Genomic DNA, 227721 nt, shown 5'->3' on the forward strand with positions numbered 1-227721 from the left:
AAAGTCCCCAAGCAGCGTGAGCTGGATCGTTTCTACGGCAAGTTTGGCTACGCCGAAGTCGAGCCTGGGGTTTTCGTGCCCTTGACGGACACGTTTGAAGGTGTTGCCGATGGGGCATGAAACCCTCGGCATCATTGGCGGAACCGGCTGGCTGGGCGGCGCGATCGCCAAGGCCGTGCTGGCCAAGGCATTGCTGCCAGCGGGCAGCCTGGTCATCTCCAACCGCTCGGGCAGTCATCCGCTGGCGCAACAAGGTGCCTGCCTGGTGACGGATAACCAGGCGTTGGTGGATCGCAGCGACATCGTGATCCTTGCGGTGCGACCCGAGCATTTCGCCAGCCTGGACATCAAGACGACTGGCAAAACGATTATCTCCCTGATGGCCGGGATCAAGGCGCAGACGATCATGACGCAGACCTCGGCCGTGGCGGTCGTGCGGGCGATGCCCAACGCGGCGGTGGAAATCGAGCAGTCCTTCACGCCTTGGTATTGTGTTGGAGAGGTAGAGGCGACAACGAGAAGCTTCGTGCAGCGCCTGTTCGAATGCGTGGGCACGGCAGCCGAAGTTCTAGAAGAGGACTTCATTGACTACCTCTCGGCGCTCTCAGGCACCGGTCCGGCTTTTCCTGCCTTGCTGATGACAGCGCTGGCCAATCAGGCGATGGCTGCCGGCATTCCTTCTGACATCGCACAGCTTGCGGCGAAGAACGTCGTGGTAAACAGCAGCCAATTGTTGGCCAACCATGACGCTCAGCAGATGCTCGATGCCTTGGTGGCCTATCGGGGCGTGACGGCCGCCGCTTTGCAGGCGATGACCCAGAGTCATTTCGAAGAGCAGATCGGCAGGGCGTTGCAAGCAGGGGCGGCGGTGGCCCGCAAGGGGCTCCAAGCCTGATCAATCGAAGCCCTTCTACAGAGGGGCTTCGATAGCATCGTATTTATTCAGCCTTGAAGCAGTAAACGGCCAGCTTGTTCCCATCCTTCAGATGTCTTTGAGCAACCGCAGCGCATCGTAGATGGCCGCGTGGGTATTGCGCGCCGACACGGCGTCGCCGATCCGGAACAGTTGGAAGCGGCCTTCAGGGTTGGTCACAATATTCTGGGTTTTCCCCGCGATCAGATTGTGCTGTTCGACCGCGCCGTTGTTGCTCGAGTGCGGGCGCAGGTCGAAGTACAAGTCGTCCAGGGGGAGGGTGCCGTGGTTGACCACGACCTGATCGACCACTCGCTGCTTGTGCACCTGGCCATAATCGCTACCGAAGTTGGCCACCAACTGGCCGTTGCGCTGTTCTACGGAGTCGACCCGATAGGTGACCGTGAAGGTGACGTTAAGGTCTTGCAGGCTGCGCATGTAAGGCACCAGGTTCATCGCCATCACCTCGGGTGCGAACGACCGGTCCGGCGTGACGATCTCCAGTTTTGCACCGCTGTTGGCGATGACCTCGGCCGCCTGTAGCGCCGCGTGGTCGCCCGCGTCGTCGAAGATCAGCACGTTCTTGCCGGGTTTGACGTCGCCGGAAATGATGTCCCAGGTGGAGACCACCAGTTCGTTGCCTTGCTTGAGTACCTCTGTATGGGGCAAGCCACCCGTGGCGACGATCACCACGTCCGGTTCCTGCGCCAATACCGTCTCGGCCTCGGCCCAGGTGTTGAAGTGGAACTTCACACCCAGCCGTTCGCATTGCGCCATGCGCCAATCGATGATGCTGATCATCTCGCGGCGCCGCTCGCTCTGGGCCGTCAAGCGGATCTGCCCACCTGGCTGATCCGCCACTTCGAACACCGTGACGTCGTGGCCGCGTTCACCGGCGACTCGTGCTGCCTCCAGGCCCGCCGGGCCGGTGCCGATCACCACCACCTTGCGCTTGACCAGTGCCTTGGGAACTTCGTGGGGCATGGTGGTTTCGCGCCCGGTCGCGGCGTTGTGAATGCAATACGCGGCGCCGCCCTGGTAGATGCGGTCCAGGCAATAGTTGGCGCCGACGCAGGGACGGATGTCTTCTTCGCGCTTTTCGATGATCTTGCGCACGATGTGCGGATCGGTCATGTGCGCCCGGGTCATGCCGATCATGTCCACCTTGCCGGAGGCGATGGCGTGGCGTGCCGTGGCCACGTCGGGAATCTTCGCCGCATGGAAGGTCGGGAAGCCGGTAGCCGAGCGGATTTCGCCGGCAAAATCCAGGTGTGGCGAGTTGCGCATGCCCTGGATCGGAATCACGTCGGTGAGGCCAGCGTCGGTGTCGATGTGGCCGCGGACCACGTTGAGAAAGTCGACTAGGCCGCTGTCCTTGAGCATGTGGGAAACCTGGAGGCCGTCTTTGGCACCGAAGCCACCCGGTAACTCTTCGTCGCCGGTGTAGCGGACCCCGAGCAGGAAATCTTCGCCACAGCGCTGGCGGATACCGCGCAACACATCAAAAGTGAAGCGCAGGCGGTTTTCCAACGAGCCGCCGTAGGGGCCGTCGAGGTCATTGGTCAAAGGCGACCAGAACTGGTCCATGAGGTGCCCGTAAGCCTGCAGCTCCAGGCCATCAAGACCGGCCGCCTTCATGCGTTCGGCGGCATCGACGTAGTCCTTGATGATGCGATCGATGTCCCAGTCTTCCATCTTTTTCGGAAACGACCGGTGGGACGCTTCGCGGCGATGGGAAGGCGATACCACCGGCAGCCAGTCGGCCTTGTCCCAGCGCGTGCGCCGGCCCAGGTGGGTCAGTTGAATCATCACCGCCGCGCCGTGTTCGTGGCACTCGTCGGTGATGTCCTTCATCCATTTGACCACTTCATCCTTGTACGCCAGCACGTTGTTGAACACAGGTGGGCTGTCCCGGGAAACAGCGGCGGAGCCCGCGGTCATGGTCAGCGCCACCCCGGCCTTCGCGCGTTCAACGTGATAAGCGCGGTACAGATCCTTCGGCATGCCGTCGACAGGATACGCGGGCTCATGGGAGGTCGTCATGATCCGATTTTTGAGGGTCAGGTGCTTGATCTTATAGGGCTGCAGCAGAGGATCGCTGGACATGGTGTTGCGCTCCGGGAACAGAACATCAGGCTTGGTTTTGACATAACGGTATGTCGAATGTTCATGTGTGTCAACGAGTGTGACACAGGTGTACATTTTCCTTGCGTAGCAGAAAAACCAGGATTAACATCCAGTCGCACAGGAGGGGGCCGACGCGTCCGGTCGGGCGCTCCATGCATCGATCCATGGGTGTGAGGCGGCTGTGCAAAGCACTATTCGTTGCGGTAAACCACGGCATCGACCCGAATGTGAACGTCCGGGTGAAGGCTGACGGTTCAGACGTTGAGCTCAATGGTTGAATCATGCGCCGTCGAAGGGCGGGGGGAGGGCCTAACTCACTGAATAAATTGAATAATTACGTATAACTAGAACTTATCCATGCATAACATAAAATCCCCCTGAGTCGGTGATATCGCGTTGTTTTCATGAGGTGGATTTAATTCTTCTGCTGCCCTGCCAATAACTATTAATACAGTACGCGGAGATGCACCATGATGACGTTATCCAGTAAAACTTGTATCGGCTGGCTTGCAGGCTTGGCGATGGCCACCAGCAGCCTGATGGCTCATGCCGAGGAACCTGCGCCCATCCGTATTGGTTGGGTGAATTGGTCGGATACGGAAATCGCTGTAAAGCTGGCAGACACAGCGTTGCGAGAGCACCTCAAGCAACCGGTAAAACTGGTACTCGCCGACATTGGCATTCAGTTCCAGGCCCTGGCTAACGGCAATATCGATTTGATTCCGATGGTCTGGCTGCCGAACACGCACAAGTCGTTCTATGACAAATACCAAGACAAGCTCGAAGACCTCGGCGTTTTATATGAGGGGCGAATTGGTATGGCGGTGCCCACTTCCATTCCTACCAGTGAACTCGCCACCATCGAAGATCTCAATAAACCAGACGTGCGGGAGAAGTTGGGTGGCAAGATCCTGACTTCCGAAGTGGGTAACGGCCAATATAAGCTCACGGAAAAGGCCATCAAGGAATATAAACTCGATGGCTACAAGATGGTCGCCTCTTCAGAATCCGGAATGCTGAGCGAGCTGGATCGCAACCTCAAGCGTGACAAATGGGCTCTGATCAACGCCTGGAGCCCGCACTGGATGTTCGCCAAATGGCCCCTGCGCTACCTGGATGATCCGAAGCAGGTGTTTGGGGGGGCCGAGCAAATCCATGCGATTGCTCGCAAGGGTTTCAGTGCAGAGCATCCTGACGTTGCCCGGTTCTTCGCTAACTTCAAGATTCCCCCAGCTGACCTCGAGAAATTGATGGCCGCTGCCCGTGACAGCTCGGCCGACAAGGTCGTTGCAGAGTACTACGCCGCCAACAAGCCTCGCTTCGAGGCCATGTTTGGCAGTCAAACCGCCTCGGCGACAACCGCTCAGCAATGACCGTCGTTTTCCTATAGTTTTGCAGTTGAGTGCCCTTGACGAACAGTGAAGGGCGCCCGCTGTATCGATGAATCTTCAAGCGCTCCGGTGGCGCTGCGGGGATGTGTCGGGCAGTCTGTCATATCCTTCATCTGGCTCAGGAATGGCGTCGAAGACGATGATAAACAGTAGCGATCATTTATCGTTGGAGCGGGGGCTCAGCAGTAGCGGACAACGGCTTCAACGATCACTTCATGACGTGCTGTCAAACAGCATTTGCCATGGCATGCCGGATTCAATACAGGCGCATGCGGGCGCTCTGGACGAGGCCCAATGGGTTATCAAGAAACCGTTGGAAACGCCGCGTGGATTACCTGCGTTCCTGGAGCCCTATTTACCCCAGGCACTCGGCGCCGCGCTCAGGACCGATGAACATCTGGAGGCGCTGCTGGAGGCGTTAAGCGCGCTGCTGCCTCATGTCGCCTGGACCCATCGCCAGGCTCAGGCAGGCCAGGACGACAGGTTCGTGCAAAGGCATCGGCATGGAATGATCGCGGGCCCGGGAGGACTGTTTGAATGTTCCTCCCTGACCTTGGGATTGGCCCTCATGGCGCCTGATACCGACTATCCCTTCCACCAACATCCTCCGGCTGAGTTCTATCTCGTTCTTTCGCCAGGCGACTGGTATCGAGAGGACGTGGGTTGGTGGAGTCCCGGAGCAGGGGGCGTTGTCGTCAACCCTCCCTCCTGCATCCATGCAATGAGATCAACGCACGTTCCACTGTTGGCGCTGTGGGGGTTGATTCATTGACGTCGTGCCATCATTCAGAGGCTGAGTATGTCGGTAACCACCCGATGGCGGAGGCCAATAACGATGCGCACCGTGCATGAGGCCCCGCGGCCCCAACTCGGCATTCTCTTGTGCCTGCTTTCAATGCTGCTGTTTGCAAGCCAGGACGGCATCACCAAGGTGCTGGTCAAGGACCTCCCCGTCGCGCAGCTCGTCATGGTGCGCTATTGGGTATTCCTTGCGTTTGCTATTGGCTATAGCGTCTATCAAGGACGCCTGCGGGTTGCCTGTCGAAGCCAGCATCCTGTTCTCCAGATCCTCCGGGCGCTGATTGGAGTCGGTGAAAGCGCTTTGTTCGGGTTGGGGCTGCGTTACCTGGGAATGGCTGAGATGCATGCCTTGTATGCGGTCTTTCCTCTGATGACCCTGGCGTTGGCGGGAGCATTCCTGGGTGAGTCCATCGGCATTCGTCGATGGGTGGCTGCTGCCATCGGTTTCATGGGAACCTTGGTGATCCTGCGCCCAGGGACCGGTGTTTTCGAACTTGCCGCGCTGATTCCCCTGTTATCGGCCCTGGGTTTTGCAGTCTTCAGCGTGCTGACCCGGCGAATCAGCCGGGATGATTCCTTCGCGACAAACATGCTCTACATGGGATTTTTCGGGGCGATAGCCATCACGCTGTCAGGCCTGCCTGGATGGGTTTCTCCGAGCCCGGAGCAGTGGGGCCTGATTGTTGTGCTTTCCACGATAGGCATGGTGGCGCAGTTGCTCCTTCTCCAGGCGCTCAGATACGCGACGGCGGCGACCCTGCAACCCTTCAACTACACGCTATTGGTGTTTGCCACGTTCATCGGCCTGTTTGTATTCGGCGAATTGCCTGATACATGGACAGTCGTGGGAGCAGGGTTGGTGGTGACCGGTGGTCTGTTTGCGCTTAAGGCGAAAGGGTAGGGGACAGCACCCCGTCCGAGGCGTGTCAGCCGCTATGTGCTCAACGACTTGAAGGGATTTGAAAAAACGCCGTGACGAGTGTCATGGCGTTCTTGATGTTACGTGCAGAGGAGCCGTCCCTGGCCCTTTCAGGTGCAACAATCTAGAACTTGAACCGCCCCACCAACCCCTTGAGTTGCCCGGAAATATCGGTCAAACGCCCCGAACCGGTCTGTGCCGAGTGGGCAAACTCTTCCACCAACTGCGCATCGGCATGGATCTGCGCGATGTGCCTGTTGATGTCTTCGGCCACCTGGTGCTGCTCCTCGGCGGCCGTAGCGATCTGGGTGTTCTGGTCGCGGATCGAGTCCACCGAGTTGCGGATCTTGTCGAAACTGTCGCGGGCCTGTTGGATGCGCTCAACGCTGGTTTGCGACGTTTGCAGGCTGCCTTGCATCTGCAGGGTGACTTCCTGGGTACGCCGCGCGAGGTTGCCCAGCAGGCTGTCGATCTCACCCGTGGAGTCGGCGGTACGCCGGGCCAGGGCGCGGACTTCGTCGGCCACCACGGCAAACCCACGCCCCTGGTCACCGGCACGCGCCGCTTCGATGGCGGCGTTGAGGGCCAGCAGGTTGGTCTGTTCGGCAATCGAGCGAATGGTGTCGAGGATGGTGTTGATGTTCTTGCTGTCCTGCTCCAGCGCCTGCATGGTCTGGGTCGACTTTTGCAGATCCTCGCTCAGTCTCAGCACGCTGCCGGTGGCTTCGCCGATGTGCTGTTGCCCATCGTGCACATCGCGGTAGCCCTCGTCCGCACTGGTGGCGGCCTGGCTGCACGAGCGGGCCACTTCGTTGGCGGTGGCGACCATCTCGTTGAAGGCGGTGCTCACCAACTCTACCGCTTGACGCTGGCGCCCGGCGGCTTCGTTCATGTTTTGGGCCACTTCGCTGGTGTCGGCCGCCGCATTTTGCAGGTCCGAAGAGGCGCTGCCGATGCGCTGCACCAATTGCGCGATCATGCCCAGGAACTGGTTGAACCAGCTGGCCAGGGTGGCGGTTTCATCCTTGCCCTGCACCGTGAGTTTGCGGGTGAGATCACCTTCACCTTCGGCGATTTCCTGCAGGCCGTTGGCAACCCCGCGGATCGGCCGCACGATGACGCTGGCGAAACTGGCGCCGACGATGGCGAAGACCACGGCCAGCGCGGCCGCGATGGCGGCGATCAACCAGGTCAGGCTCGAGGCTTCGGCCATCACTTCGTCACGCTTGATCAGGCCGATGAAGCGCCAGCCCAGCCCTTTGGAGCTGACCACGTTGGCCATGTAGGGCACGCCGTCGATCTCGATCTGGGTCACGCCATCGCTGCTTTTGGCCAGCTCGGCATAGTTGGGGCCCAGGTCGGCCAGCGGCTTGAAGTTGTGCTTGGCATCGGCGGCGTCCACCAGGACGTTGCCGTTGGCTTCCACCAGCATCAGGTAGCCGCTTTCGCCCAGCTTGATGTTCTTGACCAGTTCGGTGAGTTGCTTGAGCGACACGTCCAGGCCTACAACGCCCACCAGCTTGCCGCTGGCGTCGGCAATCGTGTGTACGATCCCGATCAGCGATACGTCATCCGGTGCCCAGTAGTAGGCGTCAGTACGCACGTTGTTGCCGGGTGAGGCGATGGCCGCCTTGTACCATGGACGCACGCGTGGGTCGTAGTTGGAGATCTTGGGATCGTCAGGCCAACTGGCGTAGCCGCCATCGGCCAGCCCTACGGAGAGATAGGCTGTGGTTGGATGGCTCTTGGCGAATCTGTCAAAGATCTCCAAAAGCTGTTTGTTGTTTTCCGGCAGGGGAATCTGTGCGGCGTCGGCGCCGGAATAGTTTTTCAGGTCTTTGGCGGCGACGATACGCGGGTCCTTGGCAAAGAACTCGACGTTCTGGCTGATGCCATCGAAAAACTGCTTCATGCCATTGTCGATCTGGCGGATCTCACGACCGCTGCTGTCCAGGAAGTTGGCTTTGGCGGCGTCGCGCAGGTTCAATACGACGAGCACCGCCACCAGGATAACCGGGAGGCAGGCGATGGTCGCGAACGCCCATGTCAGCTTCTGTTTGATATTCATGACTTCTCCCGCAGGTATTTATAAGTGTTGGAACGGCGGAAACATTAGCGGTGAGCGTTGCGAATTCTGGAGGTGAAGCGCCCATGCCTACCTATAGCGTATCGACCAAGGCCCTATGTACTTTAGGTCGATCGGCTATTAGGGGATGCTGATCGACGGCGATGAGGCGATTGCAGACCACGTCGCTAATCTGGAAGATAGCGTCGACGGCTCTGCATCCGGTTGCCTTTTTCTCAACGCGTCGGCGTCAGGCAAGTCCTGATCGTTTTCCTGTATCAACGAGGCCCTATGCCAAGCGCATTCGAGAGCGTACTTAAAAACAAGAACATGGCTTATCGGCCACTCGGATCACCCGCTGCCGACCAGGCGCCAATCCGCGTTGCGTTTGTATTGATGGACAACTTTTCGATGATGTCCTTTACCGGCGCGGTGGACGCACTGGTCACCGCCAACCTGATGAGCGACATGCCCCTCTACGAGGTGTTGACGGTCGGGGCGTCGGGGTGTCAGGTGACGAGTGATCTGGGGATCGTCATTTCCGCTGATGTCGAACTGGCGCAGTTGCCGGAAAACCAGGACGTCCTGATCGTCGCCGGGGGCTTTCGCGTGAAGTTGCAAGGCCTGCCTTTGCTGCGGCGCAAGCTACGCGCCAATGCTGCGTCCGGGGCGATATTGGGGGGGCTGTGGAACGGTGTCTTTTTTGTCGCCGATGCCAACCTGCTCGATGGTTTCGAATGCGCCGTTCATCCAGAAAGCCGCGCCATGATGACGGAGATGTTTCCCCACGTGAAGGTTTCCAACCGGGCCTATGTCGTTGACCGGGAGCGGGTCAGTTGCGCCGGTGCGAACAGTTCGCTGCGCATGATGCTCCAGTTGATCAGCAAGACGGGAGGGCAGGCACTGGTGGGCGCCATCGAGGAGATTCTTCGGTGTGATGAGTCAGGCGATAATGCGACGGACTTGCCGCCGGTGTTCGTCGAGACGGACCCGACGCTGCCGGAAAGTCTCAAGCTGGCTCTGGAGCTGATGTGGCAAAACGTCGAGGAGCCCTTGACCATTGACGAGCTGGCAGCCTGCGTCAAGATTTCCAAGCGGCAGTTGGAACGGCGGTTCTGTAGTTTTCTCGGGGCGACCCCAACGCGTTATTACCTGGAACTGCGCCTGACGCGGGCGCGCCAGCTTATCCAGCAAACCAATCGTTCCGTGACGGAAATCGCCGTGGCGACGGGCTTCGTCAGCTCCCCGCACTTTCAGCGTCGTTTCCGGGATTTCTTCGGCGTTCCGCCAGGCAGTTATCGTTCCAAGCTTGAGCGCAAGCAAGCGTTGCAGTGAGAGCGGGTTTCCTGCGTTGCTGGGTCGCCAACGCAGCCAAGGGCCTGATCTCTCGATCAGGCCGCACGAACCCTTTGGATCATGTACAGAACGATACAACCGGTGGCACACAACCAGATAATCGAACCGGAAGCGGCGACGATCAATGTGAGGTCGGAGTCTTGTTCGACCATGCCCGGAACCGCATACCCGAACCAAAGCAGTGAGACTAGAACGTAAACCAGCAGCGACATCAGGAACTCGAATATCTTTTTTGCGTGCATGAATCTTCCCCACCCGCCAATGTTAGACGGGTATTTCAGGTGAACGGGTCAGGTTGCCTTTTTCTGTCTGCGCAGAAATAAAGGGTCTTGCAGTATTGGATGGCGAGTCGTCGCAGGGCGCGCCATCAAACACGAAGACATCCATGTCAGAGCACTTTGCTCTGTAGTGACCTTCGCTCCAAGCGCGAAAGGTAACGCCGCAGACTAGCGGCGTCGGGATCAGCTTTTGTCGTCTGGTTGTGCTTCAGGCGCCAGCTCATCGGGCTGCGAGGCGGTCAAGGTGGAGCCATTGCAGAGGACTTTCCCCACTTCGTCGGCTACCGTACCGTCGACGATTCGTCCCTGCATTTCGTCAAACTTGACGTTTTCCAGGTCCTCGATGCTGCTGTACATGCCCATGTGACGGACATTGCGTTTGGCGCAATCAAGTTCCAGTTTTGTGTAGCTGGTGAAATAGGATCCTGCTCTTCGTATGGTGGCCTGAATGGCGGAGCCACTCTCAGCAAACGAGACGATGGCGTATTCGGCATCCGAGTCGTCGTAGCTGTATTTGATTTTCTGAACGTCCGCTATGGCGCAGCCCGCTACGAAAAGTACCGCAACCGAAATAACCGTTTTCATGCATTCTTCCATGAATAAGCTGAAGCCAAGAGACGGGTGGCAAAGTGAGATCATTTTGCTCGGCTTGTAACATCGAGTCAACAATCAGCAGGACGCCATGAGCACTGTCAGTCAGAAAACCACCTGCTGAACGGAACTTTATAGACGACTTTGGCTCGCGTGCAACAAATGCACCTATGACAAACCGATCAGCGGCGGGTGGATCGCACGTGTGTGGGACCGGGATAAAAAAACCGATGCCCCTACAGGCATCGGTTTTCTAAGGTAGCTGGACCCCGCCTCATGGCATTTGCGGCAGTTCCTGCGGCCGCAAATCAAACACCAGTACCTCGGCATCCTGGCCGTTACTCAACGTCAGTGCTTGCTCCTCGCGTACTCGCACACCGTCACCTTCTTGTAGCGGTACACCATTGAGCTCGACACTGCCCCGGGCTACATGCACGTAGGCATAACGATCAGCTGCCAGGGTCAAGGTGGCGCTTTCTTGACCGTCGAACAGCCCGGCATAGACCCGTGCGTCCTGGCGTACCTGGAGCGAGCCCTCGGCGCCGTCCGGGGAAATGATCAACTGCAGGCGCCCGCGTTTTTGTTCGGCGCTGAAGTGCTCCTGTTGATAGCGCGGCGTGGCACCACTGACGTTGGGCACGATCCAGATTTGCAGGAAGTGCACCAATTCGTCGGCACTGTGATTGAACTCACTGTGGGCCACGCCACTGCCGGCACTCATCAATTGCACATCGCCTGGGCGAATCACCGAGCCCGTGCCCAGGGTGTCCTTATGCTCCAACGCGCCTTCGAGCACATAGGAGAAAATCTCCATGTCCCGATGAGGGTGTTGGCCGAAGCCCTTGGCGGCCGCGACTCGGTCGTCGTTGATGACCAACAGGTCGGAAAAGCCTTGTTCATTGACGTTGCGGTAGCTGGCGAAAGAAAACGTATGGAACGAGGTCAGCCAGCCGTGGCGGGCGATGCCGCGGTCCGAAGCTTTGCGAAGGGTCAGCATGGTCATTCTCCTGGTTCAGTGGGTGACGGCTGTGGCCGTTCACCGGGTTCAGAAGAAGGTTAATGGTTATCGAAGTATTCAATAAGGAGGTGGAAAACGAAAGACTGTCCGCTTTGAGTGGACAATGCTCAAATGTGACCAGCCGGCGCTTCGTTTCGCCATAATGCATGGGATGACTGATGCCCTCAATTAAACGACGACTCCTGTGGGAGCGAGCTTGCTCGCGATAGCGTCCGTTCAGCTTGCCTCAATGTCGTTTGACACTCCGCTATCGCGAGCAATCTCCCACGGGGTTTCATTCCAGGGTTTGGGTTGGCGAGCATCAGGCTTCGCTGCGCTTACCTGGATTTTTTGGTGTATGTCCCAATGAAAACCGTTGCAATGGTGTTGTTCCCGGATTTCTTGCTGCTCGACATGGCCGGGCCGCTTGAAGTGTTTTCCATCGCCAATCGCTATCTTGAGCCAGACCATCGTTATCAACTGCTGACCCTGGGCACCGAGCGCGGCGCGTTGCGGGCGTCCAATGGCGTGACGGTACAGGCCGATATTCATATCGACCAAGCCTGGGCGGCCTATGACGTGTTGCTGGTACCGGGCGGGCCGGGGGCCTACAACGATCAGCACCCGGGCCTGCATACCTGGCTGCGCGCGGCGGCGCAACGAGCCACGCGCTACGGCTCCATTTGCACTGGGGCCTTCGTGCTTGGCGAGGCTGGGTTGCTCGACGGTTACCGCGTCACCACTCACTGGCATTACACCGAACGCCTGATCCGCCGTTTCCCCAAGGCGCTGGTGGAAACCGACAAGATCTTTCTCCAGGACCGGCGCCTGATCACCTCCGGTGGTGTGACCGCCGGGATTGACCTGGCGCTGTCCATCGTCGCGCAAGACCACGGCCGCAAAGTGGCGCTGGACGTGGCCAAGGTGTTGTTGGTGGTGATGAAGCGCCAGGGCGGGCAGGCGCAGTTCAGCCCGCTGGTGGCGGCCGTGGCACCGCAGGAATCGGCCATTACCCGGGTGCAGAATCATGTGATGGAACATCTGGAAGAACCCTTCACCATTGAGCGTATGGCCGCGTTGGCCGCCATGAGCCCGCGGCATTTCGCCCGGGTCTTTGCCCGTGAGGTGAAGATGACGCCCATGGAGTTCCTGCAAGGCGCACGCATCGACCGGGCCCGCCAGTTGCTGGAAAGCACTGATCTGCCCCTCAAGACCGTGGCATTTCGCAGTGGCTTCGGCAGTGTGCGCCACATGCGTTTCCTGTTCAGTGAAAAGCTCGGCCTGACCCCGGTGCAGTATCGCCAGCAATTCAGTTGAACGTTGTGTGTCCGTCCAGGGCATCGCGATGTCCGTGACGCTCCCTGTGCCAGCATTGTCCTCTTGGCAGCGCCTGCCAAGATAACGGCGAACCCTCTGGAAAGGATGCGCAGGAGCCAGGGCAGACGCGTTCAGTGATAGGTAACGTGTCTGCCCGGATTGGTTATCCGGCGCTGGATCGCCCATGAACAGTTTCGTCAAACCCGATTCCGAGCCGGCGGTGGGCTTCGGTCCGTTTGCCTTTTACCGACAGCAGCGACTGGTTACGTGTGAGGGCAAGCCCCTGGCGCTGGGCGGGCGTGCCCTGGACATTCTCCAGGTACTGGTTGAGCACGCCGGCACTTTCGTCAGCAAGCAAGCGCTGATCGCGCGCGTCTGGCCCGACAGCGTCGTGGAAGACATCAACCTGCGGGTGCACATCGCGGCGTTGCGGCGGGCTTTCGGTGATGGGCGGGACGGCTGTCACTACATCCTCAATGATCCCCGCCAAGGCTATTGCTTTGCGGCCACCGTGGCCTTGGAGGTGGGTGTCGAACGGCGGGCCCCCCGATTATCCGAGCGGCATAACCTGCCCACCCGATTGAGTCCGGTGATCGGTCGCGACAAGGTGCTGGGGCGGTTATTGGCTGACGTACCCCGGCAGCCCCTGACTACCGTGACCGGTCCGGGCGGTGTCGGCAAGAGCACCGTGGTGCTGCGAGTGGCCGAGCTGTTGTTGGAGCATTTTGACGACGGGGCCTGGTTCGTTGACCTGTCCGCCGTCAGCGACGCCTCGCAGGTGTTGGCGCAGGTCGCCCGCACACTCGGCCTGCAAGGCGAGCACTTGGACCGGCAACTGGCCCCCCGTCGAATGTTGCTGGTGCTCGATGGCTGCGAACATGCGCTCGGCGCCTGCCGAGTGCTGGCTCAGGCACTGCGCTCGGCACCTGGGGTGTCGCTGTTGGTGAGCAGCCGCGAACCCTTGGGCATCACGGATGAAAGCGTTGTGCAGTTGCAGGGCTTGGCGGTGGCGTCGGCCCTTGCGCCTGGGCATCAGATAGCGGCGTGCCCGGCCGTGCAATTGTTGATCGACCTGGTTGGCGCCCGGCAGCAAGGCTTCAAGCCGGGGGAGCGCGACTGGGTCGTCCTTGCGCAGATCTGCCAGCGTTTGGACGGGTTGCCGCTGGCATTGGAACTGGCGGCAGCCCAGGTCGACGCCCTGGGCGTGGCTGGGGTGCTGGAGCAGTTGGATTATGGTTTGTCACTCTTGAGCCATGGACGACGCACGGCGGTGGCCCGCCACCGAAGCCTGGAGGCCTTGCTGGATTGGAGTTACGAGCGCTTGAGTGCTGACGAACAGAAGGTGTTCCAGCGCCTGTCGGTGTTTGATGAGCCCTTTACCCTAAAGGCGGCCATGGCGGTGATCAGTTGTGCCGAATTGGCAGTGGGGCAATTGCCTTGGTTGCTGTCACGGCTGGTGAGCCAATCACTGGTGATGGTCGAGCAGGGCGCCGACGGGGTTCACTTTCACTTGCTCCACACCACCCGCGCCTATGCCCGGGAAAAACTACGGCGCATTGGTCAGTGGCAGGTGTTCCAGCGGCATTACGTGTTGCAGGAGGCTTGGGTGCCACGCCGCTCAAGGCTCGAGACGTTGACTCAGGGTCAGGAGCAGTGCGCTGGCTTGCTGTAGGTCGGGCGTGTCGAACCCTTCGGTGAAACGTCGATAGATCGGCCCGAGCAGGTCCCGCGCGGCATGCTCCCGACCCTGGCGTTGCCATAGCCGGGCCAGGGACATGGCGCTGCGCAGTTCCCAGGCCAGGGCATTGTGGTGCCGGGCCACGGCCACGGCGTCCAGCAGTTGATCTTCGGCGCGGCCCTCAAGGGATGGGGCGTTCTGTGCCAGCAAGGTTTCGGCGCTGGCCCGAAGGACTTCCGCTGTGCACCAGCCTGCGGCACCGCTGCCGGCGCGCTCGATTTGCACCGGGCTCACGGCGTCGGCCCGCAGCGTGACAACGATGTCGTGGATCAGCCCGTTTGTGGGGCTCGCGTCCAGCGGCTGACCATCGAGTGCGCACTCGTAGTGGCAGGCCCAATCATGGAACAGCATCACCGAATGTTTCCTGGCCTGTTGCTTCAACAGTTCGAGCCTTTCCCGAGCGGTTGAATGATCGCCGTTGTAGAGGGCGATCACGCAACCGGTGACCGCCAGGGTGTAGCAGATCGAGATGCCGTGGTTGATCTGCAAGGCAATCTGCAGCGCCAGGTTGGCGGTGCGCCGGGCTTTCTCGGCAAACCCTTGCAGCCAGAGGATGCGCGCCAGAATTGTCAGCGCGGCCACGCTCTGATCGTATTGCACGCCGAAGCCATGGGTGAAGCGGCTGAGATGTCCGCTCTGGGCCAGGCGCTGGATGACCTGTTCGGCATCGCGCCGCGCCGCGCGCTGGTCGCCGCTGAAATGCAGCGCCAGCACTCGCAGGCGTTGGGTACTCAAGGAAAGGTCCGGCTCGCCATGCAGGCCCAAGCGATCGAAATCCTGGCTTTGATCCAGAGCCTCCTGGTAATTGCCGCGACTGAGATTGACGGTCATGTGCCCCGACACAGCCCGCAACTCGCCCGCCAGGTCCTGGCATTGCTGCGCCAAATGCCGGGCCTTGACGAAGGCGCGGACGGTGACGGGTGTACCGCCCTCGGTGTGGTAATTGAAACTGGCATGGGCCAGTTCCAGGGAGAGGGTCAACCTTGGGCAGGGCGAGGGGCTGGCTTGTAATAATTCCAGCGCTTTGCTGACGTAAAGCCCGTGCTCCTTGAGCAACGACAGTTCCTGCCAGAGGGGCAGGGTGCGGGCGGTCAAACGGATCGCTACCGGGTGGGACCCCTGCGGACCCAACCCCCGGTCGAGCGCTGCACGGATGTCATCGCGATAGGCCGCGTAGCGGGCGATCCATAGCCGTGTGGGTGTGTTTCCCCAGTCTTTTTCGGCCTGCTCCATCAGCGTCAGGCAACGCTCGGCGTGGCGCGTCTGGCTGGCCGCTAATTCGCCGGCCTCGGCCAGTTTTTCCAAGGCATGGCTGCGGGTGGTATCCAGCAGGCGATAGCGCACCTCTTCATCGCCGATCTCGACGTTGAGCAACGATTTGGCGACCAATTGGCTGACCGCCGCCAGCACCTGGTCGGGCTCGACATGCTGGCCGACGATCACCGCCGCAGCCGATGCCAGGTTGAAACTGCCCATGAACACCGCCAATCGCCGCAGGCAGGTCTGTTCGCAAGGGGTGAGCAGCGCGAAGCTCCAGTCCAGCGTGGCGCGCAGGGTTTGCTGGCGCGGTGCGGCGTCGCTGTCGTTATGGAGCAGGGCAACGCTGCCTTGCAGTTGACGGTGAAGTTCCTCTAGCCCGAAGCGGCCGACCTGGGCGGCGGCCAGTTCGATGGCGAGGGGGATGCCATCCAGTCGCTGGCAGATGTCGATCACCAATGGCACCAGCGGGTCGGTCAGCTCGAAGTCGTCATGGCTGGCCATCGCCCGTTCGGCAAACAGCTGCAAGGCCGGGTACTCCACGGCGGGATAACCCTCGATGGGCATCTCTCGCGGCGGGAACGCCAGGGCGTCCAGGCGCTGCACATGCTCGCCTTCGGCACGCAGGCTTTCGCGGCTGGTGGCCAGGACATGCAGGTGTGGGGCGCCGCGCAGCAAGGTTTCGCAGAGCATGGCGACGGTATCGATCAGGTGTTCGCAGTTGTCGATCACCAACAACAGATGCCGCGCCTTGAGCTGTCGGGCGATGCCGTCCAGTGAGTTGCCGTCATGCAACGGCAGGTCCAGCAGCGCACCCAGGTTGGGGGCAATCATGGCTGGATCGTTGAGTGGCGCCAGGTCCAGCAGATAAGTGCCGTCGCGGTAATGGCCGATCAACTGTTCGGCGACCCGCAGGGCGACGGTCGTCTTGCCGATGCCACCGGTGCCCACCAGCGTGATAAAGCGTTTACGCGGCAGCTGGGCCACCATCGCTTCCACCAGGGCCTGGCGGCCGATCATTCGCGTGCGTCGCAGCGGCAGGTTGTGGGCCAGTGATGGATGAGGGATGCGCGCCAGTTCTTCGAGGGGTTCGAGCGACACCGGTGCGACAAAACTGTAGCCGCGTTGCGCCACGGTGACGATATAGCGCTGGCCAGCCTGGCCATCTCCCAGGGCCTTGCGCAATGCCGCGACGTGCACCCGCAGATTGGTATCTTCCACGACGCTCTTGGGCCAGACCCGGGCGATCAGTTGCTGTTTGCTCACCACCTGCCCGGCGTGCTCGAGCAGTACCAGCAGAATCTCCACCGCCCGTCGCCCCAGGCGCAACGGTTGCCCGGCCTCCAGCACCAGGCGCTGGCGAGGATGAACCCGGTAAGGGCCGAAATGCACGGTCTGTTCGCCGGGCAGGTTGAGGTAATGGCTCATGTTGCTCTCAATGTTCTGGTCCCGGTGCAGGGCGGTACCCGAGCATATTCGTCAGGTTTTGCGTCAAGCGCAACGGTGGATGCTTTTCCCTGCCTACCTGCCCGGCACAGAACCCTGTGGTGAGGGGACTTATCCCCGTTGGGCTGCGAAGCGGCCCCCAAAACCAAAACTCCAATCAGCCTGACACCCCGAGGTGCCGGTCTTGGGGCTGCTGCGCAGCCCAGCGGGGATAAATCCCCTCGCCACAAAAGCAGTCTTCATCCGGGGTTTTAACACACCAGTCCCGAAAAAATTAACAACGTTTAACTCACGCCAATACCCCTCGTGGCCGGACCATAAAGCGATCCACCCACCTCAAGGAGTCATGTCATGAGCACCTTCATCACCCGCGATGGCACTGAGATTTACTACAAGGATTGGGGCACTGGTCAACCGGTGGTCTTCAGCCACGGCTGGCCGTTGAACTCGGACAGTTGGGAGGCGCAGATGATGTTCCTGGCGTCCAACGGTTACCGGGTGATCGCCCATGACCGACGTGGACACGGGCGTTCCAGCCAGCCCTGGGACGGCAATGACATGGACACCTACGCCGATGACTTGGCCGAGCTGATCGAGCGGCTGGATTTGAAGGACGCGGTGTTGCTCGGCTTCTCCACCGGCGGTGGCGAAGTGGCCCGCTACATCGGCCGCCATGGCGCCGCGCGGGTCGCCAAGCTCGGCCTGATCTCGGCGGTCACGCCGCTGATGGTCAGGACTGCGGCCAACCCGGGCGGCTTGCCCATCGAGGTGTTCGACGGTTTCCGCCAGGCCTCCCTGGCCGACCGTTCTCAGCTATACAAAGATGTGGCCAGCGCGTTTTTCGGCGCCAACCGTCCGGGGGCCAAGGTCTCCCAGGGCATGATCGACTGGTTCTGGATGCAGGGCATGCTCGCCGGCCACAAGAACACCTACGACTGCATCAAGGCGTTCTCCGAGACCGATCTTTCCGAAGACCTGCGCAACATCGACGTGCCGACCCTCGTGGTCCATGGCGACGACGACCAGGTGGTCCCCATCGAAACTGCTGGCATCGCCGCCGCCAAATTACTGAAGAACTCGCAGTTGCTGGTGTACCCGGGCGCGCCCCACGGCCTGACCGACACACACAAGGACCGCCTGAACGCCGACCTGCTGGCGTTCATCCGGGGCTGAAGGGGGAGGTGCGGGGCTTGCCCTGATGCTATGAGGCAAGCACAGACTTCATGTGGGAGCGGGCTTGCTCGCGAAAGCGGTGTGTCAGTCGACGAAGATGTTGAATGTCGGTGCGCCTTCGCGAGCAAGCCCGCTCCCACAGGGATTCCACCAACCCTTGGTATTCGACAGGACCAACACCCATGAACCGCAACGATTTACGCCGCCTCGACATGAACCTGCTGGTGATCTTCGAGGCACTGATGTTCGAAAAGAACCTGACCCGTGTCGCCGAAAAGCTGTTCATGGGCCAGCCGGCGGTGAGCGCGGCACTCGGGCGGCTACGGGATCTGTTCGATGATCCGCTGCTGATACGCAACGGTCGGAGCATGGAACCGACGCCCCGGGCCCTGGCGATCCTGCAAGAACTGCAACCGGCCATGGACACGATTTCCGGCGCGGTCAGCCGGGCCAAGGCCTTTGATCCGTCCACCAGTTGCGACGTGTTTCGCATCGGCCTGTCCGACGATGCCGAATTCGGCCTGTTTCCACCTTTGCTGAGCCAACTGCGCGAAGAAGCGCCGGGCATCATCGTGGTGGTACGCCGGGCCAATTTCCTGCTGATGTCATCGCTGCTGGCCAGCGGTGAAATCAGCGTCGGGGTCAGCTACACCACCGATTTGCCGGCCAATGCCAAGCGCAAGAAACTGCGAGATATCCCCTGCAAGGTCTTGCGCGGCGACAAGCGCCCGGGCCCCTTGACCCTGGACGAATACTGCGCGCGGCCCCACGCCATGGTCTCGTTCTCGGGCGATTTGAGCGGCAACATCGACCTGGACCTGGCTCGAATCGGCCGGGCCCGCAAAGTGGTGCTGGCAGTGCCGCAATTCAGCGGGCTGCGGGCCTTGCTGGCCGGTACCGAATTGATCGCCACCGTGCCCGACTACGCCGCCTGCGCGCTGGTGGAAGGTTGCGCCCTGCGTGCCGAGGATCCGCCGTTCGAAATCAATGCCGCCGAGTTGTCGATGGTCTGGAGCGGCGTGCATGACAACGACCCGGCCGAGCGCTGGCTGCGCTCGCGCATCTCTACCCACATGTCCCAACCGTTGCCGGCGGCCGCCTCGACGGACTCCGACGGAGCGCACCGATGAACCTGACAGATGAACGTCCGTTGCAGGACCTGGGCTTGTTGTTCCTGCGCTTGAGTGGCGCGCTGTTTCTGCTCTGGGTCCATGGGCTGCCGAAGCTGTTGCACTACAGCATCGAGCTGACGCGCATCGAAGACCCCTTTCACCTGGGGGCGGCGCCGACCCTGGTCCTGGCGATCTTCGCCGAGGTGCTGTGCCCGCTGCTGATCATGGCCGGTGTCCTGGTGCGCCTGGCGTGTCTGCCCATCCTGTTTCTGCTGGCGGTTGCGCTGCTGGTGGTGCACCCGCAGTGGAGCCTGGAAGAAGGGCAGTTCGGTTGGTTGCTGCTGATCATATTTACCAGCGTATTCATTGCCGGCCCCGGGCGCCTGGCGATGAACACGCGTTTTGTTGGAGTGCTTCGCCATGTCTGAATCTCAAACCATCGGCTCCCCTGCGAGCCCGGCCAAACCCGGCTTCGACGAAATCGTCACCCTGGTGGTCAAGCACCGGATCAAGGCCGGCCAGGACGCGGCCTACGAGGCCTGGTTGCGGCGCATCGTAAGTGTGGCCGGTCAGTGGCCAGGGCATCTGGGAGTGGACGTGGTCCGGGGCAAGCGGGGCGGACTATCGCTGTTCACCTGCGTGCTGCGCTTCTGTTCCACCGAGGCCATGCAACGCTGGCTGGACTCGCCCGAACGCCGTGAACTGGTGGAGGAGGCGACGCCCTTGCTGGCCGACGGCGACCAGACCGAAGTCGCGCCGCACAAGGAATTCTGGTTCGCCCCGCTGGCCGATGCTGCCACACCGCCGCCGCGTTGGAAGCAGGCCGTGGTGACGCTGCTGGTGATCCTGCCCCACACCCTGCTGGTGCCGCTGATTTGGGGGCCGTTGCTGCAGCTCAATGCGTTTCTTTCCAACTACGTGGTGGCGACGTTCCTGATCACCCTGACCATCGTGCTTTCGGTGGTGTACGTGTTCATGCCGCTGGCGACTCGATTGTTCGCCCCCTGGATGGAAGCTTCTAAGGCCCACGAACACCTGGAGCCCGAGCATCGCTGAGCGGTTATGACAAGCACTGTTGTGGCGAGGGAGCTTGCTCCCGCTCGGGTGCGTAGCAGCCGCAAAAAGCCAGGGGCCGCTTCGCAGCCCAGCGGGAGCAAGCTCCCTCGCCACACATGGACTGTATTTACTCTTGATGTGTCCGCACATCCATCGTCAAAGGTAACCCTATGAACGCCGATCTGATTCTATTCAATGGTCAATTCCATACCGTCGACCGTGAGAAGCCCCGCGCCAGCGCGGTCGCCATCAGCCAGGGACGCTTCGTCGCCGTGGGCACCGATGCCGAAGCCATGGCCCTGCGTGGCAGTGGCACCCAGGTCATCGACCTCAAGGGCCGCACCGTCATCCCCGGGCTCAACGACTCGCACTTGCACCTGATCCGTGGGGGCCTGAACTACAACCTGGAGCTGCGCTGGGAAGGCGTGCCATCCCTGGCCGATGCCTTGCGCATGCTCAAGGACCAGGCCGACCGCACGCCAACGCCACAATGGGTGCGCGTGGTAGGCGGCTGGAACGAATTCCAGTTCGCTGAAAAACGCATGCCGACCCTGGAAGAGCTGAACCAGGCCGCCCCCGATACGCCGGTGTTCGTATTGCACCTGTATGACCGCGCCTTGCTCAATCGCGCCGCGCTGCGGGTGGCCGGTTACACCCGTGACACACCGAACCCGCCGGGCGGCGAGATCGTCCGTGACAGCAAGGGCGAACCCACCGGCATGCTGGTGGCACGGCCTAACGCGATGATCCTTTATTCGACGCTGGCCAAGGGGCCGAAGCTGCCGCTCGAATACCAGGTCAACTCCACGCGCCAGTTCATGCGTGAACTCAATCGCCTGGGGCTGACCAGCGCCATCGATGCCGGCGGTGGCTTCCAGAATTATCCAGACGATTACGCAGTGATCGAGCAGTTGGCCCGGGAACAACAGTTGACGGTGCGCATCGCCTACAACCTGTTCACCCAGAAGCCCAAGGAAGAACTCAGCGACTTCAAGAACTGGACCGGCAGCGTCAAGTTGCACCAGGGCGACGACTTCCTGCGGCACAACGGCGCCGGTGAAATGCTGGTGTTCTCGGCGGCGGATTTCGAAGACTTTCTTGAGCCGCGCCCGGACCTGCCGCCTGGCATGGAGCAGGACCTGGAACCGGTGGTCCGCCACTTGGTGGAGCAGCGTTGGCCGTTCCGCCTGCATGCCACCTATGACGAGTCCATCAGCCGCATGCTCGATGTATTCGAGAAGGTCAACCGTGACATTCCGTTCAACGGCCTGCCGTGGTTCTTCGACCATGCCGAGACCATCACGCCGAAGAACATCGAGCGGGTCAGGGCGCTGGGTGGCGGCATTGCGATCCAGGATCGCATGGCGTTCCAGGGTGAATATTTCGTCGATCGCTACGGCGCCAAGGCTGCCGAAGCCACGCCGCCGATCAAGCGCATGCTGGCCGAAGGCGTGCCGGTCGGCGCCGGTACCGACGCCACGCGGGTGTCCAGCTACAACCCCTGGACCTCGTTGTACTGGATGGTCAGCGGCCGCACGGTCGGCGGCCTCTCATTGCACGAAGAAGGCCTGCCGCGCCTGACCGCGCTGGAACTGTTCACCCATGGCAGCGCCTGGTTCTCCTCGGAGCAGGGCAAGAAAGGCCAGATCAAGGTCGGCCAACTGGCGGACCTGGCAGCCCTGAGTGCGGATTTCTTCAGCGTCGAGGAAGAAGCCATCAAGTGGATCGAGTCGGTGCTGACGGTGGTCGACGGCAAGGTGGTATACGCCGCCGGTGACTTCGAAAAGCTCGGGCCAGCCAGCGTCCCGGTGCTGCCGGACTGGTCGCCGGTGGTCAAGGTCCCGGGCCACTGGCGCCCGACCTCACCGTTGCAGGCGCAGGTCCACCAGTGCAGCGGTCCTTGCACGGTGCATTCCCATAGCCATGAACGGGCGCGCCTGTCGAACGTCCCGGTCAGCGATTTCCAAGGCTTCTGGGGCGCGTTTGGCTGCTCCTGCTTTGCCTTCTGACTGATACACACAGATCTCCCCTGTGGGAGCGGGCTTGCTCGCGAATGCGGACTGACATTCAGCATTTTCGTCGACTGACACACCGCTTTCGCGAGCAAGCCCGCTCCCACCAGGGTTTTGTAACATCCATCCCAAAGGAGTCATCCCATGAGCAACGTGCCTGCGTACAACCGTCTGAACAAGGACGACGCGGTAGTCCTGCTGGTCGATCACCAGACCGGCCTGATTTCCCTGGTCCAGGACTTCTCGCCCAACGAGTTCAAGAACAACGTGTTGGCCTTGGCCGACCTGGCGAAGTTTTTCGAACTGCCTACCATCCTGACCACCAGCTTCGAAAAAGGCCCTAACGGCCCGATCGTGCCGGAGCTCAAGGAAATGTTTCCGGACGCGCCGTACATCCCACGTCCAGGCCAGATCAATGCCTGGGACAACGAAGACTTCGTCAAGGCGATCAAGGCCACCGGCCGCAAGCAACTGATCATTGCCGGCGTAGTGACCGATGTCTGCGTGGCGTTCCCGACCCTGTCGGCACTGGCTGAAGGTTTTGACGTATTCGTCGTGACCGATGCCTCGGGTACGTTCAACGAAACCGTGCAACAGGCAGCCTGGGTACGCATGACCGCTGCCGGCGCGCAAATGATGAACTGGTTCTCGGTGGCGTGTGAGCTGCACCGCGATTGGCGCAACGACATCGAAGGCCTGGGCAACCTGCTGTCCCAGCGCATTCCGAACTACCGCAACCTGATGAACAGCTACTCGGCGCTGACGGCCAAGTAAGCGATTCATGCTCAATGACGCCCGCCTCGTGCGGGCGTTTTCGTGCCTGGCATCAATTTCTCGGCAAGCTGATCCGCCGTCATCGCGAGCAAGTTCGCTCCCACACAGGTTTTGCGGTGGACAGAGGTCCCGAGAACACTCGATAACTCTGTGGGAGCGAGCTTGCTCGCGATGACGGCAGCACAGGCGACACCTTCCCAATCTGTCTTACCCAGACCACAATGCGTCATAGAACATCCTGACTGTCCACCCCCGGAATGACAATGAACCCCTTCGAAGAAATGCGCATTTTTGCCCAAGTCATGGAGTCGGGCAGTTTCACCGCTGCGGCGGACAAGCTGGGGCTTTCCAAGCAGTTCGTCAGCCGCAAGCTCATGGAACTGGAACAGCGCCTGGGGGTGCGCCTGCTCAATCGCTCGACGCGGCGGCTGGACGTTACGCCCTTGGGCCAGCGTTATTACGAGGCGGCGCTGCGTCTGCTCAGCGAAGTCGAGCAGGTGGAACAAGGCATCAGCGGCCAGACCGACGAGCCGCGCGGGACCATTCGGCTCAGCGCCCCGTTGTCCTTCGCGGTGGCGCATCTGGGTAGTCTCTTGCCGGTTTTTTTGCAGCGCTATCCGGGCGTCAGCGTGGAGGTGGACCTGAGCGACCGCTCGGTGGATCTGCTGGGGGAGGGCTATGACCTGGCGCTGCGGATCGGCGTGCTGGAGGACTCGACCCTGGTCGCCCGGCGCATTGCAACCATCGAACGGGCGTACTGCGCCAGCCCCGCGTACCTGGCGCAAAGAGGCACACCCACGCGGCCTGAAGACCTGCGCAATCATGACTGCCTGCCCTATGGTCACAGCCGTCAGGTCCAATGGCGATTCGGTGGGGCTGGCAAACCCTTGACCTTGGAGGTGGCGGGTCGCATGCGCGCCAATAACGGTGATTTGCTCAGGGACGCGGCCATCGCCGGCATGGGCATCACCTATCTGCCGACATTTATCCTGGGCGATGCCTTGAAGGATGGGCGGTTGATCAAGGTATTGGAGGGATTCGAGACTGAGCCGCTGACGCTGTCGGCGGTGTACCCGCAACATCGACAAAGCTCACGCCCGGTGCAGGCGTTGGTGGAGTTCTTGCGCGAACAGATGCAGTAAAACGCCGCAATGCATTCAGCCGTCACAGGCGGGCTGAAGCATTACGGCGTTGGGATCAGGCGGCGAGATTGGCGCTGCTCAGTTCTTTTTTGTACTGCGCTTTCATGGTTTCCATTTCTTCACCCAGGGCATCCAGTTTCGCTTTGCCCAGCAGCTTCTTCGCGTGAGGGAACATTTCCTTTTCTTCTTCTTCGATGTGGTGCTCCAGCAGTTCCTTGACCACTTTCACGCGACCGGCAAATTCTGGCTGGGAGGGGTCGGTGGTTTTCAGGTCCGGCAGCACCAGCGAGTCGACGGTGCGGTGCTCTTCCTTGGCTTCGTAATACATCTCGGCCTCATCCTTGCCACCTGCCTGCTTGAACGCTGGGTACAAAATCTCTTCCTCCAGGCGGGTGTGGATAGAAATTTCCATCTCCAATTTTGCCAACAGCTCGGTGCGTTTCTTGAGGGCGCGGTCGGTGGACTCGCTCAACTGGGTGAGAATGGCTTTGACGCGTTCATGGTCGGCTTTCAACAGATCAATGGCGTTCATAAGTAGCTCCTGGCAATTCACGGTTTACGGGTTGGCTTCAAGCGCCGACGCCGCGTATGAGGTGAATTGCATCAGCCGTGCCAGCCGAGTGGACTTAAAAAACCGTTTAAAAACAATGTGTTGTGTCAGTGTCGTTTTTCGGGTTCGTGCAAGCTGCAAGAGGGGCGAGAAAAACATCTTGCACTTTGCGTTGATGGCTAAACGCTTTCGATCAGTTGCCGGACCCGTGTGGCAGTCGCCAGGCATGACGTCAGCCCAGGCGACTCAATTCCGAACAGATTGACCAATCCCGGCACCTGATGCTCGGCTTTGCTGCTGATGAGGAAGTCGCGGGCGGGTTCGTCGGGCGCGGAAATCTTTGGCCGGATGCCGCTGTAGGCCGGTTGCAGGCTTCGCTCCGGCAGGCTGGGCCAGTAGTTGCGAATTGCCGAGTAGAAGGCTTCGGCCCGGGCCGGATCGACTTGATAGTCTTCGCCTTCGACCCATTCGATGTCAGGACCGAAACGCGCCTGGCCCGCCAGGTCCAACGTCATGTGGATGCCCAGGCCGGCGGCTTGCGGAGCGGGGTAGACCAAATGCCGAAAGGGCGCGCGCCCGCTCAGGCTGAAATAGCTGCCCTTGCACAAGTAGTCAGCGGGCACCGATTGCGGCGCCAGGCCTTCGATGCGGCGGGCGAGGGCGGGTGCCTGGAGGCCGGCGGCGTTGATCAGTTGGCGGCAGGACAAGCTCATCTGCGCCGTACCGCCCAGTTCCAACAGAAAGCCATCGACGCCGATACGCGCACTCAACAGCGGCGTGTGGAACGCTATGTTTGCGCCGGCGGCTTCGGCATCGCCCTGCAGTGCCAGCATCAAGGCGTGGGAATCGACGATACCGGTGGAAGGCGAATACAACGCGGCGACACACGCCAGGCCCGGCTCCAGGTCCAGCGCCTGTCGTTGATCGAGTAGGCGCAGGTCGTCCACGCCATTGGCCAAGCCGCGTTCCAATAAGGCTTTGAGCCCGGTCACCTGGGCCTGGTCCTTGGCGACGATCAACTTGCCGAGCCGGCGGGTCGCGACGCCGTGGCTTTCACAATAGTCGTACAGCCTGTGCCGGCCTTCGACGCACAACTGCGCCTTGAGGCTGCCCGGTGGGTAATAGATGCCGGCGTGGATGACTTCCGAGTTGCGCGAGCTGATGCCCATGCCGATGGCTTCACCGGCTTCGATCAGCAGCACTTCATGGCCGGCGCGGGCCATTTCCCGGGCTACGGCGAGCCCGACGACGCCAGCGCCCACCACCACGCATTCAATGTCGACGTTCAACCTTGTTTCTCCTCCAGGGTCTGCAAGTTGGCCGATCCCAAGGATAACCCTGCTGGGGCATTTGGACGTCATGCCGTCTGGGTAGAATCCACTTTGCCCACTGCTCAAGGCTGCTTCGAAATTGACTTGTCCGGCCATCCACAGCACTATCCGCCCATGATTTACATACGCCGAATGAACATGATGTGTTCCTCTATGACCGCCTCTGGCGGGCCATAAGGTCATGCGTGCTTAGAATTTGACGTGTTACCCCAAGCCCCGCCAGAGATGGACGGGGCTTTTTAGTTCCCCCGTCCGAACATGGCTGACGGAGAGTGAAATGTTCGAGATTAGACGAGCCGGCCACAGCGATTCCCAAACAGCATTCGACATTCGCCTTCTAGCGATACGGCATCAATGCATCGGCGCCTATACTGAAAAGCAGCTATTGGCGTGGACGGCTGGTGCGGCTGCGGATGGCTATTACACACTGATGGAGAAGCACTTCTATCTGGGCTGTATTGACGGAGAGCCGGTGGCAACAGGAATGCTTGATCTGGAGAACAGCGAAATCGGCGCGATCTTTGTGCATCCTGGCTTTATGCAGCGGGGTATCGGCAGGAGAGTCCTGGACCACCTTGAGTCCCTGGCGCGAGAATTGGGCCTGGAGGAAGTCAAGCTTGATGCAACTTTGAATGCGGCTAACTTTTACCGACGCTACGGTTTCGTGGGTGAGAAGCCTGCGATTTACCATTCCCCTTCGGGGCTTCAACTGGCATGTGTCCCTATGGTGAAGGGGCTTTTATAGCGCAGGTTTGACTTGATCTCTCAGGAACTGGAGCAAGAAAGGTTACGGGTTTCTGAAAATCCATTACCTCTCAAACGCAAAAACGGCACCGAAGGTGCCGTTTGTGTTTTCTGCGATCTACCGCTACACGATCAACCTGTCAGGCCAGCCTGCTGAACCAAAGTCAGCAACGGCTGCGGATACACACCAAGGAAGAACGCCAACACGGCGATGGCCAGCAGCATCACGCCGCCTGCCTTCTGTTCCCAGTGCAGCTCGGCATCGTGGCGACGCAGGTTTGGTTCCATCAGGTACAGGGTGACCATCACGCGCAGGTAGTAGAACACGCCGATGGCACTGCCCAGCACCAGGGAGCCGACCAGCCACCATTGGTGGGCTTCGACGCCGGTGGCGATGATGTAGAACTTGCCGATGAAGCCGGCGGTCAGCGGGATGCCGGCCAGGGACAGCATCATCACGGTCAGCACGGCGGTCAGGTACGGACGGCGCCAGAACAGGCCGCGGTATTCGTACAGGGCGTCGGCGTCGCGGCCGTTGTATGGCGAGGACATCAGGGTGATCACGCCGAAGGCGCCGAGGCTGGTGATCACGTAGGTGACCAGGTACACGCCGATGGCTTCCACGGCCAGGCCCTTGCTGGCGATCAGGGCGATCAGCAGGTAACCGAAGTGGGCGATGGACGAGTAACCCAGCAGACGCTTGAGGTTGCTCTGGGTCAGCGCCAGCAGGTTACCGAACAGGATCGACGCAATGGCGATGATGGTCAGGACGTTGCTCAGCACACCGCTGCTGGCCACTGGCGAGATCTGGAACAGACGCACCATCACCGCGAACACCGCCACTTTCGACGCGGTGGCCAGGAACGCCGCCACTGGCGCCGGGGCGCCTTCGTAGACGTCCGGGGTCCAGAGGTGGAAGGGCACCAGCGACAGCTTGAACGCCAGGCCGATCAGCATCATGCCCAGGCCCAGTTGCGCGATCGGGCTAGGCAGGCCGGTGGCCGCCAGGGCCTGGCCGATGCCGACGAAGCTCAGGGTGCCGGCTTCGGCGTAGAGCAGGGCCATGCCGAACAACAGGAACGCGGAACCGGCCGCCGACAGCACCATGTACTTGATGCCGGCTTCCAGGGAGCGCTTGTTGAAGAAGGCGTAGGCCACCAGGCCGTAGACCGGCACCGACAGCAGTTCCAGGCCGATGAACAGGCTGGCCAGGTGCTGCGCGCTGACCAGGACCAGGCCACCGGCGGCGGCCATCAGGATCAGCAGGTACAGTTCTTCGCGGTTGCCCGGGTAACCCGAACCGCCATCGCCAAGGTAGGCGTGGGCGAGGGTGACGCAGGCCAGGGTGGCGACCAGGATCAACGCCATGTACAGGCAGGCGAAGCTGTCGATCTGCAGCAATGGCGTGACCGCCAGTGGTGCGACTTTCAGGGCCGGCAGGATCGACAGCAGGGCCAGGTTCAGCCCCGCTACCGACAGCAGGAAAGTCTGTGAGTGATTGCGCCGCCAGGCGATTGCCAGCATCACCACGATGATCGTGGCGCTGGTGATCAACAGCGGCGCAAGCGCGATAAAGTGTTGAATCGTGAATTCCATAGCGCTCTTACCGGGCCGAAGCGAGTTGAGAGAAGGCGGTGCCGAGCCACTGCTGCACGCCATGCATCGTGGCGGCAGAGGTGTCGAGGAACGGTTGCGGGGACACGCCGAGGTAAACCAGCAGCACCGCAAGGCCGAGCACCATGATCAGTTCGCGACCGTCCATGCCGCGCAGCGCTTCGTCCGACTTGGACGGGCCGAAGTAGGCGCGGTGGATCATGATCAGCGAGTAGACCGAACCGAACACCAGGCCGGAAGTCGCAATGGCGGTGATCCATGGCGAACTGACGAACGAGCCGATCAGGATCAGGAACTCGCCGACGAAGTTACCCGTGCCCGGCAAGCCCAGGGAGGCGGCTGCGAAGAACAGGCTGATGGCCGGCAGGTAGGCGATGCGCGACCAGATGCCGCCCATCTCACGCATGTCCCGGGTGTGCAGGCGTTCGTACAACTGGCCGCTGAGGATAAACAGCGCCGCCGCCGACAGACCGTGAGCCAGCATCTGGATCACCGCGCCTTGCAAGGCCAGCTGGCTGCCGGAGTAGATCCCGATCAGCACGAAGCCCATGTGCGAAACGCTGGAGAACGCGATCAGGCGCTTGATGTCGGTCTGGGCGAACGCCAGGAACGCACCGTAGAAAATCCCGATCAGGCCCAGGGTCATGGCAATCGGCGCGAACTCCGCCGAGGCATTGGGGAACAACGGCAGGGCGAAGCGCAGCAGGCCATAGGCCGCAGTCTTGAGCAAGATACCCGCCAGGTCCACGGAACCTGCGGTCGGCGCCTGGGCGTGGGCATCCGGCAGCCAGGAGTGGAACGGCACCACCGGCAGCTTCACCGCGAAGGCGATGAAGAAGCCCAGCATCAGCACGTACTCGGTGGTCTTGGACATCTGCACTTTCAACAGGTCGGCGTAGTTGAAGGTAATCACGCCGGTGTTGTTGAAGTTGACCAGTACCAGCCCAAGGATCGCCACCAACATGATCAGGCCGGACGCCTGGGTGAAGATGAAGAACTTGGTCGCCGCGTAGATCCGGGTTTTCTTGCCGTCCGAAGAGCTGTGACCCCAGAGCGCGATGAGGAAGTACATCGGCACCAGCATCATTTCCCAGAAGAAGAAGAACATGAACAGGTCCAGCGCCAGGAACACGCCGATCACACCGCCCAGGATCCACATCAGGTTCAGGTGGAAGAAGCCGACGTGACGCTGGATCTCTTTCCAGGAGCAGAGTACCGAGAGGATACCCAGCAGGCCGGTCAGCAGGATCATCAACAGCGACAGGCCGTCGAGGGCCAGGTGCACGCTGATGCCGAAGCGCGCGATCCATGCGTGCTTGAATTCAAGCGCCCAGGTCGGATCGGCGCCAGGGGCCGGAGCAAATGAATAGTCGCCGGTCGCCCACAGCCAGAGGCCGAGCGCGAGTTCCAGGGACATGGTCAGCAGCGCAATCCAGCGCGGGAGCGTGGAGCTGGAGCGCTCCGCGATCCAGCACAGCAGGCCGCCGATGAAGGGGATCAGGATTAGCCAGGGCAGAATCATGACGGGCTCGTTTCCTTTCGCAAGTTCGCAAGGTTCATATCAGACCGCTACCAGCACGATGGCGCCGATAACCAGCACGGCGCCAGCCGCCATGGAAGCCGCATACCAACGCAGTTGACCGGTCTCGGTACGGCTCAGGGCGGTGTGGCCGCCCTTGGCCATGCGCGGGATCAGGCCAATGGTCTGGTCGAGCGGGTCTTTGCGCAGAATGTGGCTGATCGCAAGGTATGGCTTGACGAACAGTTTGTCGTAGATCCAGTCGAAGCCCCAGGCGGCGAACCACCAGGCCGAGAGGAACCGCCCGATGCCGCTGTTGGCGATGGCCGTGACGAAACGACGCTTGCCCAGGAACAGCAGGGCGGCCAGCAGGATGCCCGCCAGGGCGATGGCGCCCGAGGCGATTTCCAGGCTGTGCTTGGCTTCGCCGCCGGCATGGCCGACGCTTTGCGGCAGCACATCGGCCAGCGGTGGGGTGATCATCGCGCCGACGAAGGTCGACAGCACGATCAGCACCGACAGCGGCAGCCAGTGGGCAATGCCGTGGCCAGCGTGGGCTTCGGTCTTGGCTTCACCGTGGAACGCGATGAAGATCAGGCGGAAGGTGTACAGCGAGGTCATGAACGCACCCACCAGGCCGGCATAGAGCAGGCCCTGGTTGCCGCTGGCGAACGCTTCCCAGAGGATCTCGTCCTTGGAGTAGAAACCGGCAGTGACCAGTGGCAAGGCCGCCAGGGCCGCGCCGCCGACGATGAAGCTGGTGTAGGCCAGCGGCAGCTTCTTCCACAGGCCGCCCATCTTGAAGATGTTCTGCTCGTGGTGGCAGGCCACGATCACCGCACCGGAGGCAAGGAACAGCAGGGCCTTGAAGAAGGCGTGGGTCATCAGGTGGAAGATCGCGCCTTCCCAGGCACCGACGCCCAGGGCCAGGAACATGTAGCCGATCTGGCTCATGGTCGAGTAGGCGAGGATGCGCTTGATGTCGGTCTGTACCAGTGCGGCAAAACCAGCCAGCACCAGGGTCACGCCGCCGACGATGCCCACCAGGTGCAGGATGTCCGGCGCCAGGGCGAACAGGCCGTGGGTACGAGCGATCAGGTAGACGCCCGCGGTCACCATGGTCGCGGCGTGGATCAGTGCCGAGACCGGGGTAGGACCGGCCATCGCGTCCGCCAGCCAGGTTTGCAATGGCAGTTGCGCGGATTTACCGACAGCACCACCGAGCAGCATCAGGGTGGCGAGGACAATCCAGAAGTCGCCGACCTTGAAGTGTTCCGGTGCCTTGACCAGCAGTTCCTGGATATTCAGCGTGCCCAGTTGCTGGAACAGGATGAACAGGCCGATGGCCATGAACACGTCGCCGATCCGGGTGACGATGAACGCCTTGAGCGCCGCGTTACCGTTGTTGCGGTTGCTGTAGTAGAAACCGATCAACAGATACGAGCACAGGCCCACGCCTTCCCAACCGAAGTACAGGAACAACAGGTTATCGCCGAGTACCAGGAACAGCATGCTGGCGATGAACAGGTTGGTGTAGGCGAAGAAGCGCGAGTAACCGGCTTCACCGCGCATGTACCAGGAGGCGAACAGGTGGATCAGGAAACCCACGCCGACCACCACGCCCAGCATGGTGATGGACAGGCCGTCCAGGTAGAGGGCGAAGTTCGGCGTGAAGCCTTCTACCGCCATCCAGCGCCACAGCACCTGCACATACACACCGCCTTCGGGCGGGGCGACGTTGAACTGCCAGATCACGTAGGCCGTGACGAGGGCGGACAGGCCAATGGAACCCACGCCGACCAGCGCCGAAAGGTTTTCCGACCAGCGTCCACGGGAGAACGACAGCAGCAGGAAACCGATGAGGGGGAATACGAAAGTCAAAAAGATTAGGTTCATCCGCGCATCTCGCTGGCAGCGTCGATATCGAGAGTGTGGAAGCGGCGGTACAGCTGCAACAGGATCGCCAGGCCGATACTGGCCTCGGCGGCTGCCAGGCTGATCACCAGGATGAACATGATCTGTCCATCCGGCTGGGCCCAGCGAGCGCCCGCGACGATGAAGGCCAGGGCGGAGGCATTCATCATGACCTCCAGGCTCATCAGCACGAACAGAATGTTACGGCGGACCATCAGGCCGACCAGACCGAGGCAGAACAGGATGCCGGCAACCGCCAGACCATGCTCGAGAGGGATAGCAGGCATGTGATTACTCCTTCGCCTCGTTACGGCCCAAATGGAACGCCGTGACGGCTGCGGCAAGCAGCAGCATCGAGGCGAGTTCGACAGCCAGCAGGTACGGACCGAACAGGCTGATGCCCACGGCCTTGGCGCCTACGGTGGTGTGGCCGATGGCCTGGCCGCTCTGGTGAGCGAACAGCACATACAGCAGTTCACCCAGCAGCAGGGCGGCGAGAATCACCGGCCCCGCCCAGATGCCGGGCTTGAGCCAGGAGCGCTCCTGCTGGACCGAGGCCGGGCCCAGGTTCAGCATCATCACCACGAACACGAACAGCACCATGATGGCGCCGGCGTAGGCGATCACTTCCAGGGCACCGGCGAACGGTGCGCCAAGGGCGAAAAAGGTCATGGCCACGGCGATCAGCGAAATGATCAGGTAGAGCAGGGCATGTATGGGATTGGTGTTGGTGACCACACGAAGCGTGGACACCACCGCGATACCCGATGCGAAATAGAAAGCGAATTCCATCTTTCTTCCTTAAGGCAGCAAGCTCTTCACGTTGATCGGTTCGGCTTCATTCTGCGCGGCGCCTTTCGGCTTACCGGCAATGGCCATGCCTGCAACACGATAGAAGTTGTAATCAGGGTTTTTACCGGGACCGGAAATCAGCAGATCTTCTTTCTCGTACACCAGGTCCTGACGTTTGAACTCGGCCATTTCGAAATCCGGCGTGAGCTGGATCGCGGTGGTCGGGCACGCTTCCTCGCAGAGGCCGCAGAAAATGCAGCGCGAGAAGTTGATGCGGAAGAAGTCCGGGTACCAGCGACCATCTTCGGTTTCAGCTTTCTGCAGCGAGATGCAACCCACCGGGCACGCCACGGCGCACAGGTTGCAGGCCACGCAGCGTTCTTCGCCGTCGGGGTCGCGGGTCAGGACGATACGGCCGCGATAGCGCGGCGCCAGGTAGACCGGCTCTTCCGGGTATTGCAGGGTGTCGCGCTTGCGAAAGCCATGGCCGAAGATCATGACCAGGCTTCGCAGTTGGGTACCGGTACCCTTAACGATGTCGCCAATATATTTGAACATGGGTCAAATCCTCACTGAACCGCGGCCGCAGGCGCGTTCATCAAAACGATCGCAGCGGTCACCAGCATGTTGATCAGGGTCAGCGGCAGGCAGAATTTCCAGCTGAAGTCCATCACCTGGTCGTAGCGTGGGCGCGGGATCGAGGCGCGCAGCAGGACGAACAGCATGATGAAGAACGCGGTCTTCAGGGCAAACCAGACGAAGGACAGTTGCGGCAGGATGCCGAACGGACCGTGCCAGCCACCGAAGAACAATGTCACCAACAGCGCCGAGATCAGGATGATGCCGATGTATTCACCGACGAAGAACATGCCCCATTTCATGCCGGCATATTCAATGTGGTAACCGTCGGCCAGTTCCTGTTCCGCTTCCGGCTGGTCGAAGGGGTGACGGTGAGTCACGGCCACGCCAGCGATGAAGAAGGTACAGAAGCCGAAGAACTGCGGAATGATGAACCACAGGTTCTGGGCCTGGTACTCGACGATGTCGCGCATGTTGAACGAGCCGGCCTGGATCACGATACCCATGAGCGCCAGGCCCATGAACACTTCGTAGGACACGGTCTGGGCCGAGGCCCGCAGGCTGCCCAGCAGGGCGAACTTGTTGTTGCTCGACCAGCCGGCGAACAGCACCGCGTACACCGACAGGCCGGCCATGGCGAAGAAGAACAGCAGGCCGATGTTCAGGTCCGCCACGCCCCAGGTCGGGGTGATCGGGATAATCGCGAAGGCGATCAGCAAGGCGCTCATGGCCACGACCGGTGCCAGGGTGAAGATCACCTTGTCGGCAAACGGTGGTGTCCAGTCTTCCTTGAAGAACATCTTGATCATGTCGGCGGCGATCTGGAACATGCCGAACGGGCCGACGCGGTTCGGACCGTAGCGGTCCTGCCACCAGCCCAGCAGGCGACGTTCGACGAAGCTCAGCAGCGCACCGCAGACCACCACGGCCAGCAGGATCACGATAGCCTTGAGAACCGTCAGGATCACGGCGATCACTTCGGGGGTGAACCAGCTCATTGCGCTGCCTCCTGCAGACCGTCGACGGTTTTGCCGAAAATCGCCGGCGGAATACCCGCCAGGCCGGCCGGCAAGGCCACCAGGCCGGCGCCCAGTTCTTCATTGATGCGCAGCGGCAGACGCAGGGTCTGGCCGGCAACGTTCAGGCTCAGCAGGGCGCCGTCGTTGACGCCCAGGCGATCGGCTTCGGACTTGGCCAGCGCCACGTAGGCGGCCGGGATGCGTTCCTGCACCGGCGCGGCTTTGGACGAGTTCTCTTCGCTGCCGAACAGGTGATGGAACGGCACGACTTGCCAGGTGCCCGGCGCCGGGTTGAAGGCGCGCGGCACGCTGGCGAACCAGCTGAGGCCATCGCCCTGGCTTTCGATCAGGCGGGTGCCCGGATCACCGGCACGCAGGTGACCGCCGACTTCGTCCTGGAACTTGTTCCAGGCTTGCGGCGAGTTCCAGCCCGGCGACCAGGCGAACGGCACCTGGGAACGCGGTTCGGTCGAACCCGAGTAACCTTCCATGGAGAACGAGAACGCGGTGTCCGTGTCCTGGGAGGTGCGCGGTTCGTGGACGCTGATGTTGGCGCGCATGGCGGTGCGGCCGCTGTAGCGCAGCGGTTCGCGGGCCAGTTTCAGGCCTTTGATGCGGAACGAAGCCGACGGTGCGGCATCGACGATGCGGGCCAATTGCGGGTTGCTTTCGGCGCAGGCGGCAGTCGCGTGGTCCAGTTGCGTCCAATCCACCGGCTGGTCCAGCAGGGTCGAGCGCAGGGCGTGCAGCCAGCGCCAGCCTTCGTGAACCAGGATGCTGGCGTCCAGGTAAGTCGGGTCGAACACCTGGAAGAAGCGCTGGGCACGGCCTTCCTGGCTGACCAGCGTACCGTCGCCTTCGGCGAAGCTCGCCGCCGGCAGCACCAGGTGGGCGCGGTCGGCGGTGGCGGTTTTCTGATGGTCGGCGACGATCACCACTTTCGCGGCGCTCAAGGCGGCGTCCACCCGGGCTTTGTCAGTGCGGGTGTACAGGTCGTTTTCCAGCACCACGATGGCGTCGGCACTGCCGTCGATCACCGCTTGCAGGGCCGCGTCCACCGATTCACCACCGAGCATGGCCAGGCCGAGGCTGTTGGCCTCCGGTACGATCAGGCTGATGGAACCGTTCTTCTCGCGCAGCTTCAGGGCCTTGGCGATGTTGGCGGCGGCTTCGATCAGCGCCTTGGAACCCAACGAGGTGCCGGCGATGATCAATGGACGCTTGGCGGCCAGCAGGGCGTCGGCGATGCGTTGGGCCAGGGCGGCCGCTTCGCTGTCCAGGCCGTCGACAGCCGGGGCGCTGGCGTCCAGGGCGTGGGCCACGGCGAAACCGATGCGCGCCAGGTCGTCCGGAGCGGCGTGGACGCATTCTTCGGCGACGTCGTCGAGCTTGGTTTCAGCAAGGCTGGCAATGAACAGCGGGTTCAGCGCGTCTTGGCCGATGTTCTTCACGGCGGCGTCGAGCCATGGCTGGACGCGCATGGCGTCGGCCATGTCCTCGGCCTTGCCCTTGACCGACTGGCGCAGGGCCAGGGCCATGCGGGCGGCGGTCTGGGTCAGGTCTTCGCCAAGGACGAACACGGCGTCGTGGTCTTCGATGTCGCGCATCGTCGGCACGGGCAGCGGGCTGTCCTTGAGCACTTGCAGCACCAGGCGGATGCGTTCCAGCTCGCCGGCTTCGATGCCACTGTAGAAGTGCTCGGCGCCGACCAGTTCACGCAGGGCGTGGTTGCTTTCCAGGCTGGCCCGTGGCGAACCGATGCCGACGATGTTGCGACCGCGCAGCAGCTCGGCGGCCTTGTCCAGCGCTTCGTCCAGGCCCAACTTGGCGCCGCCCGCCAGTTGCGGTTGGCGCGGACGATCGGTGCGGTTGACGTAGCCATAGCCGAAACGGCCACGGTCACACAGGAAATACTGGTTCACCGAACCGTTGAAGCGGTTTTCGATGCGACGCAGTTCACCGTAGCGTTCGCCTGGGGAGATGTTGCAACCGCTGGAGCAGCCATGGCAGATGCTCGGCGAGAACTGCATGTCCCATTTGCGGTTGTAGCGCTCGGAGTGGGTCTTGTCGGTGAACACACCGGTCGGGCAGACCTCGGTGAGGTTGCCGGAGAACTCGCTTTCCAGGGTGCCGTCTTCAACGCGACCGAAGTACACGTTGTCGTGGGCGCCGAATACGCCCAGGTCAGTGCCGCCGGCGTAGTCCTTGTAGAAACGCACGCAGCGGTAGCAGGCGATGCAGCGGTTCATCTCGTGGGAGATGAACGGGCCGAGGTCCTGGTTCTGGTGGGTGCGCTTGGTGAAGCGATAGCGGCGCTCGTTGTGGCCGGTCATCACCGTCATGTCTTGCAGGTGGCAGTGACCGCCTTCCTCGCAGACCGGGCAGTCGTGAGGGTGGTTGGTCATCAGCCATTCGACGACGCTGGCGCGAAACACTTTCGCTTCTTCGTCGTCGATGGAGATCCAGCTGCCGTCGGTGGCGGGGGTCATGCAGGACATGACGATCCGACCACGCTTGTCGTTCTCGTCGGTGTACTGCTTGACCGCGCATTGGCGACAAGCGCCAACGCTGCCAAGGGCGGGGTGCCAGCAGAAATAAGGAATGTCGAGGCCCAGGGACAGACATGCCTGTAACAGGTTGTCTGCGCCATCGACTTCGAGCTCTTTGCCGTCTACGTGGATAGTGGCCATGGTTCAAAGTTCTTCGTTGGCCCGGTGTCAGCGGGCGTGGCTAATGGAATCTTGTTATTCGTCCGAATCCAAACAGCCTGGGTAAAAGGCGTCATCGGACGAAAGGCGAAGGGCACGGACCCTTCGCCTTTTAAAGCGTCGTTACGCGCCGACCATGGTCGGCGTGATCACCTGATTGAGGTCCCCGGCGCGCGTTGGCGCGATGCCGGCCTCGAATTCAGGGCGGAAGTATTTGATCGCGCTGCCCAACGGCTCCACGGCACCCGGTGCGTGAGCACAGAAGGTCTTGCCTGGGCCGAGGAAACCCACCAGGCCCAGCAGGGTCTCGATGTCGCCGGCCTGGCCTTCGCCGTTTTCAATGGCCCGCAGCAGCTTGACGCTCCAGGGCAGGCCGTCGCGGCAAGGGGTGCAGAAACCGCACGACTCACGGGAGAAGAACTCTTCCATGTTGCGCAGCAGGGACACCATGTTGACGCTGTCGTCCACCGCCATCGCCAGGCCGGTACCCATGCGGGTGCCCACCTTGGCGATGCCGCCGGCGTACATTTGTGCGTCCAGGTGTTCCGGCAACAGGAAACCGGTACCGGCACCGCCGGGCTGCCAGCACTTGAGCTTGTAGCCGTCGCGCATGCCGCCGGCGTAGTCTTCGAACAGCTCGCGGCCGGTGATGCCGAACGGCAGTTCCCACAGGCCAGGGTTCTTGACCTTGCCGGAGAAGCCCATGAGCTTGGTGCCCATGTCTTCGCTGCCGTCGCGAGCCAGGGATTTGTACCAGTCCACGCCGTCGGCAATGATCGCCGGCACGTTGCACAGGGTCTCGACGTTGTTCACGCAAGTCGGCTTGCCCCACACGCCCACGGCGGCAGGGAAGGGCGGTTTGGAGCGCGGGTTGGCGCGGCGACCTTCGAGGGAGTTGATCAGCGCGGTTTCTTCACCGCAGATGTAACGCCCGGCGCCGGTGTGGACGAACAGCTCGAAATCGAAGCCGCTGCCCAGGATGTTCTTGCCCAACAGGCCTGCGGCCTTGGCTTCTTCCACGGCACGGTTCAGGTGCTTGGCGGCGGTGGTGTATTCGCCACGCAGGAAGATATAGCCGCGGTAGGTTTTCAGCGCACGGGCGCTGATCAGCATGCCTTCGATCAGCAGATGGGGCAGTTGCTCCATCAGCATGCGGTCCTTCCAGGTGTTGGGCTCCATTTCATCCGCGTTGCACAGCAGGTAGCGGATGTTGATGGATTCGTCCTTGGGCATCAGGCCCCACTTCACGCCTGTGGGGAAGCCCGCGCCGCCACGACCTTTAAGGCCGGAATCCTTCACGGTCTGGACGATGTCGTCCTGGGCCATGTCGGTGAACGCCTTGCGCGCGGCGGCATAGCCATTCTTGGCCTGGTATTCGTCCAGCCACACGGCTTCGCCGTCGTCACGCAGACGCCAGGTCAGGGGGTGGGTTTCGGCCGAACGCTGGATGCGGTTGGCGGGCCCGAAGGAAGTCAGGGTCATACGTAGCCCTCCAGCAGTTTGGCGACGCCATCTGGCTTGACGTCACCGAAGGTGTCGTCATCGATCATCAGCGCCGGGGCCTTGTCGCAGTTGCCCAGGCAGCACACCGGCAGCAGGGTGAAACGACCGTCGGCGGTGGTCTGGCCCAGGCCGATGCCCAGCTTGCCCTGGATTTCGCTGACCACGGATTCGTGGCCGCCGATGTAGCAGACCATGCTGTCGCAGACGCGAATGATGTGGCGACCGACTGGCTGGCGGAAAATCTGGCTGTAGAAGGTGGCGACGCCTTCGACGTCGCTGGCCGGGATACCGAGGATCTCGCCGATGGCGTAGAGCGCGCCATCGGGCACCCAGCCACGTTCCTTCTGGACGATCTTCAAGGCTTCGATCGACGCCGCGCGCGGGTCTTCGTAGTGATGCAGCTCGTGCTCGATGGCCGAGCGCTCGGTTTCGCTCAGGGCGAAACGGTCTGTCTGGATAAGCGTGCTATTCATGCTTAGCGGTCCACGTCGGCCATAACGAAATCGATACTACCCAGGTACGCGATCAAGTCCGCGACCATGCTGCCTTTGATCACTGAAGGGATCTGCTGCAGGTGCGGGTAGCTTGGGGTGCGAATCCGGGTGCGGTAGCTCATGGTGCCGCCGTCGCTCGTCAGGTAATAACTGTTGATGCCCTTGGTCGCTTCGATCATCTGGAAGGACTCGTTGGCCGGCATGACCGGGCCCCACGAAACCTGCAGGAAGTGCGTGATCAGGGTCTCGATGTGTTGCAGCGTGCGCTCTTTGGGTGGCGGCGTGGTCAGCGGGTGATCCGCCTTGTACGGGCCTTCCGGCATGTTGCGCATGCACTGGTCGATGATCTTGATGCTCTGGCGCATTTCCTCGACGCGAACCATGCAGCGGTCGTAGGCATCGCCATTGACCGCCAGCGGGACTTCGAATTCGAAGTTTTCATAGCCGGAGTAAGGGCGCGCCTTGCGCAGGTCGAAGTCGCAACCAGTGGAACGCAGGCCGGCACCAGTGACGCCCCATTCCAGGGCTTCCTTGGTGTTGTAGGCGGCGACCCCGACGGTACGGCCCTTGAGGATGCTGTTCTGCAGGGCGGCCTTGGTGTATTCGTCCAGGCGCTTGGGCATCCACTCGACGAAATCCTTGACCAGCTTCTCCCAGCCCCGTGGCAGATCGTGGGCAACGCCACCGATGCGGTACCAGGCCGGGTGCAGGCGGAAACCGGTGATGGCTTCGATCACCGTGTACGCCTTCTGGCGGTCGGTGAAGGTGAAGAACACCGGGGTCATGGCGCCCACGTCCTGGATGTAGGTGCCCAGGAACAGCAGGTGGCTGGTGATACGGAAGAACTCGGCCATCATGATGCGGATGACGTCGACCTTCTCCGGCACTTTGATCCCGGCCAGTTTCTCGACCGAAAGCACGTACGGCAGGTTGTTCATCACCCCACCGAGGTAATCGATGCGGTCCGTGTAGGGAATGTAGCTGTGCCAGGACTGACGTTCGCCCATCTTCTCGGCGCCACGGTGGTGGTAACCGATGTCCGGGACGCAGTCGACGATTTCTTCGCCGTCGAGCTGCAGGATGATGCGGAATGCGCCGTGGGCCGAAGGGTGGTTCGGGCCGAGGTTGAGGAACATGTAGTCCTCGTTGGCGCCCGAGCGCTTCATGCCCCAGTCTTCAGGCTTGAAGCGCGCGGCTTCTTCCTCGAGCTGTTGCTTGGCCAGGGACAGGCTGAACGGGTCGAATTCGGTGGCGCGGGCCGGGAAGTCCTTGCGCAGCGGGTGACCTTCCCAGGTCGGCGGCATCATGATGCGCGTCAGGTGCGGATGGCCGGGGAAATCGATCCCGAACATGTCCCACACTTCACGTTCGTACCAGTTGGCGTTCGGCCAGATACCGGTCACGGTCGGCACGCTAAGGTCGCTTTCGGACAAGGCGACCTTGATCATTACGTCACTATTACGCTCGATCGACAGCAGGTGATAGAACACGGTGAAGTCGACGCCGTCGGGCAGCCCTTGACGCTTGGTGCGCAGACGCTCGTCCACGCCGTGCAGGTCATAGAGCATGACGTACGGCTTGGGCAGGTTGCGCAGGAAGGTCAGGACTTCGACGAGTTTGGCACGGGCCACCCAAAGCACCGGCATGCCGGTACGGGTCGGCTGGGCGGTGAACGCCTCGGGGCCAAAACGGTTGTTCAGTTCGACGACCACATCCTGGTCGTCTGCCTTATAAGGCGGGATGTACAGAGCACTGCCTGTAGTCATGGTTATTTATCGCTTTCGGTCAACGTAAAGAATGAAGCCAGGTTCTCGTTTCTTATGCAGAGCAGAGCTGGATCAGACTTCGTCGGGGCTGCGCAGGTTGGTGACTGCGATACGCTGTTCGCGGCGCTGTTCCTTTTGCGATGGCATCTCGGCGCGATAGACGCCTTGATCACCAACGACCCAGGACAGCGGGCGACGCTCCTGGCCAATCGACTCCTGCAACAGCATCAAGCCTTGCAGGAAAGCTTCAGGGCGAGGGGGGCAGCCAGGCACGTAGACGTCCACGGGCAGGAACTTGTCCACCCCTTGAACGACGGAGTAGATGTCATACATGCCACCGGAGTTGGCGCACGAACCCATGGAGATAACCCACTTCGGTTCGAGCATTTGCTCGTAGAGACGCTGGATGATCGGCGCCATCTTGATGAAGCAGGTTCCGGCGATAACCATGAAATCCGCCTGGCGCGGCGATGCCCGGATCACCTCGGCGCCAAAGCGCGCGATGTCGTGGGGCGCCGTGAAGGCGGTGGTCATTTCCACGTAGCAACACGAAAGGCCGAAGTTGTACGGCCACAGGGAGTTCTTGCGACCCCAGTTGACCGTGCTGTTCAGCACGTCTTCGAGCTTGCCCATGAAGATGTTTTTGTGGACTTGATCCTCTAACGGATCAGCGACGGTTTCCCGCGCGCCAATCGGGTACTGCTCGTTAGGAGCATCGGGGTCGATCCTGGTGAGATTGTATTGCATTGCCAAAGCCTCATTGTTTCAGCTTCGCTTGCCGCTTGCGCCGAGCTTCCGGAGCCCAATCAAGCGCCCCCACTCGGTAAAGGTAGACAAGACCTGCCAACAGAATTGCTATGAAAACGAGAGCTTCGACGAATCCGGTCCAGCCGCTTTCGCGGACGGACACAGACCATGCAAAGAGAAAGAGGGCTTCGATATCGAAGATCACGAACAGCATCGCGACCAGATAGAATTTGGCTGAGAGCCGCAAGCGGGCGCCACCGGTAGGCAGCATGCCGGACTCGAACGGTTCATTTTTGCTGCGGCCCCAGGCTTTTGACCCAAGCAGGCTCGATACGCCGAGCATGAAAGCACACAGGCCAACAACGCCCAGAAGGAAAATGGCAAAGCCCCAGTTGTGGGCCATGAGTCCTGTCGCTTCGGACATGCTGGAAATCCTTAACAGAGAGCAAAGGTCTCTGAGCTTGAATGAAATAACGCAGTGACGATATGTCGCAGCAATCAATCGCGGTGATTTTATGGCTAAACACCGGGCAAGTAAAATTCCTATGGCGAAATTATTTATTGGAATAAGGACATAGCGCACCTCCAGGGCCCTGCGGCCCCGGCCCCGTGGGCGTTGGCCGGTTATTCATCAATAATATTTCGTGCGGAATGTAACAATGATAACGACTTCCAAATGATAATTATTATTATCTGCGCCGGCCTTTTCTACAGTGCACTTAGTGTTGTGTCTGAAAGGCTGTCTTACATCGTCGCTACTGCAGTTGTCAGCGTCGGACGTTTTACTCCTTTTCGGACTGCCCAATACTGCGTTCGATCAATTTTTCTAACGCTGCCCCGAAAGTTTTGTGAAGGGGCGTGGCGCAGCCAGGGGATTTTGCGCGTTTAGGCGATACCGCTTTGGCAGCAAAAATCGGCACGAGGCCCGGCCTAAAGCCTTGAAGAATTGATGGCAAATGGCTATCTTTGCGGCTCATTCATCTAATCATCTATATCAATGCTGGTTAGACAACCGCCCCCTACATAGATAGCTGCGTCAGTTTTCATCGTTCGCGGCTGATTACCAAAGGAATGTCATGAATTCTTGGATCGCGAATATGAGCGTTATGCTCAAGTTGGCTTTGGGCTTTGCCGTTGTACTGCTTCTGACCGCTATCCTTGCCGCGACCGGTTGGTTCAGCCTGGGAAAAATGATCGAGCGCACTGATCGAATGACCAGCATTACCGAGCTTGGCAACCGTCTTGATCACCTGCGCAGGGCTCGCTTGCAATACCAGCTGGACAAGGGCGATGAACAAAAGGGTGCATTGATCCAGGCGTCGTTGGAACAGTTTGTCGCCAAGCAAAAAAGCCTGGCAAACGAGTTGAGAAAACCTGAAAACCAGAAAAAACTTGCGCTGATCGAGCAGGCCAGCACGCAGTATCAAGTGGCGCTGAATACGATGCGCGAGGCTTATCGCAATGACGCAGCCATGCGCAAGGAGATGGGCGTCAATGCGGTCAAGGGCGCCGCGCTGATTGCCAAGGTCATCAATGACGTAGAAGCAATGCCTGTCTCGGATGAGCGCCGTTTTGATCTGTACAAGATCATCCTCAAGGCCAAAGAGGACGTGGCGCTGGTGCGTTATGAAGTGCGTGGCTACACCGGCAACCCCAACAGCGCCACCGAACAAGCCGCCACCCGCCAGCTCGAAAATGCGCTCAAGGGCATCGAAACCCTCAATAGCGCTTTCGGCCCGACCTATGCTGACACCATCAAGCAGCTGGAAACCGCGCTGGTTGCTTATCGCCGTTCGGTGCAGGACTTCACCGCCAGTAATCAGGCCATCGGCAAGGCGGTGCAGGACACCCTCGATTTGGGTGACACCATCACCCGTCTGTCTGATGAAATGTATGCCAGCCAACTGGTTTCCCGTGACGAAGACAGCGCCCAGGCCCGCTTCCTGCAGCTGAGCTGTACTGCCTTGGCGATGTTGTTGGGGATTTTTGCCGCCCTGATCATCACCCGCCAGATTACGCGGCCATTGCAGGACACATTGGCTGTAGTCAATCGCATTGCAGCAGGCGACCTCACGCAAGACATGGTTGTGACCCGTAGTGACGAGCTGGGTGTCTTGCAGCAAGGTATTCAGCGCATGGGCACCACGTTGCGCGACCTGATCGGTGGCATCCGCGATGGCGTCACCCAAATCGCCAGCGCCGCCGAAGAGTTATCGGCCGTCACCGAGCAGACCAGTGCCGGGGTCAATAGCCAGAAGACCGAGACCGACCAGGTGGCCACCGCCATGCACGAAATGTCGGCCACCGTGCATGAAGTCGCGCGTAATGCCGAACACGCTTGCACTGCCGCATCAGAGGCTGATGCACAGGCCCGTATCGGCGACCAAGTGGTCGCGCAGGCCATCGTTCAGATCGAGCGTTTGGCTGGCGAAGTCGGGCGCTCCGTCGAAGCCATGGATGAGTTGGAACAAGAAAGCGCGCGCATCGGCAAGATCATGGACGTGATCAGGGCGGTGGCTGAGCAGACCAACTTGTTGGCCCTTAACGCCGCCATTGAGGCTGCCCGCGCGGGTGACGCCGGGCGCGGTTTTGCCGTGGTCGCCGACGAAGTGCGTGGGCTGGCCCAGCGTACCCAGCATTCCACCGAAGAGATTGAAAGCCTGGTGGCGGGCTTGCAGAACGGTACGCGCCAGGTGTCGAGCATCATGCGAAATAGCCGGGAATTGACCGACAGCAGCGTGGAATTGGCCGGCAAGGCCGGCACCTCCCTGGGCAAGATCACCCAGGCGGTTTCTGGTATTCAGGCCATGAACCAGCAGATTGCCGCTGCTGCGGTGCAACAAAGCTCGGTGGCCGAGGAAATCAGTCGCAGTATCCTGGGCGTGCGCGATGTATCCGAACAGACCGCCTCGGCCAGCGAAGAAACCGCAGCCTCCAGCATCGAGCTGGCGCGCCTGGGTAACCAGTTGCAGCAGTTGGTCAGTCACTTCAAAGTGTAAAAAACGGCGAAAAAAAAAGCCCCGAACCAGTCGGGGCTTCAGATCGTCGGCTTTGCGGTTAGTTTTTATCCGGTCCGCAAGGGCCGCTTACTCGAGGCAAGCGTGTGAATCAGTGGAACTGTTCTTCTTCGGTGGAGCCGGTCAGTGCGGTCACCGACGAAGTGCCGCCCTGGATCACGGTGGTCATGTCGTCGAAGTAGCCGGTGCCCACTTCCTGCTGGTGAGCCACGAAGGTGTAGCCCTTGGCGGCGTCAGCGAACTCTTGCTCTTGCAGCTTCACGTAGGCGGTCATGTCGTTGCGGGCGTAGTCGTGCGCCAGGTTGAACATGCTGTGCCACATGTTGTGGATGCCGGCCAGGGTGATGAACTGGTGCTTGTAGCCCATGGCGGACAGCTCGCGCTGGAACTTGGCGATGGTCGCGTCGTCCAGGTTTTTCTTCCAGTTGAAGGAAGGCGAGCAGTTGTACGACAGGATCTGGTCCGGGTATTCCTTTTTGATCGCTTCGGCGAAGCGACGGGCTTCGTCCAGGTCCGGCTTGGCGGTTTCGCACCAGATCAGGTCGGCGTATGGCGCGTAGGCCAGGCCACGGGCGATGGCCTGGTCGAGGCCGGCGCGCACCTTGTAGAAGCCTTCCTGGGTACGGGTACCGGTTACGAATGGCTGGTCGTACGGGTCGCAGTCGGAAGTCAGCAGGTCAGCAGCGTTGGCGTCGGTACGGGCCAGGATGATGGTCGGTACACCGGCGACGTCGGCAGCCAGGCGAGCGGCGGTCAGTTTCTGCACGGCTTCCTGGGTCGGTACCAATACTTTGCCGCCCATGTGGCCGCATTTCTTCACCGAAGCCAGTTGGTCTTCGAAGTGAACGCCGGCGGCGCCTGCTTCGATCATGCTCTTCATCAGCTCGTAGGCGTTCAGTACACCGCCGAAACCGGCTTCAGCGTCAGCCACGATGGGGGCGAAGTAGTCGATGTAGCCTTCGTCGCCCGGGTTCTTGCCGGCTTTCCACTGGATCTGGTCGGCACGACGGAACGAGTTGTTGATGCGCTTGACCACGGTTGGAACCGAATCCACCGGGTACAGCGATTGGTCGGGGTACATCGACTCGGCGGAGTTGTTATCCGCGGCCACTTGCCAGCCCGACAGGTAGATCGCCTGGATACCCGCCTTGACTTGCTGCACAGCCTGGCCGCCGGTCAGGGCGCCCATGCAGTTGACGAAATCTTTCTCGGGACGGAAGGCTGGCTTGGCGCCCTGGGTCACCAGGTTCCAGAGCTTCTCGGCGCCCATCTTTGCGAGAGTGTGCTCAGGTTGAACCGAGCCACGCAGACGGACGACATCAGCAGCGGAATAATTGCGCGTCACGCCTTTCCAGCGCGGGTTCTCAGCCCAGTCTTTTTCAAGGGCTGCAATTTGCTGTTCGCGTGTCAGTGCCATGGAGATAAACCTCGTCGCGTCTTGTAGAAAAAGTCGTTCTTGGGGTGAACAATTCCTGCCAGCTGCACCAAATTTGGCGTAGAAGGCTGCTCGCAGGCCAGGGGGCCGGGCGCACAAGTCGGTTCAGGCGGGGAGGCGATGGGATGAACGATGGCTCGAGGGGAAAGTGAGCAGGTAGAGGCGAACTGCGGGCGCATTCGGGCGTCGTGGGCCTTAGTACGAACTCAGAGTGATGCCGGGTTACCTAGTTACGCTTCCGTCCCTCGGGACAACTTCGTTCCAGTCGCAACCTCGTCAAACACACCTTGTGGGCGGTACAGACACGAATCGGCTCGCAGGGTAGTTGCAAGCGTCGACCCGAAGGCCCTTGCCAGGGCCCCTGATTAGCGGGAGCGAGGCCATCATGCCTTCGGTTTTTTGCCTCGTCAAACGTTTTGTAGTGCTTTTTTTCGAGCACTACATCTTTGGTCTAATACGACTCATCAGTCAGTTTTTGGTGCTTCAGTTCAGGGTGTCGACCTTGACCCGCAAAATCATGTCGTCGCGGCCCTGGGTTGAGTAGCTGCGGGTCAGGCCTTGTTTGTCGGCCTGATTCTGACGATTCACGCCGGCCAGGGTGATCCATTCACCCAGGCGGCCACTGACGCTTGTGTCGGTACTCTGAACGTTCACTACATCGGGACGTTCCTGGCTCATGCGGTCACGATTGGTGCTGATACTCAGATGAACGGTCTCGCCGGTGACGCTGGCCGTGACATAAAAACCCTGGGTGACGTTGCGGTATTCGGTCTGGCTCTGCATGCGGCCGTAGCTGTCGGTCTGGTTGCTGGTGAAGGGCACGCTCTGGCCCACCTGGATCAATGCCGGCTGGCCTTCGCTGGCTTGCACCTGCTGCACACCGCCTTCACGGCTGGCGGTGCTGCGGTTGATGATGCGGGTCTGGCTGGGGGCGGCGCCGTTGATGGAGTAACCCTGGTCGCCCTGCAGGTTGTTTTCATTGGTATCGACGGTGATCAGCAAGCGCTTGGGGGCGGTGTCCAATTGGGCGAGGAATTGCCGGAGTTCTTCGATTTTGCCGGGCTCGGCGTTGACGATCAGTTGGTTGCCGTAGGCGCTGACCTGGCCGTCCTTGCCAATGAAATTCTGCGCCACCGGCAGCAGGTCGGCGCTGGTACGGTAGTTCAGCGGCACAATCTCCGTGGCGGCCATGACCGACAGGCTGCAGCCAAGTAGCAGGGTGGCCAGGAAGGTGCGTAGAGGCATGTCCATTTCTCCGCGAGACAAAGGCTTGATATTGCCAGTTTGTCGGCCCCGGGTGGGGTAAGTTGAATGGTAGACGGCAAAACGCCCCGGCATCGGGGATGGCGGGGCGTTTTGGGTGTTGTGTGATGCCCTTGTGGCGAGGGAGCTTGCTCCCGCTGGTCGCGAAGCGGCCCTAAAAAACAGGGCTGCTGCGCAGCCCAGCGGGAGCAAGCTCCCTCGCCACAAAGGCCATCATCTCTCTGGCAAGCGGGGTTCAGGCCGAATGCCGCACCATGTCCACATGGGGAATCCCGGCTTCCAGGAACTCCTCGCTGACCACTGCAAAACCCAGCCGCTCATAGAACGGCGTGGCATGCACCTGGGCGCTGAGCATCTGTTGCTTGAGCCCACGCTTCTCGGCTTCGGCGATCACCGCATGCATCAGCGCATCGCCGACCTTCAGGCCACGCCAGTCCTTGAGGACCGAGACACGGCCGACATGGCCGTCGGTCAGCAGGCGAGCGGTGCCGATGGGAAAGTCGCCTTCAAACGCCAGGAAGTGCACGGCGCCTTGGTCATCGGCGTCCCATTCCAACTCGGGCGGCACGGATTGTTCGGCAATGAACACGGTCTCACGAATGCGCCGGATCTCGGCGTTATCCTTTTGCCAGTCTGCGACACGAACGTGGATTTTATTCATCGGCGAACCCCAGGCTGCCTTGCTTGACCAGCTCGCAGATCAGGCTGCGACCATCTTCGTCGGCCAGCCACGGGCCGAGGTTTTCGCTGTGCAGGGCGTCGGCGGCGCAGATCATTTTCAGCAGTTCGCGCAGCTTGCCCGGCAGATAACGGCTCTGGCCGCTGGCGAACAGCAGCAGGTCGTCGTCGACTTCCGACCAGGCCAGGCGGGCGCTTGGGTTGCGGATGATCACCGCGCCTTGCTCCAGGCCGGCCAACAGCTCGTCATCTTCCATTTCCGGACCTACCACCAGTTCCGGGTAACGCGGCTCGGTCATGAACTGGCCGAACCAGGTCAGCAGCAAGCGCTCGTCGCTCATGTGCTCGGCCAGCAGGCCCTTGAGACGGTCGAGGGCGTCGTGCTGGATCTGGTGCGGGTCGGCAACCGGGCGCGCGTCGGCGTCGGTGTAGCGTTCTTCGTCCGGCAGGAACTGGCTGAGGAAGTCGGTGAAGTGGGTCAGCACTTCGGCCGCGCTCGGTGCACGGAAGCCCACCGAGTAAGTCATGCAGTCATCCACGGCGACGCCGCAGTGGGCCAGGCGCGGTGGCAGGTAAAGCATGTCGCCCGGTTCCAGGATCCACTCGTCGGTGGTCTCGAAGTCGGCGAGGATGCGCAGATCGGCATGCTCGAGCAGCGGGCTCTGGGAGTCGCACATCTGGCCGATTTTCCAGTTGCGCTTGCCATGGCCCTGCAGCAGGAACACGTCATAGTTATCGAAATGCGGACCGACGCTGCCACCCGGAGCGGCGAAGCTGATCATCACATCGTCGATGCGCCAGCTTGGCAGGAAGCGGAAGTGTTCCAGCAGTTCGCCAACCTCGGGTACGAACTGGTCGACGGCCTGCACCAGCAGGGTCCATTCGCGTTCCGGCAGTTTGCTGAATTCGTCTTCGGCGAACGGGCCGCGACGCATTTCCCAAGGGGTCTCGCCGTGCTCGATCACCAGGCGCGATTCGACTTCTTCTTCCAGCGCCAGGCCGGCCAGTTCATCGGCGTCGAGAGGGCTTTCGAAATCAGGGATCGCCTGACGGATCAGCAACGGTTTTTTCTGCCAGTAGTCGCGCAGGAACTCCCGTGCCGTGATGCCGCCGAGGAGTTGCAGAGGAATATCAGGATTCATGTGTAACCTATTGAAAAAAATTACTTTTCAGACGCGAATAAAAACGCCCGGCGCGGCCGGGCGTCTCAGGGCAAAACGGTGGATCAGATGCGCTTGGCTTGTGCCGCCGCGTTGCCGATGTAGTTGGCCGGCGTGAGCTTTTTCAACTCGGCGCGGGCTTGGGCAGGCATGTCCAGGCCATCGATGAAAGTCTGCAACGCTTCAGGGCTGATGCCCTTGCCACGGGTCAGTTCTTTCAGTTTTTCGTACGGGTTTTCGATGTTGTAGCGACGCATCACGGTCTGGATCGGCTCGGCCAGGACTTCCCAGCAAGCGTCCAGGTCGGCGGCGATTTTCTGCTCGTTCAGTTCCAGCTTGCTGATGCCCTTGAGGCTGGCTTCGTAGGCGATGACGCTGTGGGCAAAACCCACGCCCAGGTTGCGCAGCACGGTGGAGTCGGTCAGGTCGCGCTGCCAGCGGGAGATCGGCAGTTTGCTCGCCAGGTGCTGGAACAGCGCGTTGGCGATGCCCAGGTTGCCTTCGGAGTTTTCGAAGTCGATCGGGTTGACCTTGTGCGGCATGGTCGAGGAACCGATTTCGCCGGCGATGGTGCGCTGCTTGAAATAACCCAGGGAAATGTAGCCCCAGATGTCACGGTCGAAGTCGATCAGGATGGTGTTGAAGCGCGCGATCGCATCGAACAGTTCGGCGATGTAGTCATGCGGCTCGATCTGGGTGGTGTACGGGTTGAAGCTCAGGCCCAGCTCGTCTTCGATGAAGGCGCGGGCATTGGCTTCCCAGTCGATGTCCGGATAGGCCGACAGGTGCGCGTTGTAGTTGCCCACGGCGCCGTTGATCTTGCCCAGCAGCGGCACGGCGGCGACTTGCGCGATCTGGCGCTCCAGGCGGTACACGACGTTTGCCAGTTCCTTGCCCAGGGTGGTCGGCGAAGCCGGTTGACCGTGGGTGCGCGACAGCATCGGGACGTCGGCGAAGCGGATCGCCAGCTCACGGATGGCCTGGGCGGTCTGGCGCATCAGCGGCAGCATCACCTCATCACGGCCTTCGCGCAGCATCAGGGCGTGGGACAGGTTGTTGATGTCCTCGCTGGTGCAGGCGAAGTGGATGAACTCGCTGACGTTGGCCAGTTCCGGCAGCTTGGCCGCCTGCTCCTTGAGCAGGTATTCGATGGCCTTGACGTCGTGGTTGGTGGTGCGCTCGATTTCTTTGACGCGCTCGGCGTGCTCCAGCACGAAGTTTTCGGCCAGGGCGTTCAGCACCGCGTTGGCTTCGGCGGAAAACGCCGGGACTTCGCCGATGGCAGGGTGGGCGGCCAGGCGCTGGAGCCAGCGCACTTCAACCAGGACGCGGGCACGGATCAGGCCGTACTCGCTGAAAATCGGGCGCAGGGCCTGGGTTTTGCCGGCGTAGCGGCCGTCAACAGGGGAAACCGCAGTGAGCGAAGAGAGCTGCATGGGGTGTTCTCGGACAGTCGGGCAACGAAATGGGGCGCGTATCATACATGAAAACCATCGCCGGTCCGTCGCCAACTGACCGGCGTATTACGCGTAACGAGACACTATTTATTACTTGTGGCGAGGGAGCTTGCTCCCGCTGGGGCGCGAAGCGGCCCTGAATCCTGGCAATCCGTTGCATCAGCTGGACACAAGGGGCTGCGTTGCAGCCCAGCGGGAGCAAGCTCCTTCGCCACAAAAAAGCAGGTTGATGCGACTTATTCGTTGCGCATCAACGGGTAAAGCTCTTTAAGCAATTTGCGCCGGCTGACCACCAACTGCCAGCGATGGCCGCCCAGTTGCCGCCACAGCCGTGCCGAGCGGATACCAGCCAGCAACAGGGCGCGGATCTTCGAGGCATTGCTCGGTTGCTGCAGGTTGCGCATGTCGCCATGCACCTGGATGCGCTGGCGCAGGGTGCTCAGGGTGTCCTGGTACAGCGCGCCGCAAGCGGCAATAACGTTTTCGTGGGACGGGCCGAAGTGTTCGACCTGGGATTGGATCTGCGGCAGGCGTTTGCCGATGGTTTCCAGCAGGTCGTCACGCTTGGCCAACTGACGCTCAAGGCCCAGCATCGACAGGGCGTAGCGCAGCGGTTCGCGTTGCAGGGCGCTGGGGTCGCGCTCCAGGGCGCCGACCAGCGCACGGTAGCCTTCGCGCAGGTTCAGGTCGTCGCCACCGTAGACCTCGAGGGTGTCCTTGGGGTCGCGAACCAGCAGGCTGCCCAGCATGCAGGCCAGGCCCGCTTCGGTGGCCTGGCCGGTCTTGGCGATCCGATCCACCAGCACGGCGGCGAGAAACACGCCGCCCAATGCTGTCAGTTGCTCCTGGGTCGGGGTCATGCCTTGCTGCTCCAGGGTTCTGCGACTTCGATCACGCCGCCACCCAGGCAGATTTCGCCGTCATAGAACACCACGGACTGGCCGGGTGTGACCGCTCGCTGCGGATCATCGAAGATGGCTCGGTAGCCCGTGGCGGTTTTTTCCAGGGTGCACGGCTGGTCGCTCTGGCGATAGCGAACCTTGGCCGTCAGGCGGCGTGGCTCGCTGAGGTCGATCGGGTTGACCCAATAGATGTCGGAGGCGAGCAGGGCGCGGGAAAACAGCCATGGATGGTCGTTGCCCTGGCCGACGATCAGCTCGTTGTGCTCCAGGTCCTTGATCAGCACGTACCATGGCTCTTCACCGGCGTCTTTGAGCCCGCCAATGCCCAGGCCCTGGCGCTGGCCGATGGTGTGGTACATCAGGCCATGGTGGCGGCCGATGACCTCGCCTTCGGTGGTCTTGATCTCGCCCGGCTGGGCCGGCAGGTATTGCTTGAGGAAGTCGCTGAAGCGGCGCTCGCCGATAAAGCAAATGCCGGTGGAGTCTTTCTTCTTGGCGGTGGCGAGCGCGTGTTTCTCGGCAATCGCCCGCACTTCGGGCTTTTCCAGTTCGCCCACCGGGAACAGGGTCTTGGCGATCTGCTCGCCGCCGACGGCATGCAGGAAGTAGCTCTGGTCCTTGTTCGGGTCCAGGCCCTTGAGCAGTTCGGTGCGGCCATCGATGTCGCGGCGGCGCACATAGTGACCGGTGGCGATCAGGTCAGCGCCGAGCATCATGGCGTAGTCGAGGAACGCCTTGAACTTGATTTCGCGGTTGCAAAGGATGTCCGGGTTCGGCGTGCGACCGGCCTTGTATTCGGCCAGGAAGTGTTCGAACACGTTGTCCCAGTACTCGGCGGCAAAGTTGGCGGTGTGCAGCTTGATGCCGATCTTGTCGCACACGGCTTGGGCGTCCGCGAGGTCGTCCATGGCGGTGCAGTATTCGGTTCCGTCGTCTTCTTCCCAGTTCTTCATGAACAGGCCTTCCACTTCGTAACCCTGCTCGATCAGCAGAAGGGCGGAAACGGAAGAGTCCACGCCGCCGGACATGCCGACAATGACGCGTTTCTTGGGTGTGTCAGAAGGGGCTGGATCACGCATAGGAATTCAATGAGTGTCTTGAAAAAGGACGCGATTCTATCAGGCCCGGGCGCGCAAGGCTAAAGAGAAGGGCGGATCAGCGCAAGACTGTGGCAATGGCCGGCCAGATAATCGTCAATGCAGCGGATGATCAGCTCGCTGCGCCAGCGGTCGCGCTGTTCCAGCAGTTCGTCGCGGCTTAGCCACTTGGCGCCGAGGATGCCGTCGTCCAGTTGATAGTCAGGGTGATGGTTCAAGGCCTTGGCAGCGAAACAGACCCGCTGGTAGGTCACGCCGTTGCTGGGGGCGGTGTACAGGTAAATGCCCACCACGCTGGTGGGTTCGACGTCCCAGCCGGTTTCTTCCAGGGTTTCGCGCACGGCGGCTTCAATCAGCGTTTCGTCCGGGTCCAGGTGCCCGGCGGGCTGGTTGAGCACCGCGCGCCCGCCCTTGGATTCTTCCACCATCAGGAAGCGGCCGTTGTCTTCGACGATGGTGGCGACGGTGATGTGGGGTTGCCAATCCATGAGGTCTCCTCGATTCAAAGGTTTAGCGCGGTCAAGTGTGGGAGCGAGCCTGCTTGCACAGGTGGGGGCAGGCTTGCTCGTGAAGGCGCTGTGTCAGTGACACCTAAAGCGCAATGCATATTGCATTAGGAAAATGGATTTCGAGGTACACGAAGTCTCGGATGTCGCACAGTGTGCTTGTAAATGACTTGATTGTCATGGTGACCTGTTTTTCGACGGTGTTGTGATCGAATTCAATGACCGCCGTTGCGTCCGAGAATCCATCTTTGATCACCAGCGTTGTTATTCCGGCTGGATAGCTTTTATCCGGTGTGAGGTAAAAGTCGGTATCTACTCGTGGATTGCCCTCGCCGTGTCGTTCAACCTTATATATTTGCCCAGGAGAAACTTCTCGGTATACGTCACAGCCTGAGAAATAAACATTGACGTTAGCTAAAAGAGAGAATTTACCCGTGTCTGGAAAAACGACTTTTGAGACCTTTGTTTGAGGGGCGGGATGAACTGGGGTGTCGGGAGAGTATTGAACGACCTGATCGTTGATTTGGAAGTCGCATCCTATGTACCTCCTGTCGACTTTGTCGTTGGCGGGGGTGTCTGGGGTATTGACCACAAGTCCGATGCTGCCTATGAAATCATCAAAGATCCAAGGGTAGGTCTCGACGGCGGCGCGGGGTGAGCGAGTTGAGTAGGTCACTTGGTTTCCGAACTTTATTGCGTTGAACCTATATTCGGTGGATGCGTTTTTAAACACCAGTTCATGAGAGGCAGTGGCGTAGCTATAGAGCTGTCCATATTCATTGGTGTGTACATTCGTGGAGAACTTTCCGCCGCCAAAGCTGAACTCAGTTTCTTTGACATATTCAAACGGCTCGTTAGCACCCTCTCTGAGATACAGCGTAGGGGATACTGAGAGCTTCAGGAAACTCCAATTCCCAACAGAGAAATGCTTTTGGGCGGGTACGGTAACTTCCGTATTCTTTTTCATGATGTGTCCTCAATATGCGCGAGTAAGGTGGCGAGTTTTCAGCGCGTAGGGGGACGCCAGGAAAACCCAGCCTTGTGCAGCAGATCGCTGTCGCTACGTAAGCGATTTCAGCAACCTGGTTTCGCTCCACTTGAGGTCGGTACGGCTGTAAGCAATTCCAGTTTCAGAATAACGCTTGGTCTGACTCTCTCGTTCTCTTGCCGAGACATCACACATCCACAAAGGCTGAAAGGGGGGCACGCCGAAGCTTTCAACGCTCCTGGTTTACTTCATGCGCCTTCAGTGAAGAGGGCGTACTTAGAACGATGCTTTAAGCCTAGGTCGGGTGCTTGTGCTGTCAAGTCGGGGGGAGTTACTCCCGCAGGAGGAAGTAGGTGTGCCTGGAAACACAAACCCCGGCACAAGGCCGGGGTTCGTGGTGTTTCCTTGCAACCTTACACCAGCGCAGCAATCGCCGCGTTGAAGGTGTTGCTCGGGCGCATGGCCTTGCTGGTCAGCTCCGGATTGGCGAAGTAGTAACCGCCGATGTCCACTGGCTTGCCTTGGACGGCGTTGAGTTCGGCAACGATTTTTTCTTCGTTGTCGGTCAGCGTCTTGGCCAGGGAGGCGAACTGAGCCTTGAGGGCTGCGTCGTCGTTTTGAGCGGCCAGTGCCTGGGCCCAGAACAGGGTCAGGTAGAAGTGGCTGCCGCGGTTGTCGATGCCGCCGACTTTGCGCGAAGGCGATTTGTTACGGTCCAGGAACTCGCCAGTGGCTTGATCCAGGGTCTTGGCCAGTACCAGCGCCTTCGGGTTGTTGTAGGTCACGCCCAGGTGTTCGAGGGAAGCGGCCAGGGCCAGGAACTCGCCCAGGGAATCCCAGCGCAGGAAGTTCTCTTCCAGCAGTTGCTGGACGTGCTTGGGAGCCGAACCACCCGCGCCGGTTTCGAACAGGCCGCCGCCGTTCATCAGCGGCACGATGGACAGCATCTTGGCGCTGGTGCCCAGTTCCATGATCGGGAACAGGTCGGTCAGGTAGTCGCGCAGGACGTTGCCGGTCACCGAAATGGTGTCCTTGCCTTCGCGGGTGCGGGCCAAGGTGAACTTCATCGCGTCGACCGGCGACATGATGCGGATGTCCAGGCCGGCGGTGTCGTAGTCCTTCAGGTAAGTCTGGACCTTCTCGATCACCACGCCGTCATGGGCGCGCATCGGATCCAGCCAGAAAATCGCCGGGGTGCTGCTGGCGCGGGCACGGTTGACGGCCAGCTTGACCCAATCCTGGATCGGCGCGTCCTTGGTCTGGCACATGCGGAAGATGTCGCCAGCTTCGACGTTCTGCTCCAGCAAGGTGCGACCGGTGTTGTCCGAAACGCGGACCACGCCGTTGGCCTTGATCTGGAAGGTCTTGTCGTGGGAGCCGTATTCTTCGGCTTTCTTGGCCATCAGGCCGACGTTCGGCACGCTGCCCATGGTGGTCGGGTCGAAGGCGCCGTGTTGCTTGCAGTCTTCGATCACCGCCTGGTAGATGGTGGCGTAGCAGCGGTCCGGGATCACGGCCTTGGTGTCGTGCAGCTGGCCATCGGTGCCCCACATTTTGCCGGAGTCACGGATCATGGCCGGCATCGAGGCGTCGACGATCACGTCGCTCGGTACGTGCAGGTTGGTGATGCCTTTGTCGGAGTTGACCATCGCCAGGGATGGACGCGCCGCGTAGACCGCCTGGATGTCGGCTTCGATCTGCGCCTGCTGCTCGGCCGGCAGGGCCTTGATGCGGGCGTACAGGTCGCCGATGCCGTTGTTCAGGTTGAAGCCGATCTGCTCGAGCACTTGTGCGTGCTTGGCCAGGGCCTCTTTATAGAACTCGGCGACGATCTGGCCGAACATGATCGGGTCGGAGACCTTCATCATGGTGGCCTTGAGGTGAACCGACAGCAGCACGCCTTTTTGCTTGGCGTCTTCGATTTCGGCAGCGATGAAGTCGCGCAGGGCGTTTTTGCTCATCACGGCGCAGTCGAGGATCTCACCGGCTTGTACGGTGGTTTTTTCTTTCAGGACGGTGGCGGTGCCATCCTGAGCGATCAGCTCGATTTTCACGCTGCCCGCGGCGTCGATCAGCGCGGCTTTCTCGCTGCCGTAGAAATCGCCGGTGCTCATGTGGGCTACGTGGGACTTGGAGTCCGCGGCCCAGGCGCCCATTTTGTGCGGGTGCTTGCGTGCGTAGTTCTTGACCGACAGCGGTGCGCGGCGGTCGGAGTTGCCTTCGCGCAGGACCGGGTTAACGGCGCTGCCCTTGATTTTGTCGTAACGGGCCTTGGCTTCTTTATCGGCTTCGCTGGTCACGGTCTCAGGGTAGTCCGGCAGTGCGTAGCCCTGGGCCTGCAATTCCTTGATCGCGGCCTGCAGTTGCGGCACCGAGGCGCTGATGTTCGGCAGCTTGATGATGTTGGCTTCAGGCGTAACGGCCAGGTCGCCCAGTTCGGCGAGGTGGTCGGCTACGGCTTTGTCACCCAGTTGCTCGGGGAAGCTGGCCAGGATGCGCCCTGCGAGGGAGATATCGCGGGTTTCCACGGCGATATCGGCCGAAGCGGTAAAGGCTTCGACAATCGGCAGCAGCGAATAGGTGGCGAGGGCGGGCGCTTCGTCGGTGAAGGTATAGATGATCTTCGAGCGGGTGGGCATATTCGGATTAACTCTCTTCTTTGCTAAAGCATGCGCAGAAACTCGAGGGGCGCCGGGTAAGCGCGTTCGTTCAAAGTCTTCCGTGAACCGAATGTCGAGGTTTCTTCGCGGTGATGTTGGGTGCATCAGTCGAGCGTCAAGCGGTCGGGCCGCGGTAACGGTCCGGCTTCTAACTGGCCGAAAGCCCTGTCATAGAGCCGTCAACCGGCGTGACCCTGTGGTCAGCGGCGGCATTATACATAGGTAGCTGGCAATCTGCCGATGCTTCATAGACTTTCGTACACGTCCATTGGTCTTAACGTCGCAGGGCCAGGGCGACAGGCTATGCTCATGTTTGGCGCTTTTCCCTTGAACTTCGGCCTTGTACGGCACCTACTGCTACGCTTTATGCCGCATGAGCCGAACGTAGGGTTTGCGTGCCGATTCAAGTGGGGTACGCTCGAACGCAGCCAGATGTTCAATCCAAGCAATGGAGTTCAGCATGGGGTATCAAAAGATTCAGGTTCCAGCCGTCGGTGACAAAATCACCGTCAATGCAGACCATTCTCTTAATGTTCCCGACAACCCGATCATCCCCTTCATCGAAGGCGACGGCATTGGCGTCGATATCAGTCCGGTCATGATCAAGGTTGTGGACGCTGCGGTTCAGAAGGCCTATGGCGGCAAGCGCAAGATTTCCTGGATGGAAGTCTATGCGGGTGAGAAAGCGACTCAGGTTTACGACCAGGACACCTGGCTCCCCCAGGAAACCCTGGACGCGGTCAAGGATTACGTGGTTTCCATCAAGGGCCCGCTGACCACGCCGGTCGGTGGTGGCATCCGTTCGTTGAACGTGGCCCTGCGTCAGCAGCTTGATCTGTATGTATGCCTGCGTCCGGTACGCTGGTTCGAAGGTGTACCGAGCCCGGTCAAGAAGCCTGGCGACGTAGACATGACGATCTTTCGCGAGAACTCCGAAGACATCTACGCCGGTATCGAGTGGAAGGCCGGTTCGCCTGAGGCGACCAAGGTCATCAAGTTCCTGAAAGAAGAAATGGGTGTGACCAAGATCCGTTTCGACCAGGACTGCGGCATTGGCGTCAAGCCGGTCTCCAAGCAGGGCACCAAGCGCCTGGCTCGCAAGGCTTTGCAATACGTTGTCGACAACGATCGTGATTCGCTGACCATCGTGCACAAAGGCAACATCATGAAATTCACCGAAGGTGCCTTCAAGGAGTGGGCCTACGAAGTGGCGGCCGAGGAATTCGGTGCGACCTTGCTCGACGGCGGGCCTTGGATGCAATTCAAGAACCCGCGGACCGGCAAGAATGTCATCGTCAAGGACGCTATTGCCGACGCCATGCTCCAGCAGATCCTGCTGCGTCCGGCCGAATATGACGTGATCGCGACGCTGAACCTCAACGGCGACTACCTCTCCGACGCCCTGGCGGCGGAAGTCGGCGGTATCGGTATTGCGCCAGGTGCCAACCTGTCCGACACCGTGGCCATGTTCGAAGCCACCCACGGTACCGCGCCTAAATACGCTGGGAAGGATCAGGTCAACCCGGGGTCGTTGATCCTGTCGGCTGAAATGATGCTGCGCCACATGGGGTGGACCGAAGCGGCCGACCTGATCATCAAGGGCACCAACGGCGCGATTTCGGCCAAGACCGTGACCTATGACTTCGAACGCCTGATGGAAGGCGCCACGCTGATGTCGTCCTCGGGCTTCGGCGAAGCACTGATCTCGCACATGTAAGCGGATCGGCGCGCAGCAACAATGCCCGGCTCGAGTGATCGAGCCGGGCATTTTATTTTACGTAAGGTTGACCGTCGGTCAGTGGGTCTCGGTGACCTGGGCGCTGACGGGGGAGGTTGCGTCTTCGATGCTGACCACCTCGATGTTGACGGCATGCAGGCCCTTGGGTCCCTGGATGACTTCAAATCTCACAGGCTGTCCGGCCTTCAGGGTTTTATAGCCATCCATGTTGATTGCCGAGTAATGGGCGAAAAGGTCTTCATCGTCCCTGCCGGCCGCGATAATGAAACCGTAACCCTTGGTATTGTTGAACCATTTCACCTTGCCACTCATCTTGACGACCGACATAACCCACATCCCTCTGCAACACACTCCATCACTGGAGTATCATCCAGTTCATCCGCAGGCTAATCTTGAAGACAGGATCGATTCCACGGACCTTTTTAACCCACGATGGGCTCTATTGGTTGTAACACCGTTTTCCCGATAGTCAAGGTGACCGGGTGGTCGCGGTTGAAATCGCCTGCAAGCGCCCCCATCACTGTATTCGCCAACTAAACGAACCTTTCTTTCCATGCATGCAATCAGCCAGATTCGACTAACATTCAATCAGGATCGCCCGGATCTACATGACGACGATTCCGCAGGCATTGCTGTTCAGGAAGCAAAGCCCGCATTACAGGCGCCACCGATGTACAAGGTGGTTTTGTTCAACGATGACTACACACCGATGGATTTCGTCGTCGAAGTGCTCGAGGTGTTTTTTAACCTGAATCGCGAGCTGGCGACCAAGGTCATGCTGGCCGTCCATACAGAGGGACGGGCAGTATGTGGAGTGTTTACCCGCGACATCGCCGAGACGAAGGCAATGCAGGTCAACCAGTACGCCCGGGAAAGCCAGCATCCGCTACTCTGTGAAATCGAGAAGGACGGTTAACGCCGACCACTTGGGTATGAGGTGAAGCTATGTTAAACCGCGAGCTCGAAGTCACCCTCAATCTTGCCTTCAAGGAGGCTCGTTCGAAGCGTCATGAATTCATGACCGTCGAGCACTTGTTGCTGGCCCTATTGGATAACGAGGCTGCCGCCACCGTTTTGCGTGCCTGCGGCGCAAACCTCGATAAACTCAAGCATGATTTGCAGGAGTTCATCGACTCCACCACGCCCCTGATCCCCGTCCATGATGAGGATCGGGAAACCCAGCCTACCCTGGGCTTCCAGCGTGTCCTGCAGCGTGCTGTCTTTCATGTACAGAGCTCGGGCAAACGTGAAGTCACCGGCGCCAACGTGCTGGTTGCGATCTTCAGTGAACAGGAAAGCCAGGCGGTTTTCCTGCTCAAGCAGCAGAGCGTTGCACGCATCGATGTCGTCAACTACATCGCCCATGGCATCTCCAAGGTGCCCGGGCATGGCGATCATTCCGAGGGTGAGCAGGATATGCAGGACGACGAGGGCGGTGAGTCTTCTTCTTCGGGCAATCCACTGGACGCCTATGCCAGCAATCTGAACGAGCTGGCTCGCCAGGGACGCATTGATCCGCTGGTCGGGCGTGAGGCCGAGGTCGAGCGCGTTGCGCAGATCCTGGCCCGGCGTCGCAAGAACAACCCGTTGCTGGTGGGCGAGGCAGGCGTGGGCAAGACCGCGATTGCCGAAGGCCTGGCCAAGCGCATCGTCGACAACCAGGTGCCGGACCTGCTGGCCAACAGCGTGGTGTATTCCCTCGACCTGGGTGCCTTGCTGGCCGGTACCAAATACCGCGGCGATTTCGAGAAGCGCTTCAAGGCGTTGCTCGGCGAGCTGAAAAAACGTCCGCAGGCGATCCTGTTCATCGATGAAATCCACACCATCATCGGTGCCGGGGCTGCGTCCGGTGGCGTCATGGATGCCTCGAACCTGCTCAAGCCGCTGCTGTCTTCGGGCGATATCCGCTGCATCGGTTCGACGACGTTCCAGGAATTTCGCGGGATCTTCGAGAAGGACCGTGCCCTGGCCCGGCGTTTCCAGAAGGTCGATGTGTCGGAGCCTTCGGTGGAAGACACCATTGGCATCCTGCGCGGCCTGAAGGGGCGTTTCGAGCTGCACCACAACATCGAATACAGCGATGAAGCCCTGCGCGCGGCGGCTGAGCTGGCCTCGCGCTACATCAATGACCGGCACATGCCGGACAAGGCCATCGATGTCATCGACGAAGCGGGTGCCTATCAGCGCCTGCAACCCGTGGAGAAACGCGTCAAGCGCATCGAAGTGCCTCAGGTCGAGGACATCGTGGCGAAAATCGCACGGATTCCGCCTAAGCACGTCACCAGTTCCGACAAGGAGCTGCTGCGTAACCTGGAGCGTGACCTGAAGCTGACGGTGTTCGGCCAGGATGCGGCCATCGATTCGCTGTCGACGGCCATCAAACTGTCTCGCGCCGGTCTCAAGTCGCCGGACAAGCCTGTCGGTTCGTTCCTGTTCGCCGGTCCTACCGGTGTGGGCAAGACCGAGGCGGCACGGCAACTGGCCAAGGCGATGGGGATCGAGCTGGTCCGCTTCGACATGTCCGAGTACATGGAGCGTCACACCGTATCGCGTCTGATCGGTGCGCCTCCGGGCTATGTCGGTTTCGATCAGGGCGGCCTGTTGACCGAAGCCATCACCAAGCAACCGCACTGCGTATTGCTGCTCGACGAAATCGAGAAGGCGCATCCGGAAGTCTTCAACCTGCTCCTGCAGGTGATGGACCACGGTACGCTGACCGATAACAACGGGCGCAAGGCGGACTTCCGCAACGTGATCGTCATCATGACCACGAACGCCGGTGCCGAAACCGCGGCGCGCGCTTCGATCGGTTTCACCCATCAGGACCACTCGTCCGATGCGATGGAAGTGATCAAGAAGAGCTTCACGCCTGAATTCCGCAACCGCCTGGACACCATTATCCAGTTTGGTCGCCTCAGCCATGAGGTCATCAAGAGCGTGGTGGACAAGTTCCTTACCGAACTTCAGGCGCAGCTCGAAGACAAGCGTGTACTGCTGGAAGTCACCGATGCGGCCCGTAGCTGGCTGGCGGAGGGTGGTTACGATGTGACGATGGGGGCCCGACCAATGGCTCGCCTGATCCAGGACAAGATCAAGCGTCCGCTGGCCGAGGAAATCCTCTTTGGCGAACTGGCCGAACATGGCGGTGTGGTTCACATCGACATCAAGGACGGCGAACTGACCTTCGACTTCGAAACCACGGCCGAAATGGCCTGATCGTTACCTGAAAAAAGCAAAAGGCGCCGGAAGGCGCCTTTTTGCTGTTATTGGCGCCACCGCCAATCCCTGTGGAAGCGAGCTTGCTCGCGATGGCTGCGGCACACGGCATCAATGCAAGCTGACCCTCTGCTATCGCGAGCAAGCTCGCTCCCACAAGAAAGACGGGGGCGATCATCAAATCGCGGACAAACAAAAACGCCCGGCATCAGCCGGGCGTTTTGTATTGACTTGTTAGCGAGCGCGGTAAGTGATGCGCCCTTTGCTCAAGTCATAGGGCGTCAGCTCGACGCGCACTTTGTCACCGGTAAGAATACGAATGTAGTTCTTGCGCATCTTGCCGGAGATATGCGCGGTTACGACGTGCCCATTTTCCAACTCCACACGAAACATGGTGTTGGGCAGGGTGTCGACGACAGTGCCTTCCATTTCGAAGCTGTCTTCTTTCGACATGCAGTAAAGCCCTCGGTATCCAGTGAATGGCCCGGTGCAACTGCGCCAGGCAAAAGCGGCGTGCATTGTGCCCGAAAAAGGGGGTTTAAGCCAAGGGGTTCTAACTCAGGACAACCCATCGCTGGTTAATCAGCAGTTCAATGGGTCGATATTGGGTTTTGTAATTCATTTTTTTGCAGTTTTTGATCCAGTAGCCCAGGTACACCGCTTCCAGTCCCAGGCGCAGGGCTTCGTTGATTTGCCAAAGGATGGCAAAGCGCCCCAGGCTGCGCCGTTCTTCGTTCGGCTCATAGAAGGTGTACACCGCTGAAAGCCCGTTGGGCAGCAAGTCCGTGACGGCAATGGCCACCAGTCGTCCTTCGAGGCGGAATTCATAGAAGCGGGAAAACGGCAGGTCGCGCACCAGGAAGGTCGAAAACTGATCGCGGCTGGGTGGGTACATGTCGCCATCGGCGTGGCGTTGCTCGATGTAGCGTTGGTACAGGTCGAAATACTCTTCGCTGAACTGCGGCTTGGCCGGCCGGACCTGAAGATCGGCATTGCGTTTGAAAATGCGTTTCTGCTGGCGATTGGGGATAAATTGGGCCACAGGGATGCGCGCGGGAACGCACGCATTGCAATGCTGGCAATGGGGCCGGTAGAGGTGATCGCCGCTGCGCCGAAAGCCCATCTCCGACAGGTCTGCGTAGACATGCACATCCATGGGCTGGCTAGGGTCGAGGAACAGCGTCGTGGCCTGCTCCTCGGGCAGGTAACTGCAGGAATGGGGCTGAGTGGCATAGAACTTCAAACGCGCCAACTCGGTCATGATCGGCCCTCGGGATAAGCTTTGAATTTAATTGTAAGCCAGGAGCGCGAAAGTCGCTCAGCAAACCCATGTCGCATGGTTGGGTAGGTCCAAATGTGCCTTTAGATAGCCCGCGAATTCGTCGCGTGGAATCGACCGCGCGCCCAGGCTATGCAGGTGTTCGGTGGGCATCTGGCAGTCGATCAGTACAAAACCGGCCGCCTTGAGGTGTTGGACCAGCGTCGCGAAGCCGAATTTCGACGCGTTGTCGGCACGGCTGAACATGGATTCGCCAAAAAACAACTGCCCCATGGCCAGGCCGTACAAGCCGCCCACCAGCAGGCCTCGGTCCCAGACCTCCACGCTGTGGGCGAAGCCGCGCCGATGCAGGTCCAGATAGGCGGTTTGCATGGCGTCGGTGATCCAGGTGCCGTCGGCATAGTCCCGTGGCTCCGCGCAGGCCTTGATGACCGCCGCAAAATCCGTGTCGAAGGTCACTTCATAGCGCTGCTTGCGCAATAGCTTGCCCAGGCTGCGGGAGACATGCAGTTCGTCGGGAAACAGTACGGTGCGAGGGTCCGGAGACCACCACAGGATCGGTTGGCCCTCGGAAAACCACGGGAAGCAGCCGTGGCGATAGGCTTGGATCAACCGATCGGCGGACAGATCGCCACCGGCGGCCAGTAATCCGTTGGGTTCGCGCATGGCTTTTGCCAGTGGCGGGAAATCGAAAGTGTTGCGTTGTAACCAAGTCAGCATCGTTCATTCGGCTTGCAGTAGGGGAGGGCGGGCCCCGCCCACAAGCGAGAGCCCGACTGGAGGTTACCCGTCAAGCGGCGGGGATGTCATTGAGATACTGCTTCACTTCGCTCATAAAAAACACCTCATAAGCCTTTGTCACAAAAGAGAATGCATGGTCCAATTAGCGCGGGTGTCCGCCGTTTCTGGCTAGGCTGTCACCCTGCGTGCGGGCAATGCCTTGGGGCCGACAAACCCGTACAATGCTTGAGTTTTGCACGCAGGATGGGCTAAAGATCAAAAACTTCGGCGGCACCTGCGGTTTTCTGGATGCACGTCACAGTGGTAAAAGTAGTACCGGTTGTGCACATTCACTTTTTTACCTGCTCGTCATGGGCAGTTTTTTATAGTCATTCAACAGATGGACGCGCCATTGGCGCAGGAAAAGAAGCGTTTTGAAGAAATCCACCGCAGCACCCAAAACAGTCGTTCCGCTCTGGCGCCAGCAATTGCACTACCGGCTCAAGGAAGGTGCATTGATCGCCATCGGTGCCTTGTGCCTGTTCCTGATGATGGCCTTGCTGACCTACGGCAAGGACGATCCGGGCTGGAGCCATAACAGCAAGATCGAAGACGTGCAGAATTTCGGCGGTCCGGCCGGTTCCTACAGTGCCGACATCCTGTTCATGGTGCTGGGCTATTTCGCCTATATCTTCCCGCTGCTGCTGGCGATCAAGGCCTACCAGATCTTCCGCCAGCGCCACGAGCCATGGCTGTGGAGCGGCTGGCTGTTCTCCTGGCGCTTGATCGGCCTGGTGTTCCTGGTGTTGTCGGGGGCCGCGCTGGCTCATATTCATTTCCACGCGCCCACTGGCCTGCCGGCCGGGGCGGGCGGCGCCCTGGGGGAAAGCCTCGGCGACCTGGCCAGGAACGCCCTGAACATCCAGGGCAGCACGCTGCTGTTCATTGCCCTGTTCCTGTTCGGCCTGACGGTGTTCACCGACCTGTCGTGGTTCAAGGTCATGGACGTCACTGGCAAGATCACCCTCGACCTGATCGAGCTGATCCAGGGCGCCATGAACCGCTGGTGGGCGGCGCGCACCGAGCGCAAGCAACTGGTGGCGCAACTGCGGGAAGTCGACGACCGGGTCCACGACGTGGTGGCCCCGACGACGCCGGACAAACGCGAGCAGGCCAAGGTCAAGGAACGCCTGATCGAGCGTGAGCAGGCGTTGAGCAAGCACATGTCCGAGCGCGAGAAGCAGGTGCCGCCGGTCATCACCATGGCCCCGGCCAAGCCGCCGGAGCAGAGCAAGCGGGTGCAGAAAGAGAAACAGGCGCCGCTGTTCGTCGACAGCGCCGTCGAAGGCACCCTGCCGCCGATCTCGATCCTGGACCCGGCGGAAAAGAAACAGCTCAACTATTCCCCCGAATCCCTGGCGGCCGTTGGTCACCTGCTGGAGATCAAGCTCAAGGAGTTCGGTGTCGAGGTCTCGGTGGATTCGATCCACCCGGGTCCGGTCATCACCCGCTACGAAATCCAGCCGGCCGCCGGCGTGAAGGTCAGCCGCATCTCCAACCTCGCCAAGGACCTGGCGCGTTCCCTGGCCGTGACCAGCGTGCGGGTGGTGGAAGTGATTCCCGGCAAGACCACCGTGGGTATCGAGATTCCCAACGAAGACCGGCAGATCGTGCGCTTCTCCGAGGTGCTGTCGACGCCGGAGTATGACAATCACAAGTCGCCGGTCACCCTGGCCCTGGGCCACGACATCGGCGGCAAGCCGGTCATCACCGACCTGGCGAAAATGCCCCACCTGCTGGTGGCCGGTACCACCGGTTCCGGTAAGTCGGTGGGTGTGAACGCGATGATCCTGTCGATCCTGTTCAAGTCGGGTCCCGAAGACGCCAAACTGATCATGATCGACCCGAAAATGCTCGAGCTGTCGATCTACGAGGGCATTCCGCACCTGCTGTGCCCGGTGGTCACCGACATGAAGGACGCCGCCAACGCCCTGCGCTGGAGCGTTGCCGAGATGGAGCGCCGCTACAAGCTGATGGCGAAGATGGGCGTGCGTAACCTCTCGGGCTTCAACGCCAAGGTCAAGGAAGCCGAAGAGGCCGGTACGCCGCTGAGCGACCCGCTGTATCACCGCGAAAACATCCACGACGAAGCGCCGCTGCTGCACAAGCTGCCGACCATCGTGGTGGTGGTGGACGAATTCGCCGACATGATGATGATCGTCGGCAAGAAGGTCGAGGAGCTGATCGCCCGTATCGCCCAGAAGGCCCGTGCGGCCGGTATCCACTTGATTCTCGCGACACAGCGGCCGTCGGTGGACGTGATCACCGGCCTGATCAAGGCCAACATTCCGACCCGCATGGCGTTCCAGGTGTCGAGCAAGATCGACTCGCGGACCATCATCGACCAGGGTGGCGCCGAGCAGTTGCTCGGTCACGGTGACATGCTCTACATGCCGCCGGGCACCAGCCTGCCGATTCGCGTGCACGGTGCGTTCGTCTCCGACGATGAAGTGCACCGCGTGGTGGAGGCCTGGAAACTGCGCGGCGCCCCTGAGTACAACGACGACATCCTCAACGGTGTCGAAGAAGCCGGCAGCGGTTTCGAGGGCAGCAGCGGCGGTGGTGACGACGATGCTGAAACCGATGCGCTCTATGACGAAGCGGTGCAATTCGTTCTGGAAAGCCGCCGGGCCTCGATTTCTGCCGTTCAGCGCAAGCTGAAGATCGGCTACAACCGCGCCGCCCGCATGATCGAAGCCATGGAAATGGCCGGTGTAGTGACGGCGATGAACACCAACGGTTCGCGCGAAGTACTGGCGCCGGGCCCGATGCGCGACTAACGACCCGGGCGGCCTGGCGACAGGTCGCTCGATCCCCACGACTTCATGAGGATTCCCATGCGCCTGATTCGCATGTTGCTGTTGCCCGTACTGGCCTTGTCTACTTTGTCGGCCCACGCCGGCGAAAAGGATGTGGCCCGCCTGACCCAATTGCTGGGGGGCTCCCAGACCCTGACGGCACGTTTCTCCCAGTTGACCCTCGATGGCAGTGGTACCCAATTGCAGGAAACCGCCGGCGACATGGCCCTGCAGCGTCCAGGCCTGTTCTACTGGCACACCGATGCGCCAGCCGAACAACTGATGGTCTCCGATGGCAAGAAAGTCTCCCTGTGGGACCCGGACCTGGAACAGGTGACTATCAAGACCCTCGACCATCGCCTGACCCAGACGCCGGCGTTGCTGCTCTCCGGCGACATCTCCGAGATCAGCCAGAGCTTCGAGATCACCTCCAAGGAGGCCGGGGGCGTGATTGACTTCACCCTTAAGCCCAAGACCAAGGACAGTCTGTTCGACAGCCTGCGCCTGTCGTTCCGCAACGGCCTGGTCAACGACATGCAACTGATCGACAGCGTCGGCCAGCGCACCAATATCCTGTTCACCGGGGTCAAGGCCAACGAGCCGATCGCCGCGTCCAAGTTCAAGTTCGACATCCCCAAGGGTGCCGATGTGATCCAGGAATAACGGGGCATCTCAGAACCTAATGTGGGAGCGAGCTTGCTCGCGATAGCGGTGGGTCAGTCACATCTATTTCGACTGATCCGACGCCATCGCGAGCAAGCTCGCTCCCACAGGGTGCTGTAGTGTTCAATAGAGTCGGCAACAGGACCCAGCGGAGGTTTTGTAAGTAATCATGGACCTGTTTCGAAGCGCCCCGATTGCCCAGCCATTGGCCGCCCGCTTGCGCGCGACCAACCTGGATGAGTACGTCGGCCAGGAGCATGTGCTCGCTCGCGGCAAGCCTTTGCGCGAAGCCTTGGAGCAGGGTGCCTTGCACTCGATGATTTTTTGGGGCCGCCGGGCGTGGGCAAGACCACCCTGGCGCGATTGCTGGCGGAAGTCTCGGACGCGCATTTCGAAACGGTTTCGGCGGTACTGGCCGGGGTCAAGGAAATCCGCCAGGCGGTGGAAGTGGCCAAGCAGCAGGCCGGGCAGTACGGCAAGCGGACCATCCTGTTCGTCGACGAAGTGCACCGCTTCAACAAGTCGCAGCAGGACGCGTTCCTGCCCTACGTCGAAGACGGCACGCTGATTTTCATCGGCGCGACCACCGAAAACCCTTCCTTCGAACTCAATAACGCCTTGCTGTCCCGGGCGCGGGTCTATGTACTCAAGAGCCTCGACGAGACGGCGATGCGCAAGCTGGTGCACCGGGCGCTCACCGAAGAGCGTGGCCTGGGCAAGCGCCAGCTGAGTCTTAGCGATGAAGGGTTCCAGATCCTGTTTTCAGCCGCCGATGGTGATGGCCGGCGTTTGCTCAACCTGCTGGAAAACGCCTCGGACCTGGCCGAAGACAACAGCGAGATCGACGTCGAGCTGTTGCAAAGCCTGCTGGGGGATACCCGTCGACGCTTCGACAAGGGCGGCGAAGCGTTCTACGACCAGATTTCGGCGCTGCACAAATCCATCCGCGGCTCCAACCCCGATGCTGCCTTGTACTGGTTTGCGCGCATGATCGACGGCGGGTGCGATCCGTTGTACCTGGCGCGGCGGGTGGTGCGCATGGCCAGCGAAGACATTGGCAATGCCGACCCCCGGGCCCTGAGCCTGTGCCTGGCGGCCTGGGACGTGCAGGAGCGCCTCGGCAGCCCGGAAGGTGAACTCGCCGTGGCCCAGGCGATCACTTACCTGGCCTGCGCGCCGAAGAGCAACGCCGTGTACATGGGCTTCAAGGCGGCGATGCGCAGCGCCACCGAGCACGGTTCCCTCGAAGTGCCGTTGCACCTGCGCAACGCGCCGACCAAGCTCATGAAGCAGTTGGGCTATGGCGATGAATACCGTTACGCCCACGACGAGCCGGACGCCTATGCCGCCGGCGAAGACTATTTTCCTGACGAACTCGAACCCCAACGGTTCTATCAGCCGGTGCCCCGTGGCCTGGAGCTGAAGATCGGCGAGAAGCTCAACCACTTGGCACAACTGGACCGCTTGAGTCCACGGCAGCGGAGAAAACCTTGATCCCCTTGATCCTCGCAGTTTCCGCCGGCGGCGTGGCCGGTACATTGTTGCGTTTCGCCACGGGCAACTGGATCAACGCAAATTGGCCCCGGCACTTCTATACCGCGACGCTGGCCGTTAATATCGTGGGCTGTCTGCTGATCGGCGTTCTATACGGTCTGTTTTTGATGCGCCCGGAAGTGCCCATCGAGGTCCGTGCGGGCCTGATGGTCGGCTTTCTCGGCGGCCTGACGACTTTTTCATCCTTTTCACTGGATACGGTGCGCCTGCTGGAAAGCGGGCAGGTGCCGCTGGCCCTGGGCTATGCGGCCATCAGCGTATTCGGCGGGCTGCTCGCCACCTGGGCCGGCCTGTCCCTGACCAAACTTTGATAACGAGAGACCGACATGCTCGATTCCAAACTGTTACGTAGCAACCTTCAGGACGTAGCGGACCGCCTGGCATCCCGTGGCTTTGCCCTGGACGTCGCGCGCATCGAAGCGCTGGAAGAACAGCGCAAGACCGTCCAGACCCGCACCGAAGCCCTGCAGGCTGAACGTAACGCACGCTCCAAGTCCATCGGCCAGGCCAAGCAGCGCGGCGAAGACATCGCGCCGTTGATGGCCGATGTCGAGCGCATGGCGGGCGAATTGAGCGCGGGCAAGGTCGAGCTGGACGCGATCCAGACCGAGTTGGATTCGATCCTGCTGGGCATCCCGAACCTGCCTCACGAATCGGTGCCGGTCGGGGAAGACGAAGACGGCAACGTTGAAGTGCGCCGTTGGGGCACGCCGACAACCTTCGATTTCCCGGTTCAGGACCACGTGGCCCTGGGCGAGAAATTCGGTTGGTTGGATTTCGAAACCGCCGCCAAGCTGTCGGGTGCCCGTTTCGCCCTGCTGCGCGGGCCGATTGCCCGTCTGCATCGCGCCCTGGCGCAGTTCATGATCAACCTGCACGTCACCGAACACGGCTACGAAGAAGCCTACACGCCGTACCTGGTCCAGGCCCCGGCGTTGCAAGGCACCGGCCAGTTGCCGAAGTTCGAGGAGGACCTGTTCAAGATCAGCCGCGACGGCGAGGCTGACCTGTACCTGATCCCGACCGCCGAAGTGTCGCTGACCAACATCGTGGCCGGCGAAATCGTCGACGCCAAGCAGCTGCCGATCAAGTTCGTCGCCCACACGCCGTGCTTCCGCAGTGAAGCCGGGGCGTCGGGCCGTGATACCCGCGGCATGATCCGCCAGCACCAGTTCGATAAGGTTGAGATGGTCCAGATTGTCGAGCCGTCGAAATCCATGGAAGCGCTGGAAAGCCTGACCGCCAACGCCGAGAAGGTCCTGCAACTGCTGGAGCTGCCGTACCGCACGCTGGCCCTGTGCACAGGCGACATGGGCTTTAGCGCAGTCAAGACCTACGACCTGGAAGTCTGGATTCCGAGCCAGGACAAGTACCGCGAGATTTCCTCGTGTTCCAACTGCGGCGACTTCCAGGCCCGTCGCATGCAGGCGCGTTTCCGCAACCCGGAAACCGGCAAGCCGGAACTGGTCCACACTCTCAATGGCTCGGGCCTGGCGGTGGGCCGGACCCTGGTGGCAGTGTTGGAAAACTACCAGCAGGCCGACGGTTCGATCCGCGTGCCTGAGGTGTTGAAACCGTACATGGGCGGCATCGAGGTCATCGGTTAAATGGACTATTTGCCGCTGTTCCACAACCTGCGCGGTAGCCGCGTGCTGGTGGTTGGCGGCGGGGAGATTGCCTTGCGCAAGTCCCGCCTGCTGGTCGATGCCGGCGCGTTGCTGCGGGTGGTCGCGCCGGAGATCGAGCCGCAGTTGCGGGAATTGGTCGGTGGCAGCGGTGGCGAATGCGTCCTGCGTGGTTACCAGGAAGCCGACCTGGACGGCTGCGGCCTGATCATTGCCGCCACCGACGACGAACCTCTCAACGCCCAGGTATCCGCCGACGCCCATAAGCGCTGCGTGCCGGTCAACGTGGTGGACGCGCCGGCGCTGTGCAGCGTGATCTTCCCGGCGATTGTCGACCGCTCGCCCCTGGTGATCGCGGTGTCCAGTGGCGGCGACGCACCAGTGCTGGCGCGGCTGATCCGGGCCAAGCTGGAAACCTGGATTCCTTCGACCTACGGGCAACTGGCCGGGCTGGCGGCGCGTTTTCGCAGCCAGGTCAAAGGCCTGTTCCCGGATGTGCAGCAGCGCCGCGCATTCTGGGAAGAGGTGTTCCAGGGGCCCATCGCCGACCGTCAGTTGGCCGGGCAGGGCGCCGAGGCCGAGCGGCTGTTGCAGGAGAAAATCGCCGGTCAGGCGCCGAACGCGCCGGGTGAGGTTTACCTGGTGGGCGCCGGGCCGGGTGACCCTGACCTGCTGACCTTCCGCGCCCTGCGCCTGATGCAGCAGGCCGACGTGGTGCTGTACGACCGCCTGGTGGCACCGGCGATCCTGGAACTGTGCCGGCGTGATGCCGAGCGGATCTACGTCGGCAAGCGCCGCTCCGAACACGCCGTGCCCCAGGACCAGATCAACCAGCAATTGGTGGACTTGGCCCGACAGGGCAAGCGCGTGGTGCGATTGAAAGGCGGTGATCCGTTCATCTTCGGTCGCGGCGGTGAAGAGATCGAAGAGCTGGCGGCCCACGGCATCCCGTTCCAGGTCGTCCCGGGTATCACGGCGGCCAGTGGTTGCGCGGCCTACGCCGGGATCCCGCTGACCCATCGCGACTATGCCCAGTCGGTGCGTTTCATCACCGGCCATCTCAAGGATGGCACCAGTGACTTGCCGTGGGCGGACCTGGTTTCGCCCGCCCAGACCCTGGTGTTCTACATGGGGTTGGTGGGGCTGCCGGTGATCTGCGACGAGCTGATCAAGCACGGTCGCGCGGCGGATACGCCGGCGGCGTTGATCCAGCAGGGCACGACGTCGAACCAGCGGGTCTTCACCGGCACCCTGGCGGACTTGCCACGGCTGGTGGCTGAGCATGAAGTTCATGCGCCAACGCTGGTGATCGTTGGGGAAGTGGTACAACTGCGCGAGAAATTGGCCTGGTTTGAAGGGGCTCAGGGGCAGGTCTAGGAAGACTGCGTCGCGCCCAATCGCGGGTAAGCTCGCTCCCACACTCGCTCTCCAGTGAGCACAAAACCTGTGGGAGCGAGCTTGCTCGCGATGAGGCCCGTATATTCAGCACACGCTCGGAATCAGTCTCGGGCCCCTAGCCAAATCCCTTTCCCACTCAACCTTTCCCGATCATGGGCAACCATGAAATCCTGCTTCGGCCCCTTGGGCACGATCCCATTGGGGTTGATGGTCTTGTGGCTGCCATAGTAATGACCCTGGATATGCGTGAAATCCACGGTCTCGGCAATGCCCGGCCACTGATACAACTCCCGCAACCAATTCGACAGGTTCGGGTAATCGGCGATGCGCCGCAGGTTGCATTTGAAGTGGCCGAAATACACCGCATCGAAACGGATGATCGTGGTGAACAGGCGGATATCAGCTTCAGTCAGGTATTCGCCGGCCAGGTAGCGCCGGGTATTCAGCAAAGCCTCCAGTCGGTCCAGCTCGGCAAACAGCCCATCGAACGCTTCTTCGTACGCCGCTTGGGTCGTGGCGAATCCAGCACGGTACACACCGTTGTTCACCGCCGGGTAGATCCGCTCGTTCAAGGCATCGATATCGCGGCGCAGATGCTCGGGATACAGGTCCAAGTCGTTGCCAGTCAAACCATCGAAGGCGCTGTTGAACATGCGGATGATTTCCGCCGATTCGTTGTTGACGATGCGCTGTTGGCGTTTGTCCCACAGCGCTGGCACGGTGACGCGGCCGGTGTAGTCGGCGGTGTCGGCGGTGTAGCGCTGGTGCAGGAAGCTCAGGTTGTCGAGTTTGTCGCCGGTGGAGCCGTGGGCCTTGTCGAAGGTCCAGCCGTTTTCCAGCATCAGGTAGCTGACCACCGAGACATCGATCAGGTCTTCCAGGCCTTTGAGCTTGCGGAAAATCAGCGTGCGGTGGGCCCAGGGGCAAGCCAGGGACACATACAAATGGTAGCGCCCGGCCTCGGCGGCAAACCCGCTCTCGCCCGTGGGGCCGGCGCTGCCGTCGGCGGTGACCCAGTGACGGCGTTGCGCCTGTTCGCGCTGGAACGTGCCGTCCTTGCTTTCATACCACTGATCCTGCCAGCGGCCTTCGACTAACAAACCCATCTCGATCTCCTCGGCCAATAAACGTTGGAGACGAGTCTATTCCGATAGGTTCGAACAAAAAGCGCAAAGGTTAGGCGCTAATGATCGGTTAAATCGAACGGTCCCGGGCCGCCCAATACTGCCGGGCGCGATCGAAGGCTTCTTCGCGAGACAGGCCCAGGCCGCGCAAGGCCAGGGCCATGGTGGCGATCAGCGCCAGTTGCGGGTAGCTGTCCTCCACATCACCGCGCCAAATGGCTTTGAGATGTTCAGGGTCGAGGCTTTCCGGTTTGACGTGACGCTGCTCGGCCAGGCGCGGCCATTCTTCGTCCCAGCTGACGCCGCCGGTGGTGCCGTACAGGTGACTGTCGGCGTCCGGGTTGATCTCGATCTCGCCGCCGTCGCCCTTGATCACGATGGCGGTGTCGCCCAGCAAGCCGCTGGCATCGCGATGCACCGCCTGGTAGCCCGGATGGAAAATGCTCTGCAGCCCACAGCGGGCGCCCAGCGGATTGAGAATCCGCGCCAGCGAGTGGATCGGCGAGCGCAGGCCCAGGGTGTTGCGCAGGTCGATCATCCGTTGCATCTGCGGTGCCCAGTCCACCAGCGGCATGAAGGCCAGGCCACCGTTGTCCAGCGCGCTGCCGACCTGCTGCCAGTCGCGGCAGAGCGGGATTTGCAAAAACGCCAACAGTTGTTCGGTGTAGAGCCGGCCCGCCGTGTGGGCGCCGCCGCCGTGCATGAAAATCCGCACGCCGTTTTGCCCAAGGCACTTGGCCGCCAGCAGGTACCACGGCAAATGGCGCTTCTTGCCGGCGTAGGTTGGCCAGTCGAGGTCCACCGTCAGCGCCGGGACCACCAGGCGTTCACGCAGGGCTTCGGTGAAGCCGGCCATTTCCTCGGCGCTTTCTTCCTTGTGCCGCAACAGCATCAGGAAGGCGCCGAGCTGGGTCTCCTCGACCTTTTCGTCCAGCACCATGCCCATGGCCTCGCGGGCTTCTTCGCGGGTCAGGTTGCGGGCGCCGCGCTTGCCTTTGCCCAGGATGCGCACGAATTGAGCGAACGGATGTTCGGCCGGGGTTTCCAGGGTCAGCGATGGGAAGTCGGTCATAAGCAATTCGTCGGTTTGGGCAGGCCCGCCAGCTTGGCGGCGAGTTTGGCGGGAGTGCCTTTGAACAATCGGTTCAGGTGCAGGCTGTTGCCCTTGTCCGCGCCCAGTTTCAGCGCGGTGTACTTGATCAGCGGCCGGGTCGCGGGGGAAAGCTGGAATTCATGGTAAAAGCCGCGCAGCAATTCGAGGATCTCCCAGTGTTCGGGGCTCAACTCGATGTCTTCGGCGGCGGCCAGGGCCGTGGCGACGTCGGCCGACCAGTCCTCCAGGTCGGCCAGGTAGCCGTCCTTGTCCAGCGCGATGGTGCGCTCGCCCAGGTTCAGCGTGTTCATAGCCAGGTGTTGACCTTGTCGTGCTCGATCGATAGCTCGACGAAACCTGAGTAGTTGATGGCTTCGGCCCAGTCTGGGGTGTCCAGGCCGCGGGCCTGGAGATCTTCGGCGAGCACGAACAGATTCAGGCCGGTGGCCTGCAGCTGTTCAAACGGTGAACTGCCCGGTTGCAACGCGTACGTCGCGTCGCCGCAGAGCAGCAGCGCATCCTGGTCGCCCAGTACCCGCAGGCAACTGGCGAGACGGTTATCGCCGAAGGGCGAATGAGACAACACATGCAAAGTCGACATCAGAGGGTGATCACTTGGTCGTAACGGTCGATGAGCGCGGCGATTTGCGGCGCGCTCAGTGCTTTCATGTCGGCCAGCGCCAGGGTGTCGAGGGTGACACCGCGTTCGGCGGCGCTGTCGGCGCAGACAAACAGGTCGTCGACGCCAAACATCGGCAATGCCTGCAAGTTCGCGCTCAGGTCCTTTTGCTGGACGGCCTTGGCGTTCTGGCCGCTCGTCAGCTGGAACACCCCATCATCGAGAAACAGCAGGCCGATGGGCAGGTCGAACGCGCCGCCGGCCAGGACGATGTCCAGCGCTTCACGGGCGCCGGGGCCGGACCAGGGGGCCTGGCGGCTGATCAGCAATAAAGACTTGGCCATCACGCGCCTCCAAAACAGATCAAGCGGTCGGCGTCCTGGATCGCATCGTGCAACTGGCCCAGCCCGGACAAGGCCCAAGGGGCGTCGACGCTGACCGCCGAACGCTGGTAGCGCTGGGCCTCTTCCTCGTTCAACACGCCACGGCGCAACGCCGCCGCGATGCAGACCACACCGTCGAGCTGGTTGTCGCTGACAAAGGTTCGCCACTGCTGGGGGAGGTCATGTTCGTCCTGGGGCGTGACGACACTGGCGCAGGCGTTGTAGACGCCGTCCTGATAGAAAAACAGCCGCACGATTTCATGCCCACCGGCCAGCGCGGCCTGGGCAAACAGCAAGGCACGGCGCGAGGAGGGCGCATGGGCGGCGGAAAACAGCGCGATGGCGAACTTCATGACAGACCCGATCAGCAAAACTGCGGCCATGATAAAGCTTTATGGGCGGTGGGGCGATTGCCAGGAGATTCAACACAAAGGGGCATGCTTTGGATACTTTGTGGCGAGGGGATTCATCTTGTGGCGAGGGGATTTATCCCCGCTGGGCTGCGAAGCAGTCCCTTGACCCGCCAACGCGGTGTATCAGACAGGCCTCGGTGGCGAAAGAGGGGCCGCTTCGCAGCCCAGCGGGGATAAATCCCCTCGCCACAGGTGGTATTCAATCCATTCGAGCTACTGCTTGAGCCCATGCAACTCGCAATATTCCACCCACTCCATCCCCGCCATCTCCGCCACTTCCCTGTGCACTTCCAGGCGCTGGGCCTGGTAGTCCTGGGGCGAGGCGGCGGTCAGTTGCAGGGTCAGTTCCCAGGCGAACAGGCCCAGGCGCTCGGCCTCGGCTTCGAACGCTTCATGCAAGCGTTCGGCGCGGTACTGCGCCGCGGTCTCGCCCTTGGCCTGGGCCAGCAGCGGGTTGAGGTTGTCCAGCTCGACGCGCAGCGCGGGGCGCTCATCGAGGAATTTTTCCAGGGCCTGTTCGTGTTGCTGTCCGGTTGCCGCCATGGTTACTCCTTGGGTGACTGCTTCTTGCTGGCCTTGGCCGCAGCCGCCAGGCATTCGAGGGCGAATTGTTCGGTGTAGGTCATCTGGATCGGCGTGGTTTCGCCCTTGACGGTGCGTTCGCCGTCGAGGATGTAGCGAATCCGCTTGTCGGTGACGCCGATTCGTTTGGCGATCCAGGCCGGCGTCTGGCCGATCTGGCTGATCAGTTTGTCGGCATATTCGGCGGTGGGTTTGTAGAACTCGGCGTTGGGTGTCATGGGGGCGTTCCGCGATGGCTGGTGGCAATGGCGCGACAGGGTGCGCGAATCGTTGGCCGATGTCGCGTGTAAATTTCAGTAAAGCAGCACGAAGGCGGGGGCCGCAGTGCTAAAGTCCGTTTTTTTCTCGATGAGTGAACGCGATGCGTATGTTGACGGTGGCCCTGGCCGCCACCTTGCTGGCCGGCTGCGCGGGTTCGGCGATGAACCAGGCCCGGACTCAAGCCCCTTACAAGACGATGACTTCGGACAAGCCCGAACAGGTCGTGGCCCAGTGCATACAGTTTTCCTGGCAGGACGAAGCGGTGTTCGGCGTCGATGCCGGCGCTTACCTGCAACCGGGCAAGAAGGGCGGATCGACGGTTTACACGCGCTCTGCTGAATCCTTTGTCGATTTGGAAGCCGGTGCGACAGGCACCGCGTTGAATTATTACGCCAAGCATGACGACTTCGTGGCCAAGCGTCGGTTGGCGGCGTTGGCGACTTGTCTGTAAACGGATCGCACCTGACACCCGGATCCTATGTGGGAGCGGGCTTGCTCGCGAAAGCGGCGGGTCAATCGACATCGATGTTGAATGTTAAGCCGTCTTCGCGAGCAAGCCCGCTCCCACAGGGGTTGTGCTTCAGGTGTCCAGGCGCTTCTGGAAAAAGAAGTGCTGGTGGCCTGGCGGGTAGTCGTCGATCTGGCCGATTTCCGTGAAACCGTGCTTCCTGTAGAACGCCGGCGCCTGGAAGTCGAAAGTGTCCAGCCAGATGCCCACGCAGTTTTTCTCCCTGGCCAGGTCTTCGACCTTCTGCATCAACGCCGAACCCGTGCCTTGGCCTCGCGCCTGTTCCGGCACCACCAGCAACTCGATATAAAACCAACGGAAAAACACTCGTCCGTAGAGCCCGCCCACGATCTCGTTGCTGTGTTCGTCGCGCACCAGCCAGGCGACCAGTTCAGGCGTTGTTCCGCCGGTCTTGGCGGTGTTGTAGGCGCGTAGCGGGGCGAGGATGGCTTGGCGCTCTTCGTCGGTCGGGGCGTCCGTGCGTTCGATTCGCAGCGTCATCGGCGATGTCCTTATGCATGTATGGATGAGCCGCCGAGCCTATCGCAAAGGGAAACCTGAAGTCACCCGGCTGTCAGGAAACAGGCGCATTACGTAAACCGGGCCATACTGCCTAATGCTCTTGATGCGATCCCCCTTTAAAACAAGAAGAGACCGACTCATGAAGTTCGAATCCTTTGCGCGGGTACTCGTCGCCACCTCCCTGACCCTCGGTTGTTTGTATGCCCAGGCTGCCTCCCAGGCGCCGGTCGCCGCCGAGAACGGCATGGTGGTCACTGCCCAGCACCTGGCGACCCACGTGGGTGTCGACGTGCTCAAGAACGGCGGCAATGCCGTGGATGCGGCGGTGGCCGTGGGGTATGCACTGGCGGTGGTGTACCCGGCGGCGGGGAACCTGGGCGGCGGTGGCTTCATGACGCTGCAACTGGCCGATGGCCGCAAGACCTTCCTGGATTTTCGTGAAAAGGCGCCCCTGGCCGCCACGGCCGACATGTACCTGGACAAGGACGGCAATGTCGTTCCCGAACTCAGCACCCGCGGGCACCTGGCGGTAGGTGTGCCCGGTACCGTCTCCGGCATGGAGCTGGCGTTGCAGAAGTACGGCAGCAAACCCCGGGCCGAGCTGATCGCCCCGGCCATCCGGTTCGCCGAGGACGGCTTCACCCTGGAGCAGGGCGATGTCGATCTGCTGGAAACCGCCACCGATGTGTTCAAGAAGGACACGCGCGATTCCGGCGCGATCTTCCTGCACAACGGCGAGCCGATGCAGGTCGGCCAGAAGCTGGTGCAAAAAGACCTCGCCAAGACCTTGCGTGAAATCTCCACCAAGGGTGCCGATGGCTTCTATAAAGGTTGGGTGGCCGATGCCCTCGTCACCTCCAGCCAGGCCAACAAAGGCATCATCACCCAGGCCGACCTGGACAAATACAAGACCCGGGAACTGGCCCCGGTGGAATGTGACTATCGCGGCTACCACATCATTTCGGCACCGCCACCCAGTTCCGGCGGGGTGGTGCTGTGCCAGATCATGAACATCCTTGATGGTTATCCAATGAAGGACCTGGGCTTCCATTCGGCCCAGGGCATGCACTATCAGATCGAAGCCATGCGCCACGCCTACGTGGACCGCAACAGCTACCTGGGTGATCCGGATTTTGTGCAGAACCCCATCGACCACCTGTTGGATAAAAACTACGCCGCCAAACTGCGGGCCGCGATCGAGCCGCAAAAGGCCGGTGAGTCGCAGAAAATCAAACCTGGCGTGGCGCCCCACGAGGGCAGCAACACCACCCATTACTCCATCGTCGATCAATGGGGTAACGCCGTTTCCGTCACCTACACCCTCAACGATTGGTTCGGTGCCGGCGTCATGGCGAGCAAGACCGGGGTCATTCTCAACGATGAAATGGACGATTTCACCGCCAAGATCGGTGTGCCCAACATGTACGGCCTGGTGCAGGGCGAAGCCAACGCCATCGCGCCGGGCAAGGCGCCGCTGTCATCCATGAGCCCGACCATTGTCACCAAGGACGGCAAGACGGTGATGGTGGTGGGGACCCCGGGCGGCAGCCGCATCATCACGGCGACCTTGCTGACCATCCTCAACGTGATCGACTACGGCATGAACCTGCAGGAAGCCGTCGATGCGCCGCGTTTCCACCAGCAGTGGATGCCCGAGGAAACCAATCTGGAAACCTTCGCGGCCAGCCCGGATACCCAGAAACTGTTGGAGAGCTGGGGCCACAAGTTTGCTGGCCCGCAGGACCCCAACCATATTGCCGCGATCCTGGTGGGCGCCCCATCATTGGGTGGCAAGCCGGTGGGCAAGAACCGCTTCTATGGCGCTAACGACCCCCGTCGCAATACCGGGTTGTCGCTGGGTTATTAATGGACTGCGAGCATTCAACACCGTTTGAAGAGGGAAAGTCATGAACACCGCATTGCTGATCATCGATGTCCAGAAAGGGCTGTGCAGCGGCGAAGAAGAATGCTTCGACATCCAGCGCGTCATCCGGACCATCAACGACCTCAGTGCGAAGGTCAGGGCCTTGGGCTTGACGGTGATCCTGGTCCAGCACGAAGAGCTGGAAGGCTCGCTGACCCATGGCTCTGCCGCCTGGCAACTGGCCGACGATCTGCTGATCGCTGCGGATGACCTGCGGGTGCGCAAGACCACGCCGGACGCCTTCTACCAGACCGATCTGCTCTCGTTGTTGCAAGCTCGCGGCATCGACCGCCTGGTGATCTGCGGGCTGCAAACCGACTATTGCATCAACGCCACCGTGCGCCAGGCCCATGCCCTGGGCTATGACGTGGTCCTGGCTGCCGACGCTCACTCCACGGTGGCCAACGGCAGCATGGCCGCCGAGCAGATCATCGCCAACCACAACAACCGGCTGGGGCGCTTGAGCAGTGCGGTGTCGCGGATCGATATTGTGCCGGCGGGGGAGGTGCGCCTGTAGCTGGGGCATCGGTGCGATAAAACTGTGGCGAGGGAGCTTGCTCCCGCTCGATTGCGCAGCAATCGCAAAGAACCAAGGGTCGCTTCGCAACCCAGCGGGAGCAAGCTCCCTCGCCACAACATCACATGGCTCACCATCGGTGGCGGCTGATCAAGGCGCGCCAAACACCATCGTCCAGTAAACCCCCGCATCACTGCGCGAGTCGTTGGCATACGCCGCGCCCATTTGGGTGAACATCGGGTTCATCAGGTTGGCGCAGTGTCCGGGGCTGGCCAACCAGTCTTGCATGGCCTTGTTCGGGGAGCCTTGTCCGGCGGCGATGTTTTCGCCGATCTTGCGCCCACGGAAACCGGCGCTTTTGGCGCGGTCGGCGACGGAGCGGCCGTCGGGGTCCTGGTGGGCGAAATAATTGCCTCGGGCCATCGCCCGGCTGTGCCCCTGGGCCGCTGTCCCGAGGGCGGCGTTCCAACTCAGCGGCCGGGCGGCGGCAAAGCGCTGGCGGCCACACATCCTGGAGCGGGCTCGGGCGGCGTTGACCTGGGCCAGCAAGCTCTTGTCTGCGGAGGCCGCATCGTTGACCCGGCCACCGCCCATGGGTTGTGCCAGCACCACGCGCCATTCATCACCGACCCGATTGACGCCAATATCGGTGTACTGGTTGTCCAACAGCGCCGAGCAGTGTTCGTCTGCCAGCATCTCGAAGGCTTCTTCGGCGTCTCGCGCATCCGTCAGGCGGATGCTACGTACGGCCTGGGCTTGATAGCCGGAGTCCTTCAAGGTGTCCCGCAAACCCCCACGAAAGCCGATCGGCAAGGCCAGGCTCGAGCGCAGCACCAAGGGCGGCACGGCGCGCACTGTGCGCCATTCACAGCGGTGGGGTTGGCGGCGATAGTCATTGATCGCGCCCACCAATTGCCCTTCGCCCCGGGCATGGGCGGGGCTGGCGAACACAGGAAGCAAGGTGACAAGGCAAAGCGAAGCGAGACGGCAAGAGCGAACAGTGTGGCGCATGGGGCGAACGGCTCAGGAGGGGAGTTGCTTTAGCGCCAGGCTTGGCGCCGATCAGCCGCTAAGCACATCGCTGGGGTGGGCGAGGTTTTCACGGCTGGGGTAGGACTGTGGGTTTGAAAACAAGTTTCAGGTGGAGGAAGACTTATCTGTGGGCCTGCGCAAGTCCCTCGCCACAATGGGGTTCAGTCAGTTCAACTGTGCTCAGCCACTGGCGCCTTGACCCGCTCAACCTTGCGATAAGTCAGCAACACAATGCCCGTCACCACAATCACGCCACCCAATACCTGGCCCGGGTTGAGCATCTGGTCCAGCACCAGCCAGCCGATCAGCAGGGTCGCCAGCGGTTCGATGTTCATCACCGGGGCGTTGCGCGGCATGTCCAGGCGGGGCACGGAAATGAACAGCACGATAAACCCGGTGCCGTAGAGCACCACCAACGTCGCCAGGGCCAACCAGCCGTTGCTGGTGGCCGGCAGGTCGAAGCCGCCGGGGAGGGCGCCGGTCAGGCCGGCGAGGTTGACGCTGCTGAAGACAATGAAAATCGTCAGCAGGCTGCGCACCGAACCGCGCACCTGGGACAGCTTGTGATCGGTGATCCACAGTGCGCAGGCGAAGACGCAAGCGGCGCAGAAGGCCAGGCCCACTCCCAACAGCCATTGCGGGCCGACGCTCTGTTCCGACGATAAACGGGCCGGCACCTCCAATACGAACACCAGCCCCACCAGGATCATCCCCATCAATGCGGCGGTGCGCGCGGTTGGTCGTGGCCCGCCCAGTGCCCAGGTCAGCAACGCCAGCAAAATCGGAAAGACATTGCCCACCAACAGGGCCAGCGCCACCGGCACCCGCGCCACGGCGGAGTACAGGCACAGGCTCTGGGCACCGATCAACAGCCCCAGCGTCAACTGCCAACGCCACGCACCGGGCGGCAAACGCAGGCTTTGGCGTTGCCACAGCACCATCGCGGCCAACACCAGCAGCGTTCCACCCGAGCGCAGCAGGATCGCCAGTAGCACACCGGCCCCGTCGTCGAATGCCGCCCGCGCGGCAACATGATTGCCGGCGAAGGCACAGCCCATGCACAGCAGGACGAGCACCGCGAGGTGGCGTGGTAACGGAGCGGGGGTGTCGGGTGCAGCAGTGGCGCGAGTCATGGCAGTGTCTCAAAGGGTCAATTATTTTTAGTTATAGGTTGTCGTACAACATGGTTTTGTACCCCATAGCGTTGTAAGAGACAAGGTTCGAATCCCGATGACCTGTTACGTCGGCGCAGCGACTCCTCGCAAGACCTCGTACGCAGCCCTGCGCTTTGCTGTACAACAACCTGACCAATGTGTCGTTTACATCCTCGCCCTTTTTGCGGAGCCATCCATGCGCCTGGCCGATTTCATCCTCGACAATATCGAGCCGATTCTCCAGGCGTGGGAAGACTTCGCCAAAACCATCACGCCGGCTTCCGAGGGCATGGATTCCGTGGCGCTTCGTGACCACGCCGAACAGATGCTGCGAACCATCGCCGCGGACCTGCGCACCTCGCAAACGCGCAAGGAACGGATCGCCAAGTCCCACGGTGACGCCCCGGCGACGGATGCCGAAACCCCTGCAGAAACCCATGCGATCATTCGTCAATCCTCGGGTTTTACGGTGGAACAGATGGTCTCGGAGTACCGGGCGCTGCGCACCAGTGTGCTGATGCTCTGGATGCCGCACACCCAGCTGGAGCACAAGCAGGTCATGGATGACTTGATCCGCTTCAACGAAGCCGTGGACCAGGCCTTGGCGGAATCAGTGGTCAGTTATTCGTCGGCGGTCGATGCGGCGCGCAATATCTTCCTCGGGATCCTGGGGCATGACCTGCGCAGCCCCTTGGGCGCCATCCTGCTGAGTTCCGAGGTGCTGTTGCGGGCGGGGGACCTGCCCGCCAAAGCGACCAAGATCTCTTCGCGGATCTACACCAGCGTCAAGCGGGCCACCAAGATTGTCGGCGACCTGCTGGACTTCACCCGCACCCAACTGGGGTCCGGCATTCCAGTGCAGCGCTTCAACGGTGACCTGGTGGCGGCCTGCGAAGGCATGGTGGAGGAGGCGCGGGCCTATCACCCGGAAAACAGAATCCTGTTTGAAACCACCGGTCCTCTGGAAGGATTGTTTGACCAGGCACGAATGGAACAGGTGTTCTCTAACCTGATCGGCAATGCCGTCCAGCATGGTACCGAGGGCACGCCGATTACTGTTTCATTGAGCGCCGAAGAGGACACGGCGGTCGTTGCGATCAACAACCAGGGCAAACCTATCGCCGAAGACGCCATCGGCAGCATCTTCAACCCGATGGTCCGGCAGTTGCACAGCGGTGAAATGCAATATGGCTCGACGGCCGGGCTGGGGCTTGGCCTGTATATCGCCTCAGCGATCGTAGCGGCCCACAAGGGCACCATCGAGGTACATTCGAAGGTGCGATCGGGCACCACCTTTACCGTTCGGATCCCCCTTCACGCGGACTGATTGTCTGCCCAGGCGCGAAGGGTGTGTACTTGTACGATGTCTTATCACGTAGTAAAACAGTCGTCCCGTCCAATAATAATTAACGGAGACGCACGATGGATGCTTCGCAATCTGCACCCGCCGCCGATCAGGGCCGCCGGGTATTCCTGAAAAAATCCCTGGTGGTCTCGGCGGCTGCCGCCACCCTTGGCAATCTGCCGGGGCTCGCCCAGGCCGAGCCCTTGAGCCAGCGTTACCCGGACCCGCTGATCAATATCCTTGACCCCAGCTTCATGGACTTGCGCATTTTCAACGCCAGTGTGGAAAAACTCGCCACCGGCCTGCGTTGGGCGGAAGGGCCGGTGTGGATTGGTGACGGCCGTTATCTGCTGGTCAGTGATATTCCCAACAACCGCATCGTGCGCTGGGACGAAGTCACCGGCGACCTGTCGGTGTACCGTGAGAATTCCAACTTCTCCAACGGCATGTGCCGTGATCGCCAGGGGCGGCTGCTGGTGTGCGAAGGCTCCACCACGTCCAGCGAAGGGCGACGTGTCACTCGCACTGAACACAACGGCACGATTACCGTGCTGGCGGACAGTTTCGAGGGCAAGCCTTTCAACTCGCCCAATGACATCGTGTGCAAACGGGACGGTTCGGTCTGGTTCACCGACCCACCGTTCCAGACCGGCAACAACTACGAAGGGCACAAAGTCACCCCCACTCAACCCCACGCCGTGTATCGCGTCGACGGCGAGACCGGCAAGGTTACCCGGGTCATCGACGACCTGGCGGGGCCGAACGGCCTGTGCTTTTCCCCAGACGAGAAAACCCTCTACGTGGTCGAAGGCCGGGCCAAGCCCAACCGCCTGATCTGGGCGATCACGGTCAAGGACGACGGCACGCTGGGCGACCGGCGCAAGCACATCGAAGGCCTGGACTACGCGGCTATCGACGGGATCAAGTGCGACGAGGGCGGCAACCTCTGGTGCGGCTGGGGCGGCAACGGCGACCCCAAGGCCGACCTGGAGAAACTCGATGGGGTACGGGTGTTCAACCCCGAAGGCAAGGCCATCGGGCACATCTCCTTGCCGGAACGCTGCCCTAACGTTTGCTTTGGTGGCCGGGAAGGCAATCGGTTGTTCATGGCTGGCAGCCACTCGTTGTATTCGCTGTTCGTGAATACCCGGGGGGCGACGTTTGCCTGAGTCAGTGTAATCACTGTGGCGAGGGAGTTTGCTCCCGCTGGGCTGCGAAGCAGCCCTGAAACCTGACACCTCGTTGTGTCAGGTTGACTGGATTCATTCTTTGGGGCCGCTTCGCGGCCCAGCGGGAGCAAGCTCCCTCGCCACAGGAGCCTGGGTGCTCCCTGGCGCCACAAACCCCGCCAAAGGCGCCGTACTGCCACGCACCGTCAACTCAAACGGTAGCAACACATGCCGTTGGGCAATCGGCTTCTTCTCGATCAGCGCAATCAGCATCTCCACCGCTTTTTGGCCAAACGCTTCGGCAGGTTGCGAAATGGTGGTCAGGGGCGGGTCGCAATAGGCGGCGAAAGGAATATCGTCAAACCCCACCAGGGAAATATCCTCGGGCACTCGCAAGCCCATTTGCTTGATGCGCTTGAGCGCGCCGATGGCCATCTCGTCGTTTTCACAGAACAGTGCGCTGGGGCGGTCGGCCCGTTCCAGCATGGCCTCGGCACCCTCATAACCCGCCTTCAAGGTGAAGTCGCCATGGCAGATCAGGCTCGGGTCGACCGCGATGCCGGCCTGCTCCAAGGCTTGCTGGTAACCGGCGACACGGTCGAGGGTCAGCGGGCTGCTGCGAGGCCCCTTGATAATGCCGATGCGGCGGTGACCGAGGCCGATCAGATGCTCGGTCATGGCCTGGGCGGCGGCGCGGTTGTCGAGGCTGATGGTCGGGTAGGGCGCGCCTTTGACCACTTCGCAAGCGTTGACCAGCGGCAGGGAATCGACGCCCGAGGGAAGTGATTCGAACGGGTCGCTGGCCCGCAACTGGATCACCCCGTCGGCTTGGTGGGCGTAGACCAGGGCGGCGAATTCCCGCTCGATTTGCGCCCGACCCTGGGTGTCGCACAACAGCAATCGGTAGCCCGCCGCCTGGGCCGCCTGTTGGGCACCACTGATGACCCGGGCAAAAAAGGTATTGGCGATGGTCGGCACCAGGATCACCAGGTTACCGGTGCGGCGGGAGCGAAACTGCACGGCCATCAGGTTCGGTCGATAGCCGGCCTGTTCCACTGCCGCATTGACCTTGTCCCGCGTTTCGGGAAGCACCCGCTCGGGGGATTTCAGCGTTCTGGACACCGTGGCCACCGACACACCGGCCAACCGGGCCACTTCACGGATATTGGACAAGATCACCTCGATTCGGCGCCAGGAATGCCGGCACGGTGAGGGAGCTTACCGCAGGTTGCGTGCCGCACAAACGGTCATTCATGGCGCGTGAGGTTTGACACGACGGAAAACTGAGCCTAGATTTCCGTCATGATGTAACCGGTTACATCGTCAGCAACCGCAAAAGAGAATCGCGATGAATCCTGTAGCACCCAAAATAAGAATCGGCTTTGTCGGCGGTGGAGAGGGCGCTTTCATCGGCCAGGCCCATCGTCAGGCCGCGGGCCTGGACGGCGGTTTCGAGCTGGTGTGCGGCGCGTTCAGCCGCGATGCCCAGAACAACCGGCAAACCGGCGCGGCCCTTGGCCTGCCCGCATCCCGTTGCTACAGCGACTGGCAGCAGATGCTGGACACCGAAGCGGCGTTGCCAGCGGACCAGCGTATGGAACTGCTGGTCATCGTCACCCCCAATCACCTCCATGCTCCCATCGCCAGCCAGGCGCTGAAGGCCGGTTTCCATGTGTTCAGCGAAAAGCCCGCGGCGCTGAACCTGCGTGAATTGCTCGCCCTGAAAGAAGCGGTTGAGAGCAGCGACCGGCTCTATGGCCTGGCCCACACGTACCTGGGTTATCCCATGGTCTGGCAGGCCCGGGACATGGTGCGCTCGGGGGTGATCGGCGCGGTGCGCAAAGTGCTGGTGGAATACCCCCAAGGCTGGCTCAGCCAGGACGTCGCCGGGCAGGGCAACAAGCAGGCCGGCTGGCGCGACGACCCGCAACAGTCAGGGCTGGGCGGCTGTATTGGCGACATCGGCACCCACGCGTTTTCCCTGGCGGAGTTCGTTGCGGACCAAGCCGTCGAGCGAATTTGCGCGATGTTGGGCACCCACATCCAGAGCCGCCGGTTGGACGATGATGTGTCGATGCTGTTCCAAATGAACGCTGGCGCCAGTGGTGTGTTGATCGCCAGCCAGGTCTGCGCCGGTGAAGAGAACCCGCTGAAGATCCGCGTCTATGGCGACAGGGGCGCGCTGGAGTGGCGCCAGGAAGAACCGACGAGCCTGATCCATCGCGCCCTCGACCAACCCCTGCGCATCCTGCGCTGCGGTGTCGGCCAGCCCTGGTTGTGCGAGGCCGCCACCCAGCGCATGCGCTTGCCCGCCGGGCATCCCGAAGGGTATCTGGAGGCCATGGCCAATCTCTACGGCGATTTCGCCCGTGCCATTCGCGGCAATGTCCAAGGCCACGAAGCCCCCGGCGTACCCGGCATCGAAGTCGGCCTGCGCGGCATGGCGTTCATCGAGGCGGCCATTGCCAATCATCGCGGCGAGGCCAAATGGACCGCCCTGGCCTGTGCCCTATGAACCCGGAGAACTCTATGACGTCCCCGCTTGAAGCACCCACGGGCCTGCGCGGCCCAGGTATTTTCCTGGCGCAGTTCATGTCCGCCGAAGCGCCGTTCGACACCCTGGCCAACATCGCCCAGTGGGCCGCATCGCAAGGCTACAAGGCTGTTCAACTGCCGACGTCGGGCACGCAGTACATCGACCTGGCCCGGGCCGCCGAGAGCCAGGACTATTGCGACGAGCTCAAGGCCACATGCGCGCAATTCGGCGTCGAGATCAGCGAGTTGTCGACGCACCTGCAAGGCCAGTTGGTGGCGGTGCACCCGGCATTCGACGCGCTGTTCGACGACTTCGCCCCGGCCCCTCTGCGTGGCCAGCCCGAGGCGCGGACCGAGTGGGCGATCGAGCAACTGAAACTGGCCGCCCGCGCCAGCCAGCGCTTGGGCCTCAAGGCGCACGCGACGTTTTCCGGTGCGCTGTTGTGGCCGTACTTGTACCCGTGGCCGCAGCGCCCGGCCGGCCTGGTAGAGCAAGGTTTCGCCGAACTGGCTCGGCGCTGGTTGCCGATTCTGGACGCCTTCGATGCGGCGGGCGTGGACCTGTGCTACGAGATCCACCCCGGCGAAGACCTGCACGACGGCGCCTCGTTCGAGCGCTTCCTGGAGGCCGTCGATCATCATCCGCGAGCAGCGATTCTCTACGATCCCAGCCATTTGCTACTGCAACAGATGGATTACCTGGGCTTCATCGACCGTTACCACGCGCGCATCCGCATGTTCCACGTCAAGGACGCCGAGTTCCGCCCCGATGCCCGTTCCGGGGTGTACGGCGGTTATCAGGGCTGGGTGGATCGCCCCGGCCGGTTCCGCTCGCTGGGCGATGGCCAGATCGATTTCAAATCGATCTTCAGCAAACTGACTCAATACGATTTCAGCGGCTGGGCGGTGTTGGAATGGGAATGCTGCCTGAAGGATTCCCAGCAGGGCGCCGCAGAAGGCGCGGCGTTCATCCGGCAGCACATGATCAGCAAGACCCGCAAGGCGTTTGATGATTTTGCCGGGGTGACGGCTGATGAAGGCTCCAATCGACGGCTGTTGGGCCTGTCGAGGTAACCCGTCCAACACAAAAGCTGTGCAAGGCCTGAGTTATTTATTAGCTGCCCCACAAGAACAACAAATAAAACGGTGACGGTCATGACCACGATGAATGCACGCTTGAGCGTGATGATGTTCCTGCAGTTCTTTATCTGGGGTGGCTGGTTCGTCACCCTCGGTACCTTCCTCTCCAGCACACTGGGTGCCAGCGGCGGGCAGGTCGGCATGGCGTTCTCCACGCAGTCGTGGGGGGCGATCATCGCGCCATTCGTGATCGGCCTGATCGCCGACCGCTATTTCAATGCCGAGCGCATCCTGGCGGTCCTGCACCTGCTGGGCGCGGTGTTGCTGTACCAGCTGTATTCGGCGCCTGATTTCAGCGTGTTCTACCCGTATGTGCTGGCGTACATGGTGGCCTACATGCCAACCCTGGCCCTGGTCAACTCCGTGGCGTTCCGGCAGATGCGCGACCCGGCGCTGGAGTTCTCCCGTATCCGGGTCTGGGGCACCGTCGGCTGGATCGTCGCGGGGGTGGTGATCAGTTTTGTGTTTGCCTGGGATTCGCGTGAAGCGATCTCGGCCGGTGGTTTGCGTAATACCTTCCTGATGGCGGCCATCGCGTCGCTGGTCCTGGGGCTCTACAGCTTTACGCTGCCCAACACCGCCCCGCTCAAAGACCCGGCGAGCGCCGGCGGCATCAAGCAATTGCTGGGGCTGGATGCCTTGGGCCTGTTGAAGGACCGCAGCTACCTGGTGTTTTTCATCGCCTCGATCCTGATCTGCATTCCCTTGGCGTTCTACTACCAGAATGCCAACCCGTTCCTGGCCGAGACCGGCATGACCAACCCCACGGCGAAGATGGCCATCGGGCAAGTCTCCGAAGTGCTGTTCATGCTGCTGTTGCCGCTGTTCATCCAGCGTTTCGGCATCAAGCTGGCGCTGTTGGTGGGCATGCTGGCGTGGGCCTTGCGCTACCTGTTGTTCGCCTACGGCAATAACGGCGACCTGGCGTTCATGCTGTTCACCGGCATTGCGCTGCACGGCATCTGCTACGACTTCTTTTTTGTCTCGGGGCAGATCTACACCGACGCCAAGGCGCCGAAGCATTTGCGCAGCTCGGCCCAGGGGCTGATTACGTTGGCGACTTATGGCCTGGGCATGCTGGTCGGGTTCTGGGTGGCGGGACAGGTGACCGATCACTTTGCCGTGGCCGGCGGCCATGACTGGAAAAACATCTGGCTATTCCCGGCCGGTTTCGCGTTGGTGGTATTTGTCTGCTTCCTGTTGACCTTCAGCGGCCGCCAGGCAGTCGTCGCGCCCTCAAAGGCCTGAAGCAGGCTCGATCAGCTGGGCGCCCGTCATTTATGGCTGACGTCCAGTTTGGTGTAGGTCACTTTCCCGCCTTCGGTGGAATACCCGACGTTGTCCAGGGTGTAGACGCCGGCCTTGAAGTAGAAGTTGTAGCCGTACCAGGACGGATCCAGCTTCACCTGCTTGCCTGCGTTGTTGATCAGCACCGAGAGTTGGCCCTGTTTGTCCATTTGCAAGGAGTAAGTGAAGACTTTGTTCAAGGCAACGTTCGGCACGGTAAAGATCACCGGGCTCTTCGCGTCCTTGGGCTTGACCCGGTATTCGACGTCCAGGTTGCCGCTGCCCTTGGCGAAGCGGTACACCAGTTTCAGCAGGGGAGCAGGCGCATCCTTGGCATGGATCTGCGCGACAACCACGCGACCGACCGAAGGCACCTGGTTCACGGACAGCGTTCCCTTCAGGCTGTTGATGCCGCTGTTGTAGCGCCAGTTGCGCAACTTGCCGTCTTTCGAGGTTTCCCGCAGCTCGGAACGCGGGTATTCGCTTTTGCCCGTGTGAGAACCCGTCACCGGCGCCCAGAACACAATTTTGTCACCAGTGTTGGTGAAGTACGCGTTGCGCAGCGTCGGGACGGCTTTGGTCGCAACGGTCAGGGCCGGTGTTTGGATGGGCAGCGTGAGGTTCCAGACGGTCAGGTCGATCATGGTAAAAAGCTCTGGCAGGCTGGCGCTCGTGGGCGTTCAGCCGAGGTGTGCGAGGGCCTTCCGTGGCGCTGTTTCCAGCTTATCGACGAGGAATTGTTTTGCTGGAGGAGCAACTGACGGATGGTGCTGGCAGCGCTCTGGCACGTCGTTTCAGGGCAGCGGCGTGCCTGGACGAAGAGATGTCAATCTGATTCTGATCGGTTAGAGTACGCGCCGCCCGAGAGATGGATCCCGGGCGTTTTCTCATGGAGTATTCAATGAACCACATCAGTAAAGTTGTCGCCTGCGCACTGTTCGGCCTGGCCCTGGCGGGTTGCACCGGCACCCCGATGAAGACCCAGCAATACGACAGCAGCCAATACACCGTCGTCGGTCACAGTGAAGCGAAGGCCACCGGCCTGCTGCTGTTCGGCGTGATCCCGATCCGCCAGAACAACCGTTTCGTCCGTGCTCAGACCGAGGCGATCAAGGCCAAGGGCGGCGACGCCATGATCAACACCCAAGTCCAGGAAAACTGGTTCTGGGCCTGGGTCCTGACCGGTTACACCACCTCGGTGTCCGGTGATGTGGTCAAGCTGAAGAGCGTTCAGTAAACCGTGCTTCAAAGGTCAGTGAGCTGACTTGTGGCGAGGGAGCTTGCTCCCGCTGGGCTGCGTAGCAGCCCCTTTATTATGCGATTGCTGCGCAATCGAGCGGGAGCAAGCTCCCTCGCCACCCAAAGCCCGTCCTCACTGGCTTCCTACTATTAGCGCGCCCCCACCACCATATGACTGAACGGCGCCACATACGCCTGCAACGTCACCAGCCCGCCCACCAGAATCGCCAGCACCACCGAGTGGAAGAACACGTAGCGCAAAATCTCCCCTTCATGGCCGTACCAGCGGGTAGCGGTGGAGGCGACCACGATCGACTGCGCATCGACCATCTTGCCCATGACCCCACCCGAACTGTTCGCCGCAGCCATCAGCACCGGGCTGATCCCCAACTGCTCCGCCGTCACCCGTTGCAAACCACCGAATAGCACGTTGGACGCGGTGTCCGAGCCCGTCAACGCCACCCCGAGCCAGCCCAGCAGGGTGCCGAACATCGGGTAGAAGATGCCCGTGGCGGCGAAGGCCAGGCCCATGGTGGCGTCCAGCCCCGAGTAACGCGTGAGAAACCCCAGGGCCAGCATCGCCACGATGGTGATCAGCGAATAGCGCACCACCCAGAGCGTTCGCAGATAGTGGTGCACCAGTTGTGGAATGGAATAGCCCATCAGCAAACCACCGAGAATCGCCGCCAGGAAGATGCCGCTGCCCGTGGCGGTGAACCAGTTGAATTTGTAGACCGCTTCCTCGGTTTTAGGCTGGGGCACCACGGGCGGGACTTTTTCGATCTGCTGGTGGATGGTGCCGAAGGTCACCAGGGGCGAGAAGATCGGGTTCGCCTCGCGCATCGGCTTGCCTTGCGGGTCAAGCTTGGCCGATTGCGTTTGCGGGTCCAGCGCCGGGCGGGTATCGAACAGGTTCTTGAACCCCTGGGTGCCCCAGGCGAACACGAACACCGTGAGGATGATCCACGGCATCCAGGCCCTTAGCACGGCGGGACGGGCGTCACTGGCAAACGCTGCGCTGGCGACGGGTTTTTCATCCTCGCTGGCATCGATTTTCGAATCGTCGACCCGCCCCGACAGCGCAGCGGAGGTGTGCACCGTGGCCGGTTTCCAGACCTTGAGGAAACCGGTGAGGCAGGCCATGGAAATCAGCGCGGCAATCACGTCCACCAGCATCGGCCCGTGGTAGTTGGACACCAAGAACTGCGGGATGGCGAAGCTGACGCCGGCCACCAGGATCGCCGGCCAGATTTCCAGCATCTTGCGCCACCCGGCGAAGGCCCAGATCAACCAGAACGGCACGATCACCGAGAAAAACGGCAACTGCCGACCGACCATCATCGACAGCTCCATTTCATCCAAGCCGGTGACCTTGGCCAGGGTGATGATCGGCGTGCCCAAGGCACCGAAGGCCACCGGCGCAGTGTTGGCGATCAACGCCAGGCCCGAGGCGGCCAGGGGCGAAAAGCCCAGCCCGATCAGAATCGCCCCGGTCACCGCCACCGGCGTACCAAAGCCGGCCGCGCCTTCGAAGAACGCGCCAAAGCAAAAGGCGATCAGCAGCAATTGCAGACGCCGGTCGTCGGTGATGCGCGCCAGGGAATCCTGCAGGACCTTGAACGAGCCGTTCTCGGTGGTCAGGCGGTGCAGGAAAATGATGTTGAGCACAATCCAGCCGATGGGCAGCAAGCCGTTGGCCGCGCCATACAGCGCCGCCGAACCGGCCATGTTGGCGGGCATACCGAAGGCGAAAATCGCGATCAGCAGGGCCGAGGCCAAGGCCAGTAACGCGGCCAAGTGCGCCTTGACATGAAAGAACGCCAGAGACACCAGCATCACCACCACCGGCACCGCCGCCAGGAGCGTCGAGAGCACCGCATTACCGAAGGGATCGTAGACTTGTTGCCAGACCATGTTCCACCTCTGCTTTTTATTGTTGGAAGTGCAGGCCCCGGGGGGATTGGCAGAGAAGTATAGGCGGGGATTTGGCGCAGTAATGGGGATCAGGCTATGACCTGTGGCGAGGGAGCTTGCTCCCGCTGGACTGCGCAGCAGGCCCAAGTTTTTTGTTTAAGCACAAATTCTTGGGGCGGCTTCGCCACCCAGCGGGAGCAAGCTCCCTCGCCACAGGGTAAGTGGTGTGTGGCTAGCGTGGGTGCCCACCTTCCTCCTGGCGAAGCTCAAGGCTCAAGCCATCACAGCTTTGCGACCAGTCGGTAAGCCAATCGGGCATGGCCGGCGATTGTTCGGCCAACCCCAATTCCCGGATAAACTCACCCGGCGCAATCGTGCCCTTGGCCGAGCGGAACAGGCCACGCATGATCACGACCCCGACCACGCGCCCCTGGCTCATGAAGCGGTGTTCCATGAAGGTCCATTTGGCGTCCCAGCCGAGCAGCCGGGTGTGCACCTCGAACGCTTCGAACAGGTTCAGCTCCCGCCGAAACTTGCCCCAGACATCCCCCACGATCGGCACCGCGCGGTTACGCAGCGCCACTTTGTAGGCACCGCTGCGCAGCACGTAATCCATGCGACCCACGTCGGCCAGGGTGAAATAACGCCCATTGGTGACATGGCGATTGAGGTCCAGGTCCAGTGGCCAAACCCGCATACGCACCACGGTGGTCCCCAGGGGATCCACCGGCTTGCGCCAGGGACGACGGAACAGCATCAGCAACAGTCGGAACCAGAGATTCATAAGTACGCCGTGAGAGGGGAAAGCAGCGCACTTTAGCTTCGCCGTGTGGGGCGGGCTAGGTGCGTAAATGACGATTTCGGCGACAATCGCGCATTTGGGGCATGTCCGGGATGCTTTTGTGGTGAGGGAGCTTGCTCCCGCTGGACTGCGAAGCAGGCCAAAGTTCTTTGCTTTGGCACAAAATCTTGGGGCGGCTTCGCCACCCAGCGGGAGCAAGCTCCCTCGCCACAAAAGCGCTCGCAAGGCTACAAAAAGGGGGGGCGTTCAGGCCTTGGCCGCCATCGCAGTCACTTCCACGCGCATGCCCTCAACCGCCAGCGCCGCCACGCCCACCGCCGCACGAACTGGCCAGGGCTTGGCGAAGAAGCGCTTGTACACCTCATTGAAAGCCGCGCGATCCGCCATATCGGTGAGGTAGATGGTCAGGTGCAAGACCCGGTCCATGGAACTGCCGGCGCGTTCCAGCGCGGTCTTGAGCGCCTGCAACGTGCACTCGCTTTGCAGGGTGATATCGCCCAGTTCCAGGCTGCCGTCGGCGCGGGTGGGAATTTGAGTGGAGACCAGTAGCCCGCCGAAGCCAGCGACGTCCGAAGAGATGGAGTCCGCATCCGGGTCAGGTGTAAACGTGATGTCTTGGTTTGCCATGGAAATCCCTGGTTCGAAAAAGGAGGAAGAGTCGCCGAAATCAAGGTGACCGTGCGCCAGTTTACCGTTCATCATCGAGCCTTCGGGAATTCCTTGAGCCCTTGTGACGGGCCACCGCTCAGCGACCGGCCTGAACCCTTGGCGGGGTGGCGGGCACATGGGCGAGTTGAGATTCAGCCATCGCGGCATACCCCGTCATGTGTTGCGCCTGTTCCCAATCCAGGTCGGGCTTCAACCACTGGAGTGCCTCCTCACCAGTGAACGCCAGGAGACGTTGCTGTTTGCTGGCGATATCGCCATAGGTCACCAGCGTCAGTCCATCGCAGCCGTTGGGGGTTTCGCTGGCTTGGGCCAGGGCGGCGAGGAAGATCGGGGTCGATTGTCGGGTCGTCATGTAGCGCAGGCGTTGTGCCGGGGATGTCGAAGCGGTATCGGTGCTTAGGTACCACCCGTCCACGGCCACCAGTACACGTCCCTCACGTTTGATTTGGGCAAAAACCTTGGAGCGCATCACCAGGTGCAAGGGCAGGTGAGTTAGCGGCGGCATCGTCCCCATCGACCAGACAGGCGACCAGCCCCAGCGGACCTTGATGCATTCCAGATGCCCGCCACGTCGGCGAATGGCGCTGACCTGCATGTTGGGCTTGATCACGTGTTGCTGGGCGTGGGGTTTCAGGTCTGCCGTCACATACAACCCAGCACTGGCGCCATGGGCGTCTCGCCGGGCGAAAAACGCCAGGGAGTCCTTTGAGGATACCTGTTGGACAAGGCATTCGAACATGGCAAAAACTCCTGGCAGTGGAGCGCAAAGCCTCGCTGGGGCCCGCCGTCCAAGCCACGGCATCAGCGTGCCATCGAAGCTTTCAGCGGTGTCATGTATCTCCGAGCCGTGGCGGTGGGCTTGGTTCGAAAATCCTGTCGACGAGGAGACGAGCGGGAGGGTGGGCTGACCAGGGGCAGGGGGCTGGATTCACGGCAGTCATCGCGAGCAAGCTCGCTCCCACATTTTTCCCAGGGCTATGTAGGCAGCGAATCCCGCCGTGCCTGGATGAAATCCACAAAAGCCCGCAGCGGCGAGGGCAGGTAGCGGCGGCCGGGGTAGTAGAGGAACGGTCCGGTAAAGCGCTGCCACCAGGGTTCGAGTACCGGCTCGAGAGCGCCGCTGTCCAGGTACGGCCGTAGCCAGTCTTCGAACAGGTAGACGATGCCCAGCCCATCCACCGCGGCTTGCACCGAAAGGTCCACCGCGCCGCCGATACGCACGATCAACGGGCCGCTCGGGTCGACGCTCACGGTTTCGCCGTCGCGCTCGAATTCCCAGAGTGGCATGGCGCCGCTGGGGAACTTGCCCCGCAGGCAGGCGTGCTGGAGCAAATCCCGTGGATGCTCGGGACGTCCCTTTGCATCGAGGTACGCCGGTGAGGCGGCGGTCGCGAAGCGCTGGAAACGTGGGCCGATGGGGAGGGCGATCATGTCCTGCTCAAGGCGCTCATCGTAGCGAATGCCGGCGTCACAGCCAGCCGCCAGCATGTCGACGAAGCTTTCCTCGGCAATCACCTCCAGGCGGATGTCAGGATAGCTCTTGAGAAATGGCGTAATGATCGACGGCAACACCAGCCGGGCGGCGCTGACCGGTACGTTCAACCTGAGAGTACCCGAAGGACGGTCGCGAAAATCGTTGACCACATCCATGGCGGCTTCGACTTCGCCCAGGGCCGGCACAATGCGTTCCATCAGCCGGGCACCGGCCTCGGTCGGCACCACACTGCGGGTGGTGCGGTTGAGCAGGCGCACGCCGAGGCGGCTTTCCATCCGGCGTACGGCATCGCTGAGGCTCGAGGCGGATTTACCGCTTATCCGCGCGCCCTCGCGAAAGCCCCCTGCGTTAACCACGGCCACAAAGGCCAGCAAGTCTTGAATATCCGTCGCCATTGTTCTCTCCGCCGTACAGCCCGTGCTGATTGCACCTGATTATCAGTGGAGTGGTCAATGCCTATAGTGGGCCCACTCACATTGATCCAAGGGGCACGAAATGAACATTGCAGGCAAGGCAGGCAGCTTCTTACTGGGCGACCGTACCGTCAAACGCATGGGCTATGGCGCGATGCAGTTGACGGGACCTCATGTGTTCGGCCCTCCCAAAGACCCGGCGGCGGCCATTGCCGTACTGCGCGAAGCCTTGGCGTCAGGGGTCAACCACATCGATACCGCGGACTTCTACGGGCCCCATGTCACCAACCAGTTGATCCGCGAAGCGCTGCACCCTTACGCCCAGGACCTGGTGATCGTGACCAAGGTCGGTGCTGTCCGAGGTTCCGACGCGTCCTGGAACCCTGCCCTGAGTCCCGCCGAGTTGGTCCAGGCTGTCCATGACAACCTGCGCAACCTGGACGTGGACGTATTGGACGTGGTCAACCTGCGGGCCTGGGGCGACATGCAATCGCCCACGGAGGGCTCCATCGAGGAAGCGTTCACGGCGCTGGCGGAACTGCAGCGCCAGGGCCTCATCCGCCACCTGGGGCTGAGCAACGTCACGGCTGCGCAGGTCAAGCAGGCCCAAGGCATCGCCAAGGTGGTCTGCGTACAGAACCACTACAACCTGACCCATCGGACCGACGAACAGCTCATCGCGGACCTGGGCCAACAGGGTATCGCCTATGTACCGTTCTTCCCGTTGGGCGGCTTTACCCCGCTGCAATCGCAAGCACTCTCCAGCGTCGCGGCGCGCCTGGAAGCGTCCCCTTGTGTGTTGCGCTGGCGTGGTTGCTGCAACGCGTGCCCAATCTCCTGCTGATACCGGGCACGTCGTCGCTGGCGCATCTGCGGGAAAACCTCACGGCGAGTGAGCTGACGATACCGCCGCAGATGTTGGCTGAGTTGGAAGGGTTGGGTCTGGCAGGCTGAACTCAAAGACTAACGCCTGGCCATCATCCGGTATGAGTATCCGATCCCGGACACCGGCCCGGGCGGCCGCTTCGGCGAGGGCTGTGCGTGTGGTCGGGCAGTGGCTGATCGCTTCAAGATGATTGGCCACTACCGTCCCGTGGGCCAGGCGTGTGAACGCCACGGTCTCCTCGATTCCCATGATGATGTCGCCACCGACGTCGAACCTCGCTCCGCCTGCCGGCACCACGCTGACCTGCGGTTGATGGCGCAGCACGAACTCGCGCACGGTGGGCGTAAGGACGGTATCGCCCGTGAGGTAGACGCTGGGCTCGCCCGGTAACTCGATGAGGTAACCGACGCCATGTTCCATCAGCTTGCCTACCAGCCCGCGTCCATGCGTGCATCTGACGGTGCGGATGTTGCCCCCCAGAAACGCGCCGGGTTGATGGTGCTCCTTGGCAAGTGGCTGGACGTTCAAGCCTCGCTTGGCAAGGTAGCGCGCATCGTGGGGCGTGCAGATCACCGGGATCTGTCGTTCCCTCAGCCACCGCGTGGCTGCCCGATCCAGATGATCGAAATGACCTTTCTGGCAATGGGTGATCAGGCAGTGGGTGACGGTTTCCAGATCGTTCTTCGTTGACGCTGGAAGCTCCACCAGTGGATTTCGCTGGGTGGCGCCGAACAGTCGCAGGGGCGGCAGCGTGCCCTTGCCGGCCAACATCGGGTCAACGAGCACGCGATGCCGGCCGAACTCAAGAATGATCGTGGCGTTACGAATCTGCTGGATTTTCATGGACCATCCTCTGAATGAGGGCTTCATGGTGCCGGTCTGGTGCGCCAGGCATAATGGCCGAATCTGACATCTTTGATTCGTTTACAGCCATGTCCAAAACAATCCGTGTGGGTTTGCTCCTGTTTCCCGGCTGTATGCCTGCCGGACTGTTTGCTTTCGCCGATCTGCTGCATGCCGCCAACCGAAGAAGAGGGCGACCGCTGTTCGAGGTGTGCTACGTGGCACTGCAAGCCGGGCCAGTGACGTGCGCCCACGGTGTGAGCCTGGCGGCGCCAGCCGCCCTGGATAGCGCCGCTATTGACGCTGTTCTGGTGCCCGGCTTCTGGGCTGAGTCCGCCGAGCAGGTGAGGGCGGTGCTGGCTGACCAGGCCCAACTCTTGAGCGCTCTGTCGAAGCGTTCCCGGCCCCTTAAGCTCTGGGCCTATTGCACGGGTGTCTGTCTGCTGGCCGCCAGCGGTCGGTTGAACGGGCAGGCGGCGACGGTGACCTGGTGGCTGGCCGAGGCGATGCGCAGCCAGTACCAAAACGTGCAGTGGCAAAGTGAGCAGAACTGCATCTTCAACGAGCGGACGGCCACCGCGTCAGGTGTGAACGGTTACCTGCCCATCGCCGAAAATCTGATTGAGCGAAGCGTCAGCAGCGACGTCCTTCGCGACATCACCCGGCTCATGGTGCTGCCGCGTCCGATGGTGCCCCATGCCGCTTTCCAGGGCGTGAGCCTGATCGAGCAGCCAAGCGGATTGCTGCGACGTTTGCATGGGTTGATCGAGCAGACGCCGGCGGAGCACATCACCGTCCAGGCGTTGGCGAGCCAGCTCGCGATGTCCGAGCGCACCCTGGCGCGCAAAGTCAGCAGTGAAACGGGGCAGACGGTCGCGGCCTACGCCAGGTGCATCAAGTTGAACCAGGTCAGCGAACGCCTGACGCTGACCTCTTTACCCCTTGCCACCATCGGCGCCGAGCTGGGTTTCAGCAGCAGCTCCAACTTGCAGCGGATGTTCAAGGCACTGACGGGACTGACGCCGGCGCGGTACCGACGCCAGTTCGGGCGTTTGTGATCGGTGTCAGCTGCGCGGTTCATCCGTCTCGTTTCGATGGCCTTCAGGCCAGTCATTGAGCGGCCGCGCACGGTCCTCGTTGAACATGTTTGTCAGCAACGCATTGGCGCGCCTGTAGGCGTCGTGCCTGAAGTTGAGGTCATCTGCCGGTTGGGCAGCGATTTCATCCAGCATCTGAAGGTTCAGGCGGCGGAACTGATCCGCTCTTTCACGCGCTTCGTACGGCCCGACCCCCATGTGCACCAACGCGGTACGCCCCAAGGCCAGCGCGCTCTCAAAGGTCTCCCGCTCGGCGGCATCCACCCCCATCTGCCGAAGGGTGATCATGTGCCCCATGTCCCGCGCACGTACGATCAACTTCAAGGCAGGGAAGTGTTCTCGTGCCAACCCGGTCAGCCTCAAATTGTCTTCCTGGTCGTCTATCGCGTTGATCAGCACAGTGGCCTGGCCTGCGCCAGCCGCCTGTAGCAGGTCCAGGCGCGTAGCGTCTCCATAAAATACTTTCACGCCGAATTTACGCAGCGTTTCGATGTTGTCAGGGTCATGATCCAATACCACCACGTCGACGCCGCAGGACATCAGCAGACGCCCAGCGATCTGACCAAACCGGCCGAACCCCGCGATGATCACCCGCGGATTCTGTTGGTCGATGAGGTCGGATTCCCGGCGGTCTTTCTTGGTGGCGGTCTCTACGCGATCCAGCAACAGGATCAGCAGGGGCGTCAGGCACATGGACAGCGCCACCGCCAGCGTCAGGCTTTTGCCCCATTGATCGGTCAATATGCCGGCGACCGTCGCCGCACCGAACACCACGAAGGCAAACTCGCTGCCTTGGCCCAGCAACACGGCCTGCCATGAGCGCTGGCCGGCGGGGACGTTGAGGAAGCGGCCCGCGGACTTGATCACCAGCAGCTTGATCAGGATGAAACCCAGGGTCAGGGTCATGACCTTCAACGGTGCGTTGATCAGGGTGCCGAAATCAATCGACATGCCGACGCCGATGAAGAACAGGCCCAGCAGCAGGCCTTTGAACGGTTCAATGTCGCTTTCCAAGGCGTGCCGGTATTCAGAACTGGCCAGCAACACCCCGGCGAGGAAGGCGCCCATGGCCATCGACAGGCCGGCTTCTTCCAGGAGAAAACCGAAACCGAACACCAGGAACAGCGCTACGGCGCTGAAAATCTCACGCAAGCCTGAGCGTGCGGCGAAGCGCAGCAGTGGCCTCGTTAGGTAGCGTCCCAACAGCACGACGACGCTGATCGCGGCAACGATTTTGACAATCGACAGCGCCAGGGCGGTGCCTGACGGTGTTTCACCGTGGGCTGACAACAAGGGAATCATGGCGACCAGGGGAATGGCCGCGATGTCCTGGAACAGCAGGACAGCAAAGCTGCTGCGCCCGACGGCGGTTGACGTCAGGTTGCGCTCATTCATTGCCTGCATGGCAATCGCCGTGGAGGAAAGGCTCAAGGTCAGGCCCACCAGCAGCGCGGCCGTCCAGTTCAGGCCCAGGGCCGCGCAGAAAGCCGCGATCGCTGCGCCACAGGCCAGCATCTGCAAGGCCCCTCCACCGAACACCATCCTGCGCAACGCCCACAGCCGCTTGGGGTCGAGCTCAAGGCCGATGATGAACAGCATCAGCACGACGCCAATTTCGGCGAATTCCAAGATGGCCTTCACATCAGTAATGAGCTTCAGCCCCCACGGACCGATGGCGCACCCGGCCAGGAGATAACCCAATACCGGGCCCAGCCCCAACCGGACGGCAATCGGCACGATCAACGTCGCCGCGCCCAGGTAGATGAGCATTTCAATCAGGCTGTGCGTCTCCATATCAATCTTCCTTCCAGGAGGCCAGTCGGGCGCCGTAGTGTTCGATTTGTGCGTGTTGGGCTGCGGACTCAGCGGCATACGCGCCGTGCACCACGACCGGCTCCAGCCAGCGCATGTGGCAATAGGTAGCCGTCGCGTGGAGCGGCTGGGCCAACACGGAAAAACCCGGATGAGCGCCGATCTGGAAATGATCGTGCTCGCCACCCGTGGTGACGGCCCATAGCAGGCTCTTGTCCTTGAGGGCCGTGGTGCCCCGACCGTAGGCCCAGCCGTGGGTGAACACTTTATCGATCCACAATTTCAGCAGCGGCGGCATGCTGTACCAGTACATCGGATGCTGGAGGACGACCAGCTCAGCCTGTTCGAGGGCGCGCTGTTCGGCCTCGACGTCGATGTCAAAGTCCGGGTAGAGATCATAGAGGGACCGTACCACCACGTCCGGATGGCTGGATGCCCGCTTGAGCATCTGCTGGTTGACCCGCGATTGATCGGGGTAGGGGTGGGCGTAAACGATCAGGATCATCGGAGCGATTCCAGGGGCGGGTCCAGGCCAAAAGGCCGGACATCCTACCGAGGAAGGCGCCGGTTGTTTAGAACATTGTTCGTCAAGGGGCCCCGCGTGGGTCAGTTCAATGGCAGTGAGACCTTGACCTCCAGCCCGCCATCACGCCGATTCCTGAGGCTCAGCGTCCCGCCATGCTCCAGCACCGTCGCCCGCGCCGCCGACAGACCCAGCCCGACACCGCCAGTGTTCTTGTTGCGCGAACCTTCGAGGCGAAAGAATGGCGCGAATACTTGCTCGTGGTATTCGGGGGCGATGCCTGGGCCTCGGTCCAGGATGCGGATTTCAACCTGATCGGCACTGGCCTTGAGTTGAACCGTCGGTTCGCCGCCATATTTGATCGCGTTGTCGATCAGGTTAATCAACGCTCGCTTGATCCCAATGGGGCGGCCTACATAAACAACGCGATGGACGCCTTCGAAGGAAACCTCGGTGCCGGCATCCTTGAGGTCATCGACGAGGGTGTGCAGCAGCTCAGCCAGGTCGAACGCGGTGGCATGTTCCAGCCGCGCATCGTCGCGGAAGAACTCCAGTGCCGAATTGACCATCGCCTGCATTTCATCCACGTCCCTGAACAGTTTGGATTGTTGCTCGGCGTCCTCGATGAATTCCCCGCGCAGGCGCATGCGGGTCAATGGCGCGCGCAGGTCATGGGAGATGGCGGCCAGCATTTGCGTGCGGTCCTGCAGAAATTGCTTGAGCTGGGCCTGCATCGCGTTGAAGGCGCTGATTGCCTGGCGGATTTCGTGGGGGCCGATGACCGGGATGGGCGGCGCCTTGTGATCGACGCCAAAGCGCCTGGCGCCTTCGGCGAAACGTTCCAGTGGCGCCGCCAAGTGCCGCGTGGCGATCAGGGCCACGATCAGCGTCGACAGCAGAATCAACGCGATAATGATCAAATTGCGTGCCCATTCCCCCAGCCCCCAGCTGCGCGAAGGCACGGAGAAGATGACCCACGAGTGGTCGGTCAATTCGATGATCACGGCATAGCGTGCGTCGGGTTGATCGGCCGGCCAATCGCCCGGCTCGTAGGCCTCTATCCTGGCGTCGGGCCTGGCCAGTTGCTGGCGCAGGAATGCCGAGCCTTCGCTGAACTCCGGGTCGTCAATCACCGGCAACCGGGCGTCCTCATGGCGTCGCAACCATTGCGCGTTGAAGTTCTGGTTGCTGGCTGCCCTGGCGATGGCTGGCCTTTGTTCCGGTGCGACGGAGTCAATGATGCGGGTGATGGCGGCGGCCTTGTCCATCAGGCCGGTTTCCATCAGGGGAGGGCGCGCCCAGGCACCCGCCAACAGGCTGAACAGTTCATTCAAGGCCAGCAACGTCAGCATGGCGACCAGGGTGGTCAGGGCGATCCAGCGCGCCACCGTGTCCCGTGGTCGATGAGTGGCCGAGCGCAACGGTTTCATCGCTTCACCACGTGGGGGCTGAAGAGGTAGCCGCTGTTGCGCACGGTGCGGATCATGGCGGCGCCGGTGATATCGGTCTCCAACTTGCGGCGCAATCGGCTGACCTGGACGTCGATGCTACGGTCAAACGCATCGAAGGTTTCACCGCGCGCCAGGTCCAGTAGCTGCTGGCGGCTCAGCACCCGGCGCGGGTGCTCGGCGAAGACCAGCAACAGTTCGAACTCGCCCGTGGACAGCGGGATCATGACTTTTTCCGGTGAGCGTAATTCGCGCCGGGTGACGTCCAGCTGCCAGTTCTCGAACTCCAGGATCGGTCGGGACGAGTCGTTCAATGTGCCCCTGGCTTCGCCGGTGCGCCTGAGGACGGCGCGCACCCGGGCCAACAGCTCTCGCGCGTCGAAAGGCTTGGTCAGGTAATCGTCCGCCCCCAGCTCCAGGCCGACGACGCGGTCACTCAACTCGCCCATGGCCGTGAGCATGATGATGCCGACCGTGTGTTCGGCCCGCAGCCGTTGGCAGAGCACCAGCCCGCTGTCTCCCGGCAACATGACGTCGAGGATGATGAGGTCTGGCAATCGCCGCTCCACCGCTTGCCACAGCGCAGCGCCGTCGGCGGCCACATCCACGCTATAGCCATGTTGTTCGAGGAATTTGCGCAAGAGGGCGAGGACTTCGAGGTCATCGTCCACCAGTAATAAATGGCTCACGGTGGGTACGCTGGGTGATGAATACAGAGGGCGATACTAGGGTCAATCCATGGCCTGCGTCATATATTTCAATCCGGCAACAAAGTTGCCGGCGGGTAATGCTCTGGAAATCTTCAGGCAAAAAAACAGCGGCAGGATGGGGCCGTTACCAGTCAGTTAAATAACCAGCCAACACCGGACCCGGTGGCGAGGGAGCTTGCTCCCGCTGGGGCGCGAAGCGGCCCTGTTTTGTGGGGCGCTGCCTTTGGATCTGCTGCGCAGCCCAACGGGAGCAAGCTCCCTCGCCACGGGGTTGGTGTCCGGCTTCTGACTGGCGTTGGGCAACCCCCTCTATTCCTTGCCGAGATAGCCTTGTATGCCGATCATCAAACCCGCGCCACTACGTGTTGGATCCTCCCTGGTCGTTGTACTGGCGGCACTCGCCAGCGGTTGCACCAGCACCCCCGCTGCAACGCCGGGCTCTTGTGAACGCGCGACCTATACCGTTCATGATCCGGCAGAATCGATCAATCGCGGCCTCTTTGCGTTCAACCGTACCGTGGATGACTATGCGATGGCTCCCGTTGCCCGTGGCTATCTCAAGCTTCCAGATGTCGTGCAGACGGGGGTTCACAACTTCGTGGAAAACTTCGGCGAGCCCAAGGTGTTCATCAACGACTTGCTTCAAGGCAACGCCCAGCGTTCGGTCAACACCCTGGGCCGTTTCGTCATCAACACCACCGCAGGCATCGTCGGTTTGATCGATGTGTCGGGCAAGCTCGGCATTGAGCGCCACAAGGCTGATTTCGGCCAGACATTCGGCGTCTGGAACATCGCCCCAGGGCCAATCGTGGAACTGCCGCTGCTGGGCACCGCCAACCTGCGGGATGCAACGGGCAAGCTGATGAGCACCCTGGTCGATCCGTTTGGTGACAATAGCGATACCGTGGACACGCTAGGCACCGTCAACACGGTGGGTGGCATCGTCGATGGTCGAGCACAGGCGTTGCCGCTGACGGATGAATTGCAGACCCGGCCGGATTACTACGTGGCGCTGCGGGATGCAGTGGCGCAGCGACGCGCCGATTTCGTCGCGCAGGGGAAGCTGGGGGTGGTGGGGCAGGACAACACCCATTGCCAGGATGGAGAATCGGTTGATGAGTAATGAGGTGCTGGTGTTGCATCGGCGAGTGAAAGTGCTCGACCGAGGGGTGCTGCATTGTCGGGAGCTCGAGCTGCGGCTGGCGGAGGATGGCCGCCATGTCCTGCTCAGCCGCTACCTGGAGTTGTACAGCCAGGAGCACGTCGGCGAGTGCGCCATCCACCACTATCGAGTGCCGCTGGCGAGCATGATTCGCTGGATGGTGAATAACGGCGAGCAGGAGCGTGTCTAGTCGGGTTCGACGAAACTTGGAAACTCAATACTGCAGCTCGTAAAGCACCGGATAATGATCGCTGCGCAGTGCCTGTCCGCGGAAGATGCGCACCACCTCATCGTGCCCCCGCACCTTGAGTTCATCGGCATTGCGGATCAACTGGCGCTCATGCACCCAGGATTTCTTGATCTGCACCGCTGCGTCGCAATATCCCCGCGCCTCTACGTGTTCATGGACATAGGCATAGTCCAACTGCGACGGAATGGCGAAATCCCCGTAGCCCAGGTCGCCGCCCAGGAGACTCGAGACGTATTGGTCGATGGGCGTATAGAAGCGGCTCACCTCGTCCAGTTTCTTGTACTCCTTCCTGGCCTGGGTTTCGGTAGAGCGGATGGTGATGTGCGTGAACCCGCTGCCTTCGGGGAACACGGCGTTCATCCGGGTTACGCCACGGTGCGCGGAGAGGGTCTTGGGTGCCGAGCTGTAAGGTGTATTGAGGTCGCCGCCGAAAAATACCAGGCGCTGAAAGTCGCCTTCGTGAATTGAACCGAGTTCTTGTATGTCTCCGAGGATCTGCGGCCAGGCATTCCTTGAAGCATTGGCATGGCAGAAGGCGAACGTATTGCCCTTATCGTCAGTCAGCAGCAAGGTGGCGCGCCTGGCTTCCGGGCCCAGCGGCCATATGTACCGTTCCTTGAACTCGGTGTCCCGGTCTGTGCGTACGAAGACCATCGAGCCCAGGGTGGTGCTTTTGCGCAGGCCGCCGTCCTGGTCGAGGGAGGCCTTGAGGGTGTAGTGCTGACTCAGGTCATTGACCAGCCGATCATTGGGATTGCCGGTACTGCCCACTTCAAACAGGGCGACGATGTCCGGGTTGTCTTGTTGCAAGACCAGGTTGAGCGTCGCCAGTTTTTCCTGGTAGGCATCGCTCATCTTGCCTCCGGCCTGATTGTTCAGGTGCTGGGTATTCCAGATCAGGATCTTGCATTTGGCCACGGCGTCCGCTCCCTGAATGCTGCGCCGGTGCAGTATAGAACAAGGTAACGATGTTGTTTTTCGCGCTCGGGCAGGGATGTTCCACAAAAAAAATGCTGGCCGCCGAGGTCAGAAAGCTCTGAAACATTTTCACATAATTACGGATTAATTATAGTTGTACGATGTCGTATCTAGTATGTTCGACTGTGGCCGTTTCTCACAAAAAAAATAACGGAGACTCCACCTATGACGAGCATTCCCTCCGTCGAAGGCCAGGCTGCGGCACCTGCGAAAAATCGCGTCGTACGCCTATTGAAGCTTCTCGGCCCCGGCATCATCGCGGTACTTTCCTGGTTGGGCGCAGGCGACCTGATCACCTCATCCGTGGCCGGTGCGAACTACGGCTACGCCATGATGTGGGTGCTGGCGGTGTCGCTTCTGCTCCGCTACCTGATCGTCAACATCATCGCGCGCTTCCAGCTCTGCAATAACCAGGGCATGACCATCCTGCAAGGCTATGCCCAGCTCAACCCGTTTTTCGCCTGGTTCCTGTTGGTGTATGCGCTGCTCATGGGGCATCTGATGAATGCCTACATGATCAAGGGCGCCGGCGAAGCCCTGGCCATGTTGTTGAAGATCGACTACCCGCTGCTCTGCTCGGTGGCAGTGGTGTTGGCGGTCTGGATGCTGGTCGGCCGTAATATCTATTCGATGATCGAAGGCGTGATGAAGGCGCTGCTGGCGATCATGACGCTGGCGTTCCTGGCCCTGGCCGTGATGTCCGGCCCGGATGTCGCCGGTATCGTCAAAGGCACCATCGGCTTCAGCATCCCGCCCGATGAAGGTGTGCACGGTGCGCTGCTGGTGGCGGTCTCGGTGATCGGTGCGGTAGCGGGTTCCATCGCCAACTTCGTTCACCCCTATGTCATGCGCCAGAAGGGGTGGGTAGGGCCGGAACACAAGCGCATCCAGCGCAACGATTTGCTGTTTGCGGTGTTCGTCGGGATCATCATCAACCTGGCGATCTGGATCGTCGGTGCGGAAATCCTGCGACCCAACGGCATTGAAGTGAACACCTTGGGCGATCTGGGCAAGGCCCTGGAAATATTCTTCGGCCCGATCGGTTGGTACGTGTTCTTCATCGGTGTGTTCGCCACGCTGTTCGCCAGTATTTCCGGCAAGACCACGGCGTTCCCGATGCTCATCACCGACGCTTTCCAGCACGTACGGCCCGAGCGCCGGGAGCGCTACGGCAAAGAATTCCACCGCGATCCAATGCACAAATGGTTCATGCTTTTTATCCTCGTGACGCCGTTGATCTGGTCACTGCCGGGAATGCCAGACTTTGTCACACTGACCATTGGCGTTAACGCACTGAACATCATTGGCTTGCCGGTCATTTCCCTGGGCCTGCTGATCATGTCCAACCAGAAAAAATTGCTGAGCAAGGAATACCGCAACAACCTGTTCGAGAACATCGCCCTGATGTTCGCCACCGGCCTGGCGTTGTGGATTGCGTTCCAGCTGGGTGTCGATCTGTTCACCTGAGGTCGTTCTTCATCCGATTGGGGGGACTGCTAGACTTCACCGTCCAGTCCCTCTCTTGGAGAATCCGGATGAACAACAAGAACAGGATTTGTCTGTGGTACGACGGCACTGCATTGGAGGCCGCGCAGTTTTATGCGGCGACATTCCCGGACAGCGCGGTGCTGGCCATCTATCACGCCCCTGGCGACTTTCCGTCGGGCAAGCAGGGCGATGTGCTGACGGTCGATTTCACGGTTATGGGCATCCCTTGTCTGGGATTGAACGGAGGCTCGGCGTTCAAGCACAGCGAAGCGTTCTCGTTCCAGGTCGCTACCGACGACCAAGCCGAAACGGACCGCCTATGGAACGCGATTATCGACAACGGCGGCCAGGCCAGTGCCTGCGGCTGGTGCAAGGACAAGTGGGGGCTGTCGTGGCAGATCTCCCCGCGCGTCCTGGTGGATGCGGTCACCAGCTCCGATAAAGCCGTCGCCAAGCGTGCCTTCGACGCCATGATGACAATGACCAAGATCGACATCGCAGCGATCGAGGCAGCGGTGAAAGGTTAGTCGACGGATCGCCACCAATCTTCTGTGGGAGCGGGCTTGCTCGCGAAAGCGGTGAGGCAGCTTGCATTGATATTGAATGTGCCGCCGCCTTCGCGAGCAAGCTCGCTCCCACACTGGATCTTCAGTGAACAGAAATATCGTGTGCTCGGCACAGATCCCCTGTGGGAGCGGGCTTGCTCGCGAAAGCGGTGGGTCAGCTTGCATTGATATTGAATGTGCTGCCGCCTTCGCGAGCAAGCTCGCTCCCACACTGGATCTTCAGTGAACAGAAATACCGTGCTCGGCACAGATCCCCTGTGGGAGCGGGCTTGCTCGCGAAAGCGGTGGGGCAGCTTGCATTGATATTGAATGTGCTGCCGCCTTCGCGAGCAAGCTCGCTCCCACACTGGATCTTCAGTGAACAGAAATATCGTGTGCTCGGCACAGATCCCCTGTGGGAGTGGGCTTGCTCGCGAAAGCGGTGGGGCAGCTTGCATTGATATTGAATGTGCCGCCGCCTTCGCGAGCAAGCTCGCTCCCACACTGGATCTTCAGTGAACAGAAATATCGTGTGCTCGGCACAGATCCCCTGTGGGAGCGGGCTTGCTCGCGAAAGCGGTGGGTCAGCTTGCATTGATATTGAATGTGCTGCCGCCTTCGCGAGCAAGCTCGCTCCCACACTGGATCTTCAGTGAACAGAAATACCGTGCTCGGCACAGATCCCCTGTGGGAGCGAGCTTGCTCGCGAAAGCGGTGAGGCAGCTTGCATTGATATTGAATGTGCCGCCGCCTTCGCGAGCAAGCTCGCTCCCACACTGGATCTTCAGTGAACAGAAATATCGTGTGCTCGGCACAGATCCCCTGTGGGAGCGGGCTTGCTCGCGAAAGCGGTGGGTCAGCTTGCATTGATATTGAATGTGCCGCCGCCTTCGCGAGCAAGCTCGCTCCCACACTGGATCTTCAGTGAACAGAAATATCGTGTGCTCGGCACAGATCCCCTGTGGGAGCGAGCTTGCTCGCGATGACGCCAGAACCTTCAACACCCTCGCGAATCAGTCGATCACCCGACGGTTTCAGGCAACTTGGCAATCACCTTGATCTCGAACTGGAAGCCATACAGCCACGTCACACCCACCCCAGTCAGCGTTGGATGCGGCGCGTCACCCCAGAATTCAGGTACCACTTTCCAGATCCTCTCGAAGGTCGATTCGGGGTCGACGATGAATACAGTGACATCAATCACATCATCAAAGCTGCAACCAGCGGCGGCGAGTATCGCCTTCAGATTGTTGAACGCTTGCCGAACCTGAGTCTCCAGTTCGGGTTCCGGTGAACCGTCCTCAGTGCTGCCCACTTGCCCCGACACGAATAAAAAACCATTGGAGCGAATAGCGGGTGAATAACGATTGCGCTCATAAAGCGCCTGGCGTCCGGCGGGGAAAACAACGTCACGCTGTGTCATAAGTGCCTCCATCAAGGGATCAAGATTGATTCGAAACCAACGATGAACTCACTTTAGGGGCTTGTGCCCGGGCGATAAACGAGCAACCTTGGCGATCACTGTTTGTGAAAGCCAAACAATCTGATCGATTTAACCGAGGCACACATGGATCGTTTCGATGCGATGCAAGCCTTCGCTCGAGTGGTGGAGACGGGCAGCTTCACCAAGGCGGCCGAGACACTGCACATGAGCAAGACCACCGTGACCCAACTGGTCCAGCAGTTGGAGGCGCGGTTGCGGGTCAAGCTGCTCAACCGCACCACGCGCAAAGTCAATATCACTGCCGACGGCGCCGCCTATTACGAGCGGGTGATCCGCCTGCTGGCCGACATGGACGATGCCGAGACCAGCCTGTCCGGCGCGCAGGCGCTGCCCCGGGGCCGGCTGCGGGTGGATGTGCCGAGCCCGTTGGCCGCGATGATCCTGATACCGGCATTGCCAGGGTTTTATGCGCGATACCCGGACATCCAGATCGACATGGGCGTGAGCGATCGCATCGTCGACATCATCGATGAGAAAGTCGATTGCGTGGTGCGCGGCGGTGAGCTGACGGATCAGTCGTTGATCGCCCGGCATGTCGGTGACCTGGCCCTGGGCGTCTTTGCCGCGCCGAGCTACCTGGCACGGGTCGGCACGCCTGCGCATCCACGCGAGCTGGAGGATTCGCCGCAGCGCATCGTCGGTTTCTTGTGGGCCCGCACCGGCAAAGCCGTGCCCTACGCCATGCACAATCACAACGAGCACCTGCACATCCAGGGCCGCTACGCGCTGGCCATCGACGACGGCAATGCCTACCTCGCGGCCGGTTTGGCGGGGCTGGGCGTGCTCTGGCTACCCGAATACATGTCCAGGCACCACGAAGCGCAGGGCGAATTGGTGCGTCTGTTCGAAGACTGGCGCCTCGACCCGATGCCGCTCTACCTGGCCTATCCGCCGAACCGGCACATCAGCGCCAAGTTGCGGGTATTCATTGCATGGGTGGTGGAGCTGATGGCGCAATATGCGCCTGTCAGGACCAAGGGGAAAACTGAATGATGGCCGAAGGGGTCGCGGTACTGCTGGACTATGCAAATTATCTGATGCCGGGCCTCATGCTCTTTGGCCTTTGGTTCGTGTTGACGCCCAAGACCCAGACCGCATTGCGCATCGTGATTCTGCTGTTGGCGTTCGTGCTGATGCGCGATGCGATGACGCCTCTGCACCTGTGGTCGCTCAATGGTGATCTGCGGATTGGTTTCCTAGCTAATCCGTTCGTTCTGACGATGTTGGGCGGTTCGTCGCTGCTGCTGGTCGCGCTGACGGCTCGCCTGTTGCCAGAATTGTGGCAATTGGTGGTTTTATTCAAGGGTAATCGACTGGTTGGCCTGCTCCTGGGTATCGGCGCAGGGTGTTTGATCGGTTTGCCATTGCGGCTTTATCAAGGCGCAGATCCGATGGCGATCCCAGGCTACTGGACCTGGCTACTCGGCATGGCGGTGCTGGCCTACGGGGCCAACGCCCTGGAAGAGGTGCTGCTTCGGGGTTTCCTGCAGGGTTACTTCGAGCAGCACGTCAGCGCACTGCGAGCGGCGCTGATCAGTGCCATGACGTTCTCGGCGCTGCATGCCTTCCTTGCCTTGACCGTCACCCAACTCGGTTGGCCCATCCTGCTCTTCACGTTGATTGAAGGCCTGGCCTGCGGACTCATACGCATGCGCTATGGGGTGGCGGCGTCGACGGCGACCCACGGGACCGCGATATTGCTGATGGCGGTGCCGATGGTGGGTTAATGCGTTAAACCAAAAGCGGGCAGGGGCATCGAAAGCGTATTCCGGGTACTCGTTTGCAGAGGAGACACACCATGGACCGATTCACCGGCGGTTGCCTGTGCGGCGACGTCCGCATCGAAGCCTCAGGGCGACCCTATCGGGTTGGCCTTTGTCACTGCCTGGATTGCCGCAAGCACCATGGCGCGCTCTTTTTCGCCGCCGCCGTGTTTCCCCTGGAAGCGGTGAAGATCGAGGGCGAGACACGGGATTACGCCGGCCGCCATTTCTGCCCTCGCTGCGGCTCGTCGGTGTTTGCCCGCAGCGGCGATGAAATCGAAGTGCACCTGGGCACGCTCGATGCTCCCGACCAACTGGTGCCCACCTACGAAAGCTGGACCCTGCGCCGCGAAGCCTGGCTACCGGCGTTTGCGCTCGCGCACCATTACGTGCGGGACCGTGAGGGCGAGGATCGATCCGAGGGCCAGGCGATCAACCAAACCCGACAATCGCCTTAATCTCCAGGTATTCCTCGAAGCCGTGGACACCGTATTCACGCCCGTTTCCGGAGCGCTTGTAGCCGCCGAACGGCGCCATGGGATTCCACGCCGGGTAGTTCAACAGCACTTGCCCGGAGCGGATACGCAGGGCAACGCTGCGCACCCGATCAAGGTCTTGTCCCTGGACATGAGCGCCGAGCCCGTAGACCGTGTCGTTGGCGATGGCGACCGCTTCATCCACCGTGTCATAAGGGATGATGCACAGCACAGGCCCGAAGATTTCTTCCTGGGCGATGCGCATGGCGCTGTCCACTTGCGAGAAAACCGTCGGTCGGGTGTAGAAGCCTTTGTCGAAGCCCGGTACTCGGCCTGGCCCGCCGCACACCAGTTTGGCGCCTTCCCTCAGGCCCACCTCGATCAGGGTCTGTACGCGATTGAACTGGGCCTCGTTGGCGATGGGACCGAGGACCGTTGCTTCCGATTGCGGGTCGCCGACGATGATCGCGTTGGCGGTTGCGGCAGCCAACGCTTCGACTTCCGCCAAGCGGTTTCTTGGGACGATCATTCGGGTCGGCGCGCTGCACGATTGGCCGACATTGCGCAACGCCGACATCACCCCCAGCGGTACGGCTTTGGCGAAGTCCGCGTCCGGCAGCAACACGTTCGGTGACTTGCCGCCCAGTTCCTGGGTGACGCGCTTCACCGTAGGAGCGGCGGCCTGGGCGACCAGTGCGCCGGCGCGGTTCGAGCCGGTGATGGAGATCATGTCGATATCGGGGTGCGCCGCCATGGCTGCACCGACCTCGGCACCGCTGCCGTTCACCAGGTTGAAGACACCGGCTGGAAGGCCCGCGTCATGTACCAATTGGGCGAACAGCAGCGCGCTCAATGGTGACAGTTCGCTCGGTTTCAACACCACCGTGCAGCCGGCGGCAATCGCCGGGGCGACTTTGGCGGTGATTTGATACAGCGGCCAGTTCCACGGTGTGATGAGGCCGCAGACGCCGATGGGTTCGCGTTGAATGGCGGTGCCATTTTCGACCTTCTGGAAACGATAAGTCGTCAGCACATCACGGGCCACTCGCACATGTTCGGCCGCCAACGGCACCTGCATGGCCCGGGCAAAACCGATGGCCGCGCCCATTTCCAGCGAGAGCGCCTGGGCCAGTGTTTCCTGGCGCTCAAGGATCAGTTCGTGGATTTTTCCAAGGATCGATACGCGGGTGTCTACCGGGGTCGCGGACCAGCCGGGAAATGCGGCACGCGCGGCCGCTACTGCCCGGTCGACGTCCTCACCAGAACCTTGGGCGACCTCGGCGATCACTTCCTCGGTCGCTGGATTGACCACCGGCAGCGTTGCCGGTTGGACCGGGGACGACCAGGTGCCATTGATATAAAGCTGCCGGCACATTTGCGGGTCGACGCTGTAGTGGTTCGAGGTGTGGGTGGTCATCCGACGGGCTCCCTGGAGTGTTCTCAATAAGCTAACAAAGCCGTCCTGCTGAGATGTGCCGTTGTTGCGCCCGGCAAAGAATAATCTGCTGTATCGGCCGGGCTAACTTCGCAAAGGTAGCGGCGTCCGTTTCAGGGCCAACTGCGCCCAAGGTTAACCGATGGCCCAGGACACCTGTGGCGAGGGAGCTTGCTCCCGCTGGGTCGCGCAGCGGCCCCAAAAAAGCGATGAGCGCTTCGCACTCAAGCGGGAGCAAGCTCCCTCGCCACACGTTCATCTCATTGCCTTATGAGTGAAGTCAGCCCCGGGCCAGCGCTTCGATTTCGATCAGGTAGCCGTGGTGCAAGGCCGGGACGGGCACCACGGCGCGGGCAGGGCGGTGCTCGCCCAGATAGCGGGCGTAGATCCGGTCAAAAGCCGGCCAGTGCTCGATACCGGCGACATACACCGTCACCTTCAACAGGTCGTTCGGACCCCGGCCAGCCGCGCTAAGAATCGCCATCAGGTTCTCCAGGGCGAGGCAGGCCTGCGCCTCGAACGGTTGGCCGGCACTGTGGCTGCCATCGGCGCGTACCGGCAACTGCCCGGACACGTACAAGACGCCCTGGTGCGACACGGCCTGGGCGTAATGCCCGCCCGGAGCGGCCGCCTGGGTGGTGTGAATCAACTCGATCTCACCAGCCATGTAGACGACTCCAACTATGCACTTCGCCCGTCGCATCACAGGCGCTGTAATGAGGAAATTGCGCGCCGGTGGCGCAGGCGTGGTTGGGCAGGATGCGCAGGCGGCTGCCAATGGGAAAGCGCGTGGCGATATCGACGCTGTCGGTACTTGAAAGGGTGATGATGCCGTGCTCCTGGTTGGCACTGCTGAGCAACGCGCCCTCAATCCAAGCGCCTTCTTCGTTGCACACTTGCCCATAGCCGAAGTCCTGCTGCTGCCGTTGCGTGCCCCGATCACGGCTCATGGCCATCCAGCCGGCGTCGGTGATCACCCAGCCTTTATCTGGCTGATGACCGATGACGGTGGTCAGCACGCTCAGGGCCAACTCGTCGGCCGCGCAGACGCCGACGTTGTGCATCACCAGGTCGAAGAACACATAGACACCGGCGCGCACTTCGGTGACGCCTTCCAGGCTCTGCGCCGACAGCGCGGTGGGCGTCGAACCGATGCTGACCTGCGGGCAGGCCAGCCCGGCCTCGCGGATGCGTTGGGCGGCGCTGACGCAGATATGACGCTCCTGCTCGGCCAAGGCTTGCAGCGCCTGGGGGGTATCGAGTTCGTAGCTGGAGCCGGCGTGGGTCATGACGCCGCAAAGCTGCATGTCGCCCTCGCTGAGCAGCCCCGCGATGGCGACCAGTGAATCGTCTTCGAGGCGCACTCCGGATCGATGGCCATCGCAGTCGATCTCGATCCACACATCGAAACGTTCGCCGTGTTGCCTGCCGAAATCGACGATCGCCTGCGCCGCCGCCAGGCTGTCGGTCAAGAGGCTCAAGCGGCAGCCCTGGCGCTGCAGCGTCAGGGCCTGGGCCAGTTTGCCGGGGGCCATGGCCACGGCATAAAAAATGTCCTGGATGCCGGCGGCGAAACAATGTTCGGCTTCCTTCAAGGTGGATACCGTGACGCCGCTGGCGCCTGCGGCGATTTGCGCCTGGATCACTGGCAGGCATTTGCTGGTCTTGATGTGGGGACGCAAACGCACACCGAGGGCGTCCATGCGTTGCTGCATGCGGTGGATATTGCGCTGCATGCGAGGCACGTCGATGAGCGCGGCCGGGGTATCGAGGGAGGCAATGGAGGCTGGCATGAACAGGGCTCGGTGGTGAAAGACAGGCTCGACTCTACGCAGTCATCGTGAAGCCGTGGTTCAATGAACTGTCATCAATCATTAAGTTGAACTGAATGATTACTCTCGAAGACCTGCGGATGGTTGTGACCCTGGCACGCTCCGAGTCGTTGAGCGCCGCCGCCAGGGCTCTCAATGTCTCGCCTCCGGCGCTGTCCATGCGCCTGCGCAAACTGGAGACGCTGTTGGGCCTGACCCTGGCCAATCGCGATGCCCGGCGCCTGAGCCTGACCGCTGATGGTGAGCGTTTCTCCCGCCAGAGTGCGGTGCTGCTGGAACAGCTGGAGGCGCTGCCCGAATCGTTCAAGCAACAGGACGATCAACTGGTCGGTACCCTCAGGCTGGCGGCGCCGTTTGGTTATGGACGCCAACGCATCGCGCCGCTGCTGGCGCGGTTTGCCCGGTTGCACCCGCAACTCTGCCTGCAGCTGGATCTACGGGAAACGCCCTGGCCCGATCGCCATGACAGCGACGCCGTGATTCACATCGGCAATCTCAGCGACAGCCTGTGGGTGGCCCGGCCCCTCACGCAAAACGACCGCTGGCTGTGCGCGAGCCCCGCCTATCTGGAGCAGTACGGCACGCCGACCTCGCCCGACCAACTTGCCGGGCACCGCTGCATTTGTATTCGTGAAAACGATGAAGACGTCACGCTGTGGCACCTGCGCAATGGGCAGGGGCGCAAGACCCTGCGGATCAAGCCGGCTTTATTGAGCAACGATGGCAGCGTGGCCCGGCGCTGGGCCGAACAAGGCCTGGGGCTGGTGCTGCGTTCGCAGTGGGACGTCAGTAAGGCCATCGCCGACGGCCGCCTGGTCCGGGTGCTGGCGGATTGGCAATTCGACAGCGCCCCGATCAACCTGCTGGTGCCCTCACGCAAACTCCGCAGCGCGCGGGTCCAGGCTTTGGTGAGTTTTCTCGAGGGGGAACTGAAGGCTTGAACAGCGGTGTGCCAGCGCTGGCCCTGCTACAGAGCTATCGCCATCGCGAGCAAGCTCGCTCCCACAGGGGATGCTCGTGGACTTCAATCTCTCAGCCACCCCGAAATCCTTGTGGGAGCGAGCTTGCTCGCGATGGCGTCAGCCCATCCAACAAAGATGCCGGCGCTGTCCACCCCAGGCGTAGATTCTGCCGCAAACCAGCCCCCGCAGGCCTGTTTTACGCACCATAACTGCCCGCAAACCCACTGGAACACGGGCGCAACGCCCACGCCTGGAGCGTCCCGCAAAGTCTGCTGAGCGAGCCCCGCAAAACGGTGGTTTGTACCAAGCGGCCGGCATTTTTAACGATTTATCCACGGTCTCATGGTGTTGTAATGAAAACGTGATGCAGCGTTGCACCGAGGCTTCATGAACGGCGTCAATGTTTGCCTCGTCATGCCTTCAACAACAATTCAGGACCGCACTCATGAGCTTTCTTCGACCCAAGTACATCACCTTCGACTGCTACGGCACGTTGACCAATTTCCAGATGGGCACCATGACCCGTGAGCTGTTCGCCGATCGTGTCGATGCCGGGCAGATGGACCAGTTCGTCAAGGATTTCTCCGCTTATCGTCTGGACCAGGTGATGGGCGACTGGCGGCCTTATGATGAGATTCTCAAGACCGCCCTGGCGCGGACATGCAAGCGTTGGGGTGTTGAGTACCGGAACGAAGGCCAGCTTTATTACGACGCCGTGCCTACCTGGGGTCCCCACGCCGATGTGCCGGCGGGCCTGTCGAAAATCGCCGACAAGATCCCCCTGGTGATTTTCTCCAACGCGATGGACGAGCAGATCATGTCCAACGTCGACAAGCTCGGCGCGCCTTTCCATAAAGTCTTCACCGCCCAGCAGGCCCAGGCCTACAAGCCGCGCCTGGCCGCTTTCGAGTTCATGCTCGATAACCTCGGCTGCGGTCCGGAGGACGTCCTGCATGTGTCGTCCAGCTTCCGTTATGACCTGATGTCGGCCCACGACATGAAGATCAAGCACAAGGCTTTCGTCGCCCGGGGTCATGAACAACCGGCCAATGCTGCGTTTGGCTACCACCAGATCCCGGACATCGGCGGATTGGCCGGTCTGGTCGGGCTCTGAGTTTCCTGGCGCTCTTCAAGGTGAAAGGGGTTAGACATGGGCAGTGAGTCCTATTGGCTCGATACCGCACCGGCCTTTACCGGTGCCCAGCTCGGCGGGTTGCCCGGGCAGGTCGATGTCGCCATCGTCGGTGGCGGTTTCACCGGCCTGGCCGCGGCGCGCGCCCTGGCCTTGAAGGGGGCGAGTGTCGCGGTGCTGGAAGCGGGCAGGGTGATTGGCGAGGCGTCAGGGCGCAACGGCGGGCATTGCAGTACCGGCGTTGCCCAGGATTACGCGGCCCTCACCGCTAGCCTCGGCGCCGACAAGGCGCGCGCCTATTACCAGGCCTATGAAAGCGCCGTGCAGAGCGTGGTTACGCTGGTGGAAAAAGAGCAGATTGCCTGCGACCTCAAGCGCAATGGCAAGCTCAAGTTGGCGGCCAAGCCGATGCACTATGAAGGCTTGGCACGCACCTGTGAATTGATTCGCAGGGAGGTCGATGCCGAGGTCGAGTTGCTGTCCGCCGAAGAGACGCGGGAGGAAGTCAATTCGGCGCAGTTTCACGGCGGCCTGCTGCAGCGTAACGGCGTGCAGATGCATGTCGGACGTTTCGGTGTCGGCCTGGCCGAGGCGGCCGCGCGTCACGGTGCGTTGATCTTCCAGGGGGTGGCAGTGCAGGACTGGAAGGCCAGCGCGGGCGGCTATCAAGTCAACACCCGCAAGGGCACGTTGCAGGCTTCGCAGATCCTGTTGGCGACCGGCACCAGCCAGCAAGGCGGCTTGGGCTGGTATCGGCGGCGAATCGTGCCGGTGGGCAGTTTTGTGATCGCCACCGAGGTATTGCCCCAGGCGTTGATCGACAGCTTGCTGCCGGCACGCCGCTCCTATGTCACCAGCCGCATGATCGGTAACTACTTTCGCCTGACCCCGGACAACCGCCTGCTGTTTGGCGGACGTGCGCGGTTTGCCATGTCCGACAGCGTCTCCGACGCCAAGAGTGGCAAGGTGTTGCAAGCGGCGATGGTGCAGATGTTCCCGCAGTTGGCGAACGTCAAGATCGACTACTGCTGGGGCGGCCTGGTGGACATGACGTCCGATCGCCTGCCCCGGGCCGGCCAACATGGAGGGGTTTATCACTCCATGGGCTACAGCGGCCACGGTGTGCAGATGTCGGTGCACATGGGGCAAGTCATGGCCGAGGTCATGGCCGGCAACGTCGAGGCCAACCCTTGGCGCGAACTCGACTGGCCGGCCATCCCCGGACACTTCGGCAAGCCCTGGTTCCTGCCACTGGTCGGTGCGTATTACCGGCTGCAGGACTACCTACACTGAGTTACATGGCGTTGTTTTGCGTTCCAACCGCGATGCGTTAATCGCACGTAATCGAGCCCTATCATTTTCCGAAAGGTAGAACTGACATGAGTGACAATAAAAACGGCATCAAAGACCAGTTGATCACCGGTACAGAAAGTCTGCGTGTTTTCGAAGGGCTCAATCGCGGCATGTCACGCCGCCATGCGCTGCAAATGCTGGGGGTGGCGGGTGTGGCCGCGGCGGGCGCCGGCAGCCTGTTCGGTGCCGCCGGCAAGCTGCTTGCCGATGATGAGGCCAGCCCCGGTAAAGGCAAGCCCGGCGGGCGCATTCGGGTTGCCGGTATCTCCAGTTCCACCGCCGACACCCTGGACCCGGCCAAAGGCTCATCGTCCACGGACTACGTGCGCCACTACATGTTCTATAACGGCCTGACGCGTTTCGACAGCCACATGGTGCCGCAGCTGGAACTGGCCGAGCGCATCGACACCACCGATGCCACGCTCTGGGTGATTACCCTGCGCAAGGAAGTGACCTTCCACAACGGCAAGGGCCTGACCGCCGCCGACGTGGTGTATTCCCTGATGCGGCACAAGGACCCGATCACCGGTTCCAAGGTCTTGCCGCTGGCGGAGCAGTTTGCCGAAGTCAAAGCCAACGGCAGCCACGAGGTGCAGATACGCTTGAGCGGCCCGAATGCCGAGCTGCCATCGATCCTGGCCGTCTCCCACATGTTGATCGTTCCTGAAGGCACCAGCGACTTCAGCCAGGGCATCGGTACCGGCCCCTTCAAGGTCAAGGAGTTCAAGCCGGGGGTGCGTTCGATTGGCGCGCGCAACACCAACTACTGGAAACCGGGTTTGCCGTATCTGGACGAGATCGAATTCATCGGCATCGCCGACGAACCGTCACGGGTCAACGCACTGCTCTCGGGTGATGTGCAGATCATCAACGAGGTCAACCCGCGCTCGACCACGCGCATCAAGGACAGCGCCAAACATCGCGTCGTGGACTCACCGTCGGGTAACTACACCGACCTGATCATTCGCCAGGACCAGATGCCCGGTCAAAGCCCTGAGTTCACCGAGGCGATGAAACTGCTGCTGGATCGCGAACAGGTCAAGTCGGCGATATTCCGTGGCTTTGCCAGGGTCGGCAACGACCACCCGATCGCCCCCGGCGCGCGGTTCCACAACGCCGACCTGCCACAACGGGCCTACGATCCGGAAAAGGCGCGCTTCCTGCTGAAGAAGGCGGGGATGGAAAGCATCAGCATGCCGGTGATGTGCTCGCCGGCCGCCACCGGCTCGGTGGACGTCGCCGTGCTGCTGCAGCAATCGGCCAAGGAGGCCGGGCTCAAGCTCAACGTCAATCGCCTGCCAAGCGATGGCTACTGGTCCAACCACTGGGCCAAGCACCCGCTGAGCTTCGGCAACATCAACCCACGGCCCAACGCCGACATGATTTTCTCGCAATTCTTCCAATCGACCGCGCCCTGGAATGAATCCGGCTGGAAAAACCCGCAGTTCGACCAGCTGCTGATCCAGGCCCGGGGTGAAACCGATGAGGCCAAGCGCGGCAAGATGTACGGGGACATGCAAGCCCTGGTGCATGAACACAGCGGCATCGGTGTGCCCGTGTTCATCAGCAACATCGATGGGGTCGACCAGCGCGTCAAAGGCTATGGCACCAACCCGCTGGGCGGTTTCATGGGCTACATGTTCTCCGAGCAAGTCTGGCTGGACGCTTGATGAGCAGTGTTTGGCTGCGTGACATGGCACAAGGGGTAGGGTGATGAATAGCAACACACTGTGGCTGATCGGCCGGCGCCTGGGTGCCGCGATCGTGACCTTGTTGATCGTATCGATGGTGGTGTTTGCCATTACGGCAGTGTTGCCGGGCGACGCGGCGCAACAGTCCCTTGGACAGTTCGCCACACCTGAACAGGTGGCGGCCCTGCGCGTGAAAATGGGGCTGGATCAGCCGGGTGTGTTGCGTTACCTGCACTGGCTGATGAGCCTGCTCAGCGGCGACATGGGCGTGTCGATTTCCAATGCCACGCCGGTCAGCGAGTTGATGGCCGGCCGAGTCCCCAACACCCTGATGCTGGCGGCCGCCACGGCGCTGGTGTCGGTGCCGGTGGCATTGATCATGGGCATTGGTTCGGCGATGGGCCGTGGGGGGCGCATCGACGGCTTTATCAGCTTCTTTACCCTGACGATGGTGGCAGTACCGGAGTTTCTGGTCGCCACCCTGGCGGTGTTGATTTTTGCCGTGAACCTGGGCTGGCTGTCGGCGTTGTCCTATTCCAGCGAGATCACCTCACCGTGGCAGTTCATGCGCACCTACGCCTTGCCGGTCATGACGCTGTGCTGCGTGATCATCGCGCAAATGGCCCGCATGACCCGGGCGGCGGTGATCGATCAACTCGACAGCCCCTACGTGGAAATGGCCCGTCTCAAAGGTGTGAGCCCGGTGCGGGTGGTGCTGCGCCATGCACTGCCCAACGCCATCGGCCCCATCGCCAATGCCATCGCCCTGAGCCTGTCCTACTTGCTGGGCGGGGTGGTGATCGTCGAGACGATATTCAACTATCCCGGCATTGCGAGCCTGATGGTCGATGCCGTGACGAACCGCGACATGGCATTGGTCCAGGCCTGCACCATGTTGTTTTGTACGGCGTACCTGACACTCGTGCTGATTGCCGACCTGTGCGCGATCCTCTCCAATCCGAGGCTGAGAAACCAATGAACAATCTCATTGTGAAATCCCCGCCTGCGTCGGCCGCGTTGGCGTTGGGCAAAGACGACCATGCAACGTCCTGGCTGGGCCTGGTCGGTGCCGCGCTGTGTGTGATCTGGCTGCTGGTGGCGATCTTCGGCCCATGGCTGGCGCCGCATCCCGTGGGAGAAGTGGTCTCTGACAATGTCTTCGACAGTTTCAGCGCGGCTTACCCGCTGGGCACCGATTACCTGGGCCGCGACATGCTCAGTCGGATCCTGGTGGGCGCACAGTTCACCGTGGGCCTGGCGTTGGTGGCGGCAGTCCTGGCCAGTGGGTTGGGGACCAGTTGCGCACTGCTGTCGGTGGTGTCACCGAAGTGGCTGGATGAGCTGATCAGCCGCCTGATGGACGCCTTCATATCGATCCCGAGCAAGATGCTGGCGCTGATCATGGTCTCGGCGTTCGGTTCATCGGTGACGTTGCTGGTGTGCACGGCGGTGTTGAGTTACACGCCGGGTGCGTTCCGCATCGCCCGCAGCATGGCGGTGAACATCGAGGCCCTGGAGTACGTGCAAGTGGCCCGTACCCGTGGCGAGCGTCGCCTGTACGTCGCTTGCGTGGAAATCCTGCCCAACATGCTCAACACAGTGCTGGCTGACCTGGGCTTGCGCTTCGGCTTCATCGTGCTGCTGCTCAGCGGCATGAGCTTTCTCGGCCTGGGCGTACAACCGCCGGATGCCGACCTGGGTTCACTGGTGCGCGAAAACATCGGCGGCCTGAATCAGGGCGCCCCGGCCATCGTGATTCCTGCCCTGGCCATCGGCACCCTGACCATCGGCGTCAATCTGTTTATCGACCGCCTGTCTTCGCGGCGTAACCGACGTTCGGGAGGCCATTGATATGAGCGAATTGATCCGAGTCGAGAACCTGCGTGTGGTCGCCGGTGGCGAGCACAGCGAAGTGGAAATCGTCAAAGGCGTGAGTTTCTCCCTGGAGAAAGGGGAAGTGCTGGCGCTGATCGGTGAGTCCGGCTCCGGCAAGACCACCATCGCCCTGGCACTGCTGGGTTACGCCCGGCGCGGTTGTCGCCTGGCCGGTGGCGTGGTGCAGGTCGGCGAGCATGACATGCTGGCGCTGGAGGAAAACGAGCTGCAACGCCTGCGCGGCAACCGGGTGTCGTACATCGCCCAAAGCGCCGCCGCGGCGTTCAACCCGGCGAAAAAACTCATCGACCAAGTGGTGGAAGGAGCGTTGATTCATGGCCTCGGCAGCCGGGCCGTGCTCGAAGCCAAGGCCATCGAACTGTTTCGCGACCTGGCGTTGCCCGACCCTGAGCGCATCGGCCAGCGTTATCCCCATCAAGTCTCCGGCGGGCAGTTGCAGCGGGTGATGGCGGCCATGGCGCTGATCAGCGATCCGCTGTTGGTGGTGCTCGATGAGCCGACCACGGCCCTCGATGTGACCACGCAGATTGACGTGCTGCGCGCCTTCAAGCGCGTCGTACGCGAACGCGGCGCGACGGCGGTGTATGTGTCCCACGATCTGGCGGTCGTGGCGCAGATGGCCGACCAGATTGTCGTGCTCAACGGCGGACAGATCTTCGAACAGAGCGCCACCGCGCCGCTGCTCAAAGGCCCGGCTCACGCCTACACCCGCAGCCTGCTGGCGGCGGCGCGGCCGGACACCACCATTCGCCCACCCTGCGGTGTGGCCGAAGACACGCCACTGCTGACCATCCAGGGCTTGACCGCCGGCTACGGCAACAAGAATCAGCACGGCATGCCGGCGATCCGGGTACTGGAAGACATCGACCTGACGGTGCGCCGGGGCCAGGCCATCGGTGTGATCGGCGAGTCCGGCTCGGGCAAATCGACCCTGGCCCGGGTGGTGGCGGGGCTGTTGACCCCGGCCCTCGGCGGGTTGACGTTCGATGGCCAGCCACTGGGCGGCAGCCTGTCCGAGCGCACGAACGAACAGTTCCGGCGCATCCAGATGGTGTTCCAGAACGCCGACACCGCGCTGAACCCGATGCACAGCATCAGCACCATTTTGAGTCGGCCACTGAAGATGTATTTCGGCCTCAAGGGCGCAGCGCTGCGCGAGCGCATCGGCGAATTGCTGGATCTGGTGCGTTTGCCACGGGAGCTGGCCGAGCGCCGCCCGAGCGAACTGTCCGGCGGGCAAAAGCAACGGGTCAACCTGGCCCGGGCGCTGGCGGCAAAACCGGACCTGATTTTGTGCGATGAAGTCACCTCGGCCCTCGATACCGTGGTCGGCGCGGCGATCCTTGAACTGCTGCGCGATCTGCGTCAACAATTGGGGGTTTCCTACCTGTTCATCAGCCACGACATCTCCACGGTGCGGGCGCTGTGCGACGACATCGTCGTGATGTACAGCGGCCACAAGATCCAGGCGGGCGCACGGCAAGCGTTCGCCCAGCCGCCATTCCATCCCTACACCGATCTGTTGATCCATTCGGTGCCGGAGTTGCGCCAGGGCTGGCTGGAAAGCTGCGGTGCCACCACCTGCGGCAGCCTGCCGGCGTTGGGTGCTCGCGCCGATGTGCCGGGCCTGTGCACCTTCCTCAATCGTTGCCCGGTGCGGGTCGATGGCCTGTGTAACTGCACCGCACCGCCTCGGCGAGTCATCGACGGCGGCAGTGAAGTCCTCTGTCATCACGACAGCGACGCGCTGCGCAAGCGCCAACAGGATTCAAACAGCATGATCGTGGGAGCCTACGCGTGAGCGGTCGTTTCGTGAGGTTGGCCGAACAGGGCCGGCCCATCGTCAAATTGATAGTGGACGGCGTGCCTATCGAGGCGCTGCAGGGTGACACCCTGATGGTGGCCTTGCTGACGAATGGCCCGACGTTGCGCCAGTCGGAATTCGATCCGGGCAGCCGTGCCGGTTTTTGCCTGATGGGCGCTTGCCAGGATTGCTGGGTCTGGACCCGCAGCGGCGAACGCCTGCGTGCCTGTTCCAACGAAGTGCGTGAAGGGCTGGACATCATCACTCAGCAACCGGAGGCCATATGGCCGCTACGCGGATAGTCATCGTAGGCGCTGGGCCGGCGGGTGTTCGTTGTGCCCAGACCTTAATGGCGGCGGGCTTCAAGCCGATTTTGATCGACGAAAATCGTCGCGATGGCGGACAGATCTACCGGCGCCAACCCGAGGGGTTCACCCGCACCTACGCCACGCTGTACGGCACCGAGGCGAACAAGGCCAAGGACCTGCACGACAGCTTCGACCGCTTGCGTGCGCAGATCGACTACCGCCCGGACACCCTGGTGTGGAACCTCACGCCGGGCCAGCTGTGCTGCGTCAGTCGAGGCCGGCACACGACGGTGGAGTATGACGCGCTGGTCCTCTGCACCGGCGCCACCGACCGCCTGATGCCGATCGAAGGCTGGCAATTGGGCGGTACCTACAGCCTCGGCGGTGCGCAGATTGCCCTCAAGGCCCAGGCGGTTTCCATCGGCCACCGCGTGGTGTTCATGGGCAGCGGGCCATTGCTGTATCTGGTCGCCAGCCAATACCTCAAGGCCGGCGCCAACGTGGCGGCGGTGCTGGACACCTCGCCCTTGGGCAAGCGCATCAAGGCCTTGCCCAAACTCATGGCGCGCCCGGGCTTATTGTTCACTGGCCTGAAATTGTTGGCGCAGCTGTACCGGGCGAAGATCCCGGTGCACTTGGGCATCGCGCCTGTGCAAGTGCTCGGTGACCCGATCAGTGGCGTCAGTGGCGTGCGGGTTCGTAGCGCCAGAGGAGAGACGTTGACCGTGGATTGTGACGCCGTGGCGCTGGGGTATCACTTGCGGCCGGAAACCCAACTGGCCGACCTGGCGGGTTGTCGCCTGGGTTTCGACGAGGCGTCCGGCCAATGGCTGCTGGACCTCGATGAGGAAGGCCGCACCTGCGTCAGTGGCGTTTATGCTGCCGGGGACGGTGCGAAAATCCGTGGTGCCGATGCCGCCGAGCACGCCGGGCGCCTGGTCGCCATGGCGTTATTGAGCGATCTGCAACAGCCGGTGGACACTGCGCAGGTCGCCGAGCAGCGCCAGGCGCTCAAGGTGATGGATGCCTTTCGTCTCGGCCTGGCCCAAGCTTTTCCCTGGCCCGCCGCGCAGGCGAAGACCTTGCCGGATGAAGCCATCGTCTGCCGCTGCGAAATGATCAGCGCCGGCGAACTTCGGCGTACCGTCAGCGAAAAGGGTGCCTGTGAAGTCAATCGCGCCAAGGCCTTCAGCCGAGTCGGCATGGGCCGCTGCCAGGGACGTTATTGTTCCCAGGCCGGGGCCGAGGTGATTGCCGCGGCGGCCGGTGTCAATGTCCAGGAAGTCGGCCGGCAACGCGGCCAAGCGCCGGTGAAGCCGCTTTCGATGCTCACGCAGGAGGTGGCGCCATGACGGTACACAAGGCCGATGTAGTGATTGTCGGCGGCGGCCTGATGGGCTCGGCGGCGGCGTTTTTCCTGCGTCAGCGCGGGCAATCGGTGATCCTGCTGGAGCGTGACCAGATCGGTCAGTACGCCAGCGGCGTGAATTTCGGCAACGTGCGGCGCCAGGGGCGTTACCTCGGGCAACTGGAACTGGCGAACCGTTCCTGGGCGCTGTGGAAGCGCTTGCCCGAACTGATCGATGACGACCTGGAGTTCATTGCCAGCGGGCACATGCGCGTGTGCTATCGCGAAGATGAAATCCCTGAGCTGGAGGCCTACGCCGCAGCGCCTGAAGCGGCGCAGCTGGACTTGCAGATCTATCGCGGCAGCGAACTGCACGCGCGTTTCCCATTTCTTGGCAAAGAGGTGAAAGGCGGCTCCTATGCCCCTCACGATGGTCACGCCAATCCACGCCTGGCGGCTCCGGCATTTGCCAGGGCCGCCCGGCGGCTCGGCGCGCAAATCGAGGAGCGCACCGAAGTGGCCGGGGTGCAGAAGATCGGCGACGGCTTCAGCATCACCACCACCGATGGCCGCCAGTTCAGTTCCGCCCAGCTGTTGATTACCGCCGGCGCCTGGGGCCAGAAGCTCTCGGCGCAGTTCGGTGAGCCGGTACCGTTGGATACCAATGGCCCACAGATGGCCGTCACCGAACCGGTGCCCTATGCCTTGCCAACGGTGATCGGGGTGTACACCAAGATCCCGGAAGAGGTGATCTATTTCCGTCAGATCCCCCGGGGCAACATCATCATCGGCGGCGGTTATCGCAGCAAGCCGGACATGCTCAACCGCCGGGCCCATGTCGAGCCGCGCAGCATCCTCAACCAGTTGGAGCAGATGCGCCGGTTGCTGCCGGGCGTCGGCAACCTGAATATCATCCGTGTGTGGAGCGGCATCGAAGGGTATCTACCCGATTCCCTACCGGTGATGGGCCCCAGCGGTAACGTCGATGGCTTGTACTACGCTTTCGGTTTCTGCGGCCACGGCTTCCAGCTCGGCCCGGGCGTCGGCGACGTCATGGCCGAACTCATCAGCACCGGCAGCACCTGTACCTCGATTGAGCCGTTCTCCATCCGCCGGTTCACTCCTTCAACCGAGCAACGGAGCAAGGCCTCATGAAACCCCGGGTTTTAGCTATTTTTGAACGCCTGCTGGCCTTTGAAACGGTCTCTTCAGAATCGAACATGGCCTTGATCGAGTACGTGCGCGAGCTGTTGCTGAGCAAGGGCATCGAGTCGCTGATCGTCAAGGATGAAAGCGGCAAGAAAGCCAACCTGTTCGCCAGCACCGGGCCGCGTGAGTTGCCGGGGATCCTGCTGTCCGGTCATACCGACGTGGTGCCGGCGGCGGGGCAGGCCTGGACCGTCCCGGCGTTCCAGGCAACGCTGCGGGATGGGCGGGTCTACGGGCGCGGCAGTTGTGACATGAAAGGCTTCATCGCGTTGGCCATCGACGCCATGCTCGATGCCGCCGACCATGCCTTGAACCGGCCATTGCAACTGGCGCTGTCCCACGACGAAGAGATCGGTTGTGTGGGGGTACGCCGTTTGCTCGACGTGCTGCACCTGGCGCCGGTGCGGCCGTTCCTGTGCGTGGTCGGCGAGCCGACCAACATGCAGTTCGTGCTCGGCCACAAAGGCAAGGGCTCCTATCGCACGTACTGCCGTGGCCTGGAGGCGCATTCGTCGCTGGCGCCACGCTCGGTCAACGCGATTCACGTGGCCTGTGATTTCATCGCGGCGTTGCGCCAGAGTCAGCAGCAACTGCAAGAGCAGGGCGCCCAAGACAGCGATTACGACGTGCCCTACAGCACCGTGCATGTCGGGCAGATCGTCGGCGGCAAGGCGCTGAACATCGTGCCCAACCTGTGCACCCTGGATTTCGAAGTGCGCAACCTGCCGGCCGATGACCTGGATCAGTTCCTCGGGCAACTGCGCGAGCGGGCCGAAGCCATCGTGCGCGAAGCCAAGAAGCTCTCCAGCGTGGCGGACATCGAAATCGAAACCCTGAACGTCTATCCCGGCCTGGATACCCATCCGAGCGTCGAGGCCGTGCGCTTTCTGAAAAACTTCGCCGCTCCGGACACCGGCATCGCCAAGGTGTCTTTCGGCACCGAAGGCGGCCTGTTCAAGCAGCGCCTGGATGTGCCGGTCGTCGTCTGCGGCCCGGGCTCCATCGAACAGGCCCACAAGCCTGACGAGTTCATCGAAATCAGCCAGATGGATGCGGGGGAGCGGTTTTTGGAAGGGGTGTTGGGGTCGTTGAAAATCTAAGCCATATACATGACGAAATGTGGGAGCGGGCTTGCCCGCGAAGGCGATGTGTCAGTTGACGATGAGTCGACTGGCGCGCCGCTTTCGCGAGCAAGCCCGCTCCCACATAGGGTTCAGTGGTGACGCTGATACCTCGGTAGAGCCTGCCGTCCCAGCACAAAACTTCAGCATCCAACACTGCCCAAACCGCGCTTTCAGCATCCTGCCCCGTGGCATCTCCTTAGACTGGAATCACCTCGGAACAGGACGCGACCATGCTCAAGAATCAATTGAAAGACCCTAGCCTGTTGGCAGAACTCGCTTACGTCGACGGTCAGTGGATCGGCGCCGATAATGCGGCCACTTTTGATGTCATCGACCCGGCTACCGGCCAGGTACTCGCCCGGGTGCCGGCCCTGCAAGGTGTGGAAACCCGCCGTGCCATCGAGGCCGCCGAGCGCGCCTGGCCGGCCTGGCGTGCGCGCCCGGCGGCGGAGCGGGCGCTGCTGCTGGAGCGTTGGTATCAAGCCATGATCGATAACCTCGACGACCTGGCGCTGATCATGACCCGTGAACAGGGCAAGCCGCTGAACGAAGCCAAAGGCGAAATTCGCTATGGGGCTGGCTTTGCCAAATGGTTTGCCGAAGAAGCCCGCCGGGTCTATGGCGAAACCATCCCGGCACCGAGCGGCGACCGGCGCCTGCTCACGCTCAAGCAACCGGTGGGCGTCTGTGCCGCGATCACGCCGTGGAATTTCCCCAATGCGATGATCACTCGCAAATGCGCACCGGCCTTGGCGGCGGGCTGTCCAGTCATCGTCAAACCCTCGGACCTGACCCCGTTGTCGGCCCTGGCGCTGGCGGTGCTGGCCGAGCGGGTCGGGATTCCGGCCGGGGTATTCAACGTCGTCACCGGTCTGCCTGCCGGCATCGGCGAAGAGCTGACCAGTAACCCGACGGTGCGCAAGATTTCCTTTACCGGTTCGACGGCGGTCGGTCGGTTGCTGATGCGCCAGAGCGCCGAACACATCAAGCGCTTGAGCCTGGAGCTGGGAGGCAACGCGCCGTTCATTGTGTTCGACGACGCGGACCTGGAACAGGCCATCACCGGCATCATGCTCAGCAAGTTTCGCAACGCCGGCCAGACCTGCGTCTGTGCCAACCGCATTCTGGTGCAGGACGGCATCTACGAGCGTTTCGCCGAGCGCCTGGTGGAGGAGGTGGGCAAGCTCAAGGTCGGCAACGGCCTGGAGGCTGACGTGATGATCGGCCCGCTGATCAATCTGGCTGCGGTGAACAAGGTCGCCCGGCATATCGACGATGCATTGAGTCAAGGTGCGCGCCTGCTCTGTGGTGGCGTTCCCGAAGGCGACAGCCAGTTCGTCCAGCCAACGGTTTTGGGCGAAGCCCACGCCGGGATGTTGCTGGCCAACGAAGAAACCTTCGGCCCGGTGGCCCCGCTGATGCGTTTTACGACCGAAGAAGAGGCGTTGGCCCTGGCCAATGCCACGCCGTATGGCCTGGGCGCGTATTACTTCACCCAGGACCTGCGCCGTTCATGGCGGTTTGGCGAGGCGTTGGAGTTCGGCATGGTCGGCCTCAACACCGGGCTCATCTCCATGGAAGTCGCGCCCTTCGGCGGCATCAAGCAGTCGGGCCTGGGCCGCGAGGGCAGCAAGTACGGCCTGGATGAATACCTCGAAGTCAAAGCCTTCCACATCGGTGGGCTGTGATGCGGCCATCGCCGCCGCACTTTGAAAGACCTGCGACACCTTTGCCCGCGCACACTGCGGGCTTTTTTTTGGGCTATAGAAAAGATGATATTCACCACAGCCCCCTGCGGGAGCGAGCTTGCTCGCGATGGCGGTGCTTCAGGTGGCAATGTTGTTGAATGTGCCGCCGTCTTCGCGTGCAAGCCCGCTCCCACACTGGATCGATGGTGGTCACAGGTTTTGTGTTTCACCAAAGGCCAACTGTGGGAGCGAGCTTGCTCGCGATGGCGGTGCTTCAGGTGGCAATGATGTTGAATGTGCCGCCGTCTTCGCGGGCAAGCCCGCTCCCACACTGGATCGATGGTGGTCACAGGTTTTGTGTTTCACCAAAGGCCAACTGTGGGAGCGAGCTTGCTCGCGATGGCGGTGCTTCAGGTGGCAATGATGTTGAATGTGCCGCCGTCTTCGCGGGCAAGCCCGCTCCCACACTGGATCGAGGGTGGTCACAGGTTTTGTGTTTCACCAAAGGCCAACTGTGGGAGCGAGCTTGCTCGCGATGGCGGTGGTCCAGGTGACGACGATGCTGAATGTGCCGCCGTCTTCGCGGGCAAGCCCGCTCCCACACTGGATCGAGGGTGGTCACAGGTTTTGTGTTTCACCAGAGGCCAACTGTGGGAGCGAGCTTGCTCGCGATGGCGGTGGTCCAGGTGACGACGATGCTGAATGTGCCGCCGTCTTCGCAACCCAGACTATTTGACGACGTAGACCTTGCGCACATAGACGCTGCTTTGCCAGGCACACGGCGCGTTCAGGGGCACGAACACGGTATCGCCGGTGTTGACCGTCAGGTCGCTGCCATCGGCGGCCTGCAAGGTGACGCTGCCTTCGAGCAGGTGCATCAGTTCATGCAGTTTGTGCGGGCGTGACCGGCGGGTGTAAGGGGTCGAGTCCCAGACGCCGATACGCAGGTTGGTCGCTTCTTCGACAAACAGATTGTTCGAGCGGCATTGGGGCGGCGGGCTGATCAGAATCTCATCATCCGGCGCCGCGGAGGGCGAGAGATGGGTGTGGGCGGGGAGCGCCGTTAGCCCGGGATGACGCGCGTCAACCACCGGGACATCAGCACAGAATGCCCACAGAGACTCCGCTTGTGCCTCGACCTCAAGGGCCGTCCCCAGGCCGATCACCGCGCTCTCACCCGGCTTGAGCTGCAGCGTTTGCGCCTGACTCCTGAGGGTGACCGCGCCGGCATGCACCACGATGGTTTCATTGAAGGGGTAGTCGTCGACGCTGAACCGGCCACTCGCCCGGACCACACCGGCAGCCATGCCATCCGCCCCGGCGTAGGCGATGAGTCGGTCAAACGGATCATTGGCGCCCAGCGAACCTGGGGTGAACGGGGTTGAAGCGAGACGGCCATCGGCGTGTGCCAACAGCACTGCGGTCGGTTCGAGCATGAAAATGATTCTCCAGGGCAACGTTGATGAGGACGGTTTTTTCAGCCAATGGCCTGGGTCACCAGCGCGAACTGGCGCACCGCACCGCTAGCCTCTGGGGGCGTGCCGCGGGCCATTTGGGCGACGGTGTCGACGTGCTTGAGCCCGGCTTCTTCCAGCCAGGATCCCAGGCCGCTGTTCGAGGGGATGTCGATGCGAACGAAGGCATCCGGCACCTGGGCCAGCAGCACCGCGATCAAGTGCCGGGCCTGTTCAGGGTTCTCGGCGACGACCGGGCCAATGCAGCGACCACGGCCAAAGGGGCGCAGCAGGGCGAAGGCACACAAGTGACCGTCTCGCTCCAGGCCAATTGAATGTTCAACGACATTGAACAGGTCATTGAGTACGGCTGTTCGGTCCAGCCCACTGCCAGCATTGGCCAGTTGGATCAGCTCGGCGTGATCGGCTGCGGTCAACGAGCGGCAGCGTTCGCCGGCGACCAGTGCCTGCGGCGCAGGCGCCAGCGCTTGTCCCTGATATTGCTGGACATGCCCAAAGTCAACGAACCCCTGGCTGGCGTACAACGGGGCGCCGGCCAACGTCGCATTGAGGATGGCGGTCCGCGATCCACAGGCCTCAATGGCCTGCTCCATCAGCCTGCGACCGATCCCCTGGCCCTGGTACTCATCATCGACGATCACCAGGCCAATGGTGGCGTGGCCACCCTGGGGGCAGGTGAAGGCAGTACCGATCAAACGACCTCGATCTTCCACCACGAAACCTTGGGCGACGCGCTGCAGCATCGCCCAGTCCTCCAGGCGGTGGGGCCATTTCAACTGCACGGACAGGGTGTGTGCCGCAGGGACATCGGCGGCGGTCATGGAGCGATAGAAGTAAGTAGGACGTTGCGAAAGGGACATGGTAGATCACCCTTGAAGAGGCTCTTGATCGGACGGTTTTTATCCGCGGAAAGTGTGTGTATCTCACCTGCAACGAGACGTGACAAGAGCGGCAAATCGATTCGGTATGTTCCGTCAGCAACGGCTCTACCGACCACATTTCTTGCTCAAATCAGCGGCCGGCTCAGCAGTAAATACTGGCGCGGTTTTGCCCCGTTCAGCCCGAAAAAAAACACATGGGGCGATCAGTAATTGCGCTCACGGTCAACCAGGCCCAGCATCGATTCACCCCGTTGGTGCCGACGGATATTCTCCAGCAGCACGGCAAATGCGCTTTCAGGTTGGGTCATTGCCGCGATGTGCGGCGTCAGCAGTATCTGCGGGTGGCTCCAGAAAGGATGGTCCGGCGCCGCCGGTTCCTGTTCCAGGACATCGAGCACTGCCGCGCTGAGTTGCCCATCGGCAAGCGCTTCCAGTAGATCCGCCTCGACCAGATGCGCACCCCGGCCCATGTTGACCAGGGCGGCGCCCTTGGGCATGAGCTGGAACAACTGACGGTTGAGAATTCCTTGGGTCTGCTCGGTCAGCGGCAGCACGCACACGACAATGTCGCACTGGCCGAGGAAGGCCGGCAGTTGCTCGGCGCCGGCGAAACAGTCCACGCCTTCAATGCGATGCTCGCTGCGGGCCCACCCCGACAAGGCAAAGCCGAATGTCTGCAAGGTGGCGAGTATCTGCCGCGCCTGCAAACCCAGGCCCATGACGCCCACCCGGCGCTGCTGCGCGGGCACCAGCCGGTGCGTCTGCCAGCAGCGTTCGGCCTGTTGCTGGCGATAGCGCACCATGTCCCGATGCAGGCTGAGTACGGCGAAACTGGCGTACTCGCACATGCCCTGGGTGATCCCCGGATCGAGCAAGCGCACCACCGGCAGCGTCGGCGGCAAGCGGCCGAGGTCGAGCTGGTCGACCCCGGCAGACAACGCGAACAGGACTTCCAGGTTGGGTAACACGGTCTCGATGTCGTCCGGTGCCTGCCAGGCCGCGAGGTACTGGATATCCCGCGGGTCGCCGATGTCCGGCCAGGCACGCCATTGGATATCCGGTGCGTGTTCGGCGAACAGCCGCCGCCAGTGTTCGCCGCGTACCGGGTCAGCTTTATAAAGCAGGGCCATGGATCACTTCTCGCCTGAGGTTAAAGAGTTCTAGCATGCCTCAATGGCAGAGCAGGATCTGTTGAAAGGGGCCGCGTAGAAGCATCCCGCTGCGTTGTTAGGCGCTCCTCCCGGCAGATTCCATGGGGCGCGGTGCCTCTGGAGGATTCTGCTGTTTGCCGGGGTGTAAACAGTCGATCCGGATTTCTCAGCGGCCAAGTTCGGCTTAGACAATCGCGTCGAACCCTTAATCTGTGAACACACCGCAGCCGCTTCCTGGCTGCGAGGCTCACGATGGGAATTGCCATGAACAGTAAAGTCGAAGAAACCCCAAGTCTGCTCCGTCAGCGTGATCAATTTGTGCCCCGTGGTCTGGTCACCGCACACCCGCTGGTGATCGATCGGGCCCAGGGCTCGGAATTGTGGGACGTGGACGGCAAGCGTTACCTGGACTTCGTCGGCGGCATCGGTGTGCTGAACATCGGCCATAACCACCCCAAAGTCGTTGCGGCGGTGCAGGCTCAATTGCAAAAGGTGTCCCATGCCTGCTTCCAGGTCGTGGCCTATAAACCTTATCTGGACTTGGCCCAGCGGCTCTGCGAAATGATTGGCGGCCAGGAAAACTACAAAGCCGCGTTCTTCACCTCCGGCGCGGAAGCGGTGGAAAACGCCGTGAAGATCGCCCGTGCCCACACCAACCGCTCGGCGGTGATCGCCTTTCGCGGTGGGTTCCATGGCCGCACCTTGCTTGGCACCACGCTGACGGGGATGAGCCAGCCGTATAAACAGAATTTCGGGCCGTTCGCCCCAGAGGTTTTCCACACGCCGTATCCGAATGAATATCGCGGCGTCACCAGCGCGATGGCACTCCAGGCGCTGGACGAATTGTTGGCTACCCAAGTAGCACCTGAGCGGGTCGCGGCGATCATCATCGAACCGGTGCAGGGCGATGGTGGTTTCCTTACGGCACCCGCCGAGTTTCTTCAGGCACTGCGTACCCTGACCAAAAAACACGGCATTGTGCTGATTCTCGACGAAATCCAGACCGGTTTCGGGCGCACCGGCAAATGGTTCGGCTTCCAGCATTCCGGCATTCAACCGGACCTGGTCACCGTCGCCAAAAGCCTCGCCGGCGGCTTGCCGCTGTCCGGCGTGGTCGGCAAGGCCGAGATCATGGACGCACCGTTGCCGGGTGGCCTGGGCGGCACCTACGGCGGCAATGCGTTGTCCTGCGCGGCGGCACTCGCGGTAATCGAGGCCTACGAGCAAGAGCAATTGCTGGCTCGTGGTGATGCCCTGGGTGAGCGTCTGCGTCAGGGGCTGTTGCGCCTGCAGGCTCGCTACCCGCAGATTGGCGACGTGCGTGGTAGCGGTTTCATGCTGGCGATTGAGCTGATCAAGCAAGACGACGCCCGCACACCGGATGCCGACCTGAACCAACGCCTGATCGATGAGGCCCGGGCGGGCGGGTTGCTGGTGATCAAGTGCGGGGTCTACCGCAACGTGTTGCGCTTCCTGGCGCCGCTGGTCACGACCGAAGCGCAGATTGACGAAGCGTTGCAGATTCTCGACGCTGCGCTGGCACGGGTCATGGGCTGAAATACCTCGCGTGCGGGGCGTTTGCCACGGCAAGCTTCCCGTGTAACTCAATGGAGCGTGGAGCGATGGGACATCATCGGAGGCTTTACAGATGAGGCTGACTGAATATCGAGCATTGTTGATCGACTGCGATGAGGTCCTGGTGGATCGCGATTCCGGCGTTTGGACGGCTTTGCAGCCGCTGCTGGAGAACCTCGGCGAGCCGCAGGACAAGGCACAAGTGCTGGCCGAATTCGACGAGGTGCTGCAAGCCCTGTATCCACGCTTCGGCGAGCTGGGTTTCAGCGGCTTGCTGTGTTTCGCCCACCGGCAACTGGCCGAACGCTGGAAGCTCAAGATCAGTTGGGAGGAGGGCATGAGTTTCGCCCGCTCGGCCGCCAGTTGGACGCTGTTCGAGGATGCGCCGGGGGCGATGCTCTACCTGCGCAAGTTCTATCGCCTGCTGGTGCTGGGGGATCGGGATGCCGAGGACCGGGGGGCCCTGTGCGAGCGCCTGGGCATCGAGCCTGAGGATTTTATTTCCCTGGCCATTGATCCGCTGCAGGATCACGCTTGGTTGGAGGCCAATGGCCTGGATGCAGAAGCTATCCTACAGATAACCCGCCCTGGTGCCCGTCCGCGCAAGGTCGGGGCCGTTTGCCTGATCTGTCGCAGCAGCGAAAACCCCTCCACGCCCTGCGCGGCGGATTACTGCATCAACAGCATGGCGGACCTGGTGGCTCAGCATCAGCTGTCTTTACGACGCTGATTTTGTTAGAAGATTGTCTTACGAACGGCAGGCAAGAGGTATGCGATGGAAGGTTTAGCGAAACTGGACCGGATCGACATCAGCATTTTGGTAGAGCTTCAAAAAGACGGCCGCATGACCAACGTCAGCCTGGCCGATGCCGTGGGCCTGTCCGCCAGTCCATGCTTGCAACGGGTCAAACGGCTGGAGTCGTTGGGGTATATCTCCAGCTACAAGGCCCATCTGAACCTGGCCAAGATTACCGATTCGGTGACGGTTTTCACCGAGGTCACCTTGAGCGACCACAAGCGCGAGGACTTCGCCAAGTTCGAATCCAACATCCGCCTGGTGGATGAAGTGCTCGAGTGTCACCTGATCAGTGGCGGCTACGATTACCTGGTGCGCTTCATGACCCGCAGCATCCAGGATTACCAGGACGTCATGGAAAGCCTGCTGGACAAGAACATCGGTATTTCCAAGTACTTCAGCTACATCGTCATCAAATCCCCGGTGCGCAAGGACGAAATCCCGTTGCGTAAGCTCTTGCGGCATTGATCGAGGAGCGCGCGATTACGCGAGGCTCGCACCGTCATCACCTGCATGAAGCAGCGAACCCACCCGCTGACCGAGGTCGTTCAAACTGAACGGCTTGGTCAGGATCCGGGTGGTTGCGTCGACGCGAACCAGGCTTTCGCCTTCGGCAAAACCGGTGATGAACAACACTTTGAGCTGCGGATACCGGGCCTTCATTTCCTCTGCCAGGCTAATGCCGTTCATGGTTCCGGGCAGGCCGATGTCCGTCAGCAGCAAATCGATAGACCCCAGCTTATCCGCGTGCTTCAAGGCCGACACGCTGTCCAGCGCCTCGACGACCCGGTAACCGGTGTCGCTCAGGAACTCCGAAGCCATTTGGCGAATGGCGGCCTCGTCGTCGACCAGCAGGATGGTTTCGTTGCTGCCTGCTTGCAGTGACGTCGTCTCTTCCGATTGGGTGTGTTTAATGCCGGCAGGCGGCTGGTTGACCACCGGAAAATACATCGTCACCGTCGTGCCCACGCCGACACTGCTTTGAATCTTTACTTGCCCGCCGGACTGTTGGACAAACCCGTAGATCATCGACAGGCCCAAGCCGGATCCTTCGCCGATGCGCTTGGTAGTGAAGAACGGATCAAACACCCGGGACAGGATGTCGGCGCTGATCCCCGTGCCTGAGTCCATGACCGATATGTCTACGTATGGACCCGCTGGCAGGGTCTTTTCGCTGGAAGAACGTTCATTGATCTCGCAGCTTCGTACTTGCAGCTTCAGGGTTCCGCCGCCGGGCATGGCGTCCCGGGCGTTGATCGCCAGGTTCAGGAGCGCGTTTTCCAGGCCGTTCGGATCGCATCGGATCGGGTCGTTACCGCTGAAGGAGCACTCGACATGGATACTGGGGCCTACGGAGCGCCGGATCATTTCCTCAAGACTCGCCACCACCGTCCGTGGTTCGAACACTTCAGGCTGGAGTGATTGTTGCCTTGAGAACGCCAGCAGGCGCTGGGTCAAGGCGGCGGCACGGGTCGCCGAGGTCAGGGCTACGGAGTTGTAGCGCGACAGTCCCTCATAACGGTGACTGTCGATGTGCCGTTGCATCAGCTCCAGGCTGCCAGTGATGCCCGCCAGGAGATTGTTGAAGTCATGGGCGATACCACCAGTCAGTTGGCCGACCGCTTCCATTTTTTGACTTTGCCGCAATTTGGACTCGGCCAGGGCGCGCTCATGTTGTTCACGCTCAAGTTGCTCGGTGCGCTTGGCAATACGCTCTTCCAGCAGATCGTTCCAATCCCTCAGTGCGGCTTCCAACTGCACCCGTTCGTTGATGTCCTCAACGGTGCCATACCACTGTTCGCATTGCCCGGCAGAGTCCCGGCTACAAAGCGCCCGGATTCTGAACCAACGGTATTCACCGGTGTGTTTTCGCAAGCGGATCTGGGTGTCGAAAGGTTGCAGGGTCGTCAGTGAGCGCTTCCATAATCGGGCAAATGACATCCGGTCATCGGGGTGCGCCGCGTTCAGCCACTGGCGGCCGAGTGTCTGTGTGGAGGTCCGTCCGGTGTATTCATACCAGCGTTGATCCAGAGTCGTCACGGCGCCCTGGCTGTCGGCCGTCCAGGGCCAGAGCGGATTGAGCTCGGCGGCGATGCGGTAATGTCGTTCGCTTTCGCGCAGTCGTTCCTCAGACAGGCGCATGGCCTGCAAGGCATTGACCCGCCTTAATGCGGCACCGAGCAGGTTGCCGTAGCCGCGCAGAAAATCGATATCGCTCTCGCTAAATTGCCGAGGGCTGCGACTGTCGACTTCGAAAATCCCGAATGGGCGTGCCTCGGTCGCTCCGTAGACCAATACGTTAACGAATGCCTGGACCCCGTTGCGTATTTGAAAATCATGGTAGCGAAACCGGGTTTCTGTGGCGCGGTCGGTTGAGATGACCGGGCGGCTGGTACTGAGCGAATACCTTTCCGGGGTGCCCTCCAGGGCTTGCACACGGACTTTGCCGACAACGTCCGGCGTCCAGCCCACGCCGTTTCGCACGATGAAGGTAAGACCGTCGTCTTCCAGCAACATGAACTTCGCCAGATGAGTTTCGAGCGCGGCGCCCACCAGGCGACAGGCCTCATCCAGGATCTGCTCCAAGTCATCGGAAACCAGGGCCAGCTCACCGAACTCGGCAAGCACCTTGCGTTGGCGCAGTAACGTGTCTTCGATTGCCATGTGGGTCACCCCTTGAAACGTCCCTAAATATCCGAGGCCAGAGGGGCGGCGAGGTTCACACCAATCGATGACCGTTACTGCCAGGAAGCCGTTGGACGTGACAAGCGGCAACGCAAAAAGCCCTTCCGGAGAAGGGCTTTTTGGATGCGCTGGGTTTATTCCTGGAGGAACTTCAACAGATCCTGGTTAAGACGGTCCTTGTGGGTCTCAGTCAAGCCGTGCGGTGCACCGGCGTAGATGATGAGGCGGGCACCCTTGATCAGCGCCGCCGAGGCCCGGCCCGCTGCGTCGATGGGCACAATCTGATCGTCGTCGCCGTGGATGACCAGCGTCGGCACGTCGAACTTCTTCAGGTCGCCACGGAAGTCAGTGGCCGAGAATGCCGCGATCGAGTCATAGGTGTTCTTGCTGCCACCCTGCATGCCTTGCGCCCAGAAAGACTGGATCAGGCCTTGGGAGGGCTTGGCCCCCTTGCGGTTGTAGCCATAGAACGGGCCCGAGGCGATGTCCAGGTAAAGCTGCGAGCGATTCTCCAGGGACGCCTTGCGCAAGCCATCGAACACCTCCATCGGCAGGCCACCGGGGTTGGTGTCGGTCTTGAGCATCAGCGGTGGCACGGACGAGACCAGCACGGCCTTCTTCACCCGCGCGGTGCCGTGACGGCCGATGTAGCGCGCCACTTCACCGCCCCCCGTCGAGAAACCCACCAGGGTGACATCCTTGAGGTCCAGCGCTTCGATGACCGCCGCCAGGTCGTCGGCGTAGTGATCCATGTCGTTGCCTTCCCAAGGCTGACTGGAGCGACCGTGGCCGCGACGATCATGGGCGACCACGCGATAACCCTTCGAAGCGAGGAACATCATCTGCGCTTCCCAGCTGTCAGAGTCCAGCGGCCAACCGTGGCTGAAGGTCACCACCTGGCCATTCCTTGGACCCCAGTCCTTGTAGTAGAGCTGGACGCCGTCCTTGGTGGTGACATAGCTGGCGGACTGGACAACGCTGCCGACCGCGGACACGCTCGTACCGGCCTGGGCAGGTGACGCGGCCTCGGCGTTGAGGGTGGCGAGGGCCAGCGTAGCGACGGCCAGGGTGCGATTGAATGGGTTCATCGTTTCTCTCTCCATAAGGGGTGTAGTCTGCTGCGACCGTCATCGATCGCGTTGGTGGGCAGATTAGAGAGAGAGGCAGGGGACGAGAACGGCGGTGGTGTCGATAGCAACTATAGGGAAAACAGATACCTGCGTTTCGCTTCGCTGCAACCCAAGCGAGGTAAGTGTCTCCCCGATCTGTCACGTCAAACAACAATCCCGTGGCGAGGGAGCTTGCTCCCGCTGGGCTGCGCAGCAGCCCCAAACAGGCTGACGCAATCCTTCGACAGAGCGCGCCGGCCAATGCTCTCAGCGACGCCTTGGATTACGTCTTCGGACGCGGTGCGTTTGCGGCTGCAAAGTTATAATCGAACGGATTGAATATAGGGAGTCGACCATGGAGCCGCTGCACCTTGATGGCATCCCGGAATTTATCCTGGCTGTACAGCTGGAGAGTTTCACCGCCGCCGCCCTGCAGTTGGGCGTCACGAGTTCGGCTATTGGGAAAAGCGTGTCACGCCTGGAGAAGCGCCTGGGCGTGAAACTCTTGCACCGCACAACCCGAAAATTGAGCCTGACCAACGAAGGCGATGCCTATTTCGCTACCTGCCTGCGGGTCATGGAAGCACTCCAGGACACCGAGGGATTTCTCACCACGGGGCTGGTCGAGCCGCGGGGGAGGCTGCGCATTGATCTTCCGGCTGCCTTTGGCCGCCGGCATATCGCACCGATGCTGATCGAACTTTCGCGTCAATACGCACAGTTGGATCTGTCCATTACCTTCGCGGAGCGCACCGTCGATATGGTCGCCGAAGGCATCGATCTGGTCGTGAGGATCGGTGACCTGAAAGATGACCCTGAACTGATCGCACGAAGACTGGGCGAGCAGCAGCTGGTGATTTGTGCATCCCCTGAGTACCTGAGCGGTCGGCCGCCGATCAACGAGAAAACCGACCTTCTGGAGCACGATTGCATTGTCGGGTGGCGAAAGGGAGCGCGAGCCACCTGGTTGTTGAAAGGGGAAAAGGGTCTTGAGGATCAGGAGATCCGCGTCAGGCACGAACTGGGCGACGGCGATCTGTTGTTACGGGCTGTGCTGGACGGCTGTGGGCTGTGTCAGGTCCCTACGTGGTTAGTCCATGAACAGCTGCGCAGTGGAGAGTTGGTGACGGTGCTGGACCAATATGCCGGCGCTCGAATGCCGATTAACGTCATCTGGCCGCGGACTTTGTATATCCAACGCAAGGTGCGAGTCATCATCGATGCATTGGTGACGATGACCGAATCAAATCCAGGCCTGTTTTTACCTCGTTAGCCCGGGGGGCGGTGAAGTCCGAGGGAGCCTGCTTCAGGTTAAATGATTTTAGCCTCCAACGATGAAGTGATTGGAATTTCGGCTGGTTAATCCAACAGTGGGGATTGGATAGACTGTGCCCACGCCCCTGGGCTATCCAATGTTGGCGGATTAATTCACTGCAGGAATAAAACGTGTGCCAGTCGCTCAATTCAGAGCCAGGCGCACCGTAATTCTGCATGCCTTGAAAAGGTATTTTAGAGACTAATCAAGATGAAAAAAGAAACGCTTTTACTGTTAACGCTTGCCCTGGCGGTATTTGCAGTCATTACCACCGAGTTGGCAATTATCGGTTTGCTGCCTCAATTAGCGCGGCAACTTCAGGTGAGTCCGACGGAGGTTGGCTTGCTGGTGAGTTTGTACGCCGTGGTGGTGGCGGTGACCGGCCCGTTCGTGACCTTGCTCATGTCAGGGTGGAATAAAAAACGGGTGCTGTTGAGCATCATGCTGATATTCGTTGTGTCCAATCTGTTTAATGCCTACACGGACAGTTATTCGACCATGCTGATATTCCGCGTGGTGCCCGCTTTGGTCCATGCGGTGTTTTTCGCGGTGGCGCTCGTGGTCGCGGTCAACTCCGTATCTGCTGAAAAAAGCGCGGGAGCGACTGCAAAGGTTTTCGCTGGCGTCGCGGTCGGGCTGGTGCTGGGTGTTCCGTTAAGCGCTTTCATGGCGGATCACGTGTCACTCGCCGCTGCGTTTTTATTTGGTGCTGTCACCAGTGGCTTGGCGTTCGTCGGGATCCTGCTGCTCATGCCGTCGATACCCATTCAGAAAAAAATGTCGTTCAAAAGTCAGCTCAAAATATTGAAGCAAGGGCCCGTTTGGCTCAGCCTTTCGACAGTCGTGTTTGTATTTGCCACGATGTTCTCTGGCTATAGCTTTATTGCTGAGTATTTGGAAGGTGTCACCCACATGAACGGGACGTGGGTGAGTGCAATGTTGATGGCGTTTGGTGTTTTCGGTTTTTTTGGAAACTTTTTGTTCAGCGCCTGGCTGCAAAAAAACGCAATACGGACCACGCTTATCTATCCGCTGCTCTACATCGGTATCTATGTACTGGTTTATTGCCTCGGTGGATCATTCTCGGCCATGGTGCTGCTGACTCTGTTGTGGGGGTTGCTGCACTCCGCAGGCTTGGTCATCAGTCAGAGTTGGTTAATGCGCGACGCCAGTGAAGCACCCGAATTCGCCAATAGCCTCTACATTTCATTCTCGAACTTGGGCATCACGCTAGGCGCGTCGTTGGCCGGCTGGGTCATCGCAAGTCTGGGCACCCACAATCTGGTATGGAGCAGCATCATTTTTGCCGCGCTGGCGCTTCTGAGCATCGTTGCGAAATTGAGCCTCTATGGAAAAGGTCAGGCCTCTTCGGCCCCTGCATTGGCCCATTGACCTGTCATCCTGCGTGCCAGGCGCTGATCAGGCGCCTGATTGCCATTTACCCTCTCGAAAGCGGCAACGTTTTCAGGCCATTTGGCGTTTGAATATGCGCAAGCAAATACGGCGCTGAATCCGCTTCAAGCGCATGAAGATGAACCGGACCGGAAAAGTTCATGGCCGTCAAAATCGCCTGGATTTTTTCCGGATCCGTATGAAAGACATCCAACGCCAACAACGAACAGCCTTTGTCCTGGAGTGTGTCCGCCGGATGAGGACCATCGGCCCATTGGATGAGCGTGGGGGCTGAACCTGCCAAAGGAAGACGGCCGTCTGCCGGTACGGTAATTTGCCAGTTCAGTGATCCTCTCGCCATGGGTTCGACGTCCCCGACAATGCCGTGACAAGCGTCACGTGCTGTCTGGATATCATCGGTGCGGGCAACCCAGGTCGCCAGGCAGGGCGGTGAATGAGGACCCAACTGATCCAGGCCGAACCAGCGGGCCCGACCTGGGTTTGCAGCGGACGGGTCCACGGCAATCACTTCCAGGTAGAGCCCGGGGCCAAGGTGAAGCAGCCTGTTGTGGGTGCCCATGCGCGAATGGGCGCCGCCCGCTTGAAGGTCGACGCCCAATGCCTGCGTTACGAACGCGCAGCCGGAGTCCAGGTCCGGCGTCACGACGACGAGGTGATCAAGCGTGGTTTTCATGTGCTCGGCTCCTGCTCAGGGCAGATATCCCAACGTTCACTGTATGAACGGTAGAGGTGGGTTAGGAGGCATCTGTGGCAATCAACCGAAAGACGGCATCGGCCCCAACGAATGCAAGATCCAGGCGATTGCGGCTGCGGCTGCAAGCACCGCGGCCGTCAAGCCGATGAACAGCCATTTCAGGATTTTCGGCCACTTCGATGGCTCGGTCCTCGGCGCGAGCGCCTCCACCGTGAGCCGCATTTCTTCGGCGCATCGCGGGCAAGCGGCGTTGTCTGCGAGGATGAGGGAGCCGCATTGATCACAAGTTTTCATAGCGTCGGTTCGAGACTTAAAGAAGGTTTAGCCAGCCGCCACGCCTGAACATTGCGGCATAAGGACGCTTAGTATTTATAGACAATGCCCAGCGTACCCATGATCTCCAGGGCATTGACCAGGCCCAACCCATTCATGGGCAGGCAGGCAAAGGCCTGGTATTCATCGAAATGCGTGCCGATGGCGAGCAGCTTCAAATCATGGGCTTCCAGCTGTGCGTTGAAATACTGCAGCAGCGCCCGTTCCCAATCGTTGGCGCGGTTAACGGCCTCGAGGGTCTTACCGTCAGGCGTAGGGATTTCAATGCCCAGCTGCCGCAGCGGTGCCAGGGTATTGACCGCATTGACCCCGCAGGATGACCACTCTTTCCATTCGAACTCAGCCAACTGCTGGGTCTCGTTGAGCGCGGACGCGACTTGCGTCCATGCCCAATCCCACTGCGCGGTAGGGGCCGGCATTTTCTCAATGAGCGCTTGGGCGTGGGCCTCGTCGAACAGGCTGTAAAACAGGTCGGCCAAGGCCTCGCCTACATCGGGCCGAGGCCCTTGGGTGTCCAGGTCTCGGCTCAAGCGCTGCCATAGGCTGCCCAATTCGGCCCAATCCTCGTCATCCATCTCATCATCGATCACCTGTGCCTTATGGCCGCGCTGGTAGTTATCCAGGCACGTCTTGCGCACCCGAATCCCGCCCTCGGCGAGATCGACCTCATAGCTGCGGTAATCCAGATAGTTGGTTTGAAAAACGATGCGCTCAGGAAACACCTCATGGGTGAGGTCTTCTTCGGCATCGAAATAGATCGCACCCTCAAGCGTGCCATGGGCGGTGGTGATACGTTGAAACGACAAGGGGTCGATTGGATTCATGTGGGTTGGGCCGCTGGGAGGAGGGCGCAAAGGCAGGCGCCGTGTACGTTGGTCGATGTCCGGTTCGCGCTGATCGTACACCAAGGTCGAGGGGTTGCTAAGGGCAGAAATGTGCACTGCGTCAACTGTCAGGCGTGTGTTTGGGTCTATGCTTACCTTGTCTTCTTGAATCAGGCCCTCCATGCACAAACACCGAACAGTCCTCCGGGAGAACACGTGAAGCACTCGACACAGGCTGCAGCGCTGCTCTGTCTATTGCTTGGCACTGCGGTCGGGGCCGAGGAGTATCAGGTCATTACTGAGGAGTGGGCACCGTACAACTACCAGGAAAACAATCAGCTTACCGGCATGACCACGGAGATCGTCCGGGCCATCATGGCGCTGACCGGGGATAAGTTCGAGGTGCTGCTGCAGCCCAGTATGCGCGCCACCCAAGTACTGAAGACCCGGCCCAAGACCATCATGTATTCGCTGTTTCGCACGGCGGAGCGCGAGCCGTTGTACAAGTGGGTCGGACCGATCGTGGAAGAGTCCATCCACCCCTATCAACTGGCCAAGGCGCCGCCGGTGAACTCCCTGGAGCAACTGCTGCACGCTCCGCAGGTCACCACGCGACATGCCGGCCTGGTGCCAACGATGCTGCTGTCGCTGGGTTTCAACAACCTGGACAAAAGCGCCACCGAGAGCAAGCTGCTCTACCGCATGCTACTGGCCGGGCGCACCGGCATCATCGTCGGCGACACCGATGCGGGGGTGGCTTATTACAGTCGCCAATTGAACATCGCCCCGGGCACTTTGCGGAAAATTCCTATCGAGCTTTATCGTTCGTCGCTGTATATCGCTTTTAGTTTGGATTCTGAGGATGAAGTGGTCGCGGCGTGGGCCAAGGCTTTGGAGCAGTTGCGGCGGTCGGGGGAGTTGGAGCGGATTCAGCGGCGGTATGAGGAGTGAGAGCGCTGTTGTTAGCCAGAGGCGTTGATAGACGGTGGCAAGGGCTTGTAGCTGGGTAGGGGAGTGGCTGCTTTCGGCCAGCAGCCAGCCCCCGCTCTATTTGACGAACCTAAGGCAGGCAAAACCCGTCTTGATGCGCAGCTGTTGAATGGGCTCGATGCTCTCCTGATCGCCGATTTTTTTAACGACACCAATTCCGCAGTAATACTGGTCGCTGGTAAAGATGGGAAGGATGCCTGTCTTGGTCTGACTCCAGAAACCGGTCTTCAAGGTGTAGGTGGCGCCATCCTGCGGCGTGAAAGAAAAAGGTATCTGACACTGTCTGCCTCCGACGTCGTTCCAGTAAGTCAATACCAGCTCTTTGCCCGCTGCCATTGGCGATTCGATAAAGCCATTGGCATAGGGCAGTGTCGTGAACCCCGCGTAGCAGCCCTTTTCGTTGAAGGTCATGGCGTCCAGCTTGGTGCCGCGTTCATATTTAAGGCGAACCGTAGCCGAGGGCTCATCCGGCCGGGGAAAAACATATTGCTTGCCCTGAAGCAATGAAGTGCAACCGCTGAGTGCTACGGCTCCCGCCAGCAAAGCACTCCAGGTCAATTTGTGATTTCCGTACATCATCGCTCCCTGATACTTTCGAGCCCCTCAGTACATATCGAGGGCCTGAGATTGCTGGATAGGGGGCTTATGGTAATGGATCTTGCGAAGACTTAGGCAGCTCCTGTGGAAGGTCGTCCAAGAACCTTTCTTCGTTTCGTAAAGTGGCAACCAGACTGAACCGTGTCTATTGTCTTTGGCTTACAGGTAGCGATCGGAGGCATGGAGATGAGTCAGAGTATTTCGCCCGCCGCTTCAGCTGTGCGGAACACCGGCATGGTCGCCACGCCCTTATGGGGCTCGGACAAAATCGGCGGTATCACGGTCGATCCGGACGGTGCTATCTGGCTTGGCGCTTATAGTCGCCTGGGACTGGGAGGCGAAGAGGATTCAGGCTTCACCGGCAGTCTGGTCCGGTTCAATGCCGACGGTAGTCTGGACCGCAACTTCAGTGGAGACGGTAAATCCCTCCTACCTGTGACGCTCGATATCGAGGACGGCGGTAATGCCGCAGTGCAGCCGGGAGGGGGCTACCTGGTGACGCGCTACGTGAAAGTAGGCGACGCCTGGGTGTCCGGCGTGAGTCGCACCTTGGCTGACGGCAGCCTCGATACGAGTTTCGGGAACGGCGGCGCCGCGACAGTGCCGTTTTACTGGAATGACTCTCTAGGAGAGCAAGCGTCGTTCTCTGTACAACGTGATGGCAGCTTTTTCGCGAGCGCTGGGTATCCCTCTGGGGAGATCTATATTGCCCGCTTCGACGCGACGGGGACCTTGGTCTCGTCTTTCGCAGAGGCTGGGATCCTGCACCTGCCAGCGTCCGTCGGCATTCAACCCAGCCGCACGATCGACGTTTCGCTGCAGGGAGACGGGAAGGTATTGGTCACGGGGCAGGATACCCTGACTCGTCTCAACCAGGACGGTACTCTGGATAGCAGCTTTGCCAACGGGGGCAGCCTGGCCCTGGATGTTCACGCAAATGCCCTCGTCATCCAGGATGACGGCAAAATCCTGCTGGCGGGCGCCTCGGGCGGCGTGGCGACCGTCATCCGACTCAACGCCGACGGCTCGCTCGACACCGATTTCGGTGATCAGGGTCGGGTCAGTTGGGGCTCAGAGAACGCGCCTTTCGCCGTAGCGGACATGATCGTGCGGGCCGATGGCAAGCTATTGATCGGCGCAAGCCAAGGCACGAGCGCGGACGGCTATCTGGCCGCCCTGGTTCAGCTGAATCCCGACGGTAGCCTGGACCACAGCTTTGGCAATCCCGACGACGGCTATTACCATCTTGACGGCGGTCGCGATGATGACTTCTTGCTGGGTACCGACTCGTTTGACGATGCGATCGTTGGTGGGGCCGGTAACGATCTGCTCGATGGCCAGCAAGGTCGCGACCTGCTGACGGGCGGTGCCGGGGCCGATACGTTCCGTTACGAGTCAGTCACAGACAGCTACCGAACCGCAACCGCGGCCCATAGCGACCGAATCATCGACTTCGACCCCAGCATCGATACGATCGATCTCTCCTCCCTGGGCTTCCTTGGGCTGGGCAATGGACATGACGGAACGCTGGCGATACGAGTCAATGAAAGCGGAACGCGGACCTACCTCAAAAATTTCGATGCCAACGCGGACGGGGAGCGCTTCGAAGTGGTTTTCGACGGTGACTTGGGCCAAACGCTGAATGAAACCAACATCCTGTTTCAGCAAGCCAGGTTGACGGGCACCGAAGGGGCCGATCGTTTACAAGGCAACGCCCGAGGCGAACTCATCGAAGGGTTCGCGGGCGATGATCGCCTTTATGGCGCGCTAGGGAATGATGTATTGGTTGGCGCAGAGGGCCGGGACCTATTAGTGGGCGGCGGTAACAACGATGTGTTCCGCTTCGACGTACTAAGCGACAGCTACCGTACCGCCACCGACAACCACACTGATCGCCTGATTGACTATACCGTGGGTGAAGACAAGATCGATTTGTCCGCCTTGGGCTTTACCCGGCTGGGAAATGGTTACAACGGCACGTTGGACGTGGTTTTCAATGAATCCAAGAACCTGACTTACTTGAAGAGCTACGAAGCCGACGCCGATGGGGCTCGATTCGAGTTGAGCCTGGTAGGGGACCACTCCGGTTACCGTAACTTGGACATCATCTTTGCCGAGCCCTCGGGAGATGAAGTCTTTCAATTGATCGGAGTGGCTGACTTCTGGGTGTAAAACGCCAACTTGGTTATTCCTCGCCTTGGGCCGCTTCCCGAGCGGTCCAAGGCCCTATGCGTGAGGAAGAGCTCCATATAGGGCTGCTTTAGGTCGATTGCTGCCCTTGGTCATTGCACCTACCCAGCACTCAACCCCCACAACACATCCAGCACATGTTGCGTAGACCGCTCGACATCTCCACCCCGGTGGGCAATCCCCAGTTCACGCCACAGTAAAGGCCGCAATGGCCTCATGACGATCCGGGTATCGGGCAATGGCGTGGAAGCTTCATGGGGCAATAACGTCGCGCCATAACCGGCAGCCACAAGGCTTTTGATCGCATCGTTGTAGTTCAGTTGAATTCGCGGCGTAGGCTGGCGTTCATCATTAGCGAACCACTCCGACGTCAAGCGCGAAAGCCGGGTGGTGTTGTCGTTCAGAATCAATGGCTGGGCGGCCAGCCAACCGGGCGTCACGATGTCCGGGCAGTCCCAGCGAGCCGGCAAGAACGCCATGACCGGGTCGCGCCGCCATGGCTCGATCCGCAACCCCTTCACCGGGGTCTGTGGCAGCGCGACCAGGCCAATCTCCAACGAGCCCTCGGCAAGCTTCTTCAAAGTCTCCTGTGAGGTGAGCACCGCAACCTGCACATCGATAGCGGGATGGCGTTGGCCTAACGTCTCCAACGCTTGCGGCAGCAACTGGGCAATGGCCCCTGTGGAGGCCCCCAGCCGCACACGCCCGGCCAAGCCCTGGACCTGACGCTCGACGTCCTCAAGCGCCTGCTCCGCGTCCGCCAACAGGCGCCGCGCGCGGTCCACCAGGGTTTCTCCAACCGTCGTAGGCTGAATGCGTCCACGGGTACGTGACAACAGCTGGCCACCCACCCGCGACTCCAGGTCGGTGATATGCAAGCTGACCGTGGGGGGCGCAAGGTGCAGTGCACGAGCGGCCTCGGCAAACGAGCCCAGGTCGACAATGGCCACCAAGGTGCGCAGGCGGTCCAGGCTGATTTCGCGCATGGGTCACTCCATATTCAGGAAAACTGAATCTAATCGTTTGGAAATTCAACTTTTCCAATCTTAGCCGTTCCCTGAAGATGGAATCTCCTGATTTCCTCTGTCCGGGAGCTTTCCATGACGATTCCTCACGTATTCATCGACGGCGACCAAGGCACCACCGGGTTGCAAATCCATCAGCGTCTAAGTGGCCGGACCGATCTGAGGCTCGTCACGCTCAGCTCCGAACAGCGCAAGGATCCACAACGCCGCGCTGAAATCATCAACGATTGCGACATCGCGATTCTTTGCTTGCCTGACCCGGCTGCACGCGACGCGGTAGCGAGCATCAAGAACCCCGCTGTTCGCGTGATCGATGCAAGCTCCGCGCACCGTACCCATCCAGACTGGGTCTACGGTTTCGCGCAGATGAACGCGCAGCAGGCCAGACGAATCGCCACAGCGCGGCGGGTCAGCAATCCCGGTTGCTACCCCACGGGAGCGATAGGGCTGCTGCGTCCATTGCTGGAGGCTGGGCTACTGCCCACGGACTACCCGATGAATATTCACGCCGTGTCGGGCTATTCCGGAAAAGGGCGCGCCGGCGTACAGGAGTATGAGGGGGAGGGCGCATCGCAGGCGCCCGCGTTCCAGGTCTACGGTCTGGGGTTGGCGCACAAACATATTCCGGAAATTCAGCAGCACAGCGGTTTGACGGAGCGGCCGATGTTCGTACCGGCCTATGGGGCTTTTCGCCAGGGCATTGTGCTGACCATCCCGTTGCAACTTCGGTTGCTGGCGCCAGGCGTGGATGCGCTGCGGTTGCATGCCTGCCTGATGCAGCACTACGCCGACGCACCCCATGTACAGGTAATATCGATGCAGGAGGCTAAAGAGTTGACGTACCTTGATCCTCAGGCGCTTAACGGGACCGACAGTTTGCGATTGGTGGTGTGTGAAAATGACGAGACGGGACAGGTTCTGTTGGCGGCGGTATTTGACAATCTTGGGAAGGGCGCCGCTGGCGCGGCTGTGGAGAATCTGGATTTGATGATGGCGTAAACATTTTTCAACAGCATCGTGATCGCTTGGAGGGAGCTTGGCACCGAAAGCTATTCTGTTCGACCTGGACAACACGCTGACCCATCGCGCGCTCAGCATTGACCGCTACGTTGAGCGATTTCTGGATGAGTTCAAGGATGAGATCGCTGGAGTGGACACCCGTCGGATCTCTCATCTGATCGCGCGCACCGACAACGGTGGGTATCTGCGACCGGAATCTAAATATTCTTCCATCCGTGAGGCGGTTGGGCACACGTTGGCTCAGGAGTTGAAGTGGAGCGGGCCAATCGATCCCAAGCGATTAATCACACATTGGGTGAATCACTTTCCGAGCGCTGCGGTTGAAATGCCAGGCGCTAGCGCGATGGTTCAAGCGCTTCGCCGCAAGGGCATTGCCATTGGTGTCATCTCCAATGGCGCCGAGCATTCGCGACGGCAGACTTTGAAGGCACTGCCCTTCGGGAAAGCCATGGAAACGATGATGTGCTCTGAAGCGTGCGGCGTTGCGAAACCGACGCCTGAAATATTCCATCAGGGAGCGAAGGCGTTGGGGGTCCGTCCTGAGCATTGCTGGTTTGTGGGTGATCACCCGGAGAATGATTACCTGGGTGCCACAGCCGCCGGAATGCTTGCCGTCTGGTTGAGTGGATTCCATCCGTGGCCCGCGAACATAGCCCCAGCGGAGCGCTCCATTGAAACATTGAAAGAGCTCTTGGACATGCTTGCAACCTGATAGCGGTACCTGACGACCATTTCTGACCAGGCCTTGACCGAATGGACTGGCTTCAGGGCTTGCTACCCATCCGACCCCGGATCGCCGTGCGCAGGCAACCCCAGGCGATGACGCCAATGATCAGTCCCCCGACGATGCCCACCAGCACATTGAATGCAAAGCTCCATGGTTGCTCGGCCCAGTGGAAGATCGTAGAGCCCGTTCGAAAGCCACTGACGCGCAACCGACCGGTAAACAGGGCCGGCACCAAGGTAATGATGTTAGTCAGCTCCAGCACCGCGAAGAAGGCGCCCAATAGCGTGAGCAAGGCACGAGCGGGAACGCCGAGCTTCCCGGTCGGCTCAGGCGCAGGCTTGGCGTCCTTTTCTCGACGCTGCCTGGCTTCCCTCACCGCCTTGCCGCTGGTGGGGGCTGGAGCTGGCCGATAGGGCTCCTTCACACCCGCCGCCGTCCCTTCGACGACCTCAGTGGGCACTGCCACGTTCAGGTAGTCGGCCAGCTCACGCAGCCACACGTCGGTGCGTTGACTTCCCGGTACCACCGGAACGCTGTCGGTCGTCAGGCGGTGCGCGGTGCCATCGCGCATCATCAGCCACAGTTGGGTGTAGGCTCGCTCAGCCTGTGGGCGGCGGCGCAGTTCGAGGGATTTGGCAGCGTCGATCCTGAAGACCGATTGCACACGCTTGCGGCGCCCGAAAAAGTTTCGGGTGAGGCGTTTGCCCTCACCGTCGACTCGCGACAGCACCAAGGTTTCGCGAAAGCCGGTGTACACCACCAGGAGCAAGCCGAGGGCAGGAATCAGCAGCCACAAGAGCACTGACAATAAGGCGGACAGGGGATCCACATCAGCCATCAGCGAGGCGCCATCAACGATCACAAACACGGCGAACGCCACCGGTAAGATGAAGGCCAGCGCGCCAACGAACAGCACGAATGCGCTCTGCACCAGGTTGCGCGAGTGGATAAGCAGGTCACCCTGCGCGGTGCGCTCGAACCGGTGTCCAATCAACATGCTAGCCTCCTGATGCGCCGATTTTTAGACCGATCGAGGGGCTCTGATAAGCGGTTGCACGCCGCAGCCGGGATCGTGTTTCACGCGGCGGAGAATACCTGAATGCTTGGAGATAGGCCCGTGGCCGCTTTGGGGCCGGGCTGTGTGAGAACGTTAGCGTCGATTGGGAAGGGGCGTCTCTGCGTGAAGTCCACGGGATCGCGCGCCATTGGATAGGTGGCCTACCATCGCTTTCAGCGCGAGATCAAGGCGCCGGTGTTCGCCTTCCGTTGCCCTTTTAACGTGGACTGACAACGTTTAACGAAATGAAGCAAGTCATCACGTCTTGTGCTGACTACGATTGAATAGGTAATGATGCGGTCATCTTCGCGTGGCACACCGCCAGAATTTCATCCGCCAGCGCCGAGTCGTCAGGGCAGGCGCGCGATAACATGATCGCACCGACCGCACGCGCCAGCAGGTCGATCATTTTCTCCCTGGCCTCACCCGCTGGCGCATCCGGCCCGGTCGGGTATTTTTCGCCGAGCACTTGCAACATGCGCTCAATGCCCTCAGCGAATGCTGACTTCAAATCGCCGGACTGACGCGCAGCGTCACCGCACAACGCCGCCATGGTGCAACCCGTGGCGCGTCCGTCGCGATGATCCCTCGACACATACACATCGATGAAATCCTTGACGCTCAATGCTTCAGCGCTGATCAGCGATTGCGCAAGGCTGTTGGCCGAGGCCTCAGCCATCAAGTCGGCCTTCGAACCGAAATGTTTGTAGAAACCGCCATGGGTGAAACCGGCAGCGGCCATCAAGTCGGCCACGCCGACGCCGTCAAAACCGCGTTCGCGAAACATGACCGAGGCTGTTTCGACGATGTGTTCCCGATTTGCCTGGGCCTGGGCCTTGCTCACTCGCATGTTCGATACCTCGTTACCGCTTGGAAATTCATGGGGTGATGATACATAGATGTCGCCCGTAATCAAAATTGTTGACAGTTTAGATTTCGATCATCATCCTAAATGCCAGCAATCTGAAATTCACCAACGGGCACGGAACAAACACCCATGAGCGATCAGAACCTGTTTACTCCCCACACGCTAGGCACGCTAAAACTGTCAAACCGCGTGGTTCTCGCCCCGCTGACGCGCAATCGCGCCGGAAAAGGCTTTGTACCGAGTGAATTTGCTGCTGCCTATTACAGCCAGCGAGCCAGCGCGGGCTTGCTGATTTCCGAAGCCTCGCAGATATCCCAGCAGGGACAGGGCTATCAGGACACGCCAGGCATTTACACACCGGCCCAGATTGAGGGATGGCGCAAGGTGACCGATGCCGTGCACGCCAAGGGCGGGAGAATTTTCCTGCAACTGTGGCATGTGGGTCGTGTTTCCCACGTCGCTCTGCAACAGCACGGCGCGGCGCCGGTAGCCCCTTCCGCGCTTCGTCCCGCGACCAAGGTGTTCGTCAACAACCGCTTCGAGGACGTTTCCGAGCCGCGAGCATTGGAAGCTGACGAGTTGCCGGGCATCGTCAACGATTTCCGCCAAGCGGCGGTAAACGCCATTGCGGCAGGCTTCGATGGTGTTGAAATCCACGGTGCAAACGGCTATTTGCTGGATCAGTTCATCAAGGACGGCTCCAACCTGCGTACTGATGCGTACGGCGGCTCAATCGAAAACCGTGCGCGTCTGCTGCTGGAGGTGACGGCTGCCGTGGTCGCCGAGATTGGTGCTGATCGCACGGGCATTCGCCTTTCGCCTGTCTCGCCGGCCAATGGTGTATCGAGCCGTGATCCGCAGGCTCAGTTCGATTACATCGTCGATCAACTCAATGCGCTGGACATCGTTTATCTGCACGTCGTCGAAGGCGCGACCGGTGGGCCTCGCGACGTGGCGCCCTTTGATTTCGACGCCTTGCGCCAGCGCTTCAAGAATACCTACATCGCCAACAACGGCTATGACCTGGGCCTGGCCACGGAACGCCTCGCGCATGACAAGGCCGATCTGATCGCCTTTGGCCGTCCTTTTATCGGCAACCCTGATCTGGTGGAGCGGCTCAAGACCGGTGCGCCACTGTCCGCCTTTGACCCTTCCACCCTCTACGGCGGCGGTGCGGCGGGATACATCGACTACCCGACGCTTGGCGAATCCACCGCTGTCGCAAACCAGGCACGGGCAGATCGGGCCTGATTTGATCGTGCATCCATCCCCATTCATGTTCCTGAAAAAAGAGCTGACATCATGACTACTCGTCCTACCGTTCTCATCACTGGCGCTTCCACCGGCATCGGCGCGGTTTATGCCCAACGTTTCGCCCAACGCGGGCATGATTTGGTGTTGGTCGCCCGCGACCATTCGCGCCTGGAAACGCTCGCCGCAAAGTTGCGTGACGAACACAGCGTTGCCATTGAGGTGGTTCCGGCCGACCTGACTCAACTCAGCGACCTGCACACTGTCGAAGCGCGCCTGCGCAATGACGAGCGCATCGGCATCCTCGTCAACAATGCCGGTGCCGCGCAGTCAGGCACCTTCATCGAGCAAAGCACCGATAGCGTTGCGCAACTGGTGGCCCTCAACACCACTGCGCTGGTGCGACTCGCCAGCGCCATCGCGCCACGCCTGGCCAAAGCAGGTGAGGGCGCGATCATCAACATTGGTTCGGTGGTGGGTCTGGCGCCTGAGTTTGGCATGTCGGTCTATGGGGCGACCAAGGCGTTTGTGCTGTTCCTTTCCCAAGGCCTGAGCCTGGAACTTTCGCCCCAGGGTGTTTATGTGCAAGCCGTATTGCCCGCCGCCACCCGCACGGAGATTTGGGACCGCGCCGGTATCGACATCAACACCTTGAGCGAAGTCATGGAAGTGGGTGACCTGGTCGATGCCGCACTGGTCGGCTTCGACCGTCGCGAACCGGTGACCATTCCTCCGCTGCATGAAGGCGAGCGCTGGGATGCCCTGCAAACCGCACGTCAGGGGCTTTTGTCGCAGATCAGGCAATCGGCCGTGGCGCAACGCTATTTGACTCAGGTCTGAACCCTGTCGAGGTCGGGTTCGCCCCGCAATCTGATGGAGTAAACAGAGTGCCCGCTGTCAACTCGCTTGAGGCGGAAAAGCAACTTCTCCATCAAGATTGCCGGGGCCACGCCCCATCCTCATTCCACCGACAAGAGCAGCTGCAACATGAAGGCATTTTTTATCGACCGCTACGGCAAGCAGAACGGAATGATTGGCGAAGTGCCCGACCCTGCGGTCGGTGTGCATGACGTTCTGATCCAGGTGCATGCAACGAGCGTGAACCCGTTGGACTCGAAGATCAGAACCGGGGAATTCAAACTGATCCTGCCCTATACATTTCCATTGGTATTGGGCAATGACCTGGCGGGAGTGGTCGTTCGCACGGGCTCGGCGGTAAAACGCTTCAAACCAGGCGACGAAGTCTATGCGCGGCCTCCCGAGGATCGGATCGGGACGTTTGCCGAACTGATCGCCGTGAACGAAAACGCCCTCGCGCTGAAACCCTCGAACCTTGACATGGCCGAAGCGGCGTCCGTTCCCTTGGCCGCCTTGACGGCTTGGCAGGTGCTGGTTGAAACCGCCCAGGTGAAAAAAGGCCAGAAGGTGTTGATTCATGCCGGATCCGGCGGGGTCGGCACATTTGCCATCCAGCTCGCCAAACACCTCGGCGCCTTCGTTGCGACGACCACCAGCACGGCGAATGTCGAATGGGTGAAAGCACTCGGAGCGGATCTGGTCATCGACTACAAGCAGCAGGATTTTGCAACCGCACTGCACGATTTCGACGTGGTGTTGAACAGCCTGGGCACTGATGTATTGATGAAATCAGTCGAGGTTCTCAAGCCCGGCGGACAGCTCATTTCCCTCTCCGGACCACCGACAGCAGAATTTGCCCAAGAGCAACGTTTGTCCTGGATGCTGCGGCAAGTCATGCGCCTGCTGAGCAGCGGTATTCGTAGAAAAGCCCGCAAGCATGGGGTGAGCTATGCATTTTTGTTTATGCGTGCCGACGGGGTACAACTGCAAAAAATCACCTCGCTTATCGAAGCTGGCGTCATCAAACCGGTCATCGATCGTTCCTTCCCTTTTGAATCGACTGCAGAGGCGTTGCGGTACGTCGAGCAGGGCAGATCTAAAGGCAAAGTCACCATAACCATCCAATAAGCGCACGAAAAAGCGGATGTAGGCCGAACGTCCGCTGATGGGCCGAAAGGAAGCAGCCGCCTCCTGATGCACCGCTAGTTCGGTGCTTCTCGAAGCGCGGTGAGGCAGGCTCTCGCCGAAATGGGGTTCGTTCTGGAGAATTTCTCAGAGCCTTTCAGGCCGAGATTTCACGTAGAAGTGTGCTCAAGAAGTGCTTTCATCGACCATCCTACGGCGTTCTGAAAAGACCGATTTTTTCAACATGACCGGCCTATAACTGTCTGTAATGACAGGAAAAAATTGACCAGGAAATGCTAACCCCCAAAGGCAAACCCCAAGGGCTCGAACCGCTCGCTCGTGTCCATATGAATATTGCGCAGGCTCATGGTCTCCAAGTGTGACGCGTATAGCGACTCCGAAAAATAGCTGATCAAAACGGAACGCCGGCGTGCGCCGGTCGCGTTCAGACTGCCCGCATGCACCAAATCGACATCGAACACCAGGATGTCACCGGCGGAGCCTGAAAGCTGTACGGACCCTGACTCGTTATTGAAGTCGAAAGGTGGTTCGCCCGGCGCGAGGCGATGGCTGCCGGGAACGATCCGTGTCGCGCCGTTCCCAGGGCCATAATCGTCGAAAAAAGCCAGGGCAATCGCAATGTCGCCTGGCCGTTTGGCCGACAAGTCGCGGTGCAGCTGTTGATGGCCGCCACCAGCAAGAGGCTCGCGCCCCTCGACCTGGGAGAGGAAGAACCGCTCTGCAATCAACTCACCCGCCACCGCCAGCAACTGGGGCAGGCGACACACCGCTTGAACCTTCGCATCATCGTCCAGCATCGAACAACGCCAATCCATGCCACGCGGCACCGGCCATTGGTCCGACGGCCTCACGCCTGCATCGAACACGGCACGCAAGTCATCCAGCCACTCGGTCGGGATCGCTCGACGGAGCAGGGCGTAACCATCTCGATGGAGTTGCTCGCGGCCAGTCATGGTTTTTTCGGCTTCCTTGCGTGGGCATTGGGAAGGTTAGTATTCAAACCAAAGTAGGACCATTGGACACGGCAAATCGAAGGCGATCACCTCAGGCCGACGCTGGACAAGGCTGGAAGGTTTGCAGTTATCATCAGGGCCACCATCCAGAAAAGGAATTCACCGATGAAGCGTCTGTTCGCCTGCACCCTTCTTGCACTGGCCGTCGTCGGCCACGCCAAAGCCGCCCAAAGCACTTTCGAAGAAACCAACCAGTGCTCGGAAGATATCGACTGCCAAGGCGATTTCATTTGTAAAAACGGCCTATGCGATCTTCCTGAGCCGCAGCAAAGCCTCGTTGCAAAACCCACCGCCACGACCCAAATCGCACCCCCTGCGCCGTCCGGCGTTGCCTATCAACCGTTGCCCGTCGACACCGAGCGCGCAGGACCCTTCACCACCCAGACCCTGGAGGCGGGGACCGCGCTGAATTATCAATCGCGTGTGGGTGTGGTGAATGTCATGGAATCCATTGTCGAGCAGCCTGAGTACACCGGTTATGTGGCGATTGAAAAGGCTTATACGTTTGGGCCGAGCAGGTATGTAGTGGTGGTTTCCACGGGGGAGGGTGGGAATGGTTGCCCGGCGTCTACTTATGTATTTAGTTTCGACGCCCAGGCTGAGCGGGTTGATGGACGGCGTGAGGTGGATGGGTGTTCTGAGCTGGTTGAGGCTATGGCGGAGGGGAATAAGTTAACGGTTAAGAAAGAGGGGGCGGGGACTGTGGTTTATAACGGGGTTGTTGAGTAGCTCGGTGAGGTAGCGTCTGCTTTCGACCCAAAAGCGGCCTCTCAATAATGTGCATAATTGAAAGTCATTATCATTTGATATATTCTCGCGATTCCTTCTCGCTTGAGTCGCTTGCGTGTCCAGGCCATCCGATCCTCATTCCACCGACGGCCAGTTCGAGAGCCATTCGAGCGAGCTGCTGCACTTCCTCACACGGCAGGTGAAGTGCGCAGAACTGGCAGCCGACCTGCGCCAGGAGACGTGGTTACGCTTTCGCCGGCGCGAGTCTGGAAAAGAGATCGGCAATCTTCGTGCTTTCCTCTATCGCATCGCGCGCAACCTGATCATTGACTACCGCCGCCAGCAAAAATCGCGCCCCGTCGAGGAGGAGATATCCATCGAATTGGTCAGTGCCCAGCCTGGTCCGGAGCGAGCGGCAAGCGACGCCCAGCGCCTGGAGCGACTGCAGCGCGTGGTCCAGGGTTTGCCACCGCATCTGCGCCAGGCGTTGTTGTGGAATCGCCTGGACGGGCTGACCCAGCGTGAGATCGGCGAGCGCCTGGGTGTCTCGGAAAGCATGGCCGGACGCTATATCCTGAAGGCCCTCGAATACTGCCAGCAGCAGATGGACCCGCAGCCGTGACTCATCCTTCACTTCTCGATCAGGCCCGGCAATGGCAGGTGCTGCTGCATTCTGGCCGCGCCACCGCTGCCGATCGCGATGCCGCGCAGGCCTGGCGCCAGGCGGCGCCCGAACATGAGCAGGCATTGCGTGAGGTGGAAGGGCTGTGGTCATTGCTCGGCCAGATAGAACGTCCGGCCGAGCAGCCTCAGGTGCGTGTGCTGCGTCGCCATCGACGTTGGGCGACTCCGCTGGCCTGCGCCGCGATGCTGTTGCTCGCCCTATGGCTACCGCGCGGCACCTGGATTGGCCTGTATGCCGATATCAGCACCCAGCCGGGCGAGGTGCGCGAGTTGCGTCTGGCCGATGGTTCGCTGTTGACCCTCAACGGCGATTCGGCGCTGGACTGGCAGTTTGTCGACGGTCGTCGCGAGGTCAGGCTGTACCGCGGCGAGGCGGATTTCCAGGTCGCCCATGACCCGGCCCGGCCGTTCATTGTCAGGGCCGGCGAGGCGCGCATCCGCGTCACCGGCACGCGCTTCGATGTGCGTCTGGAGGAGGGCGGTGTCGACCTCGCGGTAAGCGAGGGGCGAGTGTTGGCCTCCAGCGAGGGGCGCGAGCCGCAGCCGGTGGTCGGCGGGCAGGAGGTGCAGTGGCGCGGCGGGGAACTGCAGACGCCGCAGGCACTGGATGTGCGCCAGCGCTTGGGCTGGCAGCGCGGCAAGCTGGTCTTCCGCGACCAGTCGCTGGAGCAGGTGTTCTCCGAGCTTGAGCGCAGCCAGTCTGCGCGGGTGCTGTTTGTCGACGAAGCCGCTCGCGCGGTACAGGTGACTGGCGTGTTCGCCCTTAACGATCCTGAGGCGGTGTTAAGGGCTGTCGAAACCACTTTACCTGTGAGTCTGGTGCGCCTGCCGGGGTTGATTCTGGTCACGTCCCGCCGCTGAGACCCGCGCCGCGCCTGGCCCTTCAAGAAAACAGAAAATATTTGGGCGGCGATGGTTCAGAAATCAGCGGCGCCTTCGTCTTCTGTTCTTGCAAATGCGACTTCTTCGTATTGATAGCCAAGGACATCAGCATGCGGTCGACCCCCTTCCTCGCGGCGCTAGCCGTTCTCCCCCTGGTCATTGCTGCCGCCCAGGCGCAAGCCGTCGAGCTCGACGTGCCTGCCCAGCGGCTCGACGCGGCGCTCACCGATTTCGCCGAGCAGGCCGACGTGCGGCTGCTCTATGACGCCGGCCTGACCCGTGGCAGCGGCGTGGCGCAGGCGCTCAAGGGCAATTATTCGGTGGTCGACGGCCTGCAGCGATTGTTGGAGGGCAGCGGCCTGACCTTCCAGACCGGCAACGACGGCACCATCACCCTGGTGCCACTGCCCGAGCAGGGCGTGTTGGAGCTGGGCCCGACCACCATCAGCGGGCTCGCCGAAGGCCGTGTCGACCTGCCGGTCGAGTACGCCGGTGGGGAGGCGGCGCGAGGGGCCCGCATCGGCGTGCTGGGCAACCAGGACATGCAAGATGCGCCCTTCGCCTTCTCCAGCTACACCTCCGAGCTGATTGAGAAGCGCCAGGCGCAGACCCTGGCCGATGTGCTGGCCAGCGATCCGGGCGTGCGTCAGTCGTTCGGCTTCGGCAACTTCTCCCAGGTGTTCGTCGTGCGTGGGTTCCAGCTGTTCAGCGACGATATTGCCTTCAACGGGCTGTACGGCATTCTGCCGCGACAGATCATCTCCACCGAGTCGGTCGAGCGGGTCGAGGTGTTCAAGGGGGCCAGCGCCTTTGTCAATGGCGTGTCGCCGTCGGGCAGCGGTGTCGGTGGGGCGATCAACGTGGTCTCCAAGCGTGCCGAGGACACCCCCACGCGTAGCGCCACCCTGGACTATGCCAGCGACAGCCGAGTGGGTGGGCACCTCGACCTGGGCCAGCGTTTCGGCGAGGACAACCGCTTCGGTGTGAGGGTGAACCTGGCCCAGCGCGAGGGCGAGACCGCGGTGGACGATGAGCACTCGCGCTTCAGTCTGGCCACCCTCGGTCTGGACTACCGCGGTGATCGTCTGCGCCTGTCTGCGGACCTCGGTTACCAGAAACAACGGGTCAATGAGGGGCGCTCGGTGGTCTATCTGACCACGACGGGGCCTACCAGCACACTCAACGGCAAGACGCCGTCGGCACCCGACTCTGACCACAACTACGCGCAACCCTGGAGCTGGTCGCAGCTCGAAGACACTTATGGCATGTTCAGCGCCGAGTACGACCTGTCGCCCACTTGGACCGCCTACCTGAGCGCAGGCGGCAAATACACGCGGGAGAACGGTGTCTACGCCTCCAACTACGTCTACGGCGCGAATGGCGACGCCCGTATCGGCCGCCTCTATTCGCCGCTGGACCAGGAGACCCTCAGCGCCGTCACGGGGCTGCGCGGCGAACTCATGACCGGGCCGGTGAGCCACCGCATCAACCTGGCCGCCAACGGCATCTGGCAGGAAAAGCGCAACGCGTTCGAGTCCACCGCGGCGGGCAGTCGCGGCTTTGGCAATCTGTATGAGGACCAGCCCGTCGCCGAGCCGCCGGCCACCAGCGTCTCCGGCGATATCCACGACCCGGACACCACCGCCAAGGTGCAGAACCGTAGCCTGGCGGTGTCCGACACCCTGGGCTTGCTCGACGACCGCGTGCTGCTGACCCTGGGCGTGCGCCGCCAGTCCATCGGATCCGACGCCTGGAGCGCGGCCAGCGGTGCCCGCACCTCCAACTATCAGGAAAGTATCACCACGCCGGCCTATGGCCTGGTGATCAAGCCCACCGAGTACCTGTCGCTCTATGCCAACCGCGTCGAGTCTCTGCAACAGGGGCCGACCGCGCCGGCCGCCGCGCTCAACAATGGCGAGATGTTCGCACCCTATCGCTCCAAGCAGACCGAGGTGGGCGCCAAGCTCGACTGGGGCACCTTCGGCGGCAGCCTCAGCCTGTTCCGCATCGAGCAGCCCCAGGGCGTGCTCGGCGGCGATGGCTACTACCGAGTGGATGCCGAGCAGCGCAATCGCGGCGTGGAGCTGAGCCTGTTCGGCGAGCCGCTGGACGGCCTGCGCCTGCTGAGCGGTGCCACTTGGACCAAAGCCGAACTTAGCGGCACCACCGGCGGCCGCGACGATGGCAACCAGGCGGTGGGTGTGCCGAAATTCCAGTTCAATCTGGGCGCCGACTGGGATGTGCCCGGCTTGCCTGGGGTGAGCCTGAACGGCCTGCTACTGCGCACCGGCGGCCAGTTCGTTGACAGCGCCAACGAATACAGCATCCCCGCCTGGACCCGCGTCGACCTGGGCGCGCGCTATCGCACGAAAATGGATGGCCGCGGGGTGACCTTCAACGCGATGCTGGAGAACGTCGCCGACGAAAACTACTGGGCCTCGGCTAATGGTGGTTATTTGACCCAAGGGGCACCGCGTACGCTGAAGGTATCGGCTACTGTTGATTTCTGAGGTTGCTCACGATTAAAGAGGCGCCGTCGCAAGCTGTTTGAAAACACGCTAAAGGCGGTTTCGCCAGGCGCTCCGAGAGGCTGCATTTGCGGCCTCTGTTGTTATTGCTGTGATTGGGCGATTGGAGCCTTTTGCTAGGCAAGAGTCGGCCATTAGCGGTTGCTCAGGACAGTACAAACGGCTGACTTTTTACTCTGGCGAAGAAGAGCGCATGGGGTATCTTGTCGAGGTATCGATCTGCTCTAAATTCCAAGGAAGCCAATGTTCTGCTCGCTCGTATCAAATGGTCAGCCGCAAACGCCTGACCATGTAGAACTGACGGCACCCTGGTGGAGCTTTACGAAAACAGTCCTGGCTGCGACAGCCTTATCGTTGGTACGTGACGGGCTGATCGGGCTGGACAACCCAATTCCTGATCAGCCTTTCACGTTACGCCAGCTACTGCGGCATGAGGCAGGTCTGGCCGATTACGGCGAACTTGAGGAGTATCACGCCGCCGTTACGAACAGTGAGTCAGCCTGGTCGGCAGATGAAATGATGCAACGCCTTGACGGTGCTCGACTTCGATACAGTCCTGGAACTGGTTGGCGTTACTCGAATGTTGGCTACTTACTCATCGGCAGGCTAATTGAACGGCTAACTGATCTGACGCTTGATGAAGCGGTGACCCAACGGGCACTTCACCCTCTGGGCCTAACGAACATTCGCTTTGCTAAAACGCGAGCAGACTTACAGACAACCCATCTTGGAAGTGCCTCAAATTATGACCCCGCCTGGGTTTACCACGGCTTGTTGATGGGCCCAATTTCGCAAGCAGCGCTGTTTCTGGATCGACTCCTCTGCGCAGACCTGCTTCCCAAGGGCTTGCTTCAGGAAATGCAGACGGCACGAACATTGGGCGGCCCGATTCCCGGGCGTCCATGGATCACGCCGGGCTATGGCCTTGGTATGATGCAGGGGGCAATTGACGGTGGGTACTCCCTGAGTGGGCACACAGGCGGCGGGCCAGGCAGTGTAATTGCTGTCTACCGTATCTGTGCCGGGAACGCATCGGCTTGCTGCGCTGCTTTTGAGGCGGGCGCCAGTGAAGGCGCCATCGAAGCCATCGTTGTTGGACATCTGATGCAAGCCATACGGGGTGGCTGAAGACGACTAAGTCTTTTAGGCGTCGGCGCGAATGTCCGGCTGTCGGCAAGCGGCCCTTCGCCATAGGTAGCAATCGGCCAGAAGCTGTCGTTCAGAGTAGGGACATGACCCGCCTTCTTACTAGCGGCAAAACACTTCATAAGGTGTACTGCGCGCACCATGCGACAGACCCACACATGTTGTGGTGCGCACAGCCCCCCTTACACGATAGCGTTTCCTCTTGAGTTTGATGCCGGCCTTCGATTAGATACCAAGCGTAAACGTTGTGACGTGAATAGCACCATCAAACACAAGGAAATAGCACTAAATGGCAAGGATAGAACCCGTCTTCGGCAGCATCAGCAGCGAAATCGAAAACCCATACCAACCGGGCGACGCCCAACTGATTGACGACGAGGTTGTCACCTTTTCAAAACCCAATATTTTTGATTTTTCCGGGCGTATTTCTCTGGCGCGCTTCTGGCTGATTCGTGTGCCCTTAGTGCTGGTTCTTCCGTGCATTTTGCTGTCGTTCTTTATGGTGGGGTTGCGCCATCAACTGGTGGTTTTGCTGATAGTCGGTGTCACCGTTGTCGTTCCTGCCATCCTGCTCGACGTGTCTCTACTGGTACGCAGGGCACGTGATCTAGGCTGGAGTCCGATATGGGGAATTCTCTGGGTGTTCCCTGTTATCGGCTTTGTGATAACGCTTCCGCTCATCATGCTTCCGGGGCGTAAAACGATTAATAAATACGGCCCGCCCAATCCACCTCTCTCGACGTTGGTAAAGCTACTTACCGCGCTGTTGGTGGTGCTGGTGCTTGTAACTTCAACCGTGCTAGTTGCGTATTTTCCCCAATACCACCCACAGGCACTCTACGAGTGGTTCTTTAATGCATTGGTTCAGGCATAACGTTAGCGTACGCGAAGTCCATGCTTCGCCTCATTGCGCGGCGCCAAGTGCTCAGGTGCCTTTATAGAGAGCGCTGCGCGCACCACGCGATAGCCCTGCGTAGAAAAACGGGACAGACTTATTTTTCTAGAAAAACGGGACAGATTTATTTTTCTGATAATAAATCTGTCCCCTTTTTCTTATTGACACCTTTAGCTTTTGCGACCTCGGCCAACGCATGAATAAGACTTCCCGTATCATCGGCTTTCATACTTTCAGCCAAATAAGCCGCTATAGCTTCTGGGGTATCGAGAAAGCGCGAAGCCTCGTAACGAGTCGTACCGGTAGTGCTGAGGCTAAGGACCGGCATATCCTCAGGGTTGAATTTGTCGCCCATGTCATTTACCTCTCAGGGCATCAAGAATCACTTTGGCTCTCTTAATGCCTAGTCTTTGATCTGTTTTATCGCTGATGCCTAGCTGGCAGTACGTGCTATTCGTATGCTCCAGTTGCATGAAAACGGGCGCTTTCAGGCGCCCATCGTTCCATCAGCTTTCAACCTGCGCCTGAAGCCGTCGACCAATCACCTCCAGCAGATCGCACCCATCACGCAACGGAATCACCAAAAGCTGTGCGAAATCCGAAAGCACTACCGCGTCGCTGGCAATCTCGGAGCGAAACGCGATGTTTTCCAATACCTGGGTCACCACACGAATGCGGTAATCAGCGGTTGCTTGCAGTACATCAAGCGGGGCTTGGGTATCAATGAGTAGGGCGGCGGGGGTGCAGTCGATGCCGGTGATGGGGATGTATCTCTGCATGGGATTGCTCCAGTTGGTTTAAGGGCTGATCCAATACGCAGGTCGCCAAACCCGGTCGCATTTGAGGCGACGGGAATGACTATAGATTTGGGCAACCAAGACGGACAAGGTGAGAGATTCCGAGAGCTTCGTAGGAATCATGAGAATCCTTTGTGGAAACGAACCGCCGGTTTCAGCTTCTGTAGGAACGGTCTGGACCTCAGCGTTTAGATCGATCTCGATCATTCCGATCGTCCACCCTAGCCTGAGCCGACCGCGAAACTGGGCATTCCCGCACGCTTCTTGCTCTCGCTACGGGGTGCTTTCCTGGCGTTCGAGGGCCTGATAAGTTTCAATCCCTGAAGGCAGTCAATTCCGCCACCGCATGGTCCGCGAGGGTGGGCAGGAAGCGATCAGCTGAAGGCGATTTTTTAGGCATCTACAGAGGAACGAGCATGGAACGCCACAACGACAGCAGCGCCTACATCACCACGACGCAAGCGCTGGAAAGCCTCTACGGCCCCGTCGCGGCGCCCTCGATCCTCAAGGAAGTCGATCATATCCATCCGGTTTACCAGCCCTTCATCGAGGCTGCGTCCTTTGTGATCCTCGCTTCCTTAGGCCCCGGAGGGCTGGATGCCTCTCCGAGGGGCGACGCGCCGGGGTTCGTTCATGTCCACGACAGCAAGACGCTGTATCTGCCCGACCGCCGCGGTAACAACCGTATCGATTCGCTGCGAAATATCGTCGAGGATCCCCGGGTCGCGCTGCTTTTCCTGGTGCCGGGCGTGGGGGAAACCTTGCGCGTGAATGGCACGGCCAGGATATCCGTCGAGCCAGCCCTGCTGTCCCGCTTCGCAGTAAAAGGGCAACTCCCTCGAACCGTTCTGGAAGTCACCGTAACCAGTGTTTATTTCCAGTGCAGCAGGGCGGTGATCAGGGCGGGTCTGTGGGACGTGAAGCGGCAGATCGAGCGCAGCGAACTGCCCACGGCCGGTGAGATGTTCAAACGCATCTGCCCCTCGCAGGTCGATGGCGACGCTTATGACAAGGCACTGCCGGAGCGTGTTGCCAACACGCTTTACTGACGGTTTTTTAAAGCACTTCAATACCCAGGTCCGAGAGACTCTGGGTATTGCCTGTTGTTATCGATAAGCCGAGGCGCAGTTCCCCGTAAGATCATTTATTTGAAATGACGTCACTCATGTATTGATGTAGATCGCGCAGGTCCTTGACGCTCCAAGGGTGCGGCGGGATCTTCACGCCATTCTCTTTCAAGGTCCTTGGAATCAGGTTTCCATTTGGGCGAAGTATAATTGAAGAGACAATCACCCCCGGGTACTCGGTGAGTCGTTTCTTGAAGGCGGGTGTCGTAAGGTCGGGGGTTGGAGGGTTACTTTTTTTGGCCAACGGCCCTGTTCCCTTGATATCCGCACCATGGCACACGGCACATCTCTGAAGATAGAGCGTTTTCCCATTGGCGTTGTCCGCGAAGGAGGCCGACGTTTGGATGAATGAAAAAATGCCGAGTAGCGCGACGAATGATGTTTTTATTTTCATGTGACCTTGTTCATGGCGAGCGTGTAATTCAGTGGGTCGACGCGAATGAGTACAGCTGTGTAGGTAACTGTAAGTGGGGCCTGAATATCGGGGGCGAATGAAATTGCTACCCGTGTAATGCCAGCTTCGCCTCCACGCCCATAGGTGATCCCGCGACCCCGTGCGCTCAAGACAAATCATGCAAATCCTTACCGAGCGCGGGCCCAAATTCCCAATCCGAAAACAGCACTTTCAATCCACCTCGCTTGGGACTGCAAGCCATCGGACCGACCCAGTAGTTCGGCGCGGCAGGGAAGGGACATAACCGCACCAGCGGCCAGCGGTTGCCGTCGGACGAGACCTGGAGGCGAAGCACGCCATCCGCCACCGTGGCGCGCATCCAGAAGTCGGTGGGGTCTGCGGTGTAGGGGCTGGTCGCCCAGTCAGACTTTCCATCCGTGAGCACGCTACTGAGCATGGCTTGTCCGTCGCTCAGCTCGATTCCGGCTTTGACCCATTGCCGTTCGTTGATCCGGACCATGATGCCGGCTTGATCGTATAGCGCCTCGAAGGTGCTGCGGATGCGGAGCTGGCAGGTGAAACGGGAAGGGGCTTCAAGGCCCAGGAAGTGACCGCTGTCGCGGGTGAAGCCGTAGTGGGTTTCGCGCCAGAAGTCCGTTTCTTGGTCTGTTACGAGTTCCAGTGTGGTTTCTGTGGGCGTGTGGAGCTTCGGTTCATTCAGCCATGAGCCGTTGAGCAGTGCTAATTCCAAGGCAGACTCCTGTCGTAGTGCGGTTAGGACCGATTCTTCAACTATGTAACATTTTTCAGTCGTGCGCTGACAGGTGAGGTTGATGATGGCCTGTGGCGAGGGAGCTTGCTCCCGCTGGCCGCGAAGCGGCCCTTCGAACAAACCCTGAGATTTGACTTGATACACAGCTCTCAGGACTGCTTCGCAGTCCAGCGGGAGCAAGCTCCCTCGCCACGGGGGTTGTGTTGGTCGGTGGACCGAGTTGTACGCTTTTGGGGCCGCTTCGCGGCCCAACGGGGATAAATCCCCTCGCCACAAGAATGGTCGGCGGGATGCCGTTCAGCGCAGTTCAATGACTTTTGTGGGGAGGGCGTTGCAACTACTCCTCGAACTCCGTCTTCAACATCGTCAAAAACGCTTCTCTGGCAGGATGCCGGCCAGCGTTTTCATGCCAGTAGAAAAGGTTATCGATGCCCGTCAGCTCAGGGAACTCATACCCTGTCCAGCCAGCCCCCTGGCGGTATTGCTCATAGATCCCACGAGGCACCAGCGAGACGCCGGCACCGGCACTGACGCAGCCGACGATGGCGCCATAGCTGGCGATGCTGATGATCGGTTGCACTTGGTCATGGCGCAGCAACCATTGCTCCAGGGCGAAGCGGTACGGGCAGCCCGGGGGCCACATGAAGATGGCCTTGCCTTGCAGGTCTGCCGCGTTGCGCAAGGGGCCGTGGGATTCGGAGGCGATGAGCATCAGGTCTTCGCGGTACATCACGGCGCGCTTGAGTCCAGGCCGTTCCACGTCTACCGCCACGATCACCCCGTCGAGCCGGTGATGCTGGGTATCGTCCAGCAACTGTGCCCAAGTCCCCGTGCTCAGCTCCAGCGACACTTGAGGATACTGCGCGTGGTATTTGGCCAACAACTGCGGCAGGCGCCCCGTGGCGCTGGATTCGATGGCGCCAATGCGCAGCGGTCCACTTGGCGTGTGGCTGGGGTTGACCGCGCGGCGGGCTTCTTCCGTCAGGCCGAGAATTTTTGTCGCGTATCCCAGGAACACCTCGCCCGCCGGGCTGACCCGCAAACCGCGGCCTTCACGAAAAAACAACGGTGTACCGAGTTCCCGCTCCAGGGATTTGAGCCGTGCGGTGATGTTGGACGGCACGCAGTGCAGCACTTCGGCGGCGCGGGCGATGCTGCCGGTGTCGCAGACGGTCTTGAGCATGCGCAGTTGGGACAGTTCCATAGCTCATCCAAAGTGAATGGTTGGCTAAGTTTAAGTCACTTGTATTGATGATGGGTGGTTTTGATACTGCGGGGTAAATAGACCAGACGCTCAGTGCGCAGGAACTCTGAATGGAAACCCGTTGTGTGCCGTTTGACGGCTTGAAGAACCCCGGCAGACCCCACGTGAAAGTGATCCTGGCGACGATGTTCGTGATTCTTTGCTGGGCCTATTCGCCGATTGGTATTCGCATCGGCTTGCAGGCCTACGAACCGAGTCAGCTGGCGTTGGTGCGGTTCCTCATCGCTTCGGTGTTCATGGCCGTTGTCGCGGTGGCGAAGGGTATTTCCTGGCCGCGTCTTGGGGATTTGCCGCTGCTAGCGGTGTTGGGTTTCTTTGCCGTGAGTCTGCACCACATCGCCCTCAATTACGGTCAACGGGGCGTCAGTGCCGGGGCGGCGAGTGTGTTGGCCCAGTCCACGCCTTTGTTCAGTACGTTACTGGCGCATTTTGTCTTCAAGGACAGAGTCGGCGGTTGGCAATGGGGCTGTGTACTGTGCGGCTTGCTTGGCGCTGCCGTGGTCGTCACGGGGGATCGAGGCTTGGGTGACATGGACGCCCGTGGGCTATTGATCTTGCTGGCGGCGCTGTCCTGGAGTGTGTATTTCTCTTTGCAGAAGCGCCATAACCATCGCTACGACGGCTTGACCATGGTTTGTTACACCGTCTGGTCGGGCACAATCCTGTTGTTCATTTTCGCACCGGGGGTGTTGGGCGCGGCGCGACAGGCTTCGGCTTCGGTGAACCTGGCAGTGTTGATTCTCGGTATTTTTCCCAGCGCGCTGGCATACCTCGCCTGGGCGTACGTGCTGGCCCACAGCGACGTGAGCCGAGCCTCCATGGCGCTTTACCTGATACCGCCCAGCGCGATGTTGATGGCCTCTTTAGTCCTGGCCGAACGCCCAGCGACGATGGTGATTGTTGGGGCGGTTATCGTGTTGGCGAGTGTGCTTGCGTTGAATTTTGAGCCGGTGAGTGTGGCGAAAACCAGCTGATTCTGTAGTGGATGTAGGCAATGACGTTGGATGTTGTAGCCACACAGACTGTCATTGAACACTGTCCTACGGACAAGTGATCACTTTGGGAGAAATCGAGGAAGTCTCTGACAACTTTTTAAGGTTGGCCTTCGGAAGTCCTGTACTTACGATCTGGCGTTGTCTCAGTGCTCTGTGTGGTATCCGGCACGCTCAGCTTCGTTTTATATCGTGAGGACAGATCGATGCCTGGAAGCCAATACGCCAAGATTTTGGAGCACACCACCAATGTTTTCGGCAGTCGGCAGTTGGCTGAGGATTGGCTGCGAAAGCCCTGCAAGTACCTGGGCAATCATGTGCCGTTGGAGCTGATCGACAGTCCGCAAGGCTTTCAAGTGGTTGAGGATTACCTGACTCGGATTGAACACGGGGTATATCAATGAGTCCTTTCCCAGGGCGTGAAGCTCGCTGTTTTGGGGTTGTTGCCCAGCCTAGCGGGAGCAAGCTCCCTCGCCACGATTGTGTTTCGAGCCAACAACTTTTGATCGTTCCCACACTTGGGAACGATCAACGCAGCGCCCTTTATTTTATAACCTGATAATCCTGGCCCCACACCCGCACGGTGTTGATTTTCTCGTTCAACCCTTCAAACACGAACTTCTGCCGCACAGCCGTCTTCGGCGGAATGGTGACTTCATCCGGGTTTTCAAATCCTGCGAGCCTGTTGGCGTAGCCGGCCTGGTCGATGGCGAGCAAGGCGCCCGTTTGGCCGAGGTTGATCAGGCGCAGTTGGGTGTCGGTGCTGTTCTTGAAGCCGAGGGTGACGCTGAAGGTATCGTCAACGGGCTCCAGCTTCAGGACTTCGATGGAGACGCGGTCTTTCAGTTGCTCGTTGGAAGAAATGATCGCGGCGCCATCGGCGCCCTGGGCCGATTCGCGGCCATCGAGCACGCCTTCGCTGACGCCGCCCAGCAGGTTTTTGCCGGCGGTAATGAAGGATGAGACGGCTGCCTTGGTCGAGTCCTTGATGAGGCTGCCGTCCGTGGGCTCGCCTTCGGCCAGGCACAACGAACTGAACAACAGACTGGAGACGAGGAGGGTGGCGCGTGACGGCAGAAAGGTCATACCTGAGTCCTTGAGGGTGGCCTGCAATAGCGCCCATCAGGAGGGCGAACGGCATGATAGCTGTGATCAGCGATCACTTGCTACGAACCTCTGGCGTCCTTGAGTTTTTCCGACATCTTGACCAGCGCCGCCAACGAGTCCGCCTGCATCTTGCGCATCAGCGACCCGCGCCGCACTTTCACGGTCACCTCGCTCAAACCCAGCCGGGCTGCCACTTGCTTGTTCAACAGCCCCGACACGACCAGGTCCATGACCTCGCGCTCCCCGTCCGTGAGGGCGCCGTGGCGACGTTTCAATTCATCCACCATCGCCGCGGCCTTGCGCCTTTCCTTGTCACGAGTCAGGCCCAGGCTGATGGCGTCGAGCAAATCCTGTTCGCGGAACGGCTTGGTCAAGAACTCCAGCGCCCCGGCCTTCATGGCTTTGACCGACATGGGAATGTCGCCATGGGCGGTGATGAACACCACCGGGAGCAAAATATTCAAGCGGGCCATTTCCTGCTGGAAATCCAACCCACTCAAGCCCGGCATGCGCACGTCGAGGATCAGGCACGCCGGCACATCCGACCGCTCAGCGTCCATGAACGCCTGGGCCGAACCGAACGCCGTGCTCGCCAGGCCCACCGAGGCCAGCAGGTCTTGCAGCGAGGCACGCACCGAGCTGTCATCGTCGACGATGTAAATCATCGCCTCAGTGCGCCCATCAACCTCTGTCTTGCTCATCGGACTCCCGTGTAACAGCCGGCAGGGTGAAGTGGAAGGTCGAGCCTGACTGCGGATCGCTTGAGGCCCAGATACGCCCGTCATGGGCTTCGATAATGGAGCGGCTGATCGCCAGGCCCATGCCCATGCCGTCCGGTTTGGTGCTGTAGAAGGCGTCGAACACCCGCTCACGGTCGTTGACGGACAAACCGCTGCCCTGGTCGGACACCGAAAACCGCAATCGATCCGGGGACTCAAGGGCGACCTGCACCGCCAGCTCCCGGCGCTCGACCTCCACCTGGCGCATGGCGTCGACCGCGTTCATCGCCAGATTGAGCAGCACTTGCTGGATCTGCACCTCATCGGCCAGCACCGGCGGTAGCCCCTCCTGGACCTGCACGCGCAAGGTGATGTTCTGTTCGTTCAGCTCGCCTGCCAACAAGCGCAGTGCGGCATTGACGGTGTCGGCCACGTTCAGCCATTGCTTGGATGGCGCTTGATGCCGGGCCATGCCGCGCAAGCGGGCGATGATTTCGCTGGCGCGGTGGGTGTCGGCGATGATCCGCTCCACCGCCTGTTGCGCCTTGGGCAGGTTGGGCGGCTCGGTGGCCATCCAGCGCAGGCAGGCGCCACCGCTGGTGGCCACCGCAGCCAGTGGCTGGTTGACTTCGTGGGCGATGGAGGCGGCGAGCTCGCCGAGCATGTTGATGCGGGCAATGTGGGCCAGGTGGGCACGGGTCTGATGCACGGTGCGGATGGCCGCCGATAAACGCAGCGCCAGGTACGTGGTGCCGGCGATGGCGGCGAGGCTGATCAACACATTGATCAGCCCGGCCTCGGTATCGCCAAAGCGGGTGAAGCGATAGCTCAGGATCGTCAAGACCATACAGAAGACCGAGACGCCAGCCACCGCCCGCGCCGGCAAAATCCGCACCGCGATCAACACCACCACGATCTGGAAAACCCCCACCGCGATCTCCAGGTCGGTGACGGTGTCGATCGCGGCGATGCCAAGGGCCAGCGCCAGCAAAAGCACCACGCGCAGCGTCAACGGGGTGTTCCTCATCGAATGTTCATCCGCATCGTTCCAACGAACAGGGCCTCAATCCAAGCAGTCTATACCGGGGCAAGTGAATCACCTCAGGATGGATTGTCCAGGCTGAACTGATCGGCCACTTCGTCGTAGGCGAACAGCTCGGCGTAGCGGCCCCACTGAGTGACGCAGTCCAGGGTATTGGCGGCGTCGTGCTCGGACATGAAATCTTCCAGCTGATCACGGAAACGCCTGGCCGGTGCCGTGCGCGTGGGGCGGTCATCCAGCACCCTGCGCACATGGCCCACCAACGGGACATATTTAAGCAGGTGCTGGGCAAACAGTTGCTTGCGCTCATCCACCGCCGAATCGGCGTAGCGTTGCCCAGCCGGCAGCAGGGTGAGATGCCCCTCGTGCATGTCGGCGAAACGCATCAGTTGCAGGACCTCGGCGACCGGCAGCAGGTCACTGGCGGTGTAGCGCAAGGCCCCGGCGAGTTCACGCAAATCCGCCTGGCCGGCAAACGGCTGATCCTGCACCGCTTCGATCAGCCCAGCCAGGGCATTGGTGGAAATCGACGGCAGCACCATGCCCATGTCGCTGCCGGCAAACGTGCCCTGGCGTGGCGAGCCCTCATTCGCTCCCCCGGCCATCTGCACGTAGATGTGTTCCACCAGGGCTTGGAAAGCCGGGTCCGAGCGATGCCGCGGCTGGCTGAGGTCCACGGCGATTTCCCGCATGACCCGTCCTGGATTGGAGGAGAAAATCAGTATCCGGTCACACATCAGCACGGCTTCTTCGATGTTATGCGTGACCATCAAGATGGACTTGATCGGCATCCGCCCTTCACGCCACAAATCCAGCAGATCGGTGCGCAGCGTTTCGGCGGTCAATACGTCCAACGCGGAAAACGGCTCGTCCATCAACAACACATCCGGGGCGACCACCAACGCGCGGGCCAGGCCGACGCGCTGGCGCATGCCGCCTGACAGTTCTTTCGGGAAGGCGCTTTCGAAGCCATCGAGGCCGATCATGTCGATGGCGGCCAAGGCCCGCCGACGTCGCTCCGGTGCCGCCACGCCCAAGGCCTCGAGGCCGACTTCGACGTTTTGCAGCACCGTCAACCAGGGGAACAGGGCGAAACTCTGGAACACCATACGCACCGAACTGGATAAGCCCTGGGCATCGACGGGAAAATCAACCACGCCGGTGGTGGGCGAAATCAAGCCTGCGATGGCCCGCAGCAAGGTCGATTTCCCGGACCCCGAACGCCCCAACAGGCCGATGACTTCCCCCTCGTTCAGGCGCAGGCAGACATCGTCCAGCACCCGGCGCTCAGCGCCGCCGGCAGTGCCGTAGACCTGTCCCAGTTGCTTTACATCCACTAGGCAACGCTTCTCTATGACTTCCATTGGATCACCCTCACTCAATGCGCAGCCGGCGTTCGGCAAAACCGTACAGGGGGCGCCACAGCAGCCGGTTGAAACCCACCACGAAAATCGCCATGACCGTCACGCCCAGGGCCACCCGTTGCAAATCCCCAGCCGTGGTGGCCTGAGCGATAAAGGCACCCAACCCTGACGCGTACAGATGGTCATCGCCCCAGGAAACCGCTTCGGCGACGATGCTGGCGTTCCACGAGCCGCCGGCTGCCGTGAGGGCGCCGGTGACGTAATACGGGAACACCCCCGGCAGCGCGACTTGGCGCCACCACTGCCAACCGCGCACCTGAAAGCTGCGCGCCGCTTCACGCAGATCCGTGGGCAGGGCGCTGGCGCCGGCAATCACGTTGAACAGGATGTACCACTGGGTACCCAGGATCATCAGCGGTGAGAGCCAGACATCGGGGTTGAGCTTCAGGGCGACGATGGCGATCACCGCGAACGGAAACAGGACGTTGGCCGGGAAGGCCGCCAGCAACTGAGCGATGGGTTGCAAACGCTCGGCCCAGCGTGGGTTCAAGCCGATCCAGACGCCGATGGGCACCCACACTACGCTGGCAAGCACGATCAACACGGCGACTCGCAACAGGGTGGCCAGTCCCAGGCCAAATGCGCCGAGCACGTCTTCCAGGCCCAATGTGCTGCCAATGAAACGCGACAATTGCAGAAGGCCGGCCATGCACGCAGCAGCGACCAGGGCTATCCAGACCACGTCGGTGGCGCGGTTGAAGCGGGCGCTGGTCTTGAAGTGGACTCGAGGAAACCGGGGGATCTTCTCCAGGAATAACGACGCCTTGATGCTGTCCAGGGCGAGCAATGCCAAGGGCACAAGGCGGGCCGAGCGCAGCAGGTCATAAACCCTGGACCGTGGGCGTTTCTGCGAGGCGGTCTGTTCGAAGCGGAATTTGTCCGCCCAAGCGACGATGGGCCGGAAAAACAACAGGTCATACAGCACGATCACCCCGACCATGGCCAACACGGCCCAAGCGATGGCGGCAATGTCTTTGTGCTCGATCGCCAACGCCAGCCATGAGCCAATGCCCGGCAAACTGACGGTCTTGTCGCCGACGGTGATGGCCTCGGAAGCGACCACAAAAAACCAGCCGCCGGACATGGACATCATCATGTTCCACACCAGGCCTGGCGTCGCGAAAGGCAACTCGAGCCTGACGAAGCGTTGCCATGGCGAAAACGCGAACTGCCGGCTGACTTCGTAAAGGTCGTGGGGCACGGTTCGCAGCGACTGATAAAAGCTGAAGGTCATGTTCCAGACCTGACTGGTGAAGATGGCGAAGATCGCCGCGCATTCCACACCGGTTTCTTTGCCTGGGAACAGGCCCATGAAGAACACGACGGTAAAGGTGAGAAAACCAAGGACCGGGACGGATTGGAGAATATCCAGTGCGGGCAGGATTACGATGGCCGCCTTGCGGCTTTTGGCAGCCAACGTCGCAACGACTAGAGAAAACACCAATGACGCGAACAAGGCGATGAACATGCGCAGTGTGGTGCGCAGTGTGTATTCCGGCAGGTGGGCAAGCTCAAGGGATACGGGGGATGAGTGCAGAACGCCAAGCGGCTGACTCATTTGCTCAACGCCATGAAATATAAAGATCGCCAAGAGCACGGCAAGGCTAAGTAAGGCGATATCAGCCCACCACGAAGTGCTGGAAAGGTGTTCCTTATTCTTGAAAGACGTCAATGCCGGTGCTGGGAATGAAGAGCGCATTGATCACCTCGCTGACCTTATTCAAGGTCGAGACTATGGGCTCGCCAAGGGGAGTGGCGATCATGAAGTTGGCGTGTTTTTAGTGGGAGGCGTTAAACACAGGGCAAGGTTAAGCGTTGCCTTTGCAGATCACCACAATGACTAGGGACATGAAAATATACGTTGGTATACGGGTGCTTGCGCAGCGCCTGGCCTTCGGCACTGATCCGCATTTTTCGTCGGCAGGTGCCCCTGTAACCCACCCGACCCCCCCTCAGAATAACGCCGTGATTCGCCGGTTGACGGCACACTTTTCTATCAGGAATGCTCATGACGAAGATGGCGATTTTTTTGGGTGGATTCTTGGCGTTGACCCTTTTGATTGGCGTGCTGGCGACGATTTCCCCCGTATAAAGCGATTGCCTTTGTGGCGAGGGAGCTTGCTCCCGCTGGGGCGCGCAGCGGCCCTAAAACCCGGCGACGCGGTGCATCAGGTTGCTTGCGCGATCTTTTGGGGGGCTGCTGCGCAGCCCAGCGGGAGCAAGCTCCCTCGCCACGATGATCCAGGCAAACCTTAAGTGAACGGCATTACGGGCGCATCAGGCGGGTTACTCGGACGGCACCTGCTGATACTTCTTCAACCGGTACGCAAACTGCGCGCGGCTCAACCCCAGCAGGCGCGCAGCCGCCGCCAGGTTGCCTTCACTCTGTTGCAGCGCTTCGTCGATCAACCGCGACTCCAAGCCGTCAATGGAGAAGCCTTGCTCCAGCCGGGTCAAGGTTTCCAGCAAGGCCGGGCGCGGTTGTGGAGGGGTGGTCTTCTGGTCGAGTGCCGCCAGGCTGCCGTTGTCGTCCAGGGAGTACAACTGCTCGGGTATGGGCTCGTTGCGAAACAGGTGGATCAGGTCAATGGCCTGGCCATCCTCGCTGGCGATCAAGCCGCGCTCGACCATGTTTTGCAGTTCCCGTACGTTGCCGGGGAAGTCGTAGCGCAGCAACACCTTGAGGGCGCGCATGGTCAGCCCGGCGGGTTTGCGGGCGTAGTCCTGGCAGAAGCGGCGCAGGAACGCGTTGACCAGCAGCGGGATGTCGTCGCGACGCTCGCGCAGTGGCGGCAGGGTGATGGGGAAGACGTTCAGGCGATAGAACAGGTCCTCGCGAAAATCTCCCGCCGCCACCGCTTTGCGCAGGTCGACGTTGGTCGCCGCCACCACCCGCACATTGACCTTGATCGGCTGGCCGCCACCGACTCGTTCGATCTCGCGCTCCTGTAGGGCGCGCAGCAGCTTGCCTTGTCCCGGCAGGCTGAGGCTGGCGATTTCATCGAGAAACAACGTACCACCGTGGGCTCGCTCGAAGCGTCCAGAGCGCGAGTGCGTCGCGCCGGTATAAGCGCCGCGTTCGACACCGAAGAGTTCGGCCTCGATCAGGTTGTCTGGGATCGCGGCACAGTTGAGCGCCACGAAGGGCGCCGCATGGCGTGGGCTGCATTGATGCAACTGGCGGGCAAACAGCTCCTTGCCGACCCCGGACTCACCGCTGAACAACACCGTCGCCGGCGTGGGGGCCACGCGTTGCAAGGCGAGGGTGGCAGCATTGAACGCGGCGCTGGCGCCAATGGGCGTGAGGCCACCGACTTCCCCGTCGTCCTGGGGAGCGGGCGCTGGCGCCGGGCTTTGCCGGGGGGCGAGGCTGGAGGGCGAGGCTGTGAGGTAGCTCAGGTCCTGCTCGACATCGCCCCATTGCTCGGCAGTCTTGCCCACCACTCTGCAGACCTCGTGGCCCATCCCCCGGCATTCGGTTTCCCGGAAGATCACCAGCCGACCGAACAGGCCGCTGACATAGCCGATGGCATAGCCCAGTTCGGTCCAGCACACCGGGTCCTGGCCGATCCCGTAGGCGGCGATATGTTCGTCGGCCTCACAGGAGTGATGCCAGAGGAACTCACCTTCGTAGAAGCCGGAGTCGGCGTCGAACTTAAAGTGCAGGGGCTCGACCTTGGTCATGCCTTCGAGGGTGTGCAGGCGCGTGCCGGCGGAGAAAATCGCCGCGGCATCGGCGTCGGGCCAGCGCTCGCGAATCAACCGTGCGTCCCGTGCGCCGGACAGGTAGCCGGTCCGGGTAAACAGGCCCCGGGTTTGTTCCAGGCCCTGGCGATCGATGATCTCCCGCCGCAGCGCGCCGAACGATGAGCTGTGCAACAGCAGCATGCGCTGGTCGTTGAGCCAGATGCGTCCATCGACAGGGGAGAAGAACAGGCATTCAGTCAGCTCGGCCAGGGTCGGTGAGTTGCCCTCGCTCAGTTGGGTGCTGTCCCCCCGTGGCGAGAAATGCTCCTCCGTGAGCGCGAGGCTAGGGAACAGCGAGTGGGGATTATTCATTGTTATGCCCCTGGGCGAGTTGACTGATCGAAATGATCAACTGGATAAATAGTTATTAAGCATAACTTTATCATTTGAACAAGTGCCGCCAAGTGGGCCGGGCAACGGGCTTATCGATCAATCGTCGAGCGCCGCGCTGGAACCTTCAGGCCAGAGCCTTCGCCCGTTAAAGCGCAGTGGCTGACCGTGAGTCGGCATGGCCCTTGCTCTGGTGCTTGGCAACGCACACGACCTCACCGCTTCGGCAAGGCGGCGTCGGGCGATAACAATCACAAGAGCCGGGAGGCCGAAATGTCGGTAAGTGAACCCTCTGAATTTCTGCGGGAAGAGCTGTGGTATGAGCGCATTTTCAATGGCGATTGGATACGGCCGTTGGGGGGCACCAACAGCGTGGATGAGCCCGCCACCGGCGACGTGCTGACGGTCACCGGGCTGGCGGATGCCGCCGATGTCGCCTTGGCCAGTCTTACCGCCGCGCGTGCCCAGCCAGCCTGGGCGGCGCTGGGGCCACGGGAACGGGCGGGTATCTTTCGCAAGGCGGCGGCACTGGCCCAGCAACACTTTGCCGAACTGGCGCTGTACATCGCCCGGGAAAGTGGCGGCAGCCTGTTCAAGGGCGAGCATGAGGTTCGTGAGGCGATTGTCTTGTTGCATCAGGCGGCCGGTCTGCTCTCGCAACCCCATGGTCTGGTGTTGCCCAGCGAGGCGGGGCGCTTGTCGTATGCGCGGCGGTTGCCCCACGGCGTGGTCGGCGTGATTTCTCCATTCAACTTCCCCCTGGTGCTCTCCCTGCGTTCGGTCGCGCCAGCGCTGGCGGCCGGCAACGCCGTGGTGCTCAAGCCCGATCCGCAGACGCCAATCAGTGGTGGTTTCATCATTGCTCGGTTATTCGAAGCCGCCGGTCTGCCCAAAGGCCTGTTGCACGTTTTGCCCGGCGGCGCGCCGGCAGGTGAGGCGCTGTGTCGCGACCCGCATGTGCGGATGATCGCCTTCACCGGCTCCACCGCGGCGGGGCGCAAGGTCGCGGAGCTGGCGGGTCGTCACCTGAAGAAAGTGGCCCTGGAGCTGGGCGGCAAGAATTCGCTGATTGTGCTCGAAGACGCCGATCTCGACCTGGCCGCCAGCAATGCCGCCTGGGGCGCCTGGTTGCATCAGGGGCAAATCTGCATGGCCACCGGACGCATCCTGGTCCATGAATCGATTGCCCAGGCGCTGATCCAGAAGCTGACCGAAAAAGCCCAAGCAATCACCGTTGGCAATGCGGCGCGCGGCGAAGCGGTGTTGGGGCCTTTGATCAACAACCGGCAGCTGCAACGCGTGCATGAAATCGTCGTGGAGAGTGTGAAGGCGGGCGCAACACTGGAAGCCGGCGGCGAATTTGACCAGCTCTTCTACCCACCCACCGTGCTCTCAGGCGTACGCCCGGGCATGCGCGCATTCGATGAAGAGATCTTCGGCCCGGTCGCCACCGTGGTCAGTTTCGCCAGCGACGAAGAAGCCATCAAGTTGGCCAATCGCACCGAGTACGGCCTGTCCGCAGGCATCGTTTCGCCTTCGGTCGGGCGCGCGATGGCGATCGGCGACCAACTCAATTGCGGCTTGCTGCACATCAACGATCAGACCGTGGCCGACGAATGCATCAATCCATTCGGTGGGCGCGGCAACTCAGGGAATGCCGGCAGCGTGGGTGGACCGGCCGACTGGGACGAATACACGCAATGGCAGTGGGTGACGGTCAAGGATACCGCGCCGCGCTACCCGTTCTGAGGCAAACAGGCCGACGAGGGTGGTCGGCCCGTGGAATGAGTTTATAAAAATAAGAGGGCTCAACATGAAACTCGACAACAAGATTGTGCTGGTGACCGGGGTTTCCTCGGGGATCGGCGCAGCCACTGCCAGCGTGCTACGCAGCCACGGCGCCCAAGTGATTGGGGTGGATATCAAGGCACCCCACATGACCCTGGATGGTTTTGTCCAGGGTGACCTGAGCAGTGCCGAGAACATCGACCAACTGTTGCCGCAACTGCCGGCGCGCATCGATGGCCTCTGCAACATTGCCGGGGTACCGGGGACCGCGAATCCTCAACTGCTGGCCAAGGTCAACTATCTGGGTGTGCGCCACCTGAGCACTGCGCTGCTGCCACGTATCGGAGCGGGTGGCAGCATCGTCAACGTCGCCTCGATCCTGGGTGCCGAGTGGCCGTTGCGCCTGGCGTTGCACAAGGCGCTTGCGCACATCGAAGGGTTCGCCGCCGCGCAAGCCTGGCTCGCCGAGCACCCGGTACCGGACGAGACCTGCTACCAGTATTTCAAGGAAGCCTTGATTGTCTGGAACTACCAGCAGGCGCAACCGTGGTTCCTCGAGCACTCCGTGCGCATGAACAGCGTGGCGCCGGGGCCGGTGTTCACCCCCATCCTTGGCGATTTTGTCAGCATGCTCGGCGAGGCTCGGACCCAGGCCGATGCCCATCGCATGAAACGTCCTGCTTATGCCGATGAGGTGGCCGCGGTGATCGCGTTCCTCTGCGCCGATGAGTCGCGCTGGATCAACGGCGTCAATCTGCCCGTCGATGGGGGATTGGCCTCCACCTACATCTGAAACACAGATCTTCAGACCGCGGCGCAAGCCGCTACCCAAGCGTGTTGGCTGGCGCCACGCATGCAAAGCCATGCCGAAAATAAAAATAATGAGGAGCTTCCATGGACAACGTTAAACAGTACTCAGGCTTCAGGCATTGCGCCCTGTTCGTGGCGTTATGCAGCGCAGGGGCAATGGTGGAAAGCGTCCAGGCCATGCAAATGGACCTGGGGGATACCGACTGGAAACTGCGTTGGGACAACACCATCAAGTACAGCCAGGCCTGGCGCCTGCAGGAGCAGGATAGCCGCTTGACCAACGCGTCGACTGCCAACGGCCTGTACCCTTCGATCCAGAGCCAGGGCGACAAGAATTTCAGTCGCGGCCTGGTCTCCAATCGCCTGGACCTGTTTTCCGAAATGGACCTCAGCCAGAAGAACTACGGGCTGCGCGTGAGCGGCGCGGCTTGGTACGACGACATCTACAACAAGGACACCGACAGCAGCGAGCAGCCCCACTTCCTCAGCGAAACCCGCAAGCTCCACGGCCGTGACGCGGAAATTCTCGACGCCTTTGTGTTCCTGCGCGGCGACCTTGGCGAAGACTCCCAGGGCGTGGTGCGCGTGGGCCGGCACAGCCTCATCTACGGTGAAAGCCTGTTCTACGGCGGCAACGGTATCGCCAACGCCCAGGGCCGAGCGACGTGGTCAAGTTGCTCAGCGTGCCGGGGACCCAGTTCAAGGAGATCCTGCGTCCAGTCAATCAGATTTCCGGGCAGTTGCAGATCAACCCGCAGTTGTCGGTGGGTGCTTACTATCAGTTCGAGTGGGAGCGCTCCAACGTCCCCGGTGCCGGCAGCTACCTGAGCGATGTCGATGCCATTGGCTACGGCAGCGGGCCGTTGCGCGAAGTGTTTGGCAACGACACCGTCAATGCCGGTGACTTGAAGCCGCGCAATTCGGGGCAGGGCGGTATGCAGATCCGCTACAAGCCTGATGGGACCGAACTGGAGCTGGGGTTCTACGCCGCGCAATACCACGACAAAGCCCCGAGTGGCCTGTACGCCTACCTCGACGGTGCGGCCTCTGCGGCCACCGGGCTGCCAATCCTGGGTTCCTATCGCCAGGTCTACGCCGAAGACATCAAGACCGCTGGCGTCAGCTTCTCCACCGCCCATGGGCCGTTCAACTTCGCCGGTGAAACCTCCGTGCGCTGGAACGCGCCGCTGGTCAGCAATCTGCAAGTGGTCGCGCCAGGCCAGGACGTCGATGGCGGTGACAATGAGCTGTTTGCCCGAGGCAAAACCGCGCACGCCAACCTGTCGGCGATCTACCTGTTGTCGCCCACCTCGTTCTGGGACGGCGGTTCCGCGCTGGCCGAGCTGGCCTGGAACCGTACCTTGAGCGTGACCAAGAACGCGGCGGCCCTGGACTCCAACACCACCCGCGATGCCACCGCGTTGCGGGTACTGCTGGAGCCGGCGTACTTCCAGGTGATCGACGGCATCGACCTGACCGTGCCGATTGGCATGGGCGTGGTACTCGATGGGCGTTCCTCGGCTGTCAGCAAGGCAGGCTTCGGCAATACCCATTCCGGTGACTGGAGCGTCGGGGTCAAGGCAACCTATTTGCAGCGTTGGGACGTCGGCCTGAACTACGTGAACTTCTTCGGCGCGCCGAAAGCCGGGCTGCGCGAGGACGGCAATTTCAGTTACGGACAGTCGCTGGCCGACCGCGACTTCGTCTCGCTCTACGTGAAAACCTCATTCTAATAAGGTGGATTCGCCATGCAGAACAACACTTTGCTCAACACCTGCCTCCTGACACTGGCCCTGGCCGGCGTGAGCCTGGCCCAGGCGGCGGTGTCGCCTGAACAGGTGGCACGCTTGAAGTCGGAACTCACGCCCTTCGGCGCCGAGCGCGCCGGTAACGCCGATGGCAGTATCCCGGCCTGGGACGGTGGCTACACCAAGGTCGTGGCGGGCTACAAACCGGGCGATAAGCGTCCCGATCCGTTTGCCGGCGACAAGCCGCTGTACTCGATCAAGGCTTCCAACATGGAGCAATACGCCGGCCAATTGGCGGAGGGCACCAAGCTTCTGTTGAAGAAATACCCAGACTACCGGCTGGACGTGTACCCCACTCACCGCTCGGCGGCAGCGCCGCAATGGGTGTATGACAACACCGCCAAAAATGCCGGGCGCGCCACGTTGGACGTCGAGAGCGAGAAAGTCAGCGGTGCCTTCGGCGGCATTCCGTTTCCGATCCCGGAGAACGGCGCACAAGTGTTGTGGAACTATCGCTTGTCCTGGCAGGGGGCCGAGACCATCAGTGCGCCGTTTGATACGTGGCTGATGACCGCCGGTGGCAAGAAAGTCCAGGCGACCCGCGCCCTGTTCAGCTATCGGTTTCCCTACTACGCCGAAAACGGCAGCCTGGAAAATTTCGCTGGCAAGTATCAGGTCGGCAAACTGCTGACCGAACTGCCGTCCTCCAAGGCCGGTGAAGGCTTGATGACCCACTGGGACATGGACCCGGCCAATCGTGCGGCCTGGCAGTACCTGGTCGGTCAGCGCCGAGTGCGTCGCGCGCCGAACATTGCCTATGACACGCCGGACTTCGTAACCTCTGGTGTCGGTCTGTTCGACGAAGCGTTCATGTTGTTTGGCCCCACCGACCGCTACGACCTGAAGCTGGCGGGCAAGAAAGAACTGATCGTTCCCTACAACAATAATCGCGCCGGCCTGGTCAAGAGCGACGAGCTGGTCAAGCCGAACTTCCTCAACCCTGACCTGGTGCGCTGGGAGAAGCATCGGGTCTGGGTGGTCGAGGCCACGCTTAAATCCGGCAAGCGCCATGTGGTCCCGCATCGGACCTACTACGTTGACGAAGACTCCTGGCAGATCCTGTTGGTCGACGGTTATGACGCCCAGGGCAAACTGGGACGGCAGATGTATTCGCTGACGCTGTTGGCACCGGACATGCCGGCCCTCACTTCACAGGTCATGTGGGGCAGCTACAACCTCGACACTGGCGCCTACTTTCTCAACGCTTCGAGCAACGATCTGACGGTCCAGTACCAGAAGATCGCTACACCTTCGGCGTCCTTCTACACCCCGGATGCAATGGCTAACGAAAACATGCGTTGAACCCTGGAGCGCCGCGACGAGTGAGAGGCTCGTCGCGGACGCTGGCGATTTTCCAAGTGGGATAAGACATGAACGTTGAACAATGCTTTGCGAGTTTTGGCCGGCGCTGGGGAGCCTGTGTCCTGGCGTCGTGTCTGTTGGCCAATAGCGCCATCGCGGCACCGACCACGACGTTCGCCGCGCTCCAGCAGTCGGCACTGCCGACGGTCAAGGCACCGCGTGCGGTGTTGCTTGGCTTGACCCGGGCCGGGGAGCGTCTGGTGGCGGTTGGCGAGCGCGGCATCGTGTTGCTCTCGGACGATTCGGGAACGAGCTGGCGCCAGGCCCGCGTGCCGGTCAGCGTCAGCCTGACGGCGGTGCAATTCGTCGATGCCGAGCAAGGCTGGGCGGTGGGGCACCTGGGAGTGGTGTTGCACAGCGAGGACGGCGGGGAAACCTGGCACAAACAACTCGACGGACAAATGGCCGCAGCGCTGGCGGTCCGCGCCGCGCAGCAGGATGCCGGGCAACCCGACGGCGCCGACCGCCTGCGCAAGGCGCAGCTTTTACTGAGCGATGGACCGGACAAGCCGTTTCTCGACCTGTACTTCAGTGATCGGTTGCACGGCTACATTGTCGGTGCCTACAACCAGATCTATCGCACCGAGGACGGTGGCAAGAATTGGCAACCGTGGATGCAGCATGTAGACAACCCACAGGGCCTGAATCTGTACGGCATCCGCGCCCTGGGGCATGACTTGCTGATCGTGGGGGAACGGGGCCTGCTGTTGCGCTCCCGCGATGCGGGGCAGTCCTTCCAAGCATTGAAGTCACCCTATGAAGGCAGCTTCTTCGGTCTGCTCGGCACCCGCAGCGGTGCCTTGATTACCTATGGTTTGCGCGGCAATGCCTGGTGGTCAGATGACCGTGGTGACAGTTGGCGGCGTCTCGACACCGGCATCGAATCGACCCTGGCGAGCGCCGTCGAACTGCGCGATGGCAGCCTGGTGATGGCCAGCCAGAACGGTGAACTGCTGTTCAGCCACGACCAGGGCCGCAGCTTCGACAAACGTCAGAGCCGCGCTGGCGGAACGATTGCGGCGGTGCAACAGACCGTTGAGGGCAGCCTGGCCAGCGTCGGCTTGAGCGGCGTGGCCGCTGACCAGGATCCACGGATATCCGGCAAACCTTGAAACTTCACGGTGTAGCACTATCGGGCCACGGCCCGTGCAGCAGGAGTCAGACTTGAAAGACGATAAAACTCAAACCGTGATCGGCCGCCTGGCGGATTTCGACCAGGCGTCGGGCAACTTCGCCGAGCGGGCGATCTTCAACCATCGACCGCTGGTGATCCTGCTGTGCCTGCTGGTGACCTTGTTGCTCGGCTGGCAAGCCACGCGCATCGGCATCAACGCCAGTTATGAGAAAACCATCCCGACCGGCCACCCTTATGTGGCCAACTTCCTGGACAATCGCAGTGAGCTGAGTGGCCTGGGCAATTCATTGCGTATCGCCGTGGAGGTCCGCCAGGGCAGCATCTTCACCAAGGAGTACCTCGATACCCTGGTCAAGCTCAACGACGAGCTCTACCTGCTGCCGGGTGTCGATCGACCCTACATGAAGTCATTGTGGACCCCAACGACCCGTTGGACCGCAGTGACAGAAGAGGGCCTCGATGGGGGAACGGTGATCCCCGACGACTACGACGGTTCCGCGGCCAGCCTCGAGCAGGTGCGCACCAACGTCGCCCGTTCTGGCGAAGTCGGTCAGTTGGTGGCGGGCAACTTCATGTCCAGTGTGATCTTCGTGCCTTTGCTGGAGATTAATCCGCAGACCGGCAAGGCCCTGGACTATGGTGATTTTTCCCGGCAACTCGAAGCCTTGCGCGACAAGTACCAGACCGATGACCTGCGGATTCACATCACCGGTTTCACCAAGATCGTCGGCGACCTCATCGAGGGGCTGACCCAGGTGCTGTTGTTCTTTGTGGTGGCGGTGTTGGTGACCGTGGTGGTGCTTTATGGCTACACCCGCTGCGCGCGCAGTACCCTGGTGGTGGTCACCTGTTCGTTGGTGGCGGTGCTGTGGCAGTTGGGTTTGCTCGCCATCCTCGGTTATGAACTGGACCCCTATTCGGCGCTGGTGCCGTTTCTGGTGTTCGCCATCGGCATGAGCCATGGCGCGCAGAAGATGAACGGCATCATGCAGGACGTCGGTCGTGGCACCCACCGGGTGGTGGCTGCGCGGTATACCTTCCGCCGGCTGTTCGCCGCGGGCATGACCGCGTTGCTCTGCGATGCGGTGGGTTTCGCTGTGTTGCTGCTGATCAATATCCGCGTCATCCAGGATTTGGCGGTCACCGCCAGCCTCGGCGTGGCGGTGCTGATCTTCACCAACCTGATTCTGCTGCCGATCCTGCTCAGCTACATCGGTGTCAGCCCGGCGGCGGCACAACGCAGCCTGCGTTCGGAAACCGCCGAGTTGCAGGCCCGGACCAAGCATCCCTTGTGGCGTTTCCTCGATTTGTTCACCCAGCGGCGCTGGGCTATCGGCGCCATGGTCGGTGGGCTGTTGCTGGCCGCGTTCGGTTTTGCCGTGAGCCTGCATCTGAAGATCGGCGATCTGGATCCCGGTGCCCCGGAGTTGCGGTCTGATTCGCGCTACAACCGCGATGCACTGTTCATGACGCGCAACTATGCGGCCAGTTCGGACATCTTCGTGGTGATGATCAAGACCCCGGAAGACCAATGCACCCGCTACGCCAGCCTGTCGGCGGTGGACGCGCTGGCCTGGCGCCTGGAGCAACTGCCGGGCGTGGAGTCGACCACCTCCATGGCGGCGCTGAGCAAGATGGCCACGGTCGGTTACAACGAGGGCAGCTTCAAATGGTTTGAGCTGATCCCCAATGACGGCGCGTTGGGCGCGGTACAAACCCGCGCGCCGCGAGAGCTGTTCAATCAGGGCTGCTCGATGTTGTCGCTGTACGTTTACCTGGCCGATCACAAGGCCGATACCCTGAACCGGGTGGTGGAGGCCAGTGAACAGTTCATCGCCGAACACCAGGTCCCGGAGGTCAAGTTCATGCTGGCCGCCGGCAGCGCCGGGATCGAAGCTGCGACGAATATCGTGGTGAAAAAATCCATGCGCGAAATGCTGTTCTGGGTGTATGGCGCGGTCAGCCTGTTGTGCCTGGTGACCTTCCGCAGCTGGCGCGCCACCCTCTGCGCGGTGCTGCCGCTGATGCTCACCTCGATTCTTTGCGAGGCGCTGATGGTCGCCTTGGGCATGGGGGTAAAAGTCGCGACACTGCCGGTGATTGCCCTCGGCGTGGGCATCGGCATCGACTATGCACTCTATGTGTTGAGCGTGATCCTGGCGCGGATGCGCGCTGGCGATACCTTGGCCCAGGCCTATTATCAATCGCTGCTGTTCACTGGCAAGGTGGTGTTGCTCACCGGCATGACACTGGCGGTGGCAGTCTCGACCTGGGCCTTCTCGCCAATCAAGTTCCAGGCCGACATGGGCATCCTGCTGGCCTTCATGTTCCTGGTGAACATGTTGGGCGCCTTGATCCTCCTGCCGGCACTGGCGTGGCTGTTACTGCCGCAGAAGGTCTTCGCAAAAAAGCCTGAAGCGAGCCGGCTCAAGCAGTTGGTCAAAGAGCACTGAGTGGGCCTTGAGAGGGGCTGCTGCGCAGCCCAGCGGGAGCAAGCTCCCTCGCCACAAAGGCATCCGGGTCAGCCTGGGGATTTGTTCGAGACTGACCCTGATTCGAGAGCCAATTTACCGCGCCGTGTGCCAGTCCTCGCTACCGATGCAAAATCACCTGGGCAATTTCCTGCAACCCCATGACCCGCTGCGCGGCGTTGAGTTTGATCGCTTCCTTGGGCATGCCGAAAACCACGCAGCTGGCCTCGTCCTGGGCCACGGTGTTGCTGCCGGCGTCGAGCATTTCCTTGAGGCCGCGGGCGCCGTCGTCGCCCATGCCGGTCATGATGATGCCGGTGGCGTTGCGGCCGGCGAATTTGGCCACTGAGCGAAACAGCACGTCCACCGAAGGACGGTGGCGGTTGACCAGGGGGCCGTCCACCACTTGCACGTGGTAGAACGCGCCGCTGCGGGTCACCATCATGTGTTTGCCGCCGGGGGCGATGAGCGCCAGGCCTGGGTGGATGCGGTCGTTGTTGCGGGCTTCGCGCACTTCGATCTGGCACAGGCTGTTGAGCCGGGCGGCGAACGAGGCGGTGAATTTTTCCGGCATGTGCTGGACGATGACGATGCCCGGGCACACCCGTGGCAGCGCGGTGAGCACCGCCTCCAGGGCCTGGGTGCCACCGGTGGAAGTGCCCAGGGCGACGATGCGTTCGGTGGTCTGCGCCATGGCGTGGCCGTTGGCGGCCGGCAGCATGGCGTCGGCCGTCAGCTTGGTGGCTGGCGTCAGCGGAGTGGGGGCAGGGCGCTTGCCCAGGTTACGGACATTGACCTGGGCCGCGGCGCGGATTGCCGAGACCAGTTCCGGCGCCGACTCCAAGAGGAAATTCTTCAGCCCGGTGGTGGGCTTGGTGATGATCTCCACCGCGCCGGCCGCCATCGCCTGCAACGTGGTTTCCGCGCCCTTGGGCGTCAGGGACGAGCAGATCACCACCGGGGTGGGACGCTCGCTCATGATTTTTTTCAGGAAGGTGATGCCATCCATGCGCGGCATTTCCACGTCCAGCACGATCACGTCGGGCCATTCGCGGGCGAGTTTGTCCATGGCAAAGATCGGATCGGAGGCCGCGCCCATGACATGGATGTCCGGCGTGTCGCTGAGGATCGCCAGCAACACCTGGCGCACCACCGCGGAGTCATCCACCAGCAATACATTTATCTTTTTTGACATGGTTAATGCCGGGTCCTTATTGGTTGGTGCCTGACCCATACATCGCCGCTGCAAAGGTCGAAGATGATGCTTCGGTGGCCGGTGCTGCCCATGTCCTGGGCGATCAGGTCCAGGCGGTAGAGCGCGGCGATTTCCAGCGCCGCATTGACGTTCAACCGCGCCACATCGCCGTAGGGCACATGGCGTTGCAGTTCGGGAAACATCTCGCCGCCGCCGAACAGCTTGAGTTGGTAGTCCTCGGGCTCGGTGTGATGGGCCCTGGCCTGGCGAATGAACAGCTCAATGGCTTCGTCGGCGTACAGGCCGTTAAGGGCCTTGGAGCAACGCACCCGACTGGGCAACATGAAATGGCACATGCCGCCGATCTTGCGTACCGGGTGCCACAGGGTCACCGCCACGCACGAACCGAGAATGGTGCGCAGGCGGGTCGGGCAAGTGGCAAAGCGAAACTCCCCCGGCGCCAGGTACACCTCGGCCACTTCCCTTATCGCGGCGCTCATGGCTTGCGATAAATCGAAGGGGCCACCAGTTTCAACGCGTCGGATACGCCGTTGAGGCTTTCCGAGTGGCTCACGATGAAATACCCGCCGGACTTGAGCCGGGGGAGCAATCGGGCGACCACTTTGATTTTGGTGGGCTGGTCGAAATAGATCATCACGTTGCGCAGGAAAATCACATCGAACTCTCCCAGTTCCGGCAAGGTGTCGTTGAGGTTGACCTGGACAAAGTTGACCCGGCTGCGCAACGTCCGGTCGATGAGGAACGTGCCTTGCTGGCTGCCGGTGCCCTTGAGGCAGTATTTCACCAGCAGCGGATGGGGCAGGGTGCGCGCGCGTTCCATCGGGTAATGCCCGGCGCGGGCCTTGGCCAGCACCTGGCTGCTGATGTCCGAACCGATGACTTCCCAAGGTGTGGTGCCCAGTCCTTCGGCCAGAGTCATGGCCAGGCTGTAGGGTTCCTCGCCCGACGAACTGGCCGCGCTCCACAGGCGAAAGACCTTGCCTGGGGTCGCGTGGGGCAGCACGTGCTGGCGGAGGAAATCGAAGTGCTTGGGCTCGCGGAAAAAGTAAGTCTCGTTGGTGGTGAGCAGGTCCAGCGCCACCTGCAACTCATCGGTGCGCTGGCCGTTCATGATCAGCTTGAAATACTCACCGTAGCTACCCAGCTCATAGTGCTTGAGGCGCTTGAACAAACGTCCGGCCACCAGGGCTTTCTTGGCCGGTGACAGGTTGATGCCCGCGGCCTGGTACAGCCAGGATTGAAATTGACTGAACTCTCGATCGGTGAGTGCCAGTGAGTTCACCGTGCGTTCCTTGCAAGCGTCAGCGTTCACAGGGCGTCAACTTCCAGCGCGGCAGGGCTGGTCTGGGCAAGTTGGGACATCTCGTCGATGGACAGCACCCGGCCCACCTCCAGCACGATCACGAATTTACCGTCGACCTTGGCCATGCCGCTGATGAAGTCGGCGCGGATCTTCGCCCCGAAACTCGGCGGCGGTTCGATTTGCGAAGCCGGGATTTCCAGCACGGCGGAGACCGTGTCCACCAACAGGCCAATGTCCTGGGCGTGTCCGTCGTCGGTGTTGGCCTCGATGATCACCACGCACGAACGCCGGGTGATCGCCGAGTTCTGCCGGCCAAAACGGGCCGACAGATCCACTACCGGCACGACCGCGCCACGCAGGTTGATCACCCCGCGCACGAAGGTCGGCATCATCGGCACCACCGTGAGGTTGCCGTACTCGATGATTTCCTTGATGCACAGGATGCCGATGGCAAACATCTCCGTGCCGAGCATAAACGTCAGGAACTGTGCTTCTTCCTCAACCGTGATGGCGGCTTGACGTGTGGTCGCGATGGCGCCCATGCCTGTATCTCCTTTAAGCGAGCCTATGGGAACGAACCGTCAGAACCGAGTGAATTCGGATTCGTCCGGCGCGCTGGCCATGGTGTAGGCAAATGCCTTGGGGGCAGCGGGTGCGGCGGCTCGGGCCGGCTTGCGGCTGGACGGCCCCGGCGTATGGTCCACCCGCAGCGGCTGGCTGGCCGATTTGGGCGGCGTGTCCAAGGTGAAGAAACTCATTGCCTGTTGCAGTTGTTCGGCCTGGCTGCTCATTTCCTCGGCGGTGGCGGCCAGTTCCTCACTGCTGGAGGCGTTCTGCTGGGTCACCTGGTTGAGCTGGGTCATGGCGGTGTTGATTTGCGCGACACCAGCGGCCTGTTCTTCGGAGGCGGCGCTGATTTCCTGCACCAGGTCCGAGGTCTTGTTGATGGACGGGACCATTTCGTTGAGCAAGTGCCCGGCCTTCTCGGCCATGTCGACGCTGCTGGACGACAGCTCGCCGATTTCCTGGGCCGCGACTTGGCTGCGTTCGGCCAGCTTGCGCACTTCAGCGGCGACCACGGCAAAGCCTTTGCCATGTTCCCCGGCGCGGGCGGCTTCAATAGCGGCGTTGAGCGCCAACAGGTTGGTCTGGTAGGCGATGTCGTCGATGATGCTGATGCGCTGGGCGATTTTCTTCATCGCCACCACGGTCTGCTGCACCGATTCGCCGCCGTCGGTGGCTTCCTTGGCGGCCTTGCTGGCCATGCCGTCGGTGACCTTGGCGTTCTCGGTGTTCTGGTTGATGCTGGCGCTCATCTGCTCGATGGAAGCGCTGGTTTCCTCGACGCTGGCCGCTTGTTCACTGGTGGCCTGGCTCATCGATTGTGCGGTGGCGCTGACTTCTTCCGAGGCGCTGGCCAGGTTGTCCGCAGCGTTGCGTACTTCACCGATGATATGGGACAGCTTGCCCACCATGTTTTGCATGGCGTTGAGCACCATGCCGGTTTCGTCCTTGGAGCCGCCCTCGATTTTCGCGTTCAGGTTGCCTTCGGCCAATTGTTCGGCGACGGCGGCGGCCTGTTTCAAGGGACGGGAAATGATCCGCGAAATGAACAGCGCCAGGCCCAGGCCCACCAGCAGGGCGGCAACCAGAACGGCAATGATCGACAGGCGCGACTTTTCAAACAGCTCAGCACCACGCTCGCTCGCTGCGCCAGCTCCGACATCATTGAACTCCACCAGTTTTTGCAGGTCGGTGACCACCAGCTCGAATTGACGCCTGGACTCACCCTTGAGCAGGGCATGGGCCTGGTCGGTCAGGTTTTGTCGGGACAGCGCAAGCAGGTCCTTGCTGACCGCGAGGTAAGCGGCCCAATCGTTGCGGGTGGTTTCGAACAGCTGGCGGTCTTCTGCATTGGAAAGCAGTTTTTCATAGGTCGCCATGCGCGTTTCAAAGGCTTTTTTGGCTTCTTCGGCTTCTTGCTCGACGGTGGCGCGTTCCTGTTCGGAGTCGGCGGTGATGTGGCGGTTTTCCTTGAGGCGATAGTTCGCGCCGTAGTAACGCATGCCCGAGGCGGCACGCATGGACGGCATCCAGTTTTCCCGGATCTCGACGGTGGTGCCATTCACCTGGCCCAGTTGGATGATCGAGAACACCCCCATGACGGCGGTCAGCGCCAGCACCACAAGAAATGAAGTGATCAGTTTGGTGGCGATTCTAAGATCGTAGAACCATTTCATTGGGAAGTACCTCTCCATGGAATTGCGAAAGCGTCAGCGAGCAGTGGCTTGTTGTGATTGAGTTGAGGTGTAGCGGTTTTCTATGTGTACGATCTGGCTGAGCAGCGCCGGTACGTCGAGAATCAACGCCACGGCGCCACTGCCCAGGATGGTCGAGCCGCTGATCCCGCGCAGTGCGCCGAACAGCTTGCCAAGGGGTTTGATGACGGTCTGGAATTCACCCAGCAAGTCATCCACCACCAACCCGGCCTTGAGTTCGGCGTAACGCACCACCACCACGTTCTGCCGGCGCGAGGCCGGGCCTTCGTGGTTGAAGTGATCGCGCAGGTACACCAGGGGCAGCACCTCGCCGCGCAGATCCAGGTAGCCTTGTTCACGGCTGGCAACCCCGTCGTCTTCGCTCAGCTCGAGGCATTCCTGGACCATGTCCAGCGGAATGACATAAGTGGACTGGTCGATGCCCACCAGAAAACCATTGATGATCGCCAGGGTCAGCGGCAGGCGGATGCGCACCACGGTGCCTTTGCCCGGTTGGCTGTCCAGGTCGACGGTGCCGCGCAGCAAGGTGATGTTGCGCTTGACCACGTCCATGCCCACGCCACGTCCCGAAAGATTGGTGACGGCTTGGGCGGTGGAGAACCCAGGTTCGAAAATCAGGTTGTAGATCTCTTGGTCGGTAGGGCTCGCGCCGGGGGCGACCAGGCCGCGTTCCTGGGCTTTTTCCAGGATCCGGTCACGGTTCAGGCCGGCGCCGTCGTCGGCGATTTCCAGCACGATGCTGCCGGAGTCGTGATAAGCGTTGAGGTGCAGATGGCCCTTGACCGGTTTGCCGGCCGCCAGCCGTGCTTCGGCGGTTTCAATGCCGTGGTCCATGGCGTTGCGCAGCAGGTGCATGAGCGGGTCGCCGATTTTCTCCACCACGGTCTTGTCCAGCTCGGTTTCCGCGCCACTGATGATCAGGTCGATGTCCTTGCCCAATTCCTGGCTGACATCGCGCACGACCCGCCGGAACCGGTTGAAGGTTTCGCCGATGGGGATCATGCGCAGGCGCAGGGCGCCATCGAGGATTTCCTCCACCAGCGCCGACACCGTCGAGGTGGACTCTTGCAGCGGGTCGTTGTTGCAGGTGCGTGCCAACAGGCTGGCACCGGCACTGGCAATGACCAGTTCCCCCACCAGGTTGATCAATTCGTCCAGCTTGTCGGCGTTGACCCGCACATAGGCGCCGTCCTTGGCCTTGTTTTCGCCCTTGTCCGCTACCTGGGCAGGCAGCCGTGGCGTCGAGCGTTGATCAGCCATCAACTCGCCAGTGGTCACCATGGCGGTGCTTTCGATACTGGCCTCTTGCGCTTGTGCAACCAGGTGGGTGCTGGCCGACATGGCGGGGTCTTCGACGGCGAAGATTTCGATCGTGCAGTCTTCGCGGACAAAATCGAACACTTCGTTGAGTGCCGCGTAAGGGGCGGCCGAACGGACATCCAGCTCGAAACCCAGGTAGCAGGACTCGGCATCCCATTCTTCGAGCGAAGGCAGGGTGTCGGTCAGCGTGGTGATCTCGACGATTTCACCGAGGGTTTGCAGGTAGCGCAGGAACGACAAGGGGTCCATGCCGTTGCGGAAAACCTCCCGGCCGAAACGCAGGGAAACGTGCCAGAGGCGCGCTTCGCCTGGCTCGGTCGCTGCGGTTGCGGCGGCCTGCGTGGGTTGGATGTCCGGCGCCGTCGGCGGTGCCTGATATTCCTGCAGGATCTGACACAGCTCCATTTCCCGGGCCAGGGCAGGGGGTTGCAAGGTCGAGCCCTGGTTGGCGACCACGTCGATCAGCTCGAGCATGTGATCGCCGGACTTGAGCAGCACGGCAATCAAGCCCGGGTCGACGGCGACGCTGCCGTCACGCAGGCGATCGAGCACGTCTTCGACGATGTGGGTAAAGCTGACGATCGGTTCCAGGCCGAACAGTCCGGCCGAACCCTTGATCGTATGGGCCGCCCGGAAGATCGCGCCGATGGCGTCATCGTCCGCAGGGTCACTTTCCAGTTGCAGCAAGGACTCTTCCATCGCCTGCAACTGTTCCCGTGCCTCGACGATGAACGTTTGTTGTGCCTGATCGAGATTGATGCTCACGCGCATATCCTTTGTCGTGTCCGACGTGTTACGGGGCCTCTAGGCAACCAGGTTGCACAGGGCGAGTGTTTCAGTGACTGCGTTGCTGTGACCGGTCAGCGTCAGTTGGGTACCTGCCTTGGGGGCCTCGCGCTGGACCATCATCAGCAGTTGCAGGCCGGCGCCGTCCATCTCCGTGACCTGCGACAGATCCAGTTCCATCTGTGGCGTCGCCCCCAGGCGCGGCAGCAACTGCGCTGCCAGGTCCGCCGCGGTGTAGATCGTCAGCTCGCCGTCGATGTGGACCTGCGCGGTGTCATCCAATGTTTCGTACAGCAATGGCATCACAGCCTCCGGCAATCAGGGAAGAATCAGTTTGGACACCGCCGCCAGCATCTGCGCCGGCTGGAATGGCTTGACCACCCAGGCCTTGGCACCCGCCGCCTGGCCCTCTTGTTTCTTCGATTCCTGGGATTCGGTGGTGAGCATGATGATCGGCGTGAACTTGTAGCTGGCGAGCTTCTTGACCTCCTTGACGAAGGTGATGCCGTCCATGTTGGGCATGTTCACGTCACTGATGATCAGGTGTACTTTCTGTCCATTGAGCTTGCCCAGGGCATCCTTGCCGTCGCTGGCCTCGATCACGTCGTAGCCGGCACTTTTCAACGCGATGCCGACTACTTGCCGAACGCTCGCGGAGTCGTCGACAACCAATACACTTTTAGCCATGAGTGGCTCTCCTAAAAGAAGGTTATTTCCTGTGAAACCTGTTGCGCGCCCGAGTCGCCGCGGTGGTTGCGGCGTTGCTCGTCGGTGGCATAAGTGGTTTCCATGCGTGCCAGCCATTGGCGGGCATCGATGGAGACGGCCTGGTCGGGCGACTGACTGGCTTGCTGCATGTGCACATGCAGGTCCTCGATGTTGTCGCGCACGTGGCTGAGAATCTGGCTGACCCGATCCTGGAATTGCAGGCTGACCAGCACTTCGGTGAGTTCGTCGCGAATGCCGAAGCTTTCCTGTTGCAGCAGGTCAGCCGATTCGGCCAGCCGCCCGGTGACGCTCTTGAAACGCTCCAGCACGCGCTGGATGCTGTCTTCGGAGCCGGCCACCGAATGGCTGTCCTGGTCCGCGCCACTGGAGGCTGCCTGGACCAGTTGGGTAATGGCGGTATTGATGATGTCGACCTTGGCCGACATCTGCTGGCCGGTCTCGCTGGACTTGCTCGACAGGCTGCGCACCGCGTCCGCCACCACCGCAAAGCCACGTCCGGCTTCGCCGGCACGGGCGGCTTCGATGGCGGCGTTGAGGGCCAGCAGGTTGGTCTGCGCGGCAATCGCCGCGACGTCGGCGGCCATGGTCCGTAGCTCGCCGGTGTAGGCGGTGAGGTTGCGGACCTGGGCCAGCGTCTCGTCGCGGCTGGCCTGGGTGGCCTTCAAGGAATCGATCACCTGCACCAGTTCACTTTCGCTCTGGGCCAGCACCTGCACCGCGCCGCCACTGCTCTTGCCGGTCAGTTCGCCGGCGGCCAGTTGCGAGGCTTGCACGGTGTCTTCCAAGCGTGAAGAAATGCCAGTGAAGCGGCTGGTCAGCGAGACAATCGCGGTTTCGGTCTGCTGCCGGGAGCTTTCCACCTGCTTGGCCCAGATCGGCATGGCACCGAGGATGACTTCGTTGAGTTGTGCGCTGTTCTTATGGCCTGGATGTTCGGCGGCGTGCAGCTCATTGCGGGCGATGGCCTCGGCAATGGATGCATCAAGCTGGCGCCGTTGCGAACGGGCGCTCCATACGCCGGCACCGATGCCCAAGGCCAGGAGTGCGATACTCAAACCGATGTTTTGCGCACTCGGACCGTTGAGCGCCAACACGCCGACGCCTGCGGCAATGGCCACTAACACCGGATTCCAGAGCAGGCGTGGTTGGGCTTTGGGAAAGGAATGACCGTGTGAATACGACGTCATGGTTCGGTCCTTGAACAGTGTTACAAACAGGTTATTTGCGAATAACTGGTTATCTGCAAAGCCGGCACTGTCTTGAGGACCAGTCGTCCGGTTGCGATAAAAGTAATGGCACAATGCTATCTTAAGGATAGACGAAAATGGGAAATTGTCGAGATGGCCTGACCTGTGGACACCCATACAGAGCGCCCTGGCTATTCTTTTGAAACCAGATGTAAGGATTGAGCTAAATTACCCCGCATCGGATGTCGAACCTGCCCTCACGAGTGCCCATGCCCACCCAGCCCCTCTGGAAAACCTATCTCCTGTTCCTGACGCCCATGGTCCTGTCCAACTTCCTGCAGTCCATGTCGGGCACGCTCAACAGCATCTACATCGGCCAGATGCTTGGCACCCAAGCCTTGGCGGCGGTGTCGGGCATGTTTCCCATCGTGTTTTTCTTCATCGCCCTGGTGATTGGCCTGGGCGCGGGAGCGGGGGTGTTGATCGGGCAGGCCTACGGCGCCGGCGAAACCGGCACGGTGAAGGCAATCGCCGGTTCGACCTTGTTGCTGGGGGCGATCATTGGCCTGGTGGCGGCGGTGCTTGGCAGTGTCTTTGCGCGTCAGGCGTTGCAAGGGCTCGGCACGCCGGCCGACGTGCTGGAGGACGCCGTTTCCTATGCCCGGGTCATGCTGTGGATCCTACCGATGTTGCTGGTATTCGTGTTGTTCACCCAACTGCTGCGCGGGGTGAGCGATACGGTGTCACCGATGTTGGCGCTGCTGGTGTCCACCAGCGTCGGGTTGCTGCTCACGCCAGCGTTGATTCGCGGCTGGCTGGGGTTGCCGCAGATGGGCATCCAGAGCGCGGCATTGGCGGGGCTGGCGGGGACGACGTCGGCGATGCTGATGCTGGCGTGGCGCCTGAGTCGCCGCGAGCATGCCTTGGCGCCAGACCGGGCGTTGTTCGCGGCGATGCGCCTGGACAGGGAGATCCTCGGCAAGGTGCTGCGCATAGGTCTGCCGACGGGGTTGCAGATGGTGGTGATCTCGCTGTCGGAGTTGGTGATCCTGGCGCTGGTCAATCGCCACGGCTCCCAGGCCACGGCGGCCTACGGCGCGGTGACGCAGATCGTCAACTACGTGCAGTTCCCGGCGCTGTCGATTGCCATCACCGCCTCGATCCTCGGCGCCCAGGCCATCGGTGCCGGCCGCCTGGAGCGTCTGGGGCCGATCCTGCGCACGGGGCTTGCATTCAACCTCTGGCTCACCGGTGGGCTGGTGCTCCTGGGGTACCTGTTGTCCCACTGGCTGCTGGGACTGTTCATCACCGATCCGGCAGCGCGAGTGCAGGCCGAACACCTGCTGCACATCATGCTCTGGAGCCTGCTGGTGTTCGGCTTCCAGGCCATCGTCGGCGGCATCATGCGCGCCAGTGGCACGGTGCTGGTGCCGGTGGCGATTTCGATTTTCTGCATCGTCGGTGTGCAAGTGCCGGCGGCGTATCTGCTGGACGCGTACTTCGGGTTGCAAGGGGTATGGATGGCGTTTCCGGTGGCTTACCTGTGCATGCTGGTGTTGCAGACGCTGTATTACAAATTGGTCTGGCAGCATCAGCCGATTGAACGGTTGGTGTAATCGACCCACCACCGGCCCCTGTGGGAGCGAGCTTGCTCGCGATGGCGTCGGCACACTCGGCATCGATGCAGGCTGATCCACCGCTATCGCGAGCAAGCTCGCTCCCACAAGGGTTCGGTGCCTGGCGATGTTACAGTGGCCGTCACCTGTCCCCCGTCACCGTCACCGAGGATCCGATGCCAGCCAGCCCTTCACCCAATATTGCCTACCGCGCCTTCCTCTTCGACATGGACGGCACGTTGCTCAACTCCATCGCCGCCGCCGAGCGGATCTGGACACGCTGGGCCCTGCGCCACGGAGTGGATGTGGCGGCGTTCCTGCCGACGATCCATGGCGTGCGCGCCATCGACACCATCGCCCGCCAGCGCCTGCCGGGGGTGGATGCCCAGGCCGAAGCCGAGCAGATTACCCGGGAGGAAATCGAAGATGTCGAAGGCGTCGTGCAAGTGCCCGGTGCGGCTGCGTTTCTGCAAAGCCTGCCGCCAGAGCGATGGGCCATTGTCACCTCGGCGCCCATGGCATTGGCCTTGCGCCGTATGGAAGCGGCAGGCATTCCGCGGCCAGCAGTGATGGTCACTGCCGAGGATGTCAGCGACGGCAAGCCTAATCCCACCTGCTATCGACTGGCGGCCGAGCGGTTGCAAGTGGCAGCGCAAGAGTGCCTGGTCTTTGAAGACGCCAAGGCAGGCATCCAGGCCGGCGAGGCGGCGGGGGCGGATGTGAGGGTGGTGACGGCGACCCATGTGCATCCGCCGGTCAGCGTCCATCCGATGATCAAGGATTATCTTGGGCTGAGTGTCGAGGTGGGTGAGGGTGGGGTGATGCGGTTGATCCCGGTTTTGTGACCGCAGCACAACCCCCGTGGGAGCGGGCTTGCTCGCGAATGCGGTGTGTCAGCCAACATCAATATCCGCTGATCTGACGCTTTCGCGAGCAAGCCCGCTCCTGCACAGGCTCTGGGGCGATAGGGTCAGGTCACCACGCGATAGCACGGCACATACGCCGCGCCGCCCGGCAGTTTCATCCGGTGTTGGGCAACGAAGGCCTGGAGCAGGCGGTCGAGGGGTTCCATGATGGCGGCGTCGCCGTGGATCTCGTACGGGCCATGTTCCTCGATCAGGCGAATACCTTTGTCCTTGACGTTACCCGCCACAATCCCCGAGAACGCCCGGCGCAGGTTGGCGGCCAGTTCATGGGCGGGCAGGTCGCGGCTCAAGCCCAGGCTGGCCATGTTGGCGTGGGTCGGGTCGAACGGGCGCTGGAAGCCTTCGTCGATTTTCAGCAACCAGTTGAAGTGGAAGGCGTCGTTGCGCTCGCGGCGGAATTGCTTGACCTCCTTGAGCCCCTGGGTCATCTGCCGGGCCACTTCGGCCGGGTCGTCGATGATGATCTGGTAGTGCTTCTGCGCCGCCTCGCCCAGGGTCGCACCGACAAACGCGTGCAACTGGTCGAGGTACGGCGCGGCGCTTTTCGGTCCGGTGAGGACCACCGGAAAGGGCAGGTCCTGGTTGGCCGGGTGCATCAGGATGCCCAGCAAGTACAGGAACTCCTCTGCCGTACCGGCACCGCCTGGGAAGATGATGATGCCATGGCCGACACGCACGAAGGCTTCCAGGCGCTTCTCGATGTCCGGCAGGATCACCAGCTCATTGACGATCGGGTTCGGCGCCTCGGCAGCGATGATGCCCGGCTCCGTCAGGCCCAGGTACCGGCCACCGTGGATGCGCTGCTTGGCGTGGGCAATGGTGGCGCCTTTCATCGGGCCTTTCATCACGCCCGGACCGCAGCCGGTGCAGATGTCCAGGCTGCGCAGGCCCAGTTCGTGGCCGACTTTCTTGGTGTATTTGTATTCTTCGGTGTTGATCGAGTGACCGCCCCAGCACACGACGATTTTCGGCTCGACGCCAGGACGCAGGGTGCGGGCGTTGCGCAGCAGGTGGAAAACGTAGTCGCTGATGCCCTGGGACGAGCTGAGGTCGATACGCTGGCTGTCCAGTTCGTTCTCGGTGTAGACGATGTCACGCAGGGCGCTGAACAGCATCTCGCGGGTACTGGCGATCATTTCGCCGTCGACGAAGGCATCGGCCGGCGCGTTCAGCAGCTCCAGGCGTACGCCACGGTCCTGCTGGTGAATGCGGATCTCGAAGTCCTTGTAGGCTTCCAGGATGGTCTTGGCGTTATCAACATGGGCGCCGGTGTTGAGGATGGCCAGGGCGCACTGGCGGAAAAGGGTGTAGATACTGCCGGAACCGGCTTCGCTCAGTTGCTGGACTTCGCGCTGGGACAAGGTCTCCAGGCTGCCTTTGGGGCTTACAGAGGCGTTGATTACATGTCTTTGAGTCATTCAGCTTTCCTTGAAAACGATGCCATGCACACAACCACGGCATCTTTAAAAATACGTCCACGTAGGAAGATCGCACGATCCTTGCGGTATCGCCATGGACTTTGATCCGGATCCGTCGGCTCGGTTGCAGCGCAAAATGAGCCCCAGCATAGCTAAATCCACCGGGCAGGCGATAATGCGCGACACTTTTTTATGCCGCACAAGGAAATGACATCGCGATGTTCGAGATCAAACCGTGGGATGCCGGCACCTACCGACAGCAGACCCGTCGCAGCACCCTCATCGTCGCCGTGACGTTCCTGGCCCTGGCGATGCTGTTGTCCAGCCTGGCGGTGATGCTGTTCGGTACGCCTGGCGGCGATAATTTTCGCTTCAACCTCGCCGGGGTGATTGTCGCGGTGCTGGCGATGGCTGCGCTGATGCGCCTGTCTTTCTGGTCGCAACCATGGATGGCCGCGGCGGTGTACGGCTGGCAGCTCAAGCGCAGCCTGATGAAAATCACCAACGTGATGCACCAGGTGGCAGCCGGAGTGCAGGCCCAGGACCCAACGGCCATGAAGCTGCTGCGCTTCTATCACCTGGGGCTGGCGCAGATGCATCAGCTGGATGCCAACTCCAGCGCCCAGGGCTCACTGGCGCGAGAGGCCGACGAGCACCTGGCGAAGATGCAAGCGCTGAACCTGGACACCGACCAATCGCGCCTGGACCCGGCCTGGATCGAGGCGGTGAAACAGGCTTATAGCGAACGTTGATTGACCCGCTTGGACAACTGCTCGGCCGACTCCTTGCGTTCGGAGTAACGGTCCACCAGATCCGGGCGATCACGCAGCAGCACGGTGAACCTCACCAGCTCCTCCATCACGTCCACCACCCGGTCGTACAGGGCCGAGGGCTTCATGCGGTCCTGCTCGTCGAACTCCAGGAACGCCTTGGGCACCGACGACTGGTTGGGGATGGTGAACATGCGCATCCAGCGGCCCAGCACCCGCAGTTGATTGACTGTGTTGAAGGACTGCGAACCGCCGGACACCTGCATTACCGCCAGGGTCTTGCCCTGGGTCGGCCGCACCGCGCCCATGGCCAACGGCACCCAATCGATCTGTGCCTTGAACACCGCCGACATCGAGCCATGCCGCTCGGGGGAACACCACACCTGGCCTTCGGACCAGGTCATCATCTCCAGCAGCTCCTGAACCTTGGGGTGGCTGTTGGGGGCGTCATCGGGCAACGGCAGCCCCGACGGATTGAAAATGCGCGTCTCGGCGCCAAGGTGCTCCAGCAGTCGCGCCGCTTCCTCGACCAGTAAACGGCTGAACGAACGCGGGCGGGTCGAGCCGTAGAGCAAGAGGATGCGTGGTTTGTGCGGACCGTCGGCGACTCCGGCGATGGTCTGGGACAGGGCTGCGTCGAGGTTGGGTAAGTCGTCGCTCATGGGGGCTCCGGGTCAGAGGGTGCCGATGCGATCGAGCTCGGCTTTCAAGGCCTGGGCGTCGAGCTGGTCGAAGGGCAGGGCGAAGAACGCCCGGCAACGGGTTTCGATACGATCCAGGGTGGCATGGAACGCCTGGCTGATCTGATCGTCGTTGCCTTTGACGGTCGATGGGTCTACCAGGCCCCAGTGGACTTTGATTGCCGGACCGAAGTACACCGGGCAAGCGTCGCGGGCGGCGCTGTCGCACACGGTGATGACGATGTCCGGCGGGCTGCCTTCGAACGCATCGTTACCCTTGCTGCGCAAGCCTTGGGTGCTAATGCCGGCTTCCTGCAAGGTGCTCAGGCTGCGCGGCAGCACGTGCCCCTTGGGGAAGCTGCCGGCGCTGACGGCTTGGAACCCGGCGGGGGCCAGATGGTTGAACATCGCTTCGCTGAGAATGCTGCGACAGCTGTTGGCGGTGCACATGAAAAGGACTTTCATCAATTCGACTCCAATAGGCGCGAGGTGGGCTGCGCTGGAGTATATGCGGAGAGTCGAATATATGGAATTTCATATTTATTAGCGCTCCCGCTCGAGGGCGCCACTCGTCTGTCGGCCTGACAAGAAATCAAACCCACGATACCGGATAGCTTTCTCATGAACAGTCATGGAAAGGAGAGACAACATGCCGGGTAAAAGTGTTTATGGGACATGGGCTGTGCTTTGCGCAACGGCTTTGGGGTTGATCGGTTGCGCTGGCGGCAATACCGACTCGCCCGTGAATGCGCCAGGCGCGGCGAAGACGCCGACCACCGCGACGCTGGAAGCGGGGGCAGGGATCATGCAGAACAAACCTCCGCTGCAGGCGCTCAATACCTACCTCGATGGCTTTCATTTCTTTAACGGGCGGATGTCCGGGCAAATGGAAGCTCACCATTACTGCACGGCCCTGAACGAAGAAGTTTTCCAGTGCGTCATCTTCGATGGCAACACCTCCGGCGCCAAACTGATGGGGGTGGAATACATCATCAGCCAGCGCCTGTTCGAAGGCTTGCCGGCCAGCGAAAAACAACTGTGGCACAGCCATGTGCACGAAGTGAAATCCGGCCAATTGATCGCCCCGGGCATCCCGCAAGCGGCGGAAACCCGGTTGATGGAGAACCTGGTGAACACTTATGGCAAGACCTGGCACACCTGGCACACCGGACAGGGCAACGAGCTGCCTTATGGCGTGCCGCAGTTGATGATGGGTTTCACCGCCGATGGCCAGATTGACCCGCAGTTGGTGCGCGAGCGCGACCGCCGGATGGGCGTGGACAGTGAAGCGACAAAGCGTGCCCGGGCGGGTATTGATACGCCGCCGGTAGACCCCGGCGCCGATGCCTGGCAAAAGGGGCAAGTGTGGCAGATCAAGGCTCCCAATGATGGGGAACATTCACATTGATCGGATGTAAAAATTGATATTGTGGCGAGTGCACGGACGCTCTCGCCACCCGCAGTATTCAGGGGGATAAAGGAAGTGACTGGGGGCAGCGTCAATAGCGTTGCATAAATAGAAAAGTTTATTAAGAAGAACGTTTGAAGGACTTTAACTACAACAAACGCCGGGGCGCAGCAGCGCTACGCCCCAACGGTGTGAGCCTCAGGATTTTTTACCGCCGCCCTGGCCGCGTTCGCTGCCTTTATTACCGGCTCCAGAGCCTTTTTGCCGGTCGCTTGGAACGTTGCCGCCCGACGCCTGTCCGCCTTTCTTGCCAGCTTCAGAAGCTTTTTCACGATCATTTGAGAAGTTGCCTGGGTTCTTATTTCCGCTATTGGCCATTTCGAACATCCTCATTGAGTTAGCGAGCAACGTGCCTCGCATTATTTGGGAATGAAGAGCGTGGGCGGAAGTTTAATAAAAACCCGTTCCTGGCGACGAATGGTCGGTAATGCAATAAAAGTGATACCGCCGCTTCGCTTGAACTTATACAAGATTGACGCGCTTTATAAACGGTGTGTTAACCATCCTGTTTATTAATCTTCGCCACCGCTGACTTTCCAATGTTTGGCGTCCGCAGGAAAAACGACCTGCTCAACCCGGTGCGCAATGCCGAAGGCCAGGGAATTTTCCGCAGGGATCACCCGTTCCTCGGCACACAGGCATTTGAAAATATCCAGTTGAGTCGCCGCGCCGGCGGTTTCCTTGACGTAGATCTCCACATAGCGCGCCACGTCGTTGTCCAGGCTGGAGAGGTATTCGCGCAAGCGTGAATGGTCCACTGATTTCTGACCGAAGTACCAGTTCATCGGGTGGATCAGAAAGCGCGAGTGGGGCGTGGTGGTGCGGTCGCTGGCGGCGAGGAACATGACGATGCCCATCGACTCGATGTTGCCGGCGTTTACGGCTCGTACCGGAACGGGAAGGGACTTGATGAAGGTGTAGAGGGTAAAGCCGAAGTTGGTGCTGCCGCCGACGGTGGAGAGGTTGAGCATCAGCGAGTCGGCGCCTTTTTCGATGGCTTCCAGGCAGTTGTCCCGGAAGCGTTCCGTGGTGCCCTGATCGATCTGGCAATGGAAATGGACAATGTGTTCGGACATCTGCAACTCCTGTCGATTTCACCCTTTGAAGTGCCTGCGGATCGGCGGTGTCGTACAGTTGGGAGTTCATCGGTTCTTGGATGTTCCGCCTCTGTCGGCCACCGCTCCTGAACGTGTTAATGCCATGCACTCGGGTTAGCACGCTTCGGCGGCTTCGGTCATGCGCTGCAAAAACATCGCCAATGCGGCGTCCTCTTCGCTGAGGCCTTTGCGCAGCCGGGGCTTGGGCAATTGCCTCAAGGCGCCGAGCAGAAAAGCCTCCACCACTGCAGGATGAATGTAGCACTTGCGACAGACGGTCGGCGTGTTGCCCAGTTGCCGGGCGACCTGCCTGACCATCTCGGTGACGTGTTTTTTCGCCTCGGTCTCGGTTTCCCAGGCCAGCATCCGCAGCCCGGCCAGCGCCGCCGCACTGCCGGCCCAGGTGCGGTAGTCCTTGGCGGTGAAGTCGGCGCCGGTGAGGCTCTTGAGGTAAGCGTTGACGTCCGAAGAACTGACGGAGTGACGCTCGCCGTTTTCGTCCAGGTACTGGAACAGGTTCTGTCCGGGGATCTCCTGGCAGCGCTTGATGATGCGTGCCAGGCGTCGGTCTTTCACGGTGATCTGGTGTTCGACGCCGCTCTTGCCGCGGAACTGGAAAGCGATGGCACTGCCGTTGACTTCCACATGCTTGCTGCGCAGGGTCGTCAAGCCGTAGGAGTGATTGTCGCGAGCGTATTGGGTGTTGCCGACTCGGATCAGGGTCAGGTCCAGCAGGGTGATAACGGTGGCCATGACCTTGTCGCGGCTGAACCCGGGCTTGGCCAGGATTTCCTCCAGGCGTTTGCGCAAGCGCGGCAGGGTGCGTCCGAATTCCAGCATCCGTGAATATTTGTCCGCATCGCGCACTTCACGCCAGCGCGCATGGTAGCGGTACTGCTTGCGGCCCCGGGCATCGCGGCCGGTGGCCTGGAGATGACCGCGCGGGTCGGCGCAAATCCACACATCGCTGTAAGCCGGCGGCACGGCCAGGGCATTGATGCGCTGGATCTCGGCGGCGTCGGTAATACGTTGGCCCTGTGGGTCGAAGTAACAGAACTTGCCACGCAATTTCTTGCGGGTGATGCCCGGGGCGGTGTCGTCGACGTAATGCAGGTCGGCCGGCAGTGCATCCGGCGGCAGGGTGTCGGGCATGAAGAAAGTCCTTGGCAGCGAATCCGGTGGCCTGTGATCGATTGACCGCAGCCCGTTGCGGTCGTGCCAAGATTCTGCGGTTGCGGCATTGCAGCCTTCCTACTATCCAAAGTCGACCGACGGACCTGTGGGAGCGGGCTTGCTCGCGAATGCGGTGGATCAGCCTCATCAATTTTGAATTTGCCGACGCTTTCGCGAGCAAGCCCGCTCCCACAGGATTGTAATTTGAACATTCAAAATTTTACGCCAACACCGCCACCGCCTTGATCTGCGCCCACAGCAATTGCCCCGGATGCAACTGCAACTGATCGCGGGAGTAACGGGTGATGCGCGCCAGCAGCGGCGTGCCGGTGGCTTCCAGGCGAATCAACACATGGGCGGCGTTGTCGGCGGCCAGTTCGCTGACCACGGTGACCGGCAAGCGGTTGAGGATGCTGGTCTGGGCATCGTTCGCCAGGCTGAGGCTGACGTCTCGCGCCTGGACCTTGAAGCGCAGCGCTTGCCCGATGGCCAGTGGCGTGTGAGCCACGCGTACGTTCAGCGAGCTGTCGGGCAGGTTCAAGGTCAGCAATTGATAGTCAGCGTCATAACCGCTGACCTGGCCCTGGATCACCACGCCCGCGTCATCGCCCATGGCCAGCGGCAGGTCAAGTCGGGCCAGGGTTTCGCCGATCGGCCCGCTGGCCAGCACGCGCCCGCCGTCGAGCAGCACAATGTGGTCGGCCAGGCGCGCCACCTCGTCCTGGGAATGACTGACGTACAGCACCGGAATATCCAGTTCATCGTGCAGGCGTTGCAGGTACGGCAGGATTTCGTTTTTGCGCCGGATATCGAGAGCCGCCAGCGGCTCGTCCATCAGCAACAGTTGCGGGCTGGTCAGCAAGGCGCGAGCGATGCCCACTCGTTGGCGTTCGCCGCCGGACAGGTTGTGCGGCTGCCGATCAAGCAAGTGCCCGATACCCAGCAGTTCGGTGGCCTGAGCCATGTCTACGCGACGTTGCGCCGGCGCGATGCGCTTGAAGCCAAACGCCAGGTTGGCCTGCACCGACAAGTGCGCGAACAGGCTCGCCTCCTGGAACACATACCCCACCGGCCGTTTGTGGGGCGCTACGAACACGCCGCGCTCACTGTCCTGCCACACTTGACCGTTGACCTCGATAAAGCCTCGGGCCGGCCGCTCCAGACCGGCGATGCAGCGCAGGCAGGTGGTCTTGCCTGAACCGGATGGACCATACAACGCTGTCACGCCACGGCCCGGCAGTTGCACATCCAGGTCCAGGGAAAAGTCCCCATGGTCGAGCTGAAAACGCGCCTGAATCATCGATCAGCTCCAGCCGGCTCGGGTCCGGCGGCTGGAATACAGCGCCAGCAGCACAAGGAATGAGAACACCAGCATCGCCGCCGCCAGCCAGTGGGCCTGGGCATATTCAAGGGCTTCGACGTGGTCGTAGATTTGTACGGACACCACCCGGGTTTTCTCCGGAATGTTGCCGCCGATCATCAACACCACGCCGAACTCGCCGACGGTGTGGGCAAAACCCAAAATGGCGGCGGTGATGAAACCAGGCCTGGCCAGGGGCAGGATGACACTGAAGAAGGTGTCCCAGGGACTGGCCCGCAGGGTGGCGGCGACTTCCAAGGGGCGGCTGCCGATGGCGGAGAAGGCGTTCTGCAACGGCTGCACCACGAACGGCATGGAATAGATCACCGAGCCGATCACCAACCCGGTAAAACTGAACGTGAGGGTGCCGAGCCCGAGGGCCTGAGTGAGTTGGCCGATCCAACCGTTGGGTCCCAGGGCCAGCAACAGGTAAAAACCGATCACCGTGGGCGGCAACACCAACGGCAGCGCCACCACCGCGCCCACCGGCCCGCGCAGCCAGGATTGGGTGCGCGACAGCCACAGGGCGATGGGCGTGCCGATGAGCAGCAGGATCACCGTGGTCAACGACGCCAGTTTCAGGGTCAGCCAGATCGCTGCAAAGTCGGCACTGGTCAGGGGCATTTAGCGTTGATAACCGTAGGCTTGGATGATGGCGGCGGCTTTCGGGCCCTTGAGGTAGTCCATCAATGCCACGGCGGCGGGGTTATCCCGGCCCTTGTTGAGGACCACCGCGTCCTGTTTGATCGGGTCGTGCAGTTCGGCCGGGACGATCCACGCCGAACCGCTGGTGACCTTGCCATCCTTGTAGATTTGCGACAAGGCGACAAAACCGAGTTCGGCGTTGCCGGTGGAGACGAATTGGTAGGCCTGGGTGATGTTCTGACCCTCGACGATCTTGCTGTTGACCTGGGGCGTCAACCCCAGCTTGTCCAGCACCTGGGTCGCGGCCAGGCCGTAGGGCGCGGTTTTGGGGTTGGCGATGGACAGGTGCTGGAACCTGTTGTTCTTGAGCACCTGGCCCTGGCCGTCGACATAACCGTCCTTGGCCGACCACAGCGCCAGCGTGCCGATGGCGTAGGTGAAGCGCGAACCCTTGACAGTGTCGCCTTCGCTTTCGAGCCTGGCCGGGGTGGTGTCGTCGGCGGCGAGGAAGACTTCAAACGGCGCGCCATTCTTGATCTGGGTGTAGAACTGCCCGGTGGCGCCGTACGCCGCCACCAATTTATGCCCGGTGTCTTTTTCGAAATCGGCAGCAATGGCCTGGATCGGTGCGGTGAAGTTGGAGGCGACCGCCACTTGCACCTCATCGGCCTGGACGGCGCCAACGGTAAAAAGCGTGGTCAGCAGCAACGGCGCGAAGCGGATGGGGCGCATGGATAAAGTTCCGTAAGGTCAGGTTCGCTATATAGCGGAATATATAGCGAATGGCTGACAAACGGAACGCGGCATTTTGCCTGGGGAGCGAGGGGCAAGTGCTGGCCCCATCGCGAGCAAGCTCGCTCCCACAGGTCCGGTGGTGTGTCCGGACTTGCCGGTTGTCCCCTATACCCTGTGGGAGCGAGCTTGCTCGCGATGGCGGCCTAACAGGCGATGGCGACTGTCAGGACCGCCCACGATTGTTGAATCGCGCCAATGCCTCTTCAGCCAATCGCCGGGTCAGCTCGGCTGTCGACAACTCGCGCCCGAGGGGAAACGCCTGGCCGGCCCAGAGGTTGCTGAAGTCCGCCTCATCCTTGGCGCGCAACGGCATCAACGCGCCGCCCGCCAGGGGAAACGCCGGCGCCATCGGGCTCATCGGGCCGACTTCGCGCATGACTCGGTTGACGATGCCTCGGGCCGGGCGACCGGTGAACAGGTTGGTGACGGCGGTCTGGCTTTCCTTGGCCGTGCGCAATGCCCGGTGATGGGATGCGCTGATCTTGGCTTCGGGGGTGAACAGATAGGCGCTGCCCAGTTGCACCGCCGAGGCGCCCAGGGCGAATGCCGCGACGATGCCCCGCGCATCGCCGATGCCGCCGGTGGCGATCACCGGCACTTTCACCGCATCCACCACCTGGGGCAACAAGGCAAACAGGCCCACCTGGGTGTTGAGGTCGTCGCTGAGGAACATCCCGCGATGACCACCGGCTTCATAGCCCATGGCGATGATCGCGTCGCAGCCGTGCTGTTCCAGCCAGATGGCCTCCTCGACGGTGGTGGCCGAAGAGAGGATTTTCGCGCCGGTGGCCTTTACCCGATCCAGCAGGGATTTTTCCGGTAGGCCGAAGTGGAAGCTGACCACTTTGGGGCGAAACTCTTCCAGCACACGGCAGGCAGCGTCGTCGAAGGGGGTGCGGTTGGACACGGGTGTCGGCGCGTCGAAATCGGCGCCCAGTTCCTGGTAATACGGTTTGAGCCGTTGCTTCCAGGCTTCGGCCCGTTGTTCATCGAACACCGGCGGCTGGTGACAGAAAAAATTCACATTGAACGGCTTGTCGGTTTGCTCGCCGATGGTCGTCAGGGCCTGGCGCAGTTGCTCGACATCCAGCATCGCCGCCGGCATCGAACCCAGCCCGCCGGCATTGCAGGTGGCGACCACCATGGCTGGCCCGGTCACCCCGGCCAGCGGACCCTGGATGATGGGCAGCTCGATACCGAGCAGGTCAAGAAGGCGAGTGTCTGGCCACTGGCTCATGTGCGGAGTCTCCTACGGCAGAAGGAAACTGCGTTTTTAGCAGGTGTGGCCGGGCCAAGGCCAGTCGAGTTTTTCAATTGAACGCCGCTGCTTGATCCCGGCGGCGGGAGGGTTACCATGCGGGCTTCACTTATCAAGGAGCCTGACGCATGGACGTAAAACTCAAGACCGTCGAACCCTTCACCGTGGCCGGTTTGCAGGTGCACACCCGCAACGCCGACGAGCAGCAGCCCGACACGGCGAAGATCGGTCCGATGTGGCAGCAGTTTTTCAACGAAGGGCTGTTCGACAGGATCCCGGCCCGGCAGTCGGAGTCGTTTGTCTATGGGGTTTATTCCAACTACGAGTCCGACGCCACCGGCTACTTCGACGTGACGGCTGGCGTGCAGGTGGATGCGACGAGTGCCGGTTACCCCGCCGTGGACATCGAGGGCGGGGACTACCTGGTGTTTTCGGCCAAGGGGCCGATGCCTGACTGCGTGATCCAGACCTGGGGCCTGATCTGGGCGTACTTCGCCGACAACCCGCAAACCCTGCGCCGTTTCACCACCGATTTCGAGGTCTACAGCGGCCCCGATTCGGTGGCGATCTACATTGGCGTTCAGTCCCCGGACGAGCGTTCCAGCGCCAGCAACTGACGCTTGCGCTCCACGCCCCAGCGATAGCCCGAGAGGTTGCCGTCGCTGCGCACCACCCGGTGGCAAGGGATCGCCACCGCCAGGCTGTTGGCGCCGCAGGCCTGGGCCACGGCGCGCACGGCTTTGGGCTGGCCGATGCGCTGGGCGATCTCGGCGTAGCTGGCGGTGCTGCCCGGCGGAATCTCCCGCAAGGCTTGCCAGACTCGTTCCTGGAACGCCGTGCCGCGCAAGTCCAAGGGCAAATCCAGGCCCAGGGCCGGTGCTTCGATGAAGCCCACCACTTGGGCAATCAACTGCTCGAATTCCCGGTCGGCGCCAATGAGGTTGGCGCGGCGGAATTTGTCCTGCAGGTCGCGCACCAGTGCGTCCGGGTCGTCCCCCAGCAGGATCGCGCACACGCCGCGTTCGCTTTGCGCCACCAGGATCGCCCCGAGGGAGCATTGGCCGACGGCGAAACGAATATCGGTGTTCTGCCCGGCGGCGCGGTAGTCGGCGGGTTTCATGCCCAGCACTTTGTCGGCGGCTTCATAAAAGCGGCTGTTGGAATTGAAACCGGCGTCGTACAGGGCCTCGGTGATGGAGCCTCCATCGGCCAGGCGTTCACGTACCTTGCGCGAGCGGTGGGCACTGGCATAACCCTTGGGGGTCAGGCCGGTGACTGCCTTGAAGACCCGATGAAAGTGGAAGGGACTCAAGCCTGCGTTTTCTGCCAATTCATTGAGCCCAGGCAGTTCTTCGGCCGCCTCGATCTGCCGACAAGCCGCCGCGACCCGGGCCGCTTGCTGTGCGGCAATCTGGGTCTGGTCCCTGGCCACGCGTTTGCTGGGACGGTAGCCGGCGGCCTGGGCCTGTTCCGGCGTGTCGAAAAACTCCACGTTACGCGGGTTGGGCAGGCGCGACAGGCTGCTGGGGTGGCAATAGATGCCGGTGGTTTTCACGCCGTAGACAAATTGCCCATCGGCGCGCGGATCCCGGGCGAGCACGGCGGCCCAGCGCGGATCCAGTTCAGGGGCGAGATGATTCGAAGTGCTGTTCATGGTCGTTATGTCCATTGGCCCGTTTTGGCTACAGTAGCGAGCCTGGGGAGCGGCGACACTCCGGGTCTTGCGGTTGAATTCTGCACCTTCATCCGGCGGTGCGAAACGTCAGGTTGAAGCGCTGGGCACCCAGGCGGGGATGCTCTCCCGCCTTGAGCGGCAGGACGCCGTGGTAACGCAACCGGTCCACGCCGCCCCAGACCACGATGTCGCCATGGAACAGTGGGACGCGCAGACTTTTGTCGCTGCGCTCGAACCCGCCAAACTGGAACACCGCCGGCAAGCCCAGGGACATCGAGACGATAGGGGCGGTGAGTTGGCGTTCGTTCTTGTCTTGATGCAGCGACATCCGTGCGCCGGGTACGTAGCGGTTGATCAGGCAGGAATCCGGCTCGAAGTGCTCGAACTGCGCCTGTCGGGCGGCGGCCTGGGCCAGTTCGCGGAACACCGCCGGCATGTCGGGCCAGGGGTGGCCCGTTTGGGGATCATGAGCGGTATAGCGATAGCCGCTGCGGTCGGTGGTCCAGCCCAGCGCGCCGCAACTGCTCAAGGCCACCGACATGGTAAAGCCGCCGGGCGTGACCATCTGCCGGAACGGCGCGGCCTGCAACACGGTTTCCAGGGCCGGCAGCAAACGGTCGAGCCAGGGCAGGGCAAAGCCACGCAGCACGAACGATTGCTCGCCGATCCGTTCGACCTGGCCGGGCGTCGTCGGCGTCTCGTCGGCGAACAGGTCCAGGGTGATTGGGTTGTCGTTATTGCGCATCATGAAAAATGATTCCCAAGGTGTGTCGCCTGCCGTCGTGCACGCGGCTGACGCCATGGCGCATGTTCACTCGATAATAACCGCGAACGCCCTTGACGGGCCGCTGGTGCACGGCGAACACCACCGCATCGCCCTGTTTCAGATCGATGACCTGCGGCCGTGACTGCATACGCGGGCGCTGCTCGGTCAGCACGAATTCGCCGCCGGTAAAGTCCTGGCCCGGTGCCGACAGCAGGATCGCCACCTGCAGCGGGAACACCTGCTCGCCGTACAGATCCTGATGCAGACAGTTGTAGTCCTGTGGGCCATATTGCAGCAACAACGGCGTAGGGCGTTGCTGCCCGGCGGCACGGCAGCGCTGGATGAAATCGGCATGCTGGTCGGGATAGCGCACCTCAACGCCCATGCATTCGTTCCAACGGTTGGCCAGCGGCACCAGCAGCGGATACAACGACTGGCGCAGTTGCTGGACGAGGTCGGGCAGCGGGTAACGAAAATACTGATACTCGCCGCGCCCGAATCCGTGGCGGGCCATGATCACCCGCGAACGAAAAAGCCCGCTCTCTGCGTATAAACCGCTGAGCATTCGACATTGCGTGGCGGGCAGCAGGTTGCGGATGAGCGCGCTGCCGTCCTGCTCGAGGCTGTGTTCCAGGGCCGACCCATCCAGGTGAATCATTCGTTGGGTCAGTGAGGGCAGATGTGGGGGAGTGGGCATGATGACAATCCTTGGTGCAAAGGATTGGTCAGTCTGGGGAGTGCTTCGTTGGTCAGCACCCCGGTTCTTGCGATGCATCAATGTCCTGAGTCGCTCCCGTCAGCAGGCACGACAAATCCCCTGTGGCGAGGGAGCTTGCTCCCGCTGGGCGGCGAAGCCGCCCCAAATGTCTGGTGCATTCTTGCAGGCAGACCGCGCTGGCAGGTTTTACGACTGCTGCGCAGTCGAGCGGGAGCAAGCTCCCTCGCCACAAAGCATCGTGCCCACCCTGGTGCCACAAAATTTATCAGGGTGAGTCTTTACAGCGCTTTACTGACACTGACGTCGCTGATCACATCCTCGGTCTCTCCGTGCAACGCTTGCAGGGCTGCCAAGGCTTCTTCTTCGGTGCCGTCCACGAGTTGCGCGAACTCGAAGCGGCGTTCGCCGTTGAGCTTGTACTTGATGACGTATTTGGTCGTCTGGTCCACGGTTTTGCCTTTCTTGAAAGGGCGATACTCAGCTCAGTTTCGAGCTGGAACGCCGGATGATCTTGATCTTGTGGGTCAGGGTCGGCTTGCGCGTGACGCTGATGGCCCGGCGGTTGACGGTGTCGATGGTGATGTTCCAGAACCCGGTGCTCGGTGCGGTGATCTTGGCCGGGAAGGTGTCGAACGCGCCGCCATGATAAGTGTGCCGGCCGCCGTTCTTGAAGCTGCGGAAGTTGGCGTCGTTCATCAAACGGATATTGCACATTTGGGAGCATTCGATGACGACGATGTCGTCTTCGTTCAGGTGCTCGCGCTGGTGGATGAATTTCATGGGCGCCTCCAGAAGGGCTTTTTCTACAAAATCAAACGATAGCAAGGAGAATGATGTGCAGTTTATCAGCACCAAGGGTTAATATCCGGCCCGCGTCCCAGGCTTTGTTCATTTATCGCAGGAAGCGCAAAAAAAGACAGTGGACCCTGGAGAAAAACAGCGTTTGCACTGTCCGAGGGTCTTTATTGGAGGAATCATATGAAGCGCAGCGTGTGGGTATTGGCATTGGCGATGAGTGGATGTGCGTCGGTATCGGACATCAACCAGACGCCACCCACCATGAGCGTTATCTCCGGAAAGAAACCCCATGAGTATGCCAAATGCGTCGCCGACAAGCTCGCCAGCAGCCGTGGCGCGCTGCAAATGGAACCCCACAAGAACGGCATGCGGTTGATCGTGCCGGGCAAACTCTCGAGCATGCCGGCTGCGGTGTTCGACATTGACGAGCGCTCCAGCGGCAGCAGCATCAAGCTGCACGAAAGCCTGTCCAACGTGCCCGTGCGCCCAGGCGATGTGCAGGACGCGGCCAACGCCTGCATTTCCGGCTAAACACAGTCACGACCTGACGAGCGGGCCGGGCATCGGATAAACTGATGCCCTCGACAAAAAATGCCGCCACGGTCAACGTTGGCGGCATTGTCATTTATGGAGTCAGTCGATGAAACGCGAGCAGGTGCGTGAGCGCCATGCAGAAGGTCTGATCTGTGCCACACATGTGATTCAGAACCCGGCGAGCCCGGGTGAATGGATCGTCTTCTTCAAGAAAGCCGCAGGGCGCAGTTTTTTCCTGGTGGATGACCAGGACGAAGTCGAATCCTTCAGCCGTCTCGATGACTTGATCGAGACCATCCGGGGGTTGGGGATCAAGTTCGCCGAGATCCACATCTAGCGTCCTGTTTCACCCATGAAACAGGGCTCCCGTCTTTTACTTGCACACCACCAGGACGCTACGGCTGGTGAAGTTGCCGACGCTGACCCCCAAGGTCTTGTCGCTCTCCTTGGCTTGCGGCGTGCCATCGGTGCCAACGATGCGGTAGCCGGTGCCGGCGCAGGAGGCATCCGCTTTTTCATAACAAGTGGCCCAGGAATTGGCTTCGCCGGAGCAATCGATGGTCAGTCCCTGTTCACCATTGTCCAGGTAGGTTTTTTCGGCCGAGGCACAGCCCGCCAAGGCCAGGACTGCAAACAGCGCCAGAAGTGTTTTCATGGAATCGTCATCGAGAAGGGAGGGGGCAGGCGCGAGATTATAGCGAATGGCCATCCCGGTACAGCTAAACAAAGCCCCGTTCAATGCCGGGCGTCATTTACTTGAGGCTTGTTTGTTTATTTCTTGCGACGAGGGCTGCGGGCCGGGGCTGATTCGCGTTCCCTGGCCGCTGGGGCAGAGCGGTCGTCCTGGAATACCGCGGCGACTTCTACCGCCATCGCCTTGCTAGGCAGCGGGCCGGCGACCTGCTCGCCGTGGTAGTTGATAATCCACCACTGGCCGTCCTTATCCTGGCTGACCGAATAACCGTTTGTGTTTTGTGTGACCGACATCTAGCTGCCTCGTTGGCGGGATCAAGGCCGCCATGATACGTCAAATGCTCGCAAACAGCGCTCATGGGCGTACAGTAGGACCGCTAAACCCATCGAGACGAAAGGCGATTGAACTATCCGCCGTTTTTTATTTCTCTATGATGGCATCGGTTGGCCAGTGCGGGCATTGTAAGGTGCCCGTCGCCTGATTAGACTGCGCCGAAACTCGTAGACACCGCCTTTTCAAGGACTTATATGATCAAGAAATGCTTGTTCCCAGCAGCCGGTTACGGTACTCGCTTCCTGCCAGCGACTAAAGCCATGCCCAAAGAAATGCTGCCGGTGGTGAACAAGCCACTGATCCAGTACGGCGTCGAAGAAGCCCTCGATGCGGGCTTGACGGAAATCTCCATCGTCACTGGTCGCGGCAAACGCGCCCTGGAAGACCATTTCGACATCAGCTACGAGCTGGAAAACCAGATCAAGGGCACCGACAAGGAAAAATACCTGGTCGGCATCCGCAAACTGTTGGATGAATGCTCGTTCTCCTACACCCGCCAGACCGAAATGAAAGGCCTGGGCCACGCGATCCTGACCGGTCGCCCGCTGATCGGTGACGAACCGTTCGCCGTGGTCCTGGCGGACGACTTGTGCGTCAACCTCGAAGGCGACGGCGTGCTGACCCAGATGGTCAAGCTGTACAAGCAGTTCCGCTGCTCCATCGTGGCGATCCAGGAAGTCGATCCGCAGGAAACCAACAAGTACGGCGTCATTGCCGGCGAAATGATCCGCGACGACATCTACCGCGTCCACAGCATGGTTGAAAAACCAAAACCTGAAGACGCACCATCGAACCTCGCCATCATCGGTCGCTACATCCTCACCCCGGACATCTTCGACCTGATCGAACAGACCGAGCCAGGCAAGGGCGGCGAAATCCAGATCACCGACGCCCTGATGAAGCAGGCCCAGAACGGCTGCGTCATGGCCTACAAGTTCAAGGGCAAGCGTTTCGACTGCGGTGGCGCCGAAGGCTACATCGACGCGACCAACTTCTGCTTCGAGAACTTCTACAAGACCGGCAAGGCTTACTGATAGCTACCGCGCCTTGAAAAAACGCCCCGACTGGTTCGGGGCGTTTTTTTGTGCGGGGAAAAGTCTCTCGCCAATCACCTATCACACAAGCCAAACCCCTGTGGGAGCGAGCTTGCTCGCGATAGCGGCGGGCCAGTCAACATCAATGCTGCTGATCCGACGCCATCGCGAGCAAGCTCGCTCCCACAGGAATTGCGCTTAACTTGCCCATTCGATTCAATCCGGCTGGCTTTTTCGTTTTCCGCCCCCATAACCAACCGCAACGCTGCCTCAGGCGAAAACAGCGGGTATGCTGATGGCCTGCCGAAGGAGATAGAAATGGCCTACGATTTTGACTTGTATGTGATTGGCGCCGGTTCCGGCGGTGTGCGGGCTGCGCGGTTTGCCGCCGGTTTTGGGGCGAAAGTGGCCGTGGCGGAGAGTCGCTATTTGGGCGGTACCTGCGTGAACGTGGGCTGTGTGCCGAAAAAACTGCTGGTCTACGGCGCGCATTACGCCGAGGATTTCGAGCAGGCGTCGGCCTATGGCTGGACGGCGGGCGAGGCGAGTTTCGACTGGGCCACGTTGATCGCCAACAAGGACCGGGAAATCAATCGCCTCAACGGAATTTATCGCAACCTGCTGGTCAACAGCGGCGTCGTGCTGCACGAGGGTCACGCCAGGATCACCGGGCCCCATGAGGTCGAGATCAACGGCCAGCGCTACACCGCCAAGCACATCCTGATCGCCACGGGCGGGTGGCCGGTGATCCCGGACATTCCGGGGCGCGAGCATGCCATCAGTTCCAACGAGGCGTTCTTTCTCAAGGAATTGCCCAAGCGCGTTATCGTCGTGGGTGGTGGCTACATTGCGGTGGAGTTCGCGGGGATTTTCCACGGCATGGGCGCGCAGACGTCGTTGCTGTATCGCGGCGAGTTGTTCCTGCGCGGATTTGACGGCGCGGTGCGCAAGCATCTGGCCGAAGAGTTGACCCGTCGTGGCTTGGTTCTGCAATTCAACGCTGATATCAAATGCATCGAAAAGCTGGACGATGGCAGCCTGAGGGTACAGCTCAAGGATGGTCAAACGTTGCTCACCGATTGTGTGTTCTACGCCACCGGCCGACGGCCGATGCTGGACAATCTTGGCTTGGAGAACACCGCTGTCACGGTGGACGAGAAGGGGTTTGTCCAGGTCAACGAACAGTACGAAACCACCGAGCCGTCGATCCTGGCCATTGGCGATGTGATCGGTCGTGTCCAGCTCACACCTGTTGCCCTGGCCGAGGGCATGGCGGTTGCGCGGCGTCTGTTCAAGCCCGAGCAGTATCGCCTGGTGGATTACCGGATGATTCCTACCGCCGTGTTCAGTCTGCCGAACATCGGCACGGTTGGCTTGACGCAAGAGCAGGCCGTGGAAGAGGGCCATGAGGTGCAGGTTTTCGAAAGCCGCTTCCGGCCGATGAAACTGAGCTTGACCGAATGCCAGGAGCGCACGCTGATGAAACTGGTGGTGGATGCCCGGACTGACAAGGTGCTGGGATGCCACATGGTCGGGCCGGATGCCGGGGAAATCGTCCAAGGCCTGGCCATCGCCCTCAAGGCCGGCGCCACCAAGCGCGATTTCGACGAAACCATCGGCGTGCATCCGACCGCTGCCGAGGAATTCGTGACGATGCGTACGCCCGTAGGCTCCTGATCGCCAGGCGAACATATGGCGAGCGTGCTCGCCATATTAAGTTTTCTTCTATCTATTTAGCTGTTCATAGCCAAAACCAATCATTCGCATGAGGTTTGCCAATGAGCCAGCCTGGGGATGAGTGGTTAAGATTCCCTCCATCAACTTTTCAACCCTGATGGAGAAACATCGATGCCTATCATCAACAGCCAAGTTAAACCGTTCAACGCTACCGCTTTCAAAAACGGCGAATTCGTTCCGGTATCGGATGCCGACCTGAAAGGCAAGTGGTCTGTCGTGTTCTTCTACCCAGCCGACTTCACCTTCGTTTGCCCAACCGAGCTGGAAGACCTGGCTGACAACTACGCCGAATTCAAGAAACTGGGCGTCGAGATCTACAGCGTGTCGACCGACACCCACTTTGCCCATGCGGCCTGGCACAACACTTCGCCAGCCATCGGCAAGATCCAGTACACCATGATCGGCGACCCAACCCACGTTATCTCCCGCAACTTCGACGTGCTGATCGAAGAAGTTGGCCTGGCTGACCGCGGCACTTTCGTGATCAACCCAGAAGGCCAGATCAAGATCGTTGAACTCAACGACGGCGGTGTAGGCCGTGACGCTTCCGAGCTGCTGCGCAAGATCAAAGCCGCTCAATACGTTGCCGCTCACCCTGGCGAAGTCTGCCCAGCCAAGTGGAAAGAAGGCGAGGCCACCCTGGCTCCGTCCCTGGACCTGGTCGGCAAGATCTAAGACCGTGAGTCCTTTGAGGGCGGTCATCCGCACTTAAGCAAGCCGCACCGCCCACAAAAAACGCCCGGGCGAGATTCGCTCGGGCGTTGTTTTTTCTGAAATTCAAAAAAATGGAAATCGCCCGTATGTTGGACGCCAATCTTAAAGCTCAGTTGAAGTCATACCTGGAACGGGTCACCCAGCCGATCGAGATCGTCGCTTCCCTCGACGACGGTGCGAAATCCCAGGAAATGCTCGCACTACTCAAAGACGTTGCCAGTCTTTGCGACCAGATTACTTTGCTCGACAACGGCACCGATGCGCGCAAGCCTTCGTTTTCGTTGAATCGCCCGGGTGCCGATATCAGCCTGCGCTTTGCCGGCATCCCCATGGGCCACGAATTCACTTCGCTGGTGCTGGCCTTGCTGCAAGTCGGTGGCCACCCTTCGAAGGCCAGTGTCGAGGTTATCGAACAGATCCGCTCCCTTAAGGGCGAGTTCAACTTCGAGACGTACTTCTCGCTGTCATGCCAGAACTGCCCGGACGTGGTCCAGGCACTGAACTTGATGGCGGTGCTGAACCCGAACATTCGCCACGTGGCGATCGACGGTGCGCTGTTCCAGGCCGAGGTCGATGAACGCCAGATCATGGCCGTGCCGAGCATCTACTTGAACGGCGTGAACTTCGGCCAGGGCCGCATGGGCCTGGAAGAGATTCTGGCCAAGATCGACACCAGCGGTATCGAGCGCCAGGCTGAAAAGATCAGCGCCAAGGACGCGTTCGATGTGCTGGTGGTGGGCGGTGGCCCGGCTGGCGCTTCAGCGGCGATCTATGCGGCCCGTAAAGGCATCCGTACCGGCGTGGCGGCGGAGCGTTTCGGCGGCCAGGTGCTCGACACCATGGCCATCGAGAACTTCATCTCGGTCCAGGAAACCGAAGGCCCGAAACTGGCCGTTGCCCTGGAAGAACACGTCAAGCAGTACGACGTGGACATCATGAACCTGCAACGCGCCGATGCACTGGTGGCAGGCAAGGATGGCGAGCTGCACGAAGTCAAGTTCGCCAGCGGTGCGAGCCTCAAGGCCAAGACCGTGATCCTGGCGACCGGTGCCCGCTGGCGCGAAATGAACGTGCCGGGCGAGCAGCAATATCGCAACAAGGGCGTGGCGTACTGCCCGCATTGTGACGGTCCGCTCTTCAAAGGCAAGCGCGTGGCGGTGATTGGCGGCGGTAACTCCGGCGTTGAGGCAGCCATCGACCTGGCCGGTATCGTGGCCCATGTGACCTTGCTGGAGTTCGATGTGCAATTGCGTGCCGACGCGGTGTTGCAGCGCAAGCTGCACAGCCTGCCGAACGTGACGGTGATCACCAACGCCCAGACCACCGAAGTGACGGGCGACGGGCAGAAGGTCAACGGCTTGCGTTACAAGGACCGTCCAAGCGCTGAAGTGCGCGACGTAGAACTGGAAGGGATCTTCGTGCAGATCGGCCTGTTGCCCAACACCGATTGGCTCAAAGGCACTGTCGAGTTGTCGCCGCGTGGCGAGATCATTGTCGATGCCCGAGGCGAAACCTCGATCCCTGGCGTATTCGCCGCCGGTGACGTGACCACCGTGCCGTACAAGCAGATCGTGATCGCCGTGGGCGAGGGGGCCAAGGCTTCGCTGAGCGCCTTCGACCATCTGATCCGCACCTCTGCGCCGGCCTAAGCAGCCGATAGCGGAAAAACAAAACCCCATGAGCCGTGGCCCATGGGGTTTTTTTATCGGCCATTATTCTGTGGGAGCGAGCTTGCTCGCGATGACGGTGGGTCAGCTTGCATCCATGCTGAATGCGTTGCCCTCATCGCGAGCAAGCTCGCTCCCACAATGGGTATCAGTACAACTTACAGCGGTGCAGGTTGGATGATCTCAACCCAGTAGCCATCGGGGTCCTTGATGAACGCCAGGCTTTTCATGCGGCCGTCGTTCAGGCGCTTCTGGAAGTCGCAGCCCAGTGCTTCGAAGCGCTCGCAGGCGGCAACGACGTCCGGGACCGAGATGCAGATGTGGCCAAACCCACGCGGGTCGGTGTTGCCGTTGTGGTAGGCGAACGCCGGATCGCTTTCGGTGCCATGGTTGTGGGTCAGTTCCAGGATGCCAGGAATCGATTTCATCCACTCGGTACGTGCCGCTGCATCCGCTGGAATCTGGTTCTTGTCCACCAGGGCCAGGAAGTACAGGCTGAATTCGGCTTCCGGGAAGTCGCGTTTTTCCACCAGGGAGAAACCCAGCACCCGGGTGTAGAAATCCAGGGACTTGGTAATGTCCTTGACCCGTAGCATGGTGTGGTTGAAGACGAATCTGGCCGTGGCCGCATCGGGTTGGGCAGTGACGCCAGGGAAAGTATTGAGTTCGTGCAGGCTCATGGGCCCTCCGGAAAATAAGTGGGGCAAACGGCGTAGCAACGCTGTTGCGACGGTTCCTGGGCTTGCGTTAAACGGCTTCCTTGCAGGTGCACCCATGATACGCAAAGGGGCGCGGCATCGCCAAACCGCGCGTGGCTATTGCCTGCTTCTGCGGCGGGCTTCAGACTTTACGATTGGCTTTTGAGTGCAACGTAATGATTCGACCGTTTCTTTCGCTGTTTGTCCTGCTGTTTGCCACTCTTGCGAGTGGCGCTGCCCAGGCGGTTGAGCCGCAGGTCGCATGGCCACCGGGTTGGGTCATCGAGCCGCTGCCCGCCGATGCGCCTGCGCCGACGACGGCACCGGGAACGACCCGACAACGGGCGACCAAGAGCGATTCGGCGGGCAATGCGGTGATGGTCATGGAGCTGACCGCGACGCCTGTCGAGCCCGATCATCAAGTCAACTTGCAAGGCGTATTACTGGAAATGCGTAAGTCAATCCAAAAGGATTTTTTCCAGGGTGGTTATCAAAGTGTGTGTAATAAGATCCATTCTTCCATGTTGGGCGAAGTCACGGCCTTGGAGACCACTTGCACGATCACGCAGAACGGCCGGCATGTGTTGTCTCAGACACTCGTCGCGGCACTAAATGAGGGCAAAGCTTATGTGCTGTCCTATGCGGGACAGGCGCAGGTGTTTGTTGAAAGCCAGGATGAAATACAGTCGGTACGAAATAGCCTGAAACTATAAGGCCATCAGCACAATACGCCGGGAGCAGGATCCAAAAGTTGCGCCCATAAAAAACCCTGAGTGTACTCAGGGTTTTTTTCATCCAGAGGATGTTAACCACGCAACCAGGAATCAACGGTGCCCGCACCGTATTGTTCTTTCCAGGCCTTCAGGCCGCGATGGTTGCCGCCCTTGGTTTCGATCAACTCACCCGTGTGCGGGTTCTGGTAAACCTTGACCACGCGTGCACGGCGGGTTTTAACGGGCTTGGCCGCTGGCGAGCCAGTCTTGGACGGCTTCGGGTCAAGGATCGCGATGATGTCGCGCAGGCTCTTGCCGTAGGTTTTCATCAGTCCCTGGAGCTTTTCTTCGAATTCGATTTCTTTCTTGAGCCCGGCATCGTTCTTCAGCGATTCCAGCTGCTTGAGCTGTTCTTGAAGGGCCCTTTCAGCTGCACGAAATTCAGCGAGTCTGGACAAAATCGTTACTCCAATCAGAATGTTTGGCTGATACCAACCGCAAACAAAGCTATAAGCCAAGTGCCTTGAAGCGACTCGGTGATAATGATTCTCCTGCTATCTAGCACAGGTAGAAAAAATTGTAGTAGTTAATCCGAAATGTGTAAATCGTAACTTTTTCGTTATGTAACAACAGCAAACGTTTTTATCCGTTTGAGCGTCGTCGTCAATAGATCGGCGGCGGGTAATTGCCATTAATGGCGGTCAAGGTCTCAATGAAGTCCTGCCCGCTAACCGGGCGGCCAAATAGATAACCTTGTAAAAAGTTCACCCCGTGGGCGGCCAGGTAATCGCTTTGTTCGAGCGTTTCGACACCCTCGGCAACAATCCCCAAGTCGAGTTTGCCCGACAGTTCGATGATGCTGTCAAGGATGTGACGCGACAGGGCGTCGGCACCGATCATCGCGACAAAACTCTGGTCGATCTTCAGGAAATCCACGTTGAACTGACGCAAGTATCCCAAGCTGGAATGACCGGTGCCGAAATCGTCGATGGCGATCATGACCCCCAGCTCACGCAACTGTTCGAACAATTGGTGAGTAATGGGCGTCGGTTCGATCAGCTCGCGTTCGGTCAGCTCCAACACCAGCGCAATCGTGCCTGCTGGGAAGGCATCCAGGAACGCGCGGCAATCGTTCACCAGCGCCAGATCCTGGCAGTGGCGCGCAGTGATGTTGATGCCGACATGAAACGGCGCTTCGAGCAGCGGGGTAAGAGGCACCAGCAGGTGCATGGTTTGCTGCATCAGCGCCCGGGTCATCGGCACGATCAAGCCGCTGTGTTCGGCGAATGGAATAAACAGGTCCGGGCGTACCAGGCCTTCCGTGGGGTGGTTCCAGCGCATCAGCACTTCGACCCCGGCCCAACGCTTGCTGTCGCCGTGTACGACCGGTTGCAGATAGGGCACGAACTCTCCCGCCTCCAGCGCTCGTTGCAACTCACGGCTGGGAGACGAGGCGCGTTTTTGCAGCCAGTGACCGAGTGTCCCGGCAATAACGCCGAAGACGATCAGTAGGCTGAACAGCGGCGGATACTCCCGGGCCATGTAGCGCCAGACTTCACCCTCATCAAAACCGGCTTCAACATTGAAAGGGTAGCGCGATGAGGCGAGGTCGCTCTGAGCGACTGCCAGCACGGGCAGTGGGGCTTGTCGAACCTTGCCGTCGGCCGCCAGCCAGTTCGGCCCGACTTGCAACAGCAGTCGGGTCTGCCCGCCAATCAGATTCAGGACGTTGGCCAGGTGATAACCATCGAGCGTCGCCAATGCCCCTTGCTGGCCCTCGTTGAGTCGGTAAATCAGCAGCGCAGTATCGGGTGTGACCGGGTTGCCGTTCATAAGCCACAACGTGCCTTGGTGGTAATCGCCGGGATTGACCTTTTCCTCGAAGGCGCCGAACAACGAACTGCAATACAGGGTGTTGTCTTGTATCAGGTTGGTCGAGCGGACAAAGGGCCGGCGCGTCACTTGTTCACGCAACGCCAGCTTCACCGCTTCGCAGGGTTGGCCGGCCAGGGGCAGCAATTCGCGGGCCGACGAGGCGGTGTTGTCGAGCATCAACTCGACCTGCCGGACCAGCTTTTCGGCAGTCTGCCGAGTCTGTTGCTCCAGCGTCCGTTCGGCTTGCAGGTAGAGGATGCCCACCCCTGGCAGCATCGGTAGCAGGGCGCAGAGCAGGGTGATCAGGTAGCGACGGGGCCGCGTGCGCGAACGTGTGGCGGTCAATGGCATCGGCACAACCTGTGGGACGAGAGGAAAGGGATCAAGGAGGGACACGTTGAATGCCGACTATGATAGATGGCTTGCCGGTCTCTTGCTCGCCGCGAGGGCCTCATCCCACAGGTTCGGTGTCGTACCTGGATCACTGCCGGGCCAGTTCTATGAAGGCCAGGGTCGCCGGTGAGGCCTGGCGGCTGTCCAGTACGGCGAGGCCAATCTGGCGCGGAACCGGCGGCGCCAATGGCCGCGTGACGAAACCCGGGTTGTCGCCGCCCGGTAGCGAGCCTTCGGACACCACGCTCACCGCCTCGCCGCGCCTGACGACATCCAGGGTGCTGAGCAGTTGCGAGCAACGAAAGCGCACGTTCGGTGTGAGCCGGGCGGCATTGAACAGTCGCGAAACCAGCTCCGAGGATCCGGCCTCGGTGAGCACGAAGGGATCGTTGCACAGGTCCTTGAGGCTCAGGCTGGCCTGGGCGGCGAGGGGATGGGCAGTGGGCAGCAGGGCGACCATCTGATCTTCCATCAGCGCGAACGTGTCGAAACGGTCTTCGGGCAGCACCACGAAACCGACGTCGATCCGTCGTTCATCCAGCCACTGGATGACTTGGCGGTCCGGCCCTTCATCGATGTGCACTTCGATCCCCGGGTGCAGGGCGCGGTAGCGTTGCAGGATGGCAGGCAACAATTTCATCGACGAAGTCGGGCCGAACGAGCCGATGCGCAAGGTGCCCCGGCGCATGCCCCGGGCGTCGGCGGCTTCCTGGCGCAAGGTGTTGGCCAGTCCGAGCATGGCCCGGGCCCGCAGCAGCAATTGCTGGCCAATGTCGCTGAGTTCCACCTGGGACTGATGCCGCCTGAGCAGTTCCACCCCCAGTTCCTGCTCCAGGGATTTGATGGCGTGGGACACCGCTGACTGGCCGATGCCCAATCGCGTTGCCGCAGCGGTGAAACCCCGCAGCTCGGCGACCAGGGAGAAGATTTCGAGTTGGGTGAGGGTCATGAGGAATTACTCATTTTACGATGATGATGCATGAGCCTGATGATGAGGCATCTGATTCGAATCAGAAAGCAATGCAGAACTTTGTGGCGAGGGGATTTATCGCCGCTGGGCTGCGTAGCGGCCCCAAACCTGACGACTCGGTGTGTCTGGAATTCGAGGGGGCCGCTTCGCGCGCCAGCGGGGATAAATCCCCTCGCCACAGGTTTTGTGAGTGACTTCACCTACAGGTTTCGGTGCACCATGAAAACGTTCGACCAAGCTGTCCCAACGCCTTCAGATCTGCCGGTCTACCTGAAGCTCGCCATGGTCACCATGATCTGGGGCGGGACCTTCGTGGCCGGTCGGATTCTTTCCGATGCCCTGGCGCCTCTGTTCGCCGCCAGCCTGCGTTTCCTGCTGGCCAGTCTCGCGTTGTTGCTGTTCCTCGCCCTGGCCCGGATCCCGCTGGTCCGGCCCAGCCTCAAACAAGGGCTGCAGCTGAGTGCGCTGGGGTTCTTCGGCATCTTCTTCTATAACCTGTGCTTCTTTTACGGCTTGCAGTACATCAACGCATCACGAGCCTCGTTGATCGTGGCCTTGAACCCGGCGGTGATCGGATTGGCCTCCTGGTGGCTGTTCAAGGAGCGGTTGGGCCGATTGAAAGTGGCGGGCATCGTGCTGTGCATCGGTGGGGCGGGACTGGTGATCGTCAGTCGTGATCCGTCCTTGCTGCAGAACGCCGCACAGGGCTGGATCGGCGACCTGCTGATCTTTGGCTGCGTGCTGGGCTGGGGCATTTATTCCCTGTTTTCCCGCCGCCTGAATGAAAGCCTTGGCCCCTTGCAGACCGTGACCTGGTCGATTCTGCTGGGCACGCTGATGTTGTGGCTGGCCTGCGGGGCTGCAGGCGAGATTCGCCTCGAAGCAATGGGCGGGTTGGACGCACGGCAATGGCTGAGCCTGCTCTACCTCGGCGTGTTGGGTTCGGCCCTGGCCTACATCGCTTGGTACGACGGCATTCGTCGGATTGGCGCGACCCGTTCCGGCGTATTCATTGCGCTCAATCCACTGACGGCGGTGCTGCTGGGGGCGCTGCTGCTGGACGAACGGTTCACGGCCTTGATGTGCGTCGGCGGCGGGCTGATCCTGGTGGGCATTTTCCTCTGCAACAAACCCCTTGCGCGGCCGGCGGAAAAGGCGATTTGATACAGAAGGCGGACAAACCTGGTTACGCTGTGTAGAATCGATTTACGCATACAAGAATAAACGTCTTCTGACAGCAGAAGCCTCGCCCGCAAAAGCCTTGGGTCGACCATGAAGATACTTGGGTTTCAACTGATCTACGGCGATTTCCTCGCCCGCAGCGTTCGCGGCATTTCCTGCGCGCCACCGCGTGCCCTCAGCATGGCTAGCAACTAACGTTTTTGGTTAATTGATAACAATGATGAGGCGCCGACATGGCAGATCTATACGAAAACCCCATGGGCCTGATGGGCTTTGAATTCATCGAATTCGCATCCCCAACGCCCAACACCCTGGAGCCGATCTTCGAGATCATGGGCTTCACCAAAGTGGCCACCCACCGCTCCAAGGACGTGCACCTGTATCGCCAGGGCGCGATCAACCTGATCCTCAACAACGAACCCCACAGCGTGGCGTCGTACTTCGCGGCCGAGCACGGCCCTTCGGTGTGCGGCATGGCTTTCCGGGTCAAGGATTCGCAACAGGCCTACAAGCGTGCCCTGGAACTCGGTGCCCAGCCGATCCACATCGAAACCGGCCCGATGGAACTGAACCTGCCGGCGATCAAAGGCATCGGCGGCGCGCCGCTGTACCTGATCGACCGTTTTGGCGAAGGCAGCTCGATCTATGACATCGACTTCGTGTTTATCGAGGGCGTTGACCGCAATCCAGTGGGCGCGGGCCTGAAAATCATCGATCACCTGACCCACAACGTGTATCGCGGGCGCATGGCCTATTGGGCCGGTTTCTACGAGAAACTGTTCAACTTCCGTGAGATCCGTTATTTCGACATCAAGGGCGAATACACCGGCCTGACTTCCAAGGCCATGACCGCCCCGGATGGCATGATCCGCATCCCGTTGAACGAAGAGTCGTCCAAGGGCGCGGGACAGATCGAAGAGTTCTTGATGCAGTTCAACGGCGAAGGCATCCAGCACGTAGCGTTTTTGACCGACGACCTGATCAAGACCTGGGACAAGCTGAAAAGCATCGGCATGCGCTTCATGACCGCGCCGCCGGAGACCTACTACGAAATGCTCGAAGGCCGCTTGCCGAACCACGGCGAGCCGGTGGCGGAACTGCAAGCGCGGGGCATCCTGCTGGACGGTGCTTCAGATCAGGGCGACAAGCGCCTGTTGCTGCAGATCTTCTCGGAAACCCTGATGGGGCCGGTGTTCTTCGAGTTCATCCAGCGCAAGGGCGACGATGGCTTCGGCGAAGGCAACTTCAAGGCGCTGTTCGAGTCCATCGAGCGCGATCAGGTACGTCGGGGCGTGTTGGCTACCGAGTAATACCTGAGCGCGAAAAAAGCCCGCCTGGCAGTGATGCCAGGCGGGCTTTTTATTGAGCGACACAAACAGGGTGGGAGCGGGCTTGCTCGCGAAAGCGGAGTATCAGTCGATACCAAGGGTGCCTGACACTCCGCTTTCGCGAGCAAGCCCGCTCCCACAGGTTCGGTGGAGGCCTCAGCCCCGGCGCCGCTGCCGCATCAGGTGCTTGAATCCCTCGAACACCAGCACCGCCACGGCCATCCAGATGGGGATGTAGGTCAGCCATTCAGTGGCCTTGATGCTTTCGCCCAACAGCAGCGCCACGCCCAGCAATAGCACCGGTTCGACATAGCTCAACAACCCGAACAGGCTGAACGGCAGCAGCCGACTGGCGACGATGTAGCACACCAGCGCAGAAACGCTGATCACGCCGAGCAGCGGAATCAGCAGCGACAGCCACGGATATTGATTGAACACCTCGAAACCCTGTTCGCCGCTCTGCACGAACCAGAGTGCCAGTGGCAGCATCAGGGTCATGTCCAGCCAGAGCCCGCCCAGGTTGTCGGTCTTGATGCGTTTACGCAGGATGAAGTAGAGCGGGTAGCCCAATACCACCAGCAAGGTTGCCCAGGAAAAACCACCTACCTGGTACAACTCGTTGAACACGCCAAGGGTGGCGAAGAACACGGCGACTTTTTGCAGGTAAGAAAGGCGTTCGCCATAGACGATGCGACCGGTCAGGACCATCGACAGCGGCAGCAGGAAATACCCCAGCGACACGTCCAGGCTGTAGCCGTTGAGTGGCGCCCACATGAACAGCCACAACTGGGCGCCCATCAGTGCCGAGGACGCTGTCGCCGCGATCAACAGGCGAGGCGTGGCAACCAGGCGCCGGATCAGCGCCGTGACCAGGTGCCACTCCCGTGCAACCAGCATGAACACGGTCATGCACGGCATCGTCAGCAGCATGCGCCAGCCGAAGATCTCCAGGCCGGTCAACGGTGAGAGCAGCGAGGTGTAGTAATACATGACGGCGAACAGCGCGGAGGCTGAGACCGATAGAGCGATGCCTTTGGACACTGAGGCCTCTTATTAGTGGGCAGGACGCCGTGGTGGTGAGGGATTTACTTGTGGCGAGGGAGCTTGCTCCCGCTCGGCTGCGAAGCGGCCGCAACTTAAGGGGCCGCTTCGCGGCCCAGCGGGAGCAAGCTCCCTCGCCACGTTCCTTATTTCAATGAATGATTATGACGTACGCGGCACTCGCCCCGGCACGAAATGCCCCACGTCATTGAACCCCGGTGTCGAGGCATGCCCCGGTGTCACCAGCGAATCGATGAAGGCTTCATCCTCCGCTGTGATTTTCACCGCCTGCGCCTTGGTGTAGGAATCCCACTGTTCCTCGGTGCGCGGCCCGACGATGGCCGAGGTCACCGCGCGGTTGTTCAGCACCCAGGCGATGGCGAATTCGACGATGCCCACGCCCCGGCCTTGGGTGTATTGCAGGATCTGCTGGGCAATGCGCAGGGACTCGACCCGCCATTCGGTTTCCAGGATGCGTTTGTCCTGGCGGCCGGCACGGCTGTTGGCGTCCGG

Annotated in this window: 213 protein-coding genes and 7 pseudogenes (2 of these 220 cut by a window edge); 100 read left to right on the forward strand and 120 right to left on the reverse strand. The window is 60.9% G+C overall.

Annotated elements, in window-relative coordinates; translation table 11 throughout:
* Positions 1–120, forward strand: partial view of a TetR/AcrR family transcriptional regulator gene (locus CD58_RS10465; RefSeq protein ID WP_025212957.1) — the final stretch only. The gene continues 585 nt to the left of window position 1, outside the view; the window shows 120 of its 705 coding nt (coding positions 586–705); its start codon lies beyond the left edge, outside the window; its stop codon occupies positions 118–120.
* The gene (locus tag CD58_RS10470) at positions 110–895 is read left to right on the forward strand and encodes a pyrroline-5-carboxylate reductase family protein (protein ID WP_025212958.1); all 786 of its coding nucleotides are present in this window, start codon (positions 110–112) and stop codon (positions 893–895) included. Before CD58_RS10465 ends, CD58_RS10470 begins: the two co-directional genes overlap by 11 nt.
* An 87-nt stretch (positions 896–982) precedes the next feature.
* Here the strand turns inward: CD58_RS10470 and CD58_RS10475 are convergent, their stop codons facing one another.
* Positions 983–3019, reverse strand: a complete 2037-nt coding sequence (locus tag CD58_RS10475) for an NADH:flavin oxidoreductase (protein WP_025212959.1) — start codon at positions 3017–3019, stop codon at positions 983–985.
* Between the two features lie 491 nt (positions 3020–3510).
* Here CD58_RS10475 and CD58_RS10480 point away from each other — a divergent pair, with 491 nt between their 5' ends.
* The 3 genes from CD58_RS10480 to CD58_RS10490 all read left to right on the forward strand — a co-directional run bounded on the left by CD58_RS10480 (position 3511) and on the right by CD58_RS10490 (position 6133).
* Complete coding sequence (locus CD58_RS10480; RefSeq protein WP_025212960.1) at positions 3511–4413, forward strand: glycine betaine ABC transporter substrate-binding protein; 903 nt, start codon at positions 3511–3513, stop codon at positions 4411–4413.
* 142 nt (positions 4414–4555) lie between these two features.
* Positions 4556–5203, forward strand: a complete 648-nt coding sequence (locus tag CD58_RS10485; protein ID WP_025212961.1) for a dimethylsulfonioproprionate lyase family protein — start codon at positions 4556–4558, stop codon at positions 5201–5203.
* A gap of 63 nt (positions 5204–5266) precedes the next feature.
* Positions 5267–6133, forward strand: coding sequence for a DMT family transporter (locus CD58_RS10490; RefSeq protein WP_025212962.1), 867 nt, complete (start codon positions 5267–5269; stop codon positions 6131–6133).
* A gap of 142 nt (positions 6134–6275) precedes the next feature.
* On the opposite strand, the gene CD58_RS31815 is transcribed toward CD58_RS10490, so the two are convergent.
* Both CD58_RS31815 and CD58_RS31820 read right to left on the reverse strand, forming a co-directional pair.
* The gene (locus tag CD58_RS31815) at positions 6276–7130 is read right to left on the reverse strand and encodes a methyl-accepting chemotaxis protein (protein ID WP_405045647.1); all 855 of its coding nucleotides are present in this window, start codon (positions 7128–7130) and stop codon (positions 6276–6278) included.
* A 6-nt stretch (positions 7131–7136) separates the two neighbouring features.
* Positions 7137–8219: pseudogene (locus tag CD58_RS31820) on the reverse strand (cache domain-containing protein); the annotation flags it as partial.
* A gap of 288 nt (positions 8220–8507) precedes the next feature.
* Between CD58_RS31820 and CD58_RS10500 the strand changes: the two are divergent.
* The gene (locus CD58_RS10500; RefSeq protein WP_025212964.1) at positions 8508–9551 is read left to right on the forward strand and encodes a GlxA family transcriptional regulator; all 1044 of its coding nucleotides are present in this window, start codon (positions 8508–8510) and stop codon (positions 9549–9551) included.
* 56 nt (positions 9552–9607) lie between these two features.
* Here CD58_RS10500 and CD58_RS10505 read toward each other — a convergent pair whose 3' ends face one another.
* From CD58_RS10505 to CD58_RS10515, 3 genes are all read right to left on the reverse strand, one after another.
* A complete protein-coding gene (locus CD58_RS10505; RefSeq protein ID WP_025212965.1) occupies positions 9608–9814 on the reverse strand; it encodes a hypothetical protein in 207 nt (68 codons plus the stop codon).
* A gap of 219 nt (positions 9815–10033) precedes the next feature.
* Entirely contained in the window at positions 10034–10435 is a 402-nt protein-coding gene (locus CD58_RS10510) for a hypothetical protein (RefSeq protein WP_025212966.1), read from the reverse strand.
* A gap of 280 nt (positions 10436–10715) precedes the next feature.
* The gene (locus CD58_RS10515; protein WP_025212967.1) at positions 10716–11438 is read right to left on the reverse strand and encodes a pirin family protein; all 723 of its coding nucleotides are present in this window, start codon (positions 11436–11438) and stop codon (positions 10716–10718) included.
* 366 nt (positions 11439–11804) lie between these two features.
* Here CD58_RS10515 and CD58_RS10520 point away from each other — a divergent pair, with 366 nt between their 5' ends.
* Both CD58_RS10520 and CD58_RS10525 read left to right on the forward strand, forming a co-directional pair.
* The gene (locus CD58_RS10520) at positions 11805–12755 is read left to right on the forward strand and encodes a GlxA family transcriptional regulator (protein WP_025212968.1); all 951 of its coding nucleotides are present in this window, start codon (positions 11805–11807) and stop codon (positions 12753–12755) included.
* 184 nt (positions 12756–12939) lie between these two features.
* Positions 12940–14427: an ATP-binding protein gene (locus CD58_RS10525; protein ID WP_025212969.1), complete on the forward strand. Its 1488-nt coding sequence runs from the start codon at positions 12940–12942 to the stop codon at positions 14425–14427.
* Here the strand turns inward: CD58_RS10525 and CD58_RS10530 are convergent.
* Complete coding sequence (locus CD58_RS10530; RefSeq protein ID WP_025212970.1) at positions 14374–17178, reverse strand: ATP-binding protein; 2805 nt, start codon at positions 17176–17178, stop codon at positions 14374–14376. The genes CD58_RS10525 and CD58_RS10530 overlap by 54 nt on opposite strands.
* 369 nt (positions 17179–17547) lie before the next feature.
* Between CD58_RS10530 and CD58_RS10535 the strand changes: the two genes are divergently transcribed.
* The 7 genes from CD58_RS10535 to CD58_RS10565 all read left to right on the forward strand — a co-directional run bounded on the left by CD58_RS10535 (position 17548) and on the right by CD58_RS10565 (position 24465).
* Positions 17548–18369 carry an alpha/beta fold hydrolase gene (locus CD58_RS10535; RefSeq protein ID WP_025212971.1) on the forward strand — a complete coding sequence of 274 codons (822 nt, stop codon included), beginning with the start codon at positions 17548–17550 and terminating at the stop codon, positions 18367–18369.
* 182 nt (positions 18370–18551) lie between these two features.
* Positions 18552–19499, forward strand: a complete 948-nt coding sequence (locus tag CD58_RS10540) for a LysR family transcriptional regulator (RefSeq protein WP_025212972.1) — start codon at positions 18552–18554, stop codon at positions 19497–19499.
* Entirely contained in the window at positions 19496–19909 is a 414-nt protein-coding gene (locus tag CD58_RS10545) for a DoxX family protein (RefSeq protein ID WP_025212973.1), read from the forward strand. The genes CD58_RS10540 and CD58_RS10545 overlap by 4 nt, the downstream gene beginning before the upstream one ends.
* Complete coding sequence (locus CD58_RS10550) at positions 19902–20537, forward strand: antibiotic biosynthesis monooxygenase (RefSeq protein ID WP_025212974.1); 636 nt, start codon at positions 19902–19904, stop codon at positions 20535–20537. Before CD58_RS10545 ends, CD58_RS10550 begins: the two co-directional genes overlap by 8 nt.
* Before the next feature lie 170 nt (positions 20538–20707).
* Positions 20708–22546, forward strand: coding sequence for an amidohydrolase (locus CD58_RS10555; protein ID WP_003203401.1), 1839 nt, complete (start codon positions 20708–20710; stop codon positions 22544–22546).
* A 147-nt stretch (positions 22547–22693) separates the two neighbouring features.
* Complete coding sequence (ycaC, locus tag CD58_RS10560; RefSeq protein ID WP_003203400.1) at positions 22694–23323, forward strand: isochorismate family cysteine hydrolase YcaC; 630 nt, start codon at positions 22694–22696, stop codon at positions 23321–23323.
* A gap of 263 nt (positions 23324–23586) precedes the next feature.
* Positions 23587–24465 carry a LysR family transcriptional regulator gene (locus CD58_RS10565; protein ID WP_025212975.1) on the forward strand — a complete coding sequence of 293 codons (879 nt, stop codon included), beginning with the start codon at positions 23587–23589 and terminating at the stop codon, positions 24463–24465.
* Between the two features lie 55 nt (positions 24466–24520).
* Here CD58_RS10565 and CD58_RS10570 read toward each other — a convergent pair whose 3' ends face one another.
* Positions 24521–24997: a hemerythrin domain-containing protein gene (locus tag CD58_RS10570; protein WP_025212976.1), complete on the reverse strand. Its 477-nt coding sequence runs from the start codon at positions 24995–24997 to the stop codon at positions 24521–24523.
* A gap of 197 nt (positions 24998–25194) precedes the next feature.
* Complete coding sequence (locus CD58_RS10575; RefSeq protein ID WP_025212977.1) at positions 25195–26304, reverse strand: NAD(P)/FAD-dependent oxidoreductase; 1110 nt, start codon at positions 26302–26304, stop codon at positions 25195–25197.
* A gap of 319 nt (positions 26305–26623) precedes the next feature.
* On the opposite strand from CD58_RS10575, the gene CD58_RS10580 reads away from it, so the two are divergent.
* On the forward strand, positions 26624–27091 hold the full coding sequence (locus CD58_RS10580) for a GNAT family N-acetyltransferase (protein WP_025212978.1): 468 nt from the start codon (positions 26624–26626) through the stop codon (positions 27089–27091).
* Positions 27092–27222: 131 nt separating this feature from the next.
* Here CD58_RS10580 and nuoN read toward each other — a convergent pair whose 3' ends face one another.
* The 14 genes from nuoN to CD58_RS30255 form a co-directional block, all read right to left on the reverse strand.
* Positions 27223–28686 (reverse strand): NADH-quinone oxidoreductase subunit NuoN, encoded by a 1464-nt coding sequence (nuoN, locus tag CD58_RS10585; protein WP_025212979.1) that lies wholly within the window; start codon positions 28684–28686, stop codon positions 27223–27225.
* A 7-nt stretch (positions 28687–28693) separates the two neighbouring features.
* Complete coding sequence (gene nuoM / locus CD58_RS10590) at positions 28694–30226, reverse strand: NADH-quinone oxidoreductase subunit M (protein ID WP_025212980.1); 1533 nt, start codon at positions 30224–30226, stop codon at positions 28694–28696.
* Positions 30227–30265: 39 nt separating this feature from the next.
* A complete protein-coding gene (gene nuoL / locus CD58_RS10595) occupies positions 30266–32119 on the reverse strand; it encodes an NADH-quinone oxidoreductase subunit L (RefSeq protein ID WP_025212981.1) in 1854 nt (617 codons plus the stop codon).
* The gene (gene nuoK, locus CD58_RS10600; protein ID WP_003180046.1) at positions 32116–32424 is read right to left on the reverse strand and encodes an NADH-quinone oxidoreductase subunit NuoK; all 309 of its coding nucleotides are present in this window, start codon (positions 32422–32424) and stop codon (positions 32116–32118) included. Before nuoK ends, nuoL begins: the two co-directional genes overlap by 4 nt.
* A gap of 4 nt (positions 32425–32428) precedes the next feature.
* Entirely contained in the window at positions 32429–32929 is a 501-nt protein-coding gene (gene nuoJ, locus CD58_RS10605; RefSeq protein WP_025212982.1) for an NADH-quinone oxidoreductase subunit J, read from the reverse strand.
* A 9-nt stretch (positions 32930–32938) separates the two neighbouring features.
* Positions 32939–33487: an NADH-quinone oxidoreductase subunit NuoI gene (gene nuoI, locus CD58_RS10610; RefSeq protein WP_003180051.1), complete on the reverse strand. Its 549-nt coding sequence runs from the start codon at positions 33485–33487 to the stop codon at positions 32939–32941.
* A gap of 11 nt (positions 33488–33498) precedes the next feature.
* The gene (nuoH, locus tag CD58_RS10615; RefSeq protein WP_025212983.1) at positions 33499–34506 is read right to left on the reverse strand and encodes an NADH-quinone oxidoreductase subunit NuoH; all 1008 of its coding nucleotides are present in this window, start codon (positions 34504–34506) and stop codon (positions 33499–33501) included.
* On the reverse strand, positions 34503–37217 hold the full coding sequence (nuoG, locus tag CD58_RS10620; RefSeq protein WP_025212984.1) for an NADH-quinone oxidoreductase subunit NuoG: 2715 nt from the start codon (positions 37215–37217) through the stop codon (positions 34503–34505). Before nuoG ends, nuoH begins: the two co-directional genes overlap by 4 nt.
* 141 nt (positions 37218–37358) lie before the next feature.
* Entirely contained in the window at positions 37359–38717 is a 1359-nt protein-coding gene (gene nuoF, locus CD58_RS10625; RefSeq protein WP_025212985.1) for an NADH-quinone oxidoreductase subunit NuoF, read from the reverse strand.
* Complete coding sequence (gene nuoE / locus CD58_RS10630) at positions 38714–39211, reverse strand: NADH-quinone oxidoreductase subunit NuoE (protein ID WP_003180060.1); 498 nt, start codon at positions 39209–39211, stop codon at positions 38714–38716. Before nuoE ends, nuoF begins: the two co-directional genes overlap by 4 nt.
* A gap of 2 nt (positions 39212–39213) precedes the next feature.
* Positions 39214–40998, reverse strand: coding sequence for an NADH-quinone oxidoreductase subunit C/D (gene nuoC, locus CD58_RS10635; protein ID WP_025212986.1), 1785 nt, complete (start codon positions 40996–40998; stop codon positions 39214–39216).
* 72 nt (positions 40999–41070) lie between these two features.
* Positions 41071–41745: a NuoB/complex I 20 kDa subunit family protein gene (locus CD58_RS10640; protein ID WP_025212987.1), complete on the reverse strand. Its 675-nt coding sequence runs from the start codon at positions 41743–41745 to the stop codon at positions 41071–41073.
* 10 nt (positions 41746–41755) lie between these two features.
* Complete coding sequence (locus CD58_RS10645; protein WP_003203367.1) at positions 41756–42169, reverse strand: NADH-quinone oxidoreductase subunit A; 414 nt, start codon at positions 42167–42169, stop codon at positions 41756–41758.
* A gap of 358 nt (positions 42170–42527) precedes the next feature.
* Positions 42528–42722, reverse strand: a complete 195-nt coding sequence (locus CD58_RS30255; protein WP_144238542.1) for a hypothetical protein — start codon at positions 42720–42722, stop codon at positions 42528–42530.
* A 234-nt stretch (positions 42723–42956) separates the two neighbouring features.
* Between CD58_RS30255 and CD58_RS31825 the strand changes: the two are divergent.
* Both CD58_RS31825 and CD58_RS31830 read left to right on the forward strand, forming a co-directional pair.
* Positions 42957–43841, forward strand: a pseudogene (locus tag CD58_RS31825) (methyl-accepting chemotaxis protein); the annotation flags it as partial.
* 198 nt (positions 43842–44039) lie between these two features.
* Positions 44040–44744 carry a methyl-accepting chemotaxis protein gene (locus CD58_RS31830; protein WP_419178834.1) on the forward strand — a complete coding sequence of 235 codons (705 nt, stop codon included), beginning with the start codon at positions 44040–44042 and terminating at the stop codon, positions 44742–44744.
* 109 nt (positions 44745–44853) lie between these two features.
* Here CD58_RS31830 and aceA read toward each other — a convergent pair whose 3' ends face one another.
* The 10 genes from aceA to CD58_RS10700 all read right to left on the reverse strand — a co-directional run bounded on the left by aceA (position 44854) and on the right by CD58_RS10700 (position 56887).
* On the reverse strand, positions 44854–46179 hold the full coding sequence (gene aceA / locus CD58_RS10655; RefSeq protein ID WP_025212989.1) for an isocitrate lyase: 1326 nt from the start codon (positions 46177–46179) through the stop codon (positions 44854–44856).
* A gap of 501 nt (positions 46180–46680) precedes the next feature.
* Positions 46681–47442 (reverse strand): secretin N-terminal domain-containing protein, encoded by a 762-nt coding sequence (locus CD58_RS10660; RefSeq protein ID WP_025212990.1) that lies wholly within the window; start codon positions 47440–47442, stop codon positions 46681–46683.
* Positions 47443–47695: 253 nt separating this feature from the next.
* Positions 47696–48121, reverse strand: a complete 426-nt coding sequence (locus CD58_RS10665) for a GNAT family N-acetyltransferase (protein ID WP_025212991.1) — start codon at positions 48119–48121, stop codon at positions 47696–47698.
* On the reverse strand, positions 48114–49280 hold the full coding sequence (locus CD58_RS10670; RefSeq protein WP_025212992.1) for a cupin domain-containing protein: 1167 nt from the start codon (positions 49278–49280) through the stop codon (positions 48114–48116). The genes CD58_RS10665 and CD58_RS10670 overlap by 8 nt, the downstream gene beginning before the upstream one ends.
* Before the next feature lie 83 nt (positions 49281–49363).
* Positions 49364–50734: an adenylosuccinate lyase gene (gene purB / locus CD58_RS10675; RefSeq protein WP_025212993.1), complete on the reverse strand. Its 1371-nt coding sequence runs from the start codon at positions 50732–50734 to the stop codon at positions 49364–49366.
* 257 nt (positions 50735–50991) lie between these two features.
* Positions 50992–51615, reverse strand: a complete 624-nt coding sequence (gene hflD, locus CD58_RS10680) for a high frequency lysogenization protein HflD (protein ID WP_025212994.1) — start codon at positions 51613–51615, stop codon at positions 50992–50994.
* Positions 51612–52736, reverse strand: a complete 1125-nt coding sequence (mnmA, locus tag CD58_RS10685) for a tRNA 2-thiouridine(34) synthase MnmA (protein ID WP_025212995.1) — start codon at positions 52734–52736, stop codon at positions 51612–51614. Before mnmA ends, hflD begins: the two co-directional genes overlap by 4 nt.
* 59 nt (positions 52737–52795) lie before the next feature.
* The gene (locus tag CD58_RS10690; RefSeq protein WP_025212996.1) at positions 52796–53242 is read right to left on the reverse strand and encodes an NUDIX hydrolase; all 447 of its coding nucleotides are present in this window, start codon (positions 53240–53242) and stop codon (positions 52796–52798) included.
* Positions 53243–53345: 103 nt separating this feature from the next.
* Positions 53346–54227, reverse strand: a complete 882-nt coding sequence (locus CD58_RS10695; RefSeq protein ID WP_025212997.1) for a hypothetical protein — start codon at positions 54225–54227, stop codon at positions 53346–53348.
* Positions 54228–54661: 434 nt separating this feature from the next.
* The gene (locus CD58_RS10700) at positions 54662–56887 is read right to left on the reverse strand and encodes an NADP-dependent isocitrate dehydrogenase (RefSeq protein WP_025212998.1); all 2226 of its coding nucleotides are present in this window, start codon (positions 56885–56887) and stop codon (positions 54662–54664) included.
* A 481-nt stretch (positions 56888–57368) separates the two neighbouring features.
* On the opposite strand from CD58_RS10700, the gene icd reads away from it, so the two are divergent.
* Positions 57369–58625, forward strand: coding sequence for an NADP-dependent isocitrate dehydrogenase (gene icd, locus CD58_RS10705; protein ID WP_025212999.1), 1257 nt, complete (start codon positions 57369–57371; stop codon positions 58623–58625).
* A gap of 78 nt (positions 58626–58703) precedes the next feature.
* Here the strand turns inward: icd and CD58_RS10710 are convergent, their stop codons facing one another.
* Positions 58704–58973, reverse strand: a complete 270-nt coding sequence (locus tag CD58_RS10710; RefSeq protein WP_025213000.1) for a cold shock domain-containing protein — start codon at positions 58971–58973, stop codon at positions 58704–58706.
* A gap of 226 nt (positions 58974–59199) precedes the next feature.
* Between CD58_RS10710 and clpS the strand changes: the two genes are divergently transcribed.
* On the forward strand, positions 59200–59562 hold the full coding sequence (gene clpS, locus CD58_RS10715) for an ATP-dependent Clp protease adapter ClpS (RefSeq protein ID WP_015094394.1): 363 nt from the start codon (positions 59200–59202) through the stop codon (positions 59560–59562).
* Positions 59563–59591: 29 nt separating this feature from the next.
* Positions 59592–61862, forward strand: coding sequence for an ATP-dependent Clp protease ATP-binding subunit ClpA (gene clpA / locus CD58_RS10720; protein WP_024616766.1), 2271 nt, complete (start codon positions 59592–59594; stop codon positions 61860–61862).
* A 234-nt stretch (positions 61863–62096) separates the two neighbouring features.
* Here clpA and infA read toward each other — a convergent pair whose 3' ends face one another.
* The 3 genes from infA to aat all read right to left on the reverse strand — a co-directional run bounded on the left by infA (position 62097) and on the right by aat (position 63861).
* The gene (gene infA, locus CD58_RS10725; RefSeq protein WP_002553999.1) at positions 62097–62315 is read right to left on the reverse strand and encodes a translation initiation factor IF-1; all 219 of its coding nucleotides are present in this window, start codon (positions 62313–62315) and stop codon (positions 62097–62099) included.
* A 100-nt stretch (positions 62316–62415) separates the two neighbouring features.
* Entirely contained in the window at positions 62416–63123 is a 708-nt protein-coding gene (locus CD58_RS10730; protein ID WP_025213001.1) for an arginyltransferase, read from the reverse strand.
* Between the two features lie 57 nt (positions 63124–63180).
* Positions 63181–63861: a leucyl/phenylalanyl-tRNA--protein transferase gene (aat, locus tag CD58_RS10735; protein ID WP_025213002.1), complete on the reverse strand. Its 681-nt coding sequence runs from the start codon at positions 63859–63861 to the stop codon at positions 63181–63183.
* Between the two features lie 434 nt (positions 63862–64295).
* Between aat and CD58_RS10740 the strand changes: the two genes are divergently transcribed.
* The 6 genes and pseudogenes from CD58_RS10740 (at position 64296) to cysG (ending at position 71938) form a co-directional block, all read left to right on the forward strand.
* Positions 64296–66701 (forward strand): DNA translocase FtsK, encoded by a 2406-nt coding sequence (locus CD58_RS10740; protein WP_025213003.1) that lies wholly within the window; start codon positions 64296–64298, stop codon positions 66699–66701.
* Positions 66702–66758: 57 nt separating this feature from the next.
* Positions 66759–67382: an outer membrane lipoprotein chaperone LolA gene (gene lolA / locus CD58_RS10745; protein ID WP_014337693.1), complete on the forward strand. Its 624-nt coding sequence runs from the start codon at positions 66759–66761 to the stop codon at positions 67380–67382.
* Positions 67383–67551: 169 nt separating this feature from the next.
* Positions 67552–68876 (forward strand): annotated as a pseudogene (locus tag CD58_RS10750) (replication-associated recombination protein A).
* Positions 68873–69247, forward strand: coding sequence for a fluoride efflux transporter CrcB (crcB, locus tag CD58_RS10755; protein ID WP_025213004.1), 375 nt, complete (start codon positions 68873–68875; stop codon positions 69245–69247). Before CD58_RS10750 ends, crcB begins: the two are co-directional and overlap by 4 nt.
* Before the next feature lie 15 nt (positions 69248–69262).
* The gene (gene serS, locus CD58_RS10760; protein WP_025213005.1) at positions 69263–70543 is read left to right on the forward strand and encodes a serine--tRNA ligase; all 1281 of its coding nucleotides are present in this window, start codon (positions 69263–69265) and stop codon (positions 70541–70543) included.
* Positions 70544–71938: a siroheme synthase CysG gene (gene cysG / locus CD58_RS10765; protein WP_025213006.1), complete on the forward strand. Its 1395-nt coding sequence runs from the start codon at positions 70544–70546 to the stop codon at positions 71936–71938.
* A gap of 122 nt (positions 71939–72060) precedes the next feature.
* Here cysG and CD58_RS10770 read toward each other — a convergent pair whose 3' ends face one another.
* The 8 genes from CD58_RS10770 to CD58_RS10805 all read right to left on the reverse strand — a co-directional run bounded on the left by CD58_RS10770 (position 72061) and on the right by CD58_RS10805 (position 76391).
* Positions 72061–73065: a glutathione S-transferase family protein gene (locus CD58_RS10770; RefSeq protein WP_025213007.1), complete on the reverse strand. Its 1005-nt coding sequence runs from the start codon at positions 73063–73065 to the stop codon at positions 72061–72063.
* Positions 73066–73153: 88 nt separating this feature from the next.
* The gene (locus tag CD58_RS10775) at positions 73154–74155 is read right to left on the reverse strand and encodes a glycosyl transferase family protein (protein WP_025213008.1); all 1002 of its coding nucleotides are present in this window, start codon (positions 74153–74155) and stop codon (positions 73154–73156) included.
* Positions 74152–74487, reverse strand: coding sequence for a TusE/DsrC/DsvC family sulfur relay protein (locus tag CD58_RS10780; protein ID WP_025213009.1), 336 nt, complete (start codon positions 74485–74487; stop codon positions 74152–74154). The genes CD58_RS10775 and CD58_RS10780 overlap by 4 nt, the downstream gene beginning before the upstream one ends.
* A complete protein-coding gene (gene tusB, locus CD58_RS10785; protein WP_025213010.1) occupies positions 74484–74777 on the reverse strand; it encodes a sulfurtransferase complex subunit TusB in 294 nt (97 codons plus the stop codon). Before tusB ends, CD58_RS10780 begins: the two co-directional genes overlap by 4 nt.
* Positions 74777–75139, reverse strand: coding sequence for a sulfurtransferase complex subunit TusC (gene tusC, locus CD58_RS10790; RefSeq protein ID WP_025213011.1), 363 nt, complete (start codon positions 75137–75139; stop codon positions 74777–74779). The genes tusB and tusC overlap by 1 nt, the downstream gene beginning before the upstream one ends.
* Positions 75139–75531, reverse strand: coding sequence for a sulfurtransferase complex subunit TusD (tusD, locus tag CD58_RS10795; protein ID WP_025213012.1), 393 nt, complete (start codon positions 75529–75531; stop codon positions 75139–75141). Before tusD ends, tusC begins: the two co-directional genes overlap by 1 nt.
* Positions 75532–75804: 273 nt before the next feature.
* Positions 75805–76134 (reverse strand): DUF6388 family protein, encoded by a 330-nt coding sequence (locus CD58_RS10800; RefSeq protein WP_025213013.1) that lies wholly within the window; start codon positions 76132–76134, stop codon positions 75805–75807.
* 2 nt (positions 76135–76136) lie between these two features.
* Complete coding sequence (locus CD58_RS10805; protein ID WP_025213014.1) at positions 76137–76391, reverse strand: hypothetical protein; 255 nt, start codon at positions 76389–76391, stop codon at positions 76137–76139.
* 143 nt (positions 76392–76534) lie between these two features.
* Between CD58_RS10805 and CD58_RS10810 the strand changes: the two genes are divergently transcribed.
* Positions 76535–76885 carry a hypothetical protein gene (locus CD58_RS10810; RefSeq protein ID WP_025213015.1) on the forward strand — a complete coding sequence of 117 codons (351 nt, stop codon included), beginning with the start codon at positions 76535–76537 and terminating at the stop codon, positions 76883–76885.
* Positions 76886–77014: 129 nt separating this feature from the next.
* Here CD58_RS10810 and CD58_RS10815 read toward each other — a convergent pair whose 3' ends face one another.
* Positions 77015–77443 (reverse strand): GNAT family N-acetyltransferase, encoded by a 429-nt coding sequence (locus CD58_RS10815; RefSeq protein ID WP_025213016.1) that lies wholly within the window; start codon positions 77441–77443, stop codon positions 77015–77017.
* Between the two features lie 160 nt (positions 77444–77603).
* On the opposite strand from CD58_RS10815, the gene ggt reads away from it, so the two are divergent.
* Both ggt and CD58_RS10825 read left to right on the forward strand, forming a co-directional pair.
* Positions 77604–79331, forward strand: a complete 1728-nt coding sequence (ggt, locus tag CD58_RS10820; protein WP_025213017.1) for a gamma-glutamyltransferase — start codon at positions 77604–77606, stop codon at positions 79329–79331.
* A gap of 40 nt (positions 79332–79371) precedes the next feature.
* Positions 79372–79905 (forward strand): cysteine hydrolase family protein, encoded by a 534-nt coding sequence (locus CD58_RS10825; RefSeq protein ID WP_025213018.1) that lies wholly within the window; start codon positions 79372–79374, stop codon positions 79903–79905.
* 150 nt (positions 79906–80055) lie between these two features.
* Here the strand turns inward: CD58_RS10825 and CD58_RS10830 are convergent, their stop codons facing one another.
* A complete protein-coding gene (locus tag CD58_RS10830) occupies positions 80056–80916 on the reverse strand; it encodes a CAP domain-containing protein (RefSeq protein ID WP_025213019.1) in 861 nt (286 codons plus the stop codon).
* A gap of 191 nt (positions 80917–81107) precedes the next feature.
* Positions 81108–82070: an EamA family transporter gene (locus tag CD58_RS10835; RefSeq protein ID WP_025213020.1), complete on the reverse strand. Its 963-nt coding sequence runs from the start codon at positions 82068–82070 to the stop codon at positions 81108–81110.
* 217 nt (positions 82071–82287) lie between these two features.
* On the opposite strand from CD58_RS10835, the gene CD58_RS10840 reads away from it, so the two are divergent.
* The gene (locus CD58_RS10840) at positions 82288–83418 is read left to right on the forward strand and encodes a sensor histidine kinase (protein WP_025213021.1); all 1131 of its coding nucleotides are present in this window, start codon (positions 82288–82290) and stop codon (positions 83416–83418) included.
* A gap of 95 nt (positions 83419–83513) precedes the next feature.
* On the forward strand, positions 83514–84605 hold the full coding sequence (locus CD58_RS10845) for an SMP-30/gluconolactonase/LRE family protein (RefSeq protein ID WP_025213022.1): 1092 nt from the start codon (positions 83514–83516) through the stop codon (positions 84603–84605).
* A 177-nt stretch (positions 84606–84782) separates the two neighbouring features.
* Here the strand turns inward: CD58_RS10845 and CD58_RS10850 are convergent.
* Positions 84783–85778: pseudogene (locus CD58_RS10850) on the reverse strand (LacI family DNA-binding transcriptional regulator); the annotation flags it as partial.
* 175 nt (positions 85779–85953) lie between these two features.
* On the opposite strand from CD58_RS10850, the gene CD58_RS10855 reads away from it, so the two are divergent.
* The 3 genes from CD58_RS10855 (at position 85954) to CD58_RS10865 (ending at position 89528) form a co-directional block, all read left to right on the forward strand.
* Complete coding sequence (locus CD58_RS10855) at positions 85954–87120, forward strand: Gfo/Idh/MocA family protein (protein ID WP_025213024.1); 1167 nt, start codon at positions 85954–85956, stop codon at positions 87118–87120.
* Positions 87117–88214, forward strand: a complete 1098-nt coding sequence (locus tag CD58_RS10860) for a sugar phosphate isomerase/epimerase family protein (RefSeq protein WP_144238543.1) — start codon at positions 87117–87119, stop codon at positions 88212–88214. The genes CD58_RS10855 and CD58_RS10860 overlap by 4 nt, the downstream gene beginning before the upstream one ends.
* 81 nt (positions 88215–88295) lie before the next feature.
* Positions 88296–89528 carry a nucleoside permease gene (locus CD58_RS10865; protein ID WP_025213026.1) on the forward strand — a complete coding sequence of 411 codons (1233 nt, stop codon included), beginning with the start codon at positions 88296–88298 and terminating at the stop codon, positions 89526–89528.
* Between the two features lie 26 nt (positions 89529–89554).
* Here CD58_RS10865 and CD58_RS10870 read toward each other — a convergent pair whose 3' ends face one another.
* Entirely contained in the window at positions 89555–90211 is a 657-nt protein-coding gene (locus tag CD58_RS10870; protein WP_025213027.1) for a polysaccharide lyase family 7 protein, read from the reverse strand.
* A gap of 257 nt (positions 90212–90468) precedes the next feature.
* On the opposite strand from CD58_RS10870, the gene CD58_RS10875 reads away from it, so the two are divergent.
* Positions 90469–90804: a hypothetical protein gene (locus tag CD58_RS10875; RefSeq protein ID WP_025213028.1), complete on the forward strand. Its 336-nt coding sequence runs from the start codon at positions 90469–90471 to the stop codon at positions 90802–90804.
* Positions 90805–90956: 152 nt separating this feature from the next.
* Here CD58_RS10875 and CD58_RS10880 read toward each other — a convergent pair whose 3' ends face one another.
* The 5 genes from CD58_RS10880 to CD58_RS10900 form a co-directional block, all read right to left on the reverse strand.
* Entirely contained in the window at positions 90957–92720 is a 1764-nt protein-coding gene (locus tag CD58_RS10880; protein ID WP_025213029.1) for an L-lactate permease, read from the reverse strand.
* A 232-nt stretch (positions 92721–92952) separates the two neighbouring features.
* Positions 92953–93504: a thioesterase family protein gene (locus CD58_RS10885; RefSeq protein WP_025213030.1), complete on the reverse strand. Its 552-nt coding sequence runs from the start codon at positions 93502–93504 to the stop codon at positions 92953–92955.
* A gap of 264 nt (positions 93505–93768) precedes the next feature.
* Positions 93769–94149 carry a RidA family protein gene (locus CD58_RS10890; RefSeq protein WP_025213031.1) on the reverse strand — a complete coding sequence of 127 codons (381 nt, stop codon included), beginning with the start codon at positions 94147–94149 and terminating at the stop codon, positions 93769–93771.
* A gap of 118 nt (positions 94150–94267) precedes the next feature.
* Entirely contained in the window at positions 94268–94930 is a 663-nt protein-coding gene (locus CD58_RS10895; RefSeq protein WP_025213032.1) for an SOS response-associated peptidase family protein, read from the reverse strand.
* Between the two features lie 236 nt (positions 94931–95166).
* Positions 95167–96081, reverse strand: a complete 915-nt coding sequence (locus CD58_RS10900; RefSeq protein ID WP_025213033.1) for a LysR family transcriptional regulator — start codon at positions 96079–96081, stop codon at positions 95167–95169.
* Positions 96082–96181: 100 nt separating this feature from the next.
* Here CD58_RS10900 and CD58_RS10905 point away from each other — a divergent pair.
* Positions 96182–97053, forward strand: a pseudogene (locus tag CD58_RS10905) (aldo/keto reductase family oxidoreductase).
* On the opposite strand, the gene CD58_RS10910 reads toward CD58_RS10905, so the two are convergent.
* Positions 96983–97828: an MBL fold metallo-hydrolase gene (locus CD58_RS10910; protein ID WP_025213034.1), complete on the reverse strand. Its 846-nt coding sequence runs from the start codon at positions 97826–97828 to the stop codon at positions 96983–96985. The pseudogene CD58_RS10905 and the gene CD58_RS10910 overlap by 71 nt on opposite strands.
* Positions 97829–97917: 89 nt before the next feature.
* Here CD58_RS10910 and CD58_RS10915 point away from each other — a divergent pair, with 89 nt between their 5' ends.
* Positions 97918–98886 carry a GlxA family transcriptional regulator gene (locus tag CD58_RS10915; protein WP_025213035.1) on the forward strand — a complete coding sequence of 323 codons (969 nt, stop codon included), beginning with the start codon at positions 97918–97920 and terminating at the stop codon, positions 98884–98886.
* 6 nt (positions 98887–98892) lie between these two features.
* On the opposite strand, the gene kefC is transcribed toward CD58_RS10915, so the two are convergent.
* The 4 genes from kefC to CD58_RS10935 form a co-directional block, all read right to left on the reverse strand.
* Positions 98893–100719 (reverse strand): glutathione-regulated potassium-efflux system protein KefC, encoded by a 1827-nt coding sequence (kefC, locus tag CD58_RS10920; protein ID WP_025213036.1) that lies wholly within the window; start codon positions 100717–100719, stop codon positions 98893–98895.
* Between the two features lies 1 nt (position 100720).
* A complete protein-coding gene (gene kefF, locus CD58_RS10925; protein WP_025213037.1) occupies positions 100721–101242 on the reverse strand; it encodes a glutathione-regulated potassium-efflux system oxidoreductase KefF in 522 nt (173 codons plus the stop codon).
* A 101-nt stretch (positions 101243–101343) separates the two neighbouring features.
* Entirely contained in the window at positions 101344–102690 is a 1347-nt protein-coding gene (locus tag CD58_RS10930; protein ID WP_025213038.1) for a sensor histidine kinase, read from the reverse strand.
* Entirely contained in the window at positions 102687–103397 is a 711-nt protein-coding gene (locus CD58_RS10935) for a response regulator (RefSeq protein WP_025213039.1), read from the reverse strand. The genes CD58_RS10930 and CD58_RS10935 overlap by 4 nt, the downstream gene beginning before the upstream one ends.
* 355 nt (positions 103398–103752) lie before the next feature.
* On the opposite strand from CD58_RS10935, the gene CD58_RS10940 reads away from it, so the two are divergent.
* On the forward strand, positions 103753–104541 hold the full coding sequence (locus CD58_RS10940; RefSeq protein ID WP_025213040.1) for a VacJ family lipoprotein: 789 nt from the start codon (positions 103753–103755) through the stop codon (positions 104539–104541).
* Entirely contained in the window at positions 104534–104770 is a 237-nt protein-coding gene (locus tag CD58_RS10945; protein WP_025213041.1) for a hypothetical protein, read from the forward strand. The genes CD58_RS10940 and CD58_RS10945 overlap by 8 nt, the downstream gene beginning before the upstream one ends.
* 24 nt (positions 104771–104794) lie before the next feature.
* Here the strand turns inward: CD58_RS10945 and CD58_RS10950 are convergent, their stop codons facing one another.
* The gene (locus CD58_RS10950; protein ID WP_025213042.1) at positions 104795–105748 is read right to left on the reverse strand and encodes an endonuclease/exonuclease/phosphatase family protein; all 954 of its coding nucleotides are present in this window, start codon (positions 105746–105748) and stop codon (positions 104795–104797) included.
* Positions 105749–105973: 225 nt separating this feature from the next.
* On the opposite strand from CD58_RS10950, the gene CD58_RS10955 reads away from it, so the two are divergent.
* A complete protein-coding gene (locus CD58_RS10955; protein WP_025213043.1) occupies positions 105974–107275 on the forward strand; it encodes an Nramp family divalent metal transporter in 1302 nt (433 codons plus the stop codon).
* Between the two features lie 68 nt (positions 107276–107343).
* Positions 107344–107823, forward strand: coding sequence for a VOC family protein (locus CD58_RS10960; RefSeq protein WP_025213044.1), 480 nt, complete (start codon positions 107344–107346; stop codon positions 107821–107823).
* Between the two features lie 1039 nt (positions 107824–108862).
* Here CD58_RS10960 and CD58_RS10965 read toward each other — a convergent pair.
* Positions 108863–109264, reverse strand: coding sequence for a RidA family protein (locus CD58_RS10965; protein WP_025213045.1), 402 nt, complete (start codon positions 109262–109264; stop codon positions 108863–108865).
* Between the two features lie 144 nt (positions 109265–109408).
* Between CD58_RS10965 and CD58_RS10970 the strand changes: the two genes are divergently transcribed.
* The 3 genes from CD58_RS10970 (at position 109409) to CD58_RS10980 (ending at position 111566) form a co-directional block, all read left to right on the forward strand.
* On the forward strand, positions 109409–110338 hold the full coding sequence (locus tag CD58_RS10970; protein WP_025213046.1) for a LysR family transcriptional regulator: 930 nt from the start codon (positions 109409–109411) through the stop codon (positions 110336–110338).
* Entirely contained in the window at positions 110335–111072 is a 738-nt protein-coding gene (locus tag CD58_RS10975; protein ID WP_025213047.1) for a CPBP family intramembrane glutamic endopeptidase, read from the forward strand. The genes CD58_RS10970 and CD58_RS10975 overlap by 4 nt, the downstream gene beginning before the upstream one ends.
* Positions 111073–111143: 71 nt before the next feature.
* Complete coding sequence (locus CD58_RS10980) at positions 111144–111566, forward strand: GFA family protein (protein WP_025213048.1); 423 nt, start codon at positions 111144–111146, stop codon at positions 111564–111566.
* On the opposite strand, the gene CD58_RS10985 is transcribed toward CD58_RS10980, so the two are convergent.
* The 3 genes from CD58_RS10985 to CD58_RS10995 form a co-directional block, all read right to left on the reverse strand.
* On the reverse strand, positions 111541–113001 hold the full coding sequence (locus CD58_RS10985) for an aldehyde dehydrogenase family protein (protein ID WP_025213049.1): 1461 nt from the start codon (positions 112999–113001) through the stop codon (positions 111541–111543). The two genes, CD58_RS10980 and CD58_RS10985, sit on opposite strands and share 26 nt — an antisense overlap.
* Before the next feature lie 298 nt (positions 113002–113299).
* Entirely contained in the window at positions 113300–113686 is a 387-nt protein-coding gene (locus tag CD58_RS10990; RefSeq protein ID WP_025213050.1) for a RidA family protein, read from the reverse strand.
* Positions 113676–114812, reverse strand: coding sequence for a DSD1 family PLP-dependent enzyme (locus CD58_RS10995; RefSeq protein WP_025213051.1), 1137 nt, complete (start codon positions 114810–114812; stop codon positions 113676–113678). Before CD58_RS10995 ends, CD58_RS10990 begins: the two co-directional genes overlap by 11 nt.
* 95 nt (positions 114813–114907) lie before the next feature.
* On the opposite strand from CD58_RS10995, the gene CD58_RS11000 reads away from it, so the two are divergent.
* The 12 genes from CD58_RS11000 to CD58_RS11055 all read left to right on the forward strand — a co-directional run bounded on the left by CD58_RS11000 (position 114908) and on the right by CD58_RS11055 (position 129366).
* Complete coding sequence (locus CD58_RS11000) at positions 114908–115792, forward strand: LysR family transcriptional regulator (protein WP_025213052.1); 885 nt, start codon at positions 114908–114910, stop codon at positions 115790–115792.
* Positions 115793–116258: 466 nt separating this feature from the next.
* Complete coding sequence (locus tag CD58_RS11005) at positions 116259–116927, forward strand: haloacid dehalogenase type II (RefSeq protein ID WP_025213053.1); 669 nt, start codon at positions 116259–116261, stop codon at positions 116925–116927.
* Between the two features lie 36 nt (positions 116928–116963).
* Positions 116964–118238 (forward strand): NAD(P)/FAD-dependent oxidoreductase, encoded by a 1275-nt coding sequence (locus CD58_RS11010; protein WP_025213054.1) that lies wholly within the window; start codon positions 116964–116966, stop codon positions 118236–118238.
* Positions 118239–118324: 86 nt separating this feature from the next.
* Positions 118325–119968, forward strand: a complete 1644-nt coding sequence (locus CD58_RS11015) for an ABC transporter substrate-binding protein (RefSeq protein WP_025213055.1) — start codon at positions 118325–118327, stop codon at positions 119966–119968.
* A gap of 43 nt (positions 119969–120011) precedes the next feature.
* Positions 120012–120968, forward strand: coding sequence for an ABC transporter permease (locus CD58_RS11020; RefSeq protein WP_025213056.1), 957 nt, complete (start codon positions 120012–120014; stop codon positions 120966–120968).
* A complete protein-coding gene (locus CD58_RS11025; protein WP_025213057.1) occupies positions 120965–121840 on the forward strand; it encodes an ABC transporter permease in 876 nt (291 codons plus the stop codon). Before CD58_RS11020 ends, CD58_RS11025 begins: the two co-directional genes overlap by 4 nt.
* 1 nt (position 121841) lies before the next feature.
* The gene (locus tag CD58_RS11030; RefSeq protein WP_025213058.1) at positions 121842–123686 is read left to right on the forward strand and encodes an ABC transporter ATP-binding protein; all 1845 of its coding nucleotides are present in this window, start codon (positions 121842–121844) and stop codon (positions 123684–123686) included.
* Positions 123683–123991, forward strand: coding sequence for a (2Fe-2S)-binding protein (locus tag CD58_RS11035; RefSeq protein ID WP_025213059.1), 309 nt, complete (start codon positions 123683–123685; stop codon positions 123989–123991). Before CD58_RS11030 ends, CD58_RS11035 begins: the two co-directional genes overlap by 4 nt.
* Positions 123973–125349, forward strand: a complete 1377-nt coding sequence (locus tag CD58_RS11040) for an NAD(P)/FAD-dependent oxidoreductase (protein ID WP_025213060.1) — start codon at positions 123973–123975, stop codon at positions 125347–125349. The genes CD58_RS11035 and CD58_RS11040 overlap by 19 nt, the downstream gene beginning before the upstream one ends.
* Positions 125346–126500: an NAD(P)/FAD-dependent oxidoreductase gene (locus CD58_RS11045; protein ID WP_025213061.1), complete on the forward strand. Its 1155-nt coding sequence runs from the start codon at positions 125346–125348 to the stop codon at positions 126498–126500. Before CD58_RS11040 ends, CD58_RS11045 begins: the two co-directional genes overlap by 4 nt.
* The gene (argE, locus tag CD58_RS11050; RefSeq protein ID WP_025213062.1) at positions 126497–127654 is read left to right on the forward strand and encodes an acetylornithine deacetylase; all 1158 of its coding nucleotides are present in this window, start codon (positions 126497–126499) and stop codon (positions 127652–127654) included. Before CD58_RS11045 ends, argE begins: the two co-directional genes overlap by 4 nt.
* 254 nt (positions 127655–127908) lie before the next feature.
* Entirely contained in the window at positions 127909–129366 is a 1458-nt protein-coding gene (locus tag CD58_RS11055) for an NAD-dependent succinate-semialdehyde dehydrogenase (protein ID WP_025213063.1), read from the forward strand.
* Between the two features lie 728 nt (positions 129367–130094).
* Here CD58_RS11055 and CD58_RS11060 read toward each other — a convergent pair.
* The 3 genes from CD58_RS11060 to CD58_RS11070 form a co-directional block, all read right to left on the reverse strand.
* Positions 130095–130802: a cupin domain-containing protein gene (locus CD58_RS11060; RefSeq protein ID WP_025213064.1), complete on the reverse strand. Its 708-nt coding sequence runs from the start codon at positions 130800–130802 to the stop codon at positions 130095–130097.
* Between the two features lie 41 nt (positions 130803–130843).
* Positions 130844–131701: a GNAT family N-acetyltransferase gene (locus CD58_RS11065; RefSeq protein WP_025213065.1), complete on the reverse strand. Its 858-nt coding sequence runs from the start codon at positions 131699–131701 to the stop codon at positions 130844–130846.
* A gap of 224 nt (positions 131702–131925) precedes the next feature.
* Positions 131926–132852: a 2-hydroxyacid dehydrogenase gene (locus CD58_RS11070; RefSeq protein WP_025213066.1), complete on the reverse strand. Its 927-nt coding sequence runs from the start codon at positions 132850–132852 to the stop codon at positions 131926–131928.
* A 285-nt stretch (positions 132853–133137) separates the two neighbouring features.
* Between CD58_RS11070 and gabT the strand changes: the two genes are divergently transcribed.
* The 3 genes from gabT to CD58_RS11085 all read left to right on the forward strand — a co-directional run bounded on the left by gabT (position 133138) and on the right by CD58_RS11085 (position 135712).
* Positions 133138–134430: a 4-aminobutyrate--2-oxoglutarate transaminase gene (gene gabT, locus CD58_RS11075; RefSeq protein ID WP_025213067.1), complete on the forward strand. Its 1293-nt coding sequence runs from the start codon at positions 133138–133140 to the stop codon at positions 134428–134430.
* A gap of 91 nt (positions 134431–134521) precedes the next feature.
* Positions 134522–135178 carry an HAD family hydrolase gene (locus tag CD58_RS11080; RefSeq protein ID WP_025213068.1) on the forward strand — a complete coding sequence of 219 codons (657 nt, stop codon included), beginning with the start codon at positions 134522–134524 and terminating at the stop codon, positions 135176–135178.
* A gap of 45 nt (positions 135179–135223) precedes the next feature.
* A complete protein-coding gene (locus tag CD58_RS11085) occupies positions 135224–135712 on the forward strand; it encodes an Lrp/AsnC family transcriptional regulator (protein ID WP_003203167.1) in 489 nt (162 codons plus the stop codon).
* A gap of 15 nt (positions 135713–135727) precedes the next feature.
* On the opposite strand, the gene CD58_RS11090 is transcribed toward CD58_RS11085, so the two are convergent.
* Positions 135728–137908, reverse strand: coding sequence for a hybrid sensor histidine kinase/response regulator (locus tag CD58_RS11090; protein WP_025213069.1), 2181 nt, complete (start codon positions 137906–137908; stop codon positions 135728–135730).
* 155 nt (positions 137909–138063) lie between these two features.
* Positions 138064–139017, reverse strand: a complete 954-nt coding sequence (locus tag CD58_RS11095; protein WP_025213070.1) for an alpha/beta fold hydrolase — start codon at positions 139015–139017, stop codon at positions 138064–138066.
* Between the two features lie 376 nt (positions 139018–139393).
* On the opposite strand from CD58_RS11095, the gene CD58_RS11100 reads away from it, so the two are divergent.
* Both CD58_RS11100 and CD58_RS11105 read left to right on the forward strand, forming a co-directional pair.
* Positions 139394–140311, forward strand: a complete 918-nt coding sequence (locus CD58_RS11100) for a LysR family transcriptional regulator (protein ID WP_025213071.1) — start codon at positions 139394–139396, stop codon at positions 140309–140311.
* A gap of 252 nt (positions 140312–140563) precedes the next feature.
* The gene (locus CD58_RS11105; RefSeq protein ID WP_025213072.1) at positions 140564–141745 is read left to right on the forward strand and encodes an MFS transporter; all 1182 of its coding nucleotides are present in this window, start codon (positions 140564–140566) and stop codon (positions 141743–141745) included.
* Positions 141746–141791: 46 nt separating this feature from the next.
* Here the strand turns inward: CD58_RS11105 and CD58_RS11110 are convergent, their stop codons facing one another.
* Positions 141792–142439: a VOC family protein gene (locus CD58_RS11110; RefSeq protein ID WP_025213073.1), complete on the reverse strand. Its 648-nt coding sequence runs from the start codon at positions 142437–142439 to the stop codon at positions 141792–141794.
* A 43-nt stretch (positions 142440–142482) separates the two neighbouring features.
* Between CD58_RS11110 and CD58_RS31120 the strand changes: the two genes are divergently transcribed.
* A complete protein-coding gene (locus tag CD58_RS31120; protein WP_158482154.1) occupies positions 142483–142740 on the forward strand; it encodes a hypothetical protein in 258 nt (85 codons plus the stop codon).
* Positions 142741–142822: 82 nt separating this feature from the next.
* On the opposite strand, the gene CD58_RS31420 is transcribed toward CD58_RS31120, so the two are convergent.
* Positions 142823–143617 carry a DUF6630 family protein gene (locus CD58_RS31420; RefSeq protein ID WP_025213075.1) on the reverse strand — a complete coding sequence of 265 codons (795 nt, stop codon included), beginning with the start codon at positions 143615–143617 and terminating at the stop codon, positions 142823–142825.
* Between the two features lie 216 nt (positions 143618–143833).
* On the opposite strand from CD58_RS31420, the gene CD58_RS11125 reads away from it, so the two are divergent.
* Positions 143834–144568: a substrate-binding periplasmic protein gene (locus tag CD58_RS11125; protein ID WP_025213076.1), complete on the forward strand. Its 735-nt coding sequence runs from the start codon at positions 143834–143836 to the stop codon at positions 144566–144568.
* Between the two features lie 96 nt (positions 144569–144664).
* On the opposite strand, the gene CD58_RS11130 is transcribed toward CD58_RS11125, so the two are convergent.
* On the reverse strand, positions 144665–145183 hold the full coding sequence (locus CD58_RS11130; RefSeq protein ID WP_025213077.1) for a hypothetical protein: 519 nt from the start codon (positions 145181–145183) through the stop codon (positions 144665–144667).
* Between the two features lie 207 nt (positions 145184–145390).
* On the opposite strand from CD58_RS11130, the gene CD58_RS11135 reads away from it, so the two are divergent.
* Positions 145391–147376, forward strand: coding sequence for a M10 family metallopeptidase C-terminal domain-containing protein (locus CD58_RS11135; protein WP_025213078.1), 1986 nt, complete (start codon positions 145391–145393; stop codon positions 147374–147376).
* Between the two features lie 119 nt (positions 147377–147495).
* On the opposite strand, the gene CD58_RS11140 is transcribed toward CD58_RS11135, so the two are convergent.
* Entirely contained in the window at positions 147496–148380 is an 885-nt protein-coding gene (locus CD58_RS11140) for a LysR family transcriptional regulator (protein ID WP_025213079.1), read from the reverse strand.
* A gap of 114 nt (positions 148381–148494) precedes the next feature.
* Here CD58_RS11140 and argC point away from each other — a divergent pair, with 114 nt between their 5' ends.
* Positions 148495–149418: an N-acetyl-gamma-glutamyl-phosphate reductase gene (argC, locus tag CD58_RS11145; RefSeq protein ID WP_025213080.1), complete on the forward strand. Its 924-nt coding sequence runs from the start codon at positions 148495–148497 to the stop codon at positions 149416–149418.
* A 37-nt stretch (positions 149419–149455) separates the two neighbouring features.
* Entirely contained in the window at positions 149456–150151 is a 696-nt protein-coding gene (locus CD58_RS11150; RefSeq protein WP_025213081.1) for an HAD family hydrolase, read from the forward strand.
* Between the two features lie 52 nt (positions 150152–150203).
* Here CD58_RS11150 and CD58_RS11155 read toward each other — a convergent pair whose 3' ends face one another.
* Positions 150204–151163, reverse strand: coding sequence for a hypothetical protein (locus tag CD58_RS11155; protein ID WP_025213082.1), 960 nt, complete (start codon positions 151161–151163; stop codon positions 150204–150206).
* Positions 151164–151497: 334 nt separating this feature from the next.
* A complete protein-coding gene (locus CD58_RS11160; RefSeq protein WP_025213083.1) occupies positions 151498–152073 on the reverse strand; it encodes a TetR/AcrR family transcriptional regulator in 576 nt (191 codons plus the stop codon).
* A 147-nt stretch (positions 152074–152220) separates the two neighbouring features.
* Here CD58_RS11160 and CD58_RS11165 point away from each other — a divergent pair, with 147 nt between their 5' ends.
* From CD58_RS11165 to CD58_RS11175, 3 genes are all read left to right on the forward strand, one after another.
* Positions 152221–153342, forward strand: coding sequence for an alkene reductase (locus CD58_RS11165; RefSeq protein ID WP_025213084.1), 1122 nt, complete (start codon positions 152221–152223; stop codon positions 153340–153342).
* Between the two features lie 51 nt (positions 153343–153393).
* Positions 153394–154182 carry an SDR family NAD(P)-dependent oxidoreductase gene (locus CD58_RS11170; RefSeq protein WP_025213085.1) on the forward strand — a complete coding sequence of 263 codons (789 nt, stop codon included), beginning with the start codon at positions 153394–153396 and terminating at the stop codon, positions 154180–154182.
* A 147-nt stretch (positions 154183–154329) separates the two neighbouring features.
* A complete protein-coding gene (locus CD58_RS11175) occupies positions 154330–155328 on the forward strand; it encodes an NADP-dependent oxidoreductase (protein ID WP_025213086.1) in 999 nt (332 codons plus the stop codon).
* Between the two features lie 293 nt (positions 155329–155621).
* Here CD58_RS11175 and CD58_RS11180 read toward each other — a convergent pair whose 3' ends face one another.
* The gene (locus CD58_RS11180; RefSeq protein WP_025213087.1) at positions 155622–156299 is read right to left on the reverse strand and encodes a phytanoyl-CoA dioxygenase family protein; all 678 of its coding nucleotides are present in this window, start codon (positions 156297–156299) and stop codon (positions 155622–155624) included.
* Between the two features lie 165 nt (positions 156300–156464).
* Between CD58_RS11180 and CD58_RS11185 the strand changes: the two genes are divergently transcribed.
* From CD58_RS11185 to CD58_RS11210, 6 genes are all read left to right on the forward strand, one after another.
* Positions 156465–157088, forward strand: a complete 624-nt coding sequence (locus CD58_RS11185; protein WP_025213088.1) for a hypothetical protein — start codon at positions 156465–156467, stop codon at positions 157086–157088.
* A 115-nt stretch (positions 157089–157203) separates the two neighbouring features.
* Positions 157204–157710 (forward strand): RNA polymerase sigma factor, encoded by a 507-nt coding sequence (locus CD58_RS11190; RefSeq protein ID WP_025213089.1) that lies wholly within the window; start codon positions 157204–157206, stop codon positions 157708–157710.
* Positions 157707–158633, forward strand: coding sequence for a FecR family protein (locus CD58_RS11195; protein ID WP_025213090.1), 927 nt, complete (start codon positions 157707–157709; stop codon positions 158631–158633). The genes CD58_RS11190 and CD58_RS11195 overlap by 4 nt, the downstream gene beginning before the upstream one ends.
* Before the next feature lie 131 nt (positions 158634–158764).
* Entirely contained in the window at positions 158765–161164 is a 2400-nt protein-coding gene (locus CD58_RS11200) for a TonB-dependent receptor (protein WP_025213091.1), read from the forward strand.
* Between the two features lie 261 nt (positions 161165–161425).
* Complete coding sequence (locus tag CD58_RS11205) at positions 161426–162310, forward strand: serine hydrolase domain-containing protein (protein WP_025213092.1); 885 nt, start codon at positions 161426–161428, stop codon at positions 162308–162310.
* Between the two features lie 307 nt (positions 162311–162617).
* On the forward strand, positions 162618–163202 hold the full coding sequence (locus CD58_RS11210) for a DUF805 domain-containing protein (protein WP_025213093.1): 585 nt from the start codon (positions 162618–162620) through the stop codon (positions 163200–163202).
* A gap of 178 nt (positions 163203–163380) precedes the next feature.
* On the opposite strand, the pseudogene CD58_RS11215 reads toward CD58_RS11210, so the two are convergent.
* Both CD58_RS11215 and CD58_RS11220 read right to left on the reverse strand, forming a co-directional pair.
* Positions 163381–163578, reverse strand: a pseudogene (locus tag CD58_RS11215) (DNA-binding protein); the annotation flags it as partial.
* A gap of 151 nt (positions 163579–163729) precedes the next feature.
* Positions 163730–164002 (reverse strand): hypothetical protein, encoded by a 273-nt coding sequence (locus CD58_RS11220; RefSeq protein WP_025213094.1) that lies wholly within the window; start codon positions 164000–164002, stop codon positions 163730–163732.
* A 434-nt stretch (positions 164003–164436) separates the two neighbouring features.
* On the opposite strand from CD58_RS11220, the gene CD58_RS11225 reads away from it, so the two are divergent.
* Positions 164437–165069, forward strand: coding sequence for a pyridoxamine 5'-phosphate oxidase family protein (locus tag CD58_RS11225; RefSeq protein WP_025213095.1), 633 nt, complete (start codon positions 164437–164439; stop codon positions 165067–165069).
* Between the two features lie 91 nt (positions 165070–165160).
* Here CD58_RS11225 and CD58_RS11230 read toward each other — a convergent pair whose 3' ends face one another.
* The 3 genes from CD58_RS11230 to CD58_RS11240 all read right to left on the reverse strand — a co-directional run bounded on the left by CD58_RS11230 (position 165161) and on the right by CD58_RS11240 (position 167517).
* Entirely contained in the window at positions 165161–165541 is a 381-nt protein-coding gene (locus tag CD58_RS11230; protein ID WP_025213096.1) for a c-type cytochrome, read from the reverse strand.
* 166 nt (positions 165542–165707) lie between these two features.
* On the reverse strand, positions 165708–166292 hold the full coding sequence (locus tag CD58_RS11235; protein WP_025213097.1) for a DUF1349 domain-containing protein: 585 nt from the start codon (positions 166290–166292) through the stop codon (positions 165708–165710).
* A 358-nt stretch (positions 166293–166650) separates the two neighbouring features.
* Positions 166651–167517, reverse strand: a complete 867-nt coding sequence (locus CD58_RS11240; protein ID WP_025213098.1) for a LysR family transcriptional regulator — start codon at positions 167515–167517, stop codon at positions 166651–166653.
* A gap of 110 nt (positions 167518–167627) precedes the next feature.
* Here CD58_RS11240 and CD58_RS11245 point away from each other — a divergent pair, with 110 nt between their 5' ends.
* Together CD58_RS11245 and CD58_RS11250 are read left to right on the forward strand one after the other, a co-directional pair.
* A complete protein-coding gene (locus CD58_RS11245; protein WP_025213099.1) occupies positions 167628–168551 on the forward strand; it encodes a DMT family transporter in 924 nt (307 codons plus the stop codon).
* A 224-nt stretch (positions 168552–168775) separates the two neighbouring features.
* Positions 168776–168973: an MbcA/ParS/Xre antitoxin family protein gene (locus CD58_RS11250; RefSeq protein ID WP_025213100.1), complete on the forward strand. Its 198-nt coding sequence runs from the start codon at positions 168776–168778 to the stop codon at positions 168971–168973.
* 139 nt (positions 168974–169112) lie between these two features.
* On the opposite strand, the gene CD58_RS11255 is transcribed toward CD58_RS11250, so the two are convergent.
* The 5 genes from CD58_RS11255 to CD58_RS11275 form a co-directional block, all read right to left on the reverse strand.
* Positions 169113–169655: a hypothetical protein gene (locus CD58_RS11255; RefSeq protein ID WP_038436600.1), complete on the reverse strand. Its 543-nt coding sequence runs from the start codon at positions 169653–169655 to the stop codon at positions 169113–169115.
* An 80-nt stretch (positions 169656–169735) separates the two neighbouring features.
* Positions 169736–170377: a response regulator transcription factor gene (locus CD58_RS11260; protein WP_025213102.1), complete on the reverse strand. Its 642-nt coding sequence runs from the start codon at positions 170375–170377 to the stop codon at positions 169736–169738.
* Complete coding sequence (locus CD58_RS11265) at positions 170358–171422, reverse strand: sensor histidine kinase (protein ID WP_038436602.1); 1065 nt, start codon at positions 171420–171422, stop codon at positions 170358–170360. The genes CD58_RS11260 and CD58_RS11265 overlap by 20 nt, the downstream gene beginning before the upstream one ends.
* 74 nt (positions 171423–171496) lie before the next feature.
* Positions 171497–172801: an AAA-associated domain-containing protein gene (locus CD58_RS11270; RefSeq protein WP_025213104.1), complete on the reverse strand. Its 1305-nt coding sequence runs from the start codon at positions 172799–172801 to the stop codon at positions 171497–171499.
* A gap of 10 nt (positions 172802–172811) precedes the next feature.
* A complete protein-coding gene (locus CD58_RS11275; RefSeq protein WP_025213105.1) occupies positions 172812–174560 on the reverse strand; it encodes an ABC transporter permease in 1749 nt (582 codons plus the stop codon).
* Here CD58_RS11275 and CD58_RS31165 point away from each other — a divergent pair.
* Positions 174520–174705, forward strand: coding sequence for a hypothetical protein (locus tag CD58_RS31165; protein WP_162178154.1), 186 nt, complete (start codon positions 174520–174522; stop codon positions 174703–174705). The two genes, CD58_RS11275 and CD58_RS31165, sit on opposite strands and share 41 nt — an antisense overlap.
* A 442-nt stretch (positions 174706–175147) precedes the next feature.
* On the opposite strand, the gene CD58_RS11285 is transcribed toward CD58_RS31165, so the two are convergent.
* Positions 175148–176920, reverse strand: coding sequence for a sigma-54-dependent Fis family transcriptional regulator (locus tag CD58_RS11285; RefSeq protein ID WP_025213106.1), 1773 nt, complete (start codon positions 176918–176920; stop codon positions 175148–175150).
* A gap of 291 nt (positions 176921–177211) precedes the next feature.
* Between CD58_RS11285 and CD58_RS11290 the strand changes: the two genes are divergently transcribed.
* The 6 genes and pseudogenes from CD58_RS11290 to CD58_RS11315 all read left to right on the forward strand — a co-directional run bounded on the left by CD58_RS11290 (position 177212) and on the right by CD58_RS11315 (position 186294).
* Entirely contained in the window at positions 177212–178687 is a 1476-nt protein-coding gene (locus CD58_RS11290; protein WP_025213107.1) for a benzaldehyde dehydrogenase, read from the forward strand.
* Positions 178688–178751: 64 nt separating this feature from the next.
* Entirely contained in the window at positions 178752–179519 is a 768-nt protein-coding gene (locus CD58_RS11295; protein ID WP_025213108.1) for a coniferyl-alcohol dehydrogenase, read from the forward strand.
* A 101-nt stretch (positions 179520–179620) separates the two neighbouring features.
* Positions 179621–181269: pseudogene (locus tag CD58_RS11300) on the forward strand (DUF1302 domain-containing protein).
* A 15-nt stretch (positions 181270–181284) separates the two neighbouring features.
* Positions 181285–182646, forward strand: coding sequence for a DUF1329 domain-containing protein (locus tag CD58_RS11305; RefSeq protein ID WP_025213109.1), 1362 nt, complete (start codon positions 181285–181287; stop codon positions 182644–182646).
* Positions 182647–182714: 68 nt separating this feature from the next.
* Positions 182715–183818, forward strand: a complete 1104-nt coding sequence (locus CD58_RS11310) for a WD40/YVTN/BNR-like repeat-containing protein (RefSeq protein WP_025213110.1) — start codon at positions 182715–182717, stop codon at positions 183816–183818.
* A gap of 52 nt (positions 183819–183870) precedes the next feature.
* Positions 183871–186294 carry an efflux RND transporter permease subunit gene (locus tag CD58_RS11315; protein WP_025213111.1) on the forward strand — a complete coding sequence of 808 codons (2424 nt, stop codon included), beginning with the start codon at positions 183871–183873 and terminating at the stop codon, positions 186292–186294.
* Between the two features lie 139 nt (positions 186295–186433).
* Here CD58_RS11315 and CD58_RS11320 read toward each other — a convergent pair whose 3' ends face one another.
* Genes CD58_RS11320 through CD58_RS11360 form a run of 9 tightly spaced genes read right to left on the reverse strand, consistent with a single transcriptional unit; the run spans position 186434 to position 195309 of the window.
* On the reverse strand, positions 186434–187507 hold the full coding sequence (locus CD58_RS11320) for a protein-glutamate methylesterase/protein-glutamine glutaminase (protein WP_025213112.1): 1074 nt from the start codon (positions 187505–187507) through the stop codon (positions 186434–186436).
* A 2-nt stretch (positions 187508–187509) separates the two neighbouring features.
* Positions 187510–188007: a chemoreceptor glutamine deamidase CheD gene (gene cheD, locus CD58_RS11325; RefSeq protein WP_025213113.1), complete on the reverse strand. Its 498-nt coding sequence runs from the start codon at positions 188005–188007 to the stop codon at positions 187510–187512.
* Complete coding sequence (locus tag CD58_RS11330) at positions 188004–188840, reverse strand: CheR family methyltransferase (protein ID WP_038436604.1); 837 nt, start codon at positions 188838–188840, stop codon at positions 188004–188006. Before CD58_RS11330 ends, cheD begins: the two co-directional genes overlap by 4 nt.
* On the reverse strand, positions 188837–189373 hold the full coding sequence (locus CD58_RS11335) for a chemotaxis protein CheW (RefSeq protein WP_025213115.1): 537 nt from the start codon (positions 189371–189373) through the stop codon (positions 188837–188839). Before CD58_RS11335 ends, CD58_RS11330 begins: the two co-directional genes overlap by 4 nt.
* A gap of 39 nt (positions 189374–189412) precedes the next feature.
* Positions 189413–191071 (reverse strand): methyl-accepting chemotaxis protein, encoded by a 1659-nt coding sequence (locus CD58_RS11340; RefSeq protein WP_025213116.1) that lies wholly within the window; start codon positions 191069–191071, stop codon positions 189413–189415.
* 33 nt (positions 191072–191104) lie between these two features.
* Complete coding sequence (locus CD58_RS11345) at positions 191105–193195, reverse strand: chemotaxis protein CheA (protein WP_025213117.1); 2091 nt, start codon at positions 193193–193195, stop codon at positions 191105–191107.
* A 39-nt stretch (positions 193196–193234) separates the two neighbouring features.
* The gene (locus CD58_RS11350; protein ID WP_025213118.1) at positions 193235–193519 is read right to left on the reverse strand and encodes an STAS domain-containing protein; all 285 of its coding nucleotides are present in this window, start codon (positions 193517–193519) and stop codon (positions 193235–193237) included.
* 15 nt (positions 193520–193534) lie between these two features.
* Complete coding sequence (locus CD58_RS11355; protein WP_003203044.1) at positions 193535–193903, reverse strand: response regulator; 369 nt, start codon at positions 193901–193903, stop codon at positions 193535–193537.
* Between the two features lie 11 nt (positions 193904–193914).
* Positions 193915–195309 carry a methyl-accepting chemotaxis protein gene (locus CD58_RS11360; protein ID WP_419178828.1) on the reverse strand — a complete coding sequence of 465 codons (1395 nt, stop codon included), beginning with the start codon at positions 195307–195309 and terminating at the stop codon, positions 193915–193917.
* Between the two features lie 92 nt (positions 195310–195401).
* Between CD58_RS11360 and CD58_RS11365 the strand changes: the two genes are divergently transcribed.
* Together CD58_RS11365 and CD58_RS11370 are read left to right on the forward strand one after the other, a co-directional pair.
* Positions 195402–196748 (forward strand): MATE family efflux transporter, encoded by a 1347-nt coding sequence (locus tag CD58_RS11365; protein ID WP_025213120.1) that lies wholly within the window; start codon positions 195402–195404, stop codon positions 196746–196748.
* A gap of 176 nt (positions 196749–196924) precedes the next feature.
* The gene (locus tag CD58_RS11370; RefSeq protein WP_025213121.1) at positions 196925–197593 is read left to right on the forward strand and encodes an HAD family hydrolase; all 669 of its coding nucleotides are present in this window, start codon (positions 196925–196927) and stop codon (positions 197591–197593) included.
* 125 nt (positions 197594–197718) lie between these two features.
* Here the strand turns inward: CD58_RS11370 and ppnN are convergent, their stop codons facing one another.
* Positions 197719–199092, reverse strand: coding sequence for a nucleotide 5'-monophosphate nucleosidase PpnN (ppnN, locus tag CD58_RS11375; RefSeq protein WP_025213122.1), 1374 nt, complete (start codon positions 199090–199092; stop codon positions 197719–197721).
* 218 nt (positions 199093–199310) lie between these two features.
* On the opposite strand from ppnN, the gene CD58_RS11380 reads away from it, so the two are divergent.
* Positions 199311–199844: a DUF3087 family protein gene (locus CD58_RS11380; protein WP_025213123.1), complete on the forward strand. Its 534-nt coding sequence runs from the start codon at positions 199311–199313 to the stop codon at positions 199842–199844.
* On the opposite strand, the gene arsH is transcribed toward CD58_RS11380, so the two are convergent.
* Both arsH and CD58_RS11390 read right to left on the reverse strand, forming a co-directional pair.
* Complete coding sequence (arsH, locus tag CD58_RS11385) at positions 199829–200524, reverse strand: arsenical resistance protein ArsH (protein ID WP_025213124.1); 696 nt, start codon at positions 200522–200524, stop codon at positions 199829–199831. The genes CD58_RS11380 and arsH overlap by 16 nt on opposite strands.
* A gap of 12 nt (positions 200525–200536) precedes the next feature.
* Entirely contained in the window at positions 200537–201007 is a 471-nt protein-coding gene (locus CD58_RS11390; protein ID WP_025213125.1) for an arsenate reductase ArsC, read from the reverse strand.
* A gap of 184 nt (positions 201008–201191) precedes the next feature.
* Here CD58_RS11390 and CD58_RS11395 point away from each other — a divergent pair, with 184 nt between their 5' ends.
* Positions 201192–201950, forward strand: a complete 759-nt coding sequence (locus CD58_RS11395) for an OBAP family protein (RefSeq protein WP_025213126.1) — start codon at positions 201192–201194, stop codon at positions 201948–201950.
* 198 nt (positions 201951–202148) lie between these two features.
* Here CD58_RS11395 and CD58_RS29200 read toward each other — a convergent pair whose 3' ends face one another.
* The 7 genes from CD58_RS29200 to CD58_RS11425 all read right to left on the reverse strand — a co-directional run bounded on the left by CD58_RS29200 (position 202149) and on the right by CD58_RS11425 (position 208317).
* Positions 202149–202328 carry a general stress protein gene (locus tag CD58_RS29200; protein WP_080712634.1) on the reverse strand — a complete coding sequence of 60 codons (180 nt, stop codon included), beginning with the start codon at positions 202326–202328 and terminating at the stop codon, positions 202149–202151.
* A gap of 194 nt (positions 202329–202522) precedes the next feature.
* A complete protein-coding gene (locus CD58_RS11400; RefSeq protein ID WP_025213127.1) occupies positions 202523–203086 on the reverse strand; it encodes an ATP-dependent Clp protease proteolytic subunit in 564 nt (187 codons plus the stop codon).
* 135 nt (positions 203087–203221) lie between these two features.
* Positions 203222–204259: a DNA topoisomerase IB gene (locus CD58_RS11405; RefSeq protein ID WP_025213128.1), complete on the reverse strand. Its 1038-nt coding sequence runs from the start codon at positions 204257–204259 to the stop codon at positions 203222–203224.
* Positions 204260–204500: 241 nt separating this feature from the next.
* Entirely contained in the window at positions 204501–205580 is a 1080-nt protein-coding gene (gene modC, locus CD58_RS11410; RefSeq protein ID WP_025213129.1) for a molybdenum ABC transporter ATP-binding protein, read from the reverse strand.
* A 3-nt stretch (positions 205581–205583) separates the two neighbouring features.
* The gene (gene modB / locus CD58_RS11415; protein WP_025213130.1) at positions 205584–206264 is read right to left on the reverse strand and encodes a molybdate ABC transporter permease subunit; all 681 of its coding nucleotides are present in this window, start codon (positions 206262–206264) and stop codon (positions 205584–205586) included.
* Positions 206265–207017, reverse strand: a complete 753-nt coding sequence (modA, locus tag CD58_RS11420; protein WP_025213131.1) for a molybdate ABC transporter substrate-binding protein — start codon at positions 207015–207017, stop codon at positions 206265–206267.
* Between the two features lie 226 nt (positions 207018–207243).
* On the reverse strand, positions 207244–208317 hold the full coding sequence (locus CD58_RS11425; RefSeq protein ID WP_025213132.1) for an NAD(P)H-dependent flavin oxidoreductase: 1074 nt from the start codon (positions 208315–208317) through the stop codon (positions 207244–207246).
* A gap of 149 nt (positions 208318–208466) precedes the next feature.
* Between CD58_RS11425 and CD58_RS11430 the strand changes: the two genes are divergently transcribed.
* A complete protein-coding gene (locus CD58_RS11430) occupies positions 208467–208955 on the forward strand; it encodes a GyrI-like domain-containing protein (protein ID WP_025213133.1) in 489 nt (162 codons plus the stop codon).
* Here CD58_RS11430 and ada read toward each other — a convergent pair.
* The 5 genes from ada to CD58_RS11450 form a co-directional block, all read right to left on the reverse strand.
* Positions 208919–209992: a bifunctional DNA-binding transcriptional regulator/O6-methylguanine-DNA methyltransferase Ada gene (gene ada, locus CD58_RS11435; RefSeq protein WP_025213134.1), complete on the reverse strand. Its 1074-nt coding sequence runs from the start codon at positions 209990–209992 to the stop codon at positions 208919–208921. The genes CD58_RS11430 and ada overlap by 37 nt on opposite strands.
* A gap of 88 nt (positions 209993–210080) precedes the next feature.
* The gene (alkB, locus tag CD58_RS11440; RefSeq protein WP_025213135.1) at positions 210081–210761 is read right to left on the reverse strand and encodes a DNA oxidative demethylase AlkB; all 681 of its coding nucleotides are present in this window, start codon (positions 210759–210761) and stop codon (positions 210081–210083) included.
* Positions 210748–211476, reverse strand: coding sequence for a 2OG-Fe(II) oxygenase (locus CD58_RS11445; RefSeq protein WP_080712537.1), 729 nt, complete (start codon positions 211474–211476; stop codon positions 210748–210750). Before CD58_RS11445 ends, alkB begins: the two co-directional genes overlap by 14 nt.
* Positions 211477–211775: 299 nt before the next feature.
* The gene (locus tag CD58_RS31205; RefSeq protein WP_200868911.1) at positions 211776–211946 is read right to left on the reverse strand and encodes a hypothetical protein; all 171 of its coding nucleotides are present in this window, start codon (positions 211944–211946) and stop codon (positions 211776–211778) included.
* A gap of 28 nt (positions 211947–211974) precedes the next feature.
* Positions 211975–212277 (reverse strand): DUF1883 domain-containing protein, encoded by a 303-nt coding sequence (locus CD58_RS11450; protein WP_025213137.1) that lies wholly within the window; start codon positions 212275–212277, stop codon positions 211975–211977.
* A gap of 198 nt (positions 212278–212475) precedes the next feature.
* Between CD58_RS11450 and CD58_RS11455 the strand changes: the two genes are divergently transcribed.
* Both CD58_RS11455 and CD58_RS11460 read left to right on the forward strand, forming a co-directional pair.
* Positions 212476–212826 carry a hypothetical protein gene (locus CD58_RS11455; RefSeq protein ID WP_025213138.1) on the forward strand — a complete coding sequence of 117 codons (351 nt, stop codon included), beginning with the start codon at positions 212476–212478 and terminating at the stop codon, positions 212824–212826.
* A 109-nt stretch (positions 212827–212935) separates the two neighbouring features.
* Positions 212936–213166, forward strand: coding sequence for a hypothetical protein (locus tag CD58_RS11460; RefSeq protein ID WP_025213139.1), 231 nt, complete (start codon positions 212936–212938; stop codon positions 213164–213166).
* A 36-nt stretch (positions 213167–213202) separates the two neighbouring features.
* On the opposite strand, the gene CD58_RS11465 is transcribed toward CD58_RS11460, so the two are convergent.
* Both CD58_RS11465 and CD58_RS11470 read right to left on the reverse strand, forming a co-directional pair.
* Positions 213203–213484, reverse strand: a complete 282-nt coding sequence (locus tag CD58_RS11465) for a hypothetical protein (protein ID WP_025213140.1) — start codon at positions 213482–213484, stop codon at positions 213203–213205.
* A gap of 116 nt (positions 213485–213600) precedes the next feature.
* The gene (locus tag CD58_RS11470) at positions 213601–213816 is read right to left on the reverse strand and encodes a hypothetical protein (protein WP_025213141.1); all 216 of its coding nucleotides are present in this window, start codon (positions 213814–213816) and stop codon (positions 213601–213603) included.
* Between the two features lie 234 nt (positions 213817–214050).
* Here CD58_RS11470 and galU point away from each other — a divergent pair, with 234 nt between their 5' ends.
* The 4 genes from galU (at position 214051) to ahpF (ending at position 218990) form a co-directional block, all read left to right on the forward strand.
* Entirely contained in the window at positions 214051–214890 is an 840-nt protein-coding gene (gene galU / locus CD58_RS11475; protein WP_003182953.1) for a UTP--glucose-1-phosphate uridylyltransferase GalU, read from the forward strand.
* Between the two features lie 318 nt (positions 214891–215208).
* Positions 215209–216567 (forward strand): glutathione-disulfide reductase, encoded by a 1359-nt coding sequence (gorA, locus tag CD58_RS11480; protein ID WP_025213142.1) that lies wholly within the window; start codon positions 215209–215211, stop codon positions 216565–216567.
* Positions 216568–216738: 171 nt separating this feature from the next.
* Positions 216739–217302 (forward strand): alkyl hydroperoxide reductase subunit C, encoded by a 564-nt coding sequence (gene ahpC / locus CD58_RS11485; RefSeq protein ID WP_025213143.1) that lies wholly within the window; start codon positions 216739–216741, stop codon positions 217300–217302.
* Between the two features lie 125 nt (positions 217303–217427).
* Complete coding sequence (gene ahpF, locus CD58_RS11490; protein ID WP_025213144.1) at positions 217428–218990, forward strand: alkyl hydroperoxide reductase subunit F; 1563 nt, start codon at positions 217428–217430, stop codon at positions 218988–218990.
* Between the two features lie 176 nt (positions 218991–219166).
* Here ahpF and gloA read toward each other — a convergent pair whose 3' ends face one another.
* Complete coding sequence (gene gloA, locus CD58_RS11495; RefSeq protein ID WP_025213145.1) at positions 219167–219688, reverse strand: lactoylglutathione lyase; 522 nt, start codon at positions 219686–219688, stop codon at positions 219167–219169.
* A gap of 194 nt (positions 219689–219882) precedes the next feature.
* On the opposite strand from gloA, the gene CD58_RS11500 reads away from it, so the two are divergent.
* The gene (locus CD58_RS11500; RefSeq protein ID WP_025213146.1) at positions 219883–220419 is read left to right on the forward strand and encodes a DUF4946 domain-containing protein; all 537 of its coding nucleotides are present in this window, start codon (positions 219883–219885) and stop codon (positions 220417–220419) included.
* A 92-nt stretch (positions 220420–220511) separates the two neighbouring features.
* Here the strand turns inward: CD58_RS11500 and CD58_RS11505 are convergent, their stop codons facing one another.
* From CD58_RS11505 to CD58_RS11515, 3 genes are all read right to left on the reverse strand, one after another.
* Positions 220512–220877, reverse strand: coding sequence for a histone-like nucleoid-structuring protein, MvaT/MvaU family (locus tag CD58_RS11505; protein ID WP_025213147.1), 366 nt, complete (start codon positions 220875–220877; stop codon positions 220512–220514).
* 205 nt (positions 220878–221082) lie between these two features.
* On the reverse strand, positions 221083–222645 hold the full coding sequence (locus CD58_RS11510) for an EAL domain-containing protein (protein WP_025213148.1): 1563 nt from the start codon (positions 222643–222645) through the stop codon (positions 221083–221085).
* A 130-nt stretch (positions 222646–222775) separates the two neighbouring features.
* Positions 222776–223636: a LysR family transcriptional regulator gene (locus CD58_RS11515; protein ID WP_025213149.1), complete on the reverse strand. Its 861-nt coding sequence runs from the start codon at positions 223634–223636 to the stop codon at positions 222776–222778.
* A gap of 240 nt (positions 223637–223876) precedes the next feature.
* Between CD58_RS11515 and CD58_RS11525 the strand changes: the two genes are divergently transcribed.
* Positions 223877–224821 (forward strand): DMT family transporter, encoded by a 945-nt coding sequence (locus tag CD58_RS11525; protein WP_025213151.1) that lies wholly within the window; start codon positions 223877–223879, stop codon positions 224819–224821.
* 251 nt (positions 224822–225072) lie between these two features.
* A complete protein-coding gene (gene hppD, locus CD58_RS11530) occupies positions 225073–226149 on the forward strand; it encodes a 4-hydroxyphenylpyruvate dioxygenase (RefSeq protein ID WP_025213152.1) in 1077 nt (358 codons plus the stop codon).
* A gap of 174 nt (positions 226150–226323) precedes the next feature.
* Here hppD and rarD read toward each other — a convergent pair whose 3' ends face one another.
* Positions 226324–227208 carry an EamA family transporter RarD gene (gene rarD, locus CD58_RS11535; protein WP_025213153.1) on the reverse strand — a complete coding sequence of 295 codons (885 nt, stop codon included), beginning with the start codon at positions 227206–227208 and terminating at the stop codon, positions 226324–226326.
* A gap of 162 nt (positions 227209–227370) precedes the next feature.
* A protein-coding gene (locus CD58_RS11540) for an aldo/keto reductase (protein ID WP_025213154.1) crosses the window boundary here: on the reverse strand, positions 227371–227721 show its final stretch. 663 nt of this gene lie beyond the right edge of the window; 351 of the gene's 1014 nt are visible here — the last part of the coding sequence; the start codon falls outside the window, past its right edge; its stop codon occupies positions 227371–227373.

The organism is Pseudomonas brassicacearum (assembly GCF_000585995.1).
GTDB lineage: Bacteria > Pseudomonadota > Gammaproteobacteria > Pseudomonadales > Pseudomonadaceae > Aquipseudomonas > Aquipseudomonas brassicacearum_A.

Excerpts from the sequence above, each read along its gene's own strand:
- CD58_RS10470 (WP_025212958.1), top strand. The coding sequence starts at position 110 with ATGGGGCATGAAACCCTCGGCATCATTGGCGGAACCGGCTGGCTGGGC.
- CD58_RS10475 (WP_025212959.1), bottom strand. The coding sequence starts at position 3,019 with ATGTCCAGCGATCCTCTGCTGCAGCCCTATAAGATCAAGCACCTGACC.
- CD58_RS10480 (WP_025212960.1), top strand. The coding sequence starts at position 3,511 with ATGATGACGTTATCCAGTAAAACTTGTATCGGCTGGCTTGCAGGCTTG.
- CD58_RS10485 (WP_025212961.1), top strand. The coding sequence starts at position 4,556 with ATGGCGTCGAAGACGATGATAAACAGTAGCGATCATTTATCGTTGGAG.
- CD58_RS10490 (WP_025212962.1), top strand. The coding sequence starts at position 5,267 with ATGCGCACCGTGCATGAGGCCCCGCGGCCCCAACTCGGCATTCTCTTG.
- CD58_RS31815 (WP_405045647.1), bottom strand. The coding sequence starts at position 7,130 with ATGATCGCGCAATTGGTGCAGCGCATCGGCAGCGCCTCTTCGGACCTG.
- CD58_RS10500 (WP_025212964.1), top strand. The coding sequence starts at position 8,508 with ATGCCAAGCGCATTCGAGAGCGTACTTAAAAACAAGAACATGGCTTAT.
- CD58_RS10505 (WP_025212965.1), bottom strand. The coding sequence starts at position 9,814 with ATGCACGCAAAAAAGATATTCGAGTTCCTGATGTCGCTGCTGGTTTAC.
- CD58_RS10510 (WP_025212966.1), bottom strand. The coding sequence starts at position 10,435 with ATGAAAACGGTTATTTCGGTTGCGGTACTTTTCGTAGCGGGCTGCGCC.
- CD58_RS10515 (WP_025212967.1), bottom strand. The coding sequence starts at position 11,438 with ATGCTGACCCTTCGCAAAGCTTCGGACCGCGGCATCGCCCGCCACGGC.
- CD58_RS10520 (WP_025212968.1), top strand. The coding sequence starts at position 11,805 with ATGAAAACCGTTGCAATGGTGTTGTTCCCGGATTTCTTGCTGCTCGAC.
- CD58_RS10525 (WP_025212969.1), top strand. The coding sequence starts at position 12,940 with ATGAACAGTTTCGTCAAACCCGATTCCGAGCCGGCGGTGGGCTTCGGT.
- CD58_RS10530 (WP_025212970.1), bottom strand. The coding sequence starts at position 17,178 with ATGAGCCATTACCTCAACCTGCCCGGCGAACAGACCGTGCATTTCGGC.
- CD58_RS10535 (WP_025212971.1), top strand. The coding sequence starts at position 17,548 with ATGAGCACCTTCATCACCCGCGATGGCACTGAGATTTACTACAAGGAT.
- CD58_RS10540 (WP_025212972.1), top strand. The coding sequence starts at position 18,552 with ATGAACCGCAACGATTTACGCCGCCTCGACATGAACCTGCTGGTGATC.
- CD58_RS10545 (WP_025212973.1), top strand. The coding sequence starts at position 19,496 with ATGAACCTGACAGATGAACGTCCGTTGCAGGACCTGGGCTTGTTGTTC.
- CD58_RS10550 (WP_025212974.1), top strand. The coding sequence starts at position 19,902 with ATGTCTGAATCTCAAACCATCGGCTCCCCTGCGAGCCCGGCCAAACCC.
- CD58_RS10555 (WP_003203401.1), top strand. The coding sequence starts at position 20,708 with ATGAACGCCGATCTGATTCTATTCAATGGTCAATTCCATACCGTCGAC.
- ycaC (WP_003203400.1), top strand. The coding sequence starts at position 22,694 with ATGAGCAACGTGCCTGCGTACAACCGTCTGAACAAGGACGACGCGGTA.
- CD58_RS10565 (WP_025212975.1), top strand. The coding sequence starts at position 23,587 with ATGAACCCCTTCGAAGAAATGCGCATTTTTGCCCAAGTCATGGAGTCG.
- CD58_RS10570 (WP_025212976.1), bottom strand. The coding sequence starts at position 24,997 with ATGAACGCCATTGATCTGTTGAAAGCCGACCATGAACGCGTCAAAGCC.
- CD58_RS10580 (WP_025212978.1), top strand. The coding sequence starts at position 26,624 with ATGTTCGAGATTAGACGAGCCGGCCACAGCGATTCCCAAACAGCATTC.
- nuoN (WP_025212979.1), bottom strand. The coding sequence starts at position 28,686 with ATGGAATTCACGATTCAACACTTTATCGCGCTTGCGCCGCTGTTGATC.
- nuoM (WP_025212980.1), bottom strand. The coding sequence starts at position 30,226 with ATGATTCTGCCCTGGCTAATCCTGATCCCCTTCATCGGCGGCCTGCTG.
- nuoL (WP_025212981.1), bottom strand. The coding sequence starts at position 32,119 with ATGAACCTAATCTTTTTGACTTTCGTATTCCCCCTCATCGGTTTCCTG.
- nuoK (WP_003180046.1), bottom strand. The coding sequence starts at position 32,424 with ATGCCTGCTATCCCTCTCGAGCATGGTCTGGCGGTTGCCGGCATCCTG.
- nuoJ (WP_025212982.1), bottom strand. The coding sequence starts at position 32,929 with ATGGAATTCGCTTTCTATTTCGCATCGGGTATCGCGGTGGTGTCCACG.
- nuoI (WP_003180051.1), bottom strand. The coding sequence starts at position 33,487 with ATGTTCAAATATATTGGCGACATCGTTAAGGGTACCGGTACCCAACTG.
- nuoH (WP_025212983.1), bottom strand. The coding sequence starts at position 34,506 with ATGAGCTGGTTCACCCCCGAAGTGATCGCCGTGATCCTGACGGTTCTC.
- nuoG (WP_025212984.1), bottom strand. The coding sequence starts at position 37,217 with ATGGCCACTATCCACGTAGACGGCAAAGAGCTCGAAGTCGATGGCGCA.
- nuoF (WP_025212985.1), bottom strand. The coding sequence starts at position 38,717 with ATGACCCTGACTTCCTTCGGGCCCGCCAACCGCATCCAGCGTTCGGCC.
- nuoE (WP_003180060.1), bottom strand. The coding sequence starts at position 39,211 with ATGAATAGCACGCTTATCCAGACAGACCGTTTCGCCCTGAGCGAAACC.
- nuoC (WP_025212986.1), bottom strand. The coding sequence starts at position 40,998 with ATGACTACAGGCAGTGCTCTGTACATCCCGCCTTATAAGGCAGACGAC.
- CD58_RS10640 (WP_025212987.1), bottom strand. The coding sequence starts at position 41,745 with ATGCAATACAATCTCACCAGGATCGACCCCGATGCTCCTAACGAGCAG.
- CD58_RS10645 (WP_003203367.1), bottom strand. The coding sequence starts at position 42,169 with ATGTCCGAAGCGACAGGACTCATGGCCCACAACTGGGGCTTTGCCATT.
- CD58_RS30255 (WP_144238542.1), bottom strand. The coding sequence starts at position 42,722 with ATGAGCCGCAAAGATAGCCATTTGCCATCAATTCTTCAAGGCTTTAGG.
- CD58_RS31830 (WP_419178834.1), top strand. The coding sequence starts at position 44,040 with ATGTCGGCCACCGTGCATGAAGTCGCGCGTAATGCCGAACACGCTTGC.
- aceA (WP_025212989.1), bottom strand. The coding sequence starts at position 46,179 with ATGGCACTGACACGCGAACAGCAAATTGCAGCCCTTGAAAAAGACTGG.
- CD58_RS10660 (WP_025212990.1), bottom strand. The coding sequence starts at position 47,442 with ATGCCTCTACGCACCTTCCTGGCCACCCTGCTACTTGGCTGCAGCCTG.
- CD58_RS10665 (WP_025212991.1), bottom strand. The coding sequence starts at position 48,121 with ATGAATAAAATCCACGTTCGTGTCGCAGACTGGCAAAAGGATAACGCC.
- CD58_RS10670 (WP_025212992.1), bottom strand. The coding sequence starts at position 49,280 with ATGAATCCTGATATTCCTCTGCAACTCCTCGGCGGCATCACGGCACGG.
- purB (WP_025212993.1), bottom strand. The coding sequence starts at position 50,734 with ATGCAGCTCTCTTCGCTCACTGCGGTTTCCCCTGTTGACGGCCGCTAC.
- hflD (WP_025212994.1), bottom strand. The coding sequence starts at position 51,615 with ATGACCCCGACCCAGGAGCAACTGACAGCATTGGGCGGCGTGTTTCTC.
- mnmA (WP_025212995.1), bottom strand. The coding sequence starts at position 52,736 with ATGCGTGATCCAGCCCCTTCTGACACACCCAAGAAACGCGTCATTGTC.
- CD58_RS10690 (WP_025212996.1), bottom strand. The coding sequence starts at position 53,242 with ATGGATTGGCAACCCCACATCACCGTCGCCACCATCGTCGAAGACAAC.
- CD58_RS10695 (WP_025212997.1), bottom strand. The coding sequence starts at position 54,227 with ATGAAAAAGAATACGGAAGTTACCGTACCCGCCCAAAAGCATTTCTCT.
- CD58_RS10700 (WP_025212998.1), bottom strand. The coding sequence starts at position 56,887 with ATGCCCACCCGCTCGAAGATCATCTATACCTTCACCGACGAAGCGCCC.
- icd (WP_025212999.1), top strand. The coding sequence starts at position 57,369 with ATGGGGTATCAAAAGATTCAGGTTCCAGCCGTCGGTGACAAAATCACC.
- CD58_RS10710 (WP_025213000.1), bottom strand. The coding sequence starts at position 58,973 with ATGTCGGTCGTCAAGATGAGTGGCAAGGTGAAATGGTTCAACAATACC.
- clpS (WP_015094394.1), top strand. The coding sequence starts at position 59,200 with ATGCATGCAATCAGCCAGATTCGACTAACATTCAATCAGGATCGCCCG.
- clpA (WP_024616766.1), top strand. The coding sequence starts at position 59,592 with ATGTTAAACCGCGAGCTCGAAGTCACCCTCAATCTTGCCTTCAAGGAG.
- infA (WP_002553999.1), bottom strand. The coding sequence starts at position 62,315 with ATGTCGAAAGAAGACAGCTTCGAAATGGAAGGCACTGTCGTCGACACC.
- CD58_RS10730 (WP_025213001.1), bottom strand. The coding sequence starts at position 63,123 with ATGACCGAGTTGGCGCGTTTGAAGTTCTATGCCACTCAGCCCCATTCC.
- aat (WP_025213002.1), bottom strand. The coding sequence starts at position 63,861 with ATGCTGACTTGGTTACAACGCAACACTTTCGATTTCCCGCCACTGGCA.
- lolA (WP_014337693.1), top strand. The coding sequence starts at position 66,759 with ATGCGCCTGATTCGCATGTTGCTGTTGCCCGTACTGGCCTTGTCTACT.
- serS (WP_025213005.1), top strand. The coding sequence starts at position 69,263 with ATGCTCGATTCCAAACTGTTACGTAGCAACCTTCAGGACGTAGCGGAC.
- cysG (WP_025213006.1), top strand. The coding sequence starts at position 70,544 with ATGGACTATTTGCCGCTGTTCCACAACCTGCGCGGTAGCCGCGTGCTG.
- CD58_RS10770 (WP_025213007.1), bottom strand. The coding sequence starts at position 73,065 with ATGGGTTTGTTAGTCGAAGGCCGCTGGCAGGATCAGTGGTATGAAAGC.
- CD58_RS10775 (WP_025213008.1), bottom strand. The coding sequence starts at position 74,155 with ATGACCGACTTCCCATCGCTGACCCTGGAAACCCCGGCCGAACATCCG.
- CD58_RS10780 (WP_025213009.1), bottom strand. The coding sequence starts at position 74,487 with ATGAACACGCTGAACCTGGGCGAGCGCACCATCGCGCTGGACAAGGAC.
- tusB (WP_025213010.1), bottom strand. The coding sequence starts at position 74,777 with ATGTCGACTTTGCATGTGTTGTCTCATTCGCCCTTCGGCGATAACCGT.
- tusC (WP_025213011.1), bottom strand. The coding sequence starts at position 75,139 with ATGGCCAAGTCTTTATTGCTGATCAGCCGCCAGGCCCCCTGGTCCGGC.
- tusD (WP_025213012.1), bottom strand. The coding sequence starts at position 75,531 with ATGAAGTTCGCCATCGCGCTGTTTTCCGCCGCCCATGCGCCCTCCTCG.
- CD58_RS10800 (WP_025213013.1), bottom strand. The coding sequence starts at position 76,134 with ATGGCGGCAACCGGACAGCAACACGAACAGGCCCTGGAAAAATTCCTC.
- CD58_RS10805 (WP_025213014.1), bottom strand. The coding sequence starts at position 76,391 with ATGACACCCAACGCCGAGTTCTACAAACCCACCGCCGAATATGCCGAC.
- CD58_RS10810 (WP_025213015.1), top strand. The coding sequence starts at position 76,535 with ATGCGTATGTTGACGGTGGCCCTGGCCGCCACCTTGCTGGCCGGCTGC.
- CD58_RS10815 (WP_025213016.1), bottom strand. The coding sequence starts at position 77,443 with ATGACGCTGCGAATCGAACGCACGGACGCCCCGACCGACGAAGAGCGC.
- ggt (WP_025213017.1), top strand. The coding sequence starts at position 77,604 with ATGAAGTTCGAATCCTTTGCGCGGGTACTCGTCGCCACCTCCCTGACC.
- CD58_RS10825 (WP_025213018.1), top strand. The coding sequence starts at position 79,372 with ATGAACACCGCATTGCTGATCATCGATGTCCAGAAAGGGCTGTGCAGC.
- CD58_RS10830 (WP_025213019.1), bottom strand. The coding sequence starts at position 80,916 with ATGCGCCACACTGTTCGCTCTTGCCGTCTCGCTTCGCTTTGCCTTGTC.
- CD58_RS10835 (WP_025213020.1), bottom strand. The coding sequence starts at position 82,070 with ATGACTCGCGCCACTGCTGCACCCGACACCCCCGCTCCGTTACCACGC.
- CD58_RS10840 (WP_025213021.1), top strand. The coding sequence starts at position 82,288 with ATGCGCCTGGCCGATTTCATCCTCGACAATATCGAGCCGATTCTCCAG.
- CD58_RS10845 (WP_025213022.1), top strand. The coding sequence starts at position 83,514 with ATGGATGCTTCGCAATCTGCACCCGCCGCCGATCAGGGCCGCCGGGTA.
- CD58_RS10855 (WP_025213024.1), top strand. The coding sequence starts at position 85,954 with ATGAATCCTGTAGCACCCAAAATAAGAATCGGCTTTGTCGGCGGTGGA.
- CD58_RS10860 (WP_144238543.1), top strand. The coding sequence starts at position 87,117 with ATGAACCCGGAGAACTCTATGACGTCCCCGCTTGAAGCACCCACGGGC.
- CD58_RS10865 (WP_025213026.1), top strand. The coding sequence starts at position 88,296 with ATGACCACGATGAATGCACGCTTGAGCGTGATGATGTTCCTGCAGTTC.
- CD58_RS10870 (WP_025213027.1), bottom strand. The coding sequence starts at position 90,211 with ATGATCGACCTGACCGTCTGGAACCTCACGCTGCCCATCCAAACACCG.
- CD58_RS10875 (WP_025213028.1), top strand. The coding sequence starts at position 90,469 with ATGAACCACATCAGTAAAGTTGTCGCCTGCGCACTGTTCGGCCTGGCC.
- CD58_RS10880 (WP_025213029.1), bottom strand. The coding sequence starts at position 92,720 with ATGGTCTGGCAACAAGTCTACGATCCCTTCGGTAATGCGGTGCTCTCG.
- CD58_RS10885 (WP_025213030.1), bottom strand. The coding sequence starts at position 93,504 with ATGAATCTCTGGTTCCGACTGTTGCTGATGCTGTTCCGTCGTCCCTGG.
- CD58_RS10890 (WP_025213031.1), bottom strand. The coding sequence starts at position 94,149 with ATGGCAAACCAAGACATCACGTTTACACCTGACCCGGATGCGGACTCC.
- CD58_RS10895 (WP_025213032.1), bottom strand. The coding sequence starts at position 94,930 with ATGTTCGAATGCCTTGTCCAACAGGTATCCTCAAAGGACTCCCTGGCG.
- CD58_RS10900 (WP_025213033.1), bottom strand. The coding sequence starts at position 96,081 with ATGGCGACGGATATTCAAGACTTGCTGGCCTTTGTGGCCGTGGTTAAC.
- CD58_RS10910 (WP_025213034.1), bottom strand. The coding sequence starts at position 97,828 with ATGAAAATCCAGCAGATTCGTAACGCCACGATCATTCTTGAGTTCGGC.
- CD58_RS10915 (WP_025213035.1), top strand. The coding sequence starts at position 97,918 with ATGTCCAAAACAATCCGTGTGGGTTTGCTCCTGTTTCCCGGCTGTATG.
- kefC (WP_025213036.1), bottom strand. The coding sequence starts at position 100,719 with ATGGAGACGCACAGCCTGATTGAAATGCTCATCTACCTGGGCGCGGCG.
- kefF (WP_025213037.1), bottom strand. The coding sequence starts at position 101,242 with ATGATCCTGATCGTTTACGCCCACCCCTACCCCGATCAATCGCGGGTC.
- CD58_RS10930 (WP_025213038.1), bottom strand. The coding sequence starts at position 102,690 with ATGAAACCGTTGCGCTCGGCCACTCATCGACCACGGGACACGGTGGCG.
- CD58_RS10940 (WP_025213040.1), top strand. The coding sequence starts at position 103,753 with ATGCCGATCATCAAACCCGCGCCACTACGTGTTGGATCCTCCCTGGTC.
- CD58_RS10945 (WP_025213041.1), top strand. The coding sequence starts at position 104,534 with ATGAGTAATGAGGTGCTGGTGTTGCATCGGCGAGTGAAAGTGCTCGAC.
- CD58_RS10955 (WP_025213043.1), top strand. The coding sequence starts at position 105,974 with ATGACGAGCATTCCCTCCGTCGAAGGCCAGGCTGCGGCACCTGCGAAA.
- CD58_RS10960 (WP_025213044.1), top strand. The coding sequence starts at position 107,344 with ATGAACAACAAGAACAGGATTTGTCTGTGGTACGACGGCACTGCATTG.
- CD58_RS10965 (WP_025213045.1), bottom strand. The coding sequence starts at position 109,264 with ATGACACAGCGTGACGTTGTTTTCCCCGCCGGACGCCAGGCGCTTTAT.
- CD58_RS10970 (WP_025213046.1), top strand. The coding sequence starts at position 109,409 with ATGGATCGTTTCGATGCGATGCAAGCCTTCGCTCGAGTGGTGGAGACG.
- CD58_RS10975 (WP_025213047.1), top strand. The coding sequence starts at position 110,335 with ATGATGGCCGAAGGGGTCGCGGTACTGCTGGACTATGCAAATTATCTG.
- CD58_RS10980 (WP_025213048.1), top strand. The coding sequence starts at position 111,144 with ATGGACCGATTCACCGGCGGTTGCCTGTGCGGCGACGTCCGCATCGAA.
- CD58_RS10985 (WP_025213049.1), bottom strand. The coding sequence starts at position 113,001 with ATGACCACCCACACCTCGAACCACTACAGCGTCGACCCGCAAATGTGC.
- CD58_RS10990 (WP_025213050.1), bottom strand. The coding sequence starts at position 113,686 with ATGGCTGGTGAGATCGAGTTGATTCACACCACCCAGGCGGCCGCTCCG.
- CD58_RS10995 (WP_025213051.1), bottom strand. The coding sequence starts at position 114,812 with ATGCCAGCCTCCATTGCCTCCCTCGATACCCCGGCCGCGCTCATCGAC.
- CD58_RS11000 (WP_025213052.1), top strand. The coding sequence starts at position 114,908 with ATGATTACTCTCGAAGACCTGCGGATGGTTGTGACCCTGGCACGCTCC.
- CD58_RS11005 (WP_025213053.1), top strand. The coding sequence starts at position 116,259 with ATGAGCTTTCTTCGACCCAAGTACATCACCTTCGACTGCTACGGCACG.
- CD58_RS11010 (WP_025213054.1), top strand. The coding sequence starts at position 116,964 with ATGGGCAGTGAGTCCTATTGGCTCGATACCGCACCGGCCTTTACCGGT.
- CD58_RS11015 (WP_025213055.1), top strand. The coding sequence starts at position 118,325 with ATGAGTGACAATAAAAACGGCATCAAAGACCAGTTGATCACCGGTACA.
- CD58_RS11020 (WP_025213056.1), top strand. The coding sequence starts at position 120,012 with ATGAATAGCAACACACTGTGGCTGATCGGCCGGCGCCTGGGTGCCGCG.
- CD58_RS11025 (WP_025213057.1), top strand. The coding sequence starts at position 120,965 with ATGAACAATCTCATTGTGAAATCCCCGCCTGCGTCGGCCGCGTTGGCG.
- CD58_RS11030 (WP_025213058.1), top strand. The coding sequence starts at position 121,842 with ATGAGCGAATTGATCCGAGTCGAGAACCTGCGTGTGGTCGCCGGTGGC.
- CD58_RS11040 (WP_025213060.1), top strand. The coding sequence starts at position 123,973 with ATGGCCGCTACGCGGATAGTCATCGTAGGCGCTGGGCCGGCGGGTGTT.
- CD58_RS11045 (WP_025213061.1), top strand. The coding sequence starts at position 125,346 with ATGACGGTACACAAGGCCGATGTAGTGATTGTCGGCGGCGGCCTGATG.
- argE (WP_025213062.1), top strand. The coding sequence starts at position 126,497 with ATGAAACCCCGGGTTTTAGCTATTTTTGAACGCCTGCTGGCCTTTGAA.
- CD58_RS11055 (WP_025213063.1), top strand. The coding sequence starts at position 127,909 with ATGCTCAAGAATCAATTGAAAGACCCTAGCCTGTTGGCAGAACTCGCT.
- CD58_RS11060 (WP_025213064.1), bottom strand. The coding sequence starts at position 130,802 with ATGCTCGAACCGACCGCAGTGCTGTTGGCACACGCCGATGGCCGTCTC.
- CD58_RS11065 (WP_025213065.1), bottom strand. The coding sequence starts at position 131,701 with ATGTCCCTTTCGCAACGTCCTACTTACTTCTATCGCTCCATGACCGCC.
- CD58_RS11070 (WP_025213066.1), bottom strand. The coding sequence starts at position 132,852 with ATGGCCCTGCTTTATAAAGCTGACCCGGTACGCGGCGAACACTGGCGG.
- gabT (WP_025213067.1), top strand. The coding sequence starts at position 133,138 with ATGAACAGTAAAGTCGAAGAAACCCCAAGTCTGCTCCGTCAGCGTGAT.
- CD58_RS11080 (WP_025213068.1), top strand. The coding sequence starts at position 134,522 with ATGAGGCTGACTGAATATCGAGCATTGTTGATCGACTGCGATGAGGTC.
- CD58_RS11085 (WP_003203167.1), top strand. The coding sequence starts at position 135,224 with ATGGAAGGTTTAGCGAAACTGGACCGGATCGACATCAGCATTTTGGTA.
- CD58_RS11090 (WP_025213069.1), bottom strand. The coding sequence starts at position 137,908 with ATGGCAATCGAAGACACGTTACTGCGCCAACGCAAGGTGCTTGCCGAG.
- CD58_RS11095 (WP_025213070.1), bottom strand. The coding sequence starts at position 139,017 with ATGAACCCATTCAATCGCACCCTGGCCGTCGCTACGCTGGCCCTCGCC.
- CD58_RS11100 (WP_025213071.1), top strand. The coding sequence starts at position 139,394 with ATGGAGCCGCTGCACCTTGATGGCATCCCGGAATTTATCCTGGCTGTA.
- CD58_RS11105 (WP_025213072.1), top strand. The coding sequence starts at position 140,564 with ATGAAAAAAGAAACGCTTTTACTGTTAACGCTTGCCCTGGCGGTATTT.
- CD58_RS11110 (WP_025213073.1), bottom strand. The coding sequence starts at position 142,439 with ATGAAAACCACGCTTGATCACCTCGTCGTCGTGACGCCGGACCTGGAC.
- CD58_RS31120 (WP_158482154.1), top strand. The coding sequence starts at position 142,483 with ATGAACGGTAGAGGTGGGTTAGGAGGCATCTGTGGCAATCAACCGAAA.
- CD58_RS31420 (WP_025213075.1), bottom strand. The coding sequence starts at position 143,617 with ATGAATCCAATCGACCCCTTGTCGTTTCAACGTATCACCACCGCCCAT.
- CD58_RS11130 (WP_025213077.1), bottom strand. The coding sequence starts at position 145,183 with ATGTACGGAAATCACAAATTGACCTGGAGTGCTTTGCTGGCGGGAGCC.
- CD58_RS11135 (WP_025213078.1), top strand. The coding sequence starts at position 145,391 with ATGAGTCAGAGTATTTCGCCCGCCGCTTCAGCTGTGCGGAACACCGGC.
- CD58_RS11140 (WP_025213079.1), bottom strand. The coding sequence starts at position 148,380 with ATGCGCGAAATCAGCCTGGACCGCCTGCGCACCTTGGTGGCCATTGTC.
- argC (WP_025213080.1), top strand. The coding sequence starts at position 148,495 with ATGACGATTCCTCACGTATTCATCGACGGCGACCAAGGCACCACCGGG.
- CD58_RS11155 (WP_025213082.1), bottom strand. The coding sequence starts at position 151,163 with ATGTTGATTGGACACCGGTTCGAGCGCACCGCGCAGGGTGACCTGCTT.
- CD58_RS11160 (WP_025213083.1), bottom strand. The coding sequence starts at position 152,073 with ATGCGAGTGAGCAAGGCCCAGGCCCAGGCAAATCGGGAACACATCGTC.
- CD58_RS11165 (WP_025213084.1), top strand. The coding sequence starts at position 152,221 with ATGAGCGATCAGAACCTGTTTACTCCCCACACGCTAGGCACGCTAAAA.
- CD58_RS11170 (WP_025213085.1), top strand. The coding sequence starts at position 153,394 with ATGACTACTCGTCCTACCGTTCTCATCACTGGCGCTTCCACCGGCATC.
- CD58_RS11175 (WP_025213086.1), top strand. The coding sequence starts at position 154,330 with ATGAAGGCATTTTTTATCGACCGCTACGGCAAGCAGAACGGAATGATT.
- CD58_RS11180 (WP_025213087.1), bottom strand. The coding sequence starts at position 156,299 with ATGACTGGCCGCGAGCAACTCCATCGAGATGGTTACGCCCTGCTCCGT.
- CD58_RS11185 (WP_025213088.1), top strand. The coding sequence starts at position 156,465 with ATGAAGCGTCTGTTCGCCTGCACCCTTCTTGCACTGGCCGTCGTCGGC.
- CD58_RS11200 (WP_025213091.1), top strand. The coding sequence starts at position 158,765 with ATGCGGTCGACCCCCTTCCTCGCGGCGCTAGCCGTTCTCCCCCTGGTC.
- CD58_RS11205 (WP_025213092.1), top strand. The coding sequence starts at position 161,426 with ATGTTCTGCTCGCTCGTATCAAATGGTCAGCCGCAAACGCCTGACCAT.
- CD58_RS11210 (WP_025213093.1), top strand. The coding sequence starts at position 162,618 with ATGGCAAGGATAGAACCCGTCTTCGGCAGCATCAGCAGCGAAATCGAA.
- CD58_RS11220 (WP_025213094.1), bottom strand. The coding sequence starts at position 164,002 with ATGCAGAGATACATCCCCATCACCGGCATCGACTGCACCCCCGCCGCC.
- CD58_RS11225 (WP_025213095.1), top strand. The coding sequence starts at position 164,437 with ATGGAACGCCACAACGACAGCAGCGCCTACATCACCACGACGCAAGCG.
- CD58_RS11230 (WP_025213096.1), bottom strand. The coding sequence starts at position 165,541 with ATGAAAATAAAAACATCATTCGTCGCGCTACTCGGCATTTTTTCATTC.
- CD58_RS11240 (WP_025213098.1), bottom strand. The coding sequence starts at position 167,517 with ATGGAACTGTCCCAACTGCGCATGCTCAAGACCGTCTGCGACACCGGC.
- CD58_RS11245 (WP_025213099.1), top strand. The coding sequence starts at position 167,628 with ATGGAAACCCGTTGTGTGCCGTTTGACGGCTTGAAGAACCCCGGCAGA.
- CD58_RS11250 (WP_025213100.1), top strand. The coding sequence starts at position 168,776 with ATGCCTGGAAGCCAATACGCCAAGATTTTGGAGCACACCACCAATGTT.
- CD58_RS11255 (WP_038436600.1), bottom strand. The coding sequence starts at position 169,655 with ATGACCTTTCTGCCGTCACGCGCCACCCTCCTCGTCTCCAGTCTGTTG.
- CD58_RS11260 (WP_025213102.1), bottom strand. The coding sequence starts at position 170,377 with ATGAGCAAGACAGAGGTTGATGGGCGCACTGAGGCGATGATTTACATC.
- CD58_RS11265 (WP_038436602.1), bottom strand. The coding sequence starts at position 171,422 with ATGAGGAACACCCCGTTGACGCTGCGCGTGGTGCTTTTGCTGGCGCTG.
- CD58_RS11270 (WP_025213104.1), bottom strand. The coding sequence starts at position 172,801 with ATGGAAGTCATAGAGAAGCGTTGCCTAGTGGATGTAAAGCAACTGGGA.
- CD58_RS11275 (WP_025213105.1), bottom strand. The coding sequence starts at position 174,560 with ATGCGCTCTTCATTCCCAGCACCGGCATTGACGTCTTTCAAGAATAAG.
- CD58_RS11285 (WP_025213106.1), bottom strand. The coding sequence starts at position 176,920 with ATGAATAATCCCCACTCGCTGTTCCCTAGCCTCGCGCTCACGGAGGAG.
- CD58_RS11290 (WP_025213107.1), top strand. The coding sequence starts at position 177,212 with ATGTCGGTAAGTGAACCCTCTGAATTTCTGCGGGAAGAGCTGTGGTAT.
- CD58_RS11295 (WP_025213108.1), top strand. The coding sequence starts at position 178,752 with ATGAAACTCGACAACAAGATTGTGCTGGTGACCGGGGTTTCCTCGGGG.
- CD58_RS11305 (WP_025213109.1), top strand. The coding sequence starts at position 181,285 with ATGCAGAACAACACTTTGCTCAACACCTGCCTCCTGACACTGGCCCTG.
- CD58_RS11310 (WP_025213110.1), top strand. The coding sequence starts at position 182,715 with ATGAACGTTGAACAATGCTTTGCGAGTTTTGGCCGGCGCTGGGGAGCC.
- CD58_RS11320 (WP_025213112.1), bottom strand. The coding sequence starts at position 187,507 with ATGTCAAAAAAGATAAATGTATTGCTGGTGGATGACTCCGCGGTGGTG.
- cheD (WP_025213113.1), bottom strand. The coding sequence starts at position 188,007 with ATGAGCGCCGCGATAAGGGAAGTGGCCGAGGTGTACCTGGCGCCGGGG.
- CD58_RS11335 (WP_025213115.1), bottom strand. The coding sequence starts at position 189,373 with ATGGGCGCCATCGCGACCACACGTCAAGCCGCCATCACGGTTGAGGAA.
- CD58_RS11340 (WP_025213116.1), bottom strand. The coding sequence starts at position 191,071 with ATGAAATGGTTCTACGATCTTAGAATCGCCACCAAACTGATCACTTCA.
- CD58_RS11350 (WP_025213118.1), bottom strand. The coding sequence starts at position 193,519 with ATGCCATTGCTGTACGAAACATTGGATGACACCGCGCAGGTCCACATC.
- CD58_RS11355 (WP_003203044.1), bottom strand. The coding sequence starts at position 193,903 with ATGGCTAAAAGTGTATTGGTTGTCGACGACTCCGCGAGCGTTCGGCAA.
- CD58_RS11360 (WP_419178828.1), bottom strand. The coding sequence starts at position 195,309 with ATGGGTGTCCACAGGTCAGGCCATCTCGACAATTTCCCATTTTCGTCT.
- CD58_RS11365 (WP_025213120.1), top strand. The coding sequence starts at position 195,402 with ATGCCCACCCAGCCCCTCTGGAAAACCTATCTCCTGTTCCTGACGCCC.
- CD58_RS11370 (WP_025213121.1), top strand. The coding sequence starts at position 196,925 with ATGCCAGCCAGCCCTTCACCCAATATTGCCTACCGCGCCTTCCTCTTC.
- ppnN (WP_025213122.1), bottom strand. The coding sequence starts at position 199,092 with ATGACTCAAAGACATGTAATCAACGCCTCTGTAAGCCCCAAAGGCAGC.
- CD58_RS11380 (WP_025213123.1), top strand. The coding sequence starts at position 199,311 with ATGTTCGAGATCAAACCGTGGGATGCCGGCACCTACCGACAGCAGACC.
- arsH (WP_025213124.1), bottom strand. The coding sequence starts at position 200,524 with ATGAGCGACGACTTACCCAACCTCGACGCAGCCCTGTCCCAGACCATC.
- CD58_RS11390 (WP_025213125.1), bottom strand. The coding sequence starts at position 201,007 with ATGAAAGTCCTTTTCATGTGCACCGCCAACAGCTGTCGCAGCATTCTC.
- CD58_RS11395 (WP_025213126.1), top strand. The coding sequence starts at position 201,192 with ATGCCGGGTAAAAGTGTTTATGGGACATGGGCTGTGCTTTGCGCAACG.
- CD58_RS29200 (WP_080712634.1), bottom strand. The coding sequence starts at position 202,328 with ATGGCCAATAGCGGAAATAAGAACCCAGGCAACTTCTCAAATGATCGT.
- CD58_RS11400 (WP_025213127.1), bottom strand. The coding sequence starts at position 203,086 with ATGTCCGAACACATTGTCCATTTCCATTGCCAGATCGATCAGGGCACC.
- CD58_RS11405 (WP_025213128.1), bottom strand. The coding sequence starts at position 204,259 with ATGCCCGACACCCTGCCGCCGGATGCACTGCCGGCCGACCTGCATTAC.
- modC (WP_025213129.1), bottom strand. The coding sequence starts at position 205,580 with ATGATTCAGGCGCGTTTTCAGCTCGACCATGGGGACTTTTCCCTGGAC.
- modB (WP_025213130.1), bottom strand. The coding sequence starts at position 206,264 with ATGCCCCTGACCAGTGCCGACTTTGCAGCGATCTGGCTGACCCTGAAA.
- modA (WP_025213131.1), bottom strand. The coding sequence starts at position 207,017 with ATGCGCCCCATCCGCTTCGCGCCGTTGCTGCTGACCACGCTTTTTACC.
- CD58_RS11425 (WP_025213132.1), bottom strand. The coding sequence starts at position 208,317 with ATGAGCCAGTGGCCAGACACTCGCCTTCTTGACCTGCTCGGTATCGAG.
- CD58_RS11430 (WP_025213133.1), top strand. The coding sequence starts at position 208,467 with ATGGACGTAAAACTCAAGACCGTCGAACCCTTCACCGTGGCCGGTTTG.
- ada (WP_025213134.1), bottom strand. The coding sequence starts at position 209,992 with ATGAACAGCACTTCGAATCATCTCGCCCCTGAACTGGATCCGCGCTGG.
- alkB (WP_025213135.1), bottom strand. The coding sequence starts at position 210,761 with ATGATGCGCAATAACGACAACCCAATCACCCTGGACCTGTTCGCCGAC.
- CD58_RS11445 (WP_080712537.1), bottom strand. The coding sequence starts at position 211,476 with ATGCCCACTCCCCCACATCTGCCCTCACTGACCCAACGAATGATTCAC.
- CD58_RS11450 (WP_025213137.1), bottom strand. The coding sequence starts at position 212,277 with ATGAAATTCATCCACCAGCGCGAGCACCTGAACGAAGACGACATCGTC.
- CD58_RS11455 (WP_025213138.1), top strand. The coding sequence starts at position 212,476 with ATGAAGCGCAGCGTGTGGGTATTGGCATTGGCGATGAGTGGATGTGCG.
- CD58_RS11460 (WP_025213139.1), top strand. The coding sequence starts at position 212,936 with ATGAAACGCGAGCAGGTGCGTGAGCGCCATGCAGAAGGTCTGATCTGT.
- CD58_RS11465 (WP_025213140.1), bottom strand. The coding sequence starts at position 213,484 with ATGAAAACACTTCTGGCGCTGTTTGCAGTCCTGGCCTTGGCGGGCTGT.
- CD58_RS11470 (WP_025213141.1), bottom strand. The coding sequence starts at position 213,816 with ATGTCGGTCACACAAAACACAAACGGTTATTCGGTCAGCCAGGATAAG.
- galU (WP_003182953.1), top strand. The coding sequence starts at position 214,051 with ATGATCAAGAAATGCTTGTTCCCAGCAGCCGGTTACGGTACTCGCTTC.
- gorA (WP_025213142.1), top strand. The coding sequence starts at position 215,209 with ATGGCCTACGATTTTGACTTGTATGTGATTGGCGCCGGTTCCGGCGGT.
- ahpC (WP_025213143.1), top strand. The coding sequence starts at position 216,739 with ATGCCTATCATCAACAGCCAAGTTAAACCGTTCAACGCTACCGCTTTC.
- ahpF (WP_025213144.1), top strand. The coding sequence starts at position 217,428 with ATGTTGGACGCCAATCTTAAAGCTCAGTTGAAGTCATACCTGGAACGG.
- gloA (WP_025213145.1), bottom strand. The coding sequence starts at position 219,688 with ATGAGCCTGCACGAACTCAATACTTTCCCTGGCGTCACTGCCCAACCC.
- CD58_RS11500 (WP_025213146.1), top strand. The coding sequence starts at position 219,883 with ATGATTCGACCGTTTCTTTCGCTGTTTGTCCTGCTGTTTGCCACTCTT.
- CD58_RS11510 (WP_025213148.1), bottom strand. The coding sequence starts at position 222,645 with ATGCCATTGACCGCCACACGTTCGCGCACGCGGCCCCGTCGCTACCTG.
- CD58_RS11515 (WP_025213149.1), bottom strand. The coding sequence starts at position 223,636 with ATGACCCTCACCCAACTCGAAATCTTCTCCCTGGTCGCCGAGCTGCGG.
- CD58_RS11525 (WP_025213151.1), top strand. The coding sequence starts at position 223,877 with ATGAAAACGTTCGACCAAGCTGTCCCAACGCCTTCAGATCTGCCGGTC.
- hppD (WP_025213152.1), top strand. The coding sequence starts at position 225,073 with ATGGCAGATCTATACGAAAACCCCATGGGCCTGATGGGCTTTGAATTC.